This is a genomic window from Pseudomonas sp. MWU13-2105 (assembly GCF_023242315.1).
Lineage (GTDB): Bacteria > Pseudomonadota > Gammaproteobacteria > Pseudomonadales > Pseudomonadaceae > Aquipseudomonas.
In genome coordinates, this window is sequence record NZ_JALLIY010000011.1 from 57,672 (window position 1) to 271,492 (window position 213,821).

205 protein-coding genes, 2 tRNA genes and 2 pseudogenes (1 of these 209 only partly in view) are annotated in these 213,821 nt (G+C 61.2%); 101 read left to right on the top strand and 108 right to left on the bottom strand.

Going from position 1 to position 213,821, the window contains the following annotated elements; all coding sequences use genetic code 11:
- The 3 genes from gabD to M5B96_RS17180 form a co-directional block, all read left to right on the top strand.
- A protein-coding gene (gabD, locus tag M5B96_RS17170; protein WP_248797926.1) for an NADP-dependent succinate-semialdehyde dehydrogenase crosses the window boundary here: on the top strand, nt 1-127 show its 3' portion. The gene continues 1,316 nt to the left of window position 1, outside the view; 127 of the gene's 1,443 nt are visible here — the last part of the coding sequence; its start codon lies beyond the left edge, outside the window; its stop codon occupies nt 125-127.
- Nucleotides 128-301: 174 nt separating this feature from the next.
- The gene (gene gabT / locus M5B96_RS17175; protein ID WP_248797927.1) at nt 302-1,585 is read left to right on the top strand and encodes a 4-aminobutyrate--2-oxoglutarate transaminase; all 1,284 of its coding nucleotides are present in this window, start codon (nt 302-304) and stop codon (nt 1,583-1,585) included.
- Nucleotides 1,586-1,717: 132 nt separating this feature from the next.
- Nucleotides 1,718-2,929 (top strand): HDOD domain-containing protein, encoded by a 1,212-nt coding sequence (locus tag M5B96_RS17180; RefSeq protein ID WP_248797928.1) that lies wholly within the window; start codon nt 1,718-1,720, stop codon nt 2,927-2,929.
- A 66-nt stretch (nt 2,930-2,995) separates the two neighbouring features.
- Here the strand turns inward: M5B96_RS17180 and M5B96_RS17185 are convergent, their stop codons facing one another.
- On the bottom strand, nt 2,996-3,985 hold the full coding sequence (locus tag M5B96_RS17185; protein ID WP_248797929.1) for a GGDEF domain-containing protein: 990 nt from the start codon (nt 3,983-3,985) through the stop codon (nt 2,996-2,998).
- Between the two features lie 147 nt (nt 3,986-4,132).
- The gene (gene desA / locus M5B96_RS17190) at nt 4,133-5,317 is read right to left on the bottom strand and encodes a delta-9 fatty acid desaturase DesA (protein WP_248797930.1); all 1,185 of its coding nucleotides are present in this window, start codon (nt 5,315-5,317) and stop codon (nt 4,133-4,135) included.
- A 167-nt stretch (nt 5,318-5,484) separates the two neighbouring features.
- Between desA and dibA the strand changes: the two genes are divergently transcribed.
- From dibA to M5B96_RS17220, 6 genes are all read left to right on the top strand, one after another.
- Nucleotides 5,485-7,404 carry a phosphodiesterase DibA gene (dibA, locus tag M5B96_RS17195; protein WP_248797931.1) on the top strand — a complete coding sequence of 640 codons (1,920 nt, stop codon included), beginning with the start codon at nt 5,485-5,487 and terminating at the stop codon, nt 7,402-7,404.
- 350 nt (nt 7,405-7,754) lie between these two features.
- Nucleotides 7,755-7,937 (top strand): sulfur starvation response protein OscA, encoded by a 183-nt coding sequence (oscA, locus tag M5B96_RS17200; protein WP_094469701.1) that lies wholly within the window; start codon nt 7,755-7,757, stop codon nt 7,935-7,937.
- A gap of 158 nt (nt 7,938-8,095) precedes the next feature.
- Nucleotides 8,096-9,106: a sulfate ABC transporter substrate-binding protein gene (locus M5B96_RS17205; RefSeq protein ID WP_248797932.1), complete on the top strand. Its 1,011-nt coding sequence runs from the start codon at nt 8,096-8,098 to the stop codon at nt 9,104-9,106.
- An 83-nt stretch (nt 9,107-9,189) separates the two neighbouring features.
- Nucleotides 9,190-10,008: a sulfate ABC transporter permease subunit CysT gene (cysT, locus tag M5B96_RS17210; RefSeq protein ID WP_248797933.1), complete on the top strand. Its 819-nt coding sequence runs from the start codon at nt 9,190-9,192 to the stop codon at nt 10,006-10,008.
- Nucleotides 10,009-10,020: 12 nt separating this feature from the next.
- A complete protein-coding gene (gene cysW, locus M5B96_RS17215; RefSeq protein WP_248797934.1) occupies nt 10,021-10,893 on the top strand; it encodes a sulfate ABC transporter permease subunit CysW in 873 nt (290 codons plus the stop codon).
- Between the two features lie 3 nt (nt 10,894-10,896).
- Entirely contained in the window at nt 10,897-11,886 is a 990-nt protein-coding gene (locus M5B96_RS17220; protein ID WP_248797935.1) for a sulfate/molybdate ABC transporter ATP-binding protein, read from the top strand.
- A gap of 159 nt (nt 11,887-12,045) precedes the next feature.
- On the opposite strand, the gene M5B96_RS17225 is transcribed toward M5B96_RS17220, so the two are convergent.
- Nucleotides 12,046-12,570 (bottom strand): DUF962 domain-containing protein, encoded by a 525-nt coding sequence (locus tag M5B96_RS17225; RefSeq protein ID WP_248797936.1) that lies wholly within the window; start codon nt 12,568-12,570, stop codon nt 12,046-12,048.
- Nucleotides 12,571-12,656: 86 nt separating this feature from the next.
- On the opposite strand from M5B96_RS17225, the gene M5B96_RS17230 reads away from it, so the two are divergent.
- Complete coding sequence (locus M5B96_RS17230) at nt 12,657-13,343, top strand: Crp/Fnr family transcriptional regulator (protein ID WP_248797937.1); 687 nt, start codon at nt 12,657-12,659, stop codon at nt 13,341-13,343.
- Between the two features lie 246 nt (nt 13,344-13,589).
- On the opposite strand, the gene M5B96_RS17235 is transcribed toward M5B96_RS17230, so the two are convergent.
- Nucleotides 13,590-14,594 carry an AraC family transcriptional regulator gene (locus tag M5B96_RS17235; protein ID WP_248797938.1) on the bottom strand — a complete coding sequence of 335 codons (1,005 nt, stop codon included), beginning with the start codon at nt 14,592-14,594 and terminating at the stop codon, nt 13,590-13,592.
- 96 nt (nt 14,595-14,690) lie between these two features.
- Between M5B96_RS17235 and M5B96_RS17240 the strand changes: the two genes are divergently transcribed.
- Nucleotides 14,691-15,764 carry a fatty acid desaturase gene (locus M5B96_RS17240; protein WP_248797939.1) on the top strand — a complete coding sequence of 358 codons (1,074 nt, stop codon included), beginning with the start codon at nt 14,691-14,693 and terminating at the stop codon, nt 15,762-15,764.
- Nucleotides 15,765-15,891: 127 nt separating this feature from the next.
- Here M5B96_RS17240 and M5B96_RS17245 read toward each other — a convergent pair whose 3' ends face one another.
- On the bottom strand, nt 15,892-16,812 hold the full coding sequence (locus M5B96_RS17245) for a LysR family transcriptional regulator (RefSeq protein ID WP_248797940.1): 921 nt from the start codon (nt 16,810-16,812) through the stop codon (nt 15,892-15,894).
- Between the two features lie 423 nt (nt 16,813-17,235).
- On the opposite strand from M5B96_RS17245, the gene M5B96_RS17250 reads away from it, so the two are divergent.
- The 6 genes from M5B96_RS17250 to M5B96_RS17275 all read left to right on the top strand — a co-directional run bounded on the left by M5B96_RS17250 (nt 17,236) and on the right by M5B96_RS17275 (nt 22,147).
- Nucleotides 17,236-18,039 (top strand): energy transducer TonB, encoded by an 804-nt coding sequence (locus M5B96_RS17250; RefSeq protein ID WP_248797941.1) that lies wholly within the window; start codon nt 17,236-17,238, stop codon nt 18,037-18,039.
- 43 nt (nt 18,040-18,082) lie between these two features.
- The gene (locus M5B96_RS17255) at nt 18,083-18,808 is read left to right on the top strand and encodes a MotA/TolQ/ExbB proton channel family protein (protein WP_248797942.1); all 726 of its coding nucleotides are present in this window, start codon (nt 18,083-18,085) and stop codon (nt 18,806-18,808) included.
- 1 nt (nt 18,809) lies between these two features.
- The gene (locus M5B96_RS17260; RefSeq protein ID WP_248797943.1) at nt 18,810-19,211 is read left to right on the top strand and encodes an ExbD/TolR family protein; all 402 of its coding nucleotides are present in this window, start codon (nt 18,810-18,812) and stop codon (nt 19,209-19,211) included.
- A gap of 335 nt (nt 19,212-19,546) precedes the next feature.
- Nucleotides 19,547-20,128 carry an alpha/beta hydrolase gene (locus tag M5B96_RS17265; protein ID WP_248797944.1) on the top strand — a complete coding sequence of 194 codons (582 nt, stop codon included), beginning with the start codon at nt 19,547-19,549 and terminating at the stop codon, nt 20,126-20,128.
- A gap of 58 nt (nt 20,129-20,186) precedes the next feature.
- The gene (locus M5B96_RS17270; protein WP_248797945.1) at nt 20,187-21,095 is read left to right on the top strand and encodes a sigma 54-interacting transcriptional regulator; all 909 of its coding nucleotides are present in this window, start codon (nt 20,187-20,189) and stop codon (nt 21,093-21,095) included.
- A gap of 269 nt (nt 21,096-21,364) precedes the next feature.
- Nucleotides 21,365-22,147, top strand: coding sequence for a MetQ/NlpA family ABC transporter substrate-binding protein (locus M5B96_RS17275; protein WP_248797946.1), 783 nt, complete (start codon nt 21,365-21,367; stop codon nt 22,145-22,147).
- 157 nt (nt 22,148-22,304) lie between these two features.
- Here M5B96_RS17275 and M5B96_RS17280 read toward each other — a convergent pair whose 3' ends face one another.
- From M5B96_RS17280 to M5B96_RS17295, 4 genes are all read right to left on the bottom strand, one after another.
- On the bottom strand, nt 22,305-22,490 hold the full coding sequence (locus M5B96_RS17280; protein WP_248798116.1) for a hypothetical protein: 186 nt from the start codon (nt 22,488-22,490) through the stop codon (nt 22,305-22,307).
- Nucleotides 22,491-22,659: 169 nt separating this feature from the next.
- A complete protein-coding gene (locus M5B96_RS17285) occupies nt 22,660-23,820 on the bottom strand; it encodes an AAA family ATPase (RefSeq protein WP_248797947.1) in 1,161 nt (386 codons plus the stop codon).
- A 103-nt stretch (nt 23,821-23,923) separates the two neighbouring features.
- Nucleotides 23,924-24,961: an L-glyceraldehyde 3-phosphate reductase gene (mgrA, locus tag M5B96_RS17290; RefSeq protein WP_248797948.1), complete on the bottom strand. Its 1,038-nt coding sequence runs from the start codon at nt 24,959-24,961 to the stop codon at nt 23,924-23,926.
- Between the two features lie 104 nt (nt 24,962-25,065).
- Nucleotides 25,066-25,956: a LysR family transcriptional regulator gene (locus M5B96_RS17295; RefSeq protein ID WP_248797949.1), complete on the bottom strand. Its 891-nt coding sequence runs from the start codon at nt 25,954-25,956 to the stop codon at nt 25,066-25,068.
- A gap of 125 nt (nt 25,957-26,081) precedes the next feature.
- Here M5B96_RS17295 and M5B96_RS17300 point away from each other — a divergent pair, with 125 nt between their 5' ends.
- Together M5B96_RS17300 and M5B96_RS17305 are read left to right on the top strand one after the other, a co-directional pair.
- Entirely contained in the window at nt 26,082-26,822 is a 741-nt protein-coding gene (locus tag M5B96_RS17300; protein WP_248797950.1) for an SDR family oxidoreductase, read from the top strand.
- A 302-nt stretch (nt 26,823-27,124) separates the two neighbouring features.
- On the top strand, nt 27,125-27,382 hold the full coding sequence (locus M5B96_RS17305; protein WP_248797951.1) for a hypothetical protein: 258 nt from the start codon (nt 27,125-27,127) through the stop codon (nt 27,380-27,382).
- A 9-nt stretch (nt 27,383-27,391) separates the two neighbouring features.
- Here the strand turns inward: M5B96_RS17305 and betT are convergent, their stop codons facing one another.
- Together betT and epsC are read right to left on the bottom strand one after the other, a co-directional pair.
- Nucleotides 27,392-29,347, bottom strand: a complete 1,956-nt coding sequence (gene betT / locus M5B96_RS17310) for a choline transporter BetT (RefSeq protein WP_248798109.1) — start codon at nt 29,345-29,347, stop codon at nt 27,392-27,394.
- 319 nt (nt 29,348-29,666) lie between these two features.
- Nucleotides 29,667-30,596, bottom strand: coding sequence for a serine O-acetyltransferase EpsC (gene epsC / locus M5B96_RS17315; protein ID WP_248797952.1), 930 nt, complete (start codon nt 30,594-30,596; stop codon nt 29,667-29,669).
- A 191-nt stretch (nt 30,597-30,787) separates the two neighbouring features.
- Between epsC and M5B96_RS17320 the strand changes: the two genes are divergently transcribed.
- From M5B96_RS17320 to M5B96_RS17375, 12 genes are all read left to right on the top strand, one after another.
- Nucleotides 30,788-31,780, top strand: a complete 993-nt coding sequence (locus tag M5B96_RS17320) for a D-cysteine desulfhydrase (RefSeq protein ID WP_248797953.1) — start codon at nt 30,788-30,790, stop codon at nt 31,778-31,780.
- Nucleotides 31,781-32,064: 284 nt separating this feature from the next.
- A complete protein-coding gene (tcyJ, locus tag M5B96_RS17325) occupies nt 32,065-32,862 on the top strand; it encodes a cystine ABC transporter substrate-binding protein (RefSeq protein ID WP_100942607.1) in 798 nt (265 codons plus the stop codon).
- A complete protein-coding gene (gene tcyL, locus M5B96_RS17330) occupies nt 32,862-33,527 on the top strand; it encodes a cystine ABC transporter permease (protein WP_248797954.1) in 666 nt (221 codons plus the stop codon). Before tcyJ ends, tcyL begins: the two co-directional genes overlap by 1 nt.
- Nucleotides 33,528-33,531: 4 nt before the next feature.
- Nucleotides 33,532-34,281: an L-cystine ABC transporter ATP-binding protein TcyN gene (gene tcyN / locus M5B96_RS17335; protein ID WP_248797955.1), complete on the top strand. Its 750-nt coding sequence runs from the start codon at nt 33,532-33,534 to the stop codon at nt 34,279-34,281.
- A gap of 411 nt (nt 34,282-34,692) precedes the next feature.
- Nucleotides 34,693-35,448: a hypothetical protein gene (locus M5B96_RS17340; protein WP_248797956.1), complete on the top strand. Its 756-nt coding sequence runs from the start codon at nt 34,693-34,695 to the stop codon at nt 35,446-35,448.
- A 211-nt stretch (nt 35,449-35,659) separates the two neighbouring features.
- Complete coding sequence (locus M5B96_RS17345) at nt 35,660-36,901, top strand: SfnB family sulfur acquisition oxidoreductase (protein WP_248797957.1); 1,242 nt, start codon at nt 35,660-35,662, stop codon at nt 36,899-36,901.
- Between the two features lie 23 nt (nt 36,902-36,924).
- The gene (locus M5B96_RS17350; protein ID WP_248797958.1) at nt 36,925-38,118 is read left to right on the top strand and encodes an SfnB family sulfur acquisition oxidoreductase; all 1,194 of its coding nucleotides are present in this window, start codon (nt 36,925-36,927) and stop codon (nt 38,116-38,118) included.
- On the top strand, nt 38,118-39,473 hold the full coding sequence (locus M5B96_RS17355) for an LLM class flavin-dependent oxidoreductase (RefSeq protein WP_248797959.1): 1,356 nt from the start codon (nt 38,118-38,120) through the stop codon (nt 39,471-39,473). The genes M5B96_RS17350 and M5B96_RS17355 overlap by 1 nt, the downstream gene beginning before the upstream one ends.
- Nucleotides 39,474-39,580: 107 nt before the next feature.
- On the top strand, nt 39,581-40,390 hold the full coding sequence (locus tag M5B96_RS17360; RefSeq protein WP_248797960.1) for a MetQ/NlpA family ABC transporter substrate-binding protein: 810 nt from the start codon (nt 39,581-39,583) through the stop codon (nt 40,388-40,390).
- A gap of 1 nt (nt 40,391) precedes the next feature.
- The gene (locus tag M5B96_RS17365) at nt 40,392-41,513 is read left to right on the top strand and encodes a methionine ABC transporter ATP-binding protein (protein ID WP_248797961.1); all 1,122 of its coding nucleotides are present in this window, start codon (nt 40,392-40,394) and stop codon (nt 41,511-41,513) included.
- Nucleotides 41,503-42,147 (top strand): methionine ABC transporter permease, encoded by a 645-nt coding sequence (locus M5B96_RS17370; protein ID WP_248797962.1) that lies wholly within the window; start codon nt 41,503-41,505, stop codon nt 42,145-42,147. Before M5B96_RS17365 ends, M5B96_RS17370 begins: the two co-directional genes overlap by 11 nt.
- A gap of 194 nt (nt 42,148-42,341) precedes the next feature.
- The gene (locus tag M5B96_RS17375; protein WP_248797963.1) at nt 42,342-42,971 is read left to right on the top strand and encodes a class I SAM-dependent methyltransferase; all 630 of its coding nucleotides are present in this window, start codon (nt 42,342-42,344) and stop codon (nt 42,969-42,971) included.
- 223 nt (nt 42,972-43,194) lie between these two features.
- Here M5B96_RS17375 and M5B96_RS17380 read toward each other — a convergent pair whose 3' ends face one another.
- The 9 genes from M5B96_RS17380 to M5B96_RS17420 all read right to left on the bottom strand — a co-directional run bounded on the left by M5B96_RS17380 (nt 43,195) and on the right by M5B96_RS17420 (nt 51,307).
- A complete protein-coding gene (locus M5B96_RS17380; RefSeq protein ID WP_248797964.1) occupies nt 43,195-43,500 on the bottom strand; it encodes a DUF6124 family protein in 306 nt (101 codons plus the stop codon).
- A 585-nt stretch (nt 43,501-44,085) separates the two neighbouring features.
- Nucleotides 44,086-44,301, bottom strand: a complete 216-nt coding sequence (locus M5B96_RS17385; RefSeq protein WP_248797965.1) for a TOBE domain-containing protein — start codon at nt 44,299-44,301, stop codon at nt 44,086-44,088.
- Between the two features lie 41 nt (nt 44,302-44,342).
- Nucleotides 44,343-45,149, bottom strand: coding sequence for an aliphatic sulfonates ABC transporter ATP-binding protein (gene ssuB / locus M5B96_RS17390; protein ID WP_248797966.1), 807 nt, complete (start codon nt 45,147-45,149; stop codon nt 44,343-44,345).
- Nucleotides 45,146-45,937, bottom strand: a complete 792-nt coding sequence (ssuC, locus tag M5B96_RS17395; RefSeq protein ID WP_248797967.1) for an aliphatic sulfonate ABC transporter permease SsuC — start codon at nt 45,935-45,937, stop codon at nt 45,146-45,148. Before ssuC ends, ssuB begins: the two co-directional genes overlap by 4 nt.
- A 9-nt stretch (nt 45,938-45,946) precedes the next feature.
- Nucleotides 45,947-47,095, bottom strand: a complete 1,149-nt coding sequence (ssuD, locus tag M5B96_RS17400; RefSeq protein WP_248797968.1) for an FMNH2-dependent alkanesulfonate monooxygenase — start codon at nt 47,093-47,095, stop codon at nt 45,947-45,949.
- A gap of 25 nt (nt 47,096-47,120) precedes the next feature.
- The gene (locus M5B96_RS17405) at nt 47,121-48,086 is read right to left on the bottom strand and encodes a sulfonate ABC transporter substrate-binding protein (protein WP_248797969.1); all 966 of its coding nucleotides are present in this window, start codon (nt 48,084-48,086) and stop codon (nt 47,121-47,123) included.
- A gap of 93 nt (nt 48,087-48,179) precedes the next feature.
- On the bottom strand, nt 48,180-48,773 hold the full coding sequence (gene ssuE / locus M5B96_RS17410; RefSeq protein WP_248797970.1) for an NADPH-dependent FMN reductase: 594 nt from the start codon (nt 48,771-48,773) through the stop codon (nt 48,180-48,182).
- A 214-nt stretch (nt 48,774-48,987) separates the two neighbouring features.
- Nucleotides 48,988-49,626, bottom strand: a complete 639-nt coding sequence (locus tag M5B96_RS17415) for a peroxiredoxin (protein ID WP_248797971.1) — start codon at nt 49,624-49,626, stop codon at nt 48,988-48,990.
- Between the two features lie 316 nt (nt 49,627-49,942).
- Entirely contained in the window at nt 49,943-51,307 is a 1,365-nt protein-coding gene (locus M5B96_RS17420; RefSeq protein ID WP_248797972.1) for an OprD family porin, read from the bottom strand.
- Nucleotides 51,308-52,019: 712 nt separating this feature from the next.
- Between M5B96_RS17420 and tauA the strand changes: the two genes are divergently transcribed.
- From tauA to tauD, 4 genes are read left to right on the top strand one after another with little or no spacing between them, the layout of a single operon-like run.
- The gene (gene tauA / locus M5B96_RS17425; protein WP_248797973.1) at nt 52,020-52,997 is read left to right on the top strand and encodes a taurine ABC transporter substrate-binding protein; all 978 of its coding nucleotides are present in this window, start codon (nt 52,020-52,022) and stop codon (nt 52,995-52,997) included.
- Between the two features lie 21 nt (nt 52,998-53,018).
- Nucleotides 53,019-53,813 (top strand): taurine ABC transporter ATP-binding subunit, encoded by a 795-nt coding sequence (tauB, locus tag M5B96_RS17430; RefSeq protein ID WP_248797974.1) that lies wholly within the window; start codon nt 53,019-53,021, stop codon nt 53,811-53,813.
- Nucleotides 53,810-54,640: a taurine ABC transporter permease TauC gene (gene tauC, locus M5B96_RS17435; RefSeq protein ID WP_248797975.1), complete on the top strand. Its 831-nt coding sequence runs from the start codon at nt 53,810-53,812 to the stop codon at nt 54,638-54,640. Before tauB ends, tauC begins: the two co-directional genes overlap by 4 nt.
- 57 nt (nt 54,641-54,697) lie before the next feature.
- Nucleotides 54,698-55,531: a taurine dioxygenase gene (tauD, locus tag M5B96_RS17440; protein WP_248797976.1), complete on the top strand. Its 834-nt coding sequence runs from the start codon at nt 54,698-54,700 to the stop codon at nt 55,529-55,531.
- A gap of 9 nt (nt 55,532-55,540) precedes the next feature.
- Here the strand turns inward: tauD and M5B96_RS17445 are convergent, their stop codons facing one another.
- Nucleotides 55,541-56,179, bottom strand: a complete 639-nt coding sequence (locus M5B96_RS17445; RefSeq protein WP_152741674.1) for a TetR/AcrR family transcriptional regulator — start codon at nt 56,177-56,179, stop codon at nt 55,541-55,543.
- 301 nt (nt 56,180-56,480) lie between these two features.
- A complete protein-coding gene (locus M5B96_RS17450; protein WP_100942583.1) occupies nt 56,481-57,857 on the bottom strand; it encodes a glutamine synthetase family protein in 1,377 nt (458 codons plus the stop codon).
- A 278-nt stretch (nt 57,858-58,135) separates the two neighbouring features.
- Between M5B96_RS17450 and M5B96_RS17455 the strand changes: the two genes are divergently transcribed.
- The 8 genes from M5B96_RS17455 (at nt 58,136) to M5B96_RS17490 (ending at nt 67,318) form a co-directional block, all read left to right on the top strand.
- The gene (locus M5B96_RS17455) at nt 58,136-58,912 is read left to right on the top strand and encodes a gamma-glutamyl-gamma-aminobutyrate hydrolase family protein (protein ID WP_248797977.1); all 777 of its coding nucleotides are present in this window, start codon (nt 58,136-58,138) and stop codon (nt 58,910-58,912) included.
- A gap of 39 nt (nt 58,913-58,951) precedes the next feature.
- The gene (locus M5B96_RS17460) at nt 58,952-60,310 is read left to right on the top strand and encodes a glutamine synthetase family protein (RefSeq protein WP_248797978.1); all 1,359 of its coding nucleotides are present in this window, start codon (nt 58,952-58,954) and stop codon (nt 60,308-60,310) included.
- A 55-nt stretch (nt 60,311-60,365) separates the two neighbouring features.
- The gene (locus tag M5B96_RS17465; protein ID WP_248797979.1) at nt 60,366-61,730 is read left to right on the top strand and encodes an aspartate aminotransferase family protein; all 1,365 of its coding nucleotides are present in this window, start codon (nt 60,366-60,368) and stop codon (nt 61,728-61,730) included.
- Nucleotides 61,731-61,906: 176 nt separating this feature from the next.
- The gene (locus tag M5B96_RS17470; RefSeq protein WP_248797980.1) at nt 61,907-63,016 is read left to right on the top strand and encodes a polyamine ABC transporter substrate-binding protein; all 1,110 of its coding nucleotides are present in this window, start codon (nt 61,907-61,909) and stop codon (nt 63,014-63,016) included.
- A 197-nt stretch (nt 63,017-63,213) separates the two neighbouring features.
- The gene (locus M5B96_RS17475) at nt 63,214-64,308 is read left to right on the top strand and encodes a polyamine ABC transporter substrate-binding protein (RefSeq protein ID WP_318654846.1); all 1,095 of its coding nucleotides are present in this window, start codon (nt 63,214-63,216) and stop codon (nt 64,306-64,308) included.
- 72 nt (nt 64,309-64,380) lie between these two features.
- Nucleotides 64,381-65,523 carry an ABC transporter ATP-binding protein gene (locus M5B96_RS17480; protein ID WP_248797981.1) on the top strand — a complete coding sequence of 381 codons (1,143 nt, stop codon included), beginning with the start codon at nt 64,381-64,383 and terminating at the stop codon, nt 65,521-65,523.
- Nucleotides 65,520-66,431, top strand: coding sequence for an ABC transporter permease subunit (locus tag M5B96_RS17485; protein ID WP_248797982.1), 912 nt, complete (start codon nt 65,520-65,522; stop codon nt 66,429-66,431). Before M5B96_RS17480 ends, M5B96_RS17485 begins: the two co-directional genes overlap by 4 nt.
- Entirely contained in the window at nt 66,428-67,318 is an 891-nt protein-coding gene (locus tag M5B96_RS17490) for an ABC transporter permease subunit (RefSeq protein WP_248797983.1), read from the top strand. Before M5B96_RS17485 ends, M5B96_RS17490 begins: the two co-directional genes overlap by 4 nt.
- 105 nt (nt 67,319-67,423) lie before the next feature.
- Here M5B96_RS17490 and M5B96_RS17495 read toward each other — a convergent pair whose 3' ends face one another.
- The gene (locus M5B96_RS17495; RefSeq protein ID WP_248797984.1) at nt 67,424-68,065 is read right to left on the bottom strand and encodes an HD domain-containing protein; all 642 of its coding nucleotides are present in this window, start codon (nt 68,063-68,065) and stop codon (nt 67,424-67,426) included.
- A gap of 307 nt (nt 68,066-68,372) precedes the next feature.
- On the opposite strand from M5B96_RS17495, the gene M5B96_RS17500 reads away from it, so the two are divergent.
- The gene (locus M5B96_RS17500; protein ID WP_248797985.1) at nt 68,373-69,338 is read left to right on the top strand and encodes a GlxA family transcriptional regulator; all 966 of its coding nucleotides are present in this window, start codon (nt 68,373-68,375) and stop codon (nt 69,336-69,338) included.
- A 31-nt stretch (nt 69,339-69,369) separates the two neighbouring features.
- Here M5B96_RS17500 and M5B96_RS17505 read toward each other — a convergent pair whose 3' ends face one another.
- Nucleotides 69,370-69,711, bottom strand: a complete 342-nt coding sequence (locus tag M5B96_RS17505; RefSeq protein ID WP_248797986.1) for a carboxymuconolactone decarboxylase family protein — start codon at nt 69,709-69,711, stop codon at nt 69,370-69,372.
- Between the two features lie 114 nt (nt 69,712-69,825).
- Here M5B96_RS17505 and M5B96_RS17510 point away from each other — a divergent pair, with 114 nt between their 5' ends.
- Nucleotides 69,826-70,734 (top strand): AraC family transcriptional regulator, encoded by a 909-nt coding sequence (locus tag M5B96_RS17510; protein ID WP_248797987.1) that lies wholly within the window; start codon nt 69,826-69,828, stop codon nt 70,732-70,734.
- A gap of 277 nt (nt 70,735-71,011) precedes the next feature.
- On the opposite strand, the gene M5B96_RS17515 is transcribed toward M5B96_RS17510, so the two are convergent.
- Nucleotides 71,012-73,378 (bottom strand): penicillin acylase family protein, encoded by a 2,367-nt coding sequence (locus M5B96_RS17515; RefSeq protein ID WP_248797988.1) that lies wholly within the window; start codon nt 73,376-73,378, stop codon nt 71,012-71,014.
- Between the two features lie 231 nt (nt 73,379-73,609).
- Nucleotides 73,610-74,197: a DUF6436 domain-containing protein gene (locus M5B96_RS17520; RefSeq protein WP_248797989.1), complete on the bottom strand. Its 588-nt coding sequence runs from the start codon at nt 74,195-74,197 to the stop codon at nt 73,610-73,612.
- 110 nt (nt 74,198-74,307) lie between these two features.
- On the opposite strand from M5B96_RS17520, the gene M5B96_RS17525 reads away from it, so the two are divergent.
- Together M5B96_RS17525 and M5B96_RS17530 are read left to right on the top strand one after the other, a co-directional pair.
- Nucleotides 74,308-75,252 carry an alpha/beta hydrolase gene (locus M5B96_RS17525; protein ID WP_248797990.1) on the top strand — a complete coding sequence of 315 codons (945 nt, stop codon included), beginning with the start codon at nt 74,308-74,310 and terminating at the stop codon, nt 75,250-75,252.
- A gap of 14 nt (nt 75,253-75,266) precedes the next feature.
- Entirely contained in the window at nt 75,267-75,695 is a 429-nt protein-coding gene (locus M5B96_RS17530; protein WP_248798111.1) for an acyl-CoA thioesterase, read from the top strand.
- On the opposite strand, the gene M5B96_RS17535 is transcribed toward M5B96_RS17530, so the two are convergent.
- The 9 genes from M5B96_RS17535 to M5B96_RS17575 all read right to left on the bottom strand — a co-directional run bounded on the left by M5B96_RS17535 (nt 75,680) and on the right by M5B96_RS17575 (nt 86,737).
- Nucleotides 75,680-76,336: a response regulator transcription factor gene (locus tag M5B96_RS17535; protein WP_248797991.1), complete on the bottom strand. Its 657-nt coding sequence runs from the start codon at nt 76,334-76,336 to the stop codon at nt 75,680-75,682. The genes M5B96_RS17530 and M5B96_RS17535 overlap by 16 nt on opposite strands.
- Nucleotides 76,337-76,621: 285 nt before the next feature.
- A complete protein-coding gene (locus M5B96_RS17540; protein ID WP_248797992.1) occupies nt 76,622-77,428 on the bottom strand; it encodes a CheR family methyltransferase in 807 nt (268 codons plus the stop codon).
- 121 nt (nt 77,429-77,549) lie between these two features.
- Nucleotides 77,550-77,867 carry a lipid asymmetry maintenance protein MlaB gene (locus tag M5B96_RS17545; protein WP_248797993.1) on the bottom strand — a complete coding sequence of 106 codons (318 nt, stop codon included), beginning with the start codon at nt 77,865-77,867 and terminating at the stop codon, nt 77,550-77,552.
- A 714-nt stretch (nt 77,868-78,581) separates the two neighbouring features.
- Complete coding sequence (locus tag M5B96_RS17550; RefSeq protein WP_248797994.1) at nt 78,582-79,046, bottom strand: glycine zipper domain-containing protein; 465 nt, start codon at nt 79,044-79,046, stop codon at nt 78,582-78,584.
- A gap of 186 nt (nt 79,047-79,232) precedes the next feature.
- Nucleotides 79,233-80,336 carry an NAD(P)/FAD-dependent oxidoreductase gene (locus tag M5B96_RS17555; RefSeq protein ID WP_248797995.1) on the bottom strand — a complete coding sequence of 368 codons (1,104 nt, stop codon included), beginning with the start codon at nt 80,334-80,336 and terminating at the stop codon, nt 79,233-79,235.
- A complete protein-coding gene (locus M5B96_RS17560; protein WP_248797996.1) occupies nt 80,337-82,361 on the bottom strand; it encodes a LodA/GoxA family CTQ-dependent oxidase in 2,025 nt (674 codons plus the stop codon).
- Nucleotides 82,362-82,569: 208 nt separating this feature from the next.
- Complete coding sequence (locus M5B96_RS17565; RefSeq protein WP_248797997.1) at nt 82,570-84,918, bottom strand: FdhF/YdeP family oxidoreductase; 2,349 nt, start codon at nt 84,916-84,918, stop codon at nt 82,570-82,572.
- Nucleotides 84,915-85,754, bottom strand: a complete 840-nt coding sequence (gene fdhD, locus M5B96_RS17570; RefSeq protein WP_248797998.1) for a formate dehydrogenase accessory sulfurtransferase FdhD — start codon at nt 85,752-85,754, stop codon at nt 84,915-84,917. Before fdhD ends, M5B96_RS17565 begins: the two co-directional genes overlap by 4 nt.
- Before the next feature lie 95 nt (nt 85,755-85,849).
- Nucleotides 85,850-86,737 (bottom strand): LysR family transcriptional regulator, encoded by an 888-nt coding sequence (locus tag M5B96_RS17575; RefSeq protein ID WP_248797999.1) that lies wholly within the window; start codon nt 86,735-86,737, stop codon nt 85,850-85,852.
- A 136-nt stretch (nt 86,738-86,873) separates the two neighbouring features.
- Here M5B96_RS17575 and M5B96_RS32545 point away from each other — a divergent pair, with 136 nt between their 5' ends.
- Nucleotides 86,874-86,999, top strand: coding sequence for a hypothetical protein (locus M5B96_RS32545; RefSeq protein ID WP_263859607.1), 126 nt, complete (start codon nt 86,874-86,876; stop codon nt 86,997-86,999).
- A gap of 11 nt (nt 87,000-87,010) precedes the next feature.
- Here M5B96_RS32545 and yrfG read toward each other — a convergent pair whose 3' ends face one another.
- A complete protein-coding gene (gene yrfG, locus M5B96_RS17580) occupies nt 87,011-87,673 on the bottom strand; it encodes a GMP/IMP nucleotidase (RefSeq protein WP_248798000.1) in 663 nt (220 codons plus the stop codon).
- Between the two features lie 90 nt (nt 87,674-87,763).
- Between yrfG and nudE the strand changes: the two genes are divergently transcribed.
- Together nudE and cysQ are read left to right on the top strand one after the other, a co-directional pair.
- A complete protein-coding gene (gene nudE, locus M5B96_RS17585; protein ID WP_248798001.1) occupies nt 87,764-88,330 on the top strand; it encodes an ADP compounds hydrolase NudE in 567 nt (188 codons plus the stop codon).
- Nucleotides 88,327-89,172 carry a 3'(2'),5'-bisphosphate nucleotidase CysQ gene (cysQ, locus tag M5B96_RS17590; RefSeq protein ID WP_248798002.1) on the top strand — a complete coding sequence of 282 codons (846 nt, stop codon included), beginning with the start codon at nt 88,327-88,329 and terminating at the stop codon, nt 89,170-89,172. Before nudE ends, cysQ begins: the two co-directional genes overlap by 4 nt.
- 75 nt (nt 89,173-89,247) lie before the next feature.
- Here cysQ and M5B96_RS17595 read toward each other — a convergent pair whose 3' ends face one another.
- Genes M5B96_RS17595 through rfbB form a run of 7 tightly spaced genes read right to left on the bottom strand, consistent with a single transcriptional unit; the run spans nt 89,248 to nt 96,340 of the window.
- The gene (locus tag M5B96_RS17595; RefSeq protein WP_248798003.1) at nt 89,248-89,703 is read right to left on the bottom strand and encodes a YiiD C-terminal domain-containing protein; all 456 of its coding nucleotides are present in this window, start codon (nt 89,701-89,703) and stop codon (nt 89,248-89,250) included.
- A 22-nt stretch (nt 89,704-89,725) separates the two neighbouring features.
- Nucleotides 89,726-91,114: a sigma-54-dependent transcriptional regulator gene (locus M5B96_RS17600; protein WP_248798004.1), complete on the bottom strand. Its 1,389-nt coding sequence runs from the start codon at nt 91,112-91,114 to the stop codon at nt 89,726-89,728.
- Nucleotides 91,111-92,925: a sensor histidine kinase gene (locus M5B96_RS17605; RefSeq protein WP_248798005.1), complete on the bottom strand. Its 1,815-nt coding sequence runs from the start codon at nt 92,923-92,925 to the stop codon at nt 91,111-91,113. The genes M5B96_RS17600 and M5B96_RS17605 overlap by 4 nt, the downstream gene beginning before the upstream one ends.
- A gap of 37 nt (nt 92,926-92,962) precedes the next feature.
- Nucleotides 92,963-93,847, bottom strand: a complete 885-nt coding sequence (gene rfbD, locus M5B96_RS17610) for a dTDP-4-dehydrorhamnose reductase (RefSeq protein ID WP_248798006.1) — start codon at nt 93,845-93,847, stop codon at nt 92,963-92,965.
- Complete coding sequence (rfbC, locus tag M5B96_RS17615; protein ID WP_248798007.1) at nt 93,844-94,389, bottom strand: dTDP-4-dehydrorhamnose 3,5-epimerase; 546 nt, start codon at nt 94,387-94,389, stop codon at nt 93,844-93,846. Before rfbC ends, rfbD begins: the two co-directional genes overlap by 4 nt.
- On the bottom strand, nt 94,386-95,261 hold the full coding sequence (gene rfbA / locus M5B96_RS17620; protein ID WP_248798008.1) for a glucose-1-phosphate thymidylyltransferase RfbA: 876 nt from the start codon (nt 95,259-95,261) through the stop codon (nt 94,386-94,388). Before rfbA ends, rfbC begins: the two co-directional genes overlap by 4 nt.
- Nucleotides 95,258-96,340 carry a dTDP-glucose 4,6-dehydratase gene (gene rfbB, locus M5B96_RS17625; protein ID WP_248798009.1) on the bottom strand — a complete coding sequence of 361 codons (1,083 nt, stop codon included), beginning with the start codon at nt 96,338-96,340 and terminating at the stop codon, nt 95,258-95,260. The genes rfbA and rfbB overlap by 4 nt, the downstream gene beginning before the upstream one ends.
- 185 nt (nt 96,341-96,525) lie before the next feature.
- Between rfbB and M5B96_RS17630 the strand changes: the two genes are divergently transcribed.
- The 9 genes from M5B96_RS17630 (at nt 96,526) to M5B96_RS17670 (ending at nt 109,181) form a co-directional block, all read left to right on the top strand.
- A complete protein-coding gene (locus M5B96_RS17630; protein ID WP_248798010.1) occupies nt 96,526-99,438 on the top strand; it encodes an aminotransferase in 2,913 nt (970 codons plus the stop codon).
- A 241-nt stretch (nt 99,439-99,679) separates the two neighbouring features.
- Entirely contained in the window at nt 99,680-100,558 is an 879-nt protein-coding gene (gene aguB, locus M5B96_RS17635; RefSeq protein WP_248798011.1) for an N-carbamoylputrescine amidase, read from the top strand.
- Between the two features lie 5 nt (nt 100,559-100,563).
- Entirely contained in the window at nt 100,564-101,670 is a 1,107-nt protein-coding gene (gene aguA / locus M5B96_RS17640) for an agmatine deiminase (RefSeq protein ID WP_248798012.1), read from the top strand.
- Nucleotides 101,671-101,917: 247 nt separating this feature from the next.
- The gene (locus tag M5B96_RS17645) at nt 101,918-102,118 is read left to right on the top strand and encodes a hypothetical protein (RefSeq protein WP_248798013.1); all 201 of its coding nucleotides are present in this window, start codon (nt 101,918-101,920) and stop codon (nt 102,116-102,118) included.
- Nucleotides 102,119-102,311: 193 nt separating this feature from the next.
- Entirely contained in the window at nt 102,312-103,004 is a 693-nt protein-coding gene (locus M5B96_RS17650; RefSeq protein WP_248798014.1) for a DsbA family protein, read from the top strand.
- A gap of 305 nt (nt 103,005-103,309) precedes the next feature.
- Complete coding sequence (locus M5B96_RS17655; protein ID WP_248798015.1) at nt 103,310-104,596, top strand: OprD family porin; 1,287 nt, start codon at nt 103,310-103,312, stop codon at nt 104,594-104,596.
- 148 nt (nt 104,597-104,744) lie between these two features.
- Nucleotides 104,745-105,647 carry an alpha/beta hydrolase gene (locus M5B96_RS17660; RefSeq protein WP_248798016.1) on the top strand — a complete coding sequence of 301 codons (903 nt, stop codon included), beginning with the start codon at nt 104,745-104,747 and terminating at the stop codon, nt 105,645-105,647.
- A 174-nt stretch (nt 105,648-105,821) separates the two neighbouring features.
- Nucleotides 105,822-107,900, top strand: coding sequence for a multicopper oxidase family protein (locus M5B96_RS17665; RefSeq protein ID WP_248798017.1), 2,079 nt, complete (start codon nt 105,822-105,824; stop codon nt 107,898-107,900).
- A gap of 162 nt (nt 107,901-108,062) precedes the next feature.
- Nucleotides 108,063-109,181: a hypothetical protein gene (locus M5B96_RS17670; protein ID WP_248798018.1), complete on the top strand. Its 1,119-nt coding sequence runs from the start codon at nt 108,063-108,065 to the stop codon at nt 109,179-109,181.
- A 65-nt stretch (nt 109,182-109,246) separates the two neighbouring features.
- Here M5B96_RS17670 and phzG read toward each other — a convergent pair whose 3' ends face one another.
- Genes phzG through M5B96_RS17705 form a run of 7 tightly spaced genes read right to left on the bottom strand, consistent with a single transcriptional unit; the run spans nt 109,247 to nt 115,515 of the window.
- Nucleotides 109,247-109,888 carry a phenazine biosynthesis FMN-dependent oxidase PhzG gene (phzG, locus tag M5B96_RS17675; protein WP_248798019.1) on the bottom strand — a complete coding sequence of 214 codons (642 nt, stop codon included), beginning with the start codon at nt 109,886-109,888 and terminating at the stop codon, nt 109,247-109,249.
- A 25-nt stretch (nt 109,889-109,913) separates the two neighbouring features.
- Nucleotides 109,914-110,750, bottom strand: a complete 837-nt coding sequence (locus tag M5B96_RS17680; protein ID WP_191490023.1) for a PhzF family phenazine biosynthesis protein — start codon at nt 110,748-110,750, stop codon at nt 109,914-109,916.
- Nucleotides 110,751-110,786: 36 nt separating this feature from the next.
- Complete coding sequence (locus M5B96_RS17685; protein WP_248798020.1) at nt 110,787-112,664, bottom strand: anthranilate synthase family protein; 1,878 nt, start codon at nt 112,662-112,664, stop codon at nt 110,787-110,789.
- Nucleotides 112,661-113,284, bottom strand: a complete 624-nt coding sequence (locus M5B96_RS17690) for an isochorismatase family protein (RefSeq protein ID WP_191490021.1) — start codon at nt 113,282-113,284, stop codon at nt 112,661-112,663. Before M5B96_RS17690 ends, M5B96_RS17685 begins: the two co-directional genes overlap by 4 nt.
- 15 nt (nt 113,285-113,299) lie before the next feature.
- Nucleotides 113,300-114,493: a 3-deoxy-7-phosphoheptulonate synthase gene (locus M5B96_RS17695; protein ID WP_248798021.1), complete on the bottom strand. Its 1,194-nt coding sequence runs from the start codon at nt 114,491-114,493 to the stop codon at nt 113,300-113,302.
- 24 nt (nt 114,494-114,517) lie between these two features.
- Nucleotides 114,518-115,006 carry a PhzA/PhzB family protein gene (locus M5B96_RS17700; RefSeq protein WP_248798022.1) on the bottom strand — a complete coding sequence of 163 codons (489 nt, stop codon included), beginning with the start codon at nt 115,004-115,006 and terminating at the stop codon, nt 114,518-114,520.
- Nucleotides 115,007-115,026: 20 nt separating this feature from the next.
- Nucleotides 115,027-115,515: a PhzA/PhzB family protein gene (locus M5B96_RS17705; protein WP_248798023.1), complete on the bottom strand. Its 489-nt coding sequence runs from the start codon at nt 115,513-115,515 to the stop codon at nt 115,027-115,029.
- A gap of 492 nt (nt 115,516-116,007) precedes the next feature.
- Between M5B96_RS17705 and M5B96_RS17710 the strand changes: the two genes are divergently transcribed.
- Nucleotides 116,008-116,730 carry an autoinducer binding domain-containing protein gene (locus M5B96_RS17710; RefSeq protein ID WP_248798024.1) on the top strand — a complete coding sequence of 241 codons (723 nt, stop codon included), beginning with the start codon at nt 116,008-116,010 and terminating at the stop codon, nt 116,728-116,730.
- 66 nt (nt 116,731-116,796) lie between these two features.
- Here M5B96_RS17710 and M5B96_RS17715 read toward each other — a convergent pair whose 3' ends face one another.
- Entirely contained in the window at nt 116,797-117,384 is a 588-nt protein-coding gene (locus tag M5B96_RS17715) for an acyl-homoserine-lactone synthase (protein ID WP_248798025.1), read from the bottom strand.
- 410 nt (nt 117,385-117,794) lie between these two features.
- On the opposite strand from M5B96_RS17715, the gene M5B96_RS17720 reads away from it, so the two are divergent.
- A complete protein-coding gene (locus tag M5B96_RS17720) occupies nt 117,795-118,208 on the top strand; it encodes a hypothetical protein (protein WP_248798026.1) in 414 nt (137 codons plus the stop codon).
- A gap of 308 nt (nt 118,209-118,516) precedes the next feature.
- Here M5B96_RS17720 and M5B96_RS17725 read toward each other — a convergent pair whose 3' ends face one another.
- Entirely contained in the window at nt 118,517-119,287 is a 771-nt protein-coding gene (locus M5B96_RS17725; RefSeq protein ID WP_248798027.1) for a nuclease-related domain-containing protein, read from the bottom strand.
- 5 nt (nt 119,288-119,292) lie between these two features.
- Nucleotides 119,293-119,862: a hypothetical protein gene (locus M5B96_RS17730; RefSeq protein WP_248798028.1), complete on the bottom strand. Its 570-nt coding sequence runs from the start codon at nt 119,860-119,862 to the stop codon at nt 119,293-119,295.
- A gap of 414 nt (nt 119,863-120,276) precedes the next feature.
- Between M5B96_RS17730 and M5B96_RS17735 the strand changes: the two genes are divergently transcribed.
- Both M5B96_RS17735 and M5B96_RS17740 read left to right on the top strand, forming a co-directional pair.
- On the top strand, nt 120,277-120,675 hold the full coding sequence (locus M5B96_RS17735) for a carboxymuconolactone decarboxylase family protein (RefSeq protein WP_248798029.1): 399 nt from the start codon (nt 120,277-120,279) through the stop codon (nt 120,673-120,675).
- 43 nt (nt 120,676-120,718) lie between these two features.
- On the top strand, nt 120,719-121,000 hold the full coding sequence (locus M5B96_RS17740) for a hypothetical protein (RefSeq protein WP_248798030.1): 282 nt from the start codon (nt 120,719-120,721) through the stop codon (nt 120,998-121,000).
- Between the two features lie 280 nt (nt 121,001-121,280).
- Here the strand turns inward: M5B96_RS17740 and M5B96_RS17745 are convergent, their stop codons facing one another.
- The 5 genes from M5B96_RS17745 to M5B96_RS17765 all read right to left on the bottom strand — a co-directional run bounded on the left by M5B96_RS17745 (nt 121,281) and on the right by M5B96_RS17765 (nt 128,326).
- On the bottom strand, nt 121,281-121,910 hold the full coding sequence (locus M5B96_RS17745) for a hypothetical protein (RefSeq protein WP_248798031.1): 630 nt from the start codon (nt 121,908-121,910) through the stop codon (nt 121,281-121,283).
- Between the two features lie 623 nt (nt 121,911-122,533).
- A complete protein-coding gene (locus M5B96_RS17750) occupies nt 122,534-124,435 on the bottom strand; it encodes a UvrD-helicase domain-containing protein (protein ID WP_248798032.1) in 1,902 nt (633 codons plus the stop codon).
- A complete protein-coding gene (locus tag M5B96_RS17755) occupies nt 124,417-126,645 on the bottom strand; it encodes an ATP-dependent nuclease (RefSeq protein WP_248798033.1) in 2,229 nt (742 codons plus the stop codon). The genes M5B96_RS17750 and M5B96_RS17755 overlap by 19 nt, the downstream gene beginning before the upstream one ends.
- Before the next feature lie 419 nt (nt 126,646-127,064).
- Entirely contained in the window at nt 127,065-127,352 is a 288-nt protein-coding gene (locus M5B96_RS17760) for a hypothetical protein (RefSeq protein WP_248798034.1), read from the bottom strand.
- Nucleotides 127,349-128,326, bottom strand: a complete 978-nt coding sequence (locus M5B96_RS17765; RefSeq protein ID WP_412548616.1) for an integrase domain-containing protein — start codon at nt 128,324-128,326, stop codon at nt 127,349-127,351. Before M5B96_RS17765 ends, M5B96_RS17760 begins: the two co-directional genes overlap by 4 nt.
- 4 nt (nt 128,327-128,330) lie before the next feature.
- Between M5B96_RS17765 and M5B96_RS17770 the strand changes: the two genes are divergently transcribed.
- A protein-coding gene (locus tag M5B96_RS17770) for an IS3 family transposase (protein ID WP_248798035.1) occupies nt 128,331-129,550 on the top strand; the annotation gives its coding sequence in 2 pieces (ribosomal slippage) (nt 128,331-128,676 and nt 128,676-129,550; 1,221 coding nt in all).
- Here the strand turns inward: M5B96_RS17770 and M5B96_RS17775 are convergent.
- A complete protein-coding gene (locus tag M5B96_RS17775) occupies nt 129,522-129,755 on the bottom strand; it encodes a DNA cytosine methyltransferase (protein WP_248798036.1) in 234 nt (77 codons plus the stop codon). The two genes, M5B96_RS17770 and M5B96_RS17775, sit on opposite strands and share 29 nt — an antisense overlap.
- The gene (locus tag M5B96_RS17780; RefSeq protein ID WP_248798037.1) at nt 129,716-129,919 is read right to left on the bottom strand and encodes a Com family DNA-binding transcriptional regulator; all 204 of its coding nucleotides are present in this window, start codon (nt 129,917-129,919) and stop codon (nt 129,716-129,718) included. Before M5B96_RS17780 ends, M5B96_RS17775 begins: the two co-directional genes overlap by 40 nt.
- A 179-nt stretch (nt 129,920-130,098) precedes the next feature.
- Here M5B96_RS17780 and M5B96_RS17785 point away from each other — a divergent pair, with 179 nt between their 5' ends.
- Together M5B96_RS17785 and M5B96_RS17790 are read left to right on the top strand one after the other, a co-directional pair.
- Nucleotides 130,099-130,740: a GIY-YIG nuclease family protein gene (locus M5B96_RS17785; RefSeq protein WP_248798038.1), complete on the top strand. Its 642-nt coding sequence runs from the start codon at nt 130,099-130,101 to the stop codon at nt 130,738-130,740.
- 296 nt (nt 130,741-131,036) lie between these two features.
- Nucleotides 131,037-131,612, top strand: a complete 576-nt coding sequence (locus M5B96_RS17790) for a hypothetical protein (protein WP_248798039.1) — start codon at nt 131,037-131,039, stop codon at nt 131,610-131,612.
- A gap of 104 nt (nt 131,613-131,716) precedes the next feature.
- Here M5B96_RS17790 and M5B96_RS32600 read toward each other — a convergent pair whose 3' ends face one another.
- Nucleotides 131,717-132,124, bottom strand: a complete 408-nt coding sequence (locus tag M5B96_RS32600) for a putative phage tail assembly chaperone (RefSeq protein ID WP_318654847.1) — start codon at nt 132,122-132,124, stop codon at nt 131,717-131,719.
- Between the two features lie 337 nt (nt 132,125-132,461).
- Between M5B96_RS32600 and M5B96_RS17800 the strand changes: the two genes are divergently transcribed.
- The gene (locus tag M5B96_RS17800) at nt 132,462-132,890 is read left to right on the top strand and encodes a hypothetical protein (RefSeq protein ID WP_412548615.1); all 429 of its coding nucleotides are present in this window, start codon (nt 132,462-132,464) and stop codon (nt 132,888-132,890) included.
- Nucleotides 132,891-133,007: 117 nt separating this feature from the next.
- Here M5B96_RS17800 and M5B96_RS17805 read toward each other — a convergent pair.
- Nucleotides 133,008-133,172: pseudogene (locus tag M5B96_RS17805) on the bottom strand (phage protein); the annotation flags it as partial.
- Between M5B96_RS17805 and M5B96_RS17810 the strand changes: the two are divergent.
- On the top strand, nt 133,172-134,020 hold the full coding sequence (locus tag M5B96_RS17810; RefSeq protein WP_248798040.1) for a tyrosine-type recombinase/integrase: 849 nt from the start codon (nt 133,172-133,174) through the stop codon (nt 134,018-134,020). The pseudogene M5B96_RS17805 and the gene M5B96_RS17810 sit on opposite strands and share 1 nt — an antisense overlap.
- Before the next feature lie 143 nt (nt 134,021-134,163).
- Here the strand turns inward: M5B96_RS17810 and M5B96_RS17815 are convergent.
- Together M5B96_RS17815 and M5B96_RS17820 are read right to left on the bottom strand one after the other, a co-directional pair.
- A tRNA-Thr gene (locus M5B96_RS17815) sits at nt 134,164-134,239 on the bottom strand.
- 92 nt (nt 134,240-134,331) lie between these two features.
- Nucleotides 134,332-135,762 (bottom strand): PLP-dependent aminotransferase family protein, encoded by a 1,431-nt coding sequence (locus tag M5B96_RS17820; protein ID WP_248798041.1) that lies wholly within the window; start codon nt 135,760-135,762, stop codon nt 134,332-134,334.
- Nucleotides 135,763-135,928: 166 nt separating this feature from the next.
- Here M5B96_RS17820 and M5B96_RS17825 point away from each other — a divergent pair, with 166 nt between their 5' ends.
- The 3 genes from M5B96_RS17825 to M5B96_RS17835 are packed head-to-tail and all read left to right on the top strand — an operon-like array spanning nt 135,929 to nt 137,500.
- Nucleotides 135,929-136,405 carry a carboxymuconolactone decarboxylase family protein gene (locus M5B96_RS17825; protein WP_248798042.1) on the top strand — a complete coding sequence of 159 codons (477 nt, stop codon included), beginning with the start codon at nt 135,929-135,931 and terminating at the stop codon, nt 136,403-136,405.
- On the top strand, nt 136,395-136,847 hold the full coding sequence (locus M5B96_RS17830) for a GNAT family N-acetyltransferase (RefSeq protein WP_248798043.1): 453 nt from the start codon (nt 136,395-136,397) through the stop codon (nt 136,845-136,847). The genes M5B96_RS17825 and M5B96_RS17830 overlap by 11 nt, the downstream gene beginning before the upstream one ends.
- Nucleotides 136,844-137,500 (top strand): FMN-dependent NADH-azoreductase, encoded by a 657-nt coding sequence (locus M5B96_RS17835; protein ID WP_248798044.1) that lies wholly within the window; start codon nt 136,844-136,846, stop codon nt 137,498-137,500. Before M5B96_RS17830 ends, M5B96_RS17835 begins: the two co-directional genes overlap by 4 nt.
- Nucleotides 137,501-137,814: 314 nt before the next feature.
- On the opposite strand, the gene M5B96_RS17840 is transcribed toward M5B96_RS17835, so the two are convergent.
- Nucleotides 137,815-139,026 carry a methyltransferase gene (locus M5B96_RS17840; protein ID WP_248798045.1) on the bottom strand — a complete coding sequence of 404 codons (1,212 nt, stop codon included), beginning with the start codon at nt 139,024-139,026 and terminating at the stop codon, nt 137,815-137,817.
- Between the two features lie 147 nt (nt 139,027-139,173).
- Nucleotides 139,174-140,028 (bottom strand): SDR family oxidoreductase, encoded by an 855-nt coding sequence (locus M5B96_RS17845; protein ID WP_248798113.1) that lies wholly within the window; start codon nt 140,026-140,028, stop codon nt 139,174-139,176.
- Nucleotides 140,029-140,114: 86 nt separating this feature from the next.
- Here M5B96_RS17845 and M5B96_RS17850 point away from each other — a divergent pair, with 86 nt between their 5' ends.
- Entirely contained in the window at nt 140,115-140,528 is a 414-nt protein-coding gene (locus M5B96_RS17850) for a winged helix-turn-helix transcriptional regulator (RefSeq protein WP_248798046.1), read from the top strand.
- 49 nt (nt 140,529-140,577) lie between these two features.
- Here the strand turns inward: M5B96_RS17850 and M5B96_RS17855 are convergent, their stop codons facing one another.
- From M5B96_RS17855 to M5B96_RS17870, 4 genes are all read right to left on the bottom strand, one after another.
- Nucleotides 140,578-141,267, bottom strand: coding sequence for an ABC transporter permease (locus tag M5B96_RS17855; protein WP_248798047.1), 690 nt, complete (start codon nt 141,265-141,267; stop codon nt 140,578-140,580).
- Nucleotides 141,267-141,959, bottom strand: a complete 693-nt coding sequence (locus M5B96_RS17860; protein ID WP_248798048.1) for an ABC transporter permease — start codon at nt 141,957-141,959, stop codon at nt 141,267-141,269. Before M5B96_RS17860 ends, M5B96_RS17855 begins: the two co-directional genes overlap by 1 nt.
- A 66-nt stretch (nt 141,960-142,025) precedes the next feature.
- A complete protein-coding gene (locus M5B96_RS17865; RefSeq protein ID WP_248798049.1) occupies nt 142,026-142,781 on the bottom strand; it encodes an ABC transporter substrate-binding protein in 756 nt (251 codons plus the stop codon).
- Between the two features lie 13 nt (nt 142,782-142,794).
- Entirely contained in the window at nt 142,795-143,568 is a 774-nt protein-coding gene (locus M5B96_RS17870; protein ID WP_100943963.1) for an ABC transporter ATP-binding protein, read from the bottom strand.
- Nucleotides 143,569-144,095: 527 nt separating this feature from the next.
- Here M5B96_RS17870 and gabP point away from each other — a divergent pair.
- A complete protein-coding gene (gene gabP, locus M5B96_RS17875) occupies nt 144,096-145,487 on the top strand; it encodes a GABA permease (protein ID WP_248798050.1) in 1,392 nt (463 codons plus the stop codon).
- Between the two features lie 13 nt (nt 145,488-145,500).
- Here the strand turns inward: gabP and M5B96_RS17880 are convergent, their stop codons facing one another.
- Together M5B96_RS17880 and M5B96_RS17885 are read right to left on the bottom strand one after the other, a co-directional pair.
- Nucleotides 145,501-145,908 (bottom strand): hypothetical protein, encoded by a 408-nt coding sequence (locus M5B96_RS17880; RefSeq protein WP_248798051.1) that lies wholly within the window; start codon nt 145,906-145,908, stop codon nt 145,501-145,503.
- A 36-nt stretch (nt 145,909-145,944) separates the two neighbouring features.
- The gene (locus M5B96_RS17885) at nt 145,945-146,532 is read right to left on the bottom strand and encodes an alpha/beta fold hydrolase (protein ID WP_248798052.1); all 588 of its coding nucleotides are present in this window, start codon (nt 146,530-146,532) and stop codon (nt 145,945-145,947) included.
- Between the two features lie 157 nt (nt 146,533-146,689).
- Here M5B96_RS17885 and M5B96_RS17890 point away from each other — a divergent pair, with 157 nt between their 5' ends.
- Nucleotides 146,690-148,111, top strand: coding sequence for a PLP-dependent aminotransferase family protein (locus M5B96_RS17890; protein ID WP_248798053.1), 1,422 nt, complete (start codon nt 146,690-146,692; stop codon nt 148,109-148,111).
- 17 nt (nt 148,112-148,128) lie between these two features.
- On the opposite strand, the gene M5B96_RS17895 is transcribed toward M5B96_RS17890, so the two are convergent.
- The 5 genes from M5B96_RS17895 to M5B96_RS17915 form a co-directional block, all read right to left on the bottom strand.
- Entirely contained in the window at nt 148,129-148,500 is a 372-nt protein-coding gene (locus M5B96_RS17895) for a hypothetical protein (protein WP_248798054.1), read from the bottom strand.
- A gap of 13 nt (nt 148,501-148,513) precedes the next feature.
- Nucleotides 148,514-149,293 (bottom strand): class I SAM-dependent methyltransferase, encoded by a 780-nt coding sequence (locus tag M5B96_RS17900; protein ID WP_248798055.1) that lies wholly within the window; start codon nt 149,291-149,293, stop codon nt 148,514-148,516.
- 50 nt (nt 149,294-149,343) lie between these two features.
- The gene (locus M5B96_RS17905) at nt 149,344-150,243 is read right to left on the bottom strand and encodes a DMT family transporter (RefSeq protein ID WP_248798056.1); all 900 of its coding nucleotides are present in this window, start codon (nt 150,241-150,243) and stop codon (nt 149,344-149,346) included.
- Between the two features lie 62 nt (nt 150,244-150,305).
- Entirely contained in the window at nt 150,306-151,244 is a 939-nt protein-coding gene (locus tag M5B96_RS17910; RefSeq protein WP_318654848.1) for a class I adenylate-forming enzyme family protein, read from the bottom strand.
- 128 nt (nt 151,245-151,372) lie between these two features.
- Complete coding sequence (locus M5B96_RS17915; RefSeq protein ID WP_248798057.1) at nt 151,373-152,284, bottom strand: LysR substrate-binding domain-containing protein; 912 nt, start codon at nt 152,282-152,284, stop codon at nt 151,373-151,375.
- Between the two features lie 139 nt (nt 152,285-152,423).
- On the opposite strand from M5B96_RS17915, the gene M5B96_RS17920 reads away from it, so the two are divergent.
- From M5B96_RS17920 to M5B96_RS17930, 3 genes are read left to right on the top strand one after another with little or no spacing between them, the layout of a single operon-like run.
- Nucleotides 152,424-152,786 (top strand): hypothetical protein, encoded by a 363-nt coding sequence (locus M5B96_RS17920; RefSeq protein ID WP_248798058.1) that lies wholly within the window; start codon nt 152,424-152,426, stop codon nt 152,784-152,786.
- Nucleotides 152,787-152,826: 40 nt separating this feature from the next.
- Nucleotides 152,827-153,741 carry a DMT family transporter gene (locus tag M5B96_RS17925; protein ID WP_248798059.1) on the top strand — a complete coding sequence of 305 codons (915 nt, stop codon included), beginning with the start codon at nt 152,827-152,829 and terminating at the stop codon, nt 153,739-153,741.
- Between the two features lie 47 nt (nt 153,742-153,788).
- Complete coding sequence (locus M5B96_RS17930; protein WP_248798060.1) at nt 153,789-154,514, top strand: helix-turn-helix transcriptional regulator; 726 nt, start codon at nt 153,789-153,791, stop codon at nt 154,512-154,514.
- Here M5B96_RS17930 and M5B96_RS17935 read toward each other — a convergent pair.
- The 10 genes from M5B96_RS17935 to M5B96_RS17980 are packed head-to-tail and all read right to left on the bottom strand — an operon-like array spanning nt 154,501 to nt 163,237.
- Complete coding sequence (locus tag M5B96_RS17935; RefSeq protein ID WP_248798061.1) at nt 154,501-155,211, bottom strand: 4'-phosphopantetheinyl transferase family protein; 711 nt, start codon at nt 155,209-155,211, stop codon at nt 154,501-154,503. The two genes, M5B96_RS17930 and M5B96_RS17935, sit on opposite strands and share 14 nt — an antisense overlap.
- Nucleotides 155,208-155,615: a hypothetical protein gene (locus M5B96_RS17940; RefSeq protein WP_248798062.1), complete on the bottom strand. Its 408-nt coding sequence runs from the start codon at nt 155,613-155,615 to the stop codon at nt 155,208-155,210. The genes M5B96_RS17935 and M5B96_RS17940 overlap by 4 nt, the downstream gene beginning before the upstream one ends.
- A complete protein-coding gene (locus M5B96_RS17945; protein WP_248798063.1) occupies nt 155,590-156,996 on the bottom strand; it encodes a hypothetical protein in 1,407 nt (468 codons plus the stop codon). Before M5B96_RS17945 ends, M5B96_RS17940 begins: the two co-directional genes overlap by 26 nt.
- A 59-nt stretch (nt 156,997-157,055) precedes the next feature.
- Nucleotides 157,056-157,619: an RBBP9/YdeN family alpha/beta hydrolase gene (locus M5B96_RS17950; protein WP_248798114.1), complete on the bottom strand. Its 564-nt coding sequence runs from the start codon at nt 157,617-157,619 to the stop codon at nt 157,056-157,058.
- Complete coding sequence (gene cmlS, locus M5B96_RS17955) at nt 157,609-159,321, bottom strand: chloramphenicol-biosynthetic FADH2-dependent halogenase CmlS (protein WP_248798064.1); 1,713 nt, start codon at nt 159,319-159,321, stop codon at nt 157,609-157,611. Before cmlS ends, M5B96_RS17950 begins: the two co-directional genes overlap by 11 nt.
- Before the next feature lie 15 nt (nt 159,322-159,336).
- Nucleotides 159,337-159,957, bottom strand: a complete 621-nt coding sequence (locus tag M5B96_RS17960) for a hypothetical protein (protein ID WP_248798065.1) — start codon at nt 159,955-159,957, stop codon at nt 159,337-159,339.
- The gene (locus M5B96_RS17965) at nt 159,954-161,321 is read right to left on the bottom strand and encodes a class I adenylate-forming enzyme family protein (RefSeq protein WP_248798066.1); all 1,368 of its coding nucleotides are present in this window, start codon (nt 161,319-161,321) and stop codon (nt 159,954-159,956) included. Before M5B96_RS17965 ends, M5B96_RS17960 begins: the two co-directional genes overlap by 4 nt.
- Nucleotides 161,318-162,013: an SDR family NAD(P)-dependent oxidoreductase gene (locus tag M5B96_RS17970; RefSeq protein WP_248798067.1), complete on the bottom strand. Its 696-nt coding sequence runs from the start codon at nt 162,011-162,013 to the stop codon at nt 161,318-161,320. Before M5B96_RS17970 ends, M5B96_RS17965 begins: the two co-directional genes overlap by 4 nt.
- Nucleotide 162,014: 1 nt before the next feature.
- On the bottom strand, nt 162,015-162,902 hold the full coding sequence (locus M5B96_RS17975; protein ID WP_248798068.1) for a GNAT family N-acetyltransferase: 888 nt from the start codon (nt 162,900-162,902) through the stop codon (nt 162,015-162,017).
- A 26-nt stretch (nt 162,903-162,928) separates the two neighbouring features.
- Entirely contained in the window at nt 162,929-163,237 is a 309-nt protein-coding gene (locus M5B96_RS17980) for a hypothetical protein (protein WP_248798069.1), read from the bottom strand.
- A 229-nt stretch (nt 163,238-163,466) separates the two neighbouring features.
- Between M5B96_RS17980 and M5B96_RS17985 the strand changes: the two genes are divergently transcribed.
- Both M5B96_RS17985 and M5B96_RS17990 read left to right on the top strand, forming a co-directional pair.
- On the top strand, nt 163,467-164,696 hold the full coding sequence (locus tag M5B96_RS17985) for a cation:proton antiporter (protein WP_248798070.1): 1,230 nt from the start codon (nt 163,467-163,469) through the stop codon (nt 164,694-164,696).
- A gap of 40 nt (nt 164,697-164,736) precedes the next feature.
- Nucleotides 164,737-167,127 carry a penicillin acylase family protein gene (locus tag M5B96_RS17990; RefSeq protein WP_248798115.1) on the top strand — a complete coding sequence of 797 codons (2,391 nt, stop codon included), beginning with the start codon at nt 164,737-164,739 and terminating at the stop codon, nt 167,125-167,127.
- Nucleotides 167,128-167,324: 197 nt separating this feature from the next.
- Here the strand turns inward: M5B96_RS17990 and M5B96_RS17995 are convergent.
- The 5 genes from M5B96_RS17995 to M5B96_RS18015 form a co-directional block, all read right to left on the bottom strand.
- Nucleotides 167,325-167,400, bottom strand: a tRNA-Phe gene (locus tag M5B96_RS17995).
- 103 nt (nt 167,401-167,503) lie between these two features.
- Nucleotides 167,504-167,776, bottom strand: coding sequence for an oxidative damage protection protein (locus M5B96_RS18000; RefSeq protein WP_248798071.1), 273 nt, complete (start codon nt 167,774-167,776; stop codon nt 167,504-167,506).
- The gene (gene mutY, locus M5B96_RS18005; protein WP_248798072.1) at nt 167,773-168,840 is read right to left on the bottom strand and encodes an A/G-specific adenine glycosylase; all 1,068 of its coding nucleotides are present in this window, start codon (nt 168,838-168,840) and stop codon (nt 167,773-167,775) included. Before mutY ends, M5B96_RS18000 begins: the two co-directional genes overlap by 4 nt.
- Nucleotides 168,837-171,050 (bottom strand): AsmA family protein, encoded by a 2,214-nt coding sequence (locus M5B96_RS18010; protein ID WP_248798073.1) that lies wholly within the window; start codon nt 171,048-171,050, stop codon nt 168,837-168,839. The genes mutY and M5B96_RS18010 overlap by 4 nt, the downstream gene beginning before the upstream one ends.
- A gap of 84 nt (nt 171,051-171,134) precedes the next feature.
- Entirely contained in the window at nt 171,135-171,533 is a 399-nt protein-coding gene (locus tag M5B96_RS18015) for an acetyl-CoA sensor PanZ family protein (RefSeq protein WP_248798074.1), read from the bottom strand.
- 342 nt (nt 171,534-171,875) lie between these two features.
- On the opposite strand from M5B96_RS18015, the gene M5B96_RS18020 reads away from it, so the two are divergent.
- The 7 genes from M5B96_RS18020 to M5B96_RS18050 all read left to right on the top strand — a co-directional run bounded on the left by M5B96_RS18020 (nt 171,876) and on the right by M5B96_RS18050 (nt 177,600).
- Complete coding sequence (locus M5B96_RS18020; RefSeq protein WP_248798075.1) at nt 171,876-173,537, top strand: OFA family MFS transporter; 1,662 nt, start codon at nt 171,876-171,878, stop codon at nt 173,535-173,537.
- 188 nt (nt 173,538-173,725) lie between these two features.
- Nucleotides 173,726-174,319, top strand: coding sequence for an imidazoleglycerol-phosphate dehydratase HisB (gene hisB, locus M5B96_RS18025; RefSeq protein ID WP_017132500.1), 594 nt, complete (start codon nt 173,726-173,728; stop codon nt 174,317-174,319).
- A complete protein-coding gene (gene hisH, locus M5B96_RS18030) occupies nt 174,319-174,957 on the top strand; it encodes an imidazole glycerol phosphate synthase subunit HisH (protein WP_248798076.1) in 639 nt (212 codons plus the stop codon). The genes hisB and hisH overlap by 1 nt, the downstream gene beginning before the upstream one ends.
- Complete coding sequence (locus tag M5B96_RS18035) at nt 174,958-175,212, top strand: DUF2164 domain-containing protein (protein WP_248798077.1); 255 nt, start codon at nt 174,958-174,960, stop codon at nt 175,210-175,212. It begins immediately after the preceding gene.
- Nucleotides 175,213-175,253: 41 nt separating this feature from the next.
- Entirely contained in the window at nt 175,254-175,991 is a 738-nt protein-coding gene (gene hisA / locus M5B96_RS18040) for a 1-(5-phosphoribosyl)-5-[(5-phosphoribosylamino)methylideneamino]imidazole-4-carboxamide isomerase (protein WP_248798078.1), read from the top strand.
- Between the two features lie 9 nt (nt 175,992-176,000).
- On the top strand, nt 176,001-176,771 hold the full coding sequence (gene hisF / locus M5B96_RS18045; RefSeq protein ID WP_248798079.1) for an imidazole glycerol phosphate synthase subunit HisF: 771 nt from the start codon (nt 176,001-176,003) through the stop codon (nt 176,769-176,771).
- A 73-nt stretch (nt 176,772-176,844) separates the two neighbouring features.
- Entirely contained in the window at nt 176,845-177,600 is a 756-nt protein-coding gene (locus M5B96_RS18050) for a substrate-binding periplasmic protein (RefSeq protein WP_248798080.1), read from the top strand.
- A 13-nt stretch (nt 177,601-177,613) separates the two neighbouring features.
- Here M5B96_RS18050 and M5B96_RS18055 read toward each other — a convergent pair whose 3' ends face one another.
- The 4 genes from M5B96_RS18055 to gpmI all read right to left on the bottom strand — a co-directional run bounded on the left by M5B96_RS18055 (nt 177,614) and on the right by gpmI (nt 182,715).
- Nucleotides 177,614-178,390 (bottom strand): divergent polysaccharide deacetylase family protein, encoded by a 777-nt coding sequence (locus M5B96_RS18055; protein WP_248798081.1) that lies wholly within the window; start codon nt 178,388-178,390, stop codon nt 177,614-177,616.
- A 1-nt stretch (nt 178,391) separates the two neighbouring features.
- Nucleotides 178,392-179,720: a S41 family peptidase gene (locus M5B96_RS18060; RefSeq protein ID WP_248798082.1), complete on the bottom strand. Its 1,329-nt coding sequence runs from the start codon at nt 179,718-179,720 to the stop codon at nt 178,392-178,394.
- Between the two features lie 30 nt (nt 179,721-179,750).
- Nucleotides 179,751-181,040 carry a murein hydrolase activator EnvC family protein gene (locus tag M5B96_RS18065; RefSeq protein WP_248798083.1) on the bottom strand — a complete coding sequence of 430 codons (1,290 nt, stop codon included), beginning with the start codon at nt 181,038-181,040 and terminating at the stop codon, nt 179,751-179,753.
- A 139-nt stretch (nt 181,041-181,179) separates the two neighbouring features.
- A complete protein-coding gene (gene gpmI / locus M5B96_RS18070; RefSeq protein WP_248798084.1) occupies nt 181,180-182,715 on the bottom strand; it encodes a 2,3-bisphosphoglycerate-independent phosphoglycerate mutase in 1,536 nt (511 codons plus the stop codon).
- Nucleotides 182,716-182,863: 148 nt separating this feature from the next.
- On the opposite strand from gpmI, the gene M5B96_RS18075 reads away from it, so the two are divergent.
- The 3 genes from M5B96_RS18075 to secB are packed head-to-tail and all read left to right on the top strand — an operon-like array spanning nt 182,864 to nt 184,063.
- The gene (locus M5B96_RS18075; protein ID WP_248798085.1) at nt 182,864-183,277 is read left to right on the top strand and encodes a rhodanese-like domain-containing protein; all 414 of its coding nucleotides are present in this window, start codon (nt 182,864-182,866) and stop codon (nt 183,275-183,277) included.
- Nucleotide 183,278: 1 nt separating this feature from the next.
- Nucleotides 183,279-183,533 carry a glutaredoxin 3 gene (gene grxC, locus M5B96_RS18080; RefSeq protein ID WP_248798086.1) on the top strand — a complete coding sequence of 85 codons (255 nt, stop codon included), beginning with the start codon at nt 183,279-183,281 and terminating at the stop codon, nt 183,531-183,533.
- A gap of 47 nt (nt 183,534-183,580) precedes the next feature.
- Complete coding sequence (gene secB, locus M5B96_RS18085; RefSeq protein ID WP_248798087.1) at nt 183,581-184,063, top strand: protein-export chaperone SecB; 483 nt, start codon at nt 183,581-183,583, stop codon at nt 184,061-184,063.
- Between the two features lie 151 nt (nt 184,064-184,214).
- Here secB and M5B96_RS18090 read toward each other — a convergent pair whose 3' ends face one another.
- Nucleotides 184,215-184,670 carry a tRNA (cytidine(34)-2'-O)-methyltransferase gene (locus tag M5B96_RS18090; protein ID WP_248798088.1) on the bottom strand — a complete coding sequence of 152 codons (456 nt, stop codon included), beginning with the start codon at nt 184,668-184,670 and terminating at the stop codon, nt 184,215-184,217.
- Between M5B96_RS18090 and M5B96_RS18095 the strand changes: the two genes are divergently transcribed.
- Nucleotides 184,669-185,109: a hypothetical protein gene (locus M5B96_RS18095; protein ID WP_248798089.1), complete on the top strand. Its 441-nt coding sequence runs from the start codon at nt 184,669-184,671 to the stop codon at nt 185,107-185,109. The genes M5B96_RS18090 and M5B96_RS18095 overlap by 2 nt on opposite strands.
- Before the next feature lie 1,013 nt (nt 185,110-186,122).
- Here the strand turns inward: M5B96_RS18095 and ntrC are convergent.
- The 7 genes from ntrC to glnA all read right to left on the bottom strand — a co-directional run bounded on the left by ntrC (nt 186,123) and on the right by glnA (nt 193,042).
- On the bottom strand, nt 186,123-187,559 hold the full coding sequence (ntrC, locus tag M5B96_RS18100; RefSeq protein WP_100940345.1) for a nitrogen regulation protein NR(I): 1,437 nt from the start codon (nt 187,557-187,559) through the stop codon (nt 186,123-186,125).
- Entirely contained in the window at nt 187,556-188,641 is a 1,086-nt protein-coding gene (glnL, locus tag M5B96_RS18105) for a nitrogen regulation protein NR(II) (protein WP_040063506.1), read from the bottom strand. Before glnL ends, ntrC begins: the two co-directional genes overlap by 4 nt.
- A 251-nt stretch (nt 188,642-188,892) precedes the next feature.
- Nucleotides 188,893-189,537 (bottom strand): DUF4124 domain-containing protein, encoded by a 645-nt coding sequence (locus tag M5B96_RS18110; protein WP_248798090.1) that lies wholly within the window; start codon nt 189,535-189,537, stop codon nt 188,893-188,895.
- A 7-nt stretch (nt 189,538-189,544) separates the two neighbouring features.
- A complete protein-coding gene (locus tag M5B96_RS18115) occupies nt 189,545-190,078 on the bottom strand; it encodes a DUF4124 domain-containing protein (RefSeq protein ID WP_248798091.1) in 534 nt (177 codons plus the stop codon).
- A gap of 82 nt (nt 190,079-190,160) precedes the next feature.
- A complete protein-coding gene (locus M5B96_RS18120; protein ID WP_248798092.1) occupies nt 190,161-190,730 on the bottom strand; it encodes a chorismate mutase in 570 nt (189 codons plus the stop codon).
- A gap of 313 nt (nt 190,731-191,043) precedes the next feature.
- A complete protein-coding gene (locus M5B96_RS18125; RefSeq protein WP_248798093.1) occupies nt 191,044-191,430 on the bottom strand; it encodes a cupin domain-containing protein in 387 nt (128 codons plus the stop codon).
- A 205-nt stretch (nt 191,431-191,635) separates the two neighbouring features.
- Nucleotides 191,636-193,042, bottom strand: coding sequence for a type I glutamate--ammonia ligase (gene glnA / locus M5B96_RS18130; protein ID WP_191489959.1), 1,407 nt, complete (start codon nt 193,040-193,042; stop codon nt 191,636-191,638).
- A 331-nt stretch (nt 193,043-193,373) separates the two neighbouring features.
- On the opposite strand from glnA, the gene thiI reads away from it, so the two are divergent.
- Together thiI and typA are read left to right on the top strand one after the other, a co-directional pair.
- Nucleotides 193,374-194,828: a tRNA uracil 4-sulfurtransferase ThiI gene (gene thiI, locus M5B96_RS18135; RefSeq protein WP_248798094.1), complete on the top strand. Its 1,455-nt coding sequence runs from the start codon at nt 193,374-193,376 to the stop codon at nt 194,826-194,828.
- Between the two features lie 138 nt (nt 194,829-194,966).
- Nucleotides 194,967-196,787 (top strand): translational GTPase TypA, encoded by a 1,821-nt coding sequence (gene typA / locus M5B96_RS18140; protein ID WP_103495503.1) that lies wholly within the window; start codon nt 194,967-194,969, stop codon nt 196,785-196,787.
- 138 nt (nt 196,788-196,925) lie between these two features.
- Here the strand turns inward: typA and M5B96_RS18145 are convergent, their stop codons facing one another.
- Complete coding sequence (locus M5B96_RS18145) at nt 196,926-197,360, bottom strand: YkgJ family cysteine cluster protein (RefSeq protein WP_248798095.1); 435 nt, start codon at nt 197,358-197,360, stop codon at nt 196,926-196,928.
- A 265-nt stretch (nt 197,361-197,625) separates the two neighbouring features.
- Here M5B96_RS18145 and M5B96_RS18150 point away from each other — a divergent pair, with 265 nt between their 5' ends.
- From M5B96_RS18150 to M5B96_RS18170, 5 genes are all read left to right on the top strand, one after another.
- Nucleotides 197,626-200,076, top strand: coding sequence for a glycogen/starch/alpha-glucan phosphorylase (locus tag M5B96_RS18150; protein WP_248798096.1), 2,451 nt, complete (start codon nt 197,626-197,628; stop codon nt 200,074-200,076).
- Between the two features lie 96 nt (nt 200,077-200,172).
- A complete protein-coding gene (locus tag M5B96_RS18155; protein WP_248798097.1) occupies nt 200,173-203,829 on the top strand; it encodes a DUF2339 domain-containing protein in 3,657 nt (1,218 codons plus the stop codon).
- 32 nt (nt 203,830-203,861) lie between these two features.
- Complete coding sequence (locus M5B96_RS18160) at nt 203,862-205,190, top strand: DUF3999 domain-containing protein (RefSeq protein WP_412548617.1); 1,329 nt, start codon at nt 203,862-203,864, stop codon at nt 205,188-205,190.
- Between the two features lie 283 nt (nt 205,191-205,473).
- Nucleotides 205,474-206,484 carry a class 1 fructose-bisphosphatase gene (locus M5B96_RS18165; RefSeq protein WP_248798099.1) on the top strand — a complete coding sequence of 337 codons (1,011 nt, stop codon included), beginning with the start codon at nt 205,474-205,476 and terminating at the stop codon, nt 206,482-206,484.
- Nucleotides 206,485-206,488: 4 nt separating this feature from the next.
- Nucleotides 206,489-207,091 (top strand): DUF924 family protein, encoded by a 603-nt coding sequence (locus M5B96_RS18170; RefSeq protein WP_248798100.1) that lies wholly within the window; start codon nt 206,489-206,491, stop codon nt 207,089-207,091.
- A gap of 155 nt (nt 207,092-207,246) precedes the next feature.
- Here M5B96_RS18170 and M5B96_RS32750 read toward each other — a convergent pair whose 3' ends face one another.
- Together M5B96_RS32750 and M5B96_RS32755 are read right to left on the bottom strand one after the other, a co-directional pair.
- Complete coding sequence (locus M5B96_RS32750; RefSeq protein WP_412548618.1) at nt 207,247-208,125, bottom strand: methyl-accepting chemotaxis protein; 879 nt, start codon at nt 208,123-208,125, stop codon at nt 207,247-207,249.
- Nucleotides 208,105-209,139 (bottom strand): annotated as a pseudogene (locus M5B96_RS32755) (cache and HAMP domain-containing protein); the annotation flags it as partial. The pseudogene M5B96_RS32755 and the gene M5B96_RS32750, both read right to left, overlap by 21 nt.
- 400 nt (nt 209,140-209,539) lie before the next feature.
- Between M5B96_RS32755 and M5B96_RS18180 the strand changes: the two are divergent.
- A complete protein-coding gene (locus M5B96_RS18180) occupies nt 209,540-209,794 on the top strand; it encodes a hypothetical protein (protein ID WP_103495495.1) in 255 nt (84 codons plus the stop codon).
- Nucleotides 209,795-209,824: 30 nt separating this feature from the next.
- Nucleotides 209,825-210,382 carry a lipocalin family protein gene (locus tag M5B96_RS18185; RefSeq protein ID WP_248798102.1) on the top strand — a complete coding sequence of 186 codons (558 nt, stop codon included), beginning with the start codon at nt 209,825-209,827 and terminating at the stop codon, nt 210,380-210,382.
- Nucleotides 210,383-210,505: 123 nt separating this feature from the next.
- Here M5B96_RS18185 and M5B96_RS18190 read toward each other — a convergent pair whose 3' ends face one another.
- The gene (locus tag M5B96_RS18190; protein ID WP_248798103.1) at nt 210,506-211,870 is read right to left on the bottom strand and encodes a formimidoylglutamate deiminase; all 1,365 of its coding nucleotides are present in this window, start codon (nt 211,868-211,870) and stop codon (nt 210,506-210,508) included.
- Nucleotides 211,871-212,014: 144 nt separating this feature from the next.
- Between M5B96_RS18190 and hutC the strand changes: the two genes are divergently transcribed.
- Nucleotides 212,015-212,725, top strand: a complete 711-nt coding sequence (gene hutC, locus M5B96_RS18195; RefSeq protein WP_152737845.1) for a histidine utilization repressor — start codon at nt 212,015-212,017, stop codon at nt 212,723-212,725.
- Nucleotides 212,722-213,300: a HutD family protein gene (locus tag M5B96_RS18200; RefSeq protein WP_248798104.1), complete on the top strand. Its 579-nt coding sequence runs from the start codon at nt 212,722-212,724 to the stop codon at nt 213,298-213,300. Before hutC ends, M5B96_RS18200 begins: the two co-directional genes overlap by 4 nt.
- Nucleotides 213,301-213,821: the final 521 nt, after the last annotated feature.

The window sequence follows — 213,821 nt, forward strand, 5'->3', positions numbered from 1 at the left end:
CACCGGGCTGATCTCCAACGAAGTCGCGCCGTTCGGCGGCATCAAGGCGTCGGGCCTGGGCCGTGAAGGCTCCAAGTACGGCATCGAAGACTACCTGGAAATCAAATATCTCTGCCTGGGTATCTAACCCAGTCAGGTGGTTCGGCGAGAGGGGCACGAGAGCGCTGTCCCTGTCGCGTTGCAAACGACACTTAGTGTGGCCGGAACGCGGTACCAGTCGATCATCGTATGCTGGTGCCGTGGGCTCCCTGCCGCGTCATCCTTGAACCACGCCGCCCGATGAGCGGTGAATGAGGACACCATGAGCAAGACCAACGCATCCCTGATGAAACGCCGCGAAGCCGCTGTACCCCGCGGCGTCGGCCAGATCCACCCGATCTTCGCCGACCACGCGCAGAACGCCACGGTGACCGACGTCGAAGGTCGCGAGTTCATCGACTTCGCCGGCGGTATCGCCGTGCTGAACACCGGTCACCTGCACCCGAAAGTCATCGCCGCCGTGACCGCGCAACTGCACAAGCTGACCCATACCTGTTTCCAGGTCCTGGCCTACGAACCCTACGTAGAGCTGTGCGAAAAAATCAACGCCAAGGTCCCGGGTGATTTCGCCAAGAAAACCCTGCTGGTCACCACCGGTTCCGAAGCCGTGGAAAACGCTGTGAAAATCGCTCGCGCCGCCACTGGCCGTGCCGGCGTGATCGCCTTTACCGGCGCCTACCACGGTCGCACCATGATGACCCTGGGCCTGACCGGCAAGGTCGTGCCTTACTCGGCCGGCATGGGCCTGATGCCAGGCGGCATCTTCCGCGCGCTGTACCCGAACGAGCTGCATGGCGTGAGCATCGACGACTCCATCGCCAGCATCGAGCGCATCTTCAAGAACGACGCCGAGCCACGTGATATCGCCGCGATCATCATCGAGCCGGTGCAGGGCGAAGGCGGTTTCTACGTCGCGCCAAAAGAGTTCATGAAGCGCCTGCGTGCCCTGTGCGACCAGCACGGCATCCTGCTGATCGCCGACGAAGTGCAAACCGGTGCCGGTCGTACCGGGACCTTCTTCGCCATGGAACAGATGGGCGTTGCCGCCGACCTGACCACCTTCGCCAAATCCATCGCCGGCGGCTTCCCGCTGGCCGGTGTTTGCGGCAAGGCCGAATACATGGACGCCATCGCTCCCGGCGGCCTGGGCGGCACCTACGCCGGTAGCCCGATCGCTTGCGCCGCGGCCCTGGCCGTGATGGAAGTGTTCGAGGAAGAGCACCTGCTGGATCGCTGCAAGGCAGTCGGCGAGCGCCTGGTGACCGGTCTGAAGAAGATCCAGGCCAAGTACCCGGCGGTGATCGGTGAAGTGCGTGCCCTGGGCGCGATGATCGCGATCGAGCTGTTCGACGGTGGCGACAGCCACAAGCCGAACGCCGCAGCCGTGGCCCAGGTCGTGGCCAAGGCGCGTGACAAGGGCTTGATCCTGCTGTCCTGCGGTACCTACGGCAACGTGTTGCGCGTCCTGGTTCCGCTGACCGCGCCGGACGAGCAGTTGGACAAAGGCCTGGCAATCATCGAAGAGTGCTTCGCCGAACTCGCCTGAGTTGTGACGCGATAGACAAAAAGACCCGCTCCGGCGGGTTTTTTTGTTTCGCCACGGCGCAATAGTGGCTTTTGGCTGTATCTGCCTGTGCGTATTGACTAATGTGTCAGGATTGCTCTCGGAGAGTACTTGATGACCGCTGTGGATTTACCCGCTGTACCCCGTGTGTTGATTGTCGAGGCGGAGCCTTGGTCGCGGGACCTGCTGACGCAGGTGCTGTTGAACGTGCGTTGTGATGCCCGTCTGGAAGTCTGTGCCGATGGCCAGCAGGCGTTCGAGTTGCTCAACGAGCATGCGTTCGACCTGGTGATCGCCGACTGGGAGTTGCCCGGGGTCGATGGCTTGAGCCTGCTGCGTGGCCTGCGCCAGAAAAAGCGCACTCCGCTCTTGCCGTTCATTCTGCTGGGCACTCGCAACGATGTGGCCAGTGTGCGGGAAATCCTGCCGCTGCAACCGACGGCCTACCTGACCAAGCCCCTGAATATGGAAAGCCTGACCCAGCGCCTGCAGGATCTGTTGCTGGATGCCGGGGAGGCGGTCTCGTGCGAAATCCAGGCCCTGGTGCCGGGCATGACCCTGGAGAGGTTTCTTGAGCACCGGCGTAATGAGTCGGATGGTGCGCCGTTGATGGCGGACGTGCAGCTGGCGGTCAAGCGCAGCCTCAACCCTGGCGGCCTCGACCTGAAGCTGCTGGAGCAGGAAATCCGCACCGACCCGCAGATCACCGCGGTGCTGATCGCCGCCGCCAACAGTGCGGGCCAGCATCTCGGCAGCGCGGTGCAGACCCTGGCCCAGGCATTACAGCGACTCGGTGCGGCGCAGAGCATGAACCTGATCCTCGGCCTCACCCTCAAGCGCAGTGCCCGGCTCAGTGACGCGGCCCTGGGCGACTACGCCGAGCGCTATTGGGAGCTGTCGTTGCATACGGCCGAATACGGCTACGCCCTGGCGCGCTTGCTCGATCTGGATCAGGAGCGCTGTTATTGCGCCGGTCTGTTGCATCGCCTGGGGGACCTGGCCTTGCTGCGTTGTCTGCAGGAGTGGCTGAGCGCGGGCGGTGAGCTGGATGATGAACTGATTGGCGAATCGCTCTATACCCTTGGCGCCGGCTTCGGCTCGGCGCTGCGCACGCGTTGGCGCCTGCCGCTGGAGCTGCGGGAGCTGATTGCGGCGGTCTACCAGCTCGGTGGCGGGGTTTACTCGCGCGAGGCCTTGGTGATGAACCTGGCGGCGCAGATGGCGCGGCTGACGCCCCATGAGGGCGTTGAGGAGCTCGCCAAGAGTCGCACCGCGCGTTTGCTCAAGGTCGGCTTGCCGGAGCTGATGCGCTTGCGCAAGAACTGATGATCAGCCGGCTCCCACAGTGATCGCGTTGGCCGGTGTTGCGAGTCCAGGGGGCTACGGCGGGGGTTACGCCAGCACGATCTGGTTCTTGCCCTGGCGCTTGGCCTGGTACATGGCGCTGTCCGCCCGGGCGAACAGCGGATCGAGGGTTTCATCCGCCGGTGTCAGGCTGGTCAGGCCCTGGCTGACGGTGACACCGAAGACCTTGCCGTCGTGACTGAAGCTCAGGCGCTGGATCTCCCGTTGCAAGCGTTCGGCGATCTGCCGGGCCATCTCCGGCGCACAACCGGGTAGCAGCGCGGCGAACTCTTCACCGCCAATCCGTCCGAACAGATCGCCAACGCGCAGCGCGCCGCGCCCGGTCTCGGCGATCCGTTGCAACACCAGGTCGCCTTCGGGATGACCGTAGCTGTCGTTGATCAGCTTGAAGTCATCGATGTCCAGCAGCAGGAATGCCAGCGGCGAATCCTGCAAGCGTGCCTGTTCGAAGGCCCGCTGGGCACTGTCGAAGAAGTGCCGGCGATTGCTGCTGCCGGTCAGCACATCGGTGGTGGCCAGGCGCTGCAACTCGTCTTCCAGGGCTTTCTTCTCGGTGATGTCCTCGGCGATGCCGACCACGATCACCCGTTGCCCTGGCTCGGCATGGCGACTGATGAAGCACTTGTCGCTGAGCCAGCGAATCTGCCCGTCGGCACTGATGATGCGGTACTCGCGGTCCTCCACCGAGCCCTTTTCCAGGACTTGGGCCAGGCTGCGCTCTGCGTAATCGAGGTCGTCGGGGTAGATGCTGTTGCGCCATTCGTTGTAGTCGGCCAGCAACAGGCCGGCCGAGCGGCCAAAGATCCGCTCGTAGGCGGGGCTGACGTAGAGCATCTGCTGGGTGTTCCAGTCCAGCGCCCAGAGCACCGCATTGACGCTGACCAGCAAGGAACTGAAGAGCTGTTCGCGTTCGCCCAGGCGTGCGACTTCAGCCTGCGCGTGCATCAAGGCCAGCAGGGTTTCAGCGGCTTTTGGCCACTGTGGGAGGGAAGGTGGTTTCGAATTCTTATTGACCATCGGCACTCATCTCACAAGGCGTGCCGTACGTTATGGCGGCACGGCCACGCTACGGCCCGCCGGGATGGCGACGTGCTTTTGAGATAGGGCCAGGGCCGCTAAGTTCCGTTCGGCGCGCCCTGGGATGGGGCGCGCCGATCAACGGTGTCAGGCAACCGAGGGCCGCAACGAGTAGGTTTTCAGCTGATCGGCGAAGTCGCGCAACGACTGGATGCCGCTGGCTTCGGCTTCGTGGACCCAATCCTTGATCGCGGCGAGCATGTCGTGGCCATTTGAGCTGGTCTTGACCCAGATCTGTTGCAAGGCCAGGCGCTTCTCGTAAATTACCTTGAGTGCCTGGCTGTGGGCGAGCATGGTTTCGATGCGAATCTGGTGATTTTCGTTGAGCAGGCTGGTTTCCCGCGACAGCAGGCGCTTGGCGCGGTGGAACTGATGGCGGACCGAGTGATCGACCTTGGCCAGTTCCTGTTGCACCAGCGGTGCGATCACCAGCTTGCGGTACTGGGCCATGATCTGGAAGCGGTTGTTGAGGATCGCCATGGCGGTGTCCATGTCCAGGTGACCCTTGCCTTCGACCCGGTGGGCGATGGGCGCCACGCGTTGCACCTTGGCCAGGCCCAGGAAACTGAAGACCTTGATCCAGGCCCAGCCGAGGTCGAACTCCCACTTCTTGACCGAGAGCTTGGCCGAGTTGGGGTAGGTATGGTGGTTGTTGTGCAGCTCTTCGCCGCCGATCAGGATGCCCCAGGGCACCAGGTTGGTGGCGGCGTCACGGCATTCGAAGTTGCGATAACCGACCGCGTGGCCCAGGCCGTTGATCACGCCGGCGGCCCAGAAAGGAATCCACATCATCTGGATGGCCCAGACAGTGATGCCGATGGCGCCGAACAGCAGCAGGTCGATCACCGCCATGATGGCGATGCCGAGCATTTTGTAACGCGAGTAGAGGTTATGTTCGAGCCAGTCGTCCGGACAGTTCTTGCCGTAGATGCGCAAGGTCTCGGGGTTGCCGGCCTCGGCCCGGTACAGTTCGGCGCCGGTCCGCAACACGGTGGACAGGCCGAGGATCACCGGACTGTGGGGGTCGTCGACGGTTTCACATTTTGCGTGATGTTTACGGTGGATAGCCGTCCACTCGCGAGTATTCTGTGCCGTGGTCAGCCACAGCCAGAAGCGGAAAAAATGTTTCAGGCCGCCGTTGAGCTCCAGGGAGCGGTGGGCCGAATAGCGATGCAGATAGACCGTGACGCCGACAATGGTCACGTGGGTCATCAACAGGGTGACCGCCACTATTTGCCAGGCTGACAGGTCAAGAAAACCGTTGTACCACATAGGCTGTATGGCCCTCGAAAAAGTAAAGAACAGCCCGTGCATTATCACCGAGCCCACAGAGAAAACCAGTCGCTCTTTCAGATAAGAGTCGCGGGATGTTTCTTACTCTATAATTCCGGCCAGTTTGTAGGGCAATTTGGCGTTTCTAGAGGGAATTAGCACCGTTTATGTCGATCTCGAACCGTAATGCTCTAAGGGCGGGCTTGCTGTACCTGCTGTTGTCGATCCTCTGGATCCAGCTCAGCCAGCAGCTGCTGAGCAGCTTTTTCGATGACCCCGAGCAGTTGGTGCACTGGCAGATCGCCCGCGGTTACCTGTGGGTGAGCGTCAGCACCGTGCTGATTTTTCTGATTCATGCCCGTTACCAGCGTTTCGCTCATACCGTCATGCACCTGATGCACAGCACCGCCGATCGCGAGCGCTTGCGCCAGGCTGCCGCGGTGTTCGATTGTACCCGCGAAGGGGTACTGGTCACCGACAAGGACGGCTTGATCGTTCACGTCAACCGCGCCTTTGTCGCCATTACCGGTTATCAGGAAGCCGAGGTACTGGGGGAGCGGCCGAACCTGTTCAAGTCCGGACGGCATTCGGCGGATTTCTACCAGAAGGTCTATGAGGCGCTGGAGACCAACGGCGAGTGGAGCGGGGAGATCTGGAACCGGCGCAAGAGCGGCGAAATCTATCCGCAATGGCAGACGATTCGCGCGATTCGCGACGACCATGGGCAGCTCAGCCAGTATGTCGCGGTGTTTTCCGATATCAGCGCGATCAAGGATTCGCAGCACGAATTGGCGCAATTGGCCAACTACGATCCGCTGACCGGCCTGCCCAATCGCCTGCTGTTCACCGACCGCGCCACCCAGGCGCTGGCTTCGGCGCAGGTGCACAAGCGCGGTTGCGCCTTGCTGCTGATCGACCTGGATCATTTCAAGATCATCAACGACAGCCTCGGCCACAACATCGGCGACCAATTGCTCAAGGCGGTGGGCGAGCGCCTGCAGCAGTTGTTCGGCAGTGGTATCAGCCTGGCCCGCCTGGGCGGTGACGAGTTCGCCGTGCTGGCGGAGAACTGTCCGCAGGTGGTGCAGGCGGCGGCCCTGGCACAGCGGGTGATCGAGGGCTTGAAAGAGCCGTTCCTGCTCGACGGGCATCAATTGTTCATCAGCACCAGCATCGGCATCAGCCTGTTCCCCAGCGATTCGCTGAATGCCGAACAATTGCTGCGCAATGCCGACTCGGCCTTGTTCAAGGCCAAGAGCGCGGGACGTGAAGGCTATGCCCTGTACACCGAAGAACTGACCGCCCACGCCCAGCATCGGGTGGAAATGGCCGGCGAGTTGCGCCGGGCGCTGGAGCAGGGCGAGCTGCGGGTGTATTACCAGCCCGTGCATGAACTGAGCAGCAGTCGGCTGATCGGGGTCGAGGCCTTGGTACGTTGGGAGCATCCGCAGCGCGGGCTGGTGTCGCCCGGCGAGTTCATTCCGATTGCCGAGCGTACCGGGCTGATCGCTGAGATCGATGCCTGGGTCATGCAGCAGTCCTGCCGGCAGATGTGCCAGTGGCTGCAGGATGGCGTGAAGCTGTCGTTTATCGCAGTGAATGTCTCCAGCCGCCTGTTTGCCCGTCGCGAGCTGTACCAGCAGGTGGCGAAGGTGCTCGATGACACCGGCCTGGACCCGGCGCTGCTGGAGCTGGAAGTGACCGAAAGCGCGGTGATGGACGACCCGGAAGTGGCGTTGGAGCAACTGCACCGCTTGCGCGAGCTGGGGGTGAGCCTGGCGATCGACGATTTTGGTACCGGTTATTCCTCGTTGCTGCGGCTCAAACGGCTGCCGGTGCAGAAGCTCAAGATCGACCAGGGTTTCGTTGCCGGTTTGCCCTGGGACGAAGACGATGCGGCGATTGTCCGGGTGGTCATCGCCCTGGCGCAAAGCATGGGCATGCAGGTCCAGGCCGAGGGCATCGAGCAGGCCGAGCAGGCGCGCTTCCTGCTCGATCAGTCCTGTGACCTGGGCCAGGGCTACTGGTTCGGCCGGCCGGTGCCGGCGGGCCAGATCGACTGGCAGCGTGCACCGGTGATTGCGTGACTACCTCGAGTTTCAGATCGAACCCGGTCTTGTGGCGAGGGGGCTTGCCCCCGTTCGGCTGCGAAGCAGCCGTAAAACCTGTGATGGGGTTTTACCTGACACGTTGAGGTCGCTGATTTCAGGGGCGCTTCGCACCCCCGGCGGGGGCAAGCCCCCTCGCCACAATGACTCGTTCACCCCTTGGAGTGCTTCAGCCTCTGCTACAACCCACGTCATTCCTGTTAATGGAATTTAGTTATATTAAAATTCTTAAATAGTATTTTTAAGAATAACTTGGCCTGTCTAAGATTGCCCTCACGCCACAAGCAGTGCCCCACTGCCGGGGCAACTCTCATTTCAGGAGCACGACCATGAGCGCATCTCTGCGTAGCGTTGACGGCCAGGACGAAGCAACCATTCTGCGTGAGATCCAGAGCGCCCTGCGCGATCTGCGTTTCGGCGCGGTCGAGATCACCGTCCACAACGCGCAAGTGGTACAGATCGAACGCAAGGAAAAATTCCGGCTGCAAAATCCGGGCACCAAACCCAGCTGAACCGCGCGTCTTCCTCTGTTCAATCAGAGGCCCGACTGGTCAGCCGGAGGGCGTCATCTCATGACCCCCAGTCAAAACCAGAGCGTTCGAGCCTGAATGCGGGTCGCAAGCGCCATAAGAAAAAAAGCCAACACACGAAAATTTTCGGGAGCTTCACCATGTCGTCGATTCGCCGTTACGCCCTGGCCGCGCTCGCCAGTGCCGTGTTTGCCGGTTCCGCCCTTGCCAAGGATTACGAGCTGCTCAACGTGTCCTACGACCCGACCCGTGAGCTGTACCAGGACTACAACGCCGAATTCACCAGCTTCTGGAAGCAGGCCCACCCCGGCGACAACGTGAAGATCCAGCAATCCCATGGTGGTTCGGGCAAGCAAGGCCGGGCGGTGATCGACGGCCTGCGCGCCGACGTGGTGACCCTGGCCCTGGCCGGCGACATCGACGAAATCGCCAAGCTCGGCAAGACCCTGCCGGCGGACTGGCAGAAACGCCTGCCGGACGCCAGCACGCCCTACACCTCGACCATCGTGTTCCTGGTGCGCAAGGGCAACCCCAAAGGCATCAAGGACTGGAACGACCTGCTCAAGAAGGACGTCTCGGTGATCACCCCGAACCCGAAAACCAGCGGCGGTGCGCGCTGGAACTTCCTCGCCGCCTGGGCCTACGGCCTGAAAGCCGGTGGCAGCGAAGCCAAGGCCCAGGAATACGTGAAAGAGCTGTTCAAGCACGTGCCGATCCTCGACACCGGCGCTCGCGGCTCGACCATCACCTTCGTCAACAATGGTCAGGGCGACGTGCTGCTGGCCTGGGAAAACGAAGCCTTCCTGGCCCTGAAGGAAGACGGCGGCGCCGACAAGTTCGATATCGTCGTGCCGTCCCTGTCGATCCTCGCCGAGCCGCCCGTGGCGGTGGTCGACAAGAACGCCGAGAAGAAGGGCAATAGCGAGATCGCCAGCGAATACCTCAAGCACCTGTACAGCCCGGCCGGCCAGGAAATCGCGGCGAAGAACTTCTACCGTCCGCGTGACGAGAAAATCGCCGCCAAATACGCCCAGCAGTTCCCTAAACTGGACCTGGTGACCATCGACAAGGACTTCGGCGGCTGGAAATCGGCGCAACCGAAATTCTTCAATGACGGTGGCGTATTCGACCAGATCTATCAGGCCCAATAACCTGAAAACGCTAACCTGAAGCAAGCCAAGCCCAGGGCCCCGGATTTCGTTCGGGGCTTCGTGCGTCACAACCAAGGACTTTTATGTCGCGTCGTATCTCCCCCGTCATACCCGGCTTCGGGCTGACGCTGGGCTACACCTTGGTGTACCTCAGCCTGATTGTGCTCATACCCCTGGCGGCGATGTTCGTGCATGCCGCGCAACTCACCTGGGAGCAGTTCTGGGCGATCATTTCGGCCCCGCGAGTGCTTTCGGCGTTGAAGCTGAGCTTCGGCACCGCACTGTACGCGGCCATCATCAACGGCATTATCGGTACCCTGCTGGCCTGGGTCCTGGTGCGCTACACCTTCCCCGGACGCAAGATCATCGATGCGATGATCGACCTGCCGTTCGCCCTGCCCACCGCCGTGGCCGGTATCGCCCTGACCGCTTTGTACACGCCCACCGGGTTGGTCGGGCAGTTCGCTGCCGACCTCGGCTTCAAGATCGCCTACACCCCGTTGGGCATCACGCTGGCACTGACCTTCGTGACCCTGCCGTTCGTCGTGCGCACGGTGCAGCCGGTACTCGCCGACATCCCCCGGGAAGTCGAGGAAGCCGCCGCCTGCCTGGGAGCCAAGCCGCTGCAGGTGTTTCGCCATATCCTGGTGCCGGCCCTGTTGCCCGCCTGGCTGACCGGTTTTGCCCTGGCCTTTGCCCGGGGTGTCGGCGAGTACGGCTCGGTGATCTTTATCGCCGGCAACATGCCGATGAAAACCGAGATCCTGCCTCTGCTGATCATGGTCAAGCTCGACCAGTACGACTACACCGGCGCGACCTCCATCGGCGTGCTGATGCTGGTGGTTTCCTTTGTCCTGTTGCTGCTGATCAACTTGTTGCAGCGGCGTATCGAAACCCCATAAGGAGGCGCGAACATGTCCCAATCGTCCATTAGCGCCGCTTCCTCGGCCAACGCTGCCCGACGTGGCAGTGCCGTCTCGCGGCGGGTCCTGATCGGCCTCGGCTGGCTGATCTTTGCGCTGTTTTTACTCTTGCCGCTGTTCATTGTGGTGTCCCAGGGGCTGAAGCTCGGCCTGGGTGCGTTCTTCAGCGCGATCTTCGAACCGGATGCCTTGTCGGCACTGAAACTGACGGTGATCGCCGTGCTGATTTCGGTGCCGCTGAACCTGGTGTTCGGCGTCAGTGCCGCCTGGTGCGTGAGCAAGTACAGCTTTCGCGGCAAGAGCATGCTGGTGACCCTGATCGACCTGCCGTTCTCGGTGTCGCCGGTGATCGCCGGTCTGGTCTATGTCCTGATGTTCGGCGCCCAGGGGATCTTCGGGCCTTGGCTGGCGGACCACGATATCCAGATCGTCTTCGCCCTGCCGGGCATCGTCCTGGCGACCATCTTCGTCACCGTGCCGTTCGTCGCCCGTGAACTGATCCCGCTGATGCAGGAGCAGGGCACCCAGGAAGAAGAGGCCGCGCGCCTGTTGGGCGCCAACGGCTGGCAGATGTTCTGGCATGTCACCGTGCCGAACATCAAGTGGGGACTGATCTACGGCGTGGTGCTCTGCACGGCGCGGGCGATGGGTGAGTTCGGCGCGGTGTCGGTGGTCTCCGGGCACATTCGCGGGGTGACCAACACCCTGCCGCTGCACGTCGAGATCCTTTACAACGAATACAACCACGTGGCCGCGTTCGCCGTGGCGAGCCTGTTGCTGATCCTGGCGCTCTTCATCCTGCTGCTCAAGCAGTGGAGCGAAAACCGTATCAACCGCCTGCGCGCCAGCGCCGCGGAGGAATAAGTCATGTCGATCGAAGTCCGTAATGTCAGCAAGAACTTCAACACCTTCAAGGCCCTGGACCGCATCAACCTGGATATCCACAGCGGCGAGCTGGTGGCCTTGCTCGGCCCGTCCGGTTGCGGCAAGACCAGCTTGCTGCGGATCATCGCCGGGTTGGAAACCCCGGATGAGGGCAGCATCGTGTTCCACGGCGAAGACGTTTCCGGTCACGATGTGCGCGATCGCAACGTCGGTTTCGTGTTCCAGCACTACGCGCTGTTCCGGCATATGACCGTGTTCGACAACGTCGCCTTCGGCCTGCGCATGAAGCCGAAGAACCAGCGCCCGAACGAAAGCCAGATCGCGGTCAAGGTCCATGAACTGCTGAACATGGTGCAGCTCGACTGGTTGGCCGATCGGTATCCGGAGCAGCTGTCCGGTGGCCAGCGCCAGCGCATCGCCCTGGCCCGGGCCTTGGCGGTGGAGCCCAAGGTGCTGCTGCTGGACGAACCCTTCGGCGCGCTGGATGCGAAGGTCCGCAAGGAGCTGCGGCGCTGGCTGGCGCGGTTGCACGAAGACATCAACCTGACCTCGGTGTTCGTCACCCACGACCAGGAAGAAGCGATGGAAGTCGCCGACCGTATCGTGGTGATGAACAAGGGCGTGATCGAGCAGATCGGCTCACCGGGCGAGGTGTATGAAAACCCGGCCAGCGATTTCGTTTATCACTTCCTCGGTGACTCCAACCGTCTGTACCTGGGCGAGGATCATCATGTGCTGTTCCGACCTCATGAGGTGTCGCTGTCGCGCCATGAGCTGGAAGACCACCATGCCGCCGAGGTGCGTGATATCCGTCCGCTGGGTGCGACGACCCGGGTGACCTTGAAGGTTGAAGGCCAGAGCGAACTGATTGAAGCGGAAGTGGTGAAGGACCACGACAGCCTTGTCGGCCTGACGCGGGGCGAGACCTTGTTCTTCAAACCCAAGGTCTGGCAGAAACAGGCCAATCTCTGACCGGGTTGTAAGTACTTGTGGCGAGCGGGCTTACCCGCGTTGGGGCGCGAAGCGGCCCTGAAACCAGCGAGCTCGGTGTGTCAGTTAGACCGAGTTGGTCGGATTTACGACTGTTTCGCCGCCGAACGCGGGCAAGCCCGCTCGCCACAATGATCATATTCAGGCTCTGACGTTTTTCTCCCGCAACCGCACCGGCCCTACCCGCGCCTCGATCTCATGCTTGAGGCCCTGGCGTAGCCCCAGCAAAAACAGCAACTCCGCCACCACGAACAGCGGCCCGACGATCAATCCGCTGAGATCATCGACGAACGCCGGCTTGCGCCCCTCGTAGTAATGCCCGACGAACTGGATCGCCCAGCCGATCACGAACAGGCCGATTCCGCTCGCCAACCACATCAGCGTGCTCTGCGCCGCAAAAATCTGGCCCGCCCAAACGGATAGGCCGAGCAGCACTGTCATCAGCAGTCCGAGGGCGCGTTCCAGGCGTAGATAAAACACCGCCGAAACCACCGCCAAAAGCACAGCGGGACTGATTCCGAGCCCGGCCAGCGGCCATTGCGGGCGTGATAGCAACGTCGCCACGGCGACCACGATCATGGGAATCCCGATGAAGTGGCTGGCGATATTGCGCGGGTCACGGTGATAGTCAGCGTATTGACTGAGATGCTCGACGAGGTTTTTCATTGTTATTCCTCCTGTAGGGTGATGGGATCATGCCCTGCGCGAAACTTTCACTCTGTCAGCTACACGACAATTGTCTCGGAGTTCTCATGGATGTATCTGCCTGGCGCTCGCGCCTGCTGACCGGACACTGGTTCAACCACCTGCCCGCTCACTTGCAGGATAGCCTGCTCGCCGCCGCCAAGGGCCGTCGCCTGACCCCCGGCCAGCGCCTGTTCCAGCGTGGCGATCCACCCTGTGGGCTGTACGCGGTGCTGGAAGGGTCGATCAGGGTCGGGGCGGTCAGCGAGAAGGGCAAGGAAGCCTTGCTCGGGGTGATCGAGCTGCCTTACTGGTTCGGCGAGATTTCCCTGTTCGACGGCCTGCCACGGACCCACGATGCCTATGCCGTCGGGCACACCATCCTGTTGCAGGTGCACCAGGAGGTGCTGCTCAAGCTGCTCGACGAGCATCCGGAATACTGGCGACAGTTCGCCTTGTTGATGAGCCAGAAACTGCGCCTGACCTTTATCGGCCTGGAACAGTTGAGCCTGATGCCGGCACCGGCACGCCTGGCGCACCGTCTGTTGTTGATTGCCGAAGGCTACGGCGAACTGAACCGTTCGCGGCAGTTGATCGAGGTGTCCCAGGAACAGTTGGCGGCGATGTTGTCGCTGTCGCGCCAGACCACCAACCAGATCCTCCAGGATTTCCAGCAGCAGGGCATCCTGCGCACCAACTATGGCGGGATCGAGATCCTCGATCTGGAAGGCTTGCGGGCTACGGCCAGCGCCTGAGCGATCCTGGTAACCGGGGATGAGCCGGAGCGGGCTTGCCTTGCCCTATATGCCATTCCGTCAAGGCCGAACACGCTCCCTGTGGGAGCAGAGCTTGCTCGCGAAGGGGGCCTTGAGGCCGCTAAAAGCTTCGCGGCGATGTGGCGATCCGACAAGCACCGCTTGCACGGCGCTTTCGAGATTCCATTTCCTTGACTGAATGGCATATAGGGCAAGCCCGCTCGCCACAGGTAGGGAGCGTACTGTTCAGCGCAAGCCGTCGCGAAACTGCCCCGGGGTGATCCCGGTCCAGCGCTTGAACGCCCGGCTGAAGCTGCTGGTGTCGGCAAAGCCGAGCAGATAACTGACTTCGCTCAGTGAACACTGCGGGTCGCGCAGGTGCAGCAGCGCGAGGTTTTCCCGGCACTCGTTGAGCAACGTGTCGTAGCGCGCGCCTTCATCGGCCAGGTGCCGTTGCAGGCTGCGCAGGCTCAAGTGCAACGTCTGGGCGATGCGTTCCGCCGACGGCTCGCCTTCCGGCAACTGGGCCTCGATGGCCTCACGCACGCGCCGTTCCCAGGTCAACGGCTTCAATTGCGCCAGCGTGCGGTTGAGCACCATCTCGTTGTGCTCGACCAGTTCCGGGTTGGCATCGTCCAGGTGGCTGTCGAAATCGCTACAGGCGAACTCCAGGCGGTCCTCCTCGGCGTCGAAAAACACCGGCGCGCGGAACACCGTGTGCCAGGGCGTCGGATCGGCCGGTCGCGGACGCCGCAGATGCACCGCCAGCGGCGCGTAATCGCGGCCCAGGCGGTTGCGGCAGGTGCGCACATAGATCGAAACGAAGGCATCGATGGCTTCGGGGGCTGGTGCCGGGCTGTCCTTCGGCACTTGCAGGCGAAAGCGGTAGCGCTCGCCCTCGCGGCTGAATTCCAGTCCCAGGGCATCACTGACCACCTGGTGATAACGCACGATCCGCTCGAACACCTCGCGCAGGCTGCCACTGGCCACCAGTGCGTAGCCGAGGGCGTGGAAGGTGGTCGGGCTGACAAAGCGCGAGACCCGCAAACCGATGGCCGGGTCGCCGCTGCTGGCCACGGCCAGTTGCCACAGGCGCGTGGTGGCCGACAGCGGGTAGCGGGCGTTGGGGTCGTCCATCAGTTGCGGGTCGAGCCCGGCTTCGCGGCACAGGGCGGCGCTGTCGAGGCCCAGGGCGTCGAGCTGCTTGCGCAAGGCGCGGGTCCAGCTGGAGAGCGAGGTCGGTTCGGGCATGTTGGCGTATCCGGTCAACGGGTTGGCGTTCGCGGCTACGACCTTTGATGCTGCAACGGCGCAGGATACGAACATCAATAACCAGAGGATGGAATCATGGACGGTGTTTGCGCAAGTCCCGAGCGCCTGAATGCGCAACAACAATCAGCATATATTCGCGAAACGGTCATGGCCCGGGGCGCCGAGTTGCGTCGGCGCTACCCGTTGCTCAAGCATCAGGACGCCCTGGGCGCGGGCATCCTGACGTTTGCCCTGGCCGGCATGATCGGTTCGGCGGTGCTTTATCTGGACGGTTATCTGGCCTGGTGGGGGTGTTTGTTGCTGAATGCCTTTTTTGCCTCGCTGACCCACGAGCTGGAACACGACCTGATCCACAGTATGTATTTCCGCAAACAACGGCTGCCGCACAACCTGATGCTGGCGCTGGTCTGGCTGGCGCGGCCGAGCACCATCAACCCGTGGATCCGCCGCCATCTGCACCTCAATCATCACAAGGTCTCCGGCACCGAGGCGGACATGGAAGAGCGCGCCATTACCAATGGCGAGCCGTGGGGGATTGCCCGCCTGCTGATGGTCGGCGACAACGTGATGTCTTCGCTGATCCGCATGCTGCGGGCCAGGACCTGGACCCACAGGTTCAGCATCCTCAAGCGCACCCTCAGGGTCTATGCGCCGCTGGCGCTGTTGCACTGGGGCGCGTGGTATGTGTTTCTCGGGTTTCACGCGGCCAATGGGATCGCCGGGCTGCTGGGCAGCCCCATCGACTGGTCGGCCCATACCCTGGCGATGATGCAGGTGATCGATATCGCCGCGGTGGTGATCATCGGGCCGAATGTACTGCGGACCTTCTGCCTGCATTTCGTCAGCTCGAACATGCACTACTACGGCGATCTCGAGGCGGGCAATGTGATCCAGCAGACCCAGGTGCTCAATCCCTGGTGGTTGTGGCCATTGCAGGCGTTCTGCTTCAACTTCGGCAGCACCCATGGGATTCATCATTTCGTGGTCAAGGAACCGTTCTATATCCGCCAGATGAGCGCCTCGGTGGCGCACAAGGTGATGGCCGAGATGGGCGTGCGCTTCAATGATTTCGGCACCTTCGCCCGGGCCAACCGGTTTGTCCGGGCCGAGCGCCGGAGTCCGCGGCAAGTGAGTCCGGCACAAGGCTGAAGATGACCACACAACCCCTGGAGCCGGCTTGCCGGCGATAGCGGCCGATCTCAGGCGATGCAAGGCTTACTGGCCTCATCGCCAGCAAGCCGGCTCCCGCAGATCGGGGTTGCCTGTGAGGTAGATATCAGACCGCGACCCGGTCTTCCAGGCTATCCACTGCCACCAGCGTCTCGATCATCGCCCGCGCCGCCGGTGACAGGCGGAACCCGGTGCGGCTGACGATCCCGCAGCGGGCGTTCATGCTCTCGATGTTCTGCGGCAGGTTGCGCCAGTGCAGCAGCACCAGCGAGCCCCGTTCCACGTCATCGGCGAATGCCTCCTGGGGGCCGATGCCGATCGCGTCGGACTGACGGACGATCTTCACCAGCGCCGGAAAATGCTCGGTCTCGATATTCGGCGAAAAATCCGTGCGCCCGCTGAGGTTCGCCAGCAGCTTGCGGATGCCCGGCGGAATCAGCGTGGTCGCCAGCGGGTAGTCGAACATATCGTTGGTCGACAGGCTTTCCTTGGTCAGCAACGGATGCCCCGGCCGGCAGAAAAAAACCCCACGCTTGGGCGTCAGCGCCTGGGTCTGGAAGTTCGGGTCGGCCTCGAAATGACGGATGTCGGCGATAAAGAACTCGATCTCCTCGCGGCTCAGGCTGCGGCTGAGTTTTTCCCAGTTCTCCACCTGGAACCGGGTGCGTACTTTCGGGTGCGCGTTGATAAACCGCGCCACCGCTTCCGGTACCAGCTTCACCGCTGGCGCCGGGCCGCAGCCGAAGCGCAACTCACCGGCATCGAGCTTGGTCATCTGGGTCACTTCGGCGCTCAGCCGCGCCGCGCCCTGGACCAGGCTCAAGGCATGTTGCAGCACCACCTGGCCTTCGGGCGTCGGGCGCAAATCCTTGTTGCCACGATCCACCAGCACGCAACCGAACTCCTGCTCCAGACCCTGGATACTGCGGCTGAAAGCCGGTTGGGTGATGCCCATGGCGTCCGCCGCGCGAACAAAGCTGCGGTGCTCGTTAAGGGCGATGAAGTAGCGCAGCTGGCGAAGATCCATAAGCTTTCCCTGCATCCGGAAAAATGACTCGAAGGCATTGGCGACGAGCGAGGCCTGAGGTTTTAAATGCCCGTGATTATTCCGTCAACAATGTATTTTTTAGCTTATTAGAATAATTTTGAATATGAGTGAAACGTTGTTTCATGGTGCAGGGACTCTCGACCATCGGGTTTTTCGAGCCCCGAGGGCATGCCTTGAAGGAATATTTTCAATGCCTGGAAAGCATGGTTTTTCGAGGGATGGGTTGGAGCCCTTGGAACACGCGGCCTTGAGCTGATCAGTGAAAATCAATATTCGTTTTTGTTCTATTTATAACTTTAAAGATTGCTTTAAGACCTAAGCCGCCTCCGTGGATCATCGGCACCTCGACGCCGCCAAGCCGTGCCTCGACGATTTTTTGCTGAAGACCGCAGGAGTTATTCAATGGGCAATGTCCAGACCGCCGCCAGTGCACATGAGGTGCGCAGGCCTCAGGCGCCGGGTGGCGAGTTGGTCGACCTCGGCCGGCCTCATCGCACGCCGCTGGGGCAGTCGCGTCCGCAGAAAGTGCCCAAGGGCATCCTCAGTCGGCGCGAAGCGATCTTGCTCGGTGTGTTCGCGCTGGTGTTGCATGGCGCGGTGATCTACTGGCTGAGCCAGAAGGAGACCCCGGTGCTGCCAGTGGTACCACCGCAAATCCCACCGATGACCATCGAGTTCTCCCAGCCGGCGCCGCCCGTGGTTGAACCGCCGCCGCCCGTGCCGCCGCCACCACCTCCTGTCGTCGAGCCGCCACCGCCGCTGGTCGACGAGTTGGCGGTCAAACCGCCGCCGCCCAAGCCGGTGCCCAAGCCCAAGCCGAAACCGCTGCCCAAGCCTGAGCCGAAACCCGTGCCCAAGCCGCTTGAGCAACCGCCCGCAGCGCCACAACCGGCGGTTCCGGCAGCGCCACCCATTCCGGCCCCGCTGACCCCGGCTTCGGCCAGTGCCGCGTACCTGAAGAACCCGGCCCCGGAATATCCGCAGCTGGCTCAGCGTCGCGGTTGGGAGGGGACGGTGTTGTTGCGGGTGCAGGTCCTGGCCAGCGGTAAGCCGGGCGAGATCCAGATCCAGAAAAGCAGTGGTCGCCAGCAACTCGACGACGCCGCACTGGCAGCGGTCAAGCGGTGGAGCTTTGTCCCGGCCAAGCAGGGCGATGTCGCCCAGGTTGGCTGGGTCAGCGTACCCATTGACTTCAAGATCCACTGATCGGCACCCAACGCGCTAAACGCTTCCACAGAGGGAACACATCATGACGTTACTGGCATCTCCACTCCAATCCATCGAAAGCGCGGTGATCTGGCTGCTGGTGGTCTTCTCCGTCGCCACCTGGGGCCTGGCCCTGCTCAAGGGCGTGCAGTTCGGCCGCCTCAAGGCGCAGGATCGCAAGTTCCACAAACAGTTCTGGGCCGCTTCCAGCCTCGATTCGGCCGCCGAGTTCAGCGAAACCCAACCCGGTGCCGCCGCCCGTGTGGCCCAGGCCGGCTATGCCGCGATCCAGGTCGGCGATGCGCCGCACGCCGCTGACCTGAGCCAGGCGATCAATCATCAGGACCGCCTCGAACGTGCCCTGCGCCAGCAGATCGTGCGCGAACGCCGTTCCCTGGAAACCGGCCTGGCGGTGGTCGCCAGTATCGGCAGCACCTCGCCGTTCATTGGTCTGTTCGGCACCGTGTGGGGAATCATGGAAGCCTTGAAGGGCATCAGCGCCGCCGGTTCCGCGAGCCTGGAAACCGTCGCCGGGCCGATCGGTGCCGCGCTGGTGGCCACGGGGGTCGGGATCGCCGTCGCGGTGCCGGCGGTACTGGTTTACAACTACTTCCTGCGCCGCCTGAAACTCACCGCCGCCGACCTCGACGACTTCGCCCATGACTTCTACAGCCTGGCGCAGAAGAGTTCGTTCCGCGTGTTGATTCACCCGACAGCGAACAAAGCAGCCGCCCAGGGGGCGGCGCAGAAAGTGAAGGAGGCGTCCTGACATGGCCTTCTCGACCCAGGACAGCGATGAGGTATTGAGTGAGATCAACGTCACGCCGCTGGTGGATGTGATGCTCGTGCTGCTGGTGGTATTTATCGTCACCGCGCCGCTCTTGACCAACGCGATTCCGATCAACCTGCCGAAGACCGAAGCCGTGGCGCCGGTGGAGCAGAAGGACCCGCTGGTGGTGAGCATCGACGCCGCCGGCAAGCTGTTCCTCAACAAGGACGAGATCAAGCCCGAGTTGCTGGAGTTCAACCTCCAGGCGGCCAAGGCCAAGGACCCGGATCTGCGGGTGCAACTGCAGGCCGACAACGGCGTGAACTATGGCGAAGTGGCGCGGGCCATGGCCTCGATCGAGCGGGCCGGGATTACCAAGCTGTCGGTGATAACCGCACGCTGAAGGCAACAGATCCGCGAGTTTCCTGGGCCGTCTCCTTGGCAGGGTGCGGCCCTTTTTTATTTCTACGCAATGACGGCTGGATGCAGAACCTGTAGGAGTGGAGCTTGTCGGGACGCCGCACCGCCGCGAAGAACGATAACGCGGTATACCTGAAACACCACGTCGCTGCATTCGCGGGCAAGCTCCGCTCCCACAAGGTTTCGCGTCGACAGGGAGTGACTCGCAGGTTCTTATATTTCTTTATGGACTTAATAAATAGCTTCTTATTCCTTAACGAATATAACTCTCCTCCCTATACTTGATCAGGAACGCAAACGCTGGAGGAGGTGTACCCCATGCGCAACGAGTCGATTCGCTATCTGATCGTGCCGGGCTGGCAAGGATCGCCAGAAGATCATTGGCAAAGCCACTGGCAGAACAGCCTGCCCAACAGCGCGCGGGTGGAGCAGGCCGACTGGTTGACGCCGCGCCGCGAAGACTGGGTGGCGGCCCTGGCCGAAGCCATCGCCGCCGATGACACGCCGGTGATCCTGATCGCCCATAGCCTGGGTTGCATCACAGTCGCCCATTGGGCACAAACGGCGCCGCTGCACCTGCTGCGCCAGGTGCGCGGCGCGCTGCTGGTGGCTCCGGCCGATGTCGAGCGTCCTGCCTGCGCCCCGGCGTTGCGTAACTTTGCACCGATTCCGAGCGACCTGCTGCCGTTCCCGAGCCAGATCGTCGCCTCCGACAACGACGCCGCCGTCAGCGCCCCGCGGACCCTGGAACTGGCCCGCGACTGGGGCGCGCAAGCGAGCATCCTCAGCGGTGCCGGGCATATCAATGTGAAGTCCGGTCATCAGCGCTGGGAACAGGGCTTTGCCTACCTGTACCGCCTGCAGACCCGAATGGAACAGCATTCCCTGCGGCGTGCCTGAATTTTCTCTTTTGCTTGAACGCCCCCTGCCAGTTGGCGGTTTGGGGCGGGAGTCTGCCATGAGCCTGCATGAAACCTTCGGTCAGCCACTGCTGACCTTTCCCGATTCGGAAAAGAGCCCACTGAGCATCCGCGCCAAGGCGCTGGTGTTCGTCGACCCGCGTTCACGGCAACTGCGTGAAGAACTCGAAAACTTGGCACCCAAGTCGGTGCCGGTATTGATCCGTGGCGAGACCGGGACCGGCAAGGAGTTGCTTGCCCGGCATATCCACCGCGCCAGCGACCGCAGCGGGTTGTTCGTTTCGGTGAACTGCGGTGCCATCAGCCCGACCTACGCCGACGCCGAGCTGTTCGGTTATGCCGCGGGAGCTTACAGCGGTTCGGCCAGCAGCCGTGCCGGCTGGTTCGGCTCGGCCAACGGCGGCACCTTGTACCTGGACGAGATTGGCGACCTGCCGTTGCCGATCCAGGTGAAGCTGCTGGCGGCCCTGGAAAATCATGAAGTCACCCGGGTCGGTGCGCCGCAACCAAGTCCGGTGGATGTGCGCCTGGTGGCGGCCACCAGCATCGACCTGGCCCAGGCGGTGGCGGTGGGGAAGTTCCATGAGCGTCTCTATCACTACCTCAGCGAAGGCCGGCTGGAGTTGCCGGCGTTGCGCGAGCGGGTCGGCGACATCCTGCCCCTGGCCGAGTACTTCCTGGGCATCTACAGCCAGCGTCTCAGTCTGCCAGTGCCGCTGATCAGCGAAAGTGCCCAACGCGCCCTGGAGCGCCACAGCTGGCCGGGCAATACCCGCGAGCTGGAAAATATCATTCACTTCGCCTTGCTGGTCAGCAGCGGCGAGGAGATCCTGCCGGAGCATCTGAACCTGCCGGCTCCCTTGGCCCTGATCGAGCAATTTATCGCTAGCAGTTCCGCTGAGGAACTGGCGGCGATCAGGCGCCTGCTGGAGCACGCGGGCGCCTGACCTTCTGTAGGAGCCGGCTTGCCGGCGATGAACGATAAGGCGATGTCCCTGACACGACCGAGTCGTCTGAATCGCCGGCAAGCCGGCTCCTACAGAGGCATGTGGTGTGCAGAGAACATGAACAAAATGGAATATGAAGATGAATAAAAGATATTGTTCTGGAATAAAAAATATCGGTATCTTCTGCTCCATGCCGGCGATATCACTTTGCTGGCACCTCTCTCAAGGCTGTCGTCGGTGACGACCGTGATTTTCGATAAGGACACTGCATGAAAAAGGTTCTGTTGTTTACCGCATTGGCGGCTGCTCTGGCGGCAGGTCTGGCCCAGGCTGGCGAGAAACTGGTCGTGGCCGCGACGCCGGTTCCGCATGCCGAGATCCTCGAACTGATCAAGCCGACCCTGGCCAAAGAAGGCGTGGACCTGGAAATCAAGATGTTCACCGACTACGTGCAACCCAATACCCAGGTTGCCGAGAAACACCTGGACGCCAACTACTTCCAGACCAAGCCGTACCTGGATGGTTTCAACAAAGGCAAGGGTACCAACCTGGTCACCGTGATCGGCGTGCACGTCGAACCTTTCGGCGGTTACTCGAAGAAAGTCAAAAGCCTGGCTGAGCTGAAAGACGGTGCCACCGTGGCGATCCCGAACGAAGGCAGCAACAGCGGCCGTGCCCTGCTGCTCCTGCAGAAAGCCGGTCTGATTACCCTGAAAGACCCGACCAACGCCCTGTCGACGCCCAAAGACATCGTCAAGAACGACAAGCACCTGAAGTTCAAGGAACTGGAATCGGCCCTGCTGCCACGGGTCCTGGACCAGGTCGACCTGGACCTGATCAATACCAACTACGCGCTGGAGGCGGGCCTGAACCCGGCTAAGGACGCGCTGCTGATCGAAGGTGCCGATTCGCCTTACGTGAACTTCCTGGTGGCCCGTCCGGACAACAAGGACAGCGCCGCGATCCAGAAACTGGCCAAGGCCCTGACCAGCCCGGAAGTGAAAGCTTTCATCGCCCAGAAGTACAAAGGCGCGGTACTGCCGGCGTTCTGATTGGCGAATAAGTCCTTCAAGGTTTGAACGCCGACGAGCAACCAGCGTCGGCGTTTTTTATTGCCCGGATTTTGGCGGAGGGGCATGACCCCTTGTGGCGAGCGGGCTTGCCCGCGCTGGGGCGCGAAGCGGCCCTAAAACCGGCGAGCTCGGTGTTTCAGGAAGACCAGGGATGCCGGTTTTTCGACTGCTGCGCAGTCGAACGCGGGCAAGCCCGCTCGCCACATTGAGTCCTGGGTGTCGCTACGCCTTGCTGTGGCACCTTCACCGCGCGCCGCAGCGCCACCAGCAGTTTCACAATGTCCTGGGGATCGAGCTTTTCCGGCGCATTTGCCTGGGCCATGGGTACTGTCCTTGTAATGAGGGGCCATTGAATCTGGCCATTGGCATCCCTGCTTGGAGCCCACTCGGGTGAAAAAGATCCGTACTGCAACCCGATCAAGGTAGTCGCCGCTTCCCTGTCCGGCAAATCCCGGTGCTCAGGTACGCTGCCCGGGGCTGGGCTGACACTGTCAATCCGGCCAGTTCCAGGCCGGTTCGTCGAGTATCCCCTGGCCGACAATGGTGGTCTGTCCCAACTCCTTTTCCAGCACGATGCAATTGCACGCCGGGTCCTGCTGCAATGCCGCGATAAGGCGGCTGGCATGGGACACCACCCATACCTGGGAATGCTCCGAAGCCTGCACGATCAGGCGCGCCAGGGCCGGCAGCAGGTCCGGGTGCAGGCTGGTTTCCGGTTCGTTCAGGACCATCAGGGTCGGTGGCCGGGGGGTCAGCAACGCCGCCACCAACAACAGATAACGCAGGGTCCCGTCCGACAGCTCGGCGGCGGACAGCGGTCGCAGCAGTCCCTCCTGATGAAATTCGATGGCAAAGCGCGCGCCCTGCAGCGGCGCGATCTCCAGTCGAGAGCCAGGAAAGGCATCGCTGATGGCCGCGCGCAGGGCTTCGGCATCGCCGATTTCGATAATGGTCCGCAACGCCGCTGCGAGATCGCGACCCTCGTGATGCAGCACCGGCGTGCGTGTTCCCAGTTGGGGCTGGCGCGCCGGCGCCTCGGCGTCGCTGCGAAAGTGATCATAAAAGCGCCAGCCGCGAATGCTCTCGCGCAGTAACAATACTTCCGGTGAACCGCGCAGATTGCCGACCTGATCGAACAGGCTGTCGAAGCTTGGCGTATGTTGCGCCAGCACCTCCCAGTCACGCCCCGCGCGGGCCTTGACCATCGGCCCCGAGCGTCCCACCAGCAGGCTGGCGGGGCGATACAGGGGGCCGGCCCAGATGCATTCGCGCTTGATCTCCGGATCGAGGGAAAACCACGAAAGACTCGGCTCGGGCAGCCCCAGCGAGATGGCATAGCTGAAGTCTTCTCCGGCAAACCCCAGGCGCAGGCGCTTGGCCTTTGAACGCGGGCCGCCTTCGATGGCCACTTCACCGTTGCGCATGCGTCGGCTGATGGTCGGCGGTCCGGCCCAGAAGGTCGAATCCAGCCCGCCTTCCCGCGCCAGGGCGTTGACCACCCCGCCCTGGGCGGTTTCCGCCAGCAGGCGCAGGGCGCGATACAGGTTGGATTTGCCGCTGCCATTGGGCCCGGTAATCAGGTTCAGCCGACCCAGGGGCACCACCAGTTTGTTGATCGAGCGGTAGTTGGCGACCGCCAGGGTCTTGAGCATGGATAAGGTCCTGCGGGGTGAATCGAGTCGTTGATCGGCGCGGAGGGCCTTGCGGAGCCGGTCCGGCCGCCCTCGTTGGCAGCCGGTACCTACAGCTATGGCATCACTCCGCCGTCGACGGTTTCTCCCACAAATTGATTCCGCCTTCCTGGGCGAAGCAATCAATCTCCGCCAGCTCTTCCTGAGTGAAACTCAGGTTCTTCAGCGCGCCGACGTTCTCGATGATCTGCTCCGGCCGGCTCGCACCGATCAGCGCCGAGGTCACCCGTGGGTCGCGCAGGGTCCAGGCCAAGGCCAATTGCGCGAGGCTCTGCCCGCGACGCTGGGCGATTTCATTGAGTGCACGCACATGAGCGATATTCGCCTCGGACAAGTGCGACGCCTGCAGCGAACCGCCACCCGGACGATTGACCCGCGCATCCTTCGGCACGCCATTGAGGTATTTGTCGGTCAACAGGCCCTGGGCCAACGGGGTAAAGGCGATCACCCCGGTCCCGAGTTCTTCGACGGTGTCCAGCAGGTCCTTTTCCACCCAGCGATTGAGCAGGTTGTAGGCCGGTTGGTGAATCAGCAGCGGGACCTTCCACTCTTTCAGCAAGGCCGCGATCTCGCGGGTTTTCACCCCGGAATACGACGAGATGCCGATATACAGCGCCTTGCCCTGCTGCACGGCGCTGGCCAGCGCACTGGCGGTTTCTTCCAGCGGGGTGTCCGCGTCGAAGCGGTGCGAATAGAAGATATCCACGTAGTCCAGGCCCAGGCGTTGCAGGCTCTGGTCGAGGCTGGCGAGCACGTATTTGCGCGAACCGCCGCCCTGGCCGTAAGGGCCGGGCCACATGTCCCAGCCGGCTTTGCTGGAGATGATCAGTTCGTCGCGGTACTGCTTGAAGTCTTCGCGCAGCAGGCGCCCGAAGTTGATCTCGGCGCTGCCGTAGGGCGGGCCATAGTTGTTCGCCAGGTCGAAGTGGTTGATGCCCAGGTCGAAGGCGGTGCGCAGCAAGGCGCGCTGGGTGTCGATCGGCGTGCTGTCGCCGAAGTTGTGCCACAGGCCCAGGGACAACGCCGGTAGCACCAGCCCGCTGCGTCCGACGCGGCGGTAGGGAATGCAGTCGTAGCGGTTTTCGGCAGCTTGGTAAGTCATCGAATCCTCTCTCGTTGGGCAGTTTCAGCGAAGTGGTCCAGCATACGCCGAACTCAGACCGCCGCCGACAGCGGTTCTATCCATGGCTGAAACCTTTCATGTATCTACACCGCCTGGGCAAAGATATCGCTGATCCAGTCCACGAATACCCGCACCCTCGGCGACATATGCCGGTTCTGCGGGTAGAGCACCGACACCGGCATTGGCGGCGGCGGATGGCCCGGCAGGACTTCCTTGAGCAGGCCCTGGCCGATCTGTTCCGCCACCCGGTAATGCGGCACCTGGATCAGCCCCAGTCCGTACACCGCCGAGGCGGCATAGATCTCGGCGCCGAACACCGACACCCGGCCCGCCAGCGGCACCTCGCGTAGCTCGCCGGCCTCGGTGAACTCGAACGGGAACAACTTGCCGGTGGTCCTGGAAACGTAGTTCACGCCCTGGTGCCGGCTCAGGTCCGCGAGGCTTTGTGGCTCACCGTATTTGCGCAGGTACGCCGGGCTGGCGCAGGTCACCTGGCGCAGGTTGGCGACGCGCCGGCCGACCAGCGATGAGTCGCCGAGATTGCCCGAACGCAGCACGCAGTCCACGCCCTCGGCAATCAGGTCGATAAAGTGGCTGGCCTCGCTCATCGAGACGTCGATATCCGGATAGCGTTCGAGAAATGCCGGCAACGCCGGGACCACGAAGTACCTCGCCAGCGTCCCCTGCAAATCCACCCGCAGGCGGCCCTTGGGCGCCACCGAACGAAAAGCCAGCTCGGCTTCCTCCAATTCCGCCAGCAACTGCACGCAGCGTCGGTAATAAGCCTCGCCGTCGAGGGTGGGGCGGACGCGGCGGGTACTACGCTCCAACAGCCGGGTACCGAGCCAGGCCTCGAACTGATTCAGCGTGTGGGTCAGGGTTGCGCGAGGCAGGTTCAGGTCTTCGGCGGCCAGGGTGAAGCTGCTGCGCTCGTAGATGCGGACAAAAACCTTCATGGCCTTGACCTGGTCCATGGGCGCTCCGTTGCGATTGATTGTTGGTGATTATTGAACAGTCAAGCCAACTATCGGGCATTTATCAGCCCGGGTAAACATGTGAAATTGGCTCCACACCCAACGAACACCTCAGGAGATTCGACATGACTACCCAGACTCGGAAAGTGGCCATCGTCACTGGCGCCTCGCGCGGCATCGGCGCTGTTATCGCCCGCCAGCTGGCGGCGGAAGGTTTCGCCGTCGCCATCAACTATGCCAGCAGTGCTACCGAAGCCTCGGCGCTGGCGGTGGAACTGCGTCAGGCCGGTCACCAGGCCATAGCGATCCGGTCCGATGTCGCCAGCTCCGCCGATGTCGCGCGGATGTTCGACGAGACCGAGCAGCAACTGGGCAAGGTCGATGTGCTGATCAACAACGCCGGCATCCTCAAGGTCATGCCCCTGGCCCAGCACAGTGACGCACTGTTCGAGCAGACCTTCGCCATCAACACCCGTGGCACTTTCAACACCCTGCGCGAAGCCGCGACGCGGATGAACGATGGTGGCCGTATCGTCAACTTCTCCAGCAGCACCGTGGCCCTGAACCTGCCCGGCTACGCGGTGTATATCGCCAGCAAGGCGGCGGTGGAGTCCTTCACCCACGTGTTCTCCAAGGAACTGCGCGGTCGCCAGATCACCGTCAACGCGGTGGCCCCGGGTCCGGTGGCGACTGAACTGTTCCTTCACGGCAAGAGCGAAGAGCAGATCCAGACCTTCGCCAAGATGCCGCCGCTGGAGCGTCTCGGTCAGCCGGAAGATATCGCCGGCGTGGTGTCCTTCCTGGTCAGCCCGGCCGCTGCCTGGGTCAACGGCCAGATCCTGCGCGCCAACGGCGGCCTGGTCTGATCAGCGCATCAGCCTCCGAATGATTGCCCGGTTCGCGGGCGGAGATGTTGGAAGACCTGTTGCAGGTCAGTGGCCAGTAAGGGCGCGGGTTTCGATCTACAGTGTTAGGGAGGGATGAGCGTCAGGGTTCAGTCATGTGTGGCGTTCAAAATGGCCTTCGCGGGCAAGCTCCGCTCCCACAAGTTCCAGGCGTACGCAAAATATTGATACGACTCGGACATTGTGGGGGCGGAGCCTGTCGGGACGGCGCATCGCCGCGAAGACGGCATAACAGGCAACACAGCACTCAGGAGGATCCCCCCATGCACACCGCCATCATCCTCGCCATCGGCCTGATCCTGCTCGGTGGCACGCTGTTCTTCGGCCAGCGCCTGGGCATCAACCGGCAAATCCTCGGCGCCGGCTTTCTCGGCATGTGGCTGCTGGCGACCATCGTCAACGGCGCCATCGGCGTGATCACCGCCCACCAGAGCCTGCTTTCGGAGTTGATGATCGGGTTGGCGGTGTTCGGCCTGCCGGCCATCGCCATGGCCTTGTTCATGGTGCTGGACAAGGCCTGAGCCGGCATTTCAACGGACCAGATGGAGGAACTGCATATGCCGTTCGTACTGGTCGAGGATGTCGTTGCTGATCTGCTCCTTGCTGTAGCCCATCAGGTCATAGTCCTGGCTGCCTTCGCGCAGGTGCACTTCGGCGCGGTAGTAGCGGCGGTTGCGCAGCTCCCTGGGGCCCATGCCGCCACGGGCGAAGGATGGCGTGAAGTAGCCGCGCATCTGCACCTGGTAGATGAACGGATGCTGGTCGCCATGGCCGATTTCCAGGCTGACGCTGTCATTCGCCGGGTCCGGTTGCGTGACCACGTTCAGGCCCTTCTCGACGAACCCCGCACTGACTGCCTCGATGGCCGGGCGCACCGTCTGGTCGAGGAAACGATACACCTCATCGCGCGACGGGAAGTGCACCGCCTGGCTCAGACGCTGGCGCCAGCCGCTGCGCCGCGAATGGGATACCGGCGCCAGAGAATGCAACTGGGCGATCTGCTTTTGCGATTCGAGGTAGAACGCCTTGTGCAGCCCCCACATCATCAGTAGCAGGATCAGCGAGAACGGCAGCGAAGTCAGCACCACCGCCGACTTCAGCGCATCGATGCTGCCGGAAAACAGCAGCGCGCTGGTGATCAGCGCGGTCATCGCGCCCCAGAACACCCGCAGCCATTTCGGCCCGTCCTCGTCGGCGCTGCCGCCACGGGCGGAGAGTGTCGAGAGCACCACGGTGCCGGAGTCAGCCGAGGTGACGAAGAACACGAAGCTGATAAACACCGTGATCGCTATCACGGTCCTGCTCCAGGGATAGGTTTCCAGCAACAGGTACAGGGTCCGCGACGGATCCTCGATGGCCGACTGGCCGAGGGCGACCATGCCGTGGTTGAGCAACTGGTCGATGGCGCTGTTGCCGAAGATCGACATCCACGCCAGGGTGAAGCCCAGCGGAATCAGCAGCACGCCGAAGACGAATTCGCGAATGGTCCGGCCTCGGGAAATCCGCGCGATAAACAGGCCGACAAACGGCGACCAGGCAATCCACCAGGCCCAATAGAACACCGTCCAGCCGCCCAGCCAGTCACTCGGCTTGTCGTAGGCGTAGAGATCGAAACTCTTGGTCGGCAGTGCGCCGAGGTAGTCACCGACGTTCTGGATCAGGGTATTGAGCAGGTGCTGGGTGGGCCCGGCGAACAGCACGAACAGCAGCAGCGCGCAGGCCAGCAGCATGTTGATATCGGACATCACTCGCACGCCCTTGTCGACACCGGCCACCGCGACGGCGATGGCCGCGCCCATCATCAGGCTGATCAGCCCGATCTGGATCCACTGGGTGTGGGGCACATTGAACAGGTAGTCCAGTCCCGAGTTGAGGTGCAGCACGCCAAAGCCCATGTCGGCGCCGAGGCCGAACACCGTGGCGATGATGCCGAAGCCGTCCACGGCATAGCCGATGGGCCCGTTGATGCGCTTGCCGATCAGCGGGTAGAGCGCCGAGCGCAGGGCCAGCGGCAGGTTATGCCGGTAGGCGAAGTAGGCCAGGGCCATGCCGACGAAGGCGAACACACCCCAGCCGTGCAGGCCCCAGTGCAGAAACAGGATTTGCATGGCCTGGCGCGCGGCGGCCTGGGTCCCGGCTTCGCCCTGGGGCGGTTGCAGCAGGTGGGTCAGCGGTTCGGAGACACAGAAGAAGAACAGGGTGATGCTGATCCCGGCGGCGAACAGCATGCCGGCCCAGGACAGGTAACTGAACTCGGGTTCGTCGTGGTCGGCACCGAGCTTGATCTTGCCGTAGCCGGACAAGGCGGTGACCACCACGAAGACCAGGTACAGGGTCATCGCCAGCATGTAGTACCAGCCGACCGTATTGGCCGCCCAGTTCTGCGCCGCCAGCAGCCATCGGCCGGCGGCTTCGGGCAGGGCCATGACCACCAGGCCGAACAGCAGGATGAAGCTCGCGGCGAAGTAGAACAGCGGCGGGTTCATGCGGATCGGGCTATGGGTGGAGGGAGGTGAAGTGCTCATGAAATAGGCACCTCAAGGGGGGGGAACGTGGCTGGACATCTCGGACTCAGCAAAGGCAAGCCTCCTGTTGTGAGCGGGCAGCGAACTACCGGTTTAACTTGAACGAACGGTCAAGTTAAACATGGATAGGGCTTTTTGGACTAATCGCGGGGCTCGGCGGTGCTTTTCTTGCGTGAGCTTTCGGCAGGGGTATGACGCTGGTTATGGGGTGATCGTTCCGGCCTCTTCGCGGGCAAGCTCCGCGAAGACGGCCTGACAGGCGACAAGGTTGTTCCTGGCCTCAGCGCTGCGTCCCATCCTCATGCTGCTGCAGGTTGGCCTGGGTCAGGTTGCAACCGGCCGGCACGCTGCGGGTCAGCCAGACATTGCCGCCGATGGTGGCGCCGCGGCCGATGGTGATCCGCCCGAGGATAGTCGCCCCGGCATAGATCACCACGTCGTCCTCGACAATCGGGTGACGCGGATGACCTTTCTGCAACTGGCCGTCCTCGTCCGCCGGGAAGCGCTTGGCTCCGAGGGTCACCGCCTGGTAGATGCGCACCCGCTCGCCGATGATCGCGGTCTCGCCGATCACCACGCCGGTACCATGGTCGATAAAGAAACTGCCGCCGATCTGCGCCCCGGGGTGAATATCGATGCCGGTGGCCGAGTGGGCGATTTCCGAACTGATCCGCGCCAGCAATGGCAATCCAGCCCGATACAGGTGATGGGCCAGGCGATGATGGATCACCGCGAGAATCCCCGGGTAGCACAGCAACACTTCATCGACACTGCGCGCCGCCGGGTCGCCGTGGTAGGCCGCGAGGACGTCGGTGTCGAGCAACCGGCGCAACGCCGGCAGGGCCATGGCGAAGTCCTGGATCAGTTGCACCGCCTTGGCCTGGACCTCGCTGTCCGACTCGCCACCGTGCCGTGCCACGTAACGCAGCTCCAGGCGCGCCTGGACCAGCAGGGCGTTGAGGGCCGCGTCGAGAGTGTGGCCGACGTAGAAGTCCTCGCTTTCCTCGCGCAGGTCCACCGGTCCCAGGCGCATGGGAAACATCGCGCCACAGAGCGATTCGAGAATCTCGGCCATGGCCTGGCGCGATGGCAGTTCACGACCGCCCTGTTCGTCGCTGACCCGGCCATTGCGGCTGCGCCACTCATCCCGGGCGCTGCGCAACTGGCCGACGATGGTCTGTAGTTGCCAATGGCTGGAACGCTCGCTCACGATCAAATCTCCGACGGGACGACCGGCCCATCGGGTCGTCTGAATGACTTCCACTTTACGGCACCGACACAAACGGTAATTAAGAACGAATGGTGCTTTACTCAGAACTTTCCGGCATAAGCGAATGACAGTTGCCTGGGGAAAAGTCGCTGCCTATAGTCCAGGCATCTCCTACAGTCAGCTCGGACCCCATGATCAAACAACAGCTTGCCCGTTTTAACCGTCTGGAACTCCTGGCCCAGGCCACGCCTCTGGAAAAGCTCGAACGCCTGTCGGCGTGGGTGGGCCGTGATATCTACATCAAGCGTGATGACCTGACGCCCCTGGCCCTGGGTGGCAACAAGCTGCGCAAGCTGGAATACCTGGGCGCCGATGCCCTGGCGGTCGGCGCCGATACGCTGATCACCGCCGGTGCCATCCAGTCCAACCATGTGCGCCAGACCGCAGCCCTGGCGGCCCGTCTCGGACTGGGTTGCGTGGCCTTGCTGGAAAACCCCATCGGCACCGCGGACGCCAACTACCTGGGCAACGGTAACCGCCTTTTGCTCGACCTGTTCGACGCCCGGGTCGAGTTGGTGGACAACCTGGACAATGCCGACGAGCAGCTGCAGGCCCTGGCCGAGCGCCTGCGCGGCAACGGCAAGAAGCCCTATCTGGTGCCGATCGGCGGTTCCAATGCCCTGGGTGCGTTGGGTTATGTGCGGGCCGGCTTCGAGCTGGCGGCGCAGATCGAAGACAGTGGGCTGGCATTTGCCGCGGTGGTGCTGGCTTCCGGCAGTGCCGGCACCCACAGCGGCCTGGGCCTGGCCCTGAGCGAAGCGCTGCCGGGCTTGCCGGTGGTCGGCGTGACGGTATCGCGTAGCGACGAGGCGCAGCGGCCGAAGGTGCAGGGCCTGGCCGAGCGCACGGCCGAGTTGCTGGGTGTGCCGCTGCCCGCCAGCTTCAAGGTCGAGCTCTGGGACGAATATTTCGCGCCCCGTTATGGCGAGCCGAACGCCGGGACCCTGGCGGCGGTCAAGCTGCTGGCCAGCCAGGAAGGCATCCTGCTCGACCCGGTCTACACCGGCAAGGCCATGGCCGGGCTGCTCGACGGCATCGGTCGCCAGCGTTTCGAGGACGGTCCGCTCATCTTCCTGCACACCGGCGGGGCGCCGGCATTGTTCGCCTACAACGCTATGCTGTAACCCGATCCTGAGCGTGAGCCTTGCATCGCCTGGTCGGGCCTCATCGCGGGCAAGCCCGGCTCCCACAAGAGGCGGGCAGTCCGACATCAATTGGGGGGCAGTAGGTAATAGAATAGAATATACAAATAGTTTTTTATTATTTTATAGAATATTAAGCGCTCGCTATAGTCGCGGCGCAGGCGATTTGGCGCGAGACGCCGGCGCCGCTTTAAGGCAGGATTGACGCTGCTCTCCAGAGCGTCAGTTTCGCGTTCCTTCCCATAAGAAAACACACGGGGCTCGTCATGAATATTTCCGCATTTCGCAAGCGTCTGCTGGTCGGCAGCCTGGGGCTGGTCCTCGGTGCCGGACTGCTTGGCCAGGCCTTTGCCGGTGAGCAGCTGGACAACATCAAGAAGGCCGGCGTCATCAACGTCGGCCTGGAAGGCACCTACCCGCCGTTCAGCTTCATCGGTGCCGACGGCAAGCTGGCCGGCTTCGAGGTCGAGTTCTCCGACGCCCTGGCGAAAAAGCTGGGGGTGAAGGTCAAGCTGCAACCGACCAAGTGGGACGGGATTCTCGCCGCCCTGGAGTCCAAGCGCCTGGACGCGGTGATCAACCAGGTGACCATCTCCGAAGAGCGCAAGAAGAAGTATGACTTCTCCGAGCCCTATACCGTTTCTGGTATCCAGGCCCTGGTGCAGAAGAAGGACGCCGACAAGTTCAAGACCGCCCAGGATCTGGCGGGTCACAAGGTCGGTGTCGGCCTGGGCACCAACTATGAACAATGGCTCAAGGACAATGTGCCGAAAGCCATCATCAAGACCTATGACGATGATCCGACCAAATACCAGGACCTGCGCGTAGGTCGTATCGACGCGATTCTGGTGGACCGCCTGGCGGCCTTCGAACTGATCAAGAAGACCAACGATACCCTGGCCGTCTCCGGCGAACCCTTCTCCCGCCAGGAAGCTGGTATCGCCCTGCGCAAAGGCGAACCCGAGTTGCTGGCTGCGGTGAACAAGGCCATCGACGAACTGCGCGCCGACGGCACCTTGAAGAAGCTGTCGGAAAAGTACTTCAACGCTGACGTCACTCAATAATGGAAGCAGCTTTTCAGCTTGCGTTCGACTCCGCGCCCTTTCTGCTCCAGGGCGCGTACTACACGGTCATCCTCAGCCTGGGTGGAATGTTCTTCGGTTTGCTGCTGGGCTTCGGCCTGGCCTTGATGCGCCTGTCGCGCTTCAAGACGGTGAGCTGGATCGCCAGGGTCTATGTGTCGTTCTTTCGCGGCACGCCCCTGCTGGTCCAACTGTTCGTGATCTATTACGGACTGCCGCAGATGGGCATCGAGCTGGATCCGCTGCCCGCCGCGTTGATCGGCTTCTCGCTGAACATGGCGGCCTACGCCTGTGAAATCCTCCGGGCCGCGATCAGTTCCATCGAGCGTGGCCAGTGGGAAGCGGCGGCGAGCATCGGCATGTCACGGGCGCAGACCCTGCGCCGGGCGATCCTGCCGCAAGCCGCGCGCACGGCCCTTCCGCCGTTGGGCAACAGTTTCATTTCCCTGGTCAAGGACACGGCGTTGGCTGCGACCATCCAGGTCCCGGAACTGTTCCGCCAGGCCCAGCTGATTACTGCCCGGACCTTTGAAATTTTCACCATGTATCTTGCCGCCGCCCTGATCTACTGGGTCCTTGCCAGCCTGCTCGCGCACTTGCAGAACCGTCTGGAAGAGCGGGTCAATCGGCATGACCAGGAGTCTTGACAGCATGATTGTGGTTGAAAAACTGACCAAGCAATTCAACGGGCAGACCGTGCTCAACGGCATCGACCTGACGGTCGAGGCTGGCGAGGTGATCGCTATCATCGGTCCGAGCGGCTCCGGCAAGACCACCTTCCTGCGCTGCCTGAATTTCCTCGAGGAACCCAGCAGCGGCCGGATCAAGGTCGGCGACATCGAAATCGATGGCAGCCGTCCGCTGAACCAGCAACTGGGCCTGGTGCGCAAGTTGCGCCAGCAGGTTGGCTTCGTGTTCCAGAACTTCAACCTGTTTCCCCACCGCACGGCGTTGGAGAACGTTATCGAAGGCCCGCTGGTGGTCAAGAAGACCCCGCGTGACCAGGCCCTGGTCCTGGGCCGCAAGCTGCTGGCCAAGGTCGGCCTGGCAGGCAAGGAAGACGCCTACCCGCGGCGGCTGTCCGGTGGTCAGCAACAACGGGTGGCGATTGCCCGGGCACTGGCGATGGAGCCAGAGGTGATCCTCTTCGACGAGCCGACTTCGGCCCTCGATCCTGAGCTGGTGGGTGAAGTACTGGCAACCATTCGTGGCCTGGCCGAAGAAAAACGCACCATGGTCATTGTCACTCACGAAATGGGTTTTGCCCGGGATGTGGCCAATCGGGTGATCTTTTTCGACAAGGGTGTGATCGTCGAGCAAGGCGAAGCCAAGGCGTTGTTTGCCAATCCCAAGGAAGAGCGCACCCGGCAGTTTCTCAGTAAGTTTCTCGGTAATACGTAGGACACTTCTTTGATAAATAAGGCGTACTCAGGGAATGAGTACGAGGCTTTCAAATAGTTGTTTTATTCAGTCCCGGTATTAATGGCCGGGTATCGCCTTTCCTCTGCTTCTTCTTTCACGTTAACGACTGCGAAAGTAGGAAGCGTCCGAATTCCCGGACGATCCCCGCCATGACCGCTTAATGGCTTGACACCTTCCCGGCAAAACTCTTAGCTGCACTTCACAACCTGCACGACGTTATCAGGACTGTATGCACCTTTCGGCCAACTGTTCGCCGGACTGCGCGTGCGCCTTCCAGAATGTTCGACGGTAAGGACGCCTATTGAGGTTCAAGGACAACGGTTGTTCATGCGGCCCAGGCCTGCGCCTGCACGTTGGACTTTTCGTCACCCTACAAAAAAGGATTTTTTCATGACTCATTTTCAGGAAACCCCGCGCCTGGCTCCGCCTGTCGTCCCCCAGGCCCATGCGCGTGGTATCGGCCTGTTGGCCGCCGCGCAGTTGTCGATTGTCATCCGACCCTATGTCGGCATGGATGAGGGCGACCTGATCGAGTTGTTCTGGGACGGTTGTTATGTGACCGCCCGGCAGGTGTCGGCGAACGAGGTGGGCCAGTCGCTGAGTTTGCGGGTGCCGGAGAGCTTTGTGCTGGATGGGATGGCGCGGGTTCACTATCGGGTCCTGCGGGTGGGCAGCGCCGGCGCCTGTTCGCGTCGGTTGCAGGTGCCGGTCAAGCTCGCATGCCCGGGCGGTCAGCCCTTCGGTGAGGAAAACCAGGGGTTGGCGCCCTTGATCATTCCCGCGCCGATCCAGCGCTATGGGGTCAACCCCAGCCAGATGCGCCGGGGCGTGCCGCTGACCCTGGCGCCCTATCTGAACATGGCCGCCGAGGACGAAATCACCCTGCTCTGGGGCGATGTGCGCCTCGACCTGCCCAAGCTCGCGGGAGAGGACATCGGCAAGCCGGTCAGGGTCTTCGTACCCCCGGCGGTCATCCAGGAAGCCGGTGAAGACAGTGGCCTGGACCTGACCTACTGCGTGATCGACCGGGTCGGCAACAACTCCCGTTGGGCGCCGGCGCGGCGGCTCAGGGTGGGGAGCGCCCGGCATTACATCAGGGCACCGCGCCCGGTTTTTGCCAAGCTCGCCCAACCCTGCCGGGGCTGAGAGCCTGACCTTCTATGCATATTCCTAAAGGGTAGTTTATTTAATTTTTATACGCGTTTAGGGTATATAAACCGGACCACCGGACTTGTTTGATTTCGCTGGCATCGCGCCTTCGCGATGCTTCCAAACAGAGATGAGGACGGTATGGTCAGGAACACAATCACCCTTGTGCGGATCGCCAGGGCATTGCGCACGCCACGGAGTGGCGTTGATGTCTAACTTGCATGAAGCACAGGTCCGGAGCGACCTGGATATTGCCCCGTTGCTGCTGCCGGCGCGGGTGCTGCGCAATGATGCCGAAGCCCTGCAGGCCGCCCGTGAGCTGGCCGAGGCGGCCCGTTTGCAGGCTGCGGGCCGCGACCGTCAGCGCAGGTTGCCCTGGGCCGAGATCGAGCAGTTCACCCGCAGCGGCCTGGGCAGCATCACGATTCCCCGTGAGTACGGCGGTCCGCAGGTCTCATTTGTCACCGTGGCCGAAGTCTTCGCGATCATTTCTGCCGCCGACCCGGCTCTCGGACAGATTCCGCAGAACCAGTTCGGCATTCTTCAGTTGCTGCTGGGCACCGCTACCGAACGCCAGAAAAAGCAGCTGTTCCAGAGCGTGCTGGAGGGCTGGCGCATCGGCAATGCTGGGCCTGAGCGCGCTACGAAAAACACCCTGGAACTCAAGACCCGGATCACTGCCGACGGTGACGGGTTTGTCATCAGCGGCCAGAAGTTCTATTCCACCGGCGCCCTGTTTGCCCACTGGGTGGCGGTCAAGGCGATCAACGACGAAGGGCGCCAGGTCATGGCCTTTGTCCGGCGTGGTACGCCGGGCTTGCGCATCGTCGACGACTGGTCGGGCTTTGGTCAGCGCACCACCGCCAGCGGCACTGTATTGCTGAACCAGGTGCGGGTGGAAGCGGAAGACGTAGTGGACAACTGGCGCCAGGGCGAGGTACCGAATATCCAGGGCGCGTTCTCGCAACTGATCCAGGCCGCCATCGACGCGGGTATCGCCCGTGGGGCCATCGACGACAGCATCGCCTTTGTCCGCGAACGTTCGCGGCCCTGGGTCGATGCCAAGGTCGAGCGCGCCAGTGACGATCTCTACGTGATTGCCGATATCGGCAAATTGAAAATCGAACTGCACGCCGCCGAGGCGCTGTTGCGCAAGGCCGGGCAAGTGCTTGACCAGGTCAGCGCCAGGCCGGTGGATGCGGCCTCTGCTGCGCGGGCCTCGATTGCCGTGGCCGAGGCCAAGGTCCTCACCACCGAAATCGCCCTGCTCGCCAGCGAGAAGCTGTTCGAGTTGGCCGGAAGCCGCGCCACCCTGGCCGAATTCAACCTCGACCGGCACTGGCGCAACGCCCGGGTACACACCCTGCACGACCCGGTGCGCTGGAAATATCACGCCGTGGGCGCCTATCACCTGAACGGCAGTTTGCCGGCCCGGCATTCCTGGATTTGACGACCAGACCTCTGGAGAAACACATGACTATTTCTCACCACGTCGCCATCATCAGCAGCGACGAGCAAGCCCTGATCGTGGCCAGCGACCTGGCCGAAGACTTCAAGCGCGACAGCATCCTGCGCGACCGCGAACGGCGTCTGCCACTGGCGGAACTGGAGGTGTTTTCCCGCTCCGGCCTCTGGGGCATCAGCGTGCCGAAAACCTACGGCGGTGCCGGTGTGTCCAACGTGACCCTGGCCAAGGTCACGCAACTGATCGCCGAGGCCGATGCGTCCCTGGGACAGATTCCACAGAACCATTTCTATGCCCTGGAAGTGCTGCGGGTCAACGGCAGCGAGGCGCAGAAACAACGCCTGTACGCGGAGGTGCTCGCCGGTCGGCGCTTTGGCAATGCCCTGGCCGAACTGGGCACCAAGACCGCCCACGACCGTGTCACCAGCCTGCGCCGGGACGGCGACGGTTATCGCATCAACGGCCGCAAGTTCTACGCCACGGGGGCCTTGTATGCCCAGCGCATTCCGACCTCGGTGGTGGATGAACAGGGTGTCCAGCAGTTGGCCTTCGTGCCGCGTGACAGCGCCGGCCTGAACGTCATCGACGACTGGAGCGGTTTTGGCCAGCGCACCACCGGCAGCGGTTCGGTGGTGTTCGAGGACGTGTATGTCGCCGCCGAAGACGTGATCCCCTTTCAGACTGCCTTCGAGCGTCCGACCCCGGTCGGTCCGCTGGCGCAGATCCTTCATGCGGCCATTGACACCGGAATTGCCCGCGCCGCCTATGAGGACACCCTGCACTTTGTCCGCACCCGCACGCGTCCCTGGATCGATGCCGGCAGCGACAAGGCGACTGAAGACCCGTTGACCCTCAAGAGCATCGGCCACCTGAGCATTCGCCTGCACGCCGCCGAGGCCTTGCTGGAGCGGGCCGGCGAATACCTCGACCGGGCCCAGGCCGAGACCAATACCGAGAGCGTGGCGGCGGCCTCGATTGCCGTCGCCGAAGTGCGGGCCATCAGCAGCGAAATCTCCCTGGCCGCCGGCAGCAGCCTGTTCGAACTGGCCGGCAGCCAGGCGACCCTGGCCGAGCACGGGCTCGACCGTCACTGGCGCAATGCGCGGGTGCACACCCTGCACGACCCGGTGCGCTGGAAGTACCACGCGGTGGGCAACTACTACCTCAACGCGGAAAACCCGCCGCTGCGGGGGACCATCTGATGGCGAAGAAAAAGATCCTGCTCAATGCCTTCAACATGAACTGCATCGGGCATATCAACCACGGCTTGTGGACCCATCCGCGGGATAACTCGACCCAGTACAAGACGCTGGAGTACTGGACCGAGCTGGCGCGGTTGCTTGAGCGCGGTTTGTTCGACGGTCTGTTTATCGCCGATATCGTCGGGGTCTACGACGTCTACCAAGGCTCGGTGGAGGTGCCGCTGCGAGAGTCGATCCAGTTGCCGGTCAACGACCCGTTGCTGCTGGTTTCGGCGATGGCGGCGGTGACGAAAAACCTCGGTTTCGGCCTGACCGCCAACCTCACCTACGAGGCGCCGTACCTGTTTGCCCGGCGGATGTCGACGCTCGACCACCTGAGCCGTGGGCGGGTCGGCTGGAACATCGTCACCGGTTATCTCGACAGCGCCGCCCGGGCCATGGGCCTCAAGGAGCAGGTCGAGCATGACCGCCGCTACGACCAGGCCGACGAGTACCTGGAGGTGCTCTACAAGCTCTGGGAAGGCAGCTGGGAAAACGACGCGGTGCTCAACGATCCGGCCCGGCGGATCTACGCCCAGCCGGAGAAAGTGCACAAGGTGAATCACGTCGGCGAGTTCTATCAGGTGGAGGGTTATCACCTCTGCGAGCCGTCGCCGCAACGCACGCCGGTGCTGTTCCAGGCCGGCAGTTCCGAGCGTGGCCTGGCGTTCGCCGGGCGGCATGCCGAGTGCGTGTTTATCAGCGGGCAGAACAAGGCCGCGACCAAGCTCCAGGTGGACAAGGTGCGAGCCAGTGCGCTGGCGGCAGGACGTGATCCTGACGGTATCAAGGTCTTTATGGGCTTGAACGTGATTGTCGGCGAGACCGAAGAGGCGGCCTGGGCCAAGCACGCCGAGTACCTCGGCTATGCCAGCGCGGAGGCTGGAGTGGCGCATTTTTCCGCGTCCACCGCAATCGATTTTGCCGAGTACGAACTGGATGAGCCGATCCAGTACGTAAAGAGCAATGCGATCCAGTCGGCGACCAAAAACTTGCAGAACAACGATTGGACACGGCGCAAATTGCTTGAGCAGCATGCTTTGGGCGGGCGCTATTTCACGGTGGTCGGCTCGGCCGAGCAGGTGGCTGATGAGCTGGAGTCTTGGGTCGCCGAAACCGGGCTGGACGGCTTCAACCTGACGCGCATCGTCACCCCGGAAAGCTATGTGGATTTTATCGAGCTGGTGATTCCGCAGTTGCAGCGACGCGGGTCGTACAAGACGGCTTATGACAGTGGGACCTTGCGCGAAAAGCTGTTCCACGGTGAGGCGCACTTGCCACAGCAACATGCCGGGGCGGGTTATCGCCGGTCCTGAGAACCTGAGTCACCCTTTGATGCTGCTGTGCCTGTTCCGCCGTCTTCGCCGCACCGCCGCGAAGAGGCCCGCCCGGACACCCCAAAACCTATGACTGGAAACCCATCATGAAAACAACACGCCTCACCCAACCAGTCAAAGCACTGGTCCTGGCCCTCGGCCTCTTCAGCGCCGTGGCCCATGCCGCCGACGCCCCGCTCAAGGTCGGCACCACCGCCGCCTTCGCCATTCCGCTGGAGGCTGCCGTCGAAGAAGCCGGCAAACAGGGCCTGAAAGTCGAGCTGGTGGAGTTCACCGACTGGATCGCACCCAACGTCAGCCTGGCCGCCGGCGATATCGACGTGAACTACTTCCAGCACATCCCCTTCCTGGAAAACGCCAAGGCCGCCGCCGGTTTCGACCTGGTGCCTTTCGCCCCCGGCATCATCAACAACGTCGGCCTCTACTCGAAGAAATACAAAAGCTTCGACGAGCTGCCGCAAGGCGCCAGCGTGGCCATCGCCAACGATCCGATCAACAGCGGTCGCGGCCTGCAACTGCTGGCCAAGGCCGGGTTGATCAGCCTGAAACCCGGCGTCGGCTACAAGGCCACCGAAGACGACATCGTCAGCAACCCGAAAAAGATCAAGATCCTCCAGGTCGAAGCCGTGCAACTGGTGCGCGCCTACGATGACGCCGACCTGGTCCAGGGCTACCCGGCCTATATCCGCCTGGCGAAAACCTTCGATGCCGGCTCCGCGCTGCTGTTCGATGGCCTTGATCACAAGGAATACGTGATCCAGTTCGTGATCCAGCCGAAAGAGAAAACCGATCCGCGGCTGATCAAGTTCGTCGATATCTACCAGCACTCGCCGGCGGTGCGCGCCGCCCTGGATAAGGCCCATGGCAAGCTGTACCAGGCCGGCTGGGAAGGCTGACATGAGTGTCGTCAACCTCCAGCGCCCGCGTGAGGAAACGCCGCGCAGTGCCGAGCAGACCGAACTGCATCCCGAACTCAATCGTGCCCATGTGCGTTTTATCGGCGTGGGCAAGACCTACGATGGCCGCGAGGGCCCGGTGCATGCCTTGCAAGGCATCGACCTGGCCATCCAGCGTGGTGAGGTATTCGGCATTATCGGTCGCAGCGGTGCCGGCAAGTCGTCGCTGATCCGCACCATCAATCGCCTGGAACAACCCAGTTCGGGGCGGGTGCTGATCGACCAGGTCGATATCGGTGAGTTTGATGAAAACCGCCTGGTGGAATTGCGTCGGCGCATCGGCATGATTTTCCAGCACTTCAACCTGATGTCGGCGAAGACGGTCTGGCAGAACGTCGAGCTGCCGTTGAAGGTGGCCGGGGTGCCGAAGCTGCAACGTGAGCAGAAGGTCCGTGAGCTACTGGAGCTGGTTGGCCTGCGGGACAAGTACAAGGCCTATCCGGCGCAGCTGTCCGGCGGGCAGAAACAGCGGGTCGGGATTGCCCGGGCGTTGGTCCATGACCCGGCGATCCTGCTGTGTGACGAGGCCACCTCGGCGCTGGATCCGGAAACCACCCAATCGATCCTCGGCTTGCTGCGCGAGATCAATCAACGCCTGGGCCTGACCATCGTCCTGATCACTCACGAGATGGCGGTGATCCGCGAGATCTGCGATCGGGTGGTGGTGCTGGAGCACGGCCGGGTGGTCGAGCAGGGGCCGGTCTGGCAGGTGTTTGGCGATCCGCAACATGAGGTCAGCCGGACCTTGTTGGCGCCACTGCAACATGCCTTGCCGGCGGAGCTGCAAGAGCGCTTGCGGATACGGCCCGAGTCGCCGGAGTCGGCGGTGGTATTGCGCCTGCAATTGACCGGCAGCGCCGCCGACGAACCGGATCTGGCGGCGCTATTCAGTGCCCTCGGTGGGCGCGTGCGCTTGTTGCAGGGCGGTGTCGAGCGGATCCAGGGGCATGCACTGGGGCAGTTGCTGCTGTCGGTGAACGGTTCGACGCTGGGGGCCGAGGAACTGCGCCAGCGGGCCGGGCGTTGGGCACAACAGGTGGAGGTGTTGGGTTATGTGGCTTGATCGTTTGTGGCAGGGGGTGATCGACACCTTCCTGATGGTCGGCGTGTCGTCGCTGATTGCATTGCTGTCGGGCATTCCGCTGGCGGTGATCCTGGTCACTAGTGACAAGGGCGGGATCTACGAAGCACCGGTGGTGAACCGGGTGCTGGGGGCGTTCGTCAACCTGTTCCGCTCGATCCCGTTCCTGATCCTGATGGTGGCGTTGATTCCCTTTACCCGGTTGATTGTCGGCACCACCTATGGGGTGTGGGCCGCCGTGGTACCGCTGACCATCGCGGCCACGCCGTTCTTTGCGCGGATCGCCGAGGTGAGCCTGCGCGAGGTCGATCATGGTCTGATCGAAGCGGCCCAGGCGATGGGTTGCCGACGCTGGCATATCGTCTGGCATGTGCTGTTGCCCGAGGCGTTGCCGGGGATTGTCGGCGGTTTCACCATCACGTTGGTGACCATGATCAATTCCTCGGCCATGGCCGGTGCGATTGGCGCGGGCGGATTGGGGGATATCGCCTATCGCTACGGTTATCAGCGTTTCGACAGCCAGGTGATGCTGACGGTGATCGTGTTGCTGGTGATCCTGGTGGCGGTGATTCAGTTGGGTGGGGATCGGTTGGCGCGGGTGCTGAACAAGCGTTGAGATATTGGTTGTCTGGTCGGGCCTCTTCGCGGGCAAGCTCCGCTCCCACAGTTTTGTCGCCGTATCTGATTCTTGTGTCCGATCGCGAGCCCTGTGGGAGCGGAGCTTGCCCGCGAAGACGGCCTGACAGGCACCGCAGAAATAGCCTGGATGGTATATTCGGAACATCCGCCTCCCAGCCCGTGCAGACTTCAATGAAAACCCTCGGCCCCAACGACCTCGAACAGATTGCTTCCACCACCCTTGGTCATTACAACCGCAGTGCCGAAAGCTTTCGTGAAGGCACCCGCGACCACGATGTGAGCCAGAACATCGACGCGTTGTTGCGGCATATCCAGGGGGCGGCGCCGTTTACCGTGCTGGATTTTGGTTGCGGTCCGGGAAGGGATTTGCAGACTTTCACCCGCATGGGTCATATTTCGGTCGGCCTCGACGGCTCCGAGCGCTTTGCGCAGATGGCCCGCGAGGACAGTGGTTGCGAGGTGCTGCAACAGAACTTCCTTGAACTCGATTTGCCATCTGAACGCTTCGACGGGATCTTCGCCAATGCCGTGTTGTTCCATATCCCGCGCCAGGAGTTGCCACGGGTGCTGGGGCAATTGCACGGTGCCTTGAAGCCCGATGGCGTGTTGTTCAGTTCCAACCCGCGTGGGGAAAACCAGGAAGGTTGGAACGGCGAGCGTTATGGCTCGTACCACGACCTGGAAGCCTGGCGGGAGCTGCTGACAGCGGCGGGATTTGTCGAATTGGAGCACTACTATCGCCCTGCTGGCCTGCCGCGAGAGCAACAGCCATGGCTGGCGAGCGTTTGGCGCAAGGCCTGATTCTGCGGTGCCGGTACTGACGTCTTCGCGGCGGTGCGGCGTCCGACAAGCTCCGCTCCCACAATGTCCGAGTTGTTCGCAAATTTTGTGGATGCCCCCGAACTTGTGGGAGCGGAGCTTGCCCGCGATAGCAATGTCACATTCACCACCGCTATCGCCGGCAAGTTGGCTCCTACAGGGATCGCGGCACTTTCAAGATCCCACAAGGAACATATCCAACGCGTCAGTGCCGTTGTGCGAGCAAGTCATCCACCTGGCTCTGCGCCAGCTCGATCAGATGCACCGAGGCCATCGCCAGTTGGCGAGGTGTGCCGCTCAGATGATCGGCGGACTCATACGCCGTTGCGGCGGCCGAACGCAGGATCGAGTCGAGATTGTTCAGGGTGTCTTCGGGGTTCGGGAGGGGCGATTTGCGCACAGGATGATGTGGCAATTCATAGTGAGCGAAGGCGCGTTCGGCGGCAGCCTGGAAAGCGGGATCGTTCTTCTCAAGCGATTGGGCTGGCGGGTTGGGCGTGACTTTGAACATGGTGATTCTCCTGACATGGTTGAGAACCCATCACCTTCGTGACCAAACGAGAGGTGGCAGGCCGTACGCAGGTTGGTCAACCGGGATGTCAGGCACCCGGCGCACCCGAAGGCGCCCCGCGCACAGCCCACCATAAAGCGACAGACACAAAAAAGCGCCTGAGACAGTGGTGGCGCTGGTGCGCCTGACATTCGACGGGTGACCAAACCCGATCACTGTGTTTTTGCAGTGACAGGTCCAAGCCTAGGTCCCGAGAATGGCAGGCGCAAGCCGAAAGGATTTTCTAGGAAAGTTCACGCAAGGGAAAGGGAATAGTCCTCGGTTCAGGCTTGGAACACTCCCTTGTGGCGAGCGGGCTTGCCCGCGCTCGGCTGCGAAGCAGTCGTAAAACCGGATACCTCGCTCTGCCTGACACTCCGTGATCACTGATTTCAGGGCTGCTTCGCACCCCAGCGCGGGCAAGCCCGCTCGCCACAAGTGTGTATTCCGCGGTTGCGGTGCGTTGACATCGATTTCATCTGTCCCTCTCCCCAAAAAAGAAAACCCCGAAGGGCCTAACCCTTCGGGGCCATAGGTTTCCATCACTTACAGCTTGGCGATGGACACCTCGGTGGATTTCACAAAGGCGATCACTTCACTGCCGATCTGCAGTTCCAGTTCTTTCACCGAACGGGTGGTGATCACCGAGGTGACGATCCCCGAAGCGGTCTGCACATCGATTTCCGAGAGCACGTCGCCGCTGACGATTTCCTTGATGGTGCCCTTGAACTGGTTGCGAACGTTGATGGCTTTGATGGTCATGGCATTGATTCCTGTCGTGGATTGAGTAGGCAAGGCATGGGTTACAGCGCCCAACGCAACTGCGTGGGCAAGGGGGATACGGGTTCCGGCTCGGGCGGTACGCCAGGCAGCGACAACACCCGGTTCAACACTTCGCTCTCCAGCGCCGCCAGGCGATGCGAACCACGCGCCCGCGGACGCGGCAGTTCGACGTGCAGGTCCAGGCCGACCTCGCCGTCCTCGATCAGGATCACCCGATCGGCGATGGCCACGGCTTCGCTGACGTCGTGGGTCACCAGCAATACGGTAAAACCATGCTGCTGCCAGAGACGTTCGATCAGTTGCTGCATCTCGATCCGGGTCAGGGCATCCAGGGCCCCCAGCGGCTCGTCCAGCAGCAACAGGCGCGGTTTGTGGATCAGCGCACGGGCCAGGGCCACGCGCTGCTTCTGGCCACCGGACAGGGCCGCCGGCCATTCATCGGCACGGTCCGCCAGGCCGACCGCTTCCAGCACTTCCAGCGCTTGGGGCCGCCAGTTGTCCTTGAGGCCGAGGCCGACGTTGTCGATCACCTTTTTCCAGGGCAGCAAACGCGCTTCCTGGAACATCAGCCGGGTGTCTTCGCGGGCGTCGCTCAGGGCCGCCGAGCCAGCCAGCAATTCACCGCCGCTGGGTTGGTCGAGACCGGCCAGCAGGCGCAGCAGGGTGCTTTTGCCGCAACCGCTGCGGCCGACCACGGCGACAAACTGTCCGGCCGGGATATGCAGGTCGATCTCCCGCAGCACCTGGCGTTGGCCGAAGGTCTTTTGCAGCTTGCGCACCGCCAGCGGAATACCCCGCAGCAGGCGTGGAGGTTGTTGAGCCGTCATTGCGCACCGCCCTTGCTCACTTGATAGGCCGGGTGCCAGCGCAGCCAGACCCGTTCCAGGCCGCGGGCCGCGAGGTCCGCCAGTTTGCCGAGGACGGCGTAGAGAACGATGGCCAACACCACCACGTCGGTTTGCAGGAATTCCCGGGCATTCATCGCCAGGTAGCCGATGCCGGAACTGGCCGAAATGGTTTCCGCGACGATCAGCGTCAACCACATGAAGCCCAGGGCAAAGCGCACGCCGACCAGAATCGAGGGCAGGGCGCCCGGCAGGATCACCTGGCGAAACAGGCTGAAACCGGACAGGCCGTAGCTGCGGGCCATTTCCACCAGCGCCGGGTCGACGTTGCGGATGCCGTGGTAGGTGTTGAGGTAGATCGGGAACAGGGTGCCCAGGGCCACCAGGAAAATCTTCGCCGACTCATCGATGCCGAACCACAGGATCACCAACGGGATCAGCGCCAGGTGCGGCACGTTGCGGATCATCTGCACCGAGCTGTCGAGCAGGCGCTCGCCCCATTTCGACAGGCCGGTGATAAAGCCCAGGGCCAGGCCGATGCCGCCGCCAATAGCGAAACCGATCCCGGCGCGCCAGCCGCTGATAGCCAGGTGTTTCCAGAGATCGCCGCTCTTCACCAGGGCGATACCGGCTTCGACCACGGCACTCGGCGCGGGCAGGATCCGGGTCGACAGCCAACCGGCCGACACCGACAGTTGCCACACCGCCAGCAACAGCACCGGCAGGGCCCAGGGCGCGAGCCGGTGGATAAGTCTGCTCAAGCTCGTCATGGCGCGGCCTCAGCTCTGGGACACGGCTTTGGGCAGGATGTCGTTGGCGACCATCTCACCGAAGGGGCTGACGTAACCGGCGCTTTTCGGCAGTTCCGGACGCTCGATGTCCAGATGTGGGAACAGCAGTTCGGCGACCCGGTACGACTCTTCCAGGTGTGGGTAACCGGAGAAGATAAAGGTATCGATACCCAGGCCGGCGTATTCCTTGACCCGTGCGGCCACGGTCGGGCCGTCGCCCACCAGCGCCGTGCCGGCACCGCCACGGACCAGGCCGACGCCGGCCCAGAGATTGGGGCTGACTTCCAGGTTGTCGCGGCTGCCGCCGTGCAGGGCGGCCATGCGCTGCTGGCCGACGGAGTCGAAGCGCGCCAGGGATTTCTGCGCGCGGGCGATGGTCTCGTCGTCGAGGTGGGAGATCAGTTTGTCCGCTGCCTGCCAGGCTTCGGCATTGGTTTCACGCACGATCACATGCAGGCGAATGCCGAAGCGCACGCTGCGCCCGAGCTTGGCGGCCTTGGCCCGCACTTGCTCGATCTTCTCGGCGACGGCGGCGGGCGGTTCACCCCAGGTCAGGACCATGTCCACCTGTTCGGCGGCGAGGTCCTGGGCGGCTTCCGAAGAACCGCCGAAGTACAGCGGCGGACGCGGTTGCTGGATCGGCGGGTAGAGCAGCTTGGCGCCTTTGACGCTGATGTGCCGGCCATCGTAGTCGACGGTTTCGCCTTCCAGCACGCGGCGCCAGATGCGGGTGAATTCCACCGAGGCCTGGTAGCGCTCTTCATGGCTGAGGAACAGGCCGTCGCCGGCCAGTTCGTCCGGGTCGCCGCCGGTCACCAGGTTGAACAGCGCGCGCCCGCCGGACAGCCGGTCGAGGGTCGCGGCCTGGCGTGCCGCCACGGTCGGGGAGATGATCCCGGGGCGCAGGGCAACGAGGAATTTCAGGCGCTGGGTCACCGGGATCAGCGAAGCGGCCACCAGCCAGGAGTCCTCGCAGGAGCGTCCGGTGGGGATCAGTACACCGCCGAAACCGAGGCGGTCGGCAGCCTGGGCCACCTGCTGCAGGTAACCGTGGTCGACGGCGCGAGCGCCTTCGGCGGTGCCAAGGTAATGGCCGTCACCGTGGGTAGGCAGGAACCAGAAAATATTGAGGCTCATGGAGTGGTCTCCTAAGAAATACGGTTCAAAGTGCTTTGGCGACAGTTGCCGGCGGGGTCCAGATCACGTCCTTGATGCTCAGCGGCTTGGGAATCAATTTGAGTTGGTAGAAGCTGTCGGCGATTTTCTGTTGCGCCGCGATCACTTCCGGAGTGAGGAACTGCGCGCCATAGCCCTGGCGTTTCACCGAGATCAGGGTGATGTCGGCGGGCAGGCCGAGCAGCGGTGCCACCTGGGTGGTGACTTCCTCGGGATTGGCTTTGGACCAGTCGCCCACGGCACGGACTTCTTCCACCAGGGCCTTGATCACTTCGGGATGTTTTTCCGCATAGGGCCTGGTCGCCAGGTAGAACTGGTTGTTGTCCACCAGGCCGCTACCGTCACGCAGGGTGCGGGCCTTGAGCTGTTGTTCGGCGGCGGCCTGGTATGGGTCCCAGATCACCCAGGCGTCGACGCTGCCGCGCTCGAAAGCGGCGCGGGCATCGGCCGGCGCGAGGAATACGGTCTGGATATCGCTGTATTTCAGGCCGGCGTCTTCAAGGGCGCGGACCAGTAGGTAATGGACGTTGGAGCCTTTGTTGAGGACGACCTTCTTGCCCTTGAGTTCCTGTACCGATTTGATCGGCGAGTCCTTGGGCACCAGGATCGCTTCGCTGCTGGGAGCCGGCGGCTCAGAAGCGACGTAGAGCAGGTCGGCACCGGCGCCCTGGGCGAACACCGGCGGCGTTTCGCCGGTCACGCCGAAGTCGATGGAGCCGACGTTCAGCCCTTCGAGCAGTTGCGGGCCGCCAGGGAATTCGGTCCATTGCACTTGCACGCCCTGGACGGCGAGGCGTTTTTCCAAGGTGCCCTTGGCCTTGAGCAGCACCAGGGTGCCGTATTTCTGATAACCGATCCGTAGCGTCTCGGCTTGAGCTTGAGTGATGGCGCCGAAGGTGACAGCCGCAGCAAACAGAGCGACCAGACCACGACGCAAAATGACAGTGCGCATGGCGCTCTCCTTTTTGCTGTGAGGGTTTTGGCTGCACCTGCTTGCCCGTTGGCGGGCGAGTAAGGCCAGTACATCGATATCGGCTAAAGCGGCTCAGATGCTCCAGCGAGCCGTGAGCAGGCGCTCGTTGAGCAGTGTCGGGTCCAGCGGCTTGGGGCGCCGCGCCAGGGCGCTGTGGAACTGTTCCAGGGCCTCGTTCAGGCGCTGTTTCAGGGCCGGTGCCAGCTGCGCCTGGGCGCTGCCTTCGCCATAGGCGATCTGGCTGTCCTCGGCGAAGATGCCGTGGAGCATCTCCTGGGCCTTGAGCGCCGACAGCACCGGCTTGAGGGCGTAATCCACCGCGAGCATATGGGCGATGCTGCCGCCGGTGGCCATGGGCAACACCACCTTGTGGCTCAGGGCGCGTTCGGGCAGCAGGTCGAGTACGGTTTTCAGGGCCCCGGAGAACGAGGCCTTGTACACCGGCGTAGCGATGACCAGGCCGTCGGCGTTTTCGATCTGTTGCAGCAGGTCGATGATCTGTGGGCTGCCGAAGCGCGCGTGCAGCAGGTCTTCGGCCGGGAAGTCGCGGATCTGGTAACTCACCACTTCCACGCCTTGTTCGATCAACCAGCGTTTGGCCTGGTCCAGCAATACCCCCGAGCGTGATCGCTGGCTGGGGCTTCCTCCAAGTGTGACGACCAGCATGCCGGTAATTCCTTAAAACGTTTGTCGGCGATTCGCGGGCTGCGATCTCACCAAGATGGACAGACCATATCAGTAGATTTATATATCTATAAATCTTATTTTTTCATTTGTTTATTCTTCAAAAGAATATGCGGGTGGCTTTTTTTCCAGGCAAAAAAACAGGCCGTCGAAACGGCCTGAAACCCCTGCATCGTGAGTCGGTAAAAAATGGCTTTCAGCGGTTGGGCTGCGGCGTCAGGCGCAGGTACGGCTTCACTGCGCGGTAACCTTTGGGGAAGCGTTTCCTGATTTCGTCTTCGTCCTTGAGCGATGGCACGATCACCACCTCGTCACCGTCCTGCCAGTTGGCCGGGGTGGCCACCTTGTAGTTGTCGGTGAGCTGCAAGGAGTCGATCACCCGCAGGATCTCGTGGAAATTGCGCCCGGTGCTGGCTGGGTAGGTGATGGTCAGCCGCACCTTCTTGTTCGGATCGATCACGAACAGCGAGCGTACGGTGAGGGTGTCGTTGGCATTCGGGTGGATCAGGTCGTAGAGATCGGACACCTTGCGGTCGGCATCGGCCAGGATCGGGAAGTTGACCACGGTGTGCTGGGTCTCGTTGATGTCCTCGATCCACTTGTGGTGCGAATCCACCGGGTCCACCGACAGGGCAATGGCCTTGACGCCGCGTTGGGCGAATTCGTCCTTCAGTTTGGCGGTAAAGCCCAGCTCGGTGGTGCACACCGGGGTGAAGTCCGCCGGATGGGAGAACAGCACGCCCCAACTGTCGCCGAGCCACTCGTGGAAACGAATCTTGCCGGCGCTGGAATCCTGTTCGAAGTCGGGGGCGATGTCGCCGAGTCTTAGGCTCATGGTGCTGCTCCTGGTGAGTGCGTGATGAGCTAACTGTGCCTGCTGCGGGATTTATTTAAAAAGAATAAATGTCGATTTATTTAGATCTAAATTGAATATTAAAAAGTTCTTCATTGGACGCCGCGCGCGCGCGGGAGCAACCTTGTCCATAGCTTGTGAGAGGGCTAAGGGGATGTAACTCAGTGGGTACTGGGCGCCGTGCTGTCGAAGGTTGGCGTTCGAGGCGAAGCTGAGAGATAGTGTTATGCAGGAGGTGAAGCACTCAGCCCGGCATTGCGCCGGGCTGAGTGTGGATCTCGACTTTAAACGATCACGCTTACAGCAGCGGGATCGAGTAGCTGACGATCAGACGGTTTTCGTCTTGGTTGCTAGTGGCAACGTTGGTACGCCACATCGCGTTTTTCCAGGCGAAGCCCAGGTTTTTGAAGGTGCCTTCAGGAATCACGTAGGCCAGGCTGATATCGCGTTCCCACTCGCTCTTGTCGCCAGTGGTGGTCTTGATATCTTCGCCGTGCAGGTAGATCACGCCAGCGGTCAGGCCAGGTACGCCAACTTTAGCGAAGTCATAAGCGTAGCGAGCTTGCCAGGTCTTCTCCCCGGCACGGGCGAACTTCTGGATCTGCATGTCGGTGATGGTGCTGTTCGACGAGCCGTCACCTTGGTTCAGCCATGGGAAGTCGCTTTCGCCTTTGGTGTACTGATAACCGCCACCGAAGGTGTGGCCGGCAACCGAGTACAGGGCCAGGTAGCTGTACAGGTCGTTGTCAACCTTGCCGGCGGTTACAGGCTTGGCAGCATCGGTGTAGTAACCCGAGGTGAAGTAGCCGGAGGTGTTGCCGTTGGCACCGTTGTCGCGGCTACGGTAGTAGCGCAGGTCGCTTTTCAGCACGCCAGGACCGATCGCCCAGTTGTGTACCAGACCCAGGAAGTTCTGCGAGTAGAAGTCTTTCAGCTCGCCGTAGTAGTACGAAGCGACCAGATCCTTGGTGATCTTGTAGTCGGCACCTGCGTACAGGAACTTGTTGCTGAACTTGCCCTTGGTGAAGTCGGAGGAGCTGTTGGCGCCTGCGATCGACAGATCTTCGTCGTTGCTGGAGTTACGGCCCTTGGCCTTCTCGATTTGACCGAGGGTCAGGGTCAGGTCCTTGATCTCGTTCGAAGTGACCTGGCCACCGGTGAAGGTTTGTGGCAACAGACGACCGTCGTTGGCCTTGATCACCGGGTTGTTCGGCAACAGGGTACCAATCTTCAGCTCGGTCTGCGAAACGCGGACTTTACCGGTCAGGCCCAGGCTGCCGAAGTCGTTGACGGACTTGGCGTTTTTGCCGCCGGTAGCTTCGCTTGGGAAAACGGTACTGCTGTAGTTGGTTTTGGTCGCACCGTTGGAACCGCCACCGGTATCCAGTCGAATACCTTCCAGGGCGATAACATCAAGGCCGAAACCTACAGTGCCTTGGGTGTAACCGGAGTTGAAGCGCAGATCGAAGCCTTGACCCCATTCCGAGGACAAGCTCTGAGCGGGTTTCCCACTACGGTTATCGTTGTTGATGTAGAAGTTACGCAGGCCCAGAGTCGACGTAGCGCCTTCGATAAAACCTTTGGCTTCGGCTTGCGTTTCTGCATAAGCCTGTTGCGCCAAAACCCCTACGGCCACAGCCAGGGCCAAGGTGGACTTCTTCATGGTACAGCTCCTCTCATTTCTAATTTTTGTGTGTCCTGGCCGGGGATCTAGCGTCCCTTTGTAGCCACAGATGCGCGATTAGCACCAGATCGTGACTGGCAAGTCAATCGTAACAAACCATGCCTAGACTTTGGTCTAACTGCCGTAAATTTGGTCCTTGCAGGGTAATGAAAATTTTCATAAACCCAAAAAGAACTATTTCGTCCTTTTTAAGACGATTCAGGAATAAACCGTCTGAGTATTTACTCAGGCCTGAGGTCTGTGTCGGCCTCCAGACTTATTTCTGAAACGTATTTTTGGTCCCCTTTATAGCTCAATCTGTATTTGAGATAAGTTCTCAGGGACAGGAAAGTTCAAAAAGGCGACGCAATCATGGCTAAAGGCTGCCACTCCCGTCAATTTATTACAGCATTTGTCTGATTAAGCCGGACGGCTGACATGTAGCTGTGCCAAGAACCATAGAAGAAAAAACGCGGAACGCACCTTCATTCGTCGGTTTTAGTTCTTTTGTGGATTTTCCGTTGCGCGGCTGACGCTGCGGCACCTCGTAGACACTGGCTGGCGCTGCAAGCGCCAGCCGCCGGCTGTCGCGCTGGCGAGTGTCATGTTTTGACTCATAAGCTAATGCAAATAAGTTATTTATTTTAAGATTCTTAGATCATTTAGTCTCTCGACATGCCGATTCCCGGTCGCCCGTCGAGGAACTTGTCCCATGAAACTGCACGCACCACTCCGCCTCCTGGCGGCCTTGTCCCTGGCCGGGGCCAGCTGGTTTGCCCAGGCCGCCGACGTGACCGTGGCCTACCAGACCACCGTCGATCCGGCGAAAGTCGCCCAGGCCGACGGTGCCTATGAAAAAGCCACGCACGCCAAGATCGACTGGCGCAAATTCGATAACGGTGCCGATATCATCGCCGCCATCGCTTCGGGCGATGTGCAGATCGGCTACCTCGGCTCGAGTCCGCTGACCGCGGCCATCACCCGCAAGGTGCCGGTGGAAACCTTCCTGATCGCCACCCAGATCGGCGCCGCCGAAGCCCTGGTGGCCCGCGATGGCTCCGGGATCAATTCGCCCCAGGATCTGATCGGCAAGAAAGTCGCCGTGCCCTTTGTTTCCACCGGGCACTACAGCCTGCTGGCCGCGCTGAAGCACTGGAACATCGATCCTTCGAAAGTGCAGATTCTCAACCTTGCGCCACCGGCCATTATTGCTGCCTGGAAACGCGGCGATATCGACGCCACCTACGTTTGGGACCCGGCCCTGGGCGTGGCCAAGGAAAACGGCAAGGTGCTGATCACTTCCGGTGAACTGGCCAAGTTCGGTGCGCCGACCTTCGACGCCTGGATCGTGCGCAAGGATTTCGCCGAGAAGCACCCGGAGATCGTCACGGCTTTCGCCAAGGTCACCCTGGATGCCTACGCCCAGTACCGCAAGGACCCACAAGCCTGGCTGGCGGACAAGGGCAATGTCGACAAGCTGGTGAAGCTCTCCGGCGCCAAGGCGTCTGACATCCCCCTGCTGCTGCAAGGCAACGTCTACCCGCTGGCGGCTGACCAGGTCAGCGTCCTCGGCAAACCGACCGCCCAGGCCATCACCGACACCGCCGCGTTCCTGAAAGAGCAGGGCAAGGTCGAAGCCGTGCTGCCGGACTACGCCCCTTATGTCAGCGCCAAGTTCATCACCAACTGATTCCGCCGAGGAGCCGCCGTCATGGCCTTGTTACAGCTGGAGCGCATCAGCGCACAGTACCCCGGCGCGGCTGAGCCGGTGCTGGCGGATATCTCCCTCAGCCTCGGCCCCCGGCAACTGCTGGTGGCCCTCGGGCCTTCGGGGAGCGGCAAGACTTCGCTGTTGAACCTGATCGCCGGTTTCGTCGAGCCGAGTGCCGGCCGCATCAGCCTCGACGGGGTGCCGGTCAAAGGTCCGAGTGCCGAGCGTGGCGTGGTATTCCAGGATGACGCCCTGTTGCCCTGGCAGGATGTGCTGGCCAACGTCGGCTTCGGCCTGGAACTGGCCGGGATGCCCCGGCCGCAGCGTGAAAGCCGCGCCCGGGAGATGCTCGCCCTGGTGGACCTGGCCGGTTTTGACAAGCGCCGGATCTGGCAACTTTCCGGCGGTCAGAAACAGCGTGTCGGCCTGGCCCGCGCCCTGGCGGCGGATCCTCGGGTCTTGCTGATGGACGAGCCGTTCGGCGCCCTCGATGCCTTTACCCGCGAACAGATGCAGGAGCTGTTGCTGCAAGTCTGGCGCCGCACCGCCAAGCCGGTGTTCCTGATTACCCACGATATAGAAGAGGCGGTTTTTCTCGCCACCGAGCTGATTCTGCTGGCGCCCGATCCGGGGCAGATCGTCGAACGCCTGAGCCTGGATTTCGGCCAGCGCTACAGCGCCGGTGAATCGGCCCGGGCGATCAAGTCCGACCCGCGTTTTATCGAAACCCGCGAGCACGTGCTGGCCCGTGTGTTCTCCCAACGCAGCGCCGCCCAGCGGCAGGAGTTCGTATGAGCAGCTATGAATTGCCGGTGACGCTGGCGAGCAAACCGAAAGTCGTGCCGGTGCGCCGCAGCCTGAGCACGCGCTGGATCAGCGTGCTGACCCTGTTGACCTTGGTCCTGCTCTGGTGGGCAGTGACCGCTGCCGGCCTCATCGAACCGTTGTTTCTGCCGCCGCCGGGCGCGGTGCTGGAAAAAGGCTGGTTGCTGGCGACCAAGGGCTACATGGATTCGACGCTGTGGCAGCACCTGGGCGCGAGCCTGGGACGCATCGGCCTGGGCCTCGGCTTTGCGGTGTTGACCGCGATTCCCGTGGGCATCGCCATCGGCCATAACCGCATCGCCCGGGGCATTTTCGATCCGCTGATCGAGTTCTACCGACCCATTCCGCCGCTGGCCTATCTGCCCCTGATCGTGATCTGGTGCGGAATCGGCGAGTTGTCGAAAGTGCTGCTGATCTACCTGGCGATTTTCGCCCCGATCGCCATCTCCACCGCCACCGGCGTACGCACCGTCGACCCGGCCAAGCTGCGGGCCGCGCAATCGCTGGGGGCCACCCGTGCCCAACTGATTCGCCATGTGATCCTGCCCAGCGCCTTGCCGGACATTCTCACCGGCGTGCGCATCGGCCTCGGTGTCGGCTGGTCGACCCTGGTGGCGGCCGAACTGATCGCCGCCACCAGCGGCCTGGGGTTCATGGTGCAGTCGGCGGCGCAGTTCCTGGTGACCGATGTGGTGGTGCTGGGGATCCTGGTGATCGCGCTGATCGCCTTTGCCATGGAGATGGGCCTGCGCGCGCTGCAACGCAAGCTGGTGCCGTGGCACGGCCAGGCTCACTGACAGCCCGCAAGGTATTGACCACGCCGACAGTCCGGCGCGTATATGAAGAGAACGATCATGAGCCTGACCATTACTCCCCTGAGCGCCGCCCTCGGCGCGCAGATCGACGGCGCTGTCTTGAACCGGCCGTTGACTGTCGAGCACCGCGATGCCATCCAGCAGGCCCTGCTCAAGTATCAGGTGCTGTTCTTCCGTAACCAGCCGTTGAATCCGCGGCAGCAGGCGACCTTCGCCGCGTATTTCGGCGATCTGCATATTCATCCGATCTACCCGAACGTACCGGAGCAACCGGAGGTATTGGTCCTCGACACGGCGGTGACCGACGTGCGCGATAATGCGATCTGGCACACCGACGTGACCTTCCTGCCGACCCCGGCGCTGGGGGCGGTGCTCAGCGCCAAGCAGCTGCCAGCGTTTGGTGGCGACACCCTGTGGGCCAGTGGCATCGCGGCGTTCGAAGCCTTGTCGGCGCCGTTGCGGCAGTTGCTGGACGGGCTGACGGCGACGCACAACTTCATCAAGTCGTTTCCTGTCGAGCGTTTCGGCAATACGCCCGAGGACCTGGCGCGCTGGGAGGAGACCCGCAGGAAGAACCCGCCGCTGTCGCATCCGGTGATCCGCACGCACCCGGTGAGCGGACGCAAGGCGTTGTTCGTCAACGAGGGTTTCACCACCCGGATCAACGAGCTGGAGGAGGCCGAGAGCGAGGCGATTCTCAAGTTGCTGTTCGCCCATGCGACGCGTCCGGAGTTCACCATTCGCTGGCGTTGGCAGGAGCATGACGTGGCATTCTGGGACAACCGCGTGACCCAGCATTACGCGGTAGACGATTACCGGCCGAACCGCCGGGTGATGCACCGGGCGACCATTCTCGGTGATGCGCCGTTCTGACCCTGTGGCTCAGAGCGGGTGTTCGCGCCTCGGCAGATACGGCGGCAAATACAGCCCCAGGTACGCATCGAACACCCGCATCCCTTCTTCGGCCATGCGCGGCGTGATCTGGTCGTGCAACTGCACCGACCGCGCATAGACCCGATCCCCCAACTCCATCGCCAAGGCGAACACATCGACTTCCTTAGGTAGCGTCGGCAATTCGAAATGTCGGATAAACAGCTTGTGCATCAGGTCGCCGAGCTCGATGTCGTGCTGGCGGTCGGCCTGGGTGACTTCGGTCAGGCCATGTTGCGCGAGGATCAGCTGCCGCGCTGCCGCATCCTCCTCGTAGATGTTCAGCATCCGCTGCTCCACCAGGCGTGACAGGTCGCGCCAGCTGGTGAGGGCCTGGTGGTCGATGGGCGCCTGCAGGGTGGCGCGAAAGGCCGCGTGGACATCGTTGGTCAGGGCTTCGAGCAGGGCCGGGACGCTGGCGAAGAAGTGATAGACCGAGGACGGCGGGATCTCGGCCCGTTCCGCCACGCTGTAGATCGACAGACTGGCCACGCCTTCGGCGGCAAGCAAGGTGCGCGCGGCGTCGAGGATCGAGTCGATCCGGGCCTGGCTGCGTGCGCGGGGTTTGCGAGCGGTGGCGGGGCGGGTCATGGGGTTCTCCGGCAAGGGCAGCGGGCATTGTACGCGAGGACGCTGGTGTGGTGTCTTGTGGCGAGCGGGCTTGCCGGGACGCCGCGCCGCCGCGTTCGGCTGCGAAGCAGTCGTAAAGCCTGTGACTGTGTTCTACCTGACACTATGAGGTCACTGACTTTGGGGCCGCTTCGCAGCCCAGCGCGGGCAAGCCCGCTCGCCACAGGTGTGGTGTCACCAAGATCAGGCTTGCTGCCACAGAGGCATAAAAAAACGCCGCAGGCGCTAGGCCGGCGGCGTTCTTCTTTATTGCCGCAACCGCTTACACGGTATGCAGGTACCAGTTGTATTCGAGGTCGGAGATGGAGTGTTCGAACTCCTCCAGTTCGCTCTCTTTACAGGCGACGAAGATATCGATGTATTTCGGATCGATGTACTTGGCCATGATCTCGCTGTCGTCCAACTCGCGCAGGGCATCGCGCAGGTTGTTCGGCAGGCTCTGCTCGTTCTGCTCGTAGCTGTTGCCTTCCACCGGAGCGCCTGGCTCGACCTTGTTGGTCAGGCCGTGGTGAATGCCGGCCAGAACGGAAGCCATCAACAGATAGGGGTTGGCATCGGCACCGGCGACCCGGTGTTCGATACGCACGGCGTCGGACGAACCGGTCGGTACGCGAATCGCCACCGTACGGTTGTCCAGGCCCCAGCACGGCGAGTTCGGCACATAGAACTGTGCGCCGAAACGCCGGTAGGAGTTGACGTTAGGGCAGAGGAAGGCCATCTGTGCCGGTAGGGTCTCGAGCACACCGCCGATCGCGTGACGCAGCGCGGCGTTCTGCTCGGGATCCTCACTGGCGAAGATGTTCTTGCCTTCCTTGTCGAGAATCGAGATATGGACGTGCAGTCCATTGCCCGCCTGGCCCGGGTAAGGCTTGGCCATGAACGTGGTGTCCATCTCATGGTCGTAGGCGATGTTCTTGATCAGGCGCTTGAGCAGTACCGCGTAGTCGCAGGCCTTGATCGGGTCGGCAACGTGGTGCAGGTTCACTTCGAACTGCGCCGGGGCACTTTCCTTGACGATGGCGTCGGCCGGGATGCCTTGCTCCTTCGCACCTTCCAGGATGTCCTGGAGGCAGTCGACATATTCGTCGAGGTCGTCGATCAGGTAGACCTGTGTCGAGTGCGGGCGTTTGCCGGATATCGGCGAGCGCGGCGGTTGTGGGCGGCCGTTCACGTTCTCCTGGTCGATCAGGTAGAACTCCAGCTCGAACGCGGCGCAGATGGTCAGGCCGAGTTCGTCGAACTTGCTCACCACTTGCCGCAGGACTTCGCGAGGATCGGCGAAGAAAGGTTCACCTTCGAGTTCGTGCATGGTCATCAGCAGTTGCGCGGTCGGGCGCTTTTGCCAAGGTTCATTGCACAGGGTGTCGGGGATCGGATAACAGATTCGGTCAGCATCGCCGATATCCAGGCCCAGGCCGGTGCTTTCCACCGTCGAGCCGTTGATATCCAGGGCAAATAGAGAGGCAGGCAGGTTGATGCCTTTCTCGTAAACCTTGTGGAGGCTGGTGCGTTCGATGCGCTTGCCGCGCACCACACCATTCATATCCGCAATTAGAAGGTCTACGTACAGAACCTCAGGATGATCCTTAAGGAACGCGTTCGCTTCGTTAAGCTGAACGGCACGCGGGGGTACCGACATGATGCAACACCTTTGTTGTTAAAAATATCAATCATTGATCTTTTCTGGTTTCAGTCAACCCGAACGGCATGCCGAAGTCAAGCGAGGCCTTTTTTGCCCTGAAAAAGCGCTCAAGGGGCTTTTTTGCGGCCTTTTGGGGCAAATTTCCGGGTCGGACGCTCTCCGGTACCGCGGGCTTGAGCGGGCCGTGTTGTATTTTTTACGGGGGTGTTGTGTAAAAAAATGAACAAGGCTAAGCTCGATTGAAACCCATAACAGCAATAATACCGGGGTGCTACATGTCTCGCCTGCCGTTGATCGGCGTTACCGCATGCTCCAAACAGATCGGTTTGCATGCTTATCACATCAGTGGCGACAAGTATGTCCGTGCTGTCGCTGTTGCCGCCAAAGGGCTGCCGCTGATTCTTCCGGCCCTGGCAGAGCTGTTTGAGCCGTCCGATATTCTCGACGGCCTGGATGGCATCCTGTTTACCGGCTCTCCGTCCAACGTCGAACCGCATTTGTACGGCGGTCCGGCCAGCGCGCCTGGCACTGCTCATGATTCTGCACGCGACCGTACCACCCTGCCGTTGATCCGCGCCGCCGTGGCCGCGGGCATTCCCGTGCTCGGTATTTGCCGAGGCTTTCAGGAAATGAACGTAGCCTTCGGCGGCAGCCTGCATCAAAAGGTTCATGAGGTTGGAACCTTCATGGATCATCGTGAGGACGAGTCCCAACCACTGGACGTGCAGTACGGTCCCGCGCATGCCATGCAGGTTCAGCCCGGTGGCATGCTGGCGGGCCTCGGGCTGCCGGCGGAGTTCCAGGTCAACTCGATTCACAGCCAGGGCGTCGACCGCCTGGCGCCGGGGTTGCGCGTCGAAGCCCGCGCCCCGGACGGCCTGATCGAGGCGGTCTCGGTCATCGAGGGCAAGACTTTTGCTTTAGGGGTGCAATGGCATCCGGAATGGCAGGTCACGAGCAACCCGGTGTACCTGGCGATCTTCCAGGCTTTTGGCGATGCCTGTCGAAAGCGGGCTTTACAACGCGACGCCGATGCGTCCAGGAACGCCTGACCGATAATAGACGTCAGGAAACCCAACCCAGAGGCTCTTATGAGTAACAACCTCGACCAGCTCACCGATTGGTTGAAAGACCACAAGATCACAGAAGTCGAATGCATGATTGCCGACCTCACCGGCATCACCCGGGGCAAGATCTCGCCGACCAACAAGTTCATTGCCGAGAAAGGCATGCGTCTGCCGGAGAGTGTGCTGTTGCAGACCGTGACCGGCGACTACGTCGAAGACGACATCTATTACGAACTGCTCGACCCGGCCGACATCGACATGATCTGCCGTCCCGACTGCAACGCGGTGTACCTGGTGCCCTGGGCCATCGAGCCGACCGCCCAGGTGATCCACGACACCTACGACAAGCAGGGCAACCCCATCGAGCTATCGCCGCGCAACGTGCTCAAGAAGGTCCTGGCACTCTATGCCGACAAGGGCTGGCAGCCGATCGTGGCGCCGGAAATGGAGTTCTACCTGACCAAGCGCAGTGACGACCCGGACTACCCGTTGCAGCCGCCGATCGGCCGTTCCGGGCGCCCGGAAACCGGTCGGCAGTCCTTCTCCATTGAAGCGGCCAACGAATTCGACCCGCTGTTCGAAGACGTCTACGACTGGTGCGAACTGCAGGAGCTGGACCTCGACACGCTGATCCACGAGGACGGCACGGCGCAGATGGAAATCAACTTCCGGCATGGCGACGCGCTGTCCCTGGCCGACCAGATCCTGGTGTTCAAACGCACCATGCGCGAAGCGGCGCTCAAGCATGACGTGGCGGCCACCTTCATGGCCAAACCCATGACCGGCGAGCCGGGCAGCGCCATGCACCTGCACCAGAGCATCATTGACATCGAGACCGGCAAGAACGTCTTCTCCAATGAAGACGGGAGCATGAGCCAACTGTTCCTGCACCACATCGGCGGCCTGCAGAAGCTGATCCCCGAGTTGTTGCCGTTGTTCGCGCCGAACGTCAACTCGTTCCGCCGCTTCCTGCCGGACACCTCGGCGCCGGTGAACGTCGAATGGGGTGAAGAAAACCGCACCGTCGGCCTGCGGGTCCCGGATGCCGGCCCGCAGAACCGCCGGGTGGAAAACCGCCTGCCGGGCGCCGACGCCAACCCCTACCTGGCGATTGCTGCAAGCCTGCTGTGTGGCTACATCGGTATGGTCGAGGGGCTCAATCCGAGTGCGCCGGTGGTCGGTCGTGGTTACGAGCGGCGCAACCTGCGCCTGCCGCTGACCATCGAGGACGCCCTGGAACGGATGGAAAACAGCAAGACCATCGAGAAATACCTGGGCAAGAAATTCATCACAGGCTACGTCGCGGTCAAGCGGGCCGAGCATGAAAACTTCAAGCGCGTCATCAGTTCGTGGGAGCGGGAATTCCTGCTTTTCGCCGTCTGATGTGCCGGGCGCGGGTCATGACGACCGCGCCGCTACTGGAATCTAGGAGAAGCGTATGACCAGCAACAACCCGCAAACCCGTGAATGGCAAGACCTCAGTCGCGATCACCACCTGGCGCCCTTCAGCGACTTCAAGCAATTGAAAGTGAAAGGCCCGCGCATTATCACCCACGCCAAGGGTGTTTACCTCTGGGACAGCGAAGGCCACCAGATCCTCGACGGCATGGCCGGTCTCTGGTGCGTGGCCATCGGTTACGGGCGCGATGAGCTGGCCGATGCCGCCAGCAAGCAGATGCGCGAGCTGCCTTATTACAACCTGTTCTTCCAGACCGCCCACCCACCGGTGCTGGAGCTGGCCAAGGTCATCTCCGAGATCGCACCCGCGGGCATGAACCACGTGTTCTTCACCGGTTCCGGCTCCGAAGGCAACGACACCATGCTGCGTATGGTCCGCCACTATTGGGCGATCAAGGGCCAGCCGAACAAGAAGGTCATCATCAGTCGCAAGAACGGCTATCACGGTTCCACCGTGGCCGGCGCGAGCCTGGGTGGCATGACCTATATGCACGAACAGGGCGACTTGCCGATCCCGGGCATCGTCCACATTCCGCAGCCGTACTGGTTCGCCGAAGGCGGCGACATGAGCCCGGAAGAATTCGGGGTCTGGGCGGCCAACCAGTTGGAAGAAAAGATCCTCGAACTGGGTGTCGACAACGTCGGTGCCTTTATCGCCGAGCCGATCCAGGGCGCGGGCGGGGTGATCGTGCCGCCGGACAGCTACTGGCCGCGTATCAAGGAAATCCTCGCCAAGTACGACATCCTCTTCGTCGCCGACGAAGTGATCTGTGGTTTCGGCCGCACCGGTGAGTGGTTCGGCAGCGATTTCTACGGCCTCAAGCCGGACATGATGACCATCGCCAAGGGCCTGACCTCCGGCTACATCCCCATGGGCGGCCTGATCGTGCGTGACGAAGTGGTCGCGGTGCTCAACGAAGGCGGTGATTTCAACCACGGCTTCACCTATTCCGGGCATCCGGTGGCTGCCGCCGTGGCCCTGGAAAACATCCGCATCCTGCGCGAAGAAAAAATTATCGAGCGCGTGCACAGCGAAACGGCACCCTATTTGCAGAAACGTCTGCGGGAACTGAACGATCACCCGTTGGTGGGTGAAGTTCGCGGTGTGGGCCTGTTGGGCGCCATCGAACTGGTCAAGGACAAGGCCACCCGTGCGCGGTATGAAGGTAAAGGCGTCGGCATGATCTGCCGGCAGTTCTGCTTCGATAATGGACTGATCATGCGTGCCGTCGGCGACACCATGATCATTGCGCCGCCACTGGTGATCAGCAAAACCGAGATCGACGAGTTGGTGGCCAAGGCACGCAAGTGCCTGGATCTGACCCTGAGTGCGTTGCAGGGCTAAGTGCTAGGCTCTGAGCCGGAAGTACGGTGTAGGTGCTTTCGCTCAGAGCAATCAGAAAGGGTGGTCTTTTCTTGAAAGGCTACCTTGGATCTTGCCAGACTAGCCTCACTGTTTCGAGTTGCCCGGGAATCGGCCGCCGAACAGCGGGTTAAAAAGAATAAATTGGAGCATGACGCATGAAGGCATTAGGTAAGAACGTAGCCGGCAAGACTCTCCTCGCCCTGTCGTTGGCGGGTGTCATGGCCGGTGCCGCTCACGCGGACGACAAGGTGCTGCACGTTTACAACTGGTCCGACTACATCGCGCCGGACACCGTGGCCAACTTTGAAAAAGAGTCTGGCATCAAGGTGGTTTACGACGTCTTTGACAGTAACGAAACCCTGGAAGCCAAGTTGCTGGCCGGTAAGTCCGGTTACGATATCGTTGTGCCATCCAACAACTTCCTGGCCAAGCAGATCAAGGCCGGTGTCTACCAGGAGTTGGACAAGTCGAAACTGTCCAACTACGGCAACCTGAACCAGTCGCTGCTCAAGGCCGTCTCGGTCAGCGACCCGGGCAACAAACACGCCTTCCCGTACATGTGGGGTTCGATCGGCATCGGCTACAACCCGGAGAAGGTCAAGGCCGCGCTGGGCGTGGACAAGATCGACTCCTGGGATTCGGTCCTCAAGCCGGAGAACCTGGCCAAGCTCAAGAGCTGCGGTGTGAGCTTCCTCGATTCGCCGACCGAAATGCTGCCGGTGGCCCTGCATTACCTGGGCCTACCGACCGACACCCAGAAAAAGGACGATCTGAAGAAAGCCGAAGACCTGTTCCTCAAACTGCGTCCGTCGATTTCCTACTTCCACTCGTCCAAGTACATCTCTGACCTGGCCAACGGCAACATCTGCGTCGCCATCGGTTATTCGGGTGATGTCCAGCAGGCCAAGGCCCGCGCCGCCGAAGCCGGTGACAAGGTCAAAGTCGCCTACAGCATTCCGAAAGAAGGGGCTGGCAGCTTCTACGACATGGTGTCTATCCCTAAAGATGCGGAAAACACCGAAGCGGCCTACAAGTTCATGAACTACCTGCTCAAGCCGGAAGTCATGGCGGCGATCACCGACAGCGTGCGTTTCCCTAACGGTAACGAGAAGGCGACCGCGCTGGTCGACAAGAGCATCACCAGCGACCCGGGCATCTACCCGCCAGCGGATGTGCAGGCCAAGCTGTATGCCATCGCCGACTTGCCGGCGGCGACCCAGCGCGAGATGACTCGCAGCTGGACCAAGATCAAATCGGGTAAATAAGTCGATTTGAGACAACTCCCGGGAGCTGCGCGGCCTTTGGCAGCTCCCGCGGATTGAATGTGTCGTGAATTGCATCAGCGGAAAACTTTGCTGGATCGGTTTATCGAGGGTAAGTTGCGCGCCGGTTTTGTTGCCGGGCTATTTATCAGCCTCGTGGCACGGGCAACTCAGGCCCAACTGTTTTAGAGGACCTCCACTTGTCTATTTGTTTCTTTCGCAAAGCCATGCTGGCGGGCGCGGCGCTGACCCTGGCGGTCAGTGTGCAAGCGGCGCCGACCGTGCATGTTTATAACTGGTCGGATTATATCGGGCAGACCACCCTGGCGGATTTCCAGAAGGCCACCGGCATTGTGCCGGTCTATGATGTCTTCGATTCCAATGAAACCCTGGAAGGCAAGTTGCTGGCCGGGCACACCGGCTATGACGTGGTAGTGCCGTCCAACCATTTCCTCGGCAAGCAGATCAAGGCGGGTGCGTTCCAGAAGCTCGACAAGGCGCAGTTGCCCAACTATGTGAACCTCGACCCGGCGTTGATGAAACGCCTGGAAAAGAACGACCCGGGCAACCAGTACGCCGTGCCTTATCTGTGGGGCACCAATGGCATCGGCTATAACGTCGAGAAGGTCAAGGCGGCGTTGGGCGTGGACAAGATCGACTCCTGGGCGGTGCTGTTCGAGCCGGAGAACCTCAAGAAACTCTCCAGCTGTGGCGTGGCGTTCCTCGATTCCGCCGATGAAATGCTGCCGGCGGTGCTCAACTATATGGGCCTGAGCCCCAACAGCACCAACGAAAAAGACTACAAACTGGCCGAAGAGAAGCTGATGAAGGTCCGGCCCTACATCACCTACTTCCACTCCGCCAAATACATCTCCGACCTGGCCAACGGCGAGATCTGCGTGGCGGCCGGATTCTCCGGCGATATCTTCCAGGCCAGGAAGCGCGCCGAAGAAGCCAAGAAAGGCGTGAACATCGCCTATGTGATTCCCAAGGAAGGCGGCAACCTCTGGTTCGACATGCTGGCGATTCCCAAGGACGCCGGCAACGTCAAGGAGGCTCACGCCTTTATCAATTATCTGCTGCAACCTGAAGCGATTGCCCAGGTCAGCGATTATGTCGGTTATGCCAACCCGAACCCAAAGGCTGGCGCTCTGATGGATCAGTCCGTGCGTACCGACGAAGCGGTTTACCCACCGCAAGCCGTAGTGGACAAGCTTTACGTCAATGCTGAGCTACCCCCGAAAATCCAACGTTTGATGACCCGCAGCTGGACCAAGGTCAAGTCGGGCAAGTAATGCCCGTGGGTCGAACCATCCAAAGCCGGGTCACCCAGGTCCGGCGGCTAAATCTTGTTGGGAGTTTTACAAATGGCAGTTGCCTCCGGCGCCTATAAGAAAGCCCTCGAGGGCGACCAGATACCTAAACAGGTGCTGGTCAAGATCGACAGGGTCACGAAGAAGTTCGATGAGACGATTGCCGTGGACGATGTGTCCCTGGAAATCAAGAAGGGCGAGATCTTCGCCTTGCTCGGCGGATCGGGTTCGGGTAAGTCCACCTTGCTGCGCATGCTGGCCGGTTTCGAGCGCCCGACCGAAGGTCGGATTTACCTCGACGGTGTCGACATCACCGACCTGCCGCCCTATGAGCGGCCGATCAACATGATGTTCCAGTCCTATGCCTTGTTCCCGCATATGACCGTGGCGCAGAACATCGCCTTCGGCCTGCAACAGGACAAGATCCCCAAGGCCGAGATTGACGCCCGCGTGGCCGAAATGCTCAAGCTGGTGCAGATGAGCCAGTACGCCAAGCGCAAGCCGCACCAGCTTTCCGGCGGCCAGCGCCAGCGCGTGGCCCTGGCCCGTTCCCTGGCCAAGCGGCCGAAGCTGTTGTTGCTCGACGAGCCCATGGGTGCTTTGGACAAGAAGCTGCGCTCGCAAATGCAGCTTGAGCTTGTCGAGATCATCGAGCGCGTCGGCGTGACCTGCGTCATGGTGACCCACGATCAGGAAGAGGCCATGACCATGGCCGAGCGGATCGCCATCATGCACCTGGGCTGGATCGCCCAGATCGGCAGCCCGATCGACATCTACGAAACCCCGACCAGCCGCCTGGTCTGCGAGTTCATCGGCAACGTCAACATCTTCGAGGGTGAAGTAGTGGACGATGCCGAAGGTTACGCGCGGATCGCCAGCCCGGAGCTGGAGCGCGACATCTACGTCGGCCACGGTGTCACCACCTCGGTCCAGGACAAGCGTGTCACCTACGCGATTCGCCCGGAAAAACTGCTGGTGACCCCGGTGCCGCCGACCTGCGAATACAACTGGTCGCGCGGCAAGGTCCACGACATCGCCTACCTGGGCGGCCACTCGGTGTTCTACGTCGAGTTGCCTTGCGGCAAGCTGGTGCAATCGTTCGTCGCCAACGCCGAACGCCAGGGCCAGCGTCCGACCTGGGGCGATGAAGTCTACGTCTGGTGGGAAGACGACAGCGGCGTGGTACTTCGCTCATGAAACTCAAGTCACTGGTGAAACGAATAACCCCCAGTGGCCGTCATGCGGTCATCGGGATTCCCTTCCTCTGGTTGTTCCTGTTCTTCATGCTGCCGTTCTTCATCGTCCTGAAGATCAGCTTCGCCGAAGCGGACGTGGCGATTCCGCCGTATACCCAGATCTACAGCTTCGTCGAACAGAAACTGCAGATCATCCTCAACCTCGGCAACTACACCATGCTGGGGGACGACGACCTGTACCTGGCGGCCTACCTCGGCTCGTTGAAGATGGCCTTCTTCAGCACCCTGCTGTGCCTGCTGATCGGTTATCCGATGGCCTACGCCATTGCCAGCGCGCGCAAGGAATTGCAGACCGTGCTGGTGCTGCTGATCATGATGCCGACCTGGACCGCGATCCTGATCCGCGTCTACGCCTGGATGGGCATTCTCAGCAACAACGGGTTGTTGAACGCGTTCCTGATGTGGATCGGGTTGATCAATGAGCCGCTGCAGATCCTCAATACCAACCTCGCGGTCTATATCGGGGTGGTGTATTCATATCTGCCGTTCATGATCCTGCCGCTCTACGCCAACCTGGTGAAGCACGACCAGAGCCTGCTGGAAGCGGCCTCGGACCTGGGTTCGAGTACCTTCAACAGCTTCTGGAAGATCACCGTGCCGCTGTCGAAGAACGGCATCATCGCCGGCTGCATGCTGGTGTTCATCCCGGTGGTGGGTGAGTTCGTGATCCCCGAGCTGCTCGGCGGTCCGGAAACCCTGATGATCGGTAAAGTGCTGTGGCAAGAATTCTTCAACAACCGTGACTGGCCGGTGGCGTCCGCGCTGGCCGTGGTGATGCTGGCGATCCTGATTGTGCCGATCATTCTGTTCAACCGTAGTCAGGCCAAAGAAATGGAGGGCAAGGAATGAAGCGCTTCAGTTTTTCCAACCTGATGCTGGTGCTGGGTCTGCTGTTCATCTACCTGCCGATGCTGATCCTGGTGATCTACTCGTTCAACGCCTCGAAGCTGGTGACGGTGTGGGGCGGCTGGTCGGTGAAGTGGTACGTGGGTTTGTTGGACAACACCCAACTGATGGGCTCGGTGGCCCGTTCGCTGGAAATCGCCTGCTACACTGCGGTGGCCGCGGTGGCGCTGGGGACCCTGGCGGCGTTCGTCCTGACCCGGGTCACCCGCTTCAAGGGCCGCACGCTGTTCGGCGGCCTGGTGACGGCGCCGTTGGTGATGCCGGAAGTGATCACCGGCCTGTCGCTGTTGCTACTGTTCGTGGCCATGGCACAGTTGATCGGCTGGCCCCAGGAACGTGGCATCGTCACCATCTGGATCGCCCACACGACCTTCTGCGCGGCCTATGTGGCGGTGGTGGTATCGGCGCGCCTGCGTGAACTGGACCTGTCCATCGAAGAGGCGGCCATGGACCTGGGCGCCAAGCCGTGGAAGGTGTTCTTCCTGATCACCATCCCGATGATCGCGCCGTCGCTGGCGGCGGGGGGCATGATGTCCTTCGCGTTGTCCCTGGACGACCTGGTTCTGGCCAGCTTCGTTTCCGGGCCGGGTTCGACCACCTTGCCGATGGAAGTGTTCTCGGCGGTGCGCCTGGGCGTGAAGCCGGAGATCAACGCGGTGGCCAGCCTGATTCTGTTGGCGGTGTCGTTGGTGACCTTCCTGGTCTGGTACTTCAGCCGTCAGGCCGAAGAGCGCCGCAAGAAAGCCATCCAGCTGGCCATCGAGGAAGGCGCGGCGGATTCCTGGAAACAGCCGGATGTGCGTCGGGCACGGGTGGCGGAGACTGCGTAGGTCCGCAAGGGCTTCGCGGCGGTGCGGTTTCCCGACAAGCACCGCCGCGAAGAGGCGCTCAATACCGCCGACAACTCCGTGCGCCAGCCATGATGTTCCCGGGGCTTATTCAGCCCAAGGCGAACGCCGGATCACCTCGACGAAATTCATCGGCTTGAAGGTCGCATCCTGGTCCTTCAGCACATCGGTCTTGACGTTGCCGAAGGTGGTCAACGGACGATGGCGCAGGCCCTCGGCAAATGCGCAGATGATGCACTCCTTGAACCCTTCCCCGCGTGGATGCGCATGCACCACCGCTTCGCGCTGGGCGCTTGGAAAGGCCGCGTAATCCATCCCCAGCACATCCATCTCGACCCCGGCCGTGACCAATGCCACCGTCGGCCGCAGATGCTGCGGCACCCCCGGCGTGGTGTGCAGGGCGATCGACAGCCAGACCTGCTCGATATCGTCATCCGACAGTCCATAAGGCTGCATGAACACCTTGGCGGCATTGGCACCGTCGACTTCGAAACGCTCGTCATCGCTGCGGTGACCTTCCACCAGGCCGAGGTCGTGGAACATCGCGCCGACGTACAACAGCTCCGGATCGTAGGCCAGTTGCTTGCGTTCGCCACTCAGGGCGCCGAACAGGAAGACCCGCCTTGAGTGGTGGTAGAGCAGGTCGCTTTCGACGTCGCGGATGTATTCGGTGGTGGCCTTGGCCAGGGCGCTGTCGGGGATCTTGATGCCAGCAATACTGTTGCTCATGTCGAGATTTCCTTGGGGGAGCGCGCGGTTGGCGCCGATGGGTTCAGTCTGGCGCCGGGGCGGGATGGCAACAATCGACACAAGGTGACGAATCCAGCCATTCGGGGCGGGTTCCGTGCCAGCGTGTGCGCGTGATGGAAGCGGCTGTCGCATCGACTGGAGGCTTGCGTTACCGTAAGGTCGACCCTGATAGGGTCTGGTGTTGGAAGCGAAATCTCGAAATCACTGTGTCCCCTGCAGGAGCAGGGCTTGCCGGCTCCCAGGGGATCGCGTTCAACCTTGGTCGATTGGCAGCGAGGCCCGCCCTATGACCCGAACCCTTGCCGTTGTGGTGTTCCCCGGCGTCCAGGCCCTGGATATCTGCGGACCCATGGACGTCTTTGCCGAAGCCAACGACTTCCTGCCTCCTGAGGCCCGGTACCGACTGGAAGTGATCGGCGTCGAGCGCGGCTGGCTGGCCTGCTCCAACGGCCTGGCGATCCAGGCGCATCGGCATTTCAGCGAGGCCACGGAACGTTATGACCTGTTGCTGTGTGCTGGCGGGCCAAGTTTGCCCGGGCTGGATTTCGGCGATGCCTTCCATGCCTGGCTGCGTGGGGCCTGCGCCCGTTCCGGGTGCTTCGGTTCGATCTGCAACGGCGCCTTCATGCTGGCCCGGGCCGGATTGCTCGACGGGCGCACGCTGACCACCCACTGGAGCGATGCGTCGGCGTTGGCGGCGTTGTGCCCGGCCGCGCGGGTCGAGGCCGATCGTTTGTATGTGCAGGACGACCGGCTGTTCACCTCGGCGGGGGTGACGGCGGGGATCGACCTGTCGTTGTACCTGCTGTCGCGGGATCACGGTGCGCAGGTGGCGTTGAAAGTGGCCAAGCGGCTGGTGGTATTCACCCAGCGTTCCGGTGGGCAGTCGCAGTTCAGTCCGTACCTGGCACCCCATGCCGAGGCGTCGTCACCGGTGGCCCTGGTGCAGCAGTATGTGCTGGCGCACCTGACCGGGGACTTGAGCATTGCCGAGTTGGCGCGGGCGGCGAACATGAGTGCGCGGAATTTTTCCCGGGTGTTTGCCCGCGAGACCCAGGTGACGCCGGCGGAGTTTGTCGAGCGGGCCAGGGTGGACGCGGCGCGGGTGATGCTGGAAAGCGGCGGTGCGCCGTTGAAGAGCGTGGCTTACGAGTGTGGTTTTCGTGATGCACATCATATGCGCAGTGTGTTTCAGCGACGGCTGGGGGTGACGCCGCAGCAGTTCCGGCGGCATTTTGCCGGGTTGCTGTGAGTCAGGTGCTCGGCTTCAAGCATCGAAAGCCTCAGGACTTCAGGCTGTCGTAAGCCTCCAGCGCATGCAGCGAGTAGATATAGGCCGCACCGGCATTCAGAGAAATCGCCGTGGCCAGGGCGGCGGCAACTTCTTCGCGGGTCGCCCCGGCCTTGATCGCCGCGTCGGTATGCGCACCGATGCAACCGTCGCAACGGGTGGTAATCGCCACGGCGATGGAAATCAGCTCGCGGGTCTTGGCATCCAGCACATTGTTTTCCGCTGCGGCTTCACCCAGCTTCATATACGCCTGGACCATCTTCGGATTGGATTTGCCCAAGGCGCCAAAGGCATTCTTGAGGGTGGGCAGCAGTTCGGACCAATTGAGAAACATAGTGGTAACTCCTGAAAGGGTAAGGTTAGAGTGGCTTGGCAACGCGCTCAGTTTCCCTTGTCAGATGTCGTCACTTTTGTTCGATTCACTCAAGGTTTTGTCCAAAAGGCGCAAATGAATTCGATCGATAAACTCATCGGCCTTGCTGGGGTCCGCGGCTGCCTCGACCTGCGTTGCCAGTTGCAGGGCGACTGGGCCATGGATCACGCGCAGGAGGGCGTCGGGGTGGCGCCTTATCACCTGGTGCTGTCCGGCGACTGCCTGGCCGAATTGCCGGATGGCCGCTCGTTGCGCCTGCATGCCGGCGATATCCTGGTGCTGCCCGGCGGCGGCAGTCACCTGTTGCGCAGCCAGGGGCAACGGGTGCCGCCGACGGCGATGCGGATCAGTCGTGACGGTCTGTTGCCGGTGCATCGTGTCGGCACCGACCAGGCCGACCTGGACCTTCTCTGTGGCCGCTTCCACTACCAGCGCGAGTCGATGTTGTTCGCCGCGTTGCCGGAGTATTTGTTGATTTCCGGCCGGGAGTTGCAGGCCAACGGCCAGTTGGCGGCGCTGGTGAGCTTGCTGCGGGTAGAGGCCGATGGCGCTCAGGCCGGGGCGCGGTTTCTGGTGGATGCGTTGTCGTCGGCGTTGTTCACGCTGATCCTGCGGGCGTATCTACAGCAGCACCAGCCCGCTGGCGGGACGCTCGCGTTGCTGGCCGACAAGCGCCTGAGGCGGGCCTGGCAGGCCATGCTCGACGAGCCGGCCCATGAGTGGACCATCGACGCACTGGCCGCGTTGGCGAACATGTCACGGGCGACCTTTATGCGTGCATTCGCCGCGGTGGCCGGGGCGTCGCCCTGGGTGCTGCTGACGCAGGTGCGGATGGAGCTGGCGTACAGCTTGCTGAGTCATTCGCACCTGGGCCTGAGCGATATCGCCGTCCAGGTCGGCTACCAATCCCAGGCGGCATTCAGCAAGAAGTTCAAGGAGATCTATGGTCAGGCGCCAGGGCGTCTTCGCCGGGCTGCAAGCTGAACCGCAGCTTGGTGTGGTAGGGATGCTTGTCCTTGAGGCTTTTTGAAGTCGGACGCGATTTTATGGCGAACGGGCTGGTCGGGACGCCGCATCGCCGATCCCGGCTGCGAAGCAGCCGCAAACCGAGCGCCGCTGTCTACCTGATGCACCGGACTCGCCGGTTTCAGGGCCGCTTCGCGCCCCAGCGCGGGAAAGCCCGCTCGCCACAAAACCGCGCCTGGCTCCGGATTTCCTAAACCCAATGTCCTCAGGCAAACCAGCCTGCCACCGACAATCATCACTTACCCGGCAGCAGCTTCAGGACACTGCGGGTATTGGCCGACACCTCCACCTCATCCAGGCGCACCTGCTCATAGCCGCCTTCGATATAGGTCTCGGCCTGGTCGTCGTAATACTTGTCGAACAACACCCCGCTTTGTCCCACCGGGTTGATGGTCAGGCTGTGCTCCGGGTCGGCGAAGTCGATAAGGCGGCGGGTCGACGGTCCGTTGCTCACCGCCCATGGCGCCGGGCCGATCTTCGCCGACAGATTGTTCGGTACTTCATGACTGCCCGGTGCATCGAACGGCCCGACATTGAACAATCGGTCCAGCGGCTTCTGCCGACCCAGCGGATGCTCATGGGTCAGGGTGTGGGCCTTGCCCCATACCCAGCCGCCCGGGTCGTCGCCATAGAGCCCCTTGAGGTGGGCGATGCTCGCTTGCCAGGCGGTTTTCACCGTCTCGGCGCGGCTCTTGCCCCACCACGGCGAATGCTCGTCGGCTGCCAGCCGCGGCAGGGCGGCGTCGACCACGCGGGTGCTCAGCAGTGCATTGAAATAGTTATCGCCGAGCTTGTCGTGCATCGCCGCATAGGTCAGGTCATAGAGGAACTGACTGAACAGCGTGGCGCTGGTGGAACTCATCGGGTAGTCACCCTTCCACTGAGCCAACTGCTCCACCAGTTTCAGCTCCGCCGGGTCCTTCACCACTTCACGCAGCACCGGCAGCAGCGGTTTGAGCAGGCGTGGGCCGTAGTCGGTGGTGGTGCCCAGTTGCAGTTTCTGGCTGTTTTCCAGGCCCCAGCGCACGCTGTTGTCGCTCAGTTGCCGGTTCAACTGCTGGCCGCGATCGGGCAGGTTGTAGTAACCGGGAATCTCCATGCCGGTGGGCGACACCGGCTGGGCATTGGCCGAGACGATATAGCCGCGCGCCGGGTTCTCTTCCTGGGGGTTGGCGCTGAACGGGTAGAAGCCGTCCTTGTCGGCCTCGCCGGTGCTGCCGTCGAGGATAAAGCCCGGATTGACCCCGGCCGGGCGCTTGGGCAGCAGCGCCGCCGCCCACCAGCCGATATCGCCCTTGGCGTTGGCCCAGACCACGTTGAGGCCCGGGGCCTGGATCTTCGACGTGGCCGTACGGGCTTTTTCCAGGGTATCGGCGCGGTTGAGCTCGTAGAAGGCGTCGAGGATCGGGTCCGGGGTCTCGAGAAAGGCCCACCACATCGCGATCGGTTTGGTGCCAGCGTTGGCGCCCAGGGCATCATTGACGATCGGGCCGTGGGGCGAGCGGCGCAGGGTGACGGTGACGGGTGCCTGGCCCTTGACGGCGATCTGCTGCTGGCTGCTGGTCATCTCGACCCACTGGCCGTGGTACCAGACCTGGTTGGGATTGTCCGGGTTGACCTTCTCGGCGACCAGATCGAGGTCGTCGTTCTGGAACATGGTCAGGCTCCAGCCGAACGCCTGGTTATTGCCCAGGAAAGCGAAGGGCACCAGCGCCTGATGATAGCCATACAGCTCGAAGTTCGGCGCCGAGAGATGCGCTTCGTACCAGACCGACGGTGTCGAGAAATGGATATGCGGATCGCCCGCCAGCAGCGGCTTGCCGCTTTTGGTCCGGCTGCCGGAGACCACCCAGGCATTGCTGCCTTCGAACTGCGGCAGGCCGGCGTGCTCCAGGGCCTGGTCGCTCAATTGGGCGAGCGCGCCAAGGCTCTTCCAGTCGGCGTCGGCCAGGGGCGCCGGAGTGCCGAATGCGCCCTGGGGACGCCATTGCAGGTCGAAGACCTTCAGGTAGTCGGCGCCGAGTTGGTCGCGCACATAGGTCAGCAGCGGTTCGGTGCGAAAGGCCGCGGCGAAGCTGTAGGCCAGGTAGCCGGCGATGCTGATGGTGTCTTCGGCGCTGAACGGCCGCTTGTCGATGCCCAGGAGGTCGAACTCCACGGGTTTGGCATGGCCCGCCTGATACTGGTTGATGCCGTCCAGGTAGGCTTGCAGGGCCTTCCAGCCGGGGGACTGCTTGTCGAGCTGGGCGACGTACTGGTCGGCCCGTTCACGGATGCGCAGGCCACGGAACAGTTTGTCGGTGTCCACCAGCTTGGGCCCGAGCACCTCGGCCAGCTCGCCACGGGCCAGGCGGCGCATGATTTCCATCTGGAACAGCCGGTCCTGGGCCTGCACGTAACCCAGGGCGCGGTACAGGTCGGCGTCGTTTTCGGCGCGGATATGCGGCACGCCACGGTCGTCGTAGCGCACCGTGACCGGCCCTTGCAGGTTCTGCAGCGTGACCTGGCCCTGACGCATCGGCTGCTTGCTCTGGACGTACCACAGGCCACCCCCGGCAATGGCGGCGATCAGGACGGCGAGAACGGTCAGGCTGCGTTTCATGCATGAATCCTTGTGGCTACCGGGACTGGGCCGGGAAGGTTTAGCACAGGAGAGTATGGGGATACATCGGCCGAAGGGGCGATTACTGTAAAAAGTCCGGTTCGCCGTAGGGGCTGCATTTTTTTGGCGCAGAATGCATGACCAATGTGGGAGCGGAGCTTGCCCGCGAAGAGGATCGTGAGACCGCTAAAAGCTTCGCGGGCAAGCACCGCTCCCACATGTACACCGCTCCTACAGGGGATCGTGTGGGGGCGACAGCCATGGGCAATAGCAGCCCACCGCCATGTTATGGGTGGCATTCACCGCGCGCCCTTCGCTCAGCGCCTGCAGGATCGGTTCGATAAAGCTGTTGCCGGAATTGCAGGTGGCACCCTGGCTGTAGGGGCCGAAGTAGGCCAGCTTGCCGGCACGGTCCCAGATCGCCACCGCTGGGCTGACCGTCAGGTGCTCGGCCCCCGGCACGCCGGGCAGCGCCTTGATCGCACTCAAGGTGGCCGGCAACTGGCCGTGGGTCCCGGGTTTCTGCACCGAGTAGAACTCGACGCCCAGCGGCGCGAAGCGTTCGATCAACTCCCCGAGGTGCTGCTGGTTACCGACGTTGCACGGGCAGGCCGGGTCCCAGAAGTGCACCAGGCGGATCGGCCCCGGCCCGGCCAGTTCCGCCGGCAGGCTGAGGCTGTCGCCGGCGAACAGCGCGGTCTGCTCGCTGAAGGCGCGGATATAGCGACCTTGGAACCAGTCATAGGCGAACCACAGCGCCGTCGTGCAAACCACGGCGAGCAGGCCGGCGAGTAATGTCTTGTGACGCATCTGGAGCATGCTGATTCGGTCCTCGAAGGTCGCGTAGCTTGCCATGCCTGCCCTGACAGATGAATATCGCAGGTCTGTAAAACGCCTTTGGCGTTGCCGTGCCTTTACCTGGAAAGCCTATGCCCGCCACCTTTGCCGCCGATTCCCTGCGTTCCAGCCTGCGACCCTTGGCCGCGGCGCAGCCGTTGTCGGAAGAGGCCCGAGCCTATCAGCGTTTCTATGGTCTCGACCTGCCCCAGTGCAGTTCGCCGGTCATCAGCCGGTTGGGGCGCTTCAGCAGCGGCGCTTACGAACTGGTGAGCCAGCTCTGGTTGCCGGCCAAACCCGTGGCGACGCTGTTCCTGTTCCACGGTTTCTACGATCACATGGGCCTGTTCCGCCATGTCGTCGACTGGGCGCTGGACCAGGGCTTCGCGGTGATTGCCTGCGATCTGCCGGGCCATGGCCTGTCCAGCGGCGAGCGGGCCAGCATCGACGACTTCGCCCGGTATCAGCAGGCGTTGCAAGACCTGTTCAGCGAGGCCCGCACCCTCGATCTGCCGCAACCCTGGCACCTGTTCGGCCAGAGCACTGGCGGGGCGATCGTCATCGACCACCTGCTCAAGCACGGCAATGGCAGCCCGGCCCAGGGCCAGGTGATCCTGCTCTCGCCGCTGATACGGCCGCGGGCCTGGGGCTGGTCGAAGTTCAGTTATTACCTGCTCAAGCCTTTCGTCAAAGGCATTGCCCGACGTTTCAGCGAGAACACCAACGACCCGGCGTTCATGCCGTTCCTGCAGGCCGACCCGCTGCAACCGCAACGCCTGCCGACCGCCTGGGTCGGGGCCCTGGCCCGCTGGATCCCCGGAATCGAGTCCGCGGCGAAAAGCCCGCGCCGACCGCTGATCGTACAAGGCGAGGCTGACATGACCGTCGACTGGACGCATAACCTCGACGTGCTGCGCGCCAAGTTCGACCATCCCGAGGTGCTGATGCTACCTGGTGCCCGGCACCATCTGGCCAATGAAATCCCGGCCTATCGCGAGCACTATTTCCGTTTCCTCAGCGAGTGCCTGCAGCCATGACCCAAGAGCCCGCCATGACCGAGCGCCTGCCGCAACGCGCTGACTACCGCCACTTCCAGCCGATCATCACGCGCTGGCACGACAACGACGTCTACGGCCACGTCAACAACGTCACCTACTACAGCTTTTTCGACACGGCGGTGAACACCTACCTGATCGAACAGGGTGGCCTGGATATCCATGACGGCGAAGTCGTCGGCTTCGTGGTCAGTTCGGCCTGCGACTACTTCGCCTCGATCGCCTTTCCCGAACGCATCGAGATCGGCCTGCGGGTCGGCAAGCTGGGCAACAGCTCGGTGCAATACGAACTGGCGGTGTTCAAGGCCGGCGAGGCCGACGCCTGCGCGGCCGGGCGTTTTGTCCACGTGTTCGTCGATCGCGCCACGAACCAGCCGGTGAGCATCCCCGCCACGTTGCGCGAGGCGCTTCAGTCGTTGAGCTGAATGATCCCTTCGCGCACCGCGAACAGCACCAGCCCGGCAATATCGTGAATCCGCAGCCGGTGCATGATCTGCGAGCGATGTGCTTCCACGGTCTTGACGCTCAGGCCGAGCCCGACCGCGATGGAGCGGGTGCTCTCACCGCGGGCGATCAGCCTGAGGATTTCCAGTTGTCGTGCCGTCAACGCGACCTGGTTGGCGCGGATCGGCTGGCTATGAGCCTGGCGTACGGCCTGGTCGACCACCAGCGGCACCACGGCCGAGGACAGGTACTGGCCGCCGTGGCGCAAAGCCTTGAGCGCCAGCTCCAGCTCCAGCACCGTGGCGTTTTTCAGCAGATAGCCGTGGGCCCCCAGTTGCAGGCACTTCATCACGAAGTGGCTGTCGGTGTGCATCGACAGCATCAGCACCTTGCTGCGCGGCGCGCGCAGCGACAGCTCCTTGAGCGCCGCCACGCTGTTCATGCGCTCCATGGACATGTCCAACAACACGATGTCGGGCTTGAGCCGCGAGGCCAGCTCGATCGCCGCCTGGCCATCGCCCGCTTCGCCGACGATTTCGTATTCTTGTTGTTTTTCCAGCAGTGCCTTTATGCCCGCGCGAAACAGCGGGTAATCGTCGGCAAGCAGTATTCGACAAAGCATAAGCTCAAGCCCAATGACGCAAAGGGAAGGGCGCAGCCGCCTTGGCGGGCTGCGGTGGTTTATGTCGGGTTCAAGGGCCGGAACCTTGTATCTGGACACTGAACGAAACAACGCGTCCACCGATGGCTAGAGCCGGCTGACTGGCGGGCCGTCGAGTGCCTTTCCGGCATGTGTTGAACAATGACAATCTCCGGACCGTCAGGTGATAACTGCCGAGCCGGATGGTCACACGGCCTTTGTGCCGAGCGAAGAAGTCGACGCCGGGGCGCAGGCACAGCGGCGGCTTCATAGGCGTTCGTAGACTGCGGGGTTGAGCAGCCGCACGGGCAGGTCGAAGCCATGGATGCTTTCCGCATGACCGATGAACAGCAACCCGCCGGGACGCAATTGGTTGACCAAGCGTTGCACGGTGCGCCGTTTTTCGTCGTTGTTGAAATAAATCAGGACATTGCGCAGGAAGATCACATCGAACAACCCCAGGTCATCGGGCAGCGGCTGGACGAGGTTGATCTCCCGGAGGCTGACCCGTTCGCGCAGAGCGGCCTGGACCCGGAAGCGCCCGTTCATCTCGCCACTGAGGCAGTGGCGGTGTAGCCAGCCCTGGGGAAAGTACTTGGCCTGGGCCATGTCGTAGCTAGCGTCGCGGGCCTTCTGCAGCATGCGCAGGCTCAGGTCGCTGGCGAGGACCGACCAGTCGCCGCTGCACATATGCTCCTGGGCGACCATGGCCAGGCTATAGGGTTCTTCGCCGGAAGAGCAGGCCGCGCTCCAGAGTTTCAGCGGACCTTTCCGACCGGCCAGCCACTCGCCGAGATAGTCGAAGTGCGGATGCTCACGGAAGAAATAGGTTTCTTGGGTGGTCAACAGATCCACCACCAGCCTCCGCTCCTTGAGGTTCATCTGCTGGTCGAGCAGGTGCAGGTAGTCGGCGTAGCTGTCGAGCCGGTAATGGCGCAGGCGTGTCATCAGGCGCCCGGCCACCAGCGGTCTTTTGTTCGGCGCCAGGACGATACCCGAGGCGTCGGCCATGAACTTTTGCAAGCAGCGGAATTCGCTGTCGTTGAGCGGGGGCTGTGTGAGCTCGCTGGACATCTCAGCGGCCCAGGGCTTCGAACAGCTTGGCGGGCAACGGCTCCAGGTGCGCTTTGTCGGCGCCTGGCACACTGAGAAAGCCCTGCGGGAGCAGATTCCATGGTTCGCCACTGAGCATCGATCAGTCCTCGTTCGGGGCGGCGGGGTACAGCGATTCCAGGTTCAGCAGGGACAGCAGTTCATGCACCCTGGGCGAGACCCGCGACACGGTGGTCGGCTGGTCGATGGACGACAGGGCCCGCTGGATCGCCAGGAGCAATTGCGCACCGGCGCTGTCCAGTTGGTTCAGGTCGCCCAGGTCCAGTTGCCAGGGGCCTGCCGGCAGCGGTAGTAGGCTGAGCAGTTGGTCGCGCGCCCTGCTGACCTCATACAGGGTCAGGTCGCCGGTCACGTGCAGTTGCGCAAGGGTATCGTCCTTGGCAGGTGTCAGCGAGAACATGGCGTGGTCATCCCAACAGCGGTTCGAGCCGGTGCGCGAGGTCGGTCTCGTTGCTATCGGGCACTGGCGCAAGGGGCGGGACTGGTGCAACGATCGAACGCTGTGTGGCACGCAGGGCGGGGGTGGCCACCGTGACAATGACCGGACCTGCTCCAGTGAGAAGGGACTGATTGAAGAACTGCCCGGCAGTACTTAACTCGATACCTGACCCGACGCCAAGATAGATCCGCATCTCCTGCTTCCATTGCATAGTTCAAGGTCGGCGGATCATATCGGTAGCATATTGATATCAATATCGGGATAACCCTTAATCCGAAGGGACGAACGGCCCGGTTTTCGGGGACGCGGCCGAGCTTTGAAACGGATCGTCAGGCGAGGTATTTGACCATCATGCAACAGCCACGCTGGCTGCTGAAAGAATGGTGCAAAGGCTCTAGTCGGCGGCTTCTAGGAATTAGGCTTAAGGTTCGCCAGCAGAAAAGATGTAATGGAATGTAACTCCTCCTGCCATGAGCACCACGAACCCTGTAGGAGCCGCCTTGCCTTGAGCCATGCATCGTTCTTGCGCCCGCCATCGCTGGCAAGCCGGCTCCTACAGGGTGTATGTGTTGTCAGACGGCTTAGGTGGCCGCCTTATGACGCGTTTCGTCAGTGCACGAACAATGCAATCAGGATGGCGCGCGGGGCGACCGGCTTTATGCATGGGCGGGACGATCAGTCATCCCAATGCCGACGATGCTTGCGATGGCCATAACCGTGACCGCGATGTTCGCCATGGTAGTCACGGCGCTCACCACGGTAGCGGCGACCTTCGCCCTCGCTGGAATTGCCCATGTAGTTGCCCAACGCGCCGCCCGCGCCACCGCCGGCCGCCGAGCCGAGCAGGGCACCGTTGGTACCGCCCATGCTGCGCCCGACAACGTTGCCGCCGGCCGCGCCCAGGGCACCACCGATGGCGGCTTCGCCACGGCTGTGTCGGTTGGCGCCGACCGCGCTGCCACCGGCGCCGCCCAGTGCCGCGCCGATGGTCGAGCCGGTGTTGCCGCCCAGCGACTGACCAACGGCCGAACCGAGTACCCCGCCCAATGCGCCACCGATACCGGCTTCGGCGGTACCACCGGCTGAGGCGAAGCCACTGGCCAGGCTCAGGGACAACAAAAGAATCGACGAGAACTTCATGTGAGAGGAGCCTCCAAGGGATGACGGCGCGATCCTGAGGCTTGTGTAGGAATAGTTACAATGGCAATCCGACGAATAGCACGGCTTGTATACAAAATCATAACTTACTGTTTTTATTGGGGAACTTAGTCGGATTTAGGCGGTCTGAAGTCGCTTGAACCAGCCCGTTTCGCGCGTTCCGCGCCGCTAAAAAGCGTTTTTCCGGACTTGGCGCCGGCTCCAGAAAATCGATTCGCCCCAGCGTTTTTCCATTCCATAGAACTGCTGCCGGTTGGCCAGGTAAGCGGTGTAGATCCGTGCCAGCAGATCGGCATAACCGGGCAATGCTTGCACGTCGCCTTGCAGCGCGCCATGCACGGCCCGGGCACAGTGCTGGCCGCAGTAGAGCGCGGTGGCGATGCCCTGCGAGGACAGCGGATCGAAGGACAAGGCCGCATCCCCGACCGCCGCCCAGCGTTCCCCGTGGAACCGCGAAAGCCTCCCGCTGCCAGCGTCCATGCCATGCACCGAGGTGCCGGGGCGGTAGCCGTGGGCTTGGCACAATCCCCACAGCAGGCGCGTCTGTGCCAACTGCTGCCACAGGCCTTCGCTGTTCAGCAGTTGCTGGCGATCCAGCAGGTCGAGGTCGCTGAGGTAGGTCACCAAGCGCTCCCCCGACGGCAGTAGCACGCTGTACCACCAGCCATGCTCGACCGCCTCGACCAGGGTCCGACCGTCCTGGTCGCTGTCTTGTGAACTGTGCAACAACAGATAGAACGCCACCAGCCGATCATCCGTCAGACGCTCTGCCCCCTGCTGGCGTGCGAATACCGCCGGGCGGCCGCCGGCGTCAATCAGCCAGCGACTGTGGGCCAACTGCTCGTGGCCGTCGCGGGACAGCAACAGCTGGAAACCGTCCTCGGCGGCGGTCTGGCTCAGCCGCGTGGAGGGCTGCACCGACACCCCGATCTGTCGCGCCGCCGCGCGCAGTTGCTGGTCGAAAGCGGCACGGTCCAGTTGATAGCCCTGGCCGTGGGTGTGAAAGATGAAGTCGTCCATGTGCGGCTGGTCCGAGCCCCAAATGGAGACATTGCCGTAGCTGGTGCGGTGCCCGGCGCCGAGAAAGCCGTCGAGCACCCCCAGGTCACGCAGTAGCGAGCGCGCCGAAGGCGGAAAGCCTTCGCCCACCCGAAAGCGTCCGACGGGCGCCGAGTCGGCCAGCAACACTCGCCAGCCCAGGCGACCCAGGGTAATGGCGGTCGCCGAGCCGGCCGGGCCGCCACCGATGATGGCGACGTCGTAGCTCTCCATCTAGACCGGACGGTTTCCGGGTTTGACGGCGCGCGGTGCCTGCAATGCTTCTTCCTGGCTGCCGAAGTTGGCGCCTTTGGGCGGGCGTGGGCCCGCGCTTGGCGGACTGCCCGCCGCGGCAAAGTCGGCGGCCAACTGCGCACTGGCAAAGGTCTGTGCCTGGGCAATGGCCGGGCCATAGCTGGCGACCATCATGGTCTCCGGGTACAGCGGGTTGCCGGGAATACCCTGGCGCACTTCCAGCAGGCCCATGGAGCCGAAGATATCGACCATGGTCTGCATCTGTACGGCGGTCGGGGTCTTTTTCGGCGAGTTGATGTCCAGCGGTGCGTTCCAGTTGCTGCGCTCGGCAAAGGCGTCGCGCCGCTGTTCCGGTGCCACCGAGGGGTCGATGACCAGCTGGTAATCGGCATCGCTGAGGACCTGGTTGGGCACGCGGGCCGGCCAGAACGTCGAAGTGAACGGGTTGTAGGCCTGGTCGTAGCCGCCACGGCAATAAGCGGTATCGGCCTGCCAGGGCAGCCCCATCCAGCGATTCAGGTCACCCGGGGCCTGTCCATACAGCGGACCGCCGACGGCCAGTGCCTGGGTCTGGTCCAGGGTCGCTCCGTAGTCGGGCCGCGGACTGTTCGCCGGACGCTGGCGAATGCGCCAGGGCTTGGCGTACAGCGGCAGGTGGCGCATCGGCCAGGTCAGTTCGCAGCCGGGATGGAAGGCATCGGCCAGGCAGAAGTCGAGGGCCGCGCGGTCGAGCATCGCCGGCTGTTCGGCCAAGGGTACCGAGTCGAGGTGCCCCGGCGGCGGCTCGTTGCTCCAGTCGGCCTCGAAGGTCCCGGCGGCCCAACTGCCGAGGACCAGGTACTGGGTCTGGGTAATCGCCGAATTCTGCCGTGGGCTCTGGTTGGGCACCGAACTCATGTAGTCGCCATAGATCCATGGCCAGGGCAATACGTTGCCATCGGTCGGGTCGGGCTGGCGGAAGCTGTTGAAAATCTGCCGACGGGTTTCGGCGAACAGGTCATAGTTGCCCGGGGCCGGCTTGCTCGCCAGTTGGGCGATAAAGGCCGGGTCTTCGAAGTTGTAGCGGCCGTTGTGGCCGAACTGGGTAGCGAAGCCCTGGTTGACCCATTGCAGGCCGGACAGACGCTGCAGAATCGGGTAGACGTCATGACGGAACGACACCGAGGTGTTCGGCGTCAGCCAGCCGGCCTGGATGAACAGGTCGTAGGTCAGGTCGTACAGGGTGCGCACGGCCTTGACCTGCGGCGCGTAGTTCGGCGGCGCGGTGACGACCCAGGCCGACTCCACCGGGATCGAGCGCCCGCCGATGCTGACCTGGGCGCTGACCGGGCCATCGGAGGTGTCGTCGAACCAGCCGTCGGCGTTGATGAAGCTGTTGCCGTCGGCCGGGTTGAAAATCGGCGTGCCGTTGGGCGAGGCCGAGACGCCGCGGCCACCGAGGAACAGCAGCCGGCCCTGGGCATCGGTGCGCAGTTCGCCGAGGTTGACCGGGGTGTCCTGGTAGTGTCCGTTGAATTCGACGCCACCCTGGTTCGGCCCGCTGATGCTTTGCAGGCCGCCGTCGATGGTCAGGGCCGCGCGGGCCTTGGGGTCGGTGATCTTCGCGTTGCGCAGGGGCAGCACCACGCTGGCGGCTTCGGGGATATCCATCGCCAGTTGCCATTGGTACCACTGCGCCTTGCTGTTGGCGACGTGGGCCGACCAGACGATATCGGCGTTTTCCGCGGTCAGTTCCGCGACCACTTCTCCGGCCAGGTTGTAGCCGTACAACCGGAACTCGGCGGCCTGGCGCTTCAGTGCGCCCTGGGCATCGCGGTAGAAACCCAGGGGTTCGGGCCGGGGCGATGTCACCAGAGGCCCGACAAAGTATTCCGCCTCGCTGTTGCCGACCCGCGCCACGCCGATGGCGGGGTGGATCGCGGCGCTGACGATGCGATTGTCTTTGCTGGGGGAGGAAGGGTTATCGCCGTGATAATGCGTGGTATGACCGGGCGTGATCGACATAAATGCTCTCCGCAATCCGTGCTGGGAGGACAGGCCCGACGGGCGGGCAGGGTCCCTGGGCGGGTGCCGCACATCACATTCGAATGAGTGGATGAAGAGCACCGCCCGCAGACTCTAGTAAAGGAGCCCCGGTTTGTCGAATGGCCTTTTGCTATTGCCCGGGCGGCGAACCACAGCGCTGGTTATAGCGCGCTTCGCGAGGCGTCGATCAGCCCGCCTTGGCCATGATCAGTCCGCTTTCGCTGGCCTGCTCCAGGACAATGGCGACGAACTTGGAGGTCGGGGTGTGGCTGTCGTCGCCGATGCTTTCCAGGGGGACCAGCGGGTTCACTTCCGGGTAGTAGGCGGCGGCCTGTCCGGCGGGGATATCGAACGCCAGCAGGGTAAAGCCCTTGACCCGGCGCTCGCGACCGTCTTCCCAGAGCGAGACGATATCGGCCTTCTGGCCCGGTTTGAAGCCCAGGCGGATGATGTCCGCTTCATTGACGAACAGCACGTCACGCTGGCCCTTGACCCCACGGTAGCGGTCATCGAGGCCGTAGATGGTGGTGTTGTACTGATCGTGGGAGCGCATCGACTGCATGATCAGATGCGGCACCTTGCCGGTGGCGTGGATGCGTTCGTGGATCAGGTCGGCCGGCAGGCTGTTCGAGCGGAAGTTCGCCCGGCCCGACGGGGTGTGCCAGCGCCGCGTGCCGGCGGCATTGCCGAGGTGGAAACCGCCCGGGTGGGCGAGACGCTGGTTGAAGTCCTTGAAACCGGGAATGGTGTCGGCGATCAGGTCGCGGATGCGCCCGTAGTCGGCCACCAGCCAGTGCCAGTCCACGGGGTTGGCACCCAGGGTCGCGGCGGCGATGCCGGCGATGATCGCCGGCTCCGAGCGCATCTGCTTGGACTGTGGCTGCAACTGGCCGTTGGAGGCATGGACCATGCTGAACGAATCTTCGACGGTGACGGCTTGCGCGCCTTCGCTCTGGATATCGATATCGGTGCGGCCCAGGCACGGCAGGATCAGTGCTTCCTTGCCGTGGGTCAGGTGGCTGCGGTTGAGCTTGGTGCTGATCTGTACGGTCAGCTCGCAGTTGCGCAGGGCTTCGAAGGTCCGCGGGCTGTCCGGGGTCGCCTGGGCGAAGTTGCCGCCCAGGCCGATAAACACCTTGGCCCGGCCGTCGAGCATGGCGTGGATGGCTTCGACCACGTTATGCCCGTCGCTGCGCGGCACCTTGAACTGGAAACGCCGCTCCAGGGCGTCGAGGAAGGCCAGCGGCGGGCGTTCGTTGATGCCCATGGTGCGGTCGCCCTGCACGTTGCTGTGGCCACGCACCGGACACAGGCCCGCGCCCGGGCGACCGATATTGCCGCGCAGCAGCATCAGGTTGGCGATTTCCTGGATGGTCGCCACCGAGTGCCGATGCTGGGTGATGCCCATGGCCCAGCACATGATGACGTTCTTGCCCTTGGCGTACATCCGCGCCGCCTGCTCGATCTCCACCAGGGGCAGGCCCGATTGCGTAACGATCTGCTCCCAGGGCGTATCGTCGATGGCGGCCAGGTAGTCGAGGACATTGGCGGTGTGTTCGTTGAGGAAGTCATGGTCGAACACCGACGGCGCGTTCGCCGCCTGCGCTTCGCGTTCCCATTGCAGCAGGAACTTGGCCATGCCGCGCAGCAGGGCCATGTCGCCGCCCAGGGCCGGGCGGAAATAGGCGGTGTTGGTCGGCTTGTCGCCGTTGGTAAGCATTTCCAGCGGATGCTGCGGGTGCTGGAAACGTTCCAGGCCGCGCTCCTTGAGCGGGTTGATGCAAACCACCTGGCCTCCGCGTTTCACCGCTTCCCGCAGCGGTTCGAGCATCCGAGGGTGGTTGGTGCCGGGGTTCTGGCCCCAGACGAAGATCGCGTCGGCGTGTTCGAAGTCGTCGAAGGTCACCGTGCCCTTGCCGACCCCGACACTCTGGGCCAGGGCCACGCCGCTGGCCTCGTGGCACATGTTCGAGCAGTCGGGGAAGTTGTTGGTGCCGAAGGCCCGGACGAACAGTTGATACAGATACGCCGCCTCGTTGCTGGCGCGGCCCGAGGTGTAGAACTCGGCCTGGTCCGGGCTGGTCAGGTTGAGCAGATGCTTGGCCACCAAGGCGTAGGCGGCTTCCCAACTGATCGGCCGGTAACGGTCGGTGAGCGGGTCGTAGCTCATCGGCTCGGTCAGGCGGCCCTGGTATTCCAGCCAGTAGTCGCTCTGCTCGAGCAGTGCCGTGACGCTGTGCTTGGCAAAGAACGCGGCATCCACGCGCCGTTTGGTGGCTTCCCAGTTGACCGCCTTGGCGCCGTTCTCGCAGAACTTGACCATGCCGCTTTCCGGCGAGTCACCCCAGGCGCAGCCGGGGCAGTCGAAGCCGCCGTTCTGGTTGGTCTTGAGCATCATGCGCAGGTTCTTCAGCGCATTGTCGCTGGTCAGCCAGGCCTGGGCGACGCTGATCAGCGCGCCCCAACCACCGGCCGCGCCCTTGTAGGGCTTGTAACGCGGGGTGGGGGTCTGATCGGCTTGTTGATGATTGCTCACGCGGGTTTCTCCATCGCAGGGCTGTAGACCCGCGGCGCATTCTTTTGCGGCAGGTGGATGAGATTGAGGTTGTGCCGGCGCGCCCACTGCAGGGCCAGGCCGGTGGGCGCCGACAGGCTGACCAGGGTCTGGATGCCGGCGCGCAGGACTTTCTGGATCAATTCGAGACTGCAGCGGCTGGTAACAATTGCCAGGCCGCCAGCGGTCGGGATGTTCTGTCGGATCAGCGCGCCGATCAGCTTGTCCAGGGCGTTGTGGCGACCGATGTCTTCACGGCCGAGCAGCAGTTCACCCTGGTCGTTCATGAACAGCGCGGCATGCACGGCCCCGGAATATTGCCCGAGGGGCTGGAAGGCGCTGATGCGCTGGCGCAGGCCATCGAGCCAGGCGGCCGGCGGCAGGGGCGCGCCGGGCAGCGCCTGAAGCTCGGGCAGCGCCTGTTCCAGCGCTTCCACGCCGCACAGGCCACAGCCGCTGGTGCCGGCCAGTTGGCGGCGTTGCTGCTTGAGGTTCCAGAACGCGCGACTGGCGATTTCCACCTGGGCGTACTGGGCCGAGCCGTTGCCGCTGAGTTTCAGGTCGTAGATTTCCGCGGCGTCGGCAATGATGCCGCTGCCGATGCTGAAACCGACGATGAAATCTTCCAGGTCCGTGGGGGTGACCAGCATGACCGCCTGGTTGATACCGTTGTAGGCGATGGCCAGGGCGACTTCTTCGGCAAGCGCCGTCTCAGCGCTTTCGCTGCGTTCGAGGTCGCTGTACTGGTAGCTCTGGCTGGCGGCGGGCGCGGCCGTCGAGACGGCAGGCAGCGCGCAGACCGGATCCTTGGGCTTCATGGGGGCAATACCGGCGCAATATCCAGTGTCAAGATTAGGCGCGACAAAGGGTCGCGTCTAATCGCTAGTACTGATCTGCTAATAGAGCGCGTCGATCAAGCCTTGTTTGATGATTGTTGGCAGAGCGCGAAACAGGCTTCCGCCAGTGCCGAGCGCGGCGCCCCCCGGCGCATGATCAGGCCGAGGCGCGCCAGGGTCCGGGCCTCGGCGATGGGTTGCAGGCGCAGATGCTCGGTCAGGCCGTCAAGACCGCCATGCAACGGCATGATTGCGCAGCACAGGCCGCCATGGACGGCTTGCAGCAGTTGATGAACGGCATCGGTTTGTAGCAGCGGTTGCGGGGTCAGGCCGCGGCTGTGGAAGTTGTGGTCGATGGACTGGCGAAAGTGCATGCCGCTGGTGAGCATGCCCAGGGGCAGCTCGATCAGCGCTTCCCAGCTCAGGGGTTGTTCGCTGAAGCTGAAGAAACGCTGGTCGTAGAGCAGGCCCATGGCGGTTTCGTCCAGCGGCAGGGCTTCGAAGCGCTCGGTGTCCAGGCGTTCCAGGTAGGACACGCCGAGGTCCAGGCGGTTGCTCGCCAGTTGTTCGAGGATCTGCTCGGAGCTTGAGGACGAGAGTTCGAAGCGCAGGCTCGGATGTTGCTGATGCAGGCGTTGCATCAGTTGCACCGGATCGAAACTGGACAGCGGCACCACGCCCAGGCGCAAGGTGCCGACCAGATTGCCGCGACAGGCGGCGGCTTCGGCCTGCAGGCCGTCGTAGGCCGCCAGCACGGTGCGGGCCCAGGCCAGGACCCGCTCGCCGGGGGCGGTGAAGCCTTCGAAACGCTGGCCGCGGTTGACCAGTGGCAGCTCTAGCTCTTCCTCCAGGCTGCGCAGGCGCATGGACAGTGTCGGCTGGGTGATATGGCAGCGCGCCGCCGCCTGGCCGAAGTGGCGGGTCTCGTCCAGGGCAATCAGGAATTTCAGCTGTTTGATGTCCATCGTCGTTCCGCAGGCTGTACAGCCGTGGATTCTAGCGCGCCTGGACTAGGCTTGTTGATTGGTGGATTGGAACCTTGCCGGACGTCACCGATCAGGTCTTTCGCGTCTTGGCGTTTGCATCCAGGGAGAAAGAGCCATGAGCCTTTTAGATACGTTCAAGAAGATATTGAAGCCAGAGTCATCTGACGATAAGCCCCAGCTGTGTTCAGCCATGGCCGACCAGCATGGGTTCGGGCCGGCTCAGGGCCTGCAATATTTTTGAAAACAGCTCTATTACAGGCCTTCGACCAGTGTCCGGTAGTCGCCCACGGCGGCGAATTCCTCGGTGTCCTTGGGCCCCTTGCGGCTGTCCGGTTCGCTGACCGCGAGCAGATGCGCCACGCCGAAACGCCGGGCGCTACGCAGGATCGGCAAGGTATCGTCGATAAACAGGCTGCGCGCCGGGTCGAAGCCGATATCGGCCTGCAGGGCGTCCCAGAACTGCGGGTCTTCCTTGGCGAAACCGTAGTCATGGGAGCTGATCAACCGTTCGAAATACGGTGCCAGCTCGATCCGCTCCAGCTTCAACGACAAGGAATCGCGGTGGGCGTTGGTAATCAGGATGACCCGCTTGCCGGCCTGGCGGATGGCCGCGAGAAAGGTATCGGCATCCGGGCGCAGGGCGATCAGATGCGCCGTCTCCAGCTTCAACTCACGCACCGGCAGCTTCAGCTCGGCACTCCAGAAGTCCAGGCAGTACCACTTCAACTGGCCGGCATTGTCCCGGAACAGCGGCGTCAGCTCCTGCTCGGCCAGTTCCCGGCTGACACCATGCAGTTCGGCATAACGCTGGGGCAGGTGCTCCATCCAGAAGTGGTTGTCGTAGTGCAGGTCCAGCAGGGTGCCGTCCATATCCAGCAGAACGGTGTCGATGTCGCGCCAGGGCAATGAGGACATGGGAAACTTCTCGAACGGTAAAAAGATAGGAGGCAACAGACAATCGGAAAGCCACGGTATAGTAACCCGTTCACGCCCAGGAGCCGCCCCATGCGCCAGAAACCCACCGTCCTCGCCCGCGAAATCGTCGCCAGCAGCCGTTTGTTCCGTGTTGAAGAAGTGCAACTGCGCTTTTCCAATGGTGTTGAGCGGACCTATGAGCGTCTGGTTGGCCGGGGTGCCGGTTATGGGGCGGTGATGATCGTGGCGATGATCGATGCCGAGAATGCCTTGCTGGTGGAGGAGTACTGCGGCGGCACCGACGAATACGAACTGTCCCTGCCCAAGGGTCTGATCGAACCGGGCGAAGACGTGCTGGCGGCGGCCGAGCGTGAGCTCAAGGAAGAAGCGGGTTATGGCGCGCGGCAGTTGGAACACCTGACCGAGCTGTCCCTGTCGCCCGGCTATATGAGCCAGAAGATCCAGGTGGTCCTGGCCACCGACCTGTATGAAGAGCGCCTGGAAGGCGATGAGCCGGAGCCGATGCGTGTCGAGCGCGTCAATCTGCGGGAATTGTCCGCCCTGGTGCAGAACCCGCAGTTCAGCGAGGGGCGTGCCCTGGCCGCGTTGTATCTGGTGCGAGACCTGTTGACCCAGCGTGGAGTGTTTCAATCGTGAGTGAGTTTTTTTCCAATCTGCCGCACCCGTACCTGGCCCCGGTGATCGATCTGGCGCGCCGCGCCGGTGAGGTCATCCTGCCGTTCTGGCGGGCCAATGTGCAGGTCATGGACAAGGCCGATGCCTCGCCGGTGACCGCCGCCGATATCGCCGCCCATCATCTGATTCTCGATGAGTTGACGGCGCTGGACCCGAGTATTCCGGTGTTGTCCGAAGAGGACGCCGATATTGCCCAGGCAGTGCGCGCCGGCTGGCAGCGTTGGTGGCTGGTGGATCCGCTGGATGGGACCAAGGAATTTATTGCCGGTAGCGAAGAGTTCACCGTGAACATTGCCTTGATCGAGCAGGGCCGGGTGGTGTTCGGCGTGGTGTCGATGCCGACCAACGGGCGCTGCTATTTCGGTGGTGCCGGCTTGGGCGCCTGGCGCGCGGATGCCGACGCGGCGCCGTTGCCGATCCGGGTGCGTGACGTACCAGCGGCGGGGGAGGCCTTTACCGTTGTCGCCAGTCGCCGGCATTCGAGCCCGGAGCAGGAGAAGTTGTTGGCGGGGCTGAGCAGCCGCCTGGGCGAGTTGGCGTTGGCGAATATCGGCAGTTCGCTGAAATTCTGCCTGTTGGCTGAAGGTGCGGCGGACTTCTATCCGCGCCTGGCACCGACCTCGCAGTGGGATACGGCGGCGGCCCAGGGGGTGCTGGAAGGCGCGGGCGGCGAGGTGTTGGAGTTGAGCGGCGAACGCTTCAGCTATCCGCCGCGCGAGTCGTTGCTCAATCCGTTTTTCCTGGCGCTGCCGGCCAATGCGCCATGGCGCGCACAACTGCCGGACTTGCTGCGAACACCCTAGAGATCTTTTGGTGGCCTTTAGGGCCTCTTCGCGGGCAGGCGCCGCAAGGTCAACGGGGCTGCCCCGTTCTTCCTGTCAGCGGTGCAGTACGTACTGCCCGCTGAAGTGCACTGCCGTGTCCTCGCTACCTTCATTCACCACCCGCGTCTCCAGGGTCAACCGCGCCCGGCCATAACGCTGGTAGGTCGCCAGGAATTTCTTCCAGACCTTCTCCTGCGGCGCATCGCAGATCACCTGGGCATCCCCGGTCACCGGCAACGGATAGCCGATCTGCCCTTCCTGAATCACGATATGCCCATCCTCGATCCCGGCCTCGCGCAGGCTCAGGTGCAACCAGCCCCAGCCGGCCAGGACCGCGCCGCAATACAGGCTACCGCCGAACATGGTGCTCTTGTGGTTGACGTTGGGCTCCAGCGGCAGGTGCAGGCGCAACTGCCCGGCCTGCCAGTCGAGGACCTTCAGTTTCATCTCACGGGTAAGCGGAATGTCGTGATGGAGGACGGATTCCAGGTAACGCGTGTCGCGGTTCATGCACTGACCTCTTGGTGGTGATTCATTCGAGTTCGTCGCTGGCGGCGCTGCCGACGCTGTCGAAACTCAAACCGTGTTTGCGTAGCTTGTCATGCAGGGTCTTGCGCGGAATACCCAGGGCTTCGGCCAGGCTGCGCAGCGAGCCGTGGGCGCGCGCCAGTTCGGCGGCGATCAGGGATTTTTCGAAGTGTTCCACCTGTTCGCTCAAACTGCTGCCCGGGTGCCCGGCAATGCTCGCATCGAGATGCTCCGGCGTGTTGTCCAGGGCCAATTCCAGGCCGAGGGCGAAGCGCTCCGCGGCATTTTGCAGCTCGCGGACATTGCCCGGCCAGGCATGCCGCAACAACAGGCCGCGCTGCGCCGGTTGCAGGGTATGGGGTGGCAGGCCATGACGCGCGCTGGCTTCGTCGGCAAAGTGCTGGAACAGCATCAGGGCGTCTTCGCCGCGTTCGCGCAACGGCGGAATCCGCAGCGGCGCGACGTTCAGGCGGTAGTACAGGTCGGCGCGGAAACGCCCTTGGTCAGCCGCCTGGCGCAGGTCTTCCTTGGTCGCCGCGATCACCCGGATATCCAGCGGGATCTGCTGGTTGCCGCCGAGACGTTCGACCACCCGCTCCTGCAACAGCCGCAGCAGCTTGACCTGCACATCCAGGCTCATGCTTTCGATTTCGTCGAGGAACAGGGTGCCGCCGTTGGCGAATTCGAACTTGCCGATCCGGCGTTTCTGCGCCCCGGTAAAAGCCCCCGGTTCATGGCCGAACAGTTCGCTTTCCACGACCGACTCGGCCAGGGCGCCGGCGTTGATCGCCACAAAGGGGCCGTTGCGGCGGTTCGACAGGTCGTGCAGCGCCCGCGCCACGACTTCCTTGCCGGCGCCGGTCTCACCGAGGATCAGCACATCGGCGCGGGTCGCCGCCAGGGCACCGATCTGTTCGCGCAGGCGCAGCATCAGTGGCGAATGGCCGACCAGTCGCGCGCTGAGCTCCTGGCGGTCGCTCAGGGCCAGGCGCAGGCTGCGGTTGTCCAGCACCAGGCGGCGCCAGGCCAGGGCCCGGCGCACGCTGTCGAGCAGGGCATCGCTGGCAAAGGGCTTCTCGAGGAAGTCATAGGCGCCGGCGCGCATGGCCTGCACGGCCAGGGGCACGTCGCCGTGCCCGGTGATCAGCAGCACCGGCAGTTCCGGGTCCTGCTCATGCAGCTCCTTGAGCAGTTCCAGGCCGTCCATGCCGGGCATGCGGATGTCGCTGACGATCACCCCCGGCCAGTCGCGCTCGATCTGCGCGGCCAGGCCCTGGGCCTCGGCCAGCGGCAGGATCTTCAGGCCGGCCAGGTCCAGGGTCTGGCTCAGGGCCTGGCGCAGGTGGGGATCGTCGTCGATCAGTACCACCTGGGTCTGGTGGTCGATTTTCATACACTCGAGTCCTCGGGTGGTTGCAAGCTGACCCCCGGCGCGCCGGCGCGCATCCGCAGGGTGATCAGGGCACCGCCTTCGCGGTGGTTGGCGAACAGCAGCTCGCCGCCGAAGGCGCGCATCAGCGAATCGCAGATCGCCAGGCCCAGGCCCAGGCCTTGGGTCCGTGTCTTGGTGGTGTAGAACGGCTCGCCGGCGCGATCCAGGGCTTCCAGGCAGAAACCCGGGCCATTGTCGCGAATCGTCAGGCTGACGCCCTGTTCGGAGGCTTGGGCACTCAGCCAGAGTTTACGCGGCGGGCCTTTTTCAGTCAGCGCGTCGAGGGCGTTCGCCAGCAGATTGCCGAGCACCTGGCGCAGGCGGGTTTCGCCGGCCTGGACCCACAGGGTCGCCGCCGGCAGGTCGCGGATCAATTCGACTTCCATCGCTCGCCGACGCTTGGCCAGCAAGGCCAGGGCATCGTCCAGGGCCGGTTGCAGGGCCACGCTTTCCGGGGCATGCCGGTCGCGTCGGGCGAAGGCGCGCAGGTGGGCAATGATCGAGGCCATGCGCCCGGTCAGTTCGCTGATCAGCTTGAGGTTGCCGCGGGCGTCGTCGGTACGCTGGTGGTCGAGCAGCACCTCGGCGTTTTCCGCATAGCTGCGGATTGCCGCCAGCGGTTGGTTGAGCTCGTGGCTGATACTCGCCGACATGGTGCCCAGGGCCGAGAGCTTGCCGGCCTGGACCAGGTCATCCTGGGCGCGCACCAGCTCCTGCTGGGCGTGTTCGCGTTCCAGCACTTCCTGTTTGAGACGCCGGTTGAGGCCCTCCAGGTCGCTGGTGCGTTCGGCGACGCGCATTTCCAGCTCGCGCCGGGCCTTGGCCTCGAAGGCGATCCGCTCCAGGTAATGGCGGCGCCGTTGCATCATCAGGCCGAGCAGCAGCATCAGCACCAGCAGGGTCGCGCCGCCGACCGCGACAACGGTCCGCACCGGGCGATCGACCAGGGTCCGGGGCGCCAGGATGCTGACGTTCCAGCCGGTTTCCTCGATCTGCTGGGTCTGGGTCAGCCAGGCATCGGGATCGATGTACAGGGGCTGGGGGTTACGGGTCGGGTAGGGTTGCACGGCGGTGATCGCGTCGCGTTCCTGTGCGCTGAGCACACGGGTCGAACGGAAGCGCCATTCCGCATGCGAAGTGAGAATGACCACGCCATTGTGGTCGGTCATCATCAACTGTTCCGGGGTCTTGCCCCAGAGGCTTTCGGTACGGTCCAGATCGACCTTGACCACCAGCACGCCGATGATCTTCTGCCCCTGGTGCACGGCCGCGGCAAAAAAGTAACCGCGCTTGCCCGAGGTGGTACCGAGGCCGAAGAAGCGCCCCAGGTGCCCGGCCATGGCCTCGGTGAAGTAGGGGCGGAAGGCGAAGTTGCGATTGACGAAACTGTCGTGTTTGTCCCAGTTGGAGGCCGCCAGGGTCTTGCCGTTGGTGTCCATCAGGTACATGACTTCGGCGCCGGTCTGCGCGCAGATGCTCTGCAGCAGGCTGTTGGCATTGCTCAGGCGCAGGCCTTGCTCCGGCTCCGCCAGGGCGTCACGCAGCGCCGGCAGGTCGCCGAGGATCTGCGGCAGGACCTCATAGCGATGCAAGGTGCCCAGCAGGTTGGCGACATAGAGGTCGAGGGTCTGGCGGTTCTGGCTGATCAATTCGTTGCGGTAGTAGCGCTCGGCGAGGTGTTCCAGCGGCCATAGCAGCGGCGCCAGGCACAGGAACAGCAGGGCGAGGCTGCGCCAGCGGGGTCTGCGGGGAAGGGTGGGGCTCGTGGTCATGAAGGGAATGCGCCGGTGGAGTCCGACGCATTATGTCTCAGCCCTGCTCTGCAAGACACTCGCGTAATGCGGTACGCCAATCCGGCTGGGCAACCTGCCATTCGCGCAACAGGCGGCTGCAATCCAGGCGCGAGTTCAACGGTCGGCGGGCGGGCGTCGGGTAGGCGCTGGAGGGAATGGCTGCAAGCAGCGCACAGGGCTTGTTCTGCGCCAGCAATTGCTCGCCGATGGCCTGGGCAAAACCGAACCAGGAAGTTTCGCCGCTGGCGGTCAGGTGGTAAGTACCCCAGGCACCGGCGTGGCCGGCCTGCCAGCGGTCGATCAGGGCGCGGGTGCTGTCGGCGATGGTGCCGGCCCAGGTCGGTGCACCGATCTGGTCGGCGACGATGCGCAGCTCCGGCTTTTCCTGCAGCAGCCGTTGCATGGTCAGCAGGAAATTGCGCCCGTGATTGGAGTAGACCCAACTGGTGCGCAGGATCAGGTGCTGGCCCTGGGCCGCGGCGATGGCCCGCTCACCGGTCAGCTTGCTGTCGCCGTAGACGCTCAAGGGGTTGGTCGGGTCGTCTTCGCTGTAGGGTGTCTGCTTGCTGCCGTCGAACACGTAGTCGGTGGAGTAGTGGATCAGCGGGATGCCCAGGCTTGCGGCTTCCTCGGCGAAGATGCCCGGCGCCGTGGCGTTGATCGCGAACGCCAGGTCCACTTCGCTTTCGGCCTGGTCGACGGCGGTGTAGGCCGCGGCGTTGATGATCAGGTCGGGGCGCCGGGCCCGGACCTGCTGACGAATCTGTTCCGGGTGCGCCAGGTCGAGCTGGTCGCGGCCGAGGACGATCAGCTCGCCCAGGTCTTTGATCCGCTGTTGCAGCGCACGGGAGACTTGGCCGTGCGCGCCGCTGATGAGGATTTTCAGGGGGGGAGTGCTCATTCGAACAGGTCGGCCTCGTGCAGGGATTTGCCGTTCAGGTCCTTGGCCGACAGTTGCGGGATGCCAGTGAACTCCCAGTCGATGGCCAGGGTCGGATCGTCCCAGCGAATGCAGCGTTCGGCGCTGGGGGTGTAGTAGTCGGTGGTCTTGTAGAGGAACTCGGCGGACTCGCTGAGGACCACGAAACCGTGGGCGAAACCCTCGGGTACCCATAGCTGGCGGTTGTTTGCGGCGGACAGGCGCACGGCGACCCACTGGCCGAAATGCGCCGAGCTGCGGCGAATGTCCACGGCGACATCCAGCACTTCGCCGGCAATCACCCGCACCAGCTTGCCCTGGGTGTTTTCCAGCTGATAGTGCAGCCCGCGCAAGACCCCTTGCTGCGAGCGCGAGTGGTTGTCCTGGACAAATGGCACGTCGAGTCCGGTGGCTTCCTGGAAGGCGCGGGCATTGAAGCTTTCATAGAAAAAACCGCGCTCGTCGCCAAAGACCTTGGGCTCAAGGATCAGCACGCCCGGCAGGCGTGTTGGCGTCGCTTTCATTGCTGTTCCCCCGCGATGGTGAACAGGTATTGCCCATAACCGGTCTTGCCGAAGTATTTGGCCCGCTCCAGCAGATACTCGCGATCGATCCAGCCGTTCTGGTAGGCGATCTCCTCCAGGCAGGCGACTTTCAGGCCCTGGCGGTGTTCGATGGTCTGCACGTACTGCGAGGCTTCCAGCAGGCTGTCGTGGGTCCCGGTATCGAGCCAGGCAAAGCCGCGTCCGAAGCGTTCGACATGCAGGTCGCCGCGCTTGAGGTAGGCGTTGTTGACGTCGGTGATCTCCAACTCGCCGCGAGGCGAAGGCTTGACCGCCTTGGCAATCCGGATGACCGAGTTGTCGTAGAAATACAAGCCGGTCACCGCATAGCTGGATTTTGGCTTGGCCGGTTTTTCCTCGATGGAGAGCGCACGACCTTCGCTGTCGAAGTCGATGACACCGAAGCGTTCCGGGTCCTTGACCCAATAGCCGAAGACCGTCGCGCCGCTCGGCCGTCGCGCGGCGTGTTTCAGCTGATCGCCAAAATGCTGGCCGTGGAAGATGTTGTCACCGAGGATCAGGCACACCGGATCGTCGCCGATGAAGTCTTCGCCGATCAGGAAGGCCTGGGCCAGGCCGTCCGGGGAAGGTTGTTCGGCGTAGCTGAAGCGGACCCCGAACTGGCTGCCGTCACCCAGCAGGTTGCGATATTGCGGCAGGTCCTGGGGGGTGGAGATCACCAGGATTTCGCGGATACCGGCCAGCATCAGCACCGAGATCGGGTAGTAGATCATCGGCTTGTCGTAGATCGGCAGCAGTTGCTTGGAAACACCGAGGGTAATCGGGTGCAGCCGGGTGCCCGAGCCTCCCGCGAGGACAATACCTTTCATCATGCCAACAGTTCCTTATGATCCAGCGCGCCGAGGCGCTCGCCTTGATAGCTGCCATCCTGGACGCGACGGCACCATTCCAGGTTCTCCAGATACCATTGCACGGTCTTGCGCAGACCGCTTTCGAAGGTCTCCACCGGGGTCCAGCCCAGCTCGCGCTCGATCTTGCCGGCGTCGATGGCGTAGCGCAGGTCGTGGCCCGGACGATCCTTGACGAAGGTGATCAGGTCGGTGAATTTTTCCACCCCGGCCGGACGCACGGGCGCCAGCTCTTCCAGCAGGCCGCAGATGCCACGTACCACATCGATATTCTTCTGCTCGTTATGGCCGCCGATGTTGTAGGTCTCGCCCACCACGCCGTCGCTCACCACCTTGAACAGGGCTCGGGCGTGGTCTTCGACGTACAGCCAATCACGCACTTGCAGGCCGTCGCCATACACCGGCAGCGGCTTGCCGGCCAGGGCATTGAGAATCACCAGCGGGATCAGCTTTTCCGGGAAGTGGAACGGGCCGTAGTTGTTCGAGCAGTTGGTCAGCAGCACCGGCAGGCCGTAGGTGCGGTGCCAGGCGCGGACCAGGTGATCGGACGCCGCCTTGCTCGCGGAATATGGCGAGCTGGGGGCGTACGGGGTGGTTTCGCTGAACAGGTCGTCAACGCCGTGCAGGTCGCCATACACTTCGTCGGTGGAAATATGGTGGAAGCGGAAGGCGCTTTTCTCGGGCTCCGCCAGCTTCGACCAGTAGCCGCGAGCGGCTTCCAGCAGACTGTAGGTACCGACGATATTAGTCTGGATAAAGTCCGACGGGCCATCAATGGAGCGGTCGACATGCGATTCAGCGGCCAGGTGCATGATTGCATGGGGCTCGAAGCGCGCCAGCAGCGCGCTGACGGTGGCCTGGTCGACGATGTCGGCTTGGACGAACTCATAACGGCTGTCGGTGGCGATGCTGGTCAGGGATTCCAGGTTGCCGGCGTAGGTGAGCTTATCCAGGTTCAGGACTTCGTGCCCGGTGTGGTGAATCAGGTGCCGGATCAGGGCCGAGCCAATAAAACCGGCGCCGCCGGTGACTAGAATACGCATATCGGTGTGCCTTCTTCCTTAAGCAGACTCAAGCTGAATGGAGCATAGCTTGTGGGTAGGCGTGCGAGGGTGCAAGTGCCATGGCGATGTATCCGTTTTTACCGGCTGACTTTAGCGCGGCACTTGCGTCTTGCCGGCAGCAGTGGCGATATAGGCAGCCAATAAAAACTTCAGGGAGTCGTTACATGTTGCTCGCCACGTTGATTCGCCGCGCCAGCTTGCCCAGCCCGAATGTCTCGGCGCAGCAGGCGCTGAACCTGCTTGAGGAGCACTACGGCCTCTCTGGAACCCTGCGGGCCCTGGGTAGCCAGCAGGACCTCAATTACCGCGTCGACAGCGATAAAGGTCGGTTTGTCCTGAAAATCTGCCATGGCGACTATGCCACGCTGGAACTGCAGGCCCAACATGCCGGCCTGGCGCACCTGGACGGCCGTGACGGCCCGCGGGTGCCCCGGGTGATTGCCGCGCGCAACGGCCAGGACCTGCTGTCCCTGGAACTGGACGGCATGCCCGTGCACGTGAGGCTGCTGGAGTATATCGAAGGCCAGTCGCTGACCCATCTCAAGCACCTGGGCCGTGACCTGGTGGCGGGCCTGGGGCAACTCTGCGCGCAAATGGACCTGGCCCTGGCCGACTTCCAGCACCCGGGCCTGACGCGCACCCTGCAGTGGGATCCGCGGCATGCCGCGGCGCTGGTCGAGCATCTGTTGCCGGTGCTCAAGGACGCGGATCGGCACGCGCGGGTGCGCGACGCCGCCGCGCAGGCCGCGCGGCACCTGCATCCCCTGGTGGAGGCCTTGCCGGTGCAGGCCATTCACCTGGATATCACCGACGACAACGTCGTCTGGCGGCGTGATGCCCAACGCCATTGGCAATTGCAGGGCGTGATCGACTTCGGCGACCTGGTCCGGACCTGGCGTATCGCCGACCTGTCGGTGACTTGCGCGGCGCTGCTGCACCATGCCGAGGGCGACCCGTTTGTGATACTGCCGGCGGTCCAGGCCTACCACGCGGTCAACCCCTTGCAGCGTGCCGAACTGCTGGCGCTGTGGCCGCTGATCGTGGCGCGGGCGGCGGTGCTGGTGCTCAGTGGCGAACAGCAGGTCGGCATCGACCCGGGCAATAGCTACAGCCGCGACAACCTGGCTCACGAGTGGGAAATTTTCCAGGTGGCCAGCTCGGTTCCGTTCGAGCTGATGGAGGCGGCGATACTGGCCGCCGTCGACGAGCGTTTGGCGCCGATTGCCGACGAGGGTTTCGCGCCCTTGCTGCCTGGGCTGGTGGGCCGCGAGTTCGCGCTGATCGACCTGGGCGTGCTCAGCCCGCATTTCGAAGCGGGCAACTGGGAACAGAGTGGCATCGACGAACGCTTGCTGGCCGAGGCGGCTGCGGTCCACGGCCTGGCGGCCAGCCGCTACGGGCAATATCGCCTGTCGCGGACCCGTCCCGACAGCGCCGGCGAACCGGAGACCTTTCCCCTGTACGTAGCCTTGCAGGTACCGGCGGGCACCACCGTGGAGTCGCCGTTTGCCGGGACCCTGCGGCTTATGGCCGATGGCGCCCTGCAATTGGTCAGCGCGCAACTGAGTGTGCGGCTCTGGGGCGTGAAGGCGTCCATCAGGCCTGGTGCCGCCGTGGTCAAGGGCCAGGTGCTGGGCGAAGCCGCCGGGGCCTTGCGGGTGCAACTGTGCCGCCACGCCGATCTCACCCCGCCGCTGTTCTGCACGCCGTCGCGGGCCGCCGCCTGGCAGGCGCTGTGTCCGTCGCCGGCGAGCCTGCTGGGCCTGGCCTGCGATGCCGAGCCGGAACTGGATGCGGCCGAGTTGCTGGCCCGGCGTGATGCCAGCTTCGCCCGCACGCAAAAGCACTACTACGTCGACCCGCCGCGTATCGAGCGTGGCTGGCGCAATCACCTGATCGACATGCAGGGCCGCTCCTACCTGGACATGCTCAACAACGTCGCGGTGCTCGGCCATGGGCATCCACGCATGGCGGCCGAGGCGGCGCGGCAATGGTCGCTGCTCAATACCAACTCGCGCTTTCACTATGCCGCGGTGACGGAGTTTTCCGAGCGCCTGCTGGCCCTGGCACCGGACTCCATGGACCGGGTATTCCTGGTCAACAGCGGCACCGAGGCCAACGACCTGGCGATCCGCCTGGCCTGGGCCTACAGCGGCGGGCGCGACATGCTCAGCGTGCTGGAGGCCTACCACGGCTGGTCGGTGGCGGCCGATGCGGTGTCCACCTCGATTGCCGACAACCCCAAGGCGCTGAGCAGTCGCCCGGACTGGGTGCATCCGGTGACCGCGCCCAACACCTATCGCGGGGCCTTCCGTGGCAGCGCGAGTGCGCCGGACTACGTGCGCAGCGTGGAACACAACCTGGCCAGGCTGGAGGCAGAAAATCGCCAGCTGGCGGGCTTTATCTGCGAGCCGGTGTATGGCAATGCCGGCGGTATTTCGTTGCCACCGGGCTATTTGCAGCAGGTCTATGCGCTGGTCCGGGCCCGGGGCGGCGTGTGTATCGCCGATGAAATCCAGGTCGGCTACGGGCGCATGGGGAAGTTTTTCTGGGGGTTCGAGGAGCAGGGCGTGGTGCCGGACATCATCACCATGGCCAAGGGCATGGGCAACGGCCAGCCGCTGGGTGCGGTGATCACCCGCCGGGAGATCGCCGAGGCCCTGGAGGCTGAAGGCTACTTCTTCTCGTCCTCCGGCGGCAGCCCGGTCAGTTGTCGTATCGGGATTGCCGTGCTCGACGTGATGGCCGAGGAGAAACTCTGGGAAAACGCCCAGGTGGTGGGCGGTTATTTCAAGGAGCGCCTGGAAGCACTGATCGACCGCCATCCGCTGGTGGGAGCGGTACATGGCTCCGGTTTCTACCTCGGCGCGGAACTGATCCGCAACCGCGAAACCCTGGAGCCGGCGACCGAGGAGACCGCGTTGCTGTGCGATCGGCTGCGCGAGCTGGGGATCTTCATGCAACCGACCGGTGACTACCTCAATATCCTCAAGATCAAGCCGCCGATGTGCACCAGCCGGCGCAGCGTGGATTTCTTTGTCGACATGCTGTCCAAGGTGCTCGACGAAGGCTTGTAAGCCGCATCACCGGAACGCTGCCAAAGCAAGCCGGCGATAGACCGCTCACCATAAATATCGATTCTTATCGGCAAAACAGACATGCATTAAAGGCATTTTTCATTTTTTATCTTTATAAGCCGATTTTTATCGGCTATAAAGTCGCCGTCACCCCCGGTCGAGCCCTTCACGCCCGGCTACTCTCAATCTGTCATCGGTCGATGCCTGGAATCGCCCAGCGCATTCGCCCAGGAGATGATCCATGAGTCGTATCGTTACCGTCGCCGCCACCCAGATGGCCTGTTCCTGGGATCTCGAAGCCAATCTCGAAACTGCCGAGAAGCTGGTGCGCGAAGCCGCCGCCAAGGGCGCGCAGATCATCCTGATCCAGGAACTGTTCGAAACCCCGTACTTCTGCCAGAAACCGAACCCGGATTACCTGCAACTGGCCACCCCGGTGGAAGACAACGTCGCCATCAAGCACTTCCAGAAAGTCGCCAGGGAGCTGCAAGTGGTGCTGCCCGTCAGCTTCTTCGAACTGGCCGGCCGGGCGCGGTTCAACAGCATCGCGATCATCGACGCCGACGGCAGCAACCTCGGGATTTATCGGAAAAGCCATATCCCGGACGGCCCGGGTTACCACGAGAAGTACTACTTCAACCCGGGCGATACCGGCTTCAAAGTGTGGAACACCCGCTACGCGAAGATCGGCGTGGGCATCTGCTGGGACCAGTGGTTCCCCGAGTGCGCCCGCAGCATGGCCCTGCAAGGCGCGGAGATCCTGTTCTACCCGACCGCCATCGGCAGCGAGCCGCATGACAAGAGCATCTCTTCCCGCGATCACTGGCAGCGCGTGCAGCAAGGCCATGCCGGCGCCAACCTGATGCCGCTGGTCGCCAGCAACCGCATCGGCAACGAAGAGCAGGACGGCTACGACATCACCTTCTACGGCTCCTCGTTCATCGCCAATCAATTCGGCGAGAAAGTCGAAGAGCTCAACCAAACCGAAGAAGGCATCCTGGTCCACAGCTTCGACCTTGATGAACTGGAACACACACGCAGTGCCTGGGGCTCGTTCCGCGACCGCCGGCCGAACCTGTACGGCGCACTGAAAACCCTCGACGGATCCCTGGAGTCCTGATCGCCATGACCACTTTGCACAGCACACCGCGCGCCGACGGCTTCCATATGCCCGCCGAATGGGCACCGCAAACCCAGGCCTGGATGATCTGGCCCGAACGTCCGGACAACTGGCGCCTGGGCGGCAAGCCGGCGCAGGCGGCCCATGCCGCCGTGGCCCGGGCCATCGCGCGTTTCGAACCGGTAACGGTGGCGGTGTCCGCCGCGCAGTACGAAAACGCCCGGGCGCGCCTCGACGTACCGAATATCCGCCTGGTGGAAATGTCCAGCGATGACGCCTGGGTCCGCGACAGCGGCCCGACCTTTGTCATCAACGACCAGGGTGAAGTGCGTGGCGTCAACTGGGACTTCAATGCCTGGGGCGGTTTCGATGGCGGCCTCTACGCCCCGTGGAACCGTGACGAACAGGTGGCCGGCAAGATCCTCGAAATCGAGCGCTGCCCGCGTTACCGGACCGAAGGTTTCGTGCTCGAAGGCGGCTCGATCCATGTCGATGGCGAAGGCACGGTGATCACCACCGAGGAATGCCTGCTCAATCGCAACCGCAACCCGCACCTGAGCCGCGAGGCCATCGAACAGGTGCTCGCCGAGCACCTGGCGGTGGACAAGGTAATCTGGCTGCCGGACGGCCTGTTCAACGATGAAACCGACGGCCATGTGGATAACTTCTGCTGCTACGTGCGTCCGGGCGAAGTCCTGCTGGCCTGGACCGACGATCCACAGAACCCCAACTACCCGCGCTGCCAGGCGGCCATGAGCGTGCTGGAAAGCAGCCGTGACGCCAAGGGGCGCCCCTTTGTAGTGCACAAAATGCCGATTCCGGGGCCGCTGTATGCCACTGAAGAAGAGTGCGCCGGCGTGGATGCTGTGGCGGGCAGCCAGGAACGCAACCCATCGGTGCGGCTGGCCGGCTCCTATGTGAACTTCCTGATCGTCAACGGCGGGATCATTGCGCCGAGCTTCGACGATCCGCAGGACAGCGTGGCCAGGGAAATCCTGCAGAACCTGTTCCCACAACACGAAGTGGTGATGGTGCCAGGGCGTGAGTTGTTACTGGGCGGCGGCAATATCCATTGCCTTACACAACAACAACCCGCGCCACACAAAGGTTGAGTGAAGTTGTAACAAAAGATGCGATGCTACAAATGATGGCATTTCTGCATCAGCGCTGAGTACCCCCCTGATCAAACCCGCAGCCCTTATGGACTGCGGGTTTTTTTAGTTTTTTTGCCTGCTGAACTGGCACTTTGGCATAGCTCTTGTATCGGCTTTGTTTATATGACGGAGCGTCTCCTACAGTGCGACGTTCTGTCATAAACCTTAAGTAAGTTAGCCGCTCATGAATCAGGAGAGCGCTGAGATGAACATAGCCAGTGAGCGAGTTTCGCACCCCCTGTCGGTGACGAGCGAGTCGCTTCAAGTCCTGGCTCAGTGGTTGAAAAGCAATGGAACGCGTGCCACCCGTGCTCAGGATCCTCGTCGGATGATTACCGACCGTTACCCCGCAGGCTTGTTCAGCGAAGCTGAATTAGAAGCCTTGCTCGGGGTTTTACAGGGTTAAAAGGACTTTGCACAAAAACGCCGCTGGCCGGAGCGATCCGGGCAGCGGCGTTTTTTATGGCGCTTCCCCGGGCATCGGATCGCTTGATTCGACCGGTTTTCGCAATAAACCAGGAGTCATTCCGGCGTTTTTCGATTGGCCACAAGCGACTAGTCTGAAGGCATCGATTCATTGCTACCTTCGGGAGATCCGCATGGCTGCCTCGAGCGCCCTTCACTACATCTACGATCCGCTGTGCGGCTGGTGCTACGGTGCCAAACCGCTGATCCAGGCCGCCCAACAGGTGTTGCCGGTGGTCCTGCATGGCGGCGGCATGATGGCCGGCAACAACCGTCAATTTGTCTCCTCGAACCTGCGCGACTACGTCATGCCCCACGACCGGCGGATTGCCGAGTACACCGGCCAGCCGTTTGGCGAGGCCTATTTCGAGGGGCTGCTGCGTGACTCGTCGGCGATCTTCGATTCCACGCCGCCGACCCGTGCCGTCCTCGCGGCCGAACAACTGCAAGGACGCGGGCTGGAGATGCTGGGACGCCAGCAGACAGCGCACTACGTCGAGGGCCGGCGCCTGGCCGATGTCGAGGTGCTGCTGGCGCTGGCCGCTGAGCTGGGCTTCGACGCCGAAGCCTTCAAGGCCGCCTTTGAGCGCAACAGCGACGCGGTGGCGGCAGAGCACTTCAAATACAGCCGCGGCTTGTTGTCCCGGGTTGGCGGGCAAGGTTTTCCGACCCTGGCGCTGGAGCAGGATGGCCGTTTCAGCCTGATCGATATCGGTCCTTACCTGGGCAAACCCGAGGCGTTCGCCGCCTGGCTCGGTCAATCGGTGAGCGCCGCCACTCCTGCCGCCATGGGGCCGTCCTGTGGCCTGGACGGCTGCTCTTCCTGAAAAAAGCTGAGCGATGGAGGCTTCCAAGGTCGACTTGCGACACGTTTGCTGTCGGTGGTAGGCATGCAGGTTTTTGAGGTTTACCCGGTAATCCCTTATATTCACTGAGGTTTCACGAAATTGACACACTAGTAGTGTCGCGGATAGGATTCTCCCCACGCCTGTGGCTATACGCCATACACCTAAAATAATAAAAGGCCCGCTGCGACGATTGCAGGCGGGCCTTTTCGTTTGTGCGTGAAGCACCAACACAACATTCCAGCTCGGAGCCGCAGGGCGTTTCTTCTAGCGATAAGGAAAAAAACATGTTGAACAAACGAATCGGCCTGCTCGCATTGAGCATTCTCGGCGCTACCCAGGCCATGGCCAGTGATCAATCGGACTCCAAGGGTTTCGTTGACGACAGCCACCTGAATGTTCTGCTGCGTAACGCTTACATCAACCGTGACATGAAAAGCGGCGCCGACGACAAGATCGAATGGGGCCAAGCGGCCATCGCCACCTTCAAGTCCGGCTTCACCCAAGGCACCGTAGGTGTGGGTGTCGATGCTTTCGGCCAGTACGCCGTGCGTCTGGACGGCGGTCGCGGTGAGACCGGTGCGCAAGGTATCGACTTCTTCAAGCAGGACAACAACGGTAACCCGGCCAAAGACCTGGCCCAGGGCGGTGCCGCGGTTAAATTCCGCCTGTCCAACACCGTGCTGACCTACGGTGACCAGATGCCGGCCCTGCCGCTGCTGAACTACGACAACTCGCGCCTGTTGTCGGAAAGCTACACCGGTACCCTGATCAGCTCCAAGGAGATCGAGGGCCTGGAACTGAACGCCGGTCACTTCACCGCCGAATCGCGCAAGAGTGCGGAAGGTCGTGACAGCGGTGGCCTGAAAGGCATCGACATCCTGGGCGGTACTTATCAGTTCACCCAGCAATTCAAAGCGTCGCTGTATGCTTCCGACGTCGACGAAGAGATGAAGAAGCAGTACCTGAACCTGAACTACGTGTTCCCGATCGCCTCGGACCAGTCCCTGACCCTGGACTTCAACGGCTATCGTACCCAGTTGGACCGTGGCTATGCAGTGGAGCAGAAGTCCCAAGGTCGTGACAACCGCATCTGGAGCCTGGCCGCTACCTACGCCCTGGGCGCCCACTCCTTCACCGTTGCCCACCAGAGCAGCACCGGTTCCAGCCTGCTGGGCTACCCGTACGGTGGCTACCAGCAAGGTCAGGGCCGTGTGGGCGACGGTGGCAACACCATCAACCTGGCGAACTCCTACTGGTCGGACTTCAACGCTGCCGACGAGCGTTCCTGGCAGCTGGGCTACGGCCTGGACTTCGGCGCCTTCGGCGTTCCGGGCCTGACCTACAACGTGGCCTACGTGCGTGGCGACAACATCACCACTTCCACCAGCACCGGTGGTACCGAGCGCGAGTTCTTCAACCAGGTCAAATACGTGGTCCAGAGCGGCCCGGCGAAAGACCTGAGCGTGAAGCTGCGTAGCTCGATCCTGCGTGTATCGGAGAAATCCAGCGAGTACAACGTGAGCGGTAACGAAGTACGCGTGTATGTCGACTACCCGATCAGCGTGTTCTGATCGAGCGACAAGGCTGTAGCAACCTGATCCCAGGTTGAAAATATAACGCCCCGACTGGTTCGGGGCGTTTTTGTTTGTGCGCGCGCTTGCGAGTAATCTGTGGGCCTTGTGAGCCAATGCTCTCCTTGATAAGCGAGACCCGGGCGCCATGACCCTCAGAACCTTTATCGCCCCTCGCCGCTGGTTGTCCCTGGGATTGCTGGCGGTGTTTCTCACTGTCGGCCTGCCCTACGGCTGTTCGCGGCTGGCTTATAAAGAGCGCGAATTGTTGTTCAATATCCAGCCAGGCACCGCGAGTTGGTTCAACGGCGTGCCGGCGGGGGTCAGCGAACTGCGGATTCCGATCAGCGACGGGCTGGCCGGTGCCGACTACCTGCATGCCTGGTGGTGGCCATCGAGCCGGGCGAATGCGCCGGCCATCCTGTACCTGCACGGCACCCGCTGGAACCTGACGGCGCAGGTCGGACGGATCACCCAACTGCGCGACCTGGGCTTCTCGGTGCTGGCCATCGACTATCGCGGCTTCGGCGATAGCCCCGGCAGCCTGCCTTCCGAACGCAGCGTCTACCAGGATGCGGACAATGCCTGGAAGCGCCTGGTGCAACTGCAACCGGACGCCCGCAAACGCTATATCTACGGCCACTCCCTGGGCGGCGCGGTGGCGGTGGACCTCGCCGAGCGCCTGGCCAGTGGCAAGACGGCGCCCAAGGCCGCGGGCTTGATCATCGAGTCGACCTTTACCGACCTGGGCGATGCGGCTCGGGCGGCGATCCCGACCTCGCTGCCGGTCAACTGGATTCTCTCGGAGAAATTCGACTCCATCGACAAGATCAACCAGATCGACATCCCGCTGCTGATCGTCCATGGCACCGACGATCCCTATGTGCCATCGCGCTTCAGCAAGGCCCTGTATGAGGCGGCCGCGCAGCCCAAACAATTGCTGCTGATCAAAGGCGGTAACCATATCAACAGCATGATCCTCGGCAGCCGTGAATACGCCAAGGCCTTGCGACAGGCCTTCGATGGTTTTGCGTCGCCCGTGGCGCGCTGACGCTCTGGGTCAAGACACGCGCAAACCCCAATAAACATTGCGTTCCGTGGATAAGGTACTAGCTTTATGCCTGCACGGATTGCAGCTGTTGGACACTCATGCCATTGCGCCTGCCCCCATCGCTTTCCTGTGCCCAAACCACGAAGTTCACGGTTGCTCCACAGGAGAAACACCATGACAGGAATGCGCAAGGACAGGTCCCGTTATCCGTACTCTCTGGGGCTGCTGGCCCTGGCGGTGATGGGGGCCGCGACCGCGGCACAGGCGGTGGAAGCCTCCCGGCTGTTCAACAACCCGCCGTCCCTGGAACAGCAGGCGCCGACCGCCAAGGTCGTGGAGGGCACGCTGTTGCTCAAGTCCAACGCGGCCTTCCAGGCCCCGCAGCCGCATGTCGGGCGTGAACGGCAGCTGGACCTGAGCATCAAGTACACCAAGAATCATATCCGCGACCCGGCCACCCACGAGGACGTGCCGGTGTTGTTACGCAGCTACGTCGGCACCGGCGTCGACCCCAAGGCACCGTTCATTGCGCCGACCATCGATGTCACACCGGGCGACACCGTGCGCATCACCCTCAACAACCAGTTGCCGGCCGACCCCAGCTGCACCGCCCATGACAGCCAGCCGGACGTGCCGCACTGCTTCAACGGTACCAACCTGCATTCCCACGGGTTGTGGGTCAGCCCCACGGGCAACAGCGACAACGTGTTGTTGTCGATCAACCCCGGGGTCAGCTTCCAGTACGAATACAACATTCCGGCCGACCACCCGGCGGGCACTTTCTGGTACCACCCGCATCGTCATGGTTCCACCGCGATCCAGGTCGCCAGCGGCATGGCCGGGGCGCTGATCATCCATGGCGATCGCAAGCCGAGCCGCGATGCCAATGGCGATATCGACACCCTGCTCAAGGGCGCTGATGGCCGCTCGTTCAAGGAGCGTTTGCTGGTGTTCCAGCAAATTCCCTATGCCTGCAAGGACCCGGCCGGCAACTTCCGCTACAAGCCGGTGAAGGATAAGGACGGCAATATCGTCAAGGACAAGGATGGCAAGGACAAGATGACCTTGGACTGGACCTGCAAGCCGGGCGAAGTGGGGGTTGTCGAATCGTTCGACCAACTGCAGCCTTCCAGCTGGACCGACTCGGGGCGCTATACCAGCGTCAACGGTCTGGTGCAGCCGATCTTCACGGATGCCCGGCCCGGTCAGGTCGAACGCTGGCGCCTGGTTCACGCGGGGATCCGCGACACCATCCGGCCGCTGTTCCGTAAACTCAAGGACAACGCCAAGGCGGACAGCGACAAGGGCATCGCGGCGCTGGCCTCCGCCGACTTCATCAAGGAGAAATGCACCGGCCAACCGATCGACTACCAGGTGATCGCCTCGGATGGCCTGACCATGGAGCAGGCCCAGAGTCGTCAGGTCATCACCATGCAGCCGGGCTATCGCAACGACCTGCTGATCATCTTTCCCGAGCCTGGACGCTACTGCGTGACCAATGAAGCTTCCACGGCCTCGGGGGGTGTCGGCCAGGAGGCCAGTGGTCTTCAACTGCTGGGCTTTGTCGATGTCGGACCGGGGACGAAAGTGGCGGACACCAAGGCGCGCCTGACCCAGGAGCTGGTGGCGGCGGCGGAACGCAATATGCCGGCGGACATCAAGGCCACGGTGGTGGCGGATCTGAAAAAGGACCTGCGGTTTGACAAGTTCATCCCGCACCCGAGCATTACCGACAGCGAAATCAAGGGTGAGCAGAAACTGGTGTTCCTGATCGATTTCAAGGATCCGGACCACACCAAGTTCGCCGTGGGCACTACCGCGGAAAATGCCGTGCCTTATCAGCCGGGGGTGGTTGATCGTCATCTGAAGTTGGGGGACGCGGAAACCTGGGTTCTGCAATCGGCGTTTGCCAGTCATCCGTTTCATATTCATGTGAACCCGTTCCAGGTCGAGAAAATCATCGGTCCGGATGGGGTGGATCTCAGTGAGCCTGGTGCGGTGGACAAGACCGACAAGAACGACGCGCAATATGCGGGGATGAAAGGGGTGTGGAAAGACACGCTGTTCGTCAAAGGCAAAACCGATAACAGCGGCGTGTACACCTTGTATGTGCGGACCCGCTACCAGCGCTATATCGGCGAGTTCGTGCTGCACTGCCACATTCTTGATCATGAGGATCAGGGGATGATGCAGAACGTGAGCATCGAGCTGCCGGACGGGGCGGGTGGGACTACGATGGGGGCGCATCATTGAGTCGAAAGAGATCAGCCTTTCTGCTGGCTGAGACATGAAGTGATGGTCGATATCGGCCCTCCTCGCGGCGACGTAAGGAGGGTCGTATCATTGCCGGGCTTGCAATATGTGGAATTATGCCAATAATCATAATTATGTTTTTTCACATAATTCGGCATAACCATGACGCCTGACCGTCTCTACTTCCCTCGCGCGGTTCTTGCCCAGCAGGTATTGATGGGCTTCGAGAACCAGCTCCAGCAGGCCACGACGCTGTTTGCCCCGCGTCGTAAAGGAAAAACGCAATTTTTGCTGCGCGACCTTGTCCCTCTGGCCGAAGCGCGCGGCTTTGTGGTGGCCTACGCGGATCTTTGGTCCAACAAGGACGATCCTGAACGGGTGATCTGCGCGGCGCTCGCCAAGGCGCTGCACGAAACCAGTCTGCTAACCCGGATTGAAACCTGGTGGGCCAGGCCAAAGCGTTCGCTCAAGGGCATGAAGGTCGGTTTGGGAATGGACTCTGCTTCTGCGGAAGCCGAGCTGGCGGAGGCCGGGATTCCTTCCATCCATGAGTTATTCGAACGCTTCAACATAGCGGGCAAGGGCAAGGCGTTGTTGATCGTTGACGAGGTGCAGCACCTGGCCACCCGCCCGGCCTTCGAAAACTTCACCGCCACACTCCGTTCCTTGCTGACGACCAGCCAAGGCAGCGTTTTCGCGGTGTTTACCGGTTCTTCCCAGGATGGTCTGACGAACATTTTCCGGCGCAGCAAAGCGCCGTTCTATCAGTTTGGTTCGCAACTGAACTTCCCTGATCTGGGCAGAGAGTTTTCGGAGCATTTCGGTCGGCTTTACCGGGAAACCACGAGCAAGGCTTGGGAAGTGGAGCAGGCCTATCGCCTGTATGTCGCCCGGGGCATGACGCCGCATTATCTGCGCACGCTGTTTACCACGAGCCTGACCCAGGGAATTCCGGTAAAGGAGGCCGACAAGATTGTCTGGGCGGGGATGGTGGACGAAGGCCAGTTCACGACATTGCTGCAAGACTTGCCGCCACTGGATCAATTGCTGCTCAGGGGCATTGTTATCGGGGAGTCGCTGTACGCCGATGAGTATCGACGCTCCCTGGCTGATGAGCTGCCGAGCGGGTTGGTACCGACTACGCAGCAGGTACAGGCCGGGTTGGAGCGGATGCGCAAGCGCGATCTGATTGCCAATCTTGGGCACGGGCAATGGTCGGTTGAAGAGCAGGCGCTGGAGAGTTTTTTGCGCGGGGTTTATCGAGGTGGGGAAGAGGAGTAATTGGGGGATGGCTCGTTCGCCTGTCTGTATCATCCAAGCCTCCCCCCTCTCTTTTCCTAAGCTATCTAGGGCTGTAAACGCCGCACCGCCCAGCCGTCGGGGGTGCGGTCATAGCGCAGCCGTTCGTGCAGTCGGTCCTGGCCGTTGCCCCAGAATTCCACCGACTCCAGGCGCAGCTCGAACAGGCAATAACCGTCCGGGCGCGGCAAGGGCGCCTGGGTGCCTGACAACGCCTTGGCCCTGGCGCGCAGGGCTTCGACATCGGTCAGCTCTTCGCTCTGGCGCGACACCGCCGACATCGGGTGGGTCACGTGGGGACGTCCTCGCCAGGCGACGTCGGCCCGGGTATCGCTGAGCCGTTCGGCGCGGCCATTGAGCACGATCTGCTGGCTGGTCTCGCGCCAGTACAGCACCCCGGACGCCCAGGGGTTCTCGACCAGCTCGCGACCTTTCTGGCTGCCAGCATGAGTGCTGAACACCAACCCGGCGTCCGACACTTCAGCGATCACCACGATCCGCGTCGAAGGCCGCCCCCGGGCGTCCGCCGTGGCCAGCGCCAGGGCCTTGGGCTCGCGTACGCCGTAGCGTCGGGCGCGTTCCAGCCAGTTGTTCAGCACGATAAAGGGATTGGCGGGTGGCGTTGCGAACTCCGGGAACGGCGCCTCGATGGTGCCTGTAAGGGATTCCGACAGCAGATGTGCGCTCATTGGGAGTCTCCGTTGACCTGGGTGTTCATATGAAAATCGTGCCTTGGGCGAAGGCCACGCCATTGCCCGATACCTGCACGGCAGTGACCGTCTCGCCGTGCCCCTCGGCCCTGGCGAACATCAGCGAAGGGCGACCGATTTCCACCCCCTGGAGAATTTCGATCTGCTGGCCGTAGTCGACCTGAGCATGACGGATCAGGTGAATCGCCAAGGGCCCCGCCGCCGAACCGGTGGCCGCGTCCTCGACCACCCCATAGGCCGGCGAGAACATCCGGCTGCGCCAGCGTCGGCCAGAACCGGCGAAGCAGTTGATGGCCATGTCGTGGAACTGCCCCAGCGCGCGATGATCGGGGGTCAGCGCCGACAGCGCCGCGACGCTCTCCAGACCGACGAATACATGCCGGGGGCCATTGCGATAGATCTCCACCGGAAAGGTCGAGCCGGCGATCCCCAGGGCCCGGAGCAATTGCGGCATGCGCTCGAAAGTCTCCCAGGTCGGAATCGGCTGCTGCATGCTGCACGCCACCACCCGGCCATTCTGGCGCTCCAGCGCGAAGGGGATGGTGCCCATCTCGGTTTCCAGTTGCAGATGGTCCTTGTCGGTTTCGGCGCCCAGGGCAATCGCGGTACCCAGCAGCGGATGGCCGGCAAATGGCAGCTCGTTGACCGGGGTGAAAATCCGGATACGCGCATCGCCGCCGTGGCGCGGGGTCAGGACGAAGGTCACCTCGGACAGGTTCATTTCCCGGGCAATCTGTTGCATGCGCTGGGCGGGGAGGTCATCGCTGTCAAAAAACACCGCGACCGGGTTGCCCTCCAGCGGGACGCTGGCGAAAGCGTCGATCACTACATACCTGTGCATGGCTTGCTCCATTGTGTTCAAGGGGGTAGCGCTGGCTTACGCCGACAAGGCGTGGCGCATCAGGTCGGCGATGATGCGCGGGCCCTCCTGGGTCAGCACCGACTCGGGGTGAAACTGCATCGAGGCGAAATGCGGCCCGCGCAGCGCATGGACCTCGCCGGTTTCCCGGTCGCGGCTGACCTGCACCAGCCCGAGGCCGTCGACTTCGATACGGTCCTCGCGGCTCTGGGCGGCGAAGGTGTTGTAGAAACCGACCCGCTCGTGGGCCCCGAACAGGTCGATCTGCTTCTGCACGCCCTGGTTGGGAATGGCCCGGCGTTGCAGGTCCAGGCCCAGGCAGCGGCTGAGCACCTGATGGCTCAGGCACACCGCGAGAAATGGTCGTTGCTGGTCGAGCAACGAGCGGATGGCCACGTGCAGATGGTCGATCTTCGGTTGCTCGAGCGCCGTTGGATTGCCCGGTCCCGGGCCCATGATGACGATGTCGTAACCGTCGAAGGCGTAGGCGTCGTTATAGTTGTGCACGCTGACCGCCAGCCCGAGGGCGCGCAGTTGCATGGCGATCATCGAGGTGAAGGTGTCCTCGGCATCGACGATCAGCACCCGCCGTCCCGACAGATCGGCCTGGGACTGCTGGCGTTCCAGGGCATCGCTCAGCCAGAAATCGGCGATCAGCGCATTGCGACTGGCGAGGGCGGCGCGCACCTGGATATTCGAACCGAAGCGGGTGGGCGCCTGGTTTTTCAGCGCCGCGATCAGCCCGGCGGCCTTGGCCCGGGTTTCGGCGGCTTCGGCCTGGGGCTCGGAGTGGCGGACGATGGTCGAGCCGACGCTGATCTTCAATTGGCCTTCGCGGTCGATATCGGCGGTGCGGATCAGAATTGCCGAGTCCAGCGTAGGAGTACCTTGTGCATCGCTGCCGATTAACGCGGCGATGCCGCTGTAATAGGCGCGGCCCTTGGGTTCGTGGCGGCGGATCACCCGGCAGGCGCTTTCCAATGGACTGCCGGTGACGGTGGGGGCGAACAGGGTTTCGCGCAGGATGTCGCGCACATCGCGGCGGGTGTGGCCTTCGATGAAATATTCGGTGTGGGCCAGATGGGCCATTTCCTTGAGATAGGGGCCGAGCACGTGACCGCCGTCGTCGCAGATCCGCGCCATCATCTTCAGCTCTTCGTCCACCACCATGTACAGCTCGTCGGCCTCCTTGCGGTCGGCGAGAAACTGCATCACTTCGGCCAGGTTCGGGCCTGTCGGCGGATAACGGTAGGTGCCGCTGATGGGGTTCATCACCGCCAGGCCGTCCTTGAGGCTGATATGCCGCTCGGGTGACGCGCCGACAAAAGTGCGCTCGCCGGTGTGGATGATGAAGGTCCAGTAGACGCCCTTTTCCCGCTCCAGCAGATGGCGGAAAAAGGTCAGGGCGCGGCTGATCCCGTAGTCGCCGATATCGGCCATGAAGGTGCGCTTGATCACGAAGTTGGCGCCTTCGCCGCTGCCGATCTCGTTGTCGATCACCCGGCTGACAATCTCCGAATAGGCCGCGTCACTGAGGTCGAAGCGCTCGTTGAGCAAGGCGATGGGCATTTCGGGCAGACGTTCGAGCAGGGTGTCGAGGCCGATCTGGGCCTGCTCGGTTATTTGGAGGGAAAGTAATGGAGCTTGATCGTCGACCGCCTCGAAGCCACGCTCGGCGATCTGCCGGTAGGGAATGATCACCAGGGTTTCCAGCCGGGCTTCCCCGGCCAGCGGCTCGCGCAACTCGATCCGGGTCAGTGACGACGGCCGCGAGACTTCGCCGAGTAGTACATCCACCAGGCCCGGGCCATTGGATTCCGGGCGGTACAACAGGGCGAAGGGCGGTGGGGCCGCGCGCAGGACCTGGGCAACAAGACGCTCGGCGGCCAGGCTCATGGCAGCACCTCCTCGGTGGTGACGACCATGGCGCAACGGCTGGCGGCATATTCCAGGGCCATCCAGTGATGTTCCTTGCTGAAGTCGGCGATGGCATCGGCCACCAGGAACGGCTGGATATCGTTCGAGTAGGCGTCCACCGTGGAAATCAGCACGCCGACATGGGCGTACACGCCGCAGAGGATCAACTGGTCGCGACCATGGGCGCGCATGCGTTCCAACAGATCCGAGTTGAAAAACGCGCTGTAGCGCCACTTGGTCAGCAGCCAGTCGCCGGGCGCGGGCTTGAGCGCATCGACCACCTCGCGGTCGGCGGGACTGGCCTGCATGCCGGCGCCCCAGAAGTCCTTGAGCAGGCCGCGTTGGGCCTCGGTCATGCTTCCTGGCTGGGCGGTGTAGGCCACCGGAATGTCCTGGCTCGCGGCCCATCGGCGGATACGCGCGGCATTGCCGATCACCTCGTCACGCAAGGGCGTGGGCAGCGGGCGGAGAAAGTAGCGCTGCATATCGTGGATCAGCAGCACGGCACGCTGCGGGTCGATCCGCCAGCGGGCCAGATTGGCCGGCAGGTCGTGGGCGGTGGGCAGCGCATAGGGGGTGATCGCGGGGATACCGGTCATGGCAACAGACTCCTGTCAAAAGCTTGCATGGGCGCTAGCGGGTGGGTTCTTCCAGGCCAGCACGGTGGTGATCGCCTGCCAGGGCGTCAGCCGCGGGTCGCAGAGGCTGGTGTAATGCACGCTGACCTGGTGGAGCCCGGCGGCATCGGAAGCACACTCGGTGACATCGTCCGGGGTGGTCTCCAGGTGCAGGCCGCCGGCGATCCCGCCAGCCGAGAGCACCGCATGTTTGAAGGCGCTGACTTCGCGGGTGATGGTCTCGACCATGCGGGTCTTGTTGCCGCAGGGCGCGAGGATGGTGTTGCCGTGCATCGGGTCGCTCAGCCAGATGACCTTGTGTCCGGTGGCGCGGACCGCTTCCACCAGCGGCGGCAAGCGTTCGGCGACCTTTTCGGCGCCCATCCGCGCGATCAGCGTCAGGCGCCCGGGTTCGCGGGCCGGGTCGAGGCGTTCGCACAGGCGCAGCAACTGCGCCGGAGTCATATCGGGGCCGACCTTGCAGGCCACCGGGTTCAGCACCTCGGACAGCAGGGCGACATGGGCGCCGTCCACCTGGCGGGTGCGTTCGCCGATCCACGGCCAGTGGGTCGAGCCGAGAAAGGTCCGGCCCTGCTCGTCGTCGCGCAGCATCGGCAATTCATAGTCGAGCAGCAGCATCTCGTGGCTGGTCCAGACCGGCGAGCCGCCGGGGCCGGGACGCTCCTGCCAGCCCAGGTGTTCCATGATCTCGCGGGCGGCCTGATAGCCTTTGAGCAGGCGTTGCGGATCGGGTTGGCGGCTGTCCGAGTGGGCGGCGTGGCTGTTGACCATATCGCCGCGATACGCCGGCAACTCGATCTCGCCAATCAGTTCGCTGGGTTTGGAACGCGGCTTGGCGTACTGCCCGGCGATCCGTCCGACGCGGATCACCGGTTGCTGGGTGACCAGGCCAAAGGCCCCGGCGAGGATCTCCAGCACCGCAGCCTTGCGGGCCACGGCGTCGTGCTGGTTGTCGTTGATGTCCTCGGCGCAATCGCCGGACTGGATGACCTTGCCTTCGCCTTCGGCGACTCGCGCCAGGAGCGCGCGCAGGGCCAGGATGTCCTCGGCCCTGATCAAGGACTGGCTGTCTCTCAGGTGTTGCTGTACGTCCCTCAGGCGAGAGAGATCGCTCCACTGGGGTTGCTGCAATGCTTCACAACCCAGAACCCGTCGCACAATCGTTTCCATGATGAGACCCCTGGCGCAGTGCCGTTAGGTGGGTATGCCTTCGCGTTTGATTTCGGGCACCGGGATATTCAGTGCCCGCAGTTGCTGGAACACATTCATGAACTCGCGGTTTTGCTTGATCTTGCCGTCCTCGAGGGCGAAGGAATGGAGGAAGTGGTTTTCGTAGTAGCCGTCCGGGTAGCCGGGAAAGAGGATCTGCCCGTGGCCTTCGCATTCGACCCAGAAGTGGTTCGGGTCATCGGTTTCGAAGATGCGCACGTCATACCATTCCCAGTCCGGGAAGCACTTCAGCGACCAGACCGCGTGCTCGGCGAGTTTGTCCTTGCCACGAATGACGATCGGCGCGCCGGTGTCGGTAGTCCACAGGCCGCCGCTGCCGTCTTCGGTAAACAGTTCGTGGCGGCGCAGGCGGGCCGGGCCTTTGGTCTGCATGTACTGCTCGACGACCTGGCGGTTCTTGCGGCGAAGCTCGGTGCTGCTTGCAAACCCATCGTGTTTGTCTGGATTGGACATGGTCTTGCCTCTGTTGTGGATTAAGCGGGTAGGCCGGCGCGGCGAATGGTCGGCACGGGAATGCCGAGGGCGCGCAGTTGCTGGAAGGGGTTCATGAACTCGCGGTTGCGCTTGATCCGGCCGTCCTCGAGTTCGAAGGAATGGATGTAGTGGTTCTCGCAGTAGCCCACCGGATAGCCCGGCAGGTTGACGATGCCGCGGCCGTCGCTTTCGACCCAGAAGTGGTTCGGGTCGGCGGTTTCGAAGATCCGCACGTTGTGCCACTGCCAGTCCGGGAAGCATTGGTCCAGCCAGACGCCCAGGGCCGCCAGCTTGGCGTGGCCATGGAAGACCAGCGGGGTGGCGCTGGCGGTGTTCCAGGAGCCGCCGCTGCCGTCCTCGGTGAACAGCTCGTGGCGGCGCAGGCGGGCGGCGCCGTGGCTGTGCATGTACTGCTCGACGGTGGAGCGGTTCTTGCGCCGCAGTTCCGGGGCGTCGGCAAATCCTGTCTGGAGTGCGGTAGTTGGCATGCTCATGTTCCTTTGGGCGTGTTCAATCAGCCGGGTTATTCAGTAATACAAGACAGCTTCATGACGGCGCCGGCTAAATATCAACGCGGTTTTATATAACGGACTTGCTCCAGGAGAACTGGGGTTAAATGGTAAGCGCTATGTAATAAATAATACCGTTCGGTCACAGGGGGACTGTGTATTCCTGTCGAGTCGAACTTGCTGGAGGGGATTTATACAGGGAGACGATTGGGAAAGTTAAGCTACCAGATTTTGTAGGTGTGAAGCTTTTACGCCCGGCTTAACCTCCGCGCGCCCTTGGGAAATGGGGGTGAACGCATTGTCACAGCATAAGCGGGTGGTGCTGTAATTGCAGATAGCCACTTAGTAAATATAAAAATAGGTCGCTCTATAGTTAGCGCAAATGGTTATGGCTTTTTTACGGATGTCCCCATTGACAGCGCGATCAGCTGGACTAGGATGACAAACCGATTCTCATCTTGGGTAGCTAAAATGGACTTAGCACAGCTTTGGGTTTGGGATCTTTATTTCTATTCGCTTTTTGCCAAAGCCATGAACATGGAGGAGTTTACCGGCATCGCGCTGAACGCCATCACCGATCTGAAATTCGATTTCTATGCCTATGGGCTGTGCAGCCTGACGCCGTTCATGCGGCCGAAAACCCACCTGTACAGCAACTACCCGGTGGAGTGGGTGGAACGTTACCAAAGCATGAACTACGCGGTGATCGACCCCACGGTAAAGCACAGCCGGCTGGCCTCGACGCCGATCTTGTGGAGCGACGACATCTTCAAGGGCAGCCCTGGCCTGTGGTCGGAGGCTAATGATTCGCAGCTGCGTCATGGGCTGGCCCAACCTTCGTTCAATGCCCGAGGGCGGGTGGGGTTGTTGAGCCTGGCGCGTAAAGACAAGAAGATCGGTGCCGACGAGTTTACCGAGTTGGCACCCATTACCAGGGCCTTTGCCGATGCCGTCTATGCCAAGTTGTCGGATCTGGAGGGGATGTTGGAGCGGGATAATGATGTCGTGTTTACCGAGCGGGAAAGCGAAGTATTGCGCTGGACGGCGGATGGCAAGACGTCAGAAGAGATTGGCGTGATCATGGGGGTGTGTACGGATACGGTTAATTATCATCACAAGAATATTCAACGCAAGATCGGCGCGAGTAATCGGGTGCAGGCGGTGACCTATGCGGTTGCGCTGGGTTATATCTAACTAAGGTTCGATGCTTGTTGCGGAACAGGGTTGTCAGGCCTGTTCTGCAACAGGGTATTCGGAGTGTCAGGCGCTTTGCTTTAATTTCTCGGGCATAAATAACGCTGGCGCAAGACTGCTGAAGTGACGTTTACGCTCCGTCGGCAGTTGTATCGCGACAATCTGTTCATCCTGATGGCGGATCATCTCGCCGAGGCGTTCATAGTGGACGCCGTTCTTTCTGTAGTAGCGCTCCATGATCTTGCTGACAATCCCGACGATATATTCGGCGCCGGCGTGATGCGCGGTTTCCAGGCACTTCCAGAACAACGGCATGGCCAGTTCCGGGGTTGAAGTGGTGAAGCGGGTCATTTCCCAGATAAAGGCGCTGGCTGGCACACCCTCGGCACAAGTGTGGCTGAAGACACCTTCGAGCAGGTTGGGCGCGGTGGTGGGGATCAGCCGGGCACAACCGATCAGTTCGCGGGCCGGGTTGAGGGCCAGGAGGTAGCGGGCGTGGGCGTGGTCGTAGGCGTCCCATTCACACCCCGGGGCATCCGGGGGCAGGGGCAGTTGCCAACCCAGTTTTTCGACAAACTGCTGATAGCGGTATCGGCCGAGTGACTGCCGCAGACTGTCGCTCATTGAGGACAGGGTGTGCTCTTCCATGTGCATAAGGGCTTCTCTATCGATAAAGGACGGCGGGCGTCGATTTATATAGAGCAGAGGTGGGGGTTTGGCACCTACCAGATCTGGTAGGGGTGGGGCTTTGGGGGGCGGTCTTGGACTGTGGGGCGATTAGAGCGTTTCACTGTTTGGGGCGGTTTCAGCGTTTGCTGAAATAGGGGGAATGAGTGAAACCGTTTGCTTGAACTCACGTGCAGCTCAGCAGCGTTCAACCAGGATGCGAAATTGCCTGCTGAAAAAAGTCATATTTCCCACGGGCTTCAGGCTTTGGAGAGTATTGCAGGCGCGAAATGCCGGGACTACTGTTCAAGCGTCGCTGTCAGTTCAGCGATACGGGCTTGGACACCCGGTGCAAAACAGGCGCACAGCACCGCGAAAGCGGTTTAAGGAGCGTCACCATGACAAAGCAAATTACCCCTGATCTGCCTGCCACCCGCAAAGCCCCCAGCACTGCCGAAAAAGAGATCTACCTGCGTAAAGTCTCCGATGAGATTCCACCCCAAACTGAGTCGGAGCCAGCAATCGCGAGCCGTTTGCTCGATACTCTCGCTTTCACCTGCTCCAAACCGGTCATTCCCGAAGATCCGTACAAACCCACGCTTTTTGCCATACAGCCTGGCGTGAGTGCCCAGGATGCGCTGGCCTACGTGTCTCGATTGCTCGAAACGGCGGAACTCAATGGCGACGAAATCAGCCTGCATACCAATCCCGTCGAGCGAGCGCTGTTCTGGGGCATGCTGCATTCGGTGGAGGTGGCGCGTGCGGTGGTGGACGCTCTGCTTGAGGGGGCATCCCCGTCTAGTCAGGCATAGACCGCGTTGGACCACCATCCGATTTTGAGGTGGTATGGCAGTGGTTGGCTGATCAGTAGGTTGGAAGGCTCATCACAGCTATGAAATGCAATATATGTCAGCAACCTCACCACCAGACGGTCCAGGCTTGGGCCTGTAGCCTCAGTACCTATATCTGGCTGCCGGATCCACACTGATAGAGCTAAAGCGGACCAACTGGACTCTTGTCTGCCTGAAGGGGGCATAGTTCTGGGCGTTCGGGCGTTTTGAGGTGAGGTTTTGCGATGCTATTTTCTGGAATTCCAGAGACGTCTATATCCGAAAGCTAGCTACAGGCCTTGCCTCGCTCTGCACTTGGGAAACGTCGAACAGCCCCAGAATTGCTGCCCCGCCTTCGGGCCAGAATTCACTGTGCGGATCACTAGAGCACTACCGCATTTCGGACATTGCCGCTCAGCGGTCGGGTCACTACGGCGTTTCAGATTTTGCACATGTTCGCGGTGGGTCGCGAGGGATGGAGCGCGCCGGCTGGTTTGCAGGGCATGCATGAGGCCGTCGACCTCGGCCTCCGTGAACACCCTCTGCTGGAATGACTTGATGTAGCGAATAAAGCCAATGCCCTGGGTAACGTTGGCCGGCATCTGAGTCTTGAAGGTACTGCCGCCGACGAAGGTGATGACCGAGTGCAGATGCTCGGCGCTGACGCCAAGGGTGGCTTCCAGGGCTTTGAGGTGTTTGTAGTTCTGCCGCAGCGGGTTCTGGAACTTGAACAGGCGCCTGTAGAGCTTTTGCGTCCACTGTGGCTGCTGCTCGCTGCCAAAGATCCAGCCGCGCATGTTCTTCGTTTCCAGCACGAAGATGCCGTAAGGCGAGAGGAAGACGTGGTCGATCTGCGTGGTGCCATCAGGTGTGTTCAGGGTGACGTTGTGCAGGCGGCGGTAGGTCTGCTTATCCAGTTGCCAATGGGCGAACAGACGCACCAGGAGTTCGCCGATGTACCCCTTGGCCCAAGGCGTCTTGAGCAGGCCGATCAGCAATGCCAGCGGGATCAACCAGCCAAACATGCTCCAGAGCTGCGCGATGATGGGGGTGAAGTTCATAGCCATCACTCTGTTTGAGCCATCGTGGCTGGCGGGAAAATCACCTCTTTGGTGTCGAGATTTTTGATGCTCGACTGCACCTTGATCTCCAACTCCTGCCGACCGGGCGGACCTTTGATATTTTCGTCGGTTTGGAATGTCACGACGTAGCGCTGCCCAGGCCGGAACTCAACGTCAGCCGCGGCAAAGTTGCACATTGCTCCGCCTGTGCCCAAGGCATTCATCGATAGCCAACACCAGCGCAGGGAGTGTTTGCCGGGCTTTAGCTTCAGCGCCTGTTCGCCCGAGACATCCAGTATGGATCGGCGCCCGGCGCCCTTGATCCGCAGGCCATCCACATCGGTTGCGAGCAACAGCCGATGAAAGGGTACGCCCAAGGCTCGATATCGAATCGTATCGAAGTACACGAGCGCGGCTTCGCTGGCGTTGTCGGACAGGTCGTAGGGCTTGAGCTGTTCGGGAGCCCAGTCGCCTTGATAATTTTTGTAGTGGTAGTCTGAACAGCCGCCAAGCAATGCGACTGTGAGCAGCAATGCCGCCCATTTAAGTGGCGTCATTGCGTAGATTTTGAACATCGGTCGTCCTTGAGATCGAGTACTGATTCCTTCAGTGCCGGGCGGTTGTTGCGCCGCTGGCAGCGGTTTTGGTGTTGGGCGCGCAGGTGCTATAGGTAGCGAATCCAATGACCAAAGAAGCTCGAGCCATCATATTGATATTATCAAGGTTTAGAAAGTCGGAATTAACCATGTGCTTTCAGTGGTGCTCGCGCAAAGGGTAACGCCGTGGCTTATCCTCGCCACGGTTAATAACCCGAGGTACCTAGCGGTACGTCATTGCGCCAAAAAAATCTAAATCCATCCTGTTGTTTCTACGATGTTTAGACGTTTATTGCCGGAGTCATCCTGCTGCCGGCTCGGGCTTGGCCGCCGGCGAACTAAACTGGTTGTACCTCTGAAGCAGATGTCTCCAGAGAGGTCAGGAGGTGTCAGATGGCCATTTATGATACTTATCGGGAAATTGAAGAGGCCCTCGGTGTGGTACCGGAGTGGATCAAGCAGATGCCGGAAGGTGGCGCGAACGGATTCTGGGGAGTGGCCCGGGACTTTTGGCTGGCAGATACCAAAATCCCTAATAAGTACAAGGAGTTGATTGGTCTGGCGGTGTCCGGGGCGACCCGTTGCAAGTATTGCACTCTGTTCCATACCGAAGCCGCGCGCTTGTTTGGCGCCAGCGACGAGGAAATTGCCGAAGCCAGCTTGATGGGCGCGGTGACCATGATGGGCAGCACCTTTATCAACGCCCAGCAGATCGACTACGAGCAGTTCCGCGAGGAAACACTGAGTATCGTCCGCTATGTCAAAAATCACTCGCAACCCAAGGCCGCTTGAGCCGTTGCGGGAATCAGCCCTTCGCCAGCTGACGAAGGATCACTTGATTGCAATCACCGGCGATGGTCCTAGGACCACCGCCCGGTGGCAAGCGGCGGTGCTGCGCGCCATCAGCGAACTGATGCGATACGGCGATACCGCCCGCGAAGATAACCAGGACCTGCGCATTCCGTTTGCCAAAGCACTCCATGACCTCTATGCGGGACGCAAGTCCGACGCCGAGTTGACGGAAATGGTGTTGCTGATGCTGGAAGTGGAAAGCGCGCGCCTGCTCGGCAAAGGACCCGAGGCGGGAGCTGCATCTGGTAACAATGGGACAACCTAGCCATAAACATCTGCCAGCTCTGGCCGGTGACGTCTCAGTTATGGTGTGGTTTTTTTGAGGTAAAAACCCGCACGATTTGAGCGTGCTGACTGTGGGGTCAACCTAGGCTTGGCGGGTATATTGGGGGCATTGTAGGCAGGTGTATGAGCTCGTCAACGTCGCGCTGCTGTGAAATTGTAACGGGTAGGCACGAAGGTCAAATCTTTCATCAGTATCTCTACGTTCCGTGATTCGGAACGGATTCATTTATAACACCTAGAAAGGCTTTGATCTGATCAGATCAATGACCCCGCTGTTGCGACACCATCCAATCCGCCGAGACTTGGCATCTTGCCTCAACCAGCCGCTGAATCGTCCGAAAATCATCGAGTAAGTTTCGTGCAAAAATTGGCTCATGGTGGGCAATTCGGTTCCTTAGTCGTCTTACCTGGTTGAGGTCGTCGAGGATCAGCTTTCGATGCTGCGCCACCGTTTTCGCCGTATCAAGATTTGGCAGTACACGCATCAACTGTGGCTCCCATATCCTGCTGTCATGCCTGCTGGTGAACGTCTTTTCCCAAAAGACGAATTTGAGCTCGGCGATGACTTGTCCTGTCGTCTTTACTTTGTTCCGTACTGCTTGCAGGTCACCCAAGGCGTTATAGCCAGGGCTGAGTTGGCGCGGGAGGCTGCGCTCGAAGCCGAGGTTCCATGGCCATCTGGCGCCGCGAGTTGCCTCGAACGCATCCGCTACGGCGTTGCGCACGACCACCTCGCAGATGTGCAGGGGAGATAGCAATGCTCCGCAAATCTGCGCATTCCAGGCGTACAACGCCAAAGCCGCGTCGGCGTCGGGCGCTATGGCTTCATAGGTCGCCATGCGAGCGGGTGACAAGGCGCATCTGACAATATCGGCAATCTGCGTTGACATGACAGGCTTCGATCCTTATAGTTTTTTCACGAGCCACGGGAAACGCGGGCGCAAGCCTCCCCCCGAGGACATATGAAACAACGAAGAAACCTGCCTTTTTGGTGGGTTTTTTCGTTTCTGAAGAAGCAATATTTCGGGCTCGCATTTTTCGTCTGTCATTTGGGCTGCTCCATGAACAGCGCCCCGCGCGAATCAAGGCTGTCGGCTGTGTAGAGCGGCATGATAGATAGCTGAAAAGGAGGGTCAACGCAGGGATTGTGGAAAGATGTTTCGTGAGGGCGGTGTCAGGAGGGAGTGGTCAAGAGCGCTTATTACGTCGTTTGTTACGTTCAGCAGATAAACAAAAGCCCCGCATCGCTGCGAGGCCTTGTTTTGTATGGTGCGGCACCAGGAGTCGAAAAAATCTGTAGGTAATTGATTTGAAAATTAATTTCGTTTCAGAGGTCGAGTTTCTATCTCTAAATCTATCCTTATGAAGGAAACTGGCCTTGTGCATTAATCCGTCAATCCTAGTGAAAAGATCACGCGGATTGACTGTTACAAAGAATGACCAGTTCTCGTCTACCAAATGGGACGTTTGGTAATAAAAGCTAAGCAACTTCCGGTAGTAAGAAAAGTGGGCGTTAGGTGATAGGTTTTACAGCATCCTCACCAAACCATTTTATCGCCGTGGCAATAGCTGTGCTATTTGGATTTTTGTAATATATGGCCAAACATTTTTTTGATCTAGTGGTGCAGACATAAAAAAGTTTTTTTGTGCGCTCTATTACAGAAGCGGTACCTTCTCCTTTAAATATGTAATCGAAGTTATAGCTTGACCAGTTGCCATTGTCTAAAACTACAAGAACATTATCAAACTCTGCGCCTTTGATTTTGTGCTGGGTAGAAAACGGGGTGTATCCTTCAAGATAAGAGTAAAGCTTTTGGAATTCACTAAATTTTACTTTCACAACTCGGTCATATACATAGCTGTTTTTGGTAATGAAAATTGCTAATTTATCATCTTTCCTACAGATGCCTAATTCGTCCGCTTTATCGATTACAGACCCAATGTCAGAGGTGGACATGTTGCGAAGCTGATCAATAATAAGCTTAAGTTTTCGTTTGTCGCCTATAGTTCTTATTTTGAATTCGGTACGCTTCAAGAACTCGTTGTATTTTTGTCTCTCATAGAGGCTTAAGATATCTTGTATCTTGAATAAGTGCTTTATCAGGGCATCTCTTTTGCTACCTGCTTTCGCTGATCCATCGGGGTTGTCTTTTTTATCATCTATTAACGCATCTTTGGTTAAGTATATTCGGCGAAAAATTCCATAGTTCTCCTCCTTTGCTCGTATGAAAAGCTCAGGATTTTCGGCAATGAAATTTTGCATCGCGGGCGTCGGATTGATTTTTTTTGCGTCGACCGGAAAATTATCCAACAGATGCTGAATTACTTCTCCAAATGTGTATGTTGAGAAGTCGTCGGATATGTTATTGGCTTTGATATATTTTTTGATGCGGTCGCGATACTCTAGTACCTTGTCTCCGTCATATATGAGCATTAGCTCCGGGAAGCCCGCTTTTGGTGCAATTAAGTTATGAGTTAAGTTTAGCTCTTTGTTCTCTCTGCTATCGTTAAAGTTCCAGCCTAGGGCCTCTTTAACTTTTGTTAATTTATCGTCTTCTCCTTCACTATAAATAAATCTCACTTCGCCATCTATGACTTTGCCATTCAGCATATTTGGAGCGGTGTCATCAAGTGATGCTTGCTGCTCGAGTCCATCAGTCCTCAATCGGTTTGCCAATTCATAAACTAAACGAGGGTTTCGTCTGTTTTGGGTTTTTTGAACTTCAACGACTCGCTTAAGAGCGATATATTTGTTTAGGTTGCCCACGCCATCTGGATATATTGATTGCATGGCGTCGCCAAAAAAACCGACAATGTTTCTTTTTACGCCTTGCAAGAAATGCTCCAAAAATATCTCGACAACCGCTTCGGAAGTGTCTTGGTATTCATCGATAAATATAAATTTGTATCTATCTTTCGCTATATCACAAAGTTTTGGATGGGACTTAAACATAGCGCGAGCCAGTATCAGAACTTCATCGTGGGAAATTATGGCTTCTCTGACTAATGTATATTCTTTATATTGAACCTCTAGGCCGAGCAGAGTATGAGGATCGAAATTCTCGTCCGGATTTTTTATTGAGTCCGGGTCATCGCTTCTCAATGATGCTATTAACGACCACATTAGCTCGATTTTAAATGGGCGAATTAAGTCCCAAAGAAATTCATGGATGGTGCCGACATTTAAACGAGAGTCGGTAATCCTGCTATTGATTTCTGCCACTGCCGCATTTGTATACGTCATACATGCCACTTTGCTACAAGGATGCTCGCGTAGGACTTGTTTAATGACGTGCACTAACGAATAAGTCTTCCCGCTTCCCGCACCTCCGCTAAGTAAAAAGTTTTCCCCGCTGTCGATGTGCTTGAAAATTTCCTGTACTTCCGGCTCTAGATTTAGTCTTGCTTCAGCCATGTCAATGCCTCCTTGATATATGCAGGAGTAGACCAATTAGAGAACTCAACATCGACGGTAATATCGTTACCACTTTCAATGTCAATAACCGTAGTTGGAGTGATTGTGCTATTAAGCAGGATTTCCATAGCGAAGGAGGGTTTGCTACCCACAGCTTTCGTTGCGCAAGTGTAAGCGTCTGTCTTGGAGTTAGCAAAATCCTTCAAGTGAATCTGGACAAGCGATGGAAATTTTGTATTTCCTATGAACTTTGAATGCTGATCAAAAGCTAAGTCTTTTATGAACGCTCTGTTTATATGGAAGAAAGAGTCCTCAAAGCTTCTCGCATGATAATCTGCACCCGTTGAATCCTTCTCCAAAGTTTGATATGCACAAAATAGGTCGCCACCTTCTTGTTGAGTCCACTTAGAGTTGCTGTCCTTTGTGAGTATCTTATCTTTATAAGAGAGTCCAGTATAGAAAGCTAAGCTTTTGTTGTTAAAAAAGAAGTTTAGAGACGCGTTTGTAGTGGAAGTCCCATGCTCTACTTTGCATTTTTTTAGCTCAGTCTTTGCCGTTCCGTCCGCGTTTGTTTTTGCGACGCCATTGTCATCTAGTACTGGATGCTCATTTGCGGCATCAATATCAGTAATGATGAGTGAGCGTACTCCAATGAAGTTAACAAATTTTTCAAAGATATGTGAGTATGCACCAACCTCAATCATCGATATGTTTTGCGATAGAAGCGGTATGGGGCTCTTTGAGCCGGTACGCAGGTCTTTAATAACATCTTCCTGGTCCACCTTCATCATCATCGCAGGGAGCAAGACGCGCTCGGTGTCTCCTTCGATGAAAATGGCCTTGTCTGCGAAAAATAACTCTGATCTATGTATAGTTAGGTATTGCTTAAGGAAAGTGTAGTGCTGCCCGTCTTCGTAGTAATCTTTCAGGTCTTTTAAATTTTTGGAGGTCACACAGTCATCTGATTTTTTGAAATATTTTATATCTTCAAAGTCGCTTTCTGATACGATGTAGGGCGAGTGGGTACTTAATATTGTTTGTAAGCCCCGAGTAGTACCATCATCTCTTCTAATTCCCGGCCTGAGGAGAGATTTGATGTTTTTTATGAAAATTCGTTGAAGTTGTGGGTGGGTGTGCGCTTCAGGTTCTTCAATGAATAAAATGTTTATGTCTGAAGGTGTTTCATTAACGTCCTTGTGAAAGTCATGAAGTTTAAGCTTTATTTCAAATATCATGCTTATAAGGTTAAGGTATCCTAGGCCGTTGTAATTTTCCGGTAAGTTATGTTCGCCAGCCCCTAGGCCGTACATCACAGTAGTGTTTTCCTCCAGTAAATCACGATGCTGAAGGGATGACACAATTTTGATGACGGAATCATTCTGGCTTACCCCGCCGAATTTTTTAACGTCATCTATAACGTCCTTGAAGATTTTTTCATACACTATATTTAGCTGAGTGTCTGTATCTGTTAGAGTGTCTTTAAATTCTTCTACGATACTTTCGTTGGGGTTAGTTGCTTCCAGCTTCTTGTACATCTTTGCAGATAGCATTGAGAGCGAGTTGTCAGTATCTTTGTTGGATACATTTCGGCGTGCACTGATCCATTTGAAATTTATTAGTTTAGAGATTTTTATCCCTTCGGCATCCAAATCAACAAAATCATTTATGTCGATATCTTTTGTCGTGATGTCATATCGCACACTTCGTCTAGTTATAGAAAAATAACGTGCGTGATTTTCTTTCATGTAGTCAAAAAGGCTTTTTGGGGTTTTTCCCTCGTCAACCTTTTTTGCTTTAACTTTTCTATAATCTGCAGCAATACTTTGAATATCGTCGGGTGTAACTTTGTAATCGAAAGTCAGAACTACAAACTTGTTGTCCGGGTCAAGATCCATAATGACCTTGTCGCCGATATTTCCTAGGTCATCATGCTCATCATACTCAATGAATATTTGTAAGGAGATGCCCAAAGCTTGATTGTTGGGGAACTCGTTATCCACTACCTTAAGTATGTGGTCTTTTGCTTCGCTATTTAGGTCTTCAAAGGTAAAGCTGTTTTTTGGTGCACTACTGCCTATGAATTTTTCTAAGCAAAGCAGGAATGATGTTTTACCACAGTTGTTTTTTCCAATTATTAGCGACAGGTTCTTTTCTAAATCGACTGTTAAATCCTTAAGAAGTCTGAAATTGTGAACTTTGATCTTGGTCACTCGCATTGCAGCGTCCTTTCTTAAGCGATTTCGGTTTATTGTTGTTCCTGCAGTTAAGTCGAGCTGGCAGTTGGATTACTTCTGAGCATCAGGGTGACATTTAAGCTCTCCTTTGCAGGCCATCAGAATCCGTTCTACCCAGTGGTTTGTGCGTAAACGGGTGCGAAGGAAAATGCCAGTGATGGCACATTAGCTACGCTTGGAAGCGATAGCAAGACCCTGAGATAGCAGGGTCCGGCATCCCAAGGCCGAGCTGGAAGGGGCGGAGCTAAGTTGGTGATTTCCCACTCTCGGTGCGTGCGGATTGCCTGCCGGAACCAAAACCTCCTGAGTGAAGGGACGCCTCCATTGTGAGCATCCACGCAAACAGGACATTCAGTATTGGTTGTTCCGAATCTTAATCAATGTTCGCTATCAGCTTAGCGTGTGTCCACCCTCTCGAAGCGCCAAGTTTTACCGAGGCGGATAGCGACTAACTGAACGGTTAGCAGATAGTAATATCGCGTCGGCTGGGTGCGCTGATTTAGGTGCAAATTTAGAAACCATACGAGGTGTTTTTGCTGCCAGGTCCATGGATTATCTCGGTGCCAGCGACTAGCAATCGCCATCTGCATAGCCTTCGCTTGGCGAAGGTGACGCTGGCGCGTGGAGTGCGACCCCGTCAGTACACCTGCCAGGAAAAGCTCCATATCGAATGGCTTGCTCATACTCGACCACCAATGTAAGCCGACACCACGTCGATACGGCGATGCCCTAGCTCGCAGCTGATTTGCAGTCGGGCATCCTGATCTAGGCGTCGGTCGAGTTGATAGCAATGGGCACCGTTGATAGACGCGGGATGATGGGTGATTTGCTCATAGCGTTCGCAAGCATAGGCTGCTCGCAATTCGTGGAAGCCTTTGAGGTTGTGCTTATGGAGGATGTCACGTGCGAAGCGGACGATCCCCTGTTGGAAGCCTAGGTAGCTTTCATCCGGTGCAAGTAGGTTGCGGCTACCGTAGGGCGAGACCTGATGGGCGAATGCCAGGGCATCGCGGATGTAATCGTTCACCGCGATCCAGCGAGGTGCCGACGCGCCTGAGCGGCCACCCTTGGTGCCCTCCTGAATATTAATTCTGTCGAATTTCTCTGCTTCACGCTGTAGCCGTGGAAGGTCGGCCAAAATGGCCTCGCGCAAGCGCATTCCGGCGGCTCGCGCCAAGTGCACGATGGCGGCGGCGCGTGGCATTTGGTGTTCGCAGAGTACGTCGACGATCCGTTTCACATGTTCGCGGTCTTGGCCTTGCGGCACCGATTGACGAACACTGGTGCGCCGCATTCCCAGCGCCTTGCTCGGACACGGTACTTTCACATTCTGATCACCGCGAAGCGCAGCCATGGTTCGGTTCACGCTGGACAATCGGTTTTGCGCGGTGGCGATGCAGATAGTCCCATGTTCCACTTGCTGATGCAGATGCCCGGCGTAGTCCAGCAAGGTCTGCCGATCAATTTTTCGTGCATCGTTAAAGCCCGGCCCATCCTCCGACCGACACCACCGCACAAACGCCTGCCACCGATCACTGTGCGCCTTGACCGTGCCGTAGTGTCCGCCGCAAAACAGATCTTTCAATGCTTGTGAACGAGCCCCATGAAAGACAGGACACCGTTCCCCCCTTAAGATAAGGGATAGGCAAACTGGTATGTTTATGACTAACAGCAACGATAAGGGTGGCGAGCTGCTCGGCCAGGAACGCCGACGCCGCTGGAGCACCGACCAGAAGCTGGCCATGGTTCGAGAGAGCCTTGAGCCTGGGCAAAGCGTGTCCGTGGTTGCCCGGCGCAACGGCATCAACGCCAACCAGCTGTTCCTGTGGCGCAAGCTGTATCAGGACGGAAGCCTGTCGGCGGTTAGTGCTGGCGAGGCCGTGGTGCCGGCGTCCGAGCTGAGCGATGCACTCAAACAGATCCGCGAATTGCAACGGATGTTGGGCAAGAAGACGATGGAAGCGGAAGTCCTCAAAGAGGCCGTGGAGATCGCCCGGTCGCGAAAATGGATTGCGCACTCACCCTTGTTGCCGGGGGACGACCAGTGAAACTGGTCAGCGAATGTCTCGGTGTGTCGCGCTCGCAATTAACGGTTCGAAGCAAGCAATCGATATCGCCCGTCGCACGGCGACGCCGGCTTGTGAACGATACGGAATTGGTCGCCGAGATTAAGCAGCAAGTCAGCGAACTGCCCAGCTATGGCTACCGTCGCGTCTGGGGATTGCTGCGGCGCGCACGTGAAACCCAGTCGTTGCCACCGATCAACGTGAAGCGGGTTTATCGTGTCATGCGTGATCACGACCTGCTGTTGGCGCGGCGTATTAAACAGCCTGGCGTACCGCGCCGGCATGAAGGCCGTATTGCCGTGAAAACCAGTGATACACGCTGGTGTTCGGACGGCTTTGAGTTCCGTTGCGACGATGGTGCAAAACTGAGCGTGACCTTTGCCCTGGACTGTTGTGATCGAGAGGCTATCGGCTGGGTTGCGAGCCCGACCGGCTACAGCGGCGATGACATCCGAGACTTGATGTTGGAAAGCGTGGAGAAGCGTTTTGGCGACCAACTGCCGAACACGCCCGTGCAGTGGCTGAGCGATAACGGCTCGGCCTATATCGCCGAGCAGACCCGTTTGTTTGCCCGCCAGATCGGCTTGCAGCCGGTGACCACGCCGGTACGCAGTCCACAAAGCAACGGTATGGCGGAGAGTTTCGTGAAGACGATCAAGCGAGATTACGTGACGCACATGCCCAAGCCAGATCGAGAAACAGCACTGCGCAATCTGACGATTGCCTTCGAACATTACAACGAGCAGCATCCGCACAGCGCGCTGAAATATAGGTCGCCGAGAGAATTTAGGCGCTTGGCGGCGGCATCAATTTAACGGGGAATTGGTGTCCGGTCTGGTAGGGGCAAGTCCACTGGCGCACGTCTTCAAACTGGCGTGCATGGGGAAATCGATCGGCAAGCACAGCCCGGTTGACGGGGTTGAGTTCAACTTGCCAGGCGGTGCGGTATCCCGCGTTTTCAAATCCGACATCAAAGCCTCCTATGCCTGCGAACAGGCTGCCAAGGGTAGGTTGTTGCATTCCGGTACTCGTGGTTGCGGAGGCTCTTGGCGTTCTGGCGGGAGGCTCGTGGCCTTCAGATGATTGAGTGTCCGGCAGCGCGGGCACTTGATTTGCAAATCAGTGAAGCCGCTGGCGGCGGCGAGCTTGCGGCGGCAGTGGCCGCAGCGGATGTCTTGCATCATCCGGGTCCTTTCAGTTTTCGACCATCTTCCTCTTCTGGTGACGGTTGCTTTGCCTCGATCAGCCTGTAAATCACTTTTCAGAATCACCTGACATACGGCAATGCGGATTCTTAGAAGAATTGTCTTGGTTGCGTTAAAGTTTTCCGTCCCTAGCCCTGCCCGCGAAACATGGAGCGTTTATGCAACCAAAACTCAACTTTACTGATGTTGTACGTGCAATTCTCCGAGATGACCCCATGGGTATGACGCCTCAGGAAATCAGGGCAGTCGTTAAGATTCAATACCCTGAGTACTACGGGACAGAATCACATCTACGTAACGTTCAGAATGGAAATTATAAAGATGTTGACCACGCGGTACTGGCACGCATTTACATCGCATGTCGTAGCGCACCAGATATTTTTGCGGACAAATCTCAGAAGCCTCACAGAATGTCGTTAGAGACGGATGCTGAGCCTACCGAGCTGGGGGCAGAAAATATCATTGAGGGTGAAAGTCTCGAAAAACTGGCTGATGATATCGGTACCCTATATGTCCTCGGAACCAATCTGTTCACAGCCGACGGCATTGAAATCGTCAAAATCGGCATAACCACGGGGCCTGTAGACAAACGGATTACTCAGCTCTACACAACCGGAGTGCCTTTCCGTTTTCGAGTTATTTCTCAGCTGGAGACCACCAATTACTCTAAGCTTGAACAAGCACTACATTGCCTATTTGATAAGTATCGAATCAATAAGGCTCGTGAGTTTTTCACGGCCCATTGTCTAGACCACATACCTGATCTGATCGCAATCCATCAAAAAATTGAACAGAATTGACTTTAAAAAAGCGTCAACGCGCTCACCGATGATGACGGTGCAATGATTCAGATCGACGAATTGTATAGAGTGTTTTTTTGATGTCATACTGGCATTATCGCCAATTAATTAGCCAACCCAAGGACGCTCATGGCCGACTCCAGTACTAGCATTAGCAAAGTCATCACCACCAGCACCACCTTCATCGATAAAGCAGTGGAGTTTCGGCATTTTATGCTGCTGATCTCGTTTCTACTAACACTCGATTCATGCCTGATGATTTTCTATAAAAAAATCTACTGCAATCTTTCGGTAGCTTGAGCGCCCCGGAGGTCAATGCGGCAGGAGCGTTGGTTTTCTTAGGCATTTTTGCGTTTTTGATGGCCTTGTTCTTTCCTGTTTTGCGTCAGATTTTACTCGCAGTGACGGTGTGGACTAAGTTGCTTCCCTCGGCGAAAGACAACCCAATCGATCACGACTATCGCTTTCCGTCCATCACCCGCCAAAAAGCACTAATTGAAAGGGATAAATTAGTCATTGAATTGCTCGATAAACAAGAAGAGCACAGAAGAGATCATGATACCAGTATGAACATCGGCTTTGGTTTGGTGTTTACGTTCGTTATCAATTTTTGGCTCTTAGGAACTAGCCAGGTGTTGACGCTCACTCAAACTGCGGTCACGTTGTTGGATGTGGCCTGGGGCTTTTGGATCAGTGCTTTAATTTATATGGCTTTGGGGATATTCGCTATTTCTTTGATGGTGATACTTGCCTTGTCGCTTAACCCTGAAACCAGTGACAAAATCTACCTGCCTGAGTCCGATGAGGAAAAGGCAGCACGGATAGAAAGAGAGAAAAAAATGCAGAACTCTAATGGTGTCTACCTAGGCTAAGGAATATGCTGCACTGGCTTGAGCTTCGCAAATTTCAAGCCAGTCTCAATATTTTAGGATATCTGTATCGCAGCCATTTGTATTAAACCCAATCGTGTCCTTCCCTAGAACGGCGCTTCGTCACCCTGCAAGGTTGTTACAGGTGAGCCCGCCCCACCTGCAAGCAAGTTGTATAGCGACTGAAGGCGTTCAACCAATTCGTCGAACGTGACGACATGAACGCCTTGCAGTGAATGGCGGTACTGCTCGAACCCTTGGTTTTTTTCGTCATCGGTTGGCTTCAGACCGATGATCACCACGCAAGCAATGGAAGTCAGCACTGGGTTACGCAGGAGTGGGCGCAGCGTGTCGATCTGGTCGGGCTTGACGGTGGTCGTCAGCAAGTTGTTGGACGGCGCCACTTTGTTGTTCGGGGTGACGGCATTGAAGTACTTGGTCACGTCCTGAGGGGCGAGTTTTAAGATGAAATCCTGCCCACCGATCTGAAGGGTGATATCGCGATACTCGGTCATGAAATTTCTGTCCTTAAATAGGGAAAAATGGATGGCCCTTAGTTAACTTTTCCTACGCTCGGTTCGTTGATTCAGCCCCGGTCGGCGTCTAGTGTTGGAACGTCGCTGCAAAATCAGCGATGCGGACTGGACACCCGTGGTTTATTTAGGATTAATCGCACAATGCCGTGAGAACGGTGTCGTTGTGCCTGCGTTATGGCGGGCTGTGCGTGGGACACTTTGTGTGTGCCGGGTCCTAATCCCCCGGTTTGTCCACCCGCGTACAGTTCGCCACCTTTCCACTGGACAAGTGAAAGTTGGTGAACTCCTCTCAAGTAATTCGGAAGGAGTTTTACTCGTGACCAAGAAAATCACCCCCGATCCACCCCCTGCATCCAAAGGTTCCAAGCCAGATGAGAAAAGTGCTCTCAGTCTTGGCGTTGTTGATGCCGCCCGCAGTCCTGTAAAACCAGTGCAGCGGGATACAATCCGTTTGCTCGATACCCTCGCCGTAACCCTTTCCAAAACCGTCGATCACACTGACCCTCTCAGACCTACGCTTTTTGCCATTCAACCAGGCGTAAAAGCTCAGGACGCGCTGACCTACGTGTCGAAATTGCTCGAAGTTGCCGAACTGAACGGCGACGAAATCAGCCTGCATACGAATCCGGTGGAGCGGTCTCTGTTCTGGGGGATGCTTCACTCAGTAGAAATGGCACGGGCTGTTGTGGACGCCCTGCTGGCGGGTTCGGCATCACCCTCTGTCGACAACCACTCACTGGGTTGACGTGGTACGTGCAGCGGTTGGGAGGCTGATCAGTCGGTTGTATGTTCCACCGCACGCGTGACGTGCTATCTCCCCTTGCAGCCACTCTTCTCGGTGGCTGCTTTTTTTCACAGTCGCTCATCGCAACCCCTCGGTTTCACTGGCATCCAGATAGGGCACGCCGTTGATACGGATAAAGTCCGGGCTGGTGACATCGAACGGCACCTTGTGGAGCGTCTTCTGGACGAACGTTGAAACGCGGCGAGGAACGGCTGCGAGCCTTGAACTCAATGGCAGAGTGCATGGGGAATCCCCTGGCCTCTGATTTCAATACCAATCATTTCTCCCAATATCGTGCTGATCGGCTTGCCGGGAAGTTCGGTCGGACGACGGCTGGAAACGGAAAGACGAAAGACGGGGATGCCAAGCCGGTTAGCGCCAATACGTTGAATCATGAATTGGCATATTTGCGGGCTGTCTTCAATGAAATGGAGCGCCTGGGCAAATGGGAGGGGGCCAATCCGTTAACCAAGGTCAGGGCGTTGAAATTTGACGAGACCGAGATGGCTTATTTGAGTTTGGAGCAAATCAAGTCGATGTTGATTGATCTGGATGGACGTTCAGTGGCTGCTGGAGTGGTCGCTCGGATATGTCTTGCCACGGGGGCGCGATGGTCTGAGGCGGAAGGGCTGAAAGCGCGTCAGGTACGTGATGGGCGGATCTACTTTGCCAAGACAAAGTCTTCTAAGAATCGCGCTGTTCCGATTTCTGAGGAGCTTCAAGCGCTGATTAAGAAAACACTGCCGTTCGGCGATTGTTATAAGAAGTTCGGCGAGACGGTGGGCTCGGTAAAACTGGATCTGCCGGCGGGCCAGTTGACTCATGTGCTGCGGCATACGTTCGCCAGTCATTACATGATGAATGGTGGCGACATTCTTACGTTACAGCGGGTGTTGGGGCATGCGTCGCTGGCCATGACCATGAAGTATGCGCATTTCAGCCCAGGGCATATGGCCGAGGTCGTCTGGCTGAATCCGCTGACCGCCTCACAAAAAGCCAAGAAGAAAAAAGCGCAGCAGAAGGGGGTCACCGATCACGACGCATTTAGTAACGCTATCGAAAGGGCGGAGCCGGTTTCGGATGGGGATTAGGACCCTGGCACGGTCGAGATCGACCAGAAAGGTGCCTTGGATTTTTTAAGTGTGGACACTTTGTGGACATTTTCAGCTTTTTGAAAGCGCGAAAACTAAAGGTCCAGAAACGCCAAAGCCCCGTATTACGGGGCTTTGATGTATGGTGCCGGCACCAGGAGTCGAACCCGGGACCTACTGATTACAAGTCAGTTGCTCTACCAACTGAGCTATACCGGCGTGTTAGGGCGACGATTATAGCGATTGGCGAGGTTCTGTAAACCCCTGATATTTGACTATTTTTGCGAAGACGGCTTTCTTGCGATCCGCCGCTACCGACAACCTTGGGCCTTGTCCTGATCCGTCGCCCGTGCCGCCGCGATCACCGCCAGCAACCGGCCCGCTATTTCAGCCGCCTGCTCGGCCGACGCCACGTTGGTAAAACTCATCAACAACCCACCTTCCTCTCCGCCCAGCAGTTGCCAGCGCGACAACGGCTCAATCGACAATCCCGCCACCCGCGCCTGCTCGGCTATCCGGAAATCCGGCACCCCAATCAACAGCCGCACCAGCAGATTGATCCCTCCAGCTTGCGGGTCGACCTTCAATATCCCGCCGCCCAGCTCTTCCAGCGCCTTGACCAGCAACGCCCGACGCACGCTGTACAACTGGCGCATTTTCTTCAAATGCCGAGTGAAGTGCCCCTGGCTCAGAAAATCGCTGACCGTCGCCTGCAGCAGTTCCGGGCAGCGATTGCGCCACAGCCGGGCAACCTGTTCAAAGCGCTCGACCTGTTCCCGGGGCACCACCAGATACGCCAGGCGCAATCCCGGAAACAGCATCTTGCTGAAGGTCCCGGCGTACATCACGCGGTCATGCACGTCCTGGCTCTTCAGCGCTGGTAACGGACGACCGCGATAGCGAAACTCGCTGTCATAGTCGTCTTCCAGCACCCAGCTCGACTGCCCCCGCGCCCAATCCAGCAGTTCCCGCCGCCGCTCCGGGCTCAAGGCCACGCCCAACGGGCTCTGGTGGGCCGGGCTGACCACCGCCAACCGCGCCGTCGGACTCAGACGAATACCGTGCTCCACCCGCAAACCATCGGCATCCACCGGCACCGGTATCAGCTCTACGCCACGATTGAGCAGGATCTGCCGCGCATGCACATAACCCGGGTCCTCGAACCAGCAATCCTGACCCGTCATTTCCAGGCTTTCGCAGACCAGTTCGAGCACGGCGTTGTAACCGGTGCAGATAAACACCTGGTCCGGTGTGCATTGCACGCCCCGATACAAGCCCAGGTACGTGGCAATGGCCGAGCGCAGCGGCGCGTAGCCTCTCGGATCGCTGAAGCCCAGGCCGGCGATATCGGTTTGCCGGGCGCGCTGGGTGATCAGCCGGCTCCAGAGTTTTCGCGGGAACGCATCCAGCGCCGGCAGCCCCATTTGCAGGGGCAACGGTTGATCCTGTTCGCTCGACACGGCGCTTGCCGTTGGCGGACTGGGAGTCGCCGTCACCGGCAGATCAAGGGCAATGACGGTCCCAGCCTGCCCCCGCGCCGTCAGGTAGCCCTCGCTGATCAGCAGCTCATAAGCCGTTTCGACCGTGCCCCGCGCCAGATTGAGTTCAGCCGCCAGGGCACGCACCGAAGGCACGCGGTCACCGGGCCGCAATTGGCCGTCGTCGATGGCGCTGCGAATACGGCGATAGACCACCAGGTATTTGGGCAACCCAGGTTCAGTGGCGGCTTTGGCAATGGGCATGGCGTTTTCCGTGGTCATGCAGAACCGCCGCAGTTTAACCCCATGGCTGGGCGGATCAGCAGCGCTCATGTCCCAAACGGCTTGCTCGATCTTGGCCCTGTTGGCCGATTCCAACGCGCCGCAGACTGCCGGCCATGATTCCACCGACCTCAAATGGGAGCCATCCATGACTCAACGTCTCAATTATCTCGACGCCGCCCCCCTGGGCTACAAAGCGCTGTTTGGCGTCAAAAGCTATTTGCAAAGCTGCGGGCTCGAAGCGCATTTGATCGATCTTGTGTACCTGCGGGTTTCGCAGATCAATGGCTGCGCCTTCTGCATCAGCCAGCATTCCCGCGACCTGATCAAACTCGGCGTGAGCCTCGACAAGGTCCTGCTGGTGCCGGTCTGGCGCGAAGGCGGGGCGTTGTTCGATAGCCGTGAACGCGCCGCCCTGGCCTGGGCCGAAAGCGTGACCCGGGTACACGAAACCGAGGTGCCCGACGAGGACTTCCAGGCCGTGTCCGCCGTGTTCGGCGAAAAGGAAGTGGCCGACCTGACCCTGGCGGTCGCCCTGATGAACGCTCTAAACCGCGTCGGCGTCAGTTTTCGCCTGGTGCCGGCCAGTGTGCGTCAGCAGGAGGAAATCTCCCATGGCCAATGACCTCGAATACGCACTGGTCGAAAGCCCAGCCCAGTGCCGCGAGTGTTTTGCCGTGATGCAGGAGCTGCGCCCGCATCTGTCCGATGTGGAGTCCTTCGTCGAGCAGGTCTTTCGTCAGGGCGAGCAGGGCTTTCGCCTGCTGGCGCTGCGCGAGCATGGGCAGGTGATCGGCCTGGCCGGCTTTCGGGTGACGGAGAGCACCCTGTATGGGCGCTTCGTCTATGTCGATGACCTGGTGGTGACGGCTTCGCAACAGCGGCGCGAGCTGGGCGCCGGGCTGCTGGAGGAAGTGCGTCGTCATGCGCGGGCCTTGGGTTATCGCTATCTGGTGCTGGATACCGGGATGCATATGCCCTTGGCGCAACGCTTCTATTTCCGCCAGGGGTTGTTGGCCAAGGGCATGCACTTTTCCCAGGACCTGAATCCGGGGCGGACGCTATGAGCCGCGCCCTGTTGTTGAACTTCAGCCCCCATGGCACCGCGGCCCGGGTTTATCGCCTGGCCGCCGATGTGCTGGGCAACCGGCCCGGCGTCAGCACGGTCATGCATCGCCAGTTGGGCGGCGAACCGCTGCCCGCCTTGAGCAGCGACTACGCGACGGCCGTGACCTCGGTCGCCGGTATGGAGAACGTCGCTATCCATGCCTCCGAGCGGCAGATCGTCGAGCTTGAGACCAGCGATCTGCTGGTGCTGTGCACGCCGCTGCACAATTTCACGCTGCCCGCCGCGATGAAGCTGTGGATCGATCATGTGGTGCGCATTCAGCGCAGCTTCGGGGTGAACAGTGCAGGGGAGAAGTTTGGCCTGCTCAAGGACCGCCCGACCTTCGTGCTGGTCAGTTCCGGGGGCTTTATCCAGGGCGAACGGGCGCGTCAGCCGGACTTTCTCACGCCTTATTTAAAGGCGATTCTTGGCTCCATCGGTATTCATCAGCTGACGTTTATCTATCTGGAGGGCACTGTCCGGGGGGGCGAGACGGTTGAGCAAGGTTTGGCGGTCGCTCGGGAGGCATTGCTGAGGGGGCTTCAGGTCAATGCGAGAACCTGTAGGAGCCAGCTTGCTGGCGATGAGGCCAGTGAGTCTTGCATCGCCTGAGCGGACGCAATCGCCGGCAAGCCAGCTTCCATAGAGGTTTCTGGTGTTTTCAAGACGGCAGGCAGGAGCGGAAAAAGGCGGCGTTATGCCCGCTGACCAGAACGCTTATGCACAAGTGGCTGGTCATGTGTGCGCTGAAGATGCGAATTTGTGGACCCGTTCTCATCACGGCGCAACTGTCTGTTTTTCCGGAGATTTATTTTGTGAGCAAAAATTGATCAGTCAGCTTTTTACTCTGTAGGCGGCGTTTTCAGGGCGTCTGCGGGAAAAGCATCAACAGACTTATCCACAGGCCGCGTCGTGCGTCAGGGTGATTAATGGCGCTCTGCCAGTAGCATAAGATTGCGCGGCGTCAACGGACTTTCGCAAAATAACCCCAGGCGCACGGCATAGCCTTGCTCCTCGAGGAACAGTGCGCGGTCGAGCACCAGCCAGAGTTCCAGCGGACGGCGGAACAAGCCGCGGAGCAGTTCCAGGTTGCGCACCTGCGCCAGTCGTTGCCAGCCAGCGGCCTCCAATTCCGGCCAGTTCTGCGCGCCGACTGTGGATAACTCCTTGAGCGCGGCCAGGTCGCGGCAGTAGTCGGCGAACGGTTTGTCGAGCCAGGCGCTGGGCAGCGAAGGGGTGGGCAGGTAGTCGTCGGTTTGCCGCAGACGGCGTTGCAGCAGGTCGAAGGCCAGGCGCCGGGCCATGGAGGTGTCGCGCTGGCGGCGGACCCGGGCACCGGCGGTGACGGTTTCGCTCAGGGGCAGGGCGAGGTCGTCCAGGGATAGACGCAGGGGCGAGGTCTGGGCGGCGGCGGATAAGGGCTGGTAGCTCGCGGCGCTGATGCGGTTGTAGCAGCAGGGGGCGATCGCCAGTTGCCGACAGCCGGCGTGGCTGGCCAGTTGCATCAGGCGTACGTGGAGGTCGCCGCAGGCGTGGAGGGCGACCGGGGTGCGTTCGGCGCTCAGATGGGCGGCGGCATCCAGGGCGAGGACGTCTTGTTGCAGGTGCTGGGCCGGCAGATGGTGGTGCCGGCTGAGCTGCTGGCCGCTGGCGATCAGCGCCGGGTCGTATTCCAGGCAGGTCAGTTGCTGGCCGGGTTGCAGCAGGCGGCGGCCAAGGTGGCCTTTGCCGGAACACCAGTCGAGCCAGTGGCTCGGCGCTTGGGTGAAGTCGAGGCGGGCGGCGAAGGCTTCGATCTGTTGCCATTTGCGTCCGGGGACGTCGACGTTCAGGCGCTGGTTGGCCGGGGGCCGGGCGCTGTCGGGAAGGGTTCCGACAGTCGCCAATGCCGCGGACTCAGCCGCCAGCGCGGGGAAGGGCGCGGGGGCAGAGAGGTGTTCCGGGTGGTTGTGGCTGGCTTCGGCATCGTCGAGGCTGCGTTGGCGGAGCCAGGTGGCGAGTTCCGGGTGTTGGCTTTCCCACGGTAGATGAAGGTGACTGAATGGGCGTGGGCGCCACAGGTGCTGGTGCGCCGAGAGGAATGCGTCCAGGGCCTTGAAGCGCGTGTGCAGGGCGGGGCCTTGGAGGATGACGGGCATGCTGCGGGTTCCGGAGTGGCGTCTTTGCGGGTAAGCGCCAATGTAAAGCAATCACGGGATATGTAGGAGCCGGTTTGCTGGCGAAACCAGGCTCCTCAATGACTGGGGATCGACGGCGCCGCTCAATGCGGCGGCCTGGAACGACGGTCAGTGCTTAAGCGCCACGCTAACCGACTCAGCAATCGGAGTGGTTGGATGCCCCAGCAGGCGACTCAGTTGGCGGGAATCATCAAACAGGTCGCCTTTGGCTGCCGCGGCATCAGAATCGGCAAGCAACGCCGCCAACCCTTCCGGCAGGCCTATGCCAATGAGCGCGGCCTTGTATTGCTCCTGGGGAAGATCGTTGTAGACAACGGCGTTACCCGATTGTCTGGCGACTTCCGTGGCCAGTTCCGATAACGAGTAGCTCTCGTCACCTGCCAACTCGTAAACCTTGCCTGCTTGTCCTTCACGGGTCAGCACAATGGCTGCCGCCTCGGCATAATCTGCTCGAGAAGCGGATGAGATGCGACCCTCTTGGGCACTTCCCAGAATGGCTCCATGCTCGACCGCCGGCGCCAGGCCAGCGGTGTAATTCTCGCTGTACCAACCATTACGCAGCAATACGTAACCCAGCCCGGACTCTACCAGCGCTTGCTCGGTGTCCCGATGCTCGACCGCCAAGCCCAGCGTCGACCGGTCTGCGTGTAGCAGGCTGGTGTACGCCAACAGATGCACACCTGCCGATTTAGCCGCCTGAATGACCGCACGATGCTGTGCGCTGCGTTGTCCGACTTCGCTGGAAGAAATAAGCAGCAGCCGATCTACGCCGACCAGGGCGCGATTGAGCGATTCGGGCTGGCCATATTCTGCCTGGCGAACATTGACGCCTTTGGCGCTGAGGTCTTGCGCCTTGAGCGGATCGCGTACCAATGCGACCAGTTTGTCCGGGGAGACGCTTTTAAGCAGCTCGTCAATAACAAGGCGGCCTAACTGGCCTGTAGCACCCGTGACAGCAATCATGAGAAGTACCTTGATTTCAATGGAAGGAATGGTCATCTTACGATTCAAGCTAACTAATAGTAAGTACGTACAAAAAGGTAAGTGTTATGAGCCACCCCGAAAACCCTCCTCATACCTTTTCCGCAAAAGTCCGTCGCGGTGAACTCCTGCAAGCCGATTGTCCATCGCGAGAGGTCCTCAAACATATGACCAGTCGGTGGGGCGTGCTGGTGCTGGTGGTTCTGTTGGAGGGCACACATCGTTTCAGTGAGCTGCGCAGAAAAATCGGCGGAGTGAGCGAGAAAATGCTTTCACAGACACTTCAGGGGCTGGAGGGGGATGGGCTGGTCCATCGGCTCTCTCGCCCGGTAGTGCCGCCCTACGTGGAATACAGGTTGACGCCCCTGGGAAAAGCCGCCGCCGCCAAGGTGGAAGCAATGGTCGACTGGATCGAAGACAACTTGCCCGAGATCATGCAGTTCAGGAGAGAAAGCACGATCGCGGACAAAGAGCTGACCTGAGGATCAGGTGCCCGAGGTAATGGAGGTTGACGATCTGGTGGATGCGGCGCTAGCGGCCCTGACAGGCATCCACCCGCATCCAGCGCTCCACCTGCTTGAACGCTTGCACCAGCAGGAACGAGATCACCAGGTAGAACACCCCCGCGGTGAAGAACATATCCACCGTCAGGTAGTTGCGCGCAATGATGGTCCGGGTCATGCCGGTCAGTTCCAGCAGGGTCACGGTACTCGCCAGCGAGCTGGCTTTGAGCATCAGGATCACTTCGTTGCTATAGGCCGGCAGGCCGATCCGCGCCGCGCGCGGCAGGATGATGTAGACCATCGCCTTGGCCCGCGACATCCCCAGCGCCCGCGCCGCTTCGATCTCGCCCGGCGGGATGGCCTGGATCGCCCCTCGCAGGATTTCCGCGATATACGCGGTGGTATGTAAGGTCATGGTCGCCGTCGCACACCAGAACGGGTTGCGCAGGTAAGGCCACATGAAGCTGTCGCGAATCGCGTCGAACTGTGCCAGGCCGTAATACACCAGGAACAGTTGCACCAGCAGCGGCGTCCCGCGGAAAAAGAAGATATAGGCGTAGGGCAGGGAGCGCACATACCAGAGCTTCGAAGCCCGGGCGATTCCCAGCGGCACCGCCAGGATCAACCCCAGCACCACGGCGATGCCCACCAGTTCCAGGGTCAGCAGCGCGCCCTGGAAGAACTTCGGCAGCCATTTGAAGATGACTTCCCATTCCATTATGTGGTCCTCACAAAACCGCGAGCGGCACGTTTTTCCAGGAAATGCATGCCGGTCATGGCCAGGACGGTCAGGCCCAGGTACATAAAGGCCGCCACCAGGTAGAAGGTGAACGGCAGCTTGCTGAACAGCACGGCGTTCTGCGCCTGGCGCATGATTTCTTCCAGGCTGATCACCGAGACCAGCGCGGTGTCCTTCATCAGGATCATGAACAGGTTGCCCAGGCCCGGCAGGGCGATGCGCCACATCTGCGGCATGATCAGCCGGGCGAAGATTCGCACCTTGGACATGCCCAGCGCCACCCCAGCTTCCCGATGCCCCTTGGGGATCGCCAGGATCGCCCCGCGAAACACTTCGGTGGCGTAGGCGCCAAAGCACAGGCCCAGGGCGATCACCCCGGCGGCGAACGGGTTCAAGGCCAGTTCGGGGTTACCGAACGCCTCGCCCAAGGCGCTCATCAGGTTGACGGTGCCGTAATACATCAACAACACCCAGAGCAGTTCCGGCACGCCACGAACCAGGGTCGAATAGGCGCCCCCCAGCCATTGCAGCGGTTTGTACGGTGAAGTCTTGGCCAAGGCGCCGAGCAGCCCGAGCACCAGTCCCAGGCAGAGGGCGCAGAGCGCAAGCTTGACGGTCATCAGCGCCCCGGCGGCGAGCGCCGGGCCGAATCCATAGAGGTCGATATTCATGGGCAGAGGCAGGCTTTACCAGGGACAGCCGGTACCTTGCGTTGAGGTGCCGGCCATCGGGGCAGGTCAGAGGATGCTGAACGGGAAGTACTTGTCGTTGATCTTCTTGTAAGTACCGTCGGCGATGATTTCCTTCAGCGCGGCGTTCAGCTTCTCACGCAGGGCATCGTCCTTTTTACGCACGGCGATGCCGATCTTGTCGCTCTCTTCCACCGGGTTGCCCTTGAACTCGTAAGGCTTGCCGGCTTCGCTCTTCAGCCATTCGTAGTTGACGTACTTGTCCGCCAGGATGGCGTCCAGGCGTCCGGCCTGCAGGTCGAGGTAGGCGTTTTCCTGGGTGTCGTAGAGCTTGATGGTGACGTCGTCGCCCAGGTGGTCATCCAGCCAGCTGCCGGCCAGGGTCGCGCGCTGGGCGCCGATGATCTTGCCCTTGAGCGAGGCCTTGTCGGTCTTGAACTCGGCGTCTTTCTTGGCCGCGATGAATTGCAGCTTGTTGGAGTAGTACGGGTCGGTGAAGTCGACCGCCTGCTTGCGCTCTTCGGTGATCGACATCGAGGAGATCAGGAAGTCGAACTTCTTGGTCTGTAGGGCCGGAATGATCCCGTCCCAGTCGGAGGTCACGACCGTGCACTCGACCTTCATCTTGGCGCACAGGGCGTCGCCGATGTCCTTGTCGAAGCCCACGACCTGGCCGCTGGCATCCTTGTTGTTGAACGGTGGGTAGGCGGCCTCGATGCCCATTTTCAGGGTTTCGGCAAAGGCACTGGCGCTGAAGGCCATGGAGACGGCAGCGGCCAGAAGGAATTTTTTGCAGGTCTGCATGCGGGTTGCTCCGTTAGCGGTTGCTGGACATGAATTGTTTGCAGCGCGCCGACAGCGGGTTGTCGAACACCTGCTGCGGGGTTCCTTGTTCTTCCACCAGGCCCTGGTGCAGGAACACCACTTCACTGGAGACCTGGCGGGCAAAGCCCATTTCGTGGGTGACCAGCAGCATGGTGCGGCCTTCCTCGGCCAGGGCGCGGATCACGTTGAGGACTTCCTGGACCATTTCCGGGTCGAGGGCCGAGGTCGGCTCGTCGAACAGGATGACCTTGGGCTGCATGGCCAGGGTCCGGGCGATGGCCGCGCGCTGTTGCTGGCCGCCGGACAGTTGCGACGGGTAGGCATGGCGCTTGTCGGCGATGCCGACCTTGGCCAGCAGCGCTTCGGCCACTTCGATGGCCTCGGCCTTGCTCTGCCCGAGCACCCGCCGTGGCGCCTCGATGATGTTGTCGAGGATGCTCATGTGCGGCCAGAGGTTGAAGTTCTGGAACACAAAGCCGATTTCGCTGCGCAGGCGGTTGATCTGCTTGCCGTCGGCGGCCACCAGCTCGCCGTTTTTCGCGGCCTTGAGCTTGAGTTCCTCGCCGTTGACCAGGATCTGCCCCTGGTGCGGGTTCTCCAGCAGGTTGATGCAACGCAGGAAGGTCGACTTGCCGGAACCGGAGGAGCCCAGGATCGAGATCACATCACCGTCGCGGGCGGTCAGCGAGATGCCTTTCAGTACCTCCAGCTCACCGTAGCGTTTGTGCAAGTTGCGGATTTCAAGCGCGGGCGTGGCCTCAGCCATGTGCGGTCCTCATGGTGTTCTGTCGTGCTCCTGCTATTGGCGGCCTTCCTGGCGAGCGCCAAGCTAGCATAGGGAAAAGCCGCTACAGGACGGATGGGTGACAGGTTGTCGCATCGGCACAGCAGTCTGTCGCCCCGGCAACAACCGAACGCCTGTTTGATCCGTCGTCCTGACTCGGCAGTCGCTTAAAAAAAGGCGCGATGGTGCCAGCTTTGGCCAGGGCTGGGAAGGGTAAACCCGCTGAGTGGGCATAGGTGCGCTCTGAAATGGTGCGTTACTTTATTTTATGAGTGTTTCTGGTGCGATAGCGCGCTGGAAATCTGTGTGCCTCGGTAACGCTTTGGCAAATAGCCATTAATCTCAAGGGGTTACGTTTTCACGCTGACAGGGCTTCCAGGCCACGGAAACTGGGGCGATGTAATATTTTGGCGCAATTTTTGCGTAAAAAATAAAATACGCCCCCGTTGGATTCATTTGACACACATTCCAATGTGTAGGGCGCGCTCTTCATTGCAAAGGTAATCTCAATGAGTAGTACGCATAATTCCAATAATCTGGAGCAAGGGCTCAAGTCGCGGCATGTGACCATGCTGTCGATTGCCGGGGTGATCGGGGCCGGGTTGTTTGTCGGTTCCGGGCACGCGATCGCCGAAGCCGGTCCCGCTGTACTGATGGCCTACGCTGCCGCCGGGGCCCTGGTGGTGCTGGTGATGCGCATGCTCGCCGAAATGGCCGTGGCTTCGCCGGATACCGGCTCCTTTTCGACCTACGCCGACCGTGCCATCGGGCACTGGGCCGGCTTCACCATCGGCTGGCTGTACTGGTGGTTCTGGGTGCTGGTGATCCCGCTGGAGGCCAATGCCGCCGCGACCATCCTGCATGCCTGGTTCCCCAACGTGGCGATCTGGGCCTTTACCCTGATCATTACCTTGCTGCTGACCGCGACCAACCTGTTCAGCGTGAAGAACTACGGCGAGTTCGAGTTCTGGTTCGCGCTGATCAAGGTGATCGCGATCATCGCCTTTATCGTGCTGGGTGTGCTGGCGATCTTTGGCTTGCTGCCGACCAGCCAGGTCAGCGGCGTGTCGCATCTGGTGGACACCGTGGGCTTCTTGCCCAATGGCATGGGCGCGGTATTGGCCGCGATGCTGACCACCATGTTCTCGTTCATGGGTACGGAAATCGTCACCATTGCCGCGGCCGAATCGAAAGATCCGGGCAAGCAGATCTCCAAGGCCACCAACTCGGTGATCTGGCGGATCGGCCTGTTCTACCTGGTGTCGATCTTTATCGTGGTCGCGCTGGTGCCGTGGAATGACCCGAGCCTGGCGGCGGTCGGTTCCTATCAGGTGGTGCTGGATCGCATGGGCATTCCGAATGCCAAGCTGATCGTTGACCTGGTGGTCTTGGTAGCGGTGACCAGTTGCCTGAACTCGGCGCTGTATACCGCATCGCGGATGCTCTTTTCCCTCGGCAAGCGCGGTGATGCGCCGGCCGTGTCCAAGCGCACCAATGACAGCGGCACGCCTTACTGGGCGGTGATGCTGTCGACGGCGGCGGCCTTCCTGGCGGTGTTCGCCAACTATGTCGCACCGGCAGCGGTGTTCGAGTTCCTGTTGGCCAGCTCCGGTGCCATTGCGTTGTTGGTGTACCTGGTGATCGCGGTGTCGCAGCTGCGCATGCGCCGTCAGCGCATGGCCAAGGGCGAGAAGATCGCCTTCAAGATGTGGCTGTTCCCCGGGCTGACCTGGGCGGTGATCGTGTTCATCGTCGCGGTGTTGGGCGTGATGTTGTGCCAGGAGGCCCATCGCGTCGAAATCCTCGCCACGGGCCTGCTCAGTGTGCTGGTGGTGGCCGCCGGTTTGCTGGTAGCGCGCCGTCGCCGGATCGAGAAAGCCGGGCGGGTGGTGTTGAACTGAGGCGCTGTGGCGGCTAGCCGGCGGCTTTCTGTAGCGCTTGCGAGGCCGCCACATAATCGGCCTGGAAGGCCGGGCTCTCGATCCAGGCCAGGGCCGCTTCCTCAGTGGCCTCGGTGGACCACTGGCGGTATTCGATCAGTGCCGAAAGGATAAAGTCCGTCGCTTCTTCCTCGCCCTCCTGCTCCAACACCAGCGCCAGCAGCGGATCCTCCAGGAACACGCTGCACATGGCCTGCTGGCTGCCGTGCTCGGCGTCGCGCATTCTCTTGAACAGGTCGGTCAGGTCGACCGAAGCGAAGTCGATGCGGTCGTCATCCAGCGGCAGCGCCTCGGCCGGCTCGCTGGCGCGCCGGGTGCGGTTCTGCTTGGCCTTGGCTTTCGCCCGTTGCGCGCGTTTGTCTTGCTTGTTCTGGGATGCCATGGACTCGGGTGCTTTCACAAAGAGGTAAGCGCGCAATTATCCTCCGTGCGCCGCCGCAATTCCAATCTTCCCCGGTGTCCCCGCCCGCAGCTCGCCTTTCTCCAGCCAGTGCAGCGCAATCGGCCAGAGCTTTTCCTGATACTGGCTGCGAAAAAAAGCGAAATGCCCCACCTCTGATTCATCGATATCTTCCGGCGCCTTGACCCGGGCAAACGGCAACGCCGCCAGCCCGACCGCGCAGCCACCGAAGCTGTGGGCGACGACATCGATGGGCTGGCCGGGATGCTCGCGCGTCGCCCGTTGCAGCATGGCCTCGAAATCCAGCGCGCCCCAGTCGGTCCAGGAGGCCTTGAGCCCGCGCAGCGTGGCCGGGCGCGATTCGCCGATGCCGCGATAATCGTAGGTGATGACATCCATGCCATTGGCAAACAGGTAGTCGGCAAAGCGCGAGTAATGGCGGCAGCGCACCGAGGTTGCGGCATTGATGATCACCACGGGGCGCACGCCAGCGCTGTCAGCGTGGCGCCAGGCAAAGCCGCCCAGGGCGAAGCCGTCGGCGGCCGGTTCAATGAACGCCTCGACGCGGGATGTCGCAGGGTGGTGCGAGTTGTTGATCGAGCTCATTGGCGGCTTCCTGGCATGCAGTGTGTCTGATCCCTGAGTGCAATTGGCGCCCCGATACAGTGCTTGCAGCTGTGCAAATTGATGGCCGATACTGCGGTCGCTATCGGCGCACGGGACGCTCACCTTCAGGCAGCGGCTGTTTCAACAAGGGATTGCCATGTTTCAGATAGACCGCAACAGCAAGACGCTGCTGGTAGACCAGATCCGAAACGCGATCATTGCCCGTATTGAGTCCTTTCAGTGGGTTCAGGGCGGGCGACTTCCCTCTGTCCGCGCGCTGGCCAAGCAACTGGGCGTCAGCATCTTCACGGTGAGCAGCGCCTACGAAGACCTGGTGGCGCAGCACATCATCGAGTCGCGTCCGGGGGCGGGCTATTTCATCCTGGCCTGCCATTCGGTCGGTCCGCTCAAGGACGTTGACACCTTGGTCCCGCCTTCCAGTGAGCACTCGAGTTTTCTCTTCCGGGCGCTGGATCCGACGCAATACGATATTCCCGTCAGTTCAGGCTACCTGCCACTGGCCTGGCTGGCCGACGCGGTCCCGGCCTCGGTGACTGGACGGCTGATTCGTAACACACTTTCCTGCAGCACTCCAGCGCCCGCGGCCGGTAGCCAGGACCTGCGGGCGGTGATTGCGCGCAAGTTGCGCGAGGTCCATATCAACGCCTCCAGCAGCCAGGTCGTGCTCACCATGGGGGCCACCCATGCGCTTTCACTGCTGCGAAGCATCCTGTTGGGCCCCGGGGATTATCTGTTGGTGGAGGACCCCAGTTACCTGTTGCTGCAACTCAAGCTGATCAAGGAGCGTGACTTCAAGATCATCACCGTCCCGCGACTGGATGACGGTCCGGACCTGGCGGCGATGGAAGCGATCCTGATCAAGTATCGGCCGAAACTGTTCCTGACCCAGACCCTGGTTCACAACCCCATCGGCGGCAATACGTCTCCAGAGAAGGGCTTCAAGCTGTTGTCGCTGGCCCGCCAGTATGATTTTCATATCATCGAGGACGATGTTTTTGGTGCCCTGTCGACCCGGCAGACGCTGCGGCTTGCCAGCCTGGATGGCTTCGACAGGACTTTCTATATCAGCGGTTTCAGCAAGGTGCTGAGCCCGGCGCTGCGCCTGGGCTACGTGGTGGCGCCAGCGGCCTTTGTCGAGCGGCTGGTCGAGCAGAAAATGTACAACGTGCTCTGCGGCTCGGCGATTGACGAAACCATAGTGACCTACACGCTGGAGTCCGGTCGTTATCAGCATCACCTGGATACGCTGGGCCAGCGGGTCATGCAGGAGCGCTCAAGGGCGCGGGAGTGGCTGGGGGCTGTCGGTGTGGTGTTTGATGAGCACGGTGCTGAAGGTTTGTTTCTCTGGGGGCGACTGCCGGAGCACGTGAATATCCCGAATCTGGTCGAACTGGCCCACCACGCCAGCATATTGCTGGCCCCAGGCTCCTTGTTCAGCAATACCGGCGAGTATGACCAGTACATCCGCTTCAATGTCAGCCACTGCAATCATCTTGGATTCAAACGCTTTCTCCAGGCGCATATCGCGCCGGTGCTGTCCATCGAACACGGTGCCTGAGCGCGTGGCGCGCGAGCTCAGGCGTTGGTCGTGCTGCGGAGTATCTGTCCGCCTGCCGCTTCGATTATCGAGCTGAGCTTTTCATATTGGGCTTCGGGGATGAAGGCGCCGAGGAAGACCGAGCCGAGACTGCGTTGCCAGAGTTTGAAGTAGCGTTCCAGGCTCATGACCTCGCTCAGGTTCTGATAAGAGAAGATGGTGCCTTCAAGGATGATGACCTCATCGTTGTCCTGCAGACTCTGGATGCACAGCTCGTCATCCACTTCCGAGTTGTTGATGGTCAGTCTGATGTTCTCGATCCAGTGCAGTGGCCTGCCGTCATGGCTAAGCCACACGGCGGGCTCGGCATAAAAGGATTTCAGTGCGGATCCAGTGGTTTTTGTCGACATGGATGGCTCCTGTTCACTTTTTTTCGGCTTTGAACCGCAGGCATGTGCAGTCCAGCGTCCACTGGTTGTTACTGTCCAGACAATCGGCAGCCAACTCTTCGGTCACTTCATTCAAAAACGTATCTTGTGATTCGGCGGGCAGCAGCGCCAAGTAGCGGGCTCCGAACCTTTGCAGCCATTGGGCAATCGAACAATCCAGGGTCACCGGGTGTTCGAACCAGTGAATGCTGCTTACGTGGAAACCCGCGTTTTCCAGCACCCTCTGGTAGGCGCCGGCTGTAGGCAGATAAAGCTGATCGGCGACTTCGAAGTCAAGGGATCTGCGCGCCAGTGAGTCGCGCAGCGCGCGCCGCAGGATTTTCTGATGTCCGGCCCCGGCGAATTCGCCGACAAAGCGCCCACCCGGTTTCAGGGCTTCGTAGATCCCGATGGCCACTTGGTCCGAGCGTGGCATCCAGTGCAGTGCGTCATAGCTCAGTACCGCGTCGAACTCCTGATAGAAATACAACTGCTCGGCATTGCCATGGCGTACCTCCAGCCCTCTGGCCCGGGCGGCTGAAACCAGGCTGGGGTCGTTGTCGAACCCCACCACCTGATTCCCGCCGTGTTGGAGTTGCTCGCTCAGGCTGCCATCGCCGCAGCCGATATCCAACAGCACTTCCCCGGGCTTGAGGCCCAGCAGTTCGAGGACCGCCCTGGCGGGATGATCGATCAAACAGATGTCACGCTCATCCCGCACTCCCGCCCTCTGCTGCGATTCACCGCTCGGACAAAAAGATGTCGAAGAAGTCATGCTCGAGATTCCATTCTAGGGCGAGGGCGGCGCGGCCACCGGGCGAGTAGTCAGGTGCGTTTGGACAACCAGACCAAGATGATGACAATAGCGCAGACTAATGGCGTCAGCCAGTTCCAGGTTTCGCCCATCAGCCAGATCGAGAAGCCGAAGGTGAAGAACGGTTGCAGCAACTGCAGCTGGCTGATGCGCTGGATACCACCGAGGGCGAGGGCCCGGTTCCAGGAAAAGAAGCCCAGCAGCGAGTTGACCAGCGCCAGGAACAGCAGGGCGGCGATACCGGTGCTCGGCAGGTGGGCGATGGTGTTGCTGTCGAAGAGCCACAGGCTGGCCGGCAGCAGTACCGGCAGGCTGATGACCAGGGTCCAGCATATCACCTGCCAGCCCGGCAGTTCCTTGGACAGCGCGCCGCCCTGGGCATAGCCGAAGCCGGCCAGTGCCACGGCGCCGAGCAGGGCCAGGTCACCGATGTAGATGTCGGAAACATTCGACTTCATCACCGTGTACGACATGACCACCAGGAAGCCCAGGCTGGAGACCGCCCAGAACGCCTTGGACGGCCGGGTGCCGGTGATCAGGGTGCCGAAGATCGCCGTCGACAGCGGCAGCGCGGCCAGGACCACGCCGCCGTGGCTGACGGGCACATACTGCATGCCCAGTGCCGTGAGGATCGGGAAGCCGTAGACGATCCCGGTGGAGGTCAGCAGCATGCGCTTGATCTGCGAGCGGTCCGGAAGCCTGGCGCGACCAATGAGCAAAAAGGGAATCGCGGCGAGGGCCGCGATCACCGAGCGAAAGATCCCGACCTGGACGGCGCTCAGATCGCCCGCGAGCATCTTGGCCGCGGGCAGGGTCATGGCAAAGGCTGCTACTGAGATCAGACCCAGGAAGTAGGCTTGCAGGTCTTGACTCTTGGTCTCTGGAAAACTGGCTGCGTTGGCTTGCGTCATGCTGACGGCTCCTTTTGATGGTGGCGGGATCCGGGGCAGCCGGGTATCCGTGAACATGTTCTTCAGGGCGTGGAGGGGTCATTTGCGCTGGCTTTCAACCACAGGCGCAGCTCCGTCTTGAGCAGCTCGCCGTAGCTGTTCCTGAGCAGTACGTTGCGCAGGTCTGTCGGGTAGATGGGCGCGTCGCCATAGATAATGGTCTTGATGCCCTTGCCGTCGTAGCCTTGGAGGCGGGCCTGCTCGACCATGTACGTGAACATGGCGGGGGCCACGAATAGCGTGATATTGCCGAACCCGCTCGCCAGCTCGAACAGTTCGTCGGCCTTGAAATCGCGAGACTCCGGGACGACATGGCGAGCGGCCCGACGTACCTGGGTCAGGTTGTAGAGCCCGGCGCAGTGAGACATCGGCGCGGCATACACCACGACCTCATCGGCGTCGATCGGATCGACATCGGGTGAAAAGCCCTGCGACATGGCCGTCAAGTTACCGTGGCTGAGTATTACCGCCTTGGTGTCGCCTGTGCTGTTGGGGGTGTAGAACAGCCAGGCCGGGTCGTCGGCATGCCGCGGATAAGGTGTGTCCGGCGGCGAAGTGATCGAGGTGAGTGCCCCCATGTCCTCCCGATCCAGCTCGTGGCACCCCAGGGGGAGTCTCTCGGGGGCGAACACCTGGCCGCCGTCGGTGAAAATCAGCCGGGCGTCAGCGTTGCCGACGATCCAGCCGGCCTCGACGGGGTGCAGCTTGCAGTCGATCGGCACTGCCACGGCACCGGCCCACCAGATGGCGTAGAGCAGCTCGAGGTATTCGCAACAGTTCTGCATGAACAGGACGACCCGGTCGCCGGGGACGATGCCGTGCTCGTCAATGAGGTAGGCGGCCCGGTGCCGGACCAAGGCGACAAAGGCGCCGTAGTTGGCGACTAGCTGCTGCCCTTCGAACAAGGCTGGGCGCTTGGGATATTGAAGGCCGGCTTCGTCCAGCCAGTTGGCGATATTCATGCTCGGCTCCTGCGTGCCTGAAGGACAGGTGCACACTAGTCAGCCAGGCGGGGCCAGTACCGGTACGGTTGGGAATAAGCGCAACGAACTGTATTGTTTGCCGACCATGACAGTTGTCGGACGGCGTATTAGAGGGCCTTTGATCGGAGTTGTTCGACCTCTGCCACATAGCGCTCCACCTCTGCAAACAGCCATGCGGAAAACTGATGCTGCTTGGCTTCCAAGTGCTCCTGGACCGGCAACACCAACCAATAGGGATAGGCATAAGGTGACGCGTATTCGGTCAGTTGGACCAGCTCACCTCGCACGATGGCATCATGCACCAGGCTACGGCGGACCAACGCGATACCTTGCCTCAGACGCACAGCCTCCAGTACCAGATTGGAGTCATTGCTGCACAAGCCCGTACGGGGCACGTTGACATCCAGGCCGGCGACCTGGCACCAGGGTTGCCAGGAGTCCATCGTGAAAATGATCGTGCTGGCAACGACCTCCGCGGGTGTCGTCGGTAGTTGCCCGCCATTGAAGTCGGGGGCCGCGACCACCACCATGTCATCGTGAAACATCAGACGCTTTTCCAGCCCCTCCCAGTCGCCACGCCCCATACGCACGCCGATATCAACCGACTCCTGAAGCAGATTCGATACGGTCAGGCTGGCATGTAAGCGCACGGTGATATGCGGATAGTGCTGCTGAAACCGTCCGATCCTGGGCAACAGCCAGGAGCGCCCGAATGAAGGCATTACCGCTACCACCAATTCGGATGCCTTGGGCCGCGCCTGGACCAGATGAGTGGCCTCGGCGATGGCACCCAACGACTGACGGATTTGCAGTGAGTACAGGCGGCCATGCTCATTCACCCGCAAGCCACGCCCCTCGCGAATGAACAGGTTGATACCGACCAACTCCTCCAGCACCTTGATCTGTTGGCTGATCGCCGAGTGCGTCACATGAAGCTCCTTGGCGGCGAGCGTGACGCTGCCTAACCGGGCGACGGCCTCAAAGCTACGGAGACAGCTAAGGGGGGGGACGGTCGACATGTAAGCCTTCCTAACAGAAGTGGTAAAAAATGACTGATATTTTAAAGCCTGCGGTCCATTTAATGTAAGTCAAAGTGTATGGGCAGCCTCGGCAACAGCAGTGGTGACCAGCACGGACTGCTTGCAAGAGGGCTGTGTGGTGAAAAGCGTCTCGAAATTGGTCGAAAGACCCGCTGTGCAACCCATTGAGTCTGCCCACAACTGGGTACAGATTTCTCTGGGACAGACTCAACTGTTGTCCCTGCGATTTGCTCAGGACATTTATACCTATTCAATGACCGGTCGCCACTGGGTCAGCTGGGATGGCTGTGATCTGTTACTGGAGCAGGGGCAGATCATCAAGTTGACCGCCGGCATGGCCTTGATTGATGGCGAAGGTGTCATGCAAGTGGCGCCTGTGAATGCACCTCCGCGCTGGAGCGGCTTTTCTGGGTTGCGCAAATGGTTGGGGCCTCTCTACATGAATCCGCGCACCTTGGCTTTGCGCATCGATATCAACTAGCGATGGGCAACCAATCGGCGCTCTGCAAGGACTTCGGATAATGCCGCTACTCGCTCGTGCAGCAGAAGGCCGGCTGACTCTGTCCCTGGTCATATTGGCCTCGACCTTTTTGATGGGCTCAAGCTTTGTCTCCGGCAAGATCCTGCTCACCGAAGGTTTCCCACCCTTTCTTCTGGTCGGGTGGCGCTTTCTGGTGGCGGCGATCGCTACCTTGCCACTGCTGTGGCTGGAAGGCGATTCGTTGTTCGCGAGCCTTTTTCCCAGGCATTTGCGGCTCAAGGAAGCCTGCATCGTGGGCTTGATCGGGCTGGCCCAGACAGCAGCGGTCATGAGCCTGCTGTTCATGGCCATGCGCACGATATCGGCCTCTACCGCCGCCATTTTGTTGTTCACCAACCCGGTGTGGGTGGCGTTGGCAGGTCGAGTGTTTTTTGCTGAGCCGATCACGGCCAGCCGTTGGCTGGGGTTGTTGCTAGGGGTGGTCGGCATCGTCATGGCTGTCGGCACCGATGTTTCGCTGTCTTCAGATCTGCCAGCGGTACAAGGCCTGTGCTACGGATTGGGCGCCGCGCTCTGCTGGGCGATGGCGACCTTGATCAACAAGCGCAACCACTTGCCGATCGGCGTCTGGGCCTTGAGCTTCTGGCAGATGTTCATCGGCTCTCTGGTGGTGCTGGTGGTGGCTGGCTTGATGGGTGAGCAGTGGCCAGAGCACATCACGGCCAGCCAATGGGGTTGGTTTTTTTGGCTGGCAATCCCGGCTTCCACCGGTTCGTTCGGGCTGTGGTTCGTTGCGCTGAGGCAAGGCAATGCTGGCCGCGTCAGTGGCTTTCTGTTTTTTGCACCCCTGTTTGCGGTGCTGCTCTCTTTTGCGCTGTTGAACACTCATTTGTCTTGGTTGCAAGGCATTGGAGGGGCGTTGATTGCCTTTTCCATATGGTTGGTGAACAGGTAGCCCCCGCTGGGGCCGGGTTTTGAAGCGTCAGTCAGGAGGACTCAAAGATGGATCTGGAAGCCATTGAAGCGTTCTTGGACTTCAATCGACTCAGCACAATTAACGAATGGCGCGCCTGCATGAAGGAACGGGTCCTGCGCCTGGGGTTCAGCCGTTTTCTGTTTTGTTTGAGATCCAGCGTCAAGGCCGACAGCCGGGATGCCCTGGTCATCGGCGATTTCCCGACAGCCTGGAATGAGGCCTACGATCGTGCCGGTTACGCCAAGATCGATCCGGTGGAATTGCACTGCATGCACAGCGTCCTGCCGGTGATATGGACTGATCGGCTGTACACCAGTAGCAATCAGCGGGTGTTACGCGAAGAAGCCGCCAGCTATGGTCTGATCAATGGGGTGACCTTGGCCCTGCATGGTCCCCAAGGCCAGTTCGGCACCTTTGGCCTGAGCATCGACGGGGTTGATGAGCATGTCGCCAAAGTGGTGATCCGGGAAAATTGGCTCGAGCTCTCCTGGCTCAAGGACGTCGCCCTGCAAAGCGCTCTGAAATTTCTCCGTGCGCCCAAGGTGGCCAACGGGGTTCGACTGACCAGGCGCGAAAAAGAGGTCCTTCAATGGAGCGCGATTGGCAAAACCAGTTGGGAAATCTCCAACATCTGTAACTGTTCGGAAGCCAATGTGGACTTTCACTTCAAGAACATCCGCAGAAAGTTCGGCGTGACCAGCCGCAACGCCGCAGTGGTACAAGCACTGTCCATGCAGATCATCCAGGTCTAGAGTGAACGCCGATGTTCGGCATCTCCGGCCAGTGCAGCAGGTCGTCGAAGGGCGAAGGGCTCGCGGTATCGAACGTCAGGAAGCGGGTCTGCAATCCGTTCAAGGGCTCCTCGCTGACCAGGGTTCCCGTGCCTCCTGCCAGGTTGAAGCGGCGTTGACAGGGCTGCTCGTCCTCCGACAGGTCGCATAGGCACTGACGCTTGCCGCGAATGCCAACGCCCAGATACTTGAGGAAGGCCTCCCGGCGGGTCCATAGCCAGACGAACCCCTGCTCTCGTTCCTGAGTAGCGGCGTCCTGCGCCTGCAGCCAGCGCTGCTCACACTGGCACAGGTAACGGCGCATGGCGCTCTGCCAGAACACCGGCGCCGGACCGTCTTCATAATCAAGGCCGATCCGAGTCGACGCCAGCAACAGCAGCCCCATGTGCGCGCCATAGCTCAGGCTGACGAACAGTGGTTCGGGGACGCTTATGGACAACTGCCCCAAGGTATTGCGCTCGATACCTACCTGTGTGGTGGCGCAATCGAGCAGTTGCGCGGCGCTCACTCGCAGCGCAATGCGGCCATTGAGAAAACGTCGCTGCTGGCGGCCTTCGAGTGTGGCGCCGTGGCGGCGTTCAGCCTCGCTCAGTACCGCCAGCCAGGGCGGCGCGGCCAGATAATCGAGGGCAAACATGACCAGCCGCGGAGCTGTCATGGATGGACGGGGCGCAGGTTATGCCGCACTTGCAGACTGGCAAACACGCACGCATAGGCCCCCGCCAGTATCAGGACCGGCAGCAAGGTGCTCAAGGGACGGGGGGTGCCGACGACGGCATGGATGCTGAACAGAATCGCGCCATACAACAACATCGCCAACCCCGCCGCCATGGCCGCCGACTCATAGCGTCGGCTATCGCCGATCAGCCTGCTGATGAGTGCCGAGAAGGCAAAAGTCGCGGCAAAACTGAGCAGCCACTGTGCGAGGCCCGAGCCGAGCATTTGCACCAGCGGCTGCTGGCGCGTGCAGTAAGCCACCCAGCCGCCATACAGCGAGGCGGATACCAGGGAGCTGAAGACTTTCACCCGCGCCGGGTCAGCCAAGGATTTTCTTGAGGGCACTGGCCAGACTCCTTTTCACATGCAACCTGGTGGCGGACACCCTGAGCGTGGCGGCCACATCCCGGACACTCTGGGACGAAATGCTGTGCTCGATGGTCGGGCCAAAGACATACAACCAGTGGGGCAATCCACGGTCTACGCTGGACAGCAACTGGCCAACATCAAAGTACATGATGCGCACCCGCTCGCCACTGTAGGGGTGCTGCTTGCTGATGGGCAGGCAGCGTGCCCCCAGGCGTGTGTAGATGGGCACCAGCAACTCGATGGCATCCAGCACGATGTAGCGGCAGCGCAGGAACAAGGTGATACGACCCAACTCACGCAACAGCGCCAGCATCACCCTGTGCCCGGAATATTCGGGTTTGATCGCCACCCGTGACATCTCGACGAAGCCGCCCTCCCACAGCCATGATGGCAGCGGCGTCGACACTTCGATCTCACAGCGTTGGCGATGTCCTTCATTGATCACCACCCGTCCGGCACCCACGCATTTGCGGCCCAGCCGGGCACTGACCTGGATCGAAAACGGGTCGAAGTCATCCCACAGGCTCTGCGCATCCTCCACCTTGCCCAGGCGGCCATAGTGACGATTGGCGGCCAGACGACACGCCAAGACTTCCTCCAGGCGCCGTGGGGTCTCGACGATACTCACCGAAATCAGCCGATCAACCGCCCGAGACTTGCGCAGCGCGGCGGGCAGGCTATCGAAGGTGAACGCCTCGCGATGACATAGCAGCATCAGGGCCACCGCCTGGCTGGAAGCCAGGTCCAGTACACGGAAATAGCAGGTTCGCCGGCCCTGCCACTCATACAGTTCAAGCACCTGGACACGCACGCGGCAGGCACCGCTCCAACGGCAATTGAAATGTAGCTCCAGGTCCATGCCGGGCATCACCCCGGGGTCGTCCCCCAGCACCCGCAATTCCCCCGCCAACGGGCTCAACTGCCCCACCTGCACCGTCAGGCGACGATTGAAAAACACTGGGCTGGTGGCGCTGGCCGACAACACGCGATCAGCGTGTTCGACCTGCCGGGAAAGACAATCCGGGCGTTCTCCCAGCAGATTGACGGTCAGGCTGGTCGTTGCCGTCGACACCCATGACGCTGTTCGCCAGACCGGCACCGCCGGGCGATGCAGGCATTGCCCATAGGTCAGGCCGATGCTGACTTCGCCAGTACCCTGGACATAGGTCCCGGGTAGCAACTCCAGCATCGCACGGCGCTCGTCCAGGGCCAAAAGCGTCGCCGGCACGCTCATACCATCAAGGTGGACGCGCACCGGGATGCGATGTGACTGACCGAACACGACGCCCCGGATCAGCGGCGACAATGTCGAGACAAACAGGTGAGACGTGGGCAAAAGTGCAGTGCGTGCAGACATATCGTCATCCTGATCGATAGATCACACAGGCGCCCGAGCGGACGCCTGCACAAGGAGGCTCAAGCCATCAGCGACCGGGTAAAATCTTGCAGCAGACAGAATCCCGGTTGCCAGTAACCCAGCTCCGACTTGCTGTTGATGTGCCCCAATGCTCCGAAGTTCACATACTCGCAACCCAACTGCCGGGCGCTGTGCTGGACATATTCCAGGGCGCCATAGGGATCGTTTTCGCTGGTGACCATGATCAGCGGCAAGCGGCTGACCAAATCCTCGGCCGGGCGAAAACCCGTGGCCTCCTGGGGAAACCTGGCGCTACGCGGATCGGGCACCGCCACCAGAAACGCCCCTAAAACCTTGTCCGCCGCTGGCGCATGTTCCGCCGCCCACTCCAGTAACAACAGGCAGCCCAGGCTATGGGCGACCACTACCACCGGGCGCTGGTGGGTCGAGAGCAATTGCTGCAACTCCCCGACCCACTCGTCACGGCTGGGGCTATCCCAGTTGCGATGCTCCAGCCACAGGGTATTGGGGTGTTCGGCCTCCCAATGGCGCTGCCAATGAGTTGGCCCGGAGTTGCCGATGCCTGCCAGAAACAGCCAGTCAAACGCCAACTCAGACTTCATATTCAACACCCACTCCGTCAAACCGCAGACGGTCCTGTACCCGTACTTTGTTGTCCTCCTTGTCATAGCCCTCCAGCAAGCCGGATTCCATCAGGCGAATGACGAACTGTGAAGAGTTCACCTCGCCCACGTCGTTCAGACGTACCATCAGCTCCTTGTAACCAAAGCCCTGGTCATTGAGCGATTGCATCAGTTGCACCAGCGCGTCGTTGACCGAATACTTGCTCATGTCCTTGCCAGCGCCATTGGAGAGGATCTGCTTGAGCTGCAACTTGAAGCTCTGGGGTTCGATTTTGAAGTAATCGACGGTGGCGACCTGGTCACCGATCCAGTCGAAACGGGTGATACGGTTCAACTGTTTGGTCAGGTCGGAAATCCAGCGTACCCGGGCCGGATTGAGTTCGGTGTCCATGAACTCATCGGTGAGGGTTTGGCGCTGGTGCCGGCCGATGGCGATCATGGTTGAGGCGCGGTCTTTGAAATCGCCGATCTGCGGACGGTTTTGCTTTTCGCCATTGACCAGCTGTTCGAACCATTCCTTACGTTTGAGACGCTCATCGGCGGACTCGGAAATCCGTCGCTTGGTCCAGAATTCCGACTCCGGCTCGGTGAACGAGGCGAAGGTGTAGAACGATGCGAGGAACTCGTGGTACTGGTTGTAGGTTTCCCGATAGCTGCGGTTGTACCAGCCGTGCACCTGGGCCTCTTGCTCGGGATGGCTCATCAAGTAGTCGATGCTGCTCGCTGCGCTCACGGCAGACTGTGACGCCAGGTGCACGCCCTGGGAAAACAGCGGGTCGGTGAAGCAGGCCGAGTCGCCGCAGAGGAAGAAGCGGTCCCGGGAGAAGCACTTGGTTTCGTATGACCAGTCCCGGACCAGCTTGACCTCTTCCGAGCGCTGCACGCCATTGAGGATGCCCAGGGCGCGCTCGCTCTTGGCCAGGGTCTGGTCGTAGAAGGCGTCCAATCCTAGGGCTTTGATCTCGGGCAGTTTGCTTTGGTCGACAATACAACCGACGCTGTAGATCCCGTCCTTGAGGGGAATCATCCAGATCCAGCCGTCCTCGAAGGTAATGGAGAACGTGGTGCCGTTGAGGTCATTCTTGAACGGATCAGGAGCCTTGAAGTACGACCACAGGGCCACGCTTTTGTAGAACTCGTCGTATTCGCGCAAGTCCAGTTTGCGTACCAGCGGACTGTTGCTGCCCGAGGCATCGATCAGGTAGTCGGCTTCGAACGTGCTGGTCTCGCCTTTGTGGCGGACCTGCACACTGATGTGGTCCTTGTGTTCGGTATCGACGTCAAATACCCCAGCCTCTTCGAAGACCTTGACCCCACGTTCGCGGCAGGTATCCAGCAGCATCTGGTCGAAGTCCGAGCGCAGTACCTGGATAGCGTGGTCGAAGACCCAGTCCTCAGTCTTGGGGGTGCTGAAGGAGAACGTCCACGGCGCTTCGGTCTTGCCCCACAGAAAGGTCGCCGAAGGCTTCAGGATGTATTTGGCTTCGGCGATTTTGTCGCTCAGGCCCAGGCGATGCAGGATCGACAGAGTACCCGGTAAAAAGGACTCCCCGACCCGGTAGCGCGGAAACTTGTCTTTCTCGAACACCGTAACCTGGTGCCCGAGTTTCTGCAGGGTCAGTGCCGCGATACTGCCCGCAGGACCGCCTCCCATGACGATGACGTTAGCTTTCTTGCTCATGCGGGAATTACTCCTTCAGACCAGTTGAATGATTTTTTGCCGCGCCGTTGAACTGCAATGGACACCCTCCGGGATCAGCTCGCTGAGGACCACGCCGGCCTGTACCGTGACGTCATCGCCGACCACGGTCAGTGGCGTGACCACGGTGCTCAGGCCGTAAAAACCACGACTGCCCAAGGTCACGCTGTTACCGGCGTTAAACATGGGCGAGAGAAAGTTGTTGTCGCCCAGTGTCGAGTGATGCCCCAGACAACAGTGGTAATTGATCATGTTCCATGACCCCAACTGCACGTTGACCCCCAGGTAGCTGCGGGCAGCAATGACGTTGCCGCGACTGTGGTTCAGGTCCAGGTGGTGACGAGCATCGGGATGGACGAAGTTGGGGGCCAGCAGTCGCCCATCGCTGAAGTGCCGGTCGATCAACTGCTGGCGCAGCGCGATCTCGGCTACCCCCAGGACATAACGATGACGGGCGTCCAGCTCCTGCTCGGGCCAGGCTTCGAGCGGCAAGGCACTGGCGCAGGACGGATCCTCGATGGCCAGGAAGCGGATGCATGCCTGCGGCTCGATATCGCGCAGGTAGCTGGCCAGCTCCACAGCGAACTTGCCAGCGCCGAGAATGACGATATCGCTCATTGGCTCACCACCCGGCTCTTCTTGAAGCGGTTGGAGAAGGCGATCTCGTCGACCTTGTTGACCTTCACTGGCAATTTGTAGGCTTCCAGTTGACTGCCCAGGTGCTCGAGCACGTAGCGCTTGAGCTCTTGCTTGCTGGCAATCGCCGTGGCTTTGACATCCATATGCACGGCCTGGCCGGTAATCGCGTTGGGCATGCCGTAGACCAGGCAGTCCTCTATCAGCGGGCTGCCCATAAGGATGTTCTCCAGTTCCATGGGCAACACTTTCAGACCGCCGACGTTGATCAGCTCCTTCTGCCGGCCCTGGATACGCAAGTAGCCCTCGTCGTTCTGCTCCACCAGATCCCCGGTGCGGAACCAACCGTCCGCCGTGACGTTGTCGGTGTCCTGGTTCAGGTAACCGATGAACTGGCTTTGGGTCTTGAGCTGCAGCTCACCATCGACAATCCGGAACTCGGCGTTCTTATCCGTCAGCTTGAAGAAGGTACTGGCGGACGACTGACTGACCGTGGTGCTGATCCCGGTTTCGCTGGTCCCGAAGGTCTGTAGCATCTTGGCCTTGGGGAACATTTGCTGGACACGGGTCAGCAGGCTTTGCTGCATGGTTTCGGTGCCGTAGGTGATCAAGCGTACCGAAGACAGGTCATGCTGTTCCTGATGACGGCCCATGAGGATCAGGTTGAGAAAGGTCGGGCTGACAGGCAGCACCTTGACCCGGTGGCGCTCGATCAGCTCACAGATCGCCTGGGGCGTGCGCTCGCCAGGCAAGACGGCGCAGCCACCCACCAGCAAGGTGTTGAGCAACGAGTTGAGACCACCGATATGGTCGAACAGCAGGAACATCAGAATTGTCGTCGGCTTCTTCTGGCCCTTCTCCAGCTTGGGATCTATCAGGTCGTCGAAGTCATGGAGAATCGCCTTGGGCGCGCCGGTGCTGCCACTGCTGAGCAGCACCAGGCCGGCTCGTCCCTGTTTGCGCAGACGCTGATAGTGCGCCGGCGGTTCATTTGCACAGGTCTCGGCCAGGGGATGAACCCGCAGCAAGTGCTCACGGATTTCAATTCGGTAGCGGCATTGCGCGGCGGTCTGCAGGGTCGAGACGGCGCGCTCGTTCAGGTCCACCAGCGGCGCGACGATATTGCGGTTGATGTACAGCGCCAACAGCGCGGCAATAGCCTGAACGCTGTAGTCGGCATTGAGGATCACCGCCTCGCCGGGCTGCACGCCCTGGGCCTGGAGCGCGGCCCGGGCCTGCTCGACTTCCGCGCACAGCTGGGCATAGGTATGGCTGTGCCCGTCGTGCAACAACGCCACCCGCTCTGCCGGCTCAGCCAGGGCGCTAAGCAACCGCGAGCGGCTCATTGCACACCTCCCAGGCTCAAGGTTTCGCCTGTGATAAAGGCCGATTGCTCGCCAATCAGAAACTCAAGGGGACCAATCACGTCGGTAAACACACACAGTCGGGCTATAGCCTGGCGCTCGATCATTTTCTGTCTGATCTCCTGAGGAAGCGTGCGGGTCATGGAGCTGCGGTACAGCGGCAGCGCCAGGGTGTTGATACGAACATTGAAAGCCATCAGCTCTTTGCTCAGCGTACGGGTCAGTTGCTCGACGGCGGCCTTGCTCGCGGCGTAGATGGACTGACCGGGAATTGCCCAGCGGGTGGCCACGGTCGACAGGTTGACGATGGCCTTGGCCCCTTCGGTTTTCTGCATCAACTTGACCGCTTCACGGGTAACGTTGATCAGGCCAAACACATTGCTGGCAAACAACCCTTGGACGGTTTCTTCCGGCGTCAACAAGAAAGGCGCCATGTTGGCTTCACCGGCATTGTTGATCAGTACATCGAGTCGACCATGGGCCAGCCGTATATGCTTGATCATCTGCCGCACCGCTCGTGCATCATTCAAATCCAGGCAAAAATGGGTATAGCCTTCATGCTCAATACTGCTCTCGCCACGACTACAACCCACGACCTGGTCACCGCGCTGCAAAAAATACAGCGCGACATCCTTGCCTACACCTTTACGTGTCCCGGTCAGCAATATAATCATTTCAATGCAACTTATAACCAATGAGCAGAGGCAGGCTGTAAACAGGCTTTATTTTTTCCGGCTGCAAAGACGGCGATTTGGTTTTTATCAGCGAGGGCACGTCTCGCTTGATCTGGCGCGACAGGGAAATGCGGAAATTACTCAACTCCGCGGCATTCGTCACCAGGCATTGAATACCGAGCATCAGGCATAATTTCAAACGCCAGCTGTCGACGCTGCGGGCAAATAACTCCGGATCACTGATGTATAAAATACGCGCAAAGGGTTCAAACCAGCGCCGGCTCATTTTTTTGACGATCAAATAACAGGCGCGGCCGCTGGTTTCATCGACCACCATCAAATGCCGACATTCCAGTGCCGAATGATCGTGGAAAACCACTTTATCCTTGTCGCTCAACCAGCCTTGTACCGCGCATATATCCGTTTCCAAGCGGTAGCGCCAACGAATTTTCAGCGGATTACCCATGGGATATATCAATAACAAATCCGTTTCCAGATCAGTAAAGCCAAATTTCTTGCTGATCTCATACACATCGGGTGTCGGTGTGTAGTTGAGCAAGGTGACCTTGCGCATGGACAAAGCTGGTAATAACAGCTTGAGGCTTTCCTTGCGATAGTCCTCCTTGACGTACCAGCTGTGCAGTTCGCAGAAACGCTCGTCAGGCCCATTGACCGGCTGCTGGGTGAAGAGCAACCCCAGGAAACCCACGACTTCGTCGCCGTCCTGCATCACATAGCCGAAATAGTCTTCGCCGCCTGACCACGGGTCCTGGAACATGCGTTTGCGCACATTAACCCCGATCCAGCTGGAATTGAGCGTCGACTCACGCAACAACTTGCAGACCGGATACATATCATTGCTCAAGGCTTTTCGCACGGTCACATTCACTGGATGTTCCTCGGAAGTGAAAGGGATCAAGCCAATGCCGGCGCCGACACTTGAGTCTCAGCCATGATGAACTCAATCAGCAACGTAACACTGCTGAACGGACTGATTGTCTGTGAAACGGCTTTTTCCGAAGTCAGGGAAATTTCAAGGCCGAGTTCATCATCCAGGCCCTCTTCGACCGCGGCAAGAAAGCTGACCAGTTGCATGGAATCAAATACGCCGGTTGTGCCATACAGCGCCAATGTATCGACATTGCTCAGGTCAATCTTCTCTTTGCGCGTGGCATTCACTTCGATCAACGCGCTGTGAATAATACTGAATACTTGCTCTCTCATTATCGACCTCCGTCAGGGCAATGGGGAAGTTTCGCTCTTTGTCGGCAGCGAACAGCGTGGCGAGGCAGTCGAAATCTAACAGCTTCCCCGCACTAAAAAAACCTACCCCTTCTGATAGGTTTTTTGAATTCCTCCGCTCAGTTAGGATCAACCGCTAATCCCTTCATTCCAGGTTGGAAGTGCTGCTTTCCGATGGGTGAGTTTTCGCGAGCACCAATAAGGTAGAGCCATGCTATTCGTGCAGATCGTATTCATCTTGTTGGCTGCCAAGGCCGTGGGCGCGTTATTGAAGAAAATTGGCCAGCCGGAAGTTATCGGGGAAATGATGGCCGGCTTCCTTTTGGGGCCGATTGTTCTGGGGTACTTTTTTCCGGGACTCCACCATGCCCTATTTAGGGGCGACGCCGCGATACAGTTAAAAACCCTGAGCGACATTGGCATTCTGTTATTCATGTTTGTTGTGGGCGCCGAGTTTCGCTTTCCGGAAAGCTCAGGGCCGCGCCTGCAGGGCAAAGTGCTGCTAACGGGCGGCTGCAGCATTGTCATTCCCTTCGCCCTCGGGGTGGCGGTCGCGCCGTTACTGTTCGGGGCTTTCGCACCGCCAGGAGTACCGCGCCTGAGCTTTGCGCTGTTCATTGGCACGGTGTTTTCGGTCACCGCTTTTCCGGTGCTGGCGCGCATCCTCAAGGAGCGGCAGATGCTTGAGAGTGAGGCCGGCTCCCTGGCATTGATGTCCGCCGCGCTGAGCGATGTGGGGGCCTGGATTTTGCTGGCCATTGCGGCCATGAGCTTGAAGGTCGACGGCCAATGGCAGGACCTGGCCCTGCGGCTCGGCGGGCTTCTGCTGTTGTGCGTTGCTTCCTTTTGGTGCGTGCGGCCACTGCTCAAAGCCTGGATCGAGCGCATCGGCCATGACGGCGATCCGCGCCTGCTGGTGTTGCTGCTGTGTGGCGCGTTGATTTACGGCAGCCTCACCGACTGGCTACAGGTGCATGCCGTGTTCGGTGCCTTCCTGTTTGGCGCTTGTCTGCCCCGGGATCAGCGGTTGCTGAACATGCTGGTCGAGCGTGTGGAGCACATCGCAGTCATTGTGCTGATGCCGTGCTTTTTTGCCTTGGCGGGCCTCAATACGTCGACAGCGGCTTTTTCCAGTGTGGGCATCAGCATGTTGGCGCTGGTCCTGTTGGTGGCGGTCAGCGGCAAGTTGCTGGGCGGAGCTCTGGGCGCGCGCCTGGCGGGTTACCCGCCGTCAGTGGCAGTTGCGGTTGGTGTGCTGATGAATGCACGGGGCTTGATGGAACTGGTGGTGCTGAAGATCGGCCTGGACCTGGGGGTGATTGGTGAAGAGCTGTTTACCCTGTTTGTGATCATGACCGTGGTCACCACCATGATGACCGGACCGCTGCTCCACCTGCTACACAAACTCGGCGCCAGCCGGCGCCCGCTGAGTGCGCAATAGCCCGTTCTCTCCATCTATCGCCAACAAGGTCTTTTCCGTGATCAAACGCATTCTGCTATGCCTGATGGTTCTGGTCGTGGCCGTCGTTGCAGGCGGCGCCTGGTATGTCCTTAGCAAACAGCCGCAGCGCCAGGGCGTGGCGGCGCTGAGCGGACTGCAGGCACCGGTGCAACTGCGCTTCGATGAGCGGGGCGTCCCCCATATCACGGCCACCAACCAGAGCGATCTATATCGCGCCTTGGGCTATGCCCAGGCGCAGGATCGGCTGTTTCAGATGGAGATGCTCCGGCGCCTGGCCCGTGGCGAACTGGCGCAAGTGCTGGGGAGCAAGTTGGTGCCCACCGACAAACTGTTCCGGACCTTGCGCATCCGCGAGCATGCGGACCTGCAGGTCGCTCTCGCCGACCACAACAGTCCGGCCTGGCAGGCCTTGCAGGCATACCTTGAGGGCATCAACGGGTATCAGCGCGAACATCGCAGCCCCATGGAGTTTGATTTGCTGGGCATCCCCAAGCGTCCGTTCACCCCCGAGGATATCTACAGCGTGGTCGGTTACATGGCGTACAGCTTTGCCGCCGCTTTTCGCACCGAGCCGTTGCTGACCTTCATCCGCGACCAGTTGGGGGAAGACTACCTGAAGGTCTTCGACCGTGACTGGCACCCCAATGGCGCCCTCGCCACGCAGACGTTCAATACTGACGACTGGAAGAACCTCACGGCCCTGGCGCAACTGAGCGAGCACGCCGTGAGCGCCTCTGGCCTGCCCCAATTGGAGGGCAGCAACGCCTGGGTCCTGTCGGGCCGTCATACCGCCAGCGGTAAACCCTTGCTGGCCGGCGATCCGCATATTCGCTTTTCGGTGCCCTCAGTCTGGTACGAGGCGCACCTGTCAGCCCCCGGCTTCGAATTGTATGGTGACTACGAAAGCCTGGTGCCTTTTGCCCTGCTGGGGCACAACAAGGCGTTTGCCTGGACATTGACCATGTTCCAGAACGATGACATCGACCTGATCGCCGAGAAAACCAACCCGGACAACCCCAACCAGGTCTGGTATCGGGGCAATTGGGTCACCCTTGAAGAACACGTGCAGCTCATCGATGTGAAGGATGAGCCCGCGGTTGAACTGCACCTGCGCCGCTCCCCCCATGGGCCGATCATCAATGACGCTCTGGGAGCACGTGCGGGTAGCCGTCCTATCGCACTGTGGTGGAACTACCTGGATACCGAGAACCCGGTGGTCGAAGCCTTCTACGAACTCAATCGGGCCGACACTCTGGACAAGGCACGCCTGGCCGCCTCGAAGATCCAGGCGCCGGGCCTGAACGTCGTGTACGCCAACGCCCACGGAGACATTGCCTGGTGGGCTGCCGCGGCACTGCCGATACGCCCTCTGGACGTCGACCCGGGGTTTGTCCTCGATGGCAGTACGAGCCAAGCTGACAAATCGGGTTACTACCCCTTCAGCGACAACCCTCACGAAGAGAACCCGCCTCGCGGCTACATCGTCTCGGCCAACGCCCAACCAGTCTCGCCCTCTGGCCGGCCGATCCCGGGTTACTACAACCTGCCAGACCGTGGCCAGCGCTTGAACCAATGGCTGGGCCAGGAGGTGAAATGGGACGTCAACAACAGCCAGCGGATACAACTGGACACTCGTACCCTCTATGGCCAGCGGGTCTTGGCGCCGCTGCTTCCGATCCTGCGGGCGCATATCAACGATCCTCAGCAACGCCAATGGTTGGAGGCGCTCGCCCAATGGCAAGGTGATTATCCGCTGGACTCGGTGAGTGCCACGCTATTCAACCAGTTCCTCTACGAGCTGGCGTATTTGACCATGCACGCGAAATTGGGCGATGAGCTGTTCGAGAACCTGCTCAATACCCGGGTGCTGGATGCCGCCTTGCCTCGGTTGGCCGCTGACGAAGCATCCCCCTGGTGGAATGACCTTTCAACGCCGGGCAAGGGGAGTCGCAGCGATGTGGTCATGCAAGCCTGGAATGCCAGCATCACTCATTTGCAAGAGACATTGGGTCCCGATGCCAGCCAATGGCAATGGCGCAAGGCCCATCATCTGACGCAAATGCACCCGCTCGGCACTCAGAAGTGGCTGGGGATGCTGTTCAACGTCGGTCCATTCGAAGTTGCGGGCAATCACGAGGTCCCGGACAACTTCTCTTCACCCTTGGGGCCCGCGCCGTGGGCGGTGAATTATGGGCCTTCCGTTCGCAGGCTGATTGACATGGGCGCCCCCACCCAGGCTTTGGGGATTCTGCCGGTAGGGCAAAGTGGTGTGTTGTTTGACAAGCATTACAAGGACCAGGCGCTGCCCTTTACCCAAGGGAGTTACCAGCCCATGCATCTTTCTGAAGTCGATGTTGCCAATCACACGGCCAGTACGCTTGAGCTGGTGCCGTCGACGTACGGCAACTGAGCCCCTGCCACGTCACCCGGGATACGGGGGCGTGGAGCGCCATTTTGGGGGGGCATGCGAGATGAGCGAACCGGCCATGCCCGCAAAATTTCTAGCTGGCAAGGTAGGTTTTGGAAATCATGGACAACAAAAAACCCGCACCAGGCGGGTTTCTTGTGGGCTTTCAGATGATGTTGACACCACCTGAAACTAATTAGTGGTGCCCAGAGACGGAATCGAACCGCCGACACGGGGATTTTCAATCCCCTGCTCTACCGACTGAGCTATCTGGGCAACGGGGCGCATTAAACTGGTTTTTCGAGGGGTCGTCAAGCGCGATTTCAAAAAATATTTAATTATTACCGTCGCTTACGACCCAAAGCTGTTCCAAGCCTGATTATTCGGCCGGTGGAACGTAGCCTTCGGCCTTGGCGTATTCCTCGCCGGAAAAGAACTTGTCCATCTCGCCCTGGATATATTTGCGGTCTTCACCGTTCATCATGTTCAGGCGTTTTTCGTTGATCAGCAGGGTCTGGTGCTTCAACCAGTCGCCCCAGGCTTTCTGCGAAATATGTTCGAAAATATCCAGGCCCTTGGCACCCGGGTACGGAGGGCGCTCAAGGCCGGGCAGTTCTTCGTGGTACTTGCGGCACATTACGGTGCGGGTCATGACGACTCTCCTGCGTTCAAAACGTCGGCTGCCCGTTTGAGCAGCTTTTTCACCGGGGCGGCAAGGCCCAGGCGCGGCGGGGTGGCGAGGTTATACCAGAGCCAGTCGGCCTCGGCCACGTGATGGGCATTCGCCTCGACCTGCACCAGCCACGGTTCGATGGCCAGCTGGAAGTGGCTGAAGGTGTGGGTCAGGTTCGGCAGCGCCTGTTGCACGCCCAGTTCCAGCGAGTGCTGCGCCGCCAGGTGTTGCAGGTCGTCGAGGTCGTCCAGCTCCGGCAGGCTCCATAATCCGCCCCAGAGGCCGCTGGAGGGGCGTCGGTAAAGCAGAATGGCGCCCTCACGGTTGGCAAGCAGCGGCATCAGGGTGCGCTTCTGCGGCACGCTCTTGCGCGGCTTGGGAATCGGGTAGCGGGTTTCCAGGCCGAGCAGGTGCGCTTCGCAGCCGACTTTCAGCGGGCAGAGCAGGCAACTGGGCTTGCTGCGGGTGCACAGGGTCGCGCCCAGGTCCATCATCGCCTGGGTGTAGTGGTTCACCCGGGTGTCGGGGGTGAAGCGCTCGGCATTGGCCCAGAGCTGCTTGGCCACCTTGGGTTCGCCCGGGTAACCCTCCTGGGCCGTATAGCGCGCCAGCACCCGTTTGACGTTGCCGTCGAGGATCGCCGCGCGCAGGCCCATGCTGATACTGGCGATGGCGCCGGCGGTGGACAGGCCGATGCCCGGCAGTTCGGTGAGTTTTTCGACGTCGCGGGGAAACTCGCCGCCATGCTCGGCAACGACGATCTTCGCGGTCTTCTGCAGGTTGCGCGCCCGGGTGTAGTAGCCCAGGCCCGTCCACAGATGCAGCACTTCATCCTCCGGCGCGGCGGCCAGGACCTCGACGGTCGGCAGCGAGTCCATGAAACGGTCGAAGTAGTTCAGCACGGTGCTGACCTGGGTCTGCTGCAACATGATCTCCGACACCCACACCCGATACGGTGTGATGCCCTGTTGCCAGGGCAGGTCGTGGCGGCCATGACGGTCGTACCAGTCCAGCACGGCGCTGGAAAACTGCTCGGCTCTCATCGCTTGAACAGCCCCTTGAGTGCATCCTTGAGTTCGGGGCTGACCTTGTCGCCGAGCTTCTCGTCGATCTTGTCGCTCAGTTTGTTGCCGGCCATGCGCGCGGCGACCTGGCCGAGGCCGTCCTTGTCGATGCGGCAGGCCTTGGCGCCCAGTTCCAGGGGGCCACGGCAGCGCAGCGGCCATTCGATCCCGGCGAAACGTTCGTTGACCTGGCAGGCCGGGTCCGGCATGTCGCTCTTGTCGCCTTCGACGATGATGCCGATGCGGTAGTCCATGCCCAGCACGCGCAGGTCGATATCGCCGTTGCCGTTGACGCTCAGGCCCGGGATGCGGACTTTCAGGTCCGGGTTGCTGGCCACGCCATTGTGCAGGGTCAGGCTGCCCTTGAGGTCCTGGAACGGGGTGTCCTTGCCCCGCGGCTCGCTGCTCAGGGTCTTGCGGTTGAGGGTGGCGATGCCGGTGCACAGTTGCTGTTCGAGGTTGGCGTTGAGCAGCAGGCCGTCGTTGAGGACAAAGCTGGCCGTGCCATTGAGGCTCTCGACCAGGGCTTTCTGGCTGTTGCCGGAACTGCTGACGTCGCTACCGAGGGTCAGGGCGCCCTTGACCGGTGGCTTCTGTCCCTGGGCCTGCAGGATGCGTTCGATCGGCACCCGGTTCAGTTTGGTTTGCAGGCTCAGGCGCGGCACGTCGGGACGTACGTCGAGGTTGCCCTTGGCGCTGAAGCTGCCGCTGTAGAGCTCGCCGCGCAGATCGCTCAGGGTCAGCACGCCACCCAGGCCGGTGGCCTTGAGGGCGGCGTTGTTGATCGGCAGCTTCTTCAGGGTCAGTTGGTCGAAACTCAGGTCGGCGTCGACGTCGAGGCTGCGCAGGCGTTCGATGGGCAGCAGCTTGTCACTGCTCCAGGCACCCTTGGTCGGGGATTCCGGCAATGGCGAGCTACTGGCGATGGCGTTGGCTTCGCTGTTCATCACATCGGCCTGGCGGACTTTCGAGGCGCTGTCGGCGTCGGCCGATTTCGCCGGCAGGTAGCGGTCGGCGTCGAACTTGTCGGCCTTGAGCTGCACGCGCAGGGATTGCTTGGCGAAATCCTCGATGGCGACGCGGCCAGTGAAGTTGCTGTCATCGAGCTTCAGGTTGAGGCCGTCCAGCACCAGGCTGGTGGGCGTGCCGGTGAGGTGGGTGATCAGCTCGATCTTGCTCAGGCTGCCGTCGGCCACGTTCGGCAGGGGTTGGCCGATACTGTCGAGAAACTTCATCAGGTCCAGCTGGGCAATCGACAGCGTGCCGTTGAGTTGCGGGGTCTTGTTCAGGTCGTTGGCCTTCAGCTCGCCGAGGGCGCGCAACTGGTTGGCGGACAATTTCAGGCTGGTCCATTCGGCGACGTTCGCCGCCATGTCCACCAGCAACTGGCCCTGGGCCGAGAAGGTCAGCGGCTTGCCTTGCAGCGGGTCGCCCGAGAGTTCGCCACCCAGGCGCATGTCTTCGAACTGGTAGCGCTTGAGCACGCGGTCGAAGCGCAGGTTGCCGCTGAGTTCGGTGCGCGCGCGCAGGACCGGCTGGTTGGTGCCGAAGAAGGCGGTGAACTTGAGCGGGATTTCCTTGCCGTCATGTACCGCGCCGGTGCTCAGTTGGATGCTTTCCGAGGTGATCTGGCGGCCGGTCTTTTCATCGTTGAATTCGATCCGGGCGTTGTTCACGGTCAGGCTGTCGATGTCCAGGCGGATCGGCTGCGAGGGTTTTTCTTCCGCGGCGGACTCGGCCGGTTCGGCGGCCTTGTCGGCCTGTGCGGTGATGCTGGCGCCGGGGACGGGGCGGCCAATGTCCTGCCAGTTGCCGTGGCCGTCCTTGTCGCGGTTGAGCCGCAGGTTCAGGCCTTCGACCCGGACATCGCTCATCTGCACTTCACGGCGCAGCAGCGGCAGCACGCGCACCGACAGGCCGAGCATCTGCAGGTCGGCAAACGGCTGGGTCGGGGTGACCAGGGTCGCCACGCTGGCATCGTGCAGCTCCAGGCCCAGCCAGGGGAAAAGGCTCCAGCCGATGTCGCCATTGAGGGTCAGCTCAATGTGGGCCTTGTCGCGGGCAATCTGGCGAATCTCGTTTTTATAGTCGTTGGGATTGAACAGGTGGGTCAGGGCAAAGCCTGCCGCCACGATGATCAACAACAATCCGAGAAGCCCCAGACCCAGGATTTTGCCGAACGCTTTCATGGGCGAGTCCTTGTAGTCAGTGGAATTTGAAATTTAGCCCGCGAGTATAGCGCCGCGGTGCTGGCGGCAGGACACGGATGCTCCTCAGCACGGCTCCAGGGCAATCTGCAGCTTGGCCGCCAGGGCCAGGGCTTCGGGATGTCCGCTTGGTGCCTGGAGTCGCAGTTCCGCGCCGGCCAAGCGGGCCATCCGCGAGGCTTCCGTCACCAGTCGTTCGGCAACCCCACGGCGCCTGGTGACTTTTCTGACGCAAAGTTGGGATAAAAGCCAGAGATCCGCGCGCCGCTCCAGGCGCGCCGCGCCCAGCAGGCGGTCATTGAAGCGCCCGGCGATCAGGCTGCCGTCGGCCAGGGCGGTTTCGATCAGTTGCTGGCCGTCGGTTTGGGGGGCGAAGAGCCAGGACGGTGCGTCCTGGTAGATCTTGCGCAGGTCCTGCTGGTCCTGGTAGGTGGCTTCGGTGAGGGGCTCGACAACGATGGGCATAAATTCCTCGAATGTCCGGGGCTGGCGTTTATGTAGGAGCAAGCTTGCTCGCGATGGCGTTCTTTCGGGCGCCATCTGCATTCGGGGCTGATGGCCGCCTGCGGTGGATCACGAGCAAGCTTGCTCCTACAGCAAAGCAGGGCAGTTGCGTTACATAGAGAGCGTATCAGCCTGGTTGTTCTGCCAAGGGTAAATGTTAACCTTTCCCGGTTCGTCCGTCCCTCTGCGACTGATTGTCGCGTAACAAGCGTCACCCGATAACACGGCCAAGCCTGCGTGCACCAAGGCCGGGAGTGATGCGTGGCCGGCGAACCATTACTTCAATTGGGGGAGACACTTCAAATGAGCATCAGCATTACGGCGGACACTCAAGTCGCCGAACCGGCGTTCCTGTCAAAGGAACGCATCATCGCCAAGCCCGGTTTCAACCGCTGGCTGGTTCCACCGGCCGCCCTGGCCATCCACCTGTGCATCGGCATGGCCTACGGTTTCTCGGTGTTCTGGTTGCCGTTGTCCAAGGCCTTGGGCATCACCGCGCCGGTCGCTTGCGCGCCGGACATGAGCTTTATCGCACAAGTGTTCTCGTCGCAGTGTGATTGGCCGATTTCCATGCTCGGCTGGATCTACACCCTGTTCTTCATCTTCCTCGGCTGTTCGGCGGCGATCTGGGGTGGCTGGCTGGAACGTGCCGGGCCGCGCAAGGCCGGTGTGGTGTCCGCCCTGTGCTGGTGTGGTGGCCTGCTGATTTCGGCGCTGGGGGTCTATACCCACCAGATCTGGCTGATGTGGATCGGTTCCGGGGTGATCGGCGGTATCGGCCTGGGCCTGGGCTATATCTCGCCGGTCTCGACCCTGATCAAGTGGTTCCCGGACAAGCGCGGCATGGCCACCGGCATGGCGATCATGGGCTTCGGCGGCGGCGCGATGGTCGGTGCACCGCTGGCGGCGGCCTTGATGGGCCATTTCGCTTCACCCGCCAGTGTCGGCGTGTGGCAGAGCTTTGCGGTGATGGCGGCGATCTATTTCGTCTTCATGATCGGCGGCGCGCTGTCGTACCGTGTGCCGCCGACCGGCTGGAAGCCCGAGGGCTGGACCGCGCCGGTGAAGAAGAGCAGCAACGCGATGATCACCCACCGTCACGTACATGTGAACGTGGCGTGGAAGACCCCGCAGTTCCGTCTGGTGTGGCTGGTACTGTGCCTGAACGTGTCCGCCGGTATCGGCATCCTCGGCATGGCTTCGCCCCTGCTGCAGGAAGTCTTTGCCGGTAAATTGCTCGGCAACGGCCTGACGTTCAGTCAGCTGGACGCCACGCAACTGGGCCAGATCGCCGCGATCGCGGCCGGGTTCACCGGTTTGCTCAGCCTGTTCAACATCGGTGGCCGGTTCTTCTGGGCCTCGTTCTCGGACTATATCGGCCGCAAGGCGACCTACTTCGTGTTCTTCGCCCTGGGCGTCGCGCTCTATGCGTCGGTACCGAGCCTTGGTCACCTGGGTAGCATCGCGCTGTTCGTCGCGGCGTTCTGCGTGATCCTGTCGATGTACGGCGGCGGTTTCGCCACAGTGCCGGCCTACCTGGCGGATCTGTTCGGCACCCAGATGGTCGGTGCGATCCACGGTCGCCTGTTGACCGCCTGGGCCGCGGCCGGGGTACTGGGGCCGGTTCTGGTGAACTATCTGCGCGAATACCAGTTGAGCCTCGGCGTCGAGCGCGCCGCAGCCTACGACATCACCTTGTACATCCTCGCCGGCCTGCTGGTGCTGGGTTTCATCTGCAACCTGCTGGTGCGTCCGGTGGCCGACAAGTACTTCATGACCGATGCCGAGCTGGCCGCCGAACAGGCGCTGGGTCATGACAAGGGCGCCGACAGCACTACCGTGCTGGAGTGGAAAGCCGCGCCGGGCAGCAAGCCGATGGCAGTCGCCGCCTGGCTGGTAGTGGGTATTCCGTTGGCGTGGGGCGTGTGGGTCACCCTGCAGAAGACGGCGGTGCTGTTCCACTAAAACCCTGTCTTCACCCTGTAGGAGCAGTCGGTCGACGCTCCTACAGGGATTGTGTGCTTGTCCTGACAGGTATATCCCCGACACGCCTGGGCTCAGCCCGTCCGGGAGTTCACCTTGCGTGTTTCTGTTTGCCGTCCGCGCCCCTATAATGGCTGCCTTTTTCGCCCAATGATTTTGCGGAGCTGGTGATGGCCGAACGTAAGGCGTCCGTCGAGCGCGACACTCTGGAAACCCAGATCAAAGCCTCGATCAACCTGGATGGCACCGGAAAGGCCCGATTTGATATCGGTGTCCCTTTTCTTGAACACATGCTCGACCAGATCGCCCGTCACGGGTTGATCGACCTGGATATCGAGTGCAAGGGTGACCTGCATATCGACGACCACCACACCGTGGAAGACGTCGGTATCACCCTGGGGCAGGCCTTCGCCAAAGCCATCGGCGACAAGAAAGGCATCCGTCGCTACGGCCACGCCTATGTCCCGCTGGACGAAGCGCTGTCGCGGGTGGTCATCGACTTCTCCGGCCGTCCTGGCCTGCAGATGCACGTGCCCTACACCCGGGCCACCGTTGGCGGCTTCGATGTCGACCTGTTCCAGGAATTCTTCCAGGGTTTCGTCAACCACGCGTTGGTCAGCCTGCACATCGACAACCTGCGTGGCAGCAACACCCACCACCAGATCGAAACCGTGTTCAAGGCCTTCGGTCGTGCCCTGCGCATGGCCGTCGAGCTCGATGAGCGCATGGCCGGGCAAATGCCCTCGACCAAGGGCGTCCTGTAATGCAGACGGTCGCGGTTATCGATTACGGCATGGGTAACCTGCACTCGGTGGCCAAGGCCCTCGAGCACGTGGGCGCCGGCAAGGTGCTGATCACCAGCGATGCCGCTGTGATTCGCGAAGCCGACCGGGTGGTTTTCCCCGGCGTCGGCGCGATTCGCGACTGCATGGCCGAGATCCGCCGCCTGGGTTTCGATTCGCTGGTACGCGAAGTCAGCCAGGATCGCCCGTTCCTGGGCATCTGTGTTGGCATGCAGGCCTTGCTCGAGCATAGCGAAGAGAACGCCGGTGTCGACTGCATCGGCCTGTTTCCCGGCCAGGTGAAGCTGTTCGCCAAGGACCGGCACGAGGACGGCGAGCACCTGAAAGTGCCGCACATGGGCTGGAACGAGGTAACGCAGGTGGTGGATCACCCGCTGTGGCACAACATCCCGGACCTGGCGCGCTTCTACTTCGTGCACAGCTACTACATCGCTGCCGGCAACCCGCGGCAGGTGGTGGGCAGCGGGCACTACGGCGTCGACTTCGCCGCGGCGCTGGCCGAGGGTTCGCGTTTCGCCGTGCAGTTCCACCCGGAGAAAAGCCATACCCACGGCCTGCAATTGCTGCAGAACTTCGCCGCCTGGGACGGGCGCTGGTAAATGGCCAAGATCAAGCCGCCGATCCTGACCCTCACTCCGGAACAGGAGAACGAGGCCAATCACAAGATCAAGCGCTTCATGGAAGAGCGCTTCGAGCTGGACCTGGGTTCGTTCGAAGCGGCTGAAATCCTCGAACTGTTTACCCGTGAAATTGCTCCGCACTATTACAACAGGGCGATTTTCGATGTGCAGACGCACCTTAAAGAAAGGTTCGAGAGCATCGAAAGCGACCTGTGGGCGCTCGAGAAAAACTGATTTCCGAGTGAAGCTGAAAAAACGACTCTAAGGTTTGCCAGATGCTGATTATCCCCGCTATCGATCTCAAAGACGGTGCCTGCGTACGTCTGCGCCAGGGCCGCATGGAAGATTCCACGGTGTTCTCCGATGACCCGGTGAGCATGGCTGCCAAGTGGGTGGAGGGCGGCTGCCGCCGCCTGCATCTGGTCGACCTGAACGGCGCCTTCGAAGGCCAGCCGGTCAACGGCGAGGTGGTCACCGCCATCGCCAAGCGTTACCCGCACCTGCCGATCCAGATCGGTGGCGGGATCCGCTCCCTGGAAACCATCGAGCACTACGTCAAGGCCGGTGTGAGCTACGTGATCATCGGTACCAAGGCGGTGAAAGACCCGGCGTTCGTCGCGCAAGCCTGCCGCGCGTTCCCGGGCAAGGTCATCGTCGGCCTGGATGCCAAGGACGGTTTCGTCGCCACCGACGGCTGGGCCGAGGTCAGCACGGTGCAGGTGATCGACCTGGCCAAGCGCTTCGAAGCCGACGGCGTGTCCGCCATCGTCTACACCGATATCGCCAAGGACGGCATGATGCAGGGCTGCAACGTGCCCTTCACCGCCGCCCTGGCCGCGGCCACGCGGATTCCGGTGATCGCTTCCGGGGGTATCCACAACCTGGGCGATATCAAGGCCCTGCTGGACGCCAAGGCCCCGGGCATCATCGGCGCGATTACCGGCCGGGCGATCTACGAAGGCACCCTCGATGTCGCCGAGGCGCAAGCCTTCTGCGATTCGTACCAAGGCTGAGGACTGACCATGGCGCTGGCCAAACGCATCATCCCTTGCCTGGACGTCGACAACGGTCGCGTGGTCAAGGGCGTCAAGTTCGAGAACATCCGCGATGCCGGGGATCCGGTGGAAATCGCCCGGCGCTACGACGAACAGGGCGCCGACGAGATCACCTTTCTCGACATCACCGCCAGCGTCGACGGCCGTGACACCACGCTGCATACCGTCGAACGCATGGCCAGCCAGGTGTTTATCCCGCTGACGGTCGGCGGTGGCGTGCGCACCGTGCAGGACATCCGCAACCTGCTCAATGCCGGGGCCGACAAGGTCTCGATCAATACGGCGGCGGTGTTCAACCCCGAGTTCGTCGGTGAAGCGGCGCAGCATTTCGGCTCGCAGTGCATCGTCGTCGCCATCGATGCGAAGAAAGTCTCGCTGCCGGGCGAAACCCCGCGCTGGGAGATCTTCACCCACGGCGGGCGCAAGCCCACCGGGCTCGATGCGGTGAAGTGGGCGAAGAAGATGGAAGGCCTTGGTGCCGGCGAAATCCTGCTCACCAGCATGGACCAGGACGGCATGAAAAGCGGTTTCGACCTCGGCGTGACCCGGGCCATCAGCGATGCCCTGGGCATTCCAGTGATCGCCTCGGGCGGCGTCGGCAACCTCCAGCATCTGGCCGACGGGATTCTCGAAGGTCACGCCAGCGCGGTGCTGGCGGCGAGTATCTTCCACTTCGGCGAGTACACGGTGCCGGAAGCCAAGGCCTATATGGCCGCGCGCGGTATCGTGGTGCGCTGAAGGCAACAGGCCACTGGACAGTATGGCGGCCTCAAGTCACTCTTGAGGCCGCCACGGATTCCGGTTGCCTACTATGTCTAAACGCTTTTTCCTTGCGCTGTTTTGCCTGATCGGACTGTTGTCGGGCGCGGCGGGTGCGGCGGACGCAGCCGATGACGGCATTGTCCTGCTGACGGAGAACTTCCCGCCCTACAACATGGCGAAAAACGGCAAGAACTTCGCCAAGGACGAGAACATCGAAGGCATCGCCGCCGATATCGTGCGGGAAACCTTCAAGCGCGCCGGTATTTCCTACAGCCTGACCCTGCGTTTCCCCTGGGAGCGTATCTACAAACTCGCCCTGGAAAAGCCCGGCTACGGGGTGTTTGTCATGGCCCGGCTGCCGGAGCGCGAGAAGCTGTTCAAGTGGGTCGGCCCGATTGGCCCGGACGACTGGGTGCTGCTGGCCAAGGCGGATAGCCCGATCGCCTTGTCGAGCCTGGAGCAGGCGCAGCGCTACAAGGTCGGCGCCTACAAGGGCGACGCCATCGCCGAATACCTGGCGCAGCACCGATTCAGCCCGGTACTGGCCCTGCGTGACCAGGATAATGCGAAGAAGCTGGTCGACGGCCAGATCGATCTGTGGGCCTCGGGCGATCCCGCCGGACGCTACCTGGCGCGACAGGAGGGTATTTCCGGGCTCAAGACGATCTTGCGTTTCAACAGCGCCTCGCTTTACCTGGCCCTGAACATAGAGGTGCCCGACGCGGTCGTCGCCAAGTTGCAGTCGGCGCTCGATCAGCTCCGCCGTGAAGGCGTGGTGGATCAGGCCTTCGGTCGGTACCTGTAAGGGTTCTAACCGCTCAGCGATAAATGCCCTGCTTGCCGTGAGCTTCGCTCGCCTGGTTGCCGCGCAGGGCGATCATCGACTTGATGTCGATCCAGTCGATGCCCTGCTCCTTGAGCTTGGGCAGCTCGCGTTCAAGAACCGCCAGGGTCTGCGGGTAGGGATGGCCGATCACCACCGCCGAGCCGTGCTTGCGCGCCAGCCTGATGGCTTCCTGCAGTTGGGCGGTGATGGCCGCGTCGGTGCGCTCATTGTCGAGGAAGACATCCCGTGACACGCTGGCCAGGCCGATCTTCTGCGCTTCGGCCGCGGCGACGGTCTTGGCGCTGGTGCGGCTGTCGACGAAGAACTTGTTGCGCCGCTGCAACTCACCCATCAGCCAGGCCATGGCCAGCGGTTCGGCGGTCATGCGGCTGCCTTCATGGTTGTTGATCCCGCTGGTAAAGGGCACGGCCTTGAAGGCCGCGGCCAGGCGCGTTTTCAGTTCATCGAGGGGCAGTTCGGGATGCCAGGCGAAGGGGCCGGTGGCCGGGTCCATGGGCATGTGCAGCATGATGATCTTGCCGGCGGCGTGAGCCTCGCGAGCGAATTCGGCGGCGTGCGGGGTGTCGGGCATGATCGACGGGGTGACCGGCCCGGGCAGGGCCAGCACCCGACGATCCCGGGGCAGGTTCTGCCCCAGGTCATCGATAATCAGGGTCAGGTAGGCCTTGACCGGGACCGGCGACTCGCTCGGCGTCGCCTGGGCAACGCCGATCAAACAGCCGGTCAGGAGCAGCAGCCAGCGGCGCACCTCAGTTGCCGCGTGTCACGCTCAGGCCCTTGAGCAGGCTCAGCGCCTGGCCCAACTGGTAGTCGTCGTCCTGCAGGCGTGGCTTGCTCTTGGTGGCCTTGACGCTCGGCTTGTCGGCGCCGCCGTTGCCGTTGCCCAGGTGACCTTGCAGATCGGCTTCCTTGAAGGTCTCGTCATCCTGGGCGCCGGTGACCTTGGCCTGGCGCACTTCGACGTCGGGGATGATGCCCTGGGCCTGGATCGAGCGCCCGTTGGGCGTGAAGTACAGCGCGGTGGTGATTTTCAGCGCGCGGTCATTGCTCAGCGGCAGCACGGTCTGTACCGAGCCCTTGCCGAAGCTGGTGGTGCCCATCAGCACGGCGCGTTTCTGGTCTTGCAGGGCGCCGGCGACGATTTCCGAGGCCGAGGCGCTGCCGCCGTTGATCAGGACTACCATCGGCACCGCTTCGCTTTCGTCGTGGCCGGTGGCCGAGAAGCGCAGTTCGGAGTTGGCGATCCGGCCCTTGGTGTAGACGATCAGGCCCTTGGTGATGAAGTGGTCGACCACTTCCACGGCGGCCTGCAACACGCCGCCGGGGTTGTTGCGCAGGTCGAGGACGATGCCGTTGAGCTTCTTGCCGTTTTCCTTGCGCAGCGCCGCCAGGGCCTTGGAGACCTCTTCGCCGGTCTTGACCTGGAACTGGGTGATGCGGATATAGCCGTAGCCGTTTTCCAGCAACTGGCTGCGCACGCTCTTGGTGCGGATGATCGCCCGGGTCAGGGTCACGTCGAACGGCGCGCCGCCGTTGCGGACCAGGGTCAGGGTGATCTTCTGGCCGACCTTGCCGCGCATCTTGTCGACCGCTTCGGTCATGGTCTGGCCACGGGTCGGCTGGCCGTTGATCTTGACGATCAGGTCGCCGGCCTGCACGCCGGCCTTGGATGCCGGGGTGTCGTCGATCGGCGAGACCACCTTGACGAAGTTGTCTTCCATGCCGACTTCGATGCCCAGGCCGCCGAATTCGCCGCTGGTGTCTTCCTGCAACTGGGCGAAATCGTCCGGCCCGAGGTAGGCGGAGTGCGGGTCAAGGTTGCTGAGCATACCCTTGATGGCATTCTCCAGCAGGGTCTTGTCGTCCACTGGCTCGACATAGGCGGCCTTGATCCGGTCCATGACCTCGGCAAAGGTGCGCAGCTCGTCGAGCGGCAGCGGGGCCTTGGCGGTGACGGCTGGAGCAGCGGCAGCGGCAGCCGGCGCGGGCTGGGCAGGTTGCGCAGCGAACGCGTGGGGCGCACCGATCACCAGCGCGATCGTCAGGGCCAGCGAGGTGAGGCGGGACAAATGCAACATGTCGAACGAACTCCTGATTAAGATGCCGGCCTATCCTTGGGCGCGGCACCATTGGGCCGGATCACTCGGGTGACCCTGCTGACGTATAGCGAAATACAATGCGGGTGCGTCCTGACCGCCACTGTTGCCTACAGTAGAGATCGACTCACCGGCTTTTACCACATCGCCCGCGGACTTGAGCAGCGTCTGGTTGTGTCCGTAGAGGCTCAGGTAACCGTTGCCGTGGTCCAGGATGACCAGCAAGCCGGCGCCCCGCAACCAATCGGCGAAGACCACGCGGCCACCGTGCACGGCGTGCACCTGGCTGCCGGCGGCGGCGCTGATCATCACCCCGTCCCATTTGGTCCGGGCGTCATCGCCGCGGGTTTCACCAAAGCGCGCAAGCAATCGACCATCAACTGGCCATGGAAGTTTGCCGCGCGCTGCGGCAAAAGGGCCGCCGAAGGATTCTCCCGCGCTCGATACCAGGGCTCCAGGCGTGGTTTTACGCGGTGGGCGTGGGCTGTCGTCGTTGGCGAGCGCAGCAGCCTCACGCTGGCGCTTTTTTTCGGCTTCCTGCTGGGCGAGCAGCGCTTTCTGGCGCGCTTCTTCCGCCTCACGGGCCTGGCGCGCCAGGGTTTCCTCGATGGTCTTGAGGACTTTCGACAGGTCGGCCTGGTCCTGTTCGCGGGCGGCGAGCTTCTGGTCGCGGGCCTTCACGTCGTCATTGAGCTTGGCCAGGGCCGCCTGGCGTTCCTGGCGGACCTTGTCCAGTTCGTCGCGCTGGCTGTCCAGGCTGCTTTTCTGCACCAGCAACTGGGCCTGCTGCAGATTGATGTCTTTCTCGACATTGGCCAGTTGGCGCAGGGTTTCGTTGAAATTCTTCAACTGCTCCATGCGCGCCTGGCTCAGATAGTCGTAGTAAGTCAGGGTGCGGGCGAATTTTTCCGGGTTCTGCTGGTTGAGCAGCAGCTTGAGGTACTCCTGGCGGCCCCCCTGGTAGGCGGCGCGGGCCTGGATGGCGATCAGTCGCTGCTGTTCAGTGCGCGCGCTCTGGAGTTTTTTTTTCTCTCCATCGAGCCGCTGCAGTTCGCTTTCGCTCTTTTTCAGCTCTTTCTGCAGGGCCTCGACCTGCTTCTCCAGCTTGCCCATCTCGGTTTCGGTGCCGCGCAGTTCTTTCTGCACACCGGATTTTTCTTCCTGCAACTTGCCCAGGAGCTTTTTCAGCTCAGCGATATCCTGACGCGTGGCGTCCAACTGCTGCTGGGTTTGTGCGCGCTCGTCGGCAAACGCCGGTTGGAGCAGGCAGATCAGGGCTAGGGCGATAAGGGCGCGAAGCATGGGGCGGGCGACACCTGGGAACGGGACGCCCTAGTATGCCCGCCGCGCGCTGCAAAAAAAACGCCCAAAAGCGGTTGCTTTCAGGCGTTTCCGATAAAGAGGTAGGCCGCGGGTAAGCGGCCGGCCTGATTTATGGCGTTTACAGGTCAGTCAGGATCGACGTACCGGTCATCTCTTGCGGCTGTTTCAGGCCCAGAAGCTTGAGCATGGTCGGTGCGACGTCCGCCAGCACACCCCCTTCACGGACCTTCAGCGGTCGTTTGCCGACATAGATGAACGGTACCGGCTCGGTGGTGTGGGCGGTGTGGGCCTGACCGGTGGATTCGTCTTCCATTTGTTCGACGTTGCCGTGGTCGGCGGTGATCAGAGCTTCGCCGCCGACCTTGTCCAGGGCCTCGACGATACGTCCTACACACAAATCCAGGCATTCCACGGCTTTAACGGCCGCATCGAACACGCCGCTGTGGCCGACCATGTCGCCGTTGGCGTAGTTGACCACGATCACGTCGTAGCGCTGCTGTTCGATGGCTTCGACGATGCGGTCGGTGACTTCGGGGGCGCTCATTTCCGGTTGCAGGTCGTAGGTGGCGACTTTCGGCGACGGGATCAGGATGCGTTCTTCGCCCGGGAAGGGTTCCTCGCGTCCGCCGGAGAAGAAGAAGGTCACGTGGGCGTACTTCTCGGTTTCGGCGATCCGCAGCTGGGTCTTGCCGTTTTTTGCCAGGTAGTCGCCCAGCACGTTTTCCAGGCTGCCAGGGGCGAAGGCCGACGGCGCGGGGATGCTGGCGGCGTATTGGGTGAGCATGACGAAGCCGGCCAGTCGCGGCTGGCGGGCGCGTTCGAAGTCCTTGAAGTCGTCTTCGACGAACACCCGGGTCAGTTCGCGGGCACGGTCGGCGCGGAAGTTCATGAACACCACGGCATCGCCGTCTTCGACCGTGACTTTCTCGCCGATCGAGGTGGCCTTGACGAACTCGTCGCTCTCGCCGCGCTCATAGGCAGCCTGCAGGCCTTCCTGGGCGGTAGGAGCCTGGAATTCGGCCTGGCCGTCGACGATCAGGTTGTAGGCCTGGGCCACGCGGTCCCAGCGGTTGTCGCGGTCCATGGCGAAATAACGCCCGATCAGGCTGGCGATGCGCCCCTTGCCCAGGGTGCGAAAGGTTTCGTCGAGCAGCTCGATGGACGACTGGGCGCTTTTCGGCGGGGTATCGCGACCGTCGAGGAAGGCGTGCAGGTAGATCTTCTCGGCACCGCGCTTGAAGGCCAGCTCGGCCATGGCCACCAGGTGGTCCTGGTGGCTGTGCACGCCACCTTCGGAGAGCAGGCCGAGGATATGCACTGCCTTGCCCGCGGCCACGGCCTTGTCCACCGCCGCGCCGATCGTCGGGTTGTCGAAGAACTCACCGTCGCGGATCGCCTTGGTCACGCGGGTGAAATCCTGGTATACCACGCGGCCGGCACCGAGGTTCATGTGGCCGACTTCGGAGTTGCCCATCTGCCCGTCCGGCAGGCCGACATCCATGCCCGAGCCCGAGATCAGGCCGTTCGGCTGGGTGGCTTTGAGGCGGTCGAGCACCGGCTTCTTTGCCGAATAGACGGCGTTGTAGTCATGGCTCTCACTGTGACCGAAGCCATCCAGGATGATCAGGACCAAAGGTTTAGGCGTGGTAGTCATGGATGGCTCTCGCGGCTGGATTGAAAGGACATGGAAAAAAGAGTCGCAGTTTAAAGCCAAGTTCACAGGCCGTCACCGCCGGGCGGGGTTTGGCCGACCTTGACGGCTGTGTATACTGGCCCACATTTTAACGCCCTGGAACCTCCTGATGGTCGATCACCTGATTGCATTTGCCACTAGCCACTACCTGTTAGCCGGCGCCTTCGTGCTCCTGCTGGCCTTGCTGATTGCCCATGAAATGAGCCGCGGCGGCGCCAGCCTGAGCACCGGCCAGTTGACCGCGCTGGTCAACCAGGACCAGGGTGTGGTCATCGACCTGCGTCCGAGCAAGGAGTTTGCCGCCGGCCATATCGTCGGTGCGCTGAACATTCCCCAGGACAAACTGATGGCGCGCATCGGCGAACTGGAAAAGCACAAGGCCAAGACCCTGATTCTGGTCGACGCCCAGGGCCAGCACTCCGGGACCCACGCCCGCGAGCTGCTCAAGTCCGGTTTCATTGCCGCCAAGCTGTCCGGTGGTATTTCCAGCTGGAAAGCCGACAATCTGCCGCTGGTGAAGTGATATGAGCCGGGTCGTCGTTTATTCCAGTGATTACTGCCCTTACTGCATGCGCGCCAAGTCGTTGCTCAGCAGCAAGAAGGTTGCTTTCGACGAGATCAAGGTCGACGGCAAGCCGCAGGTGCGTGCTGAAATGGCCCAGAAAGCGGGGCGTACTTCCGTGCCGCAGATCTGGATCGGCGACCGCCATGTCGGTGGCTGCGATGACCTGTTCGCCCTCGAGCGCGCCGGCAAGCTGGATGCGTTGCTAGAAGCTTGATTCCCCCAACCCTTTAAAGACCTGAAGATCAAGAAGGATCTGCTGCGATGACTGACCAACAGAACACTGCTGCTACTGAAGAAGAAAGCCAACCGCAATTCTCCTTGCAGCGTATCTACGTGCGCGACCTGTCCTTCGAAGCCCCGAAAAGCCCGGCGATCTTCCGCCAGCAGTGGGAACCGAGCGTCGGCCTGGATCTCAACACCCGTCAGAAAGCCCTGGAAGGCGACTTCCACGAGGTGGTGCTGACCCTGTCGGTGACCGTGAAGAACGGTGAAGAAGTGGCGTTCATCGCTGAAGTGCAGCAGGCCGGGATCTTCCTGATCAAGAACCTCGATGCGGCTTCCATGAGCCACACCCTGGGTGCATTCTGCCCGAACATCCTGTTCCCGTACGCCCGTGAAACCCTGGACAGCCTGGTCACCCGTGGTTCGTTCCCGGCGTTGATGCTGGCCCCGGTGAACTTCGATGCCCTGTACGCGCAAGAACTGCAGCGCCTGCAGGAAGAGGGTGGGCAAACCGTTCAATAAACGGCTTGTACACCCTTTGTAGGAGCCAGCTTGCGGCGATAGCGGCCGATCAGGCGATGCAAGCCTCATGGGCCTCATCGCCGGCAAGGCGGCTCCCACAGAAAAAAAGCGCCTTGTTCGGCGCTTTTTTTGTTTGGGTGACGCCTGTTTTTCAGGCAAAGCCCAGCTGGCGCCAGCCTTCGTAGACCGCCACCGCCACGGTGTTGGACAGGTTCAGGCTGCGGCAGCCTTCGCGCATCGGCAGGCGCAGGCGTTGTTCGCCGGGCAGGGCGTCGAGCACCTCGGCCGGCAGGCCACGGCTTTCCGGGCCGAAGAGAAATGCGTCACCTTCGGCAAAGCGTGCGTCGTGGAACAGCCGCGAACCCTTGGTGGTGAAGGCGAACAGGCGCGGATGGCCGAGACTTTCCAGGCAACTGGCGAGGTCGGCGTGGGTCTTGAGCGTGGCGTACTCGTGATAGTCGAGGCCGGCGCGGCGCAGGCGCTTGTCGTCCATTTCAAAACCGATGGGCTCGATCAAATGCAGGTGGCAGCCGCTGTTGGCGCACAGCCTGATAATGTTGCCGGTGTTCGGCGGAATTTCTGGTTGAAAGAGGATGACGTGAAACATGCACGGCTCCGAAGATGAAGATGAGCTGCATTCTACCCCCGAAGAGGACCCGCGACCGAAGCTATTGCCGCGGGTGCTGGGGTCGCTGGCGATTGTCGGGATGATGGTCGGTCTGATGATCGGGCGCCTGACGGCGCCCGAGCCCCTGGAGTTGCAGCGGGTCGAAGTGGTGCCCGAAGGGGTGGTGCTGTGGTTCAGCGCCGAGCCCAAGGTGCATGGCGAGCAGGTTGACGGCACGGTGGCGCTGCTCTTCGATGCCGAGGGCAAGGCGCAGAACGGCCACTTGCAGGTGGCCGGCAAGGACGCCAATTGGCGTGTGCGCTTGAGTGACAAGGGATTGTTGCTGACGCTGCTGGCGGCGCGTCCGTTGCACGGCGAGTGGGCCGGGACGAAGGTGGACGGTCGCTGGAGATTGGTGATCAATCTCCGGGAGGAATAAAAGAGGGAATCTCCGGCCTGCCTGTACCGAAGCTCCCAGAACCGTGATCGGGCTCGTCGCTATGAACGGATGAGCCCGGGTGTAAAGAAGGGAAGTCCCGGCCTGCCTGTACCAGGGTTCCCAAAAGCGTTTTGGCACTCGTCGCTGTGAGCGGTGTGAGTCCCGGTGTAAAGAAGGGGAGTCTTGACCTGCCTGTATCAAGGTCCCCGAAAGCGTCTGGACTCGTCGCTGTGGGCGGTATGAGTCCTGGTGTAAAGAAGGGAAGTCCCGGCCTGCCTGTACCAGGGTCCCCGAAAGCGTTTTGGCACTCGTCGCTGTGAGCGGTGTGAGTCCCGGTGTAAAGAAGGGGAGTCTTGACCTGCCTGTATCAAGGTCCCCGAAAGCGTCTGGACTCATCGCTGTGGGCGGTATGAGTCCGGGTGTTAAAGAGGGAAGTCCTGACCTGCCTGTATCAGGGTTCCCAAAAACGTCTTGGGACTCGTCGCTGTCAGCGGTGTGAGTCCCGGTGTAAAGAGGGGGAGTCTTGACCTGCCTGTATCAAGGTCCCCGAAAGTATCTGGACTCGTCGCTGGGAGCGGTGTGAGTCCCGGTGTAAAGAAGGGGAGTCCCTGACCTGCCTGTATCAGGGTCCCCAAAACTGGGTTGTATTGGGGTTGTTGCAGGGCGCGTGCCAGTTTTTGAAAAGCGCCAATGATTGCGTTGATAATTTTCAAGATGTGTCTGAAAGCCCCGGAATACGGGGCCTTTCCGCTGGGGTAGGAAAACGCGGGTGAGGCTTGCGTGGCCTGGTTCGCTGCCCGATAGCGGTTCAAGACGCATTGCCGTGGTGCACTGCCCGCTTATTGTGGGAGCCAGCTGGCTGGCGATGAGGTCCGCAAGATCGCTGCAAGACTCACGGGCCTCATCGCCGGCAAGCCGGCTCCTACAGGGGGTGGGTTAACGCCGGCTTGTGCGTGGGGCAAGAAAAAACCCTCTACAGCCTGGCTGTAGAGGGTTTGGCGTGAAGCGACAGATCAGCCCTCGTCGCTGTCGTCCTCGTCGCCGCCATCGACCTTCATGCCCAGCTCCTTGATCTTGCGGGTCAAGGTGTTGCGGCCCCAGCCCAGCAGCACGGCGGCGTCGCGGCGGCGGCCGGCGGTGTGCTTGAGGGCGGTTTCGATCATGATCCGCTCGAAGCTCGGCACGGCGCTGTCCAGCAGGCTGGATTGCCCGCGTGCCAGCGCCTGGTCGGCCCATTGGCGCAGCGCCTGCTCCCAGTTGGTCACCGGTGCCGAATCCTGTGGCAGGTTCAGCAGTTCCGGTGGCAGGTCGCTGATATGCACCTCGCGGCCGGAGGCCATCACGGTGATCCAGCGGCAGGTGTTCTCCAACTGACGCACGTTACCCGGCCACGGCAGGTTCTTCAGGTACTCCTCGGTTTCCGACTTCAGCAGCTTCGGCTCCACCGACAGCTCCTGGGCGGCGCGGGCGAGGAAGTGCTTGGCCAGGGTCGGAATGTCTTCGCGACGGTCGGACATCCGTGGAATGTGGATGCGGATCACGTTCAGGCGATGGAACAAGTCCTCGCGGAACTTGCCGGCGTGAACCAGGGTTTCCAGGTTCTGGTGGGTCGCGGCGATGATGCGCACGTCGACCTTGACCGGCGTATGCCCGCCGACCCGGTAGAACTCACCGTCCGCCAGGACCCGCAGCAGGCGGGTCTGGGTGTCGGCCGGCATGTCGCCGATTTCGTCGAGGAACAGGGTGCCACCATCGGCTTGTTCGAAACGCCCGCGCCGCAGGTTGGCCGCGCCGGTAAAGGCGCCTTTTTCATGGCCGAACAGCTCGGACTCCATCAGGTCCTTGGGAATCGCCGCCATGTTCAAGGCGATGAACGGTTGGGCCGCCCGTGGGCTGTGGCGGTGCAGGGCATGGGCCACCAGCTCTTTGCCGGTCCCGGATTCGCCATTGATCAGCACCGTGATGTTGGAGTGGCTGAGGCGGCCGATGGCGCGAAACACTTCCTGCATCGCCGGCGCTTCGCCGATGATTTCCGGGGTCCGGGTCAGGGTCGGTGCCACGGCCATGCCTTGCTGTTCCTGGGCATGCTGGTTGGCGCGCTTGACCAGCGACACCGCTTCATCGACGTCGAACGGCTTGGGCAGGTATTCGAACGCGCCGCCCTGGTAGGACGCCACCGCGCTGTCGAGGTCGGAATGGGCGGTCATGATGATCACCGGCAGGCGCGGGTGCTGCTCGCGAATCCGCGCCAGCAGGTCCAGGCCACTGGCGCCGGGCATGCGGATATCGGAGATGATCACGTCCGGCTGCTGACGGACCAGGCGGCTCATTACGCCGTCGGCACTGTCGAAGCTCTGGGTGGTCATGCCCTCCTGTTGCAGGGCTTTTTCCAGGACCCAGCGGATAGAACGGTCGTCATCGACGATCCACACGGTTTCACTACGGCTCATGTCGATGTGGCTCCTTGTTCCAGTGGCAGAAAGATCGAGAACGTGGTGTGGCCGGGGTGGCTCTCACACTCGATCAGGCCCTGGTGCTGGCTGATGATGTTCTGGGTAATGGCCAGGCCCAGCCCGGTACCGTCCGGGCGGCCGCTGACCATGGGATAGAAGATGGTTTCCTGCAGCTCGGCGGGGATCCCCGGGCCGTTGTCGATGATTTCGATCTTGGTCACCAGGCGATGGCGCACATGGCCGATGGTGAACTGGCGGATCGCCCGGGTGCGCAGGCTGATACGGCCCAGGCGCAGCTCGTTCTGGCTGCTGATGGCCTGCATGGCGTTGCGCACTATGTTGAGCACGGCCTGGATCATCTGTTCACGATCAATCAGTACATCGGGAATACTCGGGTCATAGTCGCGCACCAGATTGATGCAGCCTTGGCTCTCGGCTTCCACCAGGCTGCTGACGTGTTCCAGCACTTCGTGGACATTGGTCAGCGCCAGGGACGGCAACTTGTTCGAACCGAGCATGCGGTCCACCAGGTTACGCAGGCGATCGGCCTCTTCGATGATGACGTTGGTGTAGTCCTTCAGGCTTTCTTCCGGCAGCTCGCGGGCCAGCAATTGCGCGGCGCCGCGAATCCCGCCGAGGGGGTTCTTGATCTCGTGGGCCAGGCCGCGCACCAGCATCTTGGTGGTTTCCTGCTTGGACAGCTGCGCCTCCTCCTTGGTGATGCGCAGCAGGCGGTCACGGGGATGCACTTCCAGCAGCAGGAGGGTTTCGCCCTGGCTGAGGATCGGGGTCACGGCATAGTCGACGGTCAGGGTCTGGCCGGTCAGCGCCGTGAGCATGGCTTCGCGCTTGGTGAACGGGTGCGCCTGTTCCACGGCCTGGCGCAGGGAGTTCAGGGCCTCGACCGACTCGGTGAACAGTTCGCTGATGAACTGGCCATGGCTGCGCTGGCCGCTGATGGCCAGGAGCATTTCCGCCGCCGGGTTCATGTACTCCAGACGCAATTCGGCGTTGAGCAGGATGGTCGCGGTGGTCAGGTTGTCGAGTAACAGTCTGTGCAGGGCGTCGCTGATGGTCATGGGGACCTCTTTTGGAGCATGGCAAACGGGGCCGGTCCCGATTTGCGCGCGCGAACAAGGCGCCGATACAAGGAAAATGCAAAAACCAAACCAAGGCTCCGAAAAGAAGCGCGAATTGCCTGAAATGGGCGTTTCAGGCGCGATTGGGTGGCGTTCTGCCAGGTTCGGCGGGTACTTTCGAACCAAAATGGGATTTGGTTCGGGTAGGTGTGCAGTTTAGTGCACCAATGTGGTGCCTTGTCTGGCGCGGGTCAGAGGAAGGGGAAAATGCTGCTGCTTTCTTCCGCGGGCTTGTCCGCCAGCGGACATTCCGGCCGTTGGCCGTAGTCGGCGAGCTGGCAGGGGTTGGCCTGGCGTTTCTGCGCCAGCGAGATGCGCACCATCTGGAAGGGTTGGTTGGCCGTGCGTTCGGCGATCCGCCCCTGGTCGTCGAGGATCTCCACCGCGAGCTGGTGGCTGCCGCGGTCGATGTTGTTCAAGGCAAACACCGGGCTAGGGCCGGGGGCCGCGGTGGGTTTGCCGTCCAGCAGCAGGCGATAGGTATGTCCGGGCATCAGCCCGGGCTCGCTGGTAACGCTGACGATCAGGTTGCCTTCGGTGCTGCGGATGGTCGCGTCGGGGTCTGGCACCAGGATGCGTAGCATCTGGTAATGGAAAATCGGCTGGGCCTTGGGCTTTTCCGGCCTGGCGGGTGAAGGTCGGGGGGCTGCCGGTGTCAGCGACAGGCGATTGACCGGTGGCAGCGGTACTGCTTTGGCGCCGGCACGGTGTTGGTCGGTGAAGACCCGATTGCCCTGGCTGTCGATGTAGGTATAGATCTCGGCCAGCGCCGAGCCGGCGCAGAGCGTCAGGAGCGTCAGGAGCAGCGGTAGCAGGCGGAGGAAAGCTCGAATCATGAGTGGCTCAAGGCTTGTGCACCCGCTGCACGGTAAAGGGTACGAGGGGGCTTTGCTGTACGACCTGTTCACCGGCCAGTACCTGGACGCCGAGGGTGTGGTCGCCGCGGTCGATATTCACCAGTTGCAGGCGTGGCACGTTGCTCGGCTGGCCGTAGGGCGCGCCGTCGAGCATCAGGCGCAGCAGGTGCTGGCGTTGCAGGCGCGGTTCCATCTTCACGCCGACGGTAAAGGTGCCGTTGTTGGCGCGCAGGGCTTCCTGGGTCGGGATGTCCGTCAGCTCCAGGGTGCTGTAGATCGCGCCGGTATTGGCGGGTGTAGTCGTCGCAGGTACTGGTGTCGCCGGTGTGGGGATCGGCAGCGTGTTTGACTGCTGCAGACCGACGCTGTTGAGCGGCGGCAGTTCCACGGTCTGCGCGGCGGTACCATCGGGCGGCTGGTTGCTATAGGCCGTGTTGCCGTTGGCATCGGTGTACTTGTAGATCTGTGCGGCCGCCGGCAAGGCGACGGCCACTAGCAGCAAGAGAAGGCTTCGACCCATGGGCGCTCCCGATAGTGGTCCTGGCGGCGGCATCCCGCCGGGTGCTTCAGGGTGTCAGCATAGAGCACAACGTTCAACGGCTTCAGTGTCCGCTGATGCACAGTTCGCCCACGGCGCGAACCAGCGCCAGGTCATGGATCTCATCGGTGCTCAGGGCCTGGCGCCCTTGGGCCAGCCAAGTCGGGCACTGCGGGTCCTGCCGGGAGGCGGAGAAGGCGGCGTAGTGTTGCAGTAGGCGGATCTGCAGTTGGTCGAGGGCCGGGCGGATCTGCTTGAGCAGATCTGGGCGGGCGATGGTCGGGGCCTTGCCCGCCGCGTGCCACTTGGCCAGCAGGGCGTATTGCACCAGCTTGTTGGCTTCGATCTGGGCGGCGAGGAATTGGCTGACGTCCTCGGGGCTGAGCTGATAGGTGGCGGCCTGTTGCGCGGCGTTGGCGATGACTTGCTGCTCGCGCGGGCTGTCCTGGATCGGCTTGCCGCTGTCCCATTTGGTCAGGGCGACCTGGTCGGCGATCTCCAGGCGTTCGCTCATGGCCTGGAGCAAGGGCGCCAGGGATGCGGGGGCGGCTGTGGGCTTCGGGGTTTCGGCGAAGGCGCCGGTGCTGAGAAGAATGAGCAGCAGCGGGCTGGCAAGGCGTTTTGTCAGGTACATGGAGCGAGCTTCGTCCGGAGGGTGGGCACAGGGGGCTGAGTAAACGTCACAAGCGCAGGCAGGCGCCAGTTTCTTTTCATGAAAAAAAATCTGGGCGTGTCCCAATGTTGTTCAGTTAAGGCTATTTGTAGCCGGGCACGGTCTTGTGGCGAGCGGGCTTGCCCGCGCTGGGGCGCGAAGCGACCCCAAAAACCTGTAATCACGGTGTATCGGATATAACTGGACTATGGTTTTACGGCTGCTGCGCAGCCGAGCGCGCCACAAGACCGTGCTCGGCTGCAAATTGCTGGTCCTGGGTTCCTGCATTAAGGGGTCAAGGGTTCGACTCCGAGAGCGCCATGCCCTCGCTGCCGGCATAGAACACCAACAGGTCCACCGGAACCGCGCCAGTGCGGGCGCGATGCTGGATGTTGACCAGGGCCGCTATTGTGTCGCCCTGTTTCAATAGCGTGTTGTGACCGCCTTCCCGGGTCTCCACCCACACTTCGCCGCAGAGGATGTAGGCGGCGCTGGGAATCGGATGGATGTGCCAGCCCAATTCGGTGTCAGCCGGAATATTGACCTGCAGCAAGGTCAGTTCCGGTGCTCCCTTGGGATAGCGTTCATAAGGCGTACCGTCCCAGGAGCAGGTGCTGCGTAGTAGTACCTGGGCTGAAGGGGCAGGTGGGGTTTGTGCCACGGGTGTCGAGATCGAGGTCATGTGTCGGGTTCCAGGTTAACGTCCTTGTACCGCGCGCCAGGCGCGGTGCCTGTGGTTCCCGTCGCAAGGTCGGGAATCCATAGTTAACGCCGCGTCGCGCCGTCCTGCCAGTCTTCAAGCGTTTCAAGAAATCTCGATTCCTGCCCATGAAAAAGGCCACCCGAAGGTGGCCTTTTGTTACGCCGCTTGCGCGAACGCGACTGGATCAGCAGCTGTAGTACAGCTCGTATTCCAGTGGGTGTACGAAGGTGCGGACCTTGATTTCTTCTTCGCTTTTCAGCTCGATGTAGGCATCGATGAAGTCGTCGCTGAATACGCCGCCCTTGGTCAGGAACGCACGGCCCTTGTCCAGCTCTTCCAGGGCTTCTTTCAGGCTACCGCAAACCTGTGGGATTTCCTTGGCCTCTTCAGGCGGCAGGTCATACAGGTTCTTGTCCGCGGCGTCGCCAGGGTGGATCTTGTTCTGGATACCGTCCAGGCCGGCCATCATCAGCGCGGCGAAGGCCAGGTAAGGGTTGGCAGCCGGATCCGGGAAGCGTGCTTCGATACGGCGAGCCTTGGGGCTGTTGACGTAAGGAATACGGATCGAGGCGGAACGGTTGCGCGCCGAGTAGGCCAGCATTACTGGTGCTTCGAAACCTGGAACCAGACGCTTGTAGGAGTTGGTCGACGGGTTGGTGAAGCCGTTCAGGGCCTTACCGTGTTTGATGATACCGCCGATGAAGTACAGGGCGGTGTCGGACAGGCCGGCATAACCTTCGCCAGCGAAGGTGTTCTTGCCTTCTTTGGAGATGGACATGTGAACGTGCATACCCGAGCCGTTATCGCCGTACAGCGGTTTTGGCATGAAGGTCGCGGTACGGCCGTAGGCATCCGCCACGTTGTGTACGCAGTACTTCAGGGTCTGTACTTCGTCAGCCTTGTTGACCAGGGTGTTGAACTTCACACCGATTTCGTTCTGGCCGGCAGTCGCCACTTCGTGGTGGTGAACTTCGACGGTCTGGCCCATCTCTTCCAGTGCGTTGCACATGGAGGTACGGATTTCGTGGTCGTGGTCGAACGGTGGTACCGGGAAGTAGCCGCCTTTGATACCTGGACGGTGGCCCTTGTTACCGCCTTCCACATCCTGGTCGGACATCCACGAACCTTGTTCGGAGAAGATCTTGAACATGGAACCGGAGATGTCGGACTTGAACTTGACCGAGTCGAAGATGAAGAACTCAGGCTCCGGACCGAAGAAAGCGGTGTCGCCGATACCGGTGGACTTCAGGTATTCCTCGGCGCGACGGGCGATCGCACGTGGGTCGCGGTCGTAGCCCTGCATGGTCGAAGGCTCGATCACGTCGCAGACCAGGATCAGGGTCGGCTCTTCGGTGAACGGGTCGAGTACGGCGGTGCTGTCGTCCGGCATCAGGATCATGTCGGAGGCTTCGATGCCTTTCCAACCGGAGATGGAGGAGCCGTCGAACATTTTGCCGATTTCGAAGAATTCGTCATCCAGTGCATCACGGGCCGGCATGGTCACGTGGTGCTGAGTGCCTTTGGTATCAGTGAAGCGCAGATCAATCCATTTAACGTCATGATCTTTGATGAGTTGAACCGACTTCGACATGGTGTCCTCCGGGTGGCTTCGGGCTGGGTAGTGGAGTTAGCCCTGAAAGAGTGGTGATGCCGGCGCGAATATCGGCCATGGCAACCTGCCTCACAAGAGAGCAAATTGCATGCCAGTGCCCCGTGATGGGTTTTTTGCCCCAATCTCAAGCGTTGCAGCGAGCATAGGAGAATTTTCGGGCATTTGCTGCACCATAATAGGTCTTAAAAAATCACAAGTGATCCGTTTTGGTGCGCATAAAACCATCTGTACAATAACTGGTTAAACCTTGAGCAATTTCCGCTATAATCCGCGCCCCCCTTTTTCGGCCGGCCCTTCGCGCGCTGTTTTCATGAAACTTATCGTAAAAGTCTTCCCCGAAATCACCATTAAAAGCCGTCCTGTCCGGATGAAATTCATCCGCCAGTTGGCCAAGAACATCCGTACCGTGCTCCGTGACCTGGATCCGGCCGTGGTGGTGAACGGCGTGTGGGACAATCTCGAGCTGGAAACCGCGCTGAGCGAGCCCAAGGCCCTGCAGGAGCTGACCGAGCGCCTGTGCTGCATGCCGGGTATCGCGCATTTCCTGCAGGTCGACGAGTACCCGCTGGGTGACTTCGACGACATCACCGCCAAGTGCAAGCAGCACTTCGGCGCGGCCCTGCCCGGGAAGATTTTTTCGGTGCGTTGCAAGCGCGCCGGCAAGCACGATTTCACCTCCATGGACGTGGAAAAGTACGTCGGCAGCCAGTTGCGCCGACAGTGCAATGCCGCCGGGATCTCCCTCAAGGAGCCGGAAATCGAGGTGCGAATGGAAATTCGCGACCAACGGTTGTTTGTCATCCATAGCCAGCACGATGGCCTGGGCGGTTACCCGCTGGGTTCCATCGAGCAGACGCTGGTGCTGATGTCCGGTGGTTTCGATTCCACCGTGGCCGCCTATCAGATGATGCGCCGCGGCCTGATGAGCCACTTCTGCTTCTTCAACCTCGGTGGCCGCGCCCACGAGCTGGGGGTGATGGAAGTCGCCCACTTCCTCTGGAAGAAGTACGGCAGCTCCCAGCGGGTGCTGTTTGTCAGCGTGCCGTTCGAGGAAGTGCTGGGAGAAATTCTCGGTAAAGTCGATAACAGTCATATGGGCGTAGTATTGAAGCGTATGATGTTGCGCGCTGCTTCCGTCATGGCTGATCGACTGGACATCAGTGCGCTGGTGACCGGCGAAGCGATTTCCCAGGTTTCCAGCCAGACGCTGCCGAACCTGGCGGTGATCGACTGCGTGACCGAGAAGCTGGTGATTCGTCCGCTGATCGCCAGCCACAAGCAGGACATCATCAACCTGGCGAGCGAGATCGGCACGGCCGACTTCGCCAAGCACATGCCGGAATATTGCGGGGTCATTTCGGTGAACCCCAAGACCCACGCCAAGCGCAACCGCGTGGAGTACGAGGAACAACAGTTCGACATGGCGATTCTCGAGCGGGCGCTCGAGCGGGCCAAACTGATACCCATCGATCGAGTCATCGACGAACTGGGCCAGGATTTGCAGATTGAAGAAGTCAGCGAGGCGCTGGCCGGTCATATCGTGATCGACATCCGTCACCCGGATGCCCTGGACGACGACCCGCTGGAGATCGCTGGCATCGAGGTACAAGCGATGCCGTTTTATGCTCTGAACGCTCGTTTCAAGGAACTGGACCCTACTCGCCAGTACCTGTTGTATTGCGACAAAGGCGTGATGAGTCGCCTGCATGCCCACCATTTGCTCAGTGAGGGGCATGCCAATGTGCGCGTTTATCGACCGAGCTAAGTGCCCGGGGCTGTTTGCCTGTGGCTTGCGTCACCGGCCCCCCGACGCCGCCGTCAAGTTGTAACGGCTTGCCGGACTCTGCTGTAAATCGCTGCCAAGACTTGTCAGCACACCGAATCCTCTGATCGAGATACACAAGTGATCGAAAATCTACGCAACATCGCCATCATTGCTCACGTTGACCATGGTAAGACCACCCTGGTAGACAAACTCTTGCGTCAATCCGGCACCCTGGAGCGCAACGAGCTCAACGACGAGCGCGTGATGGACTCCAACGACCAGGAGAAAGAGCGCGGTATTACCATCCTGGCGAAAAACACCGCCATCAACTGGAACGGCTACCACATCAACATCGTGGACACCCCGGGCCACGCCGACTTCGGCGGCGAAGTCGAACGCGTAATGTCGATGGTCGACTCCGTTCTGCTGCTGGTTGACGCCCAAGACGGCCCTATGCCGCAAACCCGTTTCGTGACCAAGAAGGCTTTCGAAGCCGGCCTGCGTCCGATCGTGGTGATCAACAAGGTCGACCGTCCGGGCGCGCGTCCGGACTGGGTTCTGGACCAGATCTTCGACCTGTTCGACAACCTCGGCGCCACCGAAGAACAGCTCGACTTCAAAGTCGTCTACGCCTCGGCCCTGAACGGTATTGCCGGTCTGGACCACACCGCCATGGCGGAAGACATGACCCCGCTGTACCAGTCGATCGTCGACGACGTACCCGCGCCGAAAGTCGACCGTGACGGTCCGTTCCAGATGCAGATCTCCGCACTGGACTACAACAGCTTCCTGGGTGTTATCGGTGTTGGCCGTATCGCCCGTGGTCGGATCAAGCCGAACACCCCGGTTGTCGCTATCGACGCCGATGGCAAGAAGCGTACCGGTCGTATCCTGAAGCTGATGGGTCACCACGGTCTGCACCGTATCGACGTTGAAGAAGCGGCTGCCGGCGACATCGTCTGCATCAGCGGCTTCGAGCAGCTGTTCATCTCCGACACCCTGTGCGACCCACTGAACGTCGAAGCGATGAAGCCGCTGACCGTTGACGAACCTACCGTTTCGATGACCTTCCAGGTCAACGACTCGCCGTTCTGCGGCCGTGAAGGCAAGTTCGTCACCAGCCGTAACATCAAGGAACGCCTGGACAAAGAGCTGCTCTACAACGTTGCCCTGCGCGTTGAAGAAGGCGACTCGGCTGACAAGTTCAAGGTCTCCGGCCGTGGTGAGCTGCACCTCTCGGTACTGATCGAAACCATGCGTCGCGAAGGCTTCGAAATGGGTGTCGGTCGTCCGGAAGTGATCATCCGCATGGTTGATGGCGTCAAGCACGAACCGTACGAAAACGTGACCATCGACCTGCCGGAAGAATCCCAGGGCGCGATCATGGAGCAAATGGGCCTGCGTAAAGGCGACCTGACCAACATGGTTCCGGATGGCAAGGGCCGTGTGCGCCTTGAGTACAACATCCCGGCGCGTGGCCTGATCGGTTTCCGTAACGAGTTCCTGACCCTGACCTCCGGTGGCGGCATCCTGACCTCGATCTTCGACCGTTACGACGTGATGAAGTCCGGCGACATGTCCGGCCGTCAGAACGGCGTGCTGGTTTCGGTGGCTACCGGTAAGGCGCTGACCTACTCGCTGGAAACCCTGCAGGCACGTGGCAAGCTGTTCGTTGAACACGGCCAGGACATCTACGAAGGTCAGATCGTCGGCTTGAACAGCCGCGACAACGACCTGGGCGTGAACCCGACCAAAGGCAAGAAGCTCGACAACATGCGTGCTTCGGGCAAGGACGAAACCATCGCCCTGGTTCCGCCGGTCAAGTTCACCCTGGAGCAGGCTCTGGAGTTCGTGCAAGAAGACGAACTGTGCGAAGTGACGCCTAAGTCCATCCGTCTTCGCAAGAAGATCCTGGGCGAAAGCGAGCGTACCCGCGCGGCCAAGAAGTCCGGTAACTAAGTCGTTTAGTTAGCTGGCAAAAAAAATGCCCCCGACCGCAAGGTCGGGGGCATTTTTGTTTGTCTGGCTTATGGGGCGTCGCACACCTTGTCAGGGTGGGCGATGCTCCCACAGGGCTGGTGTTTCAAGGGGTGTTGATCAGAAGTTGTACAGCATCTTGTCCGGCGCCGGGCGTTCCGGGGTCTTGGGCTTGTAGGCACAGTAGCCCGGGCGTGGCCCGATTTTTGGATGGTTACGGCAGGTGTCCGGACGTTTTTCGTAGATGGTGCACAGCCGTGACTTGCGATCCAGGTACAGGCAGTCGTTGTTGCTCATGCGCTGCAAGGTGAAGATCTCGGACTTCTGGTTGTAGCGTTCGACGATCCCTTCCTTCTGCAGGCGCTTGGCGATGTTCTTCGGCGGGTCGCCACGCTCGAATTCGTCGACGATGCCGATGCGGATCAGGTCCTTGATCTTGACTTCCACCGGCAAGGTGCAGCAACTGGACATGCAGCCTCCGCACATATGGCTGGAGTATTTCTGCCAGGTTTCGAGGCGGTCGAGTTCCGCGGCGGCGATCAGGGTAGGTTTCATCCGGCTGTTGTCCAGGGTGTATCAGGGCGCGCGATGATACCGGGGCTGGTGGATTTGTGAACAACCTTTTGACGGTTTTTCGTACAAACGCAACTTTGCAGGGAGATTTCCACATGAGTGCATGCTTTTGGGGCAGCATGGGGTCGTCGGCTTTTCCCCGGGTCATCCGTAAAAAACGCCGAACCTGCGTCGTCGCCCCGTGTCGAACCGTCTAGGCTCAGAACACTCGTCTTTCAAATCGTCCATCTCGCTAGAGGTTGTACCGATGTCTCAGGAACCGCTTGTCCGTGAAGCCGAGGTCGCCGCTTTTCGCGACGCTGTCCTAGCCAAACTTACATACGCGGTGGGCAAGGACCCGGACCACGCGTTTGATCATGACTGGTTCGAGGCCATCGCCTTGGCCGCCCGCGACCATATGGTCGAACGCTGGATGGACCACACCCGGCATATCTACCGCAAGGGCCAGAAGCGGGTGTATTACCTGTCCCTGGAGTTTCTGATCGGTCGCCTGCTGTACGACAGCCTGAGCAACCTCGGCCTGCTGGAGATCGTCCGTGAGGCGCTGGTGGAGCTCGGTGTGGACCTGGAGCGGATTCGCCTGCTGGAGCCCGATGCGGCGCTTGGCAACGGTGGCCTGGGGCGCCTGGCGGCCTGCTTCATGGAGAGCATGTCGACCCTCGGGATCGCCGGTCATGGCTATGGCATCCGCTACGAGCACGGCTTGTTCCGCCAGGCCATCGTCGATGGCTGGCAGCAGGAACAGACCGAGAACTGGCTGGACTTCGGCAACCCCTGGGAGTTCGAGCGCGCCGAAGTGATCTATCCCGTGGGTTTCGGCGGCCAGGTGCAAACCGTCACCGACGAGAACGGCGCGCCCCGCCAGGTCTGGACCGCCTCGGAAACCGTGCGGGCGGTGGCCTATGACACGCCGGTGGTGGGTTGGCGCGGGGCCAGTGTGAACACCCTGCGTCTTTGGCGCGCGCGGGCCACCGAAGAACTGCACCTGGAACGCTTCAACGCCGGCGACCACCTCGGCGCGGTCGCCGAAGTGGCCCGGGCCGAGAGCATCTCCAGGGTCCTGTATCCGGCCGACAGCACCGAGGCCGGCCAGGAGCTGCGGCTGCGCCAGGAATATTTCTTTGTCTCGGCGTCGTTGCAGGATCTGCTACGTCGGCACAAGAATATGCACGACTCGGTGCTCAGCCTCGGCGAGCACGCGGCGATCCAGCTCAACGACACCCACCCCTCGATTGCCGTGGCCGAGTTGATGCGCCAGTTGGTCGACCTGCACGATATCGCCTGGGATGCGGCCTGGCAGGTCACCGTCGAAACCCTCTCCTACACTAACCATACCTTGCTCCCCGAAGCCCTGGAAACCTGGCCGGTGGGCCTGATGGAACGCATGCTGCCGCGGCATATGCAGATCATCTACCTGATCAATGCCCAGCACATCGATTCGCTGCGGGCCAAGGGCATCCACGATTTCGACGTGTTGCGCGCGGTGTCGCTGATCGAGGAGGACAATGGCCGGCGGGTGCGCATGGGCAACCTGGCGTTCCTCGGCTCCCACAGTGTCAACGGCGTTTCCGGCCTGCACACCCAACTGATGCGCAGCACGGTGTTTTCCGAACTGCACAAGCTCTATCCGGAGCGGATCAACAACAAGACCAACGGCATCACCTTCCGCCGCTGGCTCTACCAGGCCAACCCGAAGCTCACGGCGATGATGGTCGACGCCGTCGGGCCGGAACTGCTCGACAACCCCGAGCAACTGCTGCTGGGCCTGGAGCCCTTTGCCGAGAAAGCCGGCTTTCGCAAGCAGTTCGCCGAACAGCGCCTGCACAGCAAGCGGGCCCTGGCGGCCCTGATCCACGAGCGTCTGGGGATCGCCATCAACCCGGCGGCGATGTTCGATGTGCAGGTCAAACGGATCCACGAGTACAAGCGCCAGTTGCTCAACCTGCTGCACACCGTGGCGCTGTACCAGGCGATCCGCGCCGAACCGGAAACCGACTGGGTGCCGCGGGTGAAGATCTTCGCCGGCAAGGCGGCGGCCAGTTATCACCAAGCCAAGCTGATCATCAAGCTGGCCAACGACATTGCCCGTACGGTCAACCACGACCCGACCGTGCGCGGTCTGCTCAAGGTGGTGTTCCTGCCCAACTACAACGTCAGCCTGGCGGAAAGCATCATTCCGGCGGCGGACCTGTCGGAGCAGATTTCCACGGCGGGCTTCGAGGCCTCGGGTACCAGCAACATGAAGTTCGGTCTCAATGGTGCGCTGACCATCGGCACCATGGACGGGGCCAACGTGGAAATGTCCGAGCGGATTGGCGAGGAACACATGTTCATCTTCGGCCTCAGCGCCGAGCAGGTGGAGGCGCGCAAGCAGAGCGGCGAGTTCAGCGCGGCGGCCGACGTAGCGGCCTCCCATCGACTCAATGATGTGCTGCAAGCCATTCGCGGCGGGGTGTTTTCGCCAGATGATCCCTCTCGTTATGTCGGGCTGGTGGATTCGTTGATCGACTATGACCGTTTCCTGGTCTGCGCCGATTTCGACTCCTACTGGAATGCCCAGGCCCGGGTCGAAGCCCATTGGAACGACTCCAAGGAATGGTGGCGTTCTGCTGTACTTAACAGTGCGCGCATGGGCTGGTTCTCCTCGGACCGGACTATTCGTGAATACGCCACGGAGATCTGGAAAGCGCTGGATTAACTTTTTGCGGCAAGTTGTGCACCCGGCCCCACTTTCCGGGGGCCGGATCGATATACTACGCGGCATATTTTCGGACGCCGCATAGGGATATCGCGCATGCAATGGATTCTGATGCTGGTGGGCCTGGCGCTGGGCTGGCTGGTGGATTCGGTGTTCACCGACGCCCTGATCGGCGCCCTGTTGGGCCTGGGCATCGGCCAGACTTTCCGCCTGATGAGCCTGGGTCGGCGGAGCGCCGAGCAGATGCTCCAGCTGGAACAGGCGCGAAAAGCCCTGGCGACCGTCGAACTGCGCGTGCGCCAGCTCGAAATCGCCTCGAACAGGACGCCTGGGCCGTCCGTGGCCGCGGCGCTCGCCGAAGTGGCTCCCGAGGTGTCCGAAGCCGCCGCGCAAGCCGTTGCCGAACACTTCCAGGCCGAACACCTCCAGGCAGAACAAGCTGGCGAACCGCTCCCCGAGGCCCAGCGCGTGGTTCCCGAGCTGGTCTGGGAACTGCCGGTCGAGCTCCAGGAGCCCCAGCGCGACAGCCCTCGCTCCGAAAGCGTGCACCCCGAGGTCGATGCCTGGGCGCCGGAACCGCTCATGGCCGAATCCCGCGAACCACAAGCGCCTCGCACCCCACGCGAACCGAATCTGATCGAGCGGGCCCTGGCCGGCGCGCGCAACTGGCTGTTCGGTGGTAACACGGTGTTGCGCGTCGGTGTCCTCCTGCTGTTCCTCGGTCTGGCCTTCCTGCTGCGCTATGCCACCGAAGGCATGGTGGTGCCGATCGAGGCGCGTTACGCCGGGGTCGCCGCCTGCGCCCTGGGCCTGCTCGGGCTCGGCTGGTGGCTACGCCTGCGCAACAGCAGCTATGCATTGATGTTGCAAGGCACCGGGATCGCGGTGCTGTACCTGACGGTGTTTGCGGCGATGCGCCTGCATCCGTTGCTCGACCCTTCGGCGGCCCTCGGCCTGTTGGTGGCGGTCACGCTGTTCTCGGCGATCCTCGCCATCACCCAGGACGCTCTCGGCCTGGCCGCCGCTGCCGCCCTGGGTGGTTTCGCCGCGCCGATCCTGACCTCCACCGGCAGCGGCAATCATGTGGCGCTGTTCAGCTATTTCGCCTTGCTCAATGCCGGCATCCTGGCGATCGCCTGGTTCAAGACCTGGCGCCTGCTCAACCTGATCGGCTTTGTCGGCACCTTCGGTATCGGTTTCGCCTGGGGCCTGCGTTCGTATAAAGCGGAATTGCTGTGGAGCACCGAACCCTTCCTGGTGCTGTTCTTCCTGATGTACCTGGCGATCGGCCTGCTGTTTGCCCGGCGCAAATTGCGCGAGATCGCCGCTGGTCCCGCGGACGACAGCCGTGAAGCGCTGCTGCGCTGGTCGGCTCGCCAGGGCGATTATGTCGACGGCGCCATGCTGTTCGGTCCGCCGTTGGTGGGCTTCGGCCTGCAATTCGCGGTGGTCCGGCACCTGGAATTCGCGGCGGCGTTCAGTGCCCTGGCCCTGGGCATTATCTACATGGGGCTGGCGCGGATACTCGCCGGCGGTCGCGCCTTGCTGCTGGGGGAGACCTGCCTGGCCCTGGGCGTGATCTTCGCCAGCCTGGCGATCCCGCTGGGCCTGGATGCGCGCTGGACTTCAGCGGCCTGGGCGGTGGAAGGCGCGGGCATTTTCTGGCTCGGTCTGCGTCAGCAACGACCGTTCGCCCGGGCGTTTGCCCTGTTGTTGCAGATCGGTTCGGCGCTGGCGTTCCTCGGCAAGCTGCAGGTCGGTGACACCAGCCTGCTGGATGGCGCGCCACTGGGCGCCTTGCTGCTGGGCGGGTCCTTGCTGTTCAGCTTCCAGCAAGTACGCAAGGCATTGCCGGAACAGCTCGCGGCCTGGGAGCGCGGCCTGGCACCATTGCTGGCCTGCAGTGGCCTGGCCTTCCTCTACCTGCTGGCGCCGCTGTTCTTCTTCACCCAGGGCACGGCGATCAGTTGGGCGCTGGCCGGGCTGGCGACCCTGTTTGTCGGCCTGCGCCTGCAATCGCGTAGCTTCCTGTTCAGTGCCTTTGCCGTGCAACTGCTTGGCGGCGCGTTGTTCCTGCTGCGGCTGCAAGGCGCCCAGGGCGACTCGACGGCGGTATTCAACGCCGGCTGGAGCGGCCTGATGAGCGCTTCGTTGATCGGCCTGTCATTGATCGCCGGGATGCTGCTGGCCGCCCGCGACGATATGGTCCGCAATGATGCGCGCCTGCTCCGAGGCCTGTCGGTGGTGCTGCTGGCGGGGCTGGTGCTGATCAACCTCGCGGTGCTGTTCGTCCTGCCGTGGGAAACCGCCAGCGGGGTCTGGGCCGCCAGCGGCTTGTTGATCATCTGGTTGAGCCTGTACTTGCAGCAGCGGGTGAGCTTCGTCTTCGGCTTGCTGTTGCAGGTGATCGGCGGCGCGGCGTTCCTGATGGCCGAGCCCGAGCTGTTCCGCGCGCTGTCCGCCGAGGGCCTGCGACCATTGGCCCACAGCGGCTTCTGGACGCCGATGGTGTTGAGCCTGGCGGCGCTGGTCGCGGCCTGGCGCTTGCAACGTGGCAGCCAGGCCGCGGCCTTCGAGGTCCTGAGCCTGACGGGCCTGTCCAATGTCCTGCTGGTCTGGGGCGCGCTGTGGTGGGGCCTGGCCTGGGTCAGCGAAGTGCTGCGCTTTGTCCCGGCGCATCTGCAATCCCAGGCGTTGCTGGGCCTGGCCGCGTTCAGCGTGCTGCTCTGGACGCTGCTGGCCGCGCGCTTGAACTGGCCGACCCTGGGCCGGCTCTGCACCTTGCTGACGCCGGTTGCCGTGGTGGTGCTCTACGGCGCCTGGGACCCGGCGTATCACCCGGCGGCCGATTACGGCTGGCTGGCCTGGGCGGCAGTGTTTGTCGTGCACCTGCTGTCGTTGCGGCGCCTGGCGCCGATCCTGCCCGCCCAGGCCCTGAGTTATGCCCATGTGCTGGGTTGCTGGCTGATCCTCGGCGTACTGGCGCTGGAGTTGCGTTTTGGCCTGATGAGCCTGTCCGAGCACTACAACGCCTGGCGCTGGCTGGGCTGGGCGATCCTGCCGAGCCTCTATCTGGTGCTGATGGCCGCGCCACGCCAATGGCCGTGGCCGGTGGCGGCGTACCCGCGCGAATATCGCCTCTACGCGGCATTGCCCCTGGCCGTGCTGATGCTGGCCTGGTTCTGGTTGGCGAACACTTTCAGTGACGGTCAGGCCGAGCCGCTGCCTTATGTACCGCTGCTCAACCCCTTGGAACTGGGGCTGATGTTCGCCTTGCTGGGGATCTACCTCTGGTCGCGGAGCGCCGTGGCGCAATGGGCTCTGCGCCGCGATTATGCACAGCTGGTCACCCAGGCGGTGGCCGGGCTTTCGCTGTTCGCCTTTGTCAGCGCGCTGGTGATGCGCACCGCGCACCATTGGGGCGGCGTGCCGTTCAAGCTGGATGACCTGCTGGCGTCGATGCAGGTGCAGGCCGGTCTGTCGATTGCCTGGACCCTGATTGCCCTGGGCCTGATGATCGGTGGCCATCTGCGTCATCGTCGCGAGGTCTGGCTGGTGGGCGCGGCCCTGATCGCCGTGGTGGTCGCCAAGTTGTTCTTCGTCGAGTTGAGCAATCGTGGTGGACTGGCGCGGATCGTCTCGTTCATCGGCGTCGGCGTGCTGTTGTTGGTGGTCGGTTACTTTGCACCGCTGCCGCCGAAACGTCCGGAGCCTGAACCGGTGGATGCGGAAACTGAAGGAGTGTCGTCTTGATTCACAAGTTGAGCCCGTGCTGGTTGGGCGTCATGGGGTTGTGTGCGGCGTTGTCGGCGTTCGCCCAGGAAAAACCCGGCGACTACGGCACCCGGGTGCCCCTGGCCCTGAGTGGCGAGGGCCCTTGGTATCGCCTGGAACTGCCGCTGACGCTGCAGTTAAGTGCGCGCCAGTCCGATCTCAGCGATGTGCGCGTATTCAATGCCGCCGGCGAGCCCCAGGCTTATGCCCTGCTGCGGGAACAGGCGCAGGCGACCCAGAGCCACAGCCTGACGGACGTGAAGTGGTTTCCGCTGTACAACGCGGCCGATGCGCCGCAGGTCACGCCGAGCGTGCGGGTCCAGTCATCGGCCAACGGCACCCTGGTCGAGGTGAGCCCTTCGGGGGAACTGGAGGCCGGTGAAGAAGTGCTGCGCGGCTGGCTGCTGGATGCCAGCGCGATCAAGGCACCGTTGCAGCAGCTTGTCCTGGACTGGAGCAGCGAGCGCGACGGCTTCCAGCGTTTCAGCATCGAGGCCAGCGACGACTTGCAGCACTGGCAGGCCTGGGGCGATGGGCAGGTCGCACGCTTGTCCTTTGCCGATGAACGGGTGGAGCAGCATGAAGTCGCCTTGCCGGGGTTGTCGGCGCGTTACTTGCGCCTGTTGTGGCGGTCGCCGCAGACAGCGCCGGTACTCAGCTCGGCAAAGTTGGCCAGTTCCACTACCAGCAGCCTGCCGTTGCCGCTGGTATGGTCGCAGCCGTTGGCCGGGACGAGCGCCAAGGCCGGGGAATACACCTGGCAGCTACCGCTCGGCCTGCCCCTTGAGCAGGTGCGGGTCGAGCTGGCGCAGGCCAACAGCCTGGCGCCGGTGAACTTGTACGGGCGCCAGGACGGTAATGCGCCGTGGCAGGCGCTGGGCAGCGGCTTGCTCTATCGCCTGACCCAGAATGGCCAGGACGTGGTCCAGGACCAGTTGCAGTTGCCCGGGCGTGCCGTGGCGCAATTGAAGTTGCTGGTCGACGAGCGCGGCGGTGGCCTGGGCGCGCAGGCGCCGATCTTGCGATTTGCGGTGCGCAGCACCCAACTGGTGTTCCTGGCCCGTGGCGAGCCGCCGTTTTCCCTGGCCCTGGGCAACCCGACGGTGAAGGCGGCGAACCTGTCGCTGTCGACCCTGATCCCCGATTACAGTCCGCAGCGTCTGGCCGGATTGGGCAAGGCCACGGCAAGCGGCGGCGCGGTGGCCACGGTGCAGCCGCCGGCGGTACCGGTTGCGCTGGGCACCGATTGGAAGAAGATCGGTTTGTGGGCCGTTTTGCTGCTGGGGGTGGCGGCCTTGGCGGGGATGGCTTTCAGCCTGCTGCGCAAACCGCAGGTCTAGGCGTTTTGCCCGGGACCCCGTGGCCGCCGGCTTGCCGGCGATGGCGGTCGATCAGGCGATGCAAGGCTGACTGGCCTAATCACCCGTCAGCCGGATCCTAAAGGATTGCCGTCGTTCCTGCGGCGTTGGCAATGACCGGGAGCAGGTTATTTGCCGTGCTTTTGGGCTACGCTGAACCCGGTCCTTGAACTCTCCGTGTCGGAACTCGGTCTGACAGGAGGCAATACATGTCGACTCGCGTTAAACTGCGCGGGTTTTCAGCCCCCCATCTCCGGAGCCATCCATGTCCCGCGTTACCCTGAGTCGCTATTTGATTGAGCAGACCCGCAGCAACAACACGCCTGCCGATCTGCGTTTCCTGATCGAAGTGGTTGCGCGTGCTTGCAAGGAAATCAGCCATGCCGTCTCCAAAGGCGCGCTGGGTGGGGTTCTGGGCAGCATGGGGACTGAGAACGTACAAGGCGAAGTGCAGAAGAAACTCGACGTGATTTCCAACGAGATCCTGCTCGAAGCCAACGAGTGGGGTGGTCACCTGGCCGGCATGGCGTCCGAGGAAATGGACAATGCCTACCAGATCCCCGGTAAATACCCGAAAGGCGCCTACCTGCTGGTATTCGACCCGCTGGACGGTTCGTCGAACATCGATATCAACGCGCCGGTCGGTACTATCTTCTCGGTGCTGCGTTGCCCGAATGAACACCTGAGCCAGAACGAAGCCTTGAACGAAAAGGCCTTCCTGCAGCCAGGTACCCAGCAGGTAGCCGCCGGTTATGCGATCTACGGCCCGCAGACCATGCTGGTGCTGACCCTGGGTGATGGCGTGAAAGGCTTTACCCTCGACCGTGAAATGGGCAGCTTCGTGCTGACCCATGAAGACATCAAGATCCCGGCCGCCACTCAGGAATTCGCGATCAACATGTCCAATCAGCGTCACTGGGAAGCTCCGGTGCAACGCTATGTCGGCGAATTGCTAGCCGGCGAGGAAGGCCCGCTGAAAAAGAACTACAACATGCGTTGGGTGGCCGCGATGGTCGCGGACGTGCACCGTATCCTGACCCGTGGCGGTCTGTTCATGTATCCGCGCGACAGCCGAGAGCCGTCCAAGCCGGGCAAGCTGCGCCTGATGTACGAAGCCAACCCGATGTCGTTCCTGGTGGAACAGGCGGGCGGCGCGTCCACCGACGGCCACCAGCGTATTCTCGACATCAAGCCGGACGGCCTGCACCAGCGTGTCGCGGTGTTCCTCGGTTCCAAGGACGAAGTGGAACGGATCACCGGCTACCACAAGGGCTGAAGCCATGTCCGCGCCCTGGCAGCCGTTGCTTGAGTGGTGGTTCGGTTCAGCCGGGACGACCGCCGCGATGGTGGCTGACAAGGGCCGGTTGTGGTTCGGCAAGCGTGACCGCCAGGATCTTGAGGCGCGTGAGCGTTTCGGGGTCCAGGTCGAGCAGGCACTGGCTGGCGATTTGACCGAGTGGACGCAATGTCCCGAAGGTTGGCTGGCGTTGGTGATCCTGCTCGATCAACTGCCACGGATGATCTTCCGCGATAGCCCCAGGGCTTTCTCCGGTGATGCCCGCGCCCAGGCGCTGGTGGCACAGGGGGTGGCTGCGGATTTTGACCGGCGGTTGTCGGCGATACAGCGGGTGTTTGTCTACCTGGTGTTCGAGCACTGCGAGCACCTGGCGGTGCAGAACGAGGCGGTGTCGCGTTTTGCCGCGTTGCTGGCGGAGCAACCCGAGGTGGGTCGGGCGATTTTTGCCGATTATCTGGATTATGCCGAACGGCATCGCGACGTTATTGCTCGGTTTGGGCGTTTTCCCCATCGCAATAGGGTTCTTGGGCGTGAGTCCACGGTCGAGGAAGTGGCGTTCCTGCAAGAACCGGGTTCACGCTTTTAGATTTTCTGTGTAGCTGATGACCCTTTCGCGGCGGTGCGGCGATTCGACAAGCTCCACTCCCACAATATCCGAGTTGTCCGCAAATTTTGTGCACAACCGAAAACCTGTGGGAGCGGAGCTTGCCCGCGAAGAGGCCCTCAGGTCCCCCGCAGATCTCAGATCCGGAAACTACCCACCAGATGCTTCAACCGCGCCGCCTGCTGTTCCAGGTCCGAACAGGCGCGCAAGGTCGATTGCAGGTTTTCCACGCCTTCCTGGTTCAGCGTGTTGATCTCGGTAATATCGACGTTGATCGATTCCACCACCGCCGTCTGTTCCTCGGTAGCGGTCGCCACCGACTGGTTCATGCCGTCGATCTCGCCGATGCGCTGGGTCACGCTGCCCAGCCGCTCGCCCGCCTGGTTGGCGATGCCGACGCTGCTTTCGCTCTGACGCTGGCTGTCGGTCATGATGCTGACCGCTTCGCGGGCGCCGACCTGCAACTCCTCGATCATCTTCTGTACTTGCTGCGCCGAATCCTGGGTACGGTGCGCCAGGTTGCGCACCTCATCGGCCACCACCGCGAAGCCACGTCCAGCCTCACCGGCCCGCGCCGCCTCGATGGCCGCGTTGAGCGCCAGCAGGTTGGTCTGCTGGGAAATGCCGGTGATCACTTCGAGGATCTGGCCGATATTCACCGTGTTGCTGTTCAGGGTTTCGATGTTGCCGCACGAGTCGCTGATCTTGGCCGACAGTTGCTGCATCGCGCTGATGGTCTTGTTCACCACCTGCTGGCCGTCTTCCGCCAGGCTGCGAGCTTCACTGGAGTGCTGCGAGGCGAGGGCGGCATTCTGTGCGATTTCCTGGGCCGCGGCGCCGAGCTGGTTGATCGCCGCCGCCACGCTGCTGGTGCGGCTGGCCTGCTGGTCGGAGTTGAGCATCGACGAGTTGGAGGCGCTGACCACCCGCAAGGCCACTTCATTGACCTGGCCGGTGGCCGAGGCGACTTCGCGGATCGAAGTGTGGATGCGTTCGACGAAGCGGTTGAAGGACATGCCCAGGGTGCCGAATTCATCGTGGCCGTGGATGACCAGGCGCTTGGTCAGGTCGCCTTCACCCTCGGCGATGTCGTGCATGGCGCGTCCCATCAGGTGCAGCGGCTGCATCAGCACGCGGATCAGCATGCCGAGCAGGGCGATGATAATGATCACGGCGATCACCGTGGCGATGATCGCCGAGGTGCGGAACTCGCTGAGCATGGCGAACGCGGTGTCCTGGTCGAGCACCAGGGCGACGTACCAGTCCACCGAGGACACGCCGCTGACATGGGTGAAGGAGATGAACTGGTGCTTGCCGTCCACCTCGACTTCCTTGAGCCCGGCACTGATTTTCGGTGCGCCGGTCGGGTAGGCGTCAGCGAGGTTTTTCAGGATCAGCTTGCTGTCCGGGTGAATCAGGATCTTGCCGTCGGCGCTGACGATAAACGCATGGCCGTGACCGCCGAAGTTCAGCGAGTTGATGATGGCGCTGATGCTGCCCAGGTCGATATCCGCGCCGGTCACGCCGATGAACTGGCCCTGGTGCTGCACCGGGGTGGCGAGGGTGATCACCAGCTTGCCGGAGGAGGCGGCGATATAGGGTTCGGTGACGATGGTCTGTTGGGCGGCGGTGGCGGCCTTGTACCAGCCGCGTGTGCGTGGGTCGTAGTCGGCGGGACGGTTGCCCACCGGAATCGAGGTCATCACGCCCTCGGCGCTGCCGAAATAGCTGAGCTGGAAGTTGCCGGCATAGGCGGGCAGGCCGATGGCGTGCTTCAGGCTGTCCGCGGAGCTACCGTCCGCGGCGATCTGCTGGGACAGCGATTGCAACAGTTGAATACGGCTTTCCAGCCAGGTCTGGATGTTGCTGGTGGTCAGGCTGCCCAGTGCCTGCATCGAGTCCTCGGTACTGTGGCGCAGGGCCGCGCGCTGGCGATAGTCGTTGAACAGGATGAAGCAGGCGAACGCCACCGCGACCACCAGGGCCGCCGCCAACAGAATCTTATGGCTGAACTTGAAGTTTTTGGTCATGAAATGGGCTGTCCACAGGGGGGCTGGTCAACGAGGGGGCGTCAATTTGCCACAGGTCTGCACCTGTGGGGCAATTTCTCTTGGTCAACGTCGGCGTCGGAAGTCCTTGTCCTGCTTTTCCATTGCTCGCCATGGCGGGGCGTAGCGCCTTGAATATCGGCGTACGGGCCTGCCATACAGGCAAAATGGTATTACCTGATTATGTCGACACTCTTGCGCTGAATATTAATTTTCCGGCGACAAAGCCGACGAAGTGCAGGTTTCGTTGAAAAACTCCCTGAAAATCCTTGAAGGAAATCACTGTAAGAAAAGCACCGGGGCTCGGGAACCAGATGGCCCTTTTCTCTTCTAAGCTTGCGGTAGGCAGCCGTGCCCACCTTTGAGCCCCAGGAGTTCCCCCATGTCGTTGCGCTCTCTCGCCCTTTTGTCGTTCTGCGTGCTGTTGGTCGCGTGCAGCAAGGTCAATCAGGAAAACTACTCGAAAATCTCCGCGGGCATGGCCAAGGCCGATGTCGAGAAGCTACTCGGCTCACCCTCGGACTGTTCCGGCGCGCTTGGCATGTCCAGTTGCACCTGGGGTAACAAGAACAGCTTTATCAGCGTGCAGTATGCCGGTGACAAAGTCCTGATGTTTTCCGGGCAAGGCCTGAAGTAAACCGGGGCGAGCGCCCGCGGGAGAAGAACAATGTTGCGTTTAGTGGTTATTTTTTTGGCCGGCTTGTTGCTGGCCGGTTGCGCTACGTCCGGCGACGATTTGGCGCCCAAGACCGCAGGTCACGTCGACCTGAAACGTTACCAGGGCACCTGGTACGAGCTGGCCAGGATGCCGATGTATTTCCAGCGCAATTGCGCGCAGTCGGAGGCCCGTTACAGCCTGATGGCTGACGGCAAGATGGCGGTGTTCAACCGTTGCCTGACCGAGCAATGGACCTGGGAGGAAGCCAAGGGTACGGCGACGCCGCAGGTGCCGGGGCAAGCCGACAAGCTGTGGGTGAAGTTCGATAACTGGTTCACGTCGCTGTTGCCGGGCGTGGCCAAGGCCGACTACTGGATCCTGTATGTCAGCGATGACTACAAGACGGCGATTGTCGGCAATCCGAATCGTCGTTACCTGTGGTTGTTGTCGCGTACGACCAAGGTCAGTGCGGAGACTCGTGAGGAGCTACTGAGCCGGGCGCGCCAGCAGGGTTACGACACCACCCGGCTGATCTGGCGCACGCCGGATGCGAAGATGCCCAACTGAATTCACTGACCTTGTAGATACCGGCTTGCTGGCGATGGCGTCCGGATAGGCGCTGAAAGGCTCAAGGGCCTCTTCGCGGCACCGCCGCGAAGGCGTCAGTTTGGGCGATGCAGGTCTTCGGGTTCAGTTCAGCAGGTCGCGCAGCACCTGGGTGAACGCCCGGGCGCTTTCTTCTTCGTCCGCATGGCGTCCGCCGCGCACCGTCCATTGGCCGTTGACCATCACGTCGCGCACCTGGCGGTCGCCGCCGGCGAACAGCCAGCGGTTGAGAATACCGTCATCCCGCGCCGTCGCCAGGTACGGGTCGCTGCCATCGAGCACCAGCCAGTCGGCGCGCTTGCCGACCTCCAGCCGACCGATCGCTTGCCCCAGGGCCTGGGCGCCGCCATCCAGCGCGGCGTCATACAGGGTGCGCCCGACCATCGGCTGATCGGCGCGGTACAGGCGGTTGCGCCGCTGATCGCGCAGGCGCTGGCCATATTCCAGCCAGCGCAGTTCTTCCACCACGCTCAAGGACACATGGCTGTCGGAACCGATGCCCATCCGTCCGCCCTGGGCGAGGAAGTCCACCGCCGGGAAAATCCCGTCGCCGAGGTTGGCCTCGGTGGTCAGGCACAACCCGGCAATCGCCCGGCTCTTCGCCATGCGCGTAACTTCCTCGGCATCGGCGTGGGTCGCGTGCACCAGGCACCAGCGTTCATCCACTTCGACATTGTCGTACAGCCATTGCAGCGGACGCTTGCCGCTCCAGCCCAGGCAGTCGTCGACTTCCTTCTGTTGTTCGGCGATATGGATATGCACCGGGCAGTGCTTGTCGCTGGCGGCCAGCACCTCATTGATCTGTTGTGGCGTCACTGCGCGCAGCGAGTGGAAGCACAGCCCGAGGGCCTGGGTCGGCTGTTTGGCGAGCAACGGCTGCAAACGTGCGTGCAGCTTCAGGTAATTCTCGGTGCTGTTGATAAAGCGGCGCTGCCCTTCGTTGGGCGCCTGGCCACCGAAGCCGGAGTGGCTGTACAGCACCGGCAGCAGGGTCAGGCCGATGCCGGCGGCGCTGGCCGCCTGGCTGATGCGCACGGCCAGTTCGGCCGGATCGGCGTAGGGCTGGCCATTGCTGTCGTGGTGCACATAGTGGAATTCGGCCACCGAGGTGTAGCCGGCCTTGAGCATCTCGATGTACAACTGACGGGCGATGATGCCCATTTGCTCCGGGCTGATCTTGCCCACCAGCCGATACATCAGGTCGCGCCAGGTCCAGAAACTGTCATTAGGGTTCCCGGCCACTTCCGCCAGCCCGCCCATGGCGCGCTGGAAAGCATGCGAATGCAGGTTCGGCATGCCCGGCAGCAGCGGGCCACCCAGCCGCTCGGCGGCTTCTGCATGGGAATCGGCCTGGACCTGGGTCAGCACGCCCGCGGCGTTGACCTCCAGGCGTACATTGTTGGCCCATCCACTAGGCAGCAGCGCGCGTTCGGCAAAGAAGGCGGACATGGTTCAGCACCCCATCGTGTGTTATTTGTATATACATATACAGACGTTTGCCTGCCCGGTAAACTCCGGCAAGCTAGCCATCTTTGAATCGAACAAGGATTTCCCGTGCCGACTCCGCCTGCCAACCACTCGCTGGCTGCCCATATGGGCGACAGTCCGGCGCCGCTATACGCCCGCGTCAAACAGATGATCAGCCAGCAGATCGACAGCGGAAACTGGCCGCCGCATTACCGCGTGCCGTCGGAAAGCGAGCTGGTGGAGCAATTGGGCTACAGCCGCATGACCATCAACCGGGCCCTGCGGGAAATGACCGCCGAAGGCCTGCTGGTGCGCATGCAGGGGGTCGGTACTTTCGTCGCCGAGCCGAAGAGCCAGTCGGCGCTGTTCGAAGTGCACAACATCGCCGACGAGATCGCCTCGCGTGGCCATCGGCACACTTGCAAGATCATCACCCTCGGCGAAGAGGCCGCCGGCTCCGAACGCGCCGTGGCCCTGGATATGCGCGAAGGGCAGAAGGTGTTCCACTCGCTGATCGTGCATTTCGAGAACGATATCCCGGTGCAGATCGAGGATCGCTTCGTCAACGCGCTGGTGGCGCCGGATTACCTCAAGCAGGATTTCACCCTGCAGACGCCGTACGCCTATCTGTCCCAGGTCGCGCCGCTGACCGAGGGCGAGCACGTGGTCGAGGCCATCCTCGCCGAGGCAGAAGAGTGCAAGCTGTTGCAGATCGAGCCGGGCGAGCCGTGCCTGCTGATTCGCCGCCGGACCTGGTCCGGCCGGCAGCCGGTGACCGCCGCCCGTCTGATCCACCCCGGTTCCCGTCATCGTCTGGAAGGACGCTTTAGCAAATGAGTCAGTTGAAAGTCTTGCGCGCGGCGGATTACCCGCGCATGCCGTGGAAAAACGGCGGCGGCAGCACCGAGGAAATCACCCGGGACGCGGGCGAGGGCCTGGACGGCTTCGGCTGGCGCCTGTCGATTGCCGATATCGGCGAGTCGGGCGGGTTTTCCACCTTTGCCGGTTATGAGCGGATCATCACCGTGCTGCAAGGCGCCGGCATGACCTTGCAGGTCGATGGCCAGCGCACGCGGGCCTTGTTGCCGCTGGATCCGTTTGCCTTCAGCGGTGCGAGCCAGGTGAGCTGCACCTTGATTGACGGGGCGATCCGCGACTTCAACCTGATCTATGCGCCGGATCGCTATAGCGCGCGCTTGCAGTGGCTCAATAGTGCGCCACCCAAGCGTTTTTTCAGTTCGGCGGCGGTGCTGTTGATCTTCAGTATCAGCGAACAATTGCATATCGGCCTGGGTAACAGCCGCTATGAAGTGCTGGGGCGGCATGACTGCCTGCAACTGGAGGCTAACGACGAGTTGCTGGAAGTGGCGGTGACCGGGCGTTGCTGTGTGATCGAGCTGACCCCCGCCTGACAGATGGGTGAGCAGAATGCTGTTTAGCTAAGGCCGAGCGCGGTCCCTGTGGGAGCGGAGCTTGCTCGCGAAGAGGCCCTTGAGGTCGCTAAAAGCTTCGCGGGCTAGCACCGCTCCCACAGTTACGCTTGCCACAAGAACGGTGCATCCACCCCGCCCTATTTTGTTACCGAACGCCCCAGCATGGCGCAAAATCCTGTCTCGGTAACAGCTTCCTGCCTGCAGTCTGTCATCCTCCTGCAATTCCATTGTTCGCCAAAAGCCACGTCCCACGGGCCCTGCGGGCTATTCTGAAAAATTCTTCCGCTCGCGATTTGCAAGTTGGCCGCTTGATTGCATATGCTTGTATGTACAAGTAAAGATGTGTGCGTATGAGTCGTCAGGAAGATTCGCGCACCGCCCCAATTTCCGCTTGTGACGGGCTTTCCCGCACACGCTCGCTCGCCCACTGCCTGGGCTGGTTTGGACGATCGCAGAGGAGTTTTTTTCGTGACTGACAATACCCGGAAACCCACCAAGTA

Coding starts and splice junctions, on each gene's coding strand:
- gabT (WP_248797927.1), top strand. CDS start 302: ATGAGCAAGACCAACGCATCCCTGATGAAACGCCGCGAAGCCGCTGTA.
- M5B96_RS17180 (WP_248797928.1), top strand. CDS start 1,718: ATGACCGCTGTGGATTTACCCGCTGTACCCCGTGTGTTGATTGTCGAG.
- M5B96_RS17185 (WP_248797929.1), bottom strand. CDS start 3,985: ATGGTCAATAAGAATTCGAAACCACCTTCCCTCCCACAGTGGCCAAAA.
- desA (WP_248797930.1), bottom strand. CDS start 5,317: ATGTGGTACAACGGTTTTCTTGACCTGTCAGCCTGGCAAATAGTGGCG.
- dibA (WP_248797931.1), top strand. CDS start 5,485: ATGTCGATCTCGAACCGTAATGCTCTAAGGGCGGGCTTGCTGTACCTG.
- oscA (WP_094469701.1), top strand. CDS start 7,755: ATGAGCGCATCTCTGCGTAGCGTTGACGGCCAGGACGAAGCAACCATT.
- M5B96_RS17205 (WP_248797932.1), top strand. CDS start 8,096: ATGTCGTCGATTCGCCGTTACGCCCTGGCCGCGCTCGCCAGTGCCGTG.
- cysT (WP_248797933.1), top strand. CDS start 9,190: ATGTCGCGTCGTATCTCCCCCGTCATACCCGGCTTCGGGCTGACGCTG.
- cysW (WP_248797934.1), top strand. CDS start 10,021: ATGTCCCAATCGTCCATTAGCGCCGCTTCCTCGGCCAACGCTGCCCGA.
- M5B96_RS17220 (WP_248797935.1), top strand. CDS start 10,897: ATGTCGATCGAAGTCCGTAATGTCAGCAAGAACTTCAACACCTTCAAG.
- M5B96_RS17225 (WP_248797936.1), bottom strand. CDS start 12,570: ATGAAAAACCTCGTCGAGCATCTCAGTCAATACGCTGACTATCACCGT.
- M5B96_RS17230 (WP_248797937.1), top strand. CDS start 12,657: ATGGATGTATCTGCCTGGCGCTCGCGCCTGCTGACCGGACACTGGTTC.
- M5B96_RS17235 (WP_248797938.1), bottom strand. CDS start 14,594: ATGCCCGAACCGACCTCGCTCTCCAGCTGGACCCGCGCCTTGCGCAAG.
- M5B96_RS17240 (WP_248797939.1), top strand. CDS start 14,691: ATGGACGGTGTTTGCGCAAGTCCCGAGCGCCTGAATGCGCAACAACAA.
- M5B96_RS17245 (WP_248797940.1), bottom strand. CDS start 16,812: ATGGATCTTCGCCAGCTGCGCTACTTCATCGCCCTTAACGAGCACCGC.
- M5B96_RS17250 (WP_248797941.1), top strand. CDS start 17,236: ATGGGCAATGTCCAGACCGCCGCCAGTGCACATGAGGTGCGCAGGCCT.
- M5B96_RS17255 (WP_248797942.1), top strand. CDS start 18,083: ATGACGTTACTGGCATCTCCACTCCAATCCATCGAAAGCGCGGTGATC.
- M5B96_RS17260 (WP_248797943.1), top strand. CDS start 18,810: ATGGCCTTCTCGACCCAGGACAGCGATGAGGTATTGAGTGAGATCAAC.
- M5B96_RS17265 (WP_248797944.1), top strand. CDS start 19,547: ATGCGCAACGAGTCGATTCGCTATCTGATCGTGCCGGGCTGGCAAGGA.
- M5B96_RS17270 (WP_248797945.1), top strand. CDS start 20,187: ATGAGCCTGCATGAAACCTTCGGTCAGCCACTGCTGACCTTTCCCGAT.
- M5B96_RS17275 (WP_248797946.1), top strand. CDS start 21,365: ATGAAAAAGGTTCTGTTGTTTACCGCATTGGCGGCTGCTCTGGCGGCA.
- M5B96_RS17280 (WP_248798116.1), bottom strand. CDS start 22,490: ATGGCCCAGGCAAATGCGCCGGAAAAGCTCGATCCCCAGGACATTGTG.
- M5B96_RS17285 (WP_248797947.1), bottom strand. CDS start 23,820: ATGCTCAAGACCCTGGCGGTCGCCAACTACCGCTCGATCAACAAACTG.
- mgrA (WP_248797948.1), bottom strand. CDS start 24,961: ATGACTTACCAAGCTGCCGAAAACCGCTACGACTGCATTCCCTACCGC.
- M5B96_RS17295 (WP_248797949.1), bottom strand. CDS start 25,956: ATGGACCAGGTCAAGGCCATGAAGGTTTTTGTCCGCATCTACGAGCGC.
- M5B96_RS17300 (WP_248797950.1), top strand. CDS start 26,082: ATGACTACCCAGACTCGGAAAGTGGCCATCGTCACTGGCGCCTCGCGC.
- M5B96_RS17305 (WP_248797951.1), top strand. CDS start 27,125: ATGCACACCGCCATCATCCTCGCCATCGGCCTGATCCTGCTCGGTGGC.
- betT (WP_248798109.1), bottom strand. CDS start 29,347: ATGAACCCGCCGCTGTTCTACTTCGCCGCGAGCTTCATCCTGCTGTTC.
- M5B96_RS17320 (WP_248797953.1), top strand. CDS start 30,788: ATGATCAAACAACAGCTTGCCCGTTTTAACCGTCTGGAACTCCTGGCC.
- tcyJ (WP_100942607.1), top strand. CDS start 32,065: ATGAATATTTCCGCATTTCGCAAGCGTCTGCTGGTCGGCAGCCTGGGG.
- tcyL (WP_248797954.1), top strand. CDS start 32,862: ATGGAAGCAGCTTTTCAGCTTGCGTTCGACTCCGCGCCCTTTCTGCTC.
- tcyN (WP_248797955.1), top strand. CDS start 33,532: ATGATTGTGGTTGAAAAACTGACCAAGCAATTCAACGGGCAGACCGTG.
- M5B96_RS17340 (WP_248797956.1), top strand. CDS start 34,693: ATGACTCATTTTCAGGAAACCCCGCGCCTGGCTCCGCCTGTCGTCCCC.
- M5B96_RS17345 (WP_248797957.1), top strand. CDS start 35,660: ATGTCTAACTTGCATGAAGCACAGGTCCGGAGCGACCTGGATATTGCC.
- M5B96_RS17350 (WP_248797958.1), top strand. CDS start 36,925: ATGACTATTTCTCACCACGTCGCCATCATCAGCAGCGACGAGCAAGCC.
- M5B96_RS17355 (WP_248797959.1), top strand. CDS start 38,118: ATGGCGAAGAAAAAGATCCTGCTCAATGCCTTCAACATGAACTGCATC.
- M5B96_RS17360 (WP_248797960.1), top strand. CDS start 39,581: ATGAAAACAACACGCCTCACCCAACCAGTCAAAGCACTGGTCCTGGCC.
- M5B96_RS17365 (WP_248797961.1), top strand. CDS start 40,392: ATGAGTGTCGTCAACCTCCAGCGCCCGCGTGAGGAAACGCCGCGCAGT.
- M5B96_RS17370 (WP_248797962.1), top strand. CDS start 41,503: ATGTGGCTTGATCGTTTGTGGCAGGGGGTGATCGACACCTTCCTGATG.
- M5B96_RS17375 (WP_248797963.1), top strand. CDS start 42,342: ATGAAAACCCTCGGCCCCAACGACCTCGAACAGATTGCTTCCACCACC.
- M5B96_RS17380 (WP_248797964.1), bottom strand. CDS start 43,500: ATGTTCAAAGTCACGCCCAACCCGCCAGCCCAATCGCTTGAGAAGAAC.
- M5B96_RS17385 (WP_248797965.1), bottom strand. CDS start 44,301: ATGACCATCAAAGCCATCAACGTTCGCAACCAGTTCAAGGGCACCATC.
- ssuB (WP_248797966.1), bottom strand. CDS start 45,149: ATGACGGCTCAACAACCTCCACGCCTGCTGCGGGGTATTCCGCTGGCG.
- ssuC (WP_248797967.1), bottom strand. CDS start 45,937: ATGACGAGCTTGAGCAGACTTATCCACCGGCTCGCGCCCTGGGCCCTG.
- ssuD (WP_248797968.1), bottom strand. CDS start 47,095: ATGAGCCTCAATATTTTCTGGTTCCTGCCTACCCACGGTGACGGCCAT.
- M5B96_RS17405 (WP_248797969.1), bottom strand. CDS start 48,086: ATGCGCACTGTCATTTTGCGTCGTGGTCTGGTCGCTCTGTTTGCTGCG.
- ssuE (WP_248797970.1), bottom strand. CDS start 48,773: ATGCTGGTCGTCACACTTGGAGGAAGCCCCAGCCAGCGATCACGCTCG.
- M5B96_RS17415 (WP_248797971.1), bottom strand. CDS start 49,626: ATGAGCCTAAGACTCGGCGACATCGCCCCCGACTTCGAACAGGATTCC.
- M5B96_RS17420 (WP_248797972.1), bottom strand. CDS start 51,307: ATGAAGAAGTCCACCTTGGCCCTGGCTGTGGCCGTAGGGGTTTTGGCG.
- tauA (WP_248797973.1), top strand. CDS start 52,020: ATGAAACTGCACGCACCACTCCGCCTCCTGGCGGCCTTGTCCCTGGCC.
- tauB (WP_248797974.1), top strand. CDS start 53,019: ATGGCCTTGTTACAGCTGGAGCGCATCAGCGCACAGTACCCCGGCGCG.
- tauC (WP_248797975.1), top strand. CDS start 53,810: ATGAGCAGCTATGAATTGCCGGTGACGCTGGCGAGCAAACCGAAAGTC.
- tauD (WP_248797976.1), top strand. CDS start 54,698: ATGAGCCTGACCATTACTCCCCTGAGCGCCGCCCTCGGCGCGCAGATC.
- M5B96_RS17445 (WP_152741674.1), bottom strand. CDS start 56,179: ATGACCCGCCCCGCCACCGCTCGCAAACCCCGCGCACGCAGCCAGGCC.
- M5B96_RS17450 (WP_100942583.1), bottom strand. CDS start 57,857: ATGTCGGTACCCCCGCGTGCCGTTCAGCTTAACGAAGCGAACGCGTTC.
- M5B96_RS17455 (WP_248797977.1), top strand. CDS start 58,136: ATGTCTCGCCTGCCGTTGATCGGCGTTACCGCATGCTCCAAACAGATC.
- M5B96_RS17460 (WP_248797978.1), top strand. CDS start 58,952: ATGAGTAACAACCTCGACCAGCTCACCGATTGGTTGAAAGACCACAAG.
- M5B96_RS17465 (WP_248797979.1), top strand. CDS start 60,366: ATGACCAGCAACAACCCGCAAACCCGTGAATGGCAAGACCTCAGTCGC.
- M5B96_RS17470 (WP_248797980.1), top strand. CDS start 61,907: ATGAAGGCATTAGGTAAGAACGTAGCCGGCAAGACTCTCCTCGCCCTG.
- M5B96_RS17480 (WP_248797981.1), top strand. CDS start 64,381: ATGGCAGTTGCCTCCGGCGCCTATAAGAAAGCCCTCGAGGGCGACCAG.
- M5B96_RS17485 (WP_248797982.1), top strand. CDS start 65,520: ATGAAACTCAAGTCACTGGTGAAACGAATAACCCCCAGTGGCCGTCAT.
- M5B96_RS17490 (WP_248797983.1), top strand. CDS start 66,428: ATGAAGCGCTTCAGTTTTTCCAACCTGATGCTGGTGCTGGGTCTGCTG.
- M5B96_RS17495 (WP_248797984.1), bottom strand. CDS start 68,065: ATGAGCAACAGTATTGCTGGCATCAAGATCCCCGACAGCGCCCTGGCC.
- M5B96_RS17500 (WP_248797985.1), top strand. CDS start 68,373: ATGACCCGAACCCTTGCCGTTGTGGTGTTCCCCGGCGTCCAGGCCCTG.
- M5B96_RS17505 (WP_248797986.1), bottom strand. CDS start 69,711: ATGTTTCTCAATTGGTCCGAACTGCTGCCCACCCTCAAGAATGCCTTT.
- M5B96_RS17510 (WP_248797987.1), top strand. CDS start 69,826: ATGAATTCGATCGATAAACTCATCGGCCTTGCTGGGGTCCGCGGCTGC.
- M5B96_RS17515 (WP_248797988.1), bottom strand. CDS start 73,378: ATGAAACGCAGCCTGACCGTTCTCGCCGTCCTGATCGCCGCCATTGCC.
- M5B96_RS17520 (WP_248797989.1), bottom strand. CDS start 74,197: ATGCTCCAGATGCGTCACAAGACATTACTCGCCGGCCTGCTCGCCGTG.
- M5B96_RS17525 (WP_248797990.1), top strand. CDS start 74,308: ATGCCCGCCACCTTTGCCGCCGATTCCCTGCGTTCCAGCCTGCGACCC.
- M5B96_RS17530 (WP_248798111.1), top strand. CDS start 75,267: ATGACCGAGCGCCTGCCGCAACGCGCTGACTACCGCCACTTCCAGCCG.
- M5B96_RS17535 (WP_248797991.1), bottom strand. CDS start 76,336: ATGCTTTGTCGAATACTGCTTGCCGACGATTACCCGCTGTTTCGCGCG.
- M5B96_RS17540 (WP_248797992.1), bottom strand. CDS start 77,428: ATGTCCAGCGAGCTCACACAGCCCCCGCTCAACGACAGCGAATTCCGC.
- M5B96_RS17545 (WP_248797993.1), bottom strand. CDS start 77,867: ATGTTCTCGCTGACACCTGCCAAGGACGATACCCTTGCGCAACTGCAC.
- M5B96_RS17550 (WP_248797994.1), bottom strand. CDS start 79,046: ATGAAGTTCTCGTCGATTCTTTTGTTGTCCCTGAGCCTGGCCAGTGGC.
- M5B96_RS17555 (WP_248797995.1), bottom strand. CDS start 80,336: ATGGAGAGCTACGACGTCGCCATCATCGGTGGCGGCCCGGCCGGCTCG.
- M5B96_RS17560 (WP_248797996.1), bottom strand. CDS start 82,361: ATGTCGATCACGCCCGGTCATACCACGCATTATCACGGCGATAACCCT.
- fdhD (WP_248797998.1), bottom strand. CDS start 85,754: ATGAAGCCCAAGGATCCGGTCTGCGCGCTGCCTGCCGTCTCGACGGCC.
- M5B96_RS17575 (WP_248797999.1), bottom strand. CDS start 86,737: ATGGACATCAAACAGCTGAAATTCCTGATTGCCCTGGACGAGACCCGC.
- M5B96_RS32545 (WP_263859607.1), top strand. CDS start 86,874: ATGAGCCTTTTAGATACGTTCAAGAAGATATTGAAGCCAGAGTCATCT.
- yrfG (WP_248798000.1), bottom strand. CDS start 87,673: ATGTCCTCATTGCCCTGGCGCGACATCGACACCGTTCTGCTGGATATG.
- nudE (WP_248798001.1), top strand. CDS start 87,764: ATGCGCCAGAAACCCACCGTCCTCGCCCGCGAAATCGTCGCCAGCAGC.
- M5B96_RS17595 (WP_248798003.1), bottom strand. CDS start 89,703: ATGAACCGCGACACGCGTTACCTGGAATCCGTCCTCCATCACGACATT.
- M5B96_RS17600 (WP_248798004.1), bottom strand. CDS start 91,114: ATGAAAATCGACCACCAGACCCAGGTGGTACTGATCGACGACGATCCC.
- M5B96_RS17605 (WP_248798005.1), bottom strand. CDS start 92,925: ATGACCACGAGCCCCACCCTTCCCCGCAGACCCCGCTGGCGCAGCCTC.
- rfbD (WP_248798006.1), bottom strand. CDS start 93,847: ATGAGCACTCCCCCCCTGAAAATCCTCATCAGCGGCGCGCACGGCCAA.
- rfbC (WP_248798007.1), bottom strand. CDS start 94,389: ATGAAAGCGACGCCAACACGCCTGCCGGGCGTGCTGATCCTTGAGCCC.
- rfbA (WP_248798008.1), bottom strand. CDS start 95,261: ATGATGAAAGGTATTGTCCTCGCGGGAGGCTCGGGCACCCGGCTGCAC.
- rfbB (WP_248798009.1), bottom strand. CDS start 96,340: ATGCGTATTCTAGTCACCGGCGGCGCCGGTTTTATTGGCTCGGCCCTG.
- M5B96_RS17630 (WP_248798010.1), top strand. CDS start 96,526: ATGTTGCTCGCCACGTTGATTCGCCGCGCCAGCTTGCCCAGCCCGAAT.
- aguB (WP_248798011.1), top strand. CDS start 99,680: ATGAGTCGTATCGTTACCGTCGCCGCCACCCAGATGGCCTGTTCCTGG.
- aguA (WP_248798012.1), top strand. CDS start 100,564: ATGACCACTTTGCACAGCACACCGCGCGCCGACGGCTTCCATATGCCC.
- M5B96_RS17645 (WP_248798013.1), top strand. CDS start 101,918: ATGAACATAGCCAGTGAGCGAGTTTCGCACCCCCTGTCGGTGACGAGC.
- M5B96_RS17650 (WP_248798014.1), top strand. CDS start 102,312: ATGGCTGCCTCGAGCGCCCTTCACTACATCTACGATCCGCTGTGCGGC.
- M5B96_RS17655 (WP_248798015.1), top strand. CDS start 103,310: ATGTTGAACAAACGAATCGGCCTGCTCGCATTGAGCATTCTCGGCGCT.
- M5B96_RS17660 (WP_248798016.1), top strand. CDS start 104,745: ATGACCCTCAGAACCTTTATCGCCCCTCGCCGCTGGTTGTCCCTGGGA.
- M5B96_RS17665 (WP_248798017.1), top strand. CDS start 105,822: ATGACAGGAATGCGCAAGGACAGGTCCCGTTATCCGTACTCTCTGGGG.
- M5B96_RS17670 (WP_248798018.1), top strand. CDS start 108,063: ATGACGCCTGACCGTCTCTACTTCCCTCGCGCGGTTCTTGCCCAGCAG.
- phzG (WP_248798019.1), bottom strand. CDS start 109,888: ATGAGCGCACATCTGCTGTCGGAATCCCTTACAGGCACCATCGAGGCG.
- M5B96_RS17680 (WP_191490023.1), bottom strand. CDS start 110,750: ATGCACAGGTATGTAGTGATCGACGCTTTCGCCAGCGTCCCGCTGGAG.
- M5B96_RS17685 (WP_248798020.1), bottom strand. CDS start 112,664: ATGAGCCTGGCCGCCGAGCGTCTTGTTGCCCAGGTCCTGCGCGCGGCC.
- M5B96_RS17690 (WP_191490021.1), bottom strand. CDS start 113,284: ATGACCGGTATCCCCGCGATCACCCCCTATGCGCTGCCCACCGCCCAC.
- M5B96_RS17695 (WP_248798021.1), bottom strand. CDS start 114,493: ATGGAAACGATTGTGCGACGGGTTCTGGGTTGTGAAGCATTGCAGCAA.
- M5B96_RS17700 (WP_248798022.1), bottom strand. CDS start 115,006: ATGTCCAATCCAGACAAACACGATGGGTTTGCAAGCAGCACCGAGCTT.
- M5B96_RS17705 (WP_248798023.1), bottom strand. CDS start 115,515: ATGCCAACTACCGCACTCCAGACAGGATTTGCCGACGCCCCGGAACTG.
- M5B96_RS17710 (WP_248798024.1), top strand. CDS start 116,008: ATGGACTTAGCACAGCTTTGGGTTTGGGATCTTTATTTCTATTCGCTT.
- M5B96_RS17715 (WP_248798025.1), bottom strand. CDS start 117,384: ATGCACATGGAAGAGCACACCCTGTCCTCAATGAGCGACAGTCTGCGG.
- M5B96_RS17720 (WP_248798026.1), top strand. CDS start 117,795: ATGACAAAGCAAATTACCCCTGATCTGCCTGCCACCCGCAAAGCCCCC.
- M5B96_RS17725 (WP_248798027.1), bottom strand. CDS start 119,287: ATGAACTTCACCCCCATCATCGCGCAGCTCTGGAGCATGTTTGGCTGG.
- M5B96_RS17730 (WP_248798028.1), bottom strand. CDS start 119,862: ATGTTCAAAATCTACGCAATGACGCCACTTAAATGGGCGGCATTGCTG.
- M5B96_RS17735 (WP_248798029.1), top strand. CDS start 120,277: ATGGCCATTTATGATACTTATCGGGAAATTGAAGAGGCCCTCGGTGTG.
- M5B96_RS17745 (WP_248798031.1), bottom strand. CDS start 121,910: ATGTCAACGCAGATTGCCGATATTGTCAGATGCGCCTTGTCACCCGCT.
- M5B96_RS17750 (WP_248798032.1), bottom strand. CDS start 124,435: ATGGCTGAAGCAAGACTAAATCTAGAGCCGGAAGTACAGGAAATTTTC.
- M5B96_RS17760 (WP_248798034.1), bottom strand. CDS start 127,352: ATGAGCAAGCCATTCGATATGGAGCTTTTCCTGGCAGGTGTACTGACG.
- M5B96_RS17775 (WP_248798036.1), bottom strand. CDS start 129,755: ATGCAACAACCTACCCTTGGCAGCCTGTTCGCAGGCATAGGAGGCTTT.
- M5B96_RS17780 (WP_248798037.1), bottom strand. CDS start 129,919: ATGATGCAAGACATCCGCTGCGGCCACTGCCGCCGCAAGCTCGCCGCC.
- M5B96_RS17785 (WP_248798038.1), top strand. CDS start 130,099: ATGCAACCAAAACTCAACTTTACTGATGTTGTACGTGCAATTCTCCGA.
- M5B96_RS32600 (WP_318654847.1), bottom strand. CDS start 132,124: ATGACCGAGTATCGCGATATCACCCTTCAGATCGGTGGGCAGGATTTC.
- M5B96_RS17810 (WP_248798040.1), top strand. CDS start 133,172: ATGGGGAATCCCCTGGCCTCTGATTTCAATACCAATCATTTCTCCCAA.
- M5B96_RS17820 (WP_248798041.1), bottom strand. CDS start 135,762: ATGCCCATTGCCAAAGCCGCCACTGAACCTGGGTTGCCCAAATACCTG.
- M5B96_RS17825 (WP_248798042.1), top strand. CDS start 135,929: ATGACTCAACGTCTCAATTATCTCGACGCCGCCCCCCTGGGCTACAAA.
- M5B96_RS17830 (WP_248798043.1), top strand. CDS start 136,395: ATGGCCAATGACCTCGAATACGCACTGGTCGAAAGCCCAGCCCAGTGC.
- M5B96_RS17835 (WP_248798044.1), top strand. CDS start 136,844: ATGAGCCGCGCCCTGTTGTTGAACTTCAGCCCCCATGGCACCGCGGCC.
- M5B96_RS17840 (WP_248798045.1), bottom strand. CDS start 139,026: ATGCCCGTCATCCTCCAAGGCCCCGCCCTGCACACGCGCTTCAAGGCC.
- M5B96_RS17845 (WP_248798113.1), bottom strand. CDS start 140,028: ATGATTGCTGTCACGGGTGCTACAGGCCAGTTAGGCCGCCTTGTTATT.
- M5B96_RS17850 (WP_248798046.1), top strand. CDS start 140,115: ATGAGCCACCCCGAAAACCCTCCTCATACCTTTTCCGCAAAAGTCCGT.
- M5B96_RS17855 (WP_248798047.1), bottom strand. CDS start 141,267: ATGGAATGGGAAGTCATCTTCAAATGGCTGCCGAAGTTCTTCCAGGGC.
- M5B96_RS17860 (WP_248798048.1), bottom strand. CDS start 141,959: ATGAATATCGACCTCTATGGATTCGGCCCGGCGCTCGCCGCCGGGGCG.
- M5B96_RS17865 (WP_248798049.1), bottom strand. CDS start 142,781: ATGCAGACCTGCAAAAAATTCCTTCTGGCCGCTGCCGTCTCCATGGCC.
- M5B96_RS17870 (WP_100943963.1), bottom strand. CDS start 143,568: ATGGCTGAGGCCACGCCCGCGCTTGAAATCCGCAACTTGCACAAACGC.
- gabP (WP_248798050.1), top strand. CDS start 144,096: ATGAGTAGTACGCATAATTCCAATAATCTGGAGCAAGGGCTCAAGTCG.
- M5B96_RS17880 (WP_248798051.1), bottom strand. CDS start 145,908: ATGGCATCCCAGAACAAGCAAGACAAACGCGCGCAACGGGCGAAAGCC.
- M5B96_RS17885 (WP_248798052.1), bottom strand. CDS start 146,532: ATGAGCTCGATCAACAACTCGCACCACCCTGCGACATCCCGCGTCGAG.
- M5B96_RS17890 (WP_248798053.1), top strand. CDS start 146,690: ATGTTTCAGATAGACCGCAACAGCAAGACGCTGCTGGTAGACCAGATC.
- M5B96_RS17895 (WP_248798054.1), bottom strand. CDS start 148,500: ATGTCGACAAAAACCACTGGATCCGCACTGAAATCCTTTTATGCCGAG.
- M5B96_RS17900 (WP_248798055.1), bottom strand. CDS start 149,293: ATGACTTCTTCGACATCTTTTTGTCCGAGCGGTGAATCGCAGCAGAGG.
- M5B96_RS17905 (WP_248798056.1), bottom strand. CDS start 150,243: ATGACGCAAGCCAACGCAGCCAGTTTTCCAGAGACCAAGAGTCAAGAC.
- M5B96_RS17910 (WP_318654848.1), bottom strand. CDS start 151,244: ATGAATATCGCCAACTGGCTGGACGAAGCCGGCCTTCAATATCCCAAG.
- M5B96_RS17915 (WP_248798057.1), bottom strand. CDS start 152,284: ATGTCGACCGTCCCCCCCCTTAGCTGTCTCCGTAGCTTTGAGGCCGTC.
- M5B96_RS17925 (WP_248798059.1), top strand. CDS start 152,827: ATGCCGCTACTCGCTCGTGCAGCAGAAGGCCGGCTGACTCTGTCCCTG.
- M5B96_RS17930 (WP_248798060.1), top strand. CDS start 153,789: ATGGATCTGGAAGCCATTGAAGCGTTCTTGGACTTCAATCGACTCAGC.
- M5B96_RS17935 (WP_248798061.1), bottom strand. CDS start 155,211: ATGACAGCTCCGCGGCTGGTCATGTTTGCCCTCGATTATCTGGCCGCG.
- M5B96_RS17945 (WP_248798063.1), bottom strand. CDS start 156,996: ATGTCTGCACGCACTGCACTTTTGCCCACGTCTCACCTGTTTGTCTCG.
- M5B96_RS17950 (WP_248798114.1), bottom strand. CDS start 157,619: ATGAAGTCTGAGTTGGCGTTTGACTGGCTGTTTCTGGCAGGCATCGGC.
- cmlS (WP_248798064.1), bottom strand. CDS start 159,321: ATGAGCAAGAAAGCTAACGTCATCGTCATGGGAGGCGGTCCTGCGGGC.
- M5B96_RS17960 (WP_248798065.1), bottom strand. CDS start 159,957: ATGAGCGATATCGTCATTCTCGGCGCTGGCAAGTTCGCTGTGGAGCTG.
- M5B96_RS17965 (WP_248798066.1), bottom strand. CDS start 161,321: ATGAGCCGCTCGCGGTTGCTTAGCGCCCTGGCTGAGCCGGCAGAGCGG.
- M5B96_RS17970 (WP_248798067.1), bottom strand. CDS start 162,013: ATGATTATATTGCTGACCGGGACACGTAAAGGTGTAGGCAAGGATGTC.
- M5B96_RS17980 (WP_248798069.1), bottom strand. CDS start 163,237: ATGAGAGAGCAAGTATTCAGTATTATTCACAGCGCGTTGATCGAAGTG.
- M5B96_RS17985 (WP_248798070.1), top strand. CDS start 163,467: ATGCTATTCGTGCAGATCGTATTCATCTTGTTGGCTGCCAAGGCCGTG.
- M5B96_RS18000 (WP_248798071.1), bottom strand. CDS start 167,776: ATGACCCGCACCGTAATGTGCCGCAAGTACCACGAAGAACTGCCCGGC.
- mutY (WP_248798072.1), bottom strand. CDS start 168,840: ATGAGAGCCGAGCAGTTTTCCAGCGCCGTGCTGGACTGGTACGACCGT.
- M5B96_RS18010 (WP_248798073.1), bottom strand. CDS start 171,050: ATGAAAGCGTTCGGCAAAATCCTGGGTCTGGGGCTTCTCGGATTGTTG.
- M5B96_RS18015 (WP_248798074.1), bottom strand. CDS start 171,533: ATGCCCATCGTTGTCGAGCCCCTCACCGAAGCCACCTACCAGGACCAG.
- M5B96_RS18020 (WP_248798075.1), top strand. CDS start 171,876: ATGAGCATCAGCATTACGGCGGACACTCAAGTCGCCGAACCGGCGTTC.
- hisB (WP_017132500.1), top strand. CDS start 173,726: ATGGCCGAACGTAAGGCGTCCGTCGAGCGCGACACTCTGGAAACCCAG.
- hisH (WP_248798076.1), top strand. CDS start 174,319: ATGCAGACGGTCGCGGTTATCGATTACGGCATGGGTAACCTGCACTCG.
- M5B96_RS18035 (WP_248798077.1), top strand. CDS start 174,958: ATGGCCAAGATCAAGCCGCCGATCCTGACCCTCACTCCGGAACAGGAG.
- hisA (WP_248798078.1), top strand. CDS start 175,254: ATGCTGATTATCCCCGCTATCGATCTCAAAGACGGTGCCTGCGTACGT.
- hisF (WP_248798079.1), top strand. CDS start 176,001: ATGGCGCTGGCCAAACGCATCATCCCTTGCCTGGACGTCGACAACGGT.
- M5B96_RS18050 (WP_248798080.1), top strand. CDS start 176,845: ATGTCTAAACGCTTTTTCCTTGCGCTGTTTTGCCTGATCGGACTGTTG.
- M5B96_RS18060 (WP_248798082.1), bottom strand. CDS start 179,720: ATGTTGCATTTGTCCCGCCTCACCTCGCTGGCCCTGACGATCGCGCTG.
- M5B96_RS18065 (WP_248798083.1), bottom strand. CDS start 181,040: ATGCTTCGCGCCCTTATCGCCCTAGCCCTGATCTGCCTGCTCCAACCG.
- gpmI (WP_248798084.1), bottom strand. CDS start 182,715: ATGACTACCACGCCTAAACCTTTGGTCCTGATCATCCTGGATGGCTTC.
- M5B96_RS18075 (WP_248798085.1), top strand. CDS start 182,864: ATGGTCGATCACCTGATTGCATTTGCCACTAGCCACTACCTGTTAGCC.
- grxC (WP_248798086.1), top strand. CDS start 183,279: ATGAGCCGGGTCGTCGTTTATTCCAGTGATTACTGCCCTTACTGCATG.
- secB (WP_248798087.1), top strand. CDS start 183,581: ATGACTGACCAACAGAACACTGCTGCTACTGAAGAAGAAAGCCAACCG.
- M5B96_RS18095 (WP_248798089.1), top strand. CDS start 184,669: ATGCACGGCTCCGAAGATGAAGATGAGCTGCATTCTACCCCCGAAGAG.
- M5B96_RS18090 (WP_248798088.1), bottom strand. CDS start 184,670: ATGTTTCACGTCATCCTCTTTCAACCAGAAATTCCGCCGAACACCGGC.
- ntrC (WP_100940345.1), bottom strand. CDS start 187,559: ATGAGCCGTAGTGAAACCGTGTGGATCGTCGATGACGACCGTTCTATC.
- glnL (WP_040063506.1), bottom strand. CDS start 188,641: ATGACCATCAGCGACGCCCTGCACAGACTGTTACTCGACAACCTGACC.
- M5B96_RS18110 (WP_248798090.1), bottom strand. CDS start 189,537: ATGATTCGAGCTTTCCTCCGCCTGCTACCGCTGCTCCTGACGCTCCTG.
- M5B96_RS18115 (WP_248798091.1), bottom strand. CDS start 190,078: ATGGGTCGAAGCCTTCTCTTGCTGCTAGTGGCCGTCGCCTTGCCGGCG.
- M5B96_RS18120 (WP_248798092.1), bottom strand. CDS start 190,730: ATGTACCTGACAAAACGCCTTGCCAGCCCGCTGCTGCTCATTCTTCTC.
- M5B96_RS18125 (WP_248798093.1), bottom strand. CDS start 191,430: ATGACCTCGATCTCGACACCCGTGGCACAAACCCCACCTGCCCCTTCA.
- glnA (WP_191489959.1), bottom strand. CDS start 193,042: ATGTCGAAGTCGGTTCAACTCATCAAAGATCATGACGTTAAATGGATT.
- thiI (WP_248798094.1), top strand. CDS start 193,374: ATGAAACTTATCGTAAAAGTCTTCCCCGAAATCACCATTAAAAGCCGT.
- M5B96_RS18145 (WP_248798095.1), bottom strand. CDS start 197,360: ATGAAACCTACCCTGATCGCCGCCGCGGAACTCGACCGCCTCGAAACC.
- M5B96_RS18150 (WP_248798096.1), top strand. CDS start 197,626: ATGTCTCAGGAACCGCTTGTCCGTGAAGCCGAGGTCGCCGCTTTTCGC.
- M5B96_RS18155 (WP_248798097.1), top strand. CDS start 200,173: ATGCAATGGATTCTGATGCTGGTGGGCCTGGCGCTGGGCTGGCTGGTG.
- M5B96_RS18160 (WP_412548617.1), top strand. CDS start 203,862: ATGGGGTTGTGTGCGGCGTTGTCGGCGTTCGCCCAGGAAAAACCCGGC.
- M5B96_RS18165 (WP_248798099.1), top strand. CDS start 205,474: ATGTCCCGCGTTACCCTGAGTCGCTATTTGATTGAGCAGACCCGCAGC.
- M5B96_RS18170 (WP_248798100.1), top strand. CDS start 206,489: ATGTCCGCGCCCTGGCAGCCGTTGCTTGAGTGGTGGTTCGGTTCAGCC.
- M5B96_RS32750 (WP_412548618.1), bottom strand. CDS start 208,125: ATGTCCTTCAACCGCTTCGTCGAACGCATCCACACTTCGATCCGCGAA.
- M5B96_RS18180 (WP_103495495.1), top strand. CDS start 209,540: ATGTCGTTGCGCTCTCTCGCCCTTTTGTCGTTCTGCGTGCTGTTGGTC.
- M5B96_RS18185 (WP_248798102.1), top strand. CDS start 209,825: ATGTTGCGTTTAGTGGTTATTTTTTTGGCCGGCTTGTTGCTGGCCGGT.
- M5B96_RS18190 (WP_248798103.1), bottom strand. CDS start 211,870: ATGTCCGCCTTCTTTGCCGAACGCGCGCTGCTGCCTAGTGGATGGGCC.
- hutC (WP_152737845.1), top strand. CDS start 212,015: ATGGGCGACAGTCCGGCGCCGCTATACGCCCGCGTCAAACAGATGATC.
- M5B96_RS18200 (WP_248798104.1), top strand. CDS start 212,722: ATGAGTCAGTTGAAAGTCTTGCGCGCGGCGGATTACCCGCGCATGCCG.